The organism is Citrobacter sp. Cf125, from assembly GCF_030333935.1.
Lineage (GTDB): Bacteria > Pseudomonadota > Gammaproteobacteria > Enterobacterales > Enterobacteriaceae > Citrobacter > Citrobacter freundii.
In genome coordinates, this window is the sequence record NZ_JAOWEY010000022.1 from 1 (window position 1) to 230,686 (window position 230,686).

The 230,686-nt window shown below is 51.3% G+C and carries 209 protein-coding genes and 4 pseudogenes (1 of these 213 cut by a window edge); 109 read left to right on the top strand and 104 right to left on the bottom strand.

The window, feature by feature from the left end:
• The 4 genes from asr to msrP all read right to left on the bottom strand — a co-directional run.
• A partial coding sequence (asr, locus tag OGV89_RS04160) for an acid resistance repetitive basic protein Asr (protein WP_286558597.1) occupies window positions 1-305 on the bottom strand: 305 nt, incomplete at its 3' end.
• Window positions 306-442: 137 nt separating this feature from the next.
• Complete coding sequence (locus OGV89_RS04165; RefSeq protein WP_096878430.1) at window positions 443-1,930, bottom strand: carboxypeptidase M32; 1,488 nt, start codon at window positions 1,928-1,930, stop codon at window positions 443-445.
• Between the two features lie 47 nt (window positions 1,931-1,977).
• Window positions 1,978-2,604: a protein-methionine-sulfoxide reductase heme-binding subunit MsrQ gene (gene msrQ, locus OGV89_RS04170; protein ID WP_003843582.1), complete on the bottom strand. Its 627-nt coding sequence runs from the start codon at window positions 2,602-2,604 to the stop codon at window positions 1,978-1,980.
• Window positions 2,604-3,608, bottom strand: coding sequence for a protein-methionine-sulfoxide reductase catalytic subunit MsrP (msrP, locus tag OGV89_RS04175; RefSeq protein ID WP_003843584.1), 1,005 nt, complete (start codon window positions 3,606-3,608; stop codon window positions 2,604-2,606). The genes msrQ and msrP overlap by 1 nt, the downstream gene beginning before the upstream one ends.
• Before the next feature lie 189 nt (window positions 3,609-3,797).
• On the opposite strand from msrP, the gene OGV89_RS04180 reads away from it, so the two are divergent.
• The 3 genes from OGV89_RS04180 to OGV89_RS04190 all read left to right on the top strand — a co-directional run bounded on the left by OGV89_RS04180 (window position 3,798) and on the right by OGV89_RS04190 (window position 6,840).
• Window positions 3,798-4,520 carry a winged helix-turn-helix domain-containing protein gene (locus OGV89_RS04180; protein ID WP_003028928.1) on the top strand — a complete coding sequence of 241 codons (723 nt, stop codon included), beginning with the start codon at window positions 3,798-3,800 and terminating at the stop codon, window positions 4,518-4,520.
• Window positions 4,517-6,007, top strand: coding sequence for a sensor histidine kinase (locus OGV89_RS04185; RefSeq protein WP_003843586.1), 1,491 nt, complete (start codon window positions 4,517-4,519; stop codon window positions 6,005-6,007). The genes OGV89_RS04180 and OGV89_RS04185 overlap by 4 nt, the downstream gene beginning before the upstream one ends.
• A gap of 143 nt (window positions 6,008-6,150) precedes the next feature.
• The gene (locus tag OGV89_RS04190; protein WP_003028926.1) at window positions 6,151-6,840 is read left to right on the top strand and encodes a CPBP family intramembrane glutamic endopeptidase; all 690 of its coding nucleotides are present in this window, start codon (window positions 6,151-6,153) and stop codon (window positions 6,838-6,840) included.
• 30 nt (window positions 6,841-6,870) lie between these two features.
• Here the strand turns inward: OGV89_RS04190 and ynfM are convergent, their stop codons facing one another.
• Complete coding sequence (gene ynfM, locus OGV89_RS04195) at window positions 6,871-8,124, bottom strand: multidrug efflux MFS transporter YnfM/SxtP(Kp) (RefSeq protein ID WP_003028925.1); 1,254 nt, start codon at window positions 8,122-8,124, stop codon at window positions 6,871-6,873.
• A 107-nt stretch (window positions 8,125-8,231) separates the two neighbouring features.
• Here ynfM and ynfL point away from each other — a divergent pair, with 107 nt between their 5' ends.
• The 3 genes from ynfL to bioD all read left to right on the top strand — a co-directional run bounded on the left by ynfL (window position 8,232) and on the right by bioD (window position 11,300).
• Window positions 8,232-9,140, top strand: coding sequence for a multidrug efflux transcriptional activator YnfL/SxtR(Kp) (ynfL, locus tag OGV89_RS04200; RefSeq protein WP_003836337.1), 909 nt, complete (start codon window positions 8,232-8,234; stop codon window positions 9,138-9,140).
• A 118-nt stretch (window positions 9,141-9,258) separates the two neighbouring features.
• A complete protein-coding gene (gene mlc, locus OGV89_RS04205) occupies window positions 9,259-10,479 on the top strand; it encodes a sugar metabolism global transcriptional regulator Mlc (RefSeq protein ID WP_003028923.1) in 1,221 nt (406 codons plus the stop codon).
• Window positions 10,480-10,604: 125 nt separating this feature from the next.
• The gene (bioD, locus tag OGV89_RS04210) at window positions 10,605-11,300 is read left to right on the top strand and encodes a dethiobiotin synthase (RefSeq protein ID WP_003028922.1); all 696 of its coding nucleotides are present in this window, start codon (window positions 10,605-10,607) and stop codon (window positions 11,298-11,300) included.
• On the opposite strand, the gene clcB is transcribed toward bioD, so the two are convergent.
• From clcB to OGV89_RS04240, 6 genes are all read right to left on the bottom strand, one after another.
• Window positions 11,256-12,545, bottom strand: a complete 1,290-nt coding sequence (gene clcB, locus OGV89_RS04215) for a voltage-gated ClC-type chloride channel ClcB (RefSeq protein WP_032939109.1) — start codon at window positions 12,543-12,545, stop codon at window positions 11,256-11,258. The two genes, bioD and clcB, sit on opposite strands and share 45 nt — an antisense overlap.
• Window positions 12,546-12,664: 119 nt before the next feature.
• Window positions 12,665-13,279, bottom strand: coding sequence for a Tat proofreading chaperone DmsD (dmsD, locus tag OGV89_RS04220; RefSeq protein ID WP_003028918.1), 615 nt, complete (start codon window positions 13,277-13,279; stop codon window positions 12,665-12,667).
• 42 nt (window positions 13,280-13,321) lie between these two features.
• The gene (locus tag OGV89_RS04225) at window positions 13,322-14,176 is read right to left on the bottom strand and encodes a dimethyl sulfoxide reductase anchor subunit family protein (protein ID WP_003843594.1); all 855 of its coding nucleotides are present in this window, start codon (window positions 14,174-14,176) and stop codon (window positions 13,322-13,324) included.
• A gap of 1 nt (window position 14,177) precedes the next feature.
• A complete protein-coding gene (locus tag OGV89_RS04230; RefSeq protein WP_003843596.1) occupies window positions 14,178-14,795 on the bottom strand; it encodes a DMSO/selenate family reductase complex B subunit in 618 nt (205 codons plus the stop codon).
• Window positions 14,796-14,805: 10 nt separating this feature from the next.
• Window positions 14,806-17,244, bottom strand: a complete 2,439-nt coding sequence (gene ynfE, locus OGV89_RS04235) for a selenate/tellurate reductase subunit YnfE (protein ID WP_196614980.1) — start codon at window positions 17,242-17,244, stop codon at window positions 14,806-14,808.
• Between the two features lie 148 nt (window positions 17,245-17,392).
• A complete protein-coding gene (locus OGV89_RS04240; RefSeq protein WP_085954018.1) occupies window positions 17,393-17,701 on the bottom strand; it encodes a DUF1161 domain-containing protein in 309 nt (102 codons plus the stop codon).
• A gap of 102 nt (window positions 17,702-17,803) precedes the next feature.
• Here OGV89_RS04240 and OGV89_RS04245 point away from each other — a divergent pair, with 102 nt between their 5' ends.
• Window positions 17,804-18,514 carry a YnfC family lipoprotein gene (locus OGV89_RS04245; RefSeq protein ID WP_003843601.1) on the top strand — a complete coding sequence of 237 codons (711 nt, stop codon included), beginning with the start codon at window positions 17,804-17,806 and terminating at the stop codon, window positions 18,512-18,514.
• Window positions 18,515-18,521: 7 nt separating this feature from the next.
• Here OGV89_RS04245 and speG read toward each other — a convergent pair whose 3' ends face one another.
• Window positions 18,522-19,082, bottom strand: coding sequence for a spermidine N1-acetyltransferase (speG, locus tag OGV89_RS04250; RefSeq protein WP_003032379.1), 561 nt, complete (start codon window positions 19,080-19,082; stop codon window positions 18,522-18,524).
• A gap of 35 nt (window positions 19,083-19,117) precedes the next feature.
• Complete coding sequence (locus OGV89_RS04255) at window positions 19,118-19,459, bottom strand: DUF1283 family protein (RefSeq protein ID WP_003032382.1); 342 nt, start codon at window positions 19,457-19,459, stop codon at window positions 19,118-19,120.
• 153 nt (window positions 19,460-19,612) lie between these two features.
• On the opposite strand from OGV89_RS04255, the gene OGV89_RS04260 reads away from it, so the two are divergent.
• From OGV89_RS04260 to OGV89_RS04275, 4 genes are all read left to right on the top strand, one after another.
• Entirely contained in the window at window positions 19,613-19,939 is a 327-nt protein-coding gene (locus OGV89_RS04260) for a YnfA family protein (protein ID WP_003032384.1), read from the top strand.
• A 107-nt stretch (window positions 19,940-20,046) separates the two neighbouring features.
• Entirely contained in the window at window positions 20,047-21,261 is a 1,215-nt protein-coding gene (gene rspA / locus OGV89_RS04265) for a starvation-sensing protein RspA (protein WP_003843602.1), read from the top strand.
• Between the two features lie 60 nt (window positions 21,262-21,321).
• Complete coding sequence (locus tag OGV89_RS04270) at window positions 21,322-22,656, top strand: MFS transporter (RefSeq protein ID WP_003836325.1); 1,335 nt, start codon at window positions 21,322-21,324, stop codon at window positions 22,654-22,656.
• Window positions 22,657-22,819: 163 nt separating this feature from the next.
• Window positions 22,820-24,286: a mannitol dehydrogenase family protein gene (locus OGV89_RS04275; RefSeq protein ID WP_058842648.1), complete on the top strand. Its 1,467-nt coding sequence runs from the start codon at window positions 22,820-22,822 to the stop codon at window positions 24,284-24,286.
• A 75-nt stretch (window positions 24,287-24,361) separates the two neighbouring features.
• Here the strand turns inward: OGV89_RS04275 and ydfZ are convergent, their stop codons facing one another.
• The 3 genes from ydfZ to ydfG form a co-directional block, all read right to left on the bottom strand.
• A complete protein-coding gene (gene ydfZ, locus OGV89_RS04280; RefSeq protein WP_003032393.1) occupies window positions 24,362-24,565 on the bottom strand; it encodes a putative selenium delivery protein YdfZ in 204 nt (67 codons plus the stop codon).
• A gap of 191 nt (window positions 24,566-24,756) precedes the next feature.
• Window positions 24,757-25,443 (bottom strand): GntR family transcriptional regulator, encoded by a 687-nt coding sequence (locus tag OGV89_RS04285; protein ID WP_003032396.1) that lies wholly within the window; start codon window positions 25,441-25,443, stop codon window positions 24,757-24,759.
• Between the two features lie 86 nt (window positions 25,444-25,529).
• Window positions 25,530-26,276: a bifunctional NADP-dependent 3-hydroxy acid dehydrogenase/3-hydroxypropionate dehydrogenase YdfG gene (ydfG, locus tag OGV89_RS04290; protein WP_286558193.1), complete on the bottom strand. Its 747-nt coding sequence runs from the start codon at window positions 26,274-26,276 to the stop codon at window positions 25,530-25,532.
• A 137-nt stretch (window positions 26,277-26,413) separates the two neighbouring features.
• On the opposite strand from ydfG, the gene dcp reads away from it, so the two are divergent.
• Window positions 26,414-28,459 (top strand): peptidyl-dipeptidase Dcp, encoded by a 2,046-nt coding sequence (gene dcp, locus OGV89_RS04295; RefSeq protein WP_286558195.1) that lies wholly within the window; start codon window positions 26,414-26,416, stop codon window positions 28,457-28,459.
• 126 nt (window positions 28,460-28,585) lie between these two features.
• On the opposite strand, the gene OGV89_RS04300 is transcribed toward dcp, so the two are convergent.
• The gene (locus tag OGV89_RS04300; RefSeq protein WP_286558198.1) at window positions 28,586-29,242 is read right to left on the bottom strand and encodes a class I SAM-dependent methyltransferase; all 657 of its coding nucleotides are present in this window, start codon (window positions 29,240-29,242) and stop codon (window positions 28,586-28,588) included.
• Between the two features lie 161 nt (window positions 29,243-29,403).
• Here OGV89_RS04300 and OGV89_RS04305 point away from each other — a divergent pair, with 161 nt between their 5' ends.
• A complete protein-coding gene (locus OGV89_RS04305; RefSeq protein WP_106902052.1) occupies window positions 29,404-30,330 on the top strand; it encodes a diguanylate cyclase in 927 nt (308 codons plus the stop codon).
• A gap of 283 nt (window positions 30,331-30,613) precedes the next feature.
• Here OGV89_RS04305 and mgtS read toward each other — a convergent pair whose 3' ends face one another.
• The gene (mgtS, locus tag OGV89_RS04310) at window positions 30,614-30,709 is read right to left on the bottom strand and encodes a protein MgtS (protein ID WP_003032406.1); all 96 of its coding nucleotides are present in this window, start codon (window positions 30,707-30,709) and stop codon (window positions 30,614-30,616) included.
• 486 nt (window positions 30,710-31,195) lie between these two features.
• Here mgtS and urtA point away from each other — a divergent pair, with 486 nt between their 5' ends.
• The 5 genes from urtA to urtE are packed head-to-tail and all read left to right on the top strand — an operon-like array spanning window position 31,196 to window position 36,663.
• Entirely contained in the window at window positions 31,196-32,467 is a 1,272-nt protein-coding gene (gene urtA, locus OGV89_RS04315; RefSeq protein ID WP_003032408.1) for an urea ABC transporter substrate-binding protein, read from the top strand.
• Window positions 32,468-32,510: 43 nt separating this feature from the next.
• The gene (urtB, locus tag OGV89_RS04320; protein WP_286558200.1) at window positions 32,511-34,085 is read left to right on the top strand and encodes an urea ABC transporter permease subunit UrtB; all 1,575 of its coding nucleotides are present in this window, start codon (window positions 32,511-32,513) and stop codon (window positions 34,083-34,085) included.
• The gene (urtC, locus tag OGV89_RS04325) at window positions 34,085-35,158 is read left to right on the top strand and encodes an urea ABC transporter permease subunit UrtC (protein WP_044712398.1); all 1,074 of its coding nucleotides are present in this window, start codon (window positions 34,085-34,087) and stop codon (window positions 35,156-35,158) included. Before urtB ends, urtC begins: the two co-directional genes overlap by 1 nt.
• Entirely contained in the window at window positions 35,158-35,955 is a 798-nt protein-coding gene (gene urtD, locus OGV89_RS04330; RefSeq protein ID WP_032935768.1) for an urea ABC transporter ATP-binding protein UrtD, read from the top strand. Before urtC ends, urtD begins: the two co-directional genes overlap by 1 nt.
• Window positions 35,956-35,964: 9 nt before the next feature.
• The gene (gene urtE, locus OGV89_RS04335; RefSeq protein WP_054528371.1) at window positions 35,965-36,663 is read left to right on the top strand and encodes an urea ABC transporter ATP-binding subunit UrtE; all 699 of its coding nucleotides are present in this window, start codon (window positions 35,965-35,967) and stop codon (window positions 36,661-36,663) included.
• Between the two features lie 43 nt (window positions 36,664-36,706).
• Here urtE and ydeE read toward each other — a convergent pair whose 3' ends face one another.
• Window positions 36,707-37,894: an efflux MFS transporter YdeE gene (gene ydeE, locus OGV89_RS04340; RefSeq protein WP_003843627.1), complete on the bottom strand. Its 1,188-nt coding sequence runs from the start codon at window positions 37,892-37,894 to the stop codon at window positions 36,707-36,709.
• A 198-nt stretch (window positions 37,895-38,092) separates the two neighbouring features.
• On the opposite strand from ydeE, the gene eamA reads away from it, so the two are divergent.
• The gene (gene eamA, locus OGV89_RS04345) at window positions 38,093-38,992 is read left to right on the top strand and encodes an O-acetylserine/cysteine exporter (RefSeq protein WP_003032420.1); all 900 of its coding nucleotides are present in this window, start codon (window positions 38,093-38,095) and stop codon (window positions 38,990-38,992) included.
• A 30-nt stretch (window positions 38,993-39,022) separates the two neighbouring features.
• On the opposite strand, the gene marB is transcribed toward eamA, so the two are convergent.
• Genes marB through marR form a run of 3 tightly spaced genes read right to left on the bottom strand, consistent with a single transcriptional unit; the run spans window position 39,023 to window position 40,108 of the window.
• A complete protein-coding gene (gene marB, locus OGV89_RS04350; RefSeq protein WP_003032422.1) occupies window positions 39,023-39,241 on the bottom strand; it encodes a multiple antibiotic resistance protein MarB in 219 nt (72 codons plus the stop codon).
• Between the two features lie 30 nt (window positions 39,242-39,271).
• Entirely contained in the window at window positions 39,272-39,655 is a 384-nt protein-coding gene (gene marA / locus OGV89_RS04355; RefSeq protein ID WP_003032424.1) for an MDR efflux pump AcrAB transcriptional activator MarA, read from the bottom strand.
• Between the two features lie 18 nt (window positions 39,656-39,673).
• On the bottom strand, window positions 39,674-40,108 hold the full coding sequence (gene marR, locus OGV89_RS04360) for a multiple antibiotic resistance transcriptional regulator MarR (protein ID WP_003032426.1): 435 nt from the start codon (window positions 40,106-40,108) through the stop codon (window positions 39,674-39,676).
• A 257-nt stretch (window positions 40,109-40,365) separates the two neighbouring features.
• On the opposite strand from marR, the gene OGV89_RS04365 reads away from it, so the two are divergent.
• Window positions 40,366-41,031 carry a MarC family NAAT transporter gene (locus OGV89_RS04365; protein WP_003032428.1) on the top strand — a complete coding sequence of 222 codons (666 nt, stop codon included), beginning with the start codon at window positions 40,366-40,368 and terminating at the stop codon, window positions 41,029-41,031.
• Between the two features lie 36 nt (window positions 41,032-41,067).
• Here the strand turns inward: OGV89_RS04365 and OGV89_RS04370 are convergent, their stop codons facing one another.
• On the bottom strand, window positions 41,068-42,264 hold the full coding sequence (locus OGV89_RS04370) for a sugar transporter (protein ID WP_003032430.1): 1,197 nt from the start codon (window positions 42,262-42,264) through the stop codon (window positions 41,068-41,070).
• 222 nt (window positions 42,265-42,486) lie between these two features.
• Complete coding sequence (gene ptrR / locus OGV89_RS04375) at window positions 42,487-43,362, bottom strand: putrescine utilization regulator PtrR (RefSeq protein ID WP_003032431.1); 876 nt, start codon at window positions 43,360-43,362, stop codon at window positions 42,487-42,489.
• A 103-nt stretch (window positions 43,363-43,465) separates the two neighbouring features.
• Here ptrR and sad point away from each other — a divergent pair, with 103 nt between their 5' ends.
• The 12 genes from sad (at window position 43,466) to OGV89_RS04435 (ending at window position 57,055) form a co-directional block, all read left to right on the top strand.
• Window positions 43,466-44,854, top strand: a complete 1,389-nt coding sequence (gene sad, locus OGV89_RS04380; protein WP_003836302.1) for a succinate-semialdehyde dehydrogenase — start codon at window positions 43,466-43,468, stop codon at window positions 44,852-44,854.
• 103 nt (window positions 44,855-44,957) lie between these two features.
• The gene (locus OGV89_RS04385) at window positions 44,958-46,535 is read left to right on the top strand and encodes a methyl-accepting chemotaxis protein (RefSeq protein WP_106107360.1); all 1,578 of its coding nucleotides are present in this window, start codon (window positions 44,958-44,960) and stop codon (window positions 46,533-46,535) included.
• Window positions 46,536-46,597: 62 nt separating this feature from the next.
• Window positions 46,598-47,524: a glutaminase B gene (gene glsB, locus OGV89_RS04390; RefSeq protein ID WP_003032436.1), complete on the top strand. Its 927-nt coding sequence runs from the start codon at window positions 46,598-46,600 to the stop codon at window positions 47,522-47,524.
• Complete coding sequence (locus OGV89_RS04395; RefSeq protein WP_003032437.1) at window positions 47,524-47,883, top strand: DUF4186 domain-containing protein; 360 nt, start codon at window positions 47,524-47,526, stop codon at window positions 47,881-47,883. Before glsB ends, OGV89_RS04395 begins: the two co-directional genes overlap by 1 nt.
• 80 nt (window positions 47,884-47,963) lie before the next feature.
• Window positions 47,964-48,491 (top strand): GNAT family N-acetyltransferase, encoded by a 528-nt coding sequence (locus tag OGV89_RS04400; protein WP_003032438.1) that lies wholly within the window; start codon window positions 47,964-47,966, stop codon window positions 48,489-48,491.
• 106 nt (window positions 48,492-48,597) lie between these two features.
• Window positions 48,598-50,049 (top strand): tagaturonate reductase, encoded by a 1,452-nt coding sequence (locus OGV89_RS04405; protein ID WP_003843637.1) that lies wholly within the window; start codon window positions 48,598-48,600, stop codon window positions 50,047-50,049.
• Window positions 50,050-50,647: 598 nt separating this feature from the next.
• On the top strand, window positions 50,648-51,199 hold the full coding sequence (locus tag OGV89_RS04410) for a fimbrial protein (protein ID WP_286558204.1): 552 nt from the start codon (window positions 50,648-50,650) through the stop codon (window positions 51,197-51,199).
• Window positions 51,200-51,404: 205 nt separating this feature from the next.
• Complete coding sequence (locus OGV89_RS04415; protein ID WP_003843641.1) at window positions 51,405-52,109, top strand: fimbrial biogenesis chaperone; 705 nt, start codon at window positions 51,405-51,407, stop codon at window positions 52,107-52,109.
• 15 nt (window positions 52,110-52,124) lie between these two features.
• On the top strand, window positions 52,125-54,623 hold the full coding sequence (locus OGV89_RS04420; protein ID WP_061549103.1) for a fimbria/pilus outer membrane usher protein: 2,499 nt from the start codon (window positions 52,125-52,127) through the stop codon (window positions 54,621-54,623).
• Window positions 54,624-54,660: 37 nt separating this feature from the next.
• A complete protein-coding gene (locus tag OGV89_RS04425; protein ID WP_172724432.1) occupies window positions 54,661-55,743 on the top strand; it encodes a fimbrial protein in 1,083 nt (360 codons plus the stop codon).
• A gap of 7 nt (window positions 55,744-55,750) precedes the next feature.
• A complete protein-coding gene (locus tag OGV89_RS04430; protein ID WP_003843645.1) occupies window positions 55,751-56,473 on the top strand; it encodes an EAL domain-containing protein in 723 nt (240 codons plus the stop codon).
• A gap of 18 nt (window positions 56,474-56,491) precedes the next feature.
• Window positions 56,492-57,055 (top strand): helix-turn-helix transcriptional regulator, encoded by a 564-nt coding sequence (locus OGV89_RS04435; protein WP_003843647.1) that lies wholly within the window; start codon window positions 56,492-56,494, stop codon window positions 57,053-57,055.
• Window positions 57,056-57,069: 14 nt separating this feature from the next.
• Here OGV89_RS04435 and OGV89_RS04440 read toward each other — a convergent pair whose 3' ends face one another.
• Entirely contained in the window at window positions 57,070-57,957 is an 888-nt protein-coding gene (locus OGV89_RS04440; RefSeq protein ID WP_003843648.1) for an AraC family transcriptional regulator, read from the bottom strand.
• A gap of 322 nt (window positions 57,958-58,279) precedes the next feature.
• On the opposite strand from OGV89_RS04440, the gene OGV89_RS04445 reads away from it, so the two are divergent.
• Window positions 58,280-59,194 carry a bestrophin family protein gene (locus OGV89_RS04445; RefSeq protein WP_016150234.1) on the top strand — a complete coding sequence of 305 codons (915 nt, stop codon included), beginning with the start codon at window positions 58,280-58,282 and terminating at the stop codon, window positions 59,192-59,194.
• Here the strand turns inward: OGV89_RS04445 and OGV89_RS04450 are convergent.
• Together OGV89_RS04450 and tam are read right to left on the bottom strand one after the other, a co-directional pair.
• Window positions 59,191-59,568, bottom strand: coding sequence for a GFA family protein (locus OGV89_RS04450; RefSeq protein WP_003843652.1), 378 nt, complete (start codon window positions 59,566-59,568; stop codon window positions 59,191-59,193). The genes OGV89_RS04445 and OGV89_RS04450 overlap by 4 nt on opposite strands.
• Window positions 59,569-59,699: 131 nt before the next feature.
• The gene (gene tam / locus OGV89_RS04455; protein ID WP_003843653.1) at window positions 59,700-60,458 is read right to left on the bottom strand and encodes a trans-aconitate 2-methyltransferase; all 759 of its coding nucleotides are present in this window, start codon (window positions 60,456-60,458) and stop codon (window positions 59,700-59,702) included.
• 110 nt (window positions 60,459-60,568) lie between these two features.
• Between tam and OGV89_RS04460 the strand changes: the two genes are divergently transcribed.
• Window positions 60,569-61,102, top strand: a complete 534-nt coding sequence (locus OGV89_RS04460) for a GNAT family N-acetyltransferase (protein ID WP_088169100.1) — start codon at window positions 60,569-60,571, stop codon at window positions 61,100-61,102.
• A gap of 257 nt (window positions 61,103-61,359) precedes the next feature.
• Here the strand turns inward: OGV89_RS04460 and OGV89_RS04465 are convergent, their stop codons facing one another.
• Genes OGV89_RS04465 through OGV89_RS04495 form a run of 7 tightly spaced genes read right to left on the bottom strand, consistent with a single transcriptional unit; the run spans window position 61,360 to window position 68,387 of the window.
• The gene (locus OGV89_RS04465) at window positions 61,360-61,830 is read right to left on the bottom strand and encodes a YqeJ family protein (RefSeq protein ID WP_016150237.1); all 471 of its coding nucleotides are present in this window, start codon (window positions 61,828-61,830) and stop codon (window positions 61,360-61,362) included.
• Entirely contained in the window at window positions 61,817-62,581 is a 765-nt protein-coding gene (locus OGV89_RS04470; protein WP_016150238.1) for a winged helix-turn-helix domain-containing protein, read from the bottom strand. Before OGV89_RS04470 ends, OGV89_RS04465 begins: the two co-directional genes overlap by 14 nt.
• A gap of 55 nt (window positions 62,582-62,636) precedes the next feature.
• On the bottom strand, window positions 62,637-63,293 hold the full coding sequence (locus OGV89_RS04475) for a fimbrial biogenesis chaperone (RefSeq protein WP_003843659.1): 657 nt from the start codon (window positions 63,291-63,293) through the stop codon (window positions 62,637-62,639).
• A 7-nt stretch (window positions 63,294-63,300) separates the two neighbouring features.
• Window positions 63,301-64,644: a fimbrial protein gene (locus OGV89_RS04480; protein WP_003843660.1), complete on the bottom strand. Its 1,344-nt coding sequence runs from the start codon at window positions 64,642-64,644 to the stop codon at window positions 63,301-63,303.
• Window positions 64,641-67,118 carry a fimbria/pilus outer membrane usher protein gene (locus OGV89_RS04485; protein WP_048998174.1) on the bottom strand — a complete coding sequence of 826 codons (2,478 nt, stop codon included), beginning with the start codon at window positions 67,116-67,118 and terminating at the stop codon, window positions 64,641-64,643. Before OGV89_RS04485 ends, OGV89_RS04480 begins: the two co-directional genes overlap by 4 nt.
• Window positions 67,105-67,818, bottom strand: a complete 714-nt coding sequence (locus OGV89_RS04490; RefSeq protein WP_032939096.1) for a fimbrial biogenesis chaperone — start codon at window positions 67,816-67,818, stop codon at window positions 67,105-67,107. The genes OGV89_RS04485 and OGV89_RS04490 overlap by 14 nt, the downstream gene beginning before the upstream one ends.
• 14 nt (window positions 67,819-67,832) lie before the next feature.
• Window positions 67,833-68,387, bottom strand: coding sequence for a fimbrial protein (locus tag OGV89_RS04495; protein WP_003019947.1), 555 nt, complete (start codon window positions 68,385-68,387; stop codon window positions 67,833-67,835).
• 1,001 nt (window positions 68,388-69,388) lie between these two features.
• Here OGV89_RS04495 and OGV89_RS04500 point away from each other — a divergent pair.
• The 5 genes from OGV89_RS04500 to OGV89_RS04520 all read left to right on the top strand — a co-directional run bounded on the left by OGV89_RS04500 (window position 69,389) and on the right by OGV89_RS04520 (window position 79,599).
• On the top strand, window positions 69,389-74,719 hold the full coding sequence (locus OGV89_RS04500) for a peroxidase family protein (RefSeq protein ID WP_200002911.1): 5,331 nt from the start codon (window positions 69,389-69,391) through the stop codon (window positions 74,717-74,719).
• Between the two features lie 10 nt (window positions 74,720-74,729).
• Window positions 74,730-76,469 (top strand): type I secretion system permease/ATPase, encoded by a 1,740-nt coding sequence (locus OGV89_RS04505; protein ID WP_057101496.1) that lies wholly within the window; start codon window positions 74,730-74,732, stop codon window positions 76,467-76,469.
• Window positions 76,469-77,797, top strand: a complete 1,329-nt coding sequence (locus OGV89_RS04510) for an HlyD family type I secretion periplasmic adaptor subunit (protein ID WP_181818394.1) — start codon at window positions 76,469-76,471, stop codon at window positions 77,795-77,797. The genes OGV89_RS04505 and OGV89_RS04510 overlap by 1 nt, the downstream gene beginning before the upstream one ends.
• Window positions 77,798-77,931: 134 nt before the next feature.
• Window positions 77,932-78,219, top strand: coding sequence for a VF530 family protein (locus tag OGV89_RS04515; protein ID WP_003019974.1), 288 nt, complete (start codon window positions 77,932-77,934; stop codon window positions 78,217-78,219).
• A gap of 12 nt (window positions 78,220-78,231) precedes the next feature.
• Window positions 78,232-79,599, top strand: coding sequence for a glycoside hydrolase family 10-like protein (locus OGV89_RS04520; protein ID WP_057101494.1), 1,368 nt, complete (start codon window positions 78,232-78,234; stop codon window positions 79,597-79,599).
• Here OGV89_RS04520 and OGV89_RS04525 read toward each other — a convergent pair.
• The 5 genes from OGV89_RS04525 to hdeB all read right to left on the bottom strand — a co-directional run bounded on the left by OGV89_RS04525 (window position 79,596) and on the right by hdeB (window position 84,355).
• On the bottom strand, window positions 79,596-80,114 hold the full coding sequence (locus tag OGV89_RS04525; RefSeq protein WP_003836260.1) for a hypothetical protein: 519 nt from the start codon (window positions 80,112-80,114) through the stop codon (window positions 79,596-79,598). The genes OGV89_RS04520 and OGV89_RS04525 overlap by 4 nt on opposite strands.
• Before the next feature lie 54 nt (window positions 80,115-80,168).
• Window positions 80,169-81,440: a type II toxin-antitoxin system HipA family toxin gene (locus OGV89_RS04530; protein WP_286558211.1), complete on the bottom strand. Its 1,272-nt coding sequence runs from the start codon at window positions 81,438-81,440 to the stop codon at window positions 80,169-80,171.
• The gene (locus OGV89_RS04535; protein ID WP_003836258.1) at window positions 81,433-81,747 is read right to left on the bottom strand and encodes a helix-turn-helix domain-containing protein; all 315 of its coding nucleotides are present in this window, start codon (window positions 81,745-81,747) and stop codon (window positions 81,433-81,435) included. Before OGV89_RS04535 ends, OGV89_RS04530 begins: the two co-directional genes overlap by 8 nt.
• Window positions 81,748-81,926: 179 nt before the next feature.
• Window positions 81,927-83,870, bottom strand: a complete 1,944-nt coding sequence (locus tag OGV89_RS04540; protein WP_049002427.1) for a methyl-accepting chemotaxis protein — start codon at window positions 83,868-83,870, stop codon at window positions 81,927-81,929.
• 155 nt (window positions 83,871-84,025) lie between these two features.
• Window positions 84,026-84,355: an acid-activated periplasmic chaperone HdeB gene (gene hdeB / locus OGV89_RS04545; protein ID WP_003019999.1), complete on the bottom strand. Its 330-nt coding sequence runs from the start codon at window positions 84,353-84,355 to the stop codon at window positions 84,026-84,028.
• Between the two features lie 401 nt (window positions 84,356-84,756).
• On the opposite strand from hdeB, the gene OGV89_RS04550 reads away from it, so the two are divergent.
• Genes OGV89_RS04550 through OGV89_RS04580 form a run of 7 tightly spaced genes read left to right on the top strand, consistent with a single transcriptional unit; the run spans window position 84,757 to window position 91,674 of the window.
• Window positions 84,757-85,623: a MurR/RpiR family transcriptional regulator gene (locus OGV89_RS04550; RefSeq protein WP_003843679.1), complete on the top strand. Its 867-nt coding sequence runs from the start codon at window positions 84,757-84,759 to the stop codon at window positions 85,621-85,623.
• A 14-nt stretch (window positions 85,624-85,637) separates the two neighbouring features.
• The gene (gene ddpX, locus OGV89_RS04555) at window positions 85,638-86,225 is read left to right on the top strand and encodes a D-alanyl-D-alanine dipeptidase (protein ID WP_003020004.1); all 588 of its coding nucleotides are present in this window, start codon (window positions 85,638-85,640) and stop codon (window positions 86,223-86,225) included.
• Between the two features lie 15 nt (window positions 86,226-86,240).
• Entirely contained in the window at window positions 86,241-87,803 is a 1,563-nt protein-coding gene (locus OGV89_RS04560; RefSeq protein WP_003843680.1) for an ABC transporter substrate-binding protein, read from the top strand.
• A gap of 44 nt (window positions 87,804-87,847) precedes the next feature.
• Window positions 87,848-88,870, top strand: coding sequence for an ABC transporter permease (locus tag OGV89_RS04565; RefSeq protein ID WP_003020008.1), 1,023 nt, complete (start codon window positions 87,848-87,850; stop codon window positions 88,868-88,870).
• Window positions 88,867-89,763, top strand: a complete 897-nt coding sequence (ddpC, locus tag OGV89_RS04570; RefSeq protein WP_003836253.1) for a D,D-dipeptide ABC transporter permease — start codon at window positions 88,867-88,869, stop codon at window positions 89,761-89,763. Before OGV89_RS04565 ends, ddpC begins: the two co-directional genes overlap by 4 nt.
• Window positions 89,760-90,746: an ABC transporter ATP-binding protein gene (locus OGV89_RS04575; protein ID WP_003020012.1), complete on the top strand. Its 987-nt coding sequence runs from the start codon at window positions 89,760-89,762 to the stop codon at window positions 90,744-90,746. Before ddpC ends, OGV89_RS04575 begins: the two co-directional genes overlap by 4 nt.
• Window positions 90,739-91,674, top strand: coding sequence for an ABC transporter ATP-binding protein (locus tag OGV89_RS04580; protein ID WP_016150249.1), 936 nt, complete (start codon window positions 90,739-90,741; stop codon window positions 91,672-91,674). Before OGV89_RS04575 ends, OGV89_RS04580 begins: the two co-directional genes overlap by 8 nt.
• A 19-nt stretch (window positions 91,675-91,693) precedes the next feature.
• Here the strand turns inward: OGV89_RS04580 and OGV89_RS04585 are convergent, their stop codons facing one another.
• The gene (locus OGV89_RS04585; RefSeq protein ID WP_003020016.1) at window positions 91,694-92,584 is read right to left on the bottom strand and encodes a LysR family transcriptional regulator; all 891 of its coding nucleotides are present in this window, start codon (window positions 92,582-92,584) and stop codon (window positions 91,694-91,696) included.
• A 142-nt stretch (window positions 92,585-92,726) separates the two neighbouring features.
• Between OGV89_RS04585 and OGV89_RS04590 the strand changes: the two genes are divergently transcribed.
• From OGV89_RS04590 to OGV89_RS04615, 6 genes are read left to right on the top strand one after another with little or no spacing between them, the layout of a single operon-like run.
• The gene (locus OGV89_RS04590) at window positions 92,727-93,434 is read left to right on the top strand and encodes a CoA transferase subunit A (RefSeq protein WP_087878808.1); all 708 of its coding nucleotides are present in this window, start codon (window positions 92,727-92,729) and stop codon (window positions 93,432-93,434) included.
• Between the two features lie 2 nt (window positions 93,435-93,436).
• Window positions 93,437-94,093 (top strand): CoA transferase subunit B, encoded by a 657-nt coding sequence (locus OGV89_RS04595; protein WP_003020022.1) that lies wholly within the window; start codon window positions 93,437-93,439, stop codon window positions 94,091-94,093.
• Between the two features lie 10 nt (window positions 94,094-94,103).
• The gene (locus tag OGV89_RS04600; protein ID WP_057063593.1) at window positions 94,104-95,309 is read left to right on the top strand and encodes an acetyl-CoA C-acetyltransferase; all 1,206 of its coding nucleotides are present in this window, start codon (window positions 94,104-94,106) and stop codon (window positions 95,307-95,309) included.
• The gene (locus OGV89_RS04605; protein ID WP_286558215.1) at window positions 95,299-96,222 is read left to right on the top strand and encodes a 3-hydroxyacyl-CoA dehydrogenase family protein; all 924 of its coding nucleotides are present in this window, start codon (window positions 95,299-95,301) and stop codon (window positions 96,220-96,222) included. Before OGV89_RS04600 ends, OGV89_RS04605 begins: the two co-directional genes overlap by 11 nt.
• Window positions 96,223-96,259: 37 nt before the next feature.
• Window positions 96,260-97,654: a GntP family permease gene (locus OGV89_RS04610; RefSeq protein ID WP_196491835.1), complete on the top strand. Its 1,395-nt coding sequence runs from the start codon at window positions 96,260-96,262 to the stop codon at window positions 97,652-97,654.
• Between the two features lie 11 nt (window positions 97,655-97,665).
• Window positions 97,666-98,436, top strand: coding sequence for a 3-hydroxybutyrate dehydrogenase (locus OGV89_RS04615; protein WP_003843689.1), 771 nt, complete (start codon window positions 97,666-97,668; stop codon window positions 98,434-98,436).
• Window positions 98,437-98,483: 47 nt separating this feature from the next.
• On the opposite strand, the gene osmC is transcribed toward OGV89_RS04615, so the two are convergent.
• Window positions 98,484-98,915: a peroxiredoxin OsmC gene (gene osmC / locus OGV89_RS04620; RefSeq protein ID WP_003020036.1), complete on the bottom strand. Its 432-nt coding sequence runs from the start codon at window positions 98,913-98,915 to the stop codon at window positions 98,484-98,486.
• A 227-nt stretch (window positions 98,916-99,142) separates the two neighbouring features.
• Between osmC and sra the strand changes: the two genes are divergently transcribed.
• The 5 genes from sra to OGV89_RS04645 all read left to right on the top strand — a co-directional run bounded on the left by sra (window position 99,143) and on the right by OGV89_RS04645 (window position 103,967).
• Complete coding sequence (gene sra, locus OGV89_RS04625; protein ID WP_003020039.1) at window positions 99,143-99,283, top strand: stationary-phase-induced ribosome-associated protein; 141 nt, start codon at window positions 99,143-99,145, stop codon at window positions 99,281-99,283.
• Between the two features lie 179 nt (window positions 99,284-99,462).
• Window positions 99,463-101,160, top strand: a complete 1,698-nt coding sequence (maeA, locus tag OGV89_RS04630) for a malate dehydrogenase (RefSeq protein ID WP_003836239.1) — start codon at window positions 99,463-99,465, stop codon at window positions 101,158-101,160.
• Between the two features lie 308 nt (window positions 101,161-101,468).
• On the top strand, window positions 101,469-103,184 hold the full coding sequence (locus OGV89_RS04635) for an ABC-F family ATP-binding cassette domain-containing protein (RefSeq protein ID WP_286558217.1): 1,716 nt from the start codon (window positions 101,469-101,471) through the stop codon (window positions 103,182-103,184).
• 220 nt (window positions 103,185-103,404) lie between these two features.
• Window positions 103,405-103,683, top strand: a complete 279-nt coding sequence (locus tag OGV89_RS04640; protein ID WP_003836234.1) for a type II toxin-antitoxin system RelE/ParE family toxin — start codon at window positions 103,405-103,407, stop codon at window positions 103,681-103,683.
• A complete protein-coding gene (locus OGV89_RS04645) occupies window positions 103,683-103,967 on the top strand; it encodes a HigA family addiction module antitoxin (protein ID WP_003836231.1) in 285 nt (94 codons plus the stop codon). Before OGV89_RS04640 ends, OGV89_RS04645 begins: the two co-directional genes overlap by 1 nt.
• A gap of 43 nt (window positions 103,968-104,010) precedes the next feature.
• On the opposite strand, the gene OGV89_RS04650 is transcribed toward OGV89_RS04645, so the two are convergent.
• The 4 genes from OGV89_RS04650 to fdnG (OGV89_RS04665) form a co-directional block, all read right to left on the bottom strand.
• A complete protein-coding gene (locus OGV89_RS04650; RefSeq protein ID WP_115454849.1) occupies window positions 104,011-104,613 on the bottom strand; it encodes an inorganic diphosphatase in 603 nt (200 codons plus the stop codon).
• A gap of 129 nt (window positions 104,614-104,742) precedes the next feature.
• Window positions 104,743-105,399: a formate dehydrogenase-N subunit gamma gene (gene fdnI / locus OGV89_RS04655; RefSeq protein ID WP_003020054.1), complete on the bottom strand. Its 657-nt coding sequence runs from the start codon at window positions 105,397-105,399 to the stop codon at window positions 104,743-104,745.
• Complete coding sequence (fdnH, locus tag OGV89_RS04660) at window positions 105,392-106,276, bottom strand: formate dehydrogenase N subunit beta (RefSeq protein ID WP_003833024.1); 885 nt, start codon at window positions 106,274-106,276, stop codon at window positions 105,392-105,394. Before fdnH ends, fdnI (OGV89_RS04655) begins: the two co-directional genes overlap by 8 nt.
• A gap of 13 nt (window positions 106,277-106,289) precedes the next feature.
• Window positions 106,290-109,337, bottom strand: coding sequence for a formate dehydrogenase-N subunit alpha (gene fdnG, locus OGV89_RS04665; RefSeq protein WP_085952501.1), 3,048 nt, complete (start codon window positions 109,335-109,337; stop codon window positions 106,290-106,292).
• A gap of 287 nt (window positions 109,338-109,624) precedes the next feature.
• Here fdnG (OGV89_RS04665) and yddG point away from each other — a divergent pair, with 287 nt between their 5' ends.
• The 3 genes from yddG to OGV89_RS04680 all read left to right on the top strand — a co-directional run bounded on the left by yddG (window position 109,625) and on the right by OGV89_RS04680 (window position 112,573).
• Window positions 109,625-110,506, top strand: coding sequence for an aromatic amino acid efflux DMT transporter YddG (gene yddG / locus OGV89_RS04670; protein WP_003020082.1), 882 nt, complete (start codon window positions 109,625-109,627; stop codon window positions 110,504-110,506).
• A 460-nt stretch (window positions 110,507-110,966) separates the two neighbouring features.
• Window positions 110,967-112,049 carry a porin OmpD gene (gene ompD / locus OGV89_RS04675; protein ID WP_003836220.1) on the top strand — a complete coding sequence of 361 codons (1,083 nt, stop codon included), beginning with the start codon at window positions 110,967-110,969 and terminating at the stop codon, window positions 112,047-112,049.
• Between the two features lie 83 nt (window positions 112,050-112,132).
• Window positions 112,133-112,573: a GFA family protein gene (locus OGV89_RS04680; RefSeq protein ID WP_003836219.1), complete on the top strand. Its 441-nt coding sequence runs from the start codon at window positions 112,133-112,135 to the stop codon at window positions 112,571-112,573.
• A gap of 3 nt (window positions 112,574-112,576) precedes the next feature.
• Here the strand turns inward: OGV89_RS04680 and OGV89_RS04685 are convergent, their stop codons facing one another.
• Entirely contained in the window at window positions 112,577-114,061 is a 1,485-nt protein-coding gene (locus OGV89_RS04685; RefSeq protein ID WP_003836218.1) for an MFS transporter, read from the bottom strand.
• Between the two features lie 116 nt (window positions 114,062-114,177).
• Between OGV89_RS04685 and OGV89_RS04690 the strand changes: the two genes are divergently transcribed.
• From OGV89_RS04690 to OGV89_RS04720, 7 genes are all read left to right on the top strand, one after another.
• On the top strand, window positions 114,178-114,756 hold the full coding sequence (locus OGV89_RS04690) for a TetR family transcriptional regulator (RefSeq protein WP_003843697.1): 579 nt from the start codon (window positions 114,178-114,180) through the stop codon (window positions 114,754-114,756).
• A gap of 211 nt (window positions 114,757-114,967) precedes the next feature.
• Window positions 114,968-116,353 (top strand): NarK family nitrate/nitrite MFS transporter, encoded by a 1,386-nt coding sequence (locus tag OGV89_RS04695; RefSeq protein WP_003843699.1) that lies wholly within the window; start codon window positions 114,968-114,970, stop codon window positions 116,351-116,353.
• A gap of 49 nt (window positions 116,354-116,402) precedes the next feature.
• Window positions 116,403-120,143 (top strand): nitrate reductase subunit alpha, encoded by a 3,741-nt coding sequence (locus OGV89_RS04700; protein WP_200002912.1) that lies wholly within the window; start codon window positions 116,403-116,405, stop codon window positions 120,141-120,143.
• Window positions 120,140-121,684, top strand: coding sequence for a nitrate reductase subunit beta (narH, locus tag OGV89_RS04705; RefSeq protein ID WP_003020103.1), 1,545 nt, complete (start codon window positions 120,140-120,142; stop codon window positions 121,682-121,684). The genes OGV89_RS04700 and narH overlap by 4 nt, the downstream gene beginning before the upstream one ends.
• On the top strand, window positions 121,684-122,379 hold the full coding sequence (narW, locus tag OGV89_RS04710) for a nitrate reductase molybdenum cofactor assembly chaperone (RefSeq protein WP_003843701.1): 696 nt from the start codon (window positions 121,684-121,686) through the stop codon (window positions 122,377-122,379). Before narH ends, narW begins: the two co-directional genes overlap by 1 nt.
• Window positions 122,376-123,056, top strand: a complete 681-nt coding sequence (gene narI / locus OGV89_RS04715; RefSeq protein ID WP_003020109.1) for a respiratory nitrate reductase subunit gamma — start codon at window positions 122,376-122,378, stop codon at window positions 123,054-123,056. Before narW ends, narI begins: the two co-directional genes overlap by 4 nt.
• A gap of 98 nt (window positions 123,057-123,154) precedes the next feature.
• Window positions 123,155-124,048, top strand: a complete 894-nt coding sequence (locus OGV89_RS04720; RefSeq protein WP_003836206.1) for a PhzF family isomerase — start codon at window positions 123,155-123,157, stop codon at window positions 124,046-124,048.
• A gap of 58 nt (window positions 124,049-124,106) precedes the next feature.
• Here OGV89_RS04720 and nhoA read toward each other — a convergent pair whose 3' ends face one another.
• A complete protein-coding gene (gene nhoA, locus OGV89_RS04725) occupies window positions 124,107-124,952 on the bottom strand; it encodes an N-hydroxyarylamine O-acetyltransferase (RefSeq protein ID WP_003843702.1) in 846 nt (281 codons plus the stop codon).
• A gap of 157 nt (window positions 124,953-125,109) precedes the next feature.
• On the opposite strand from nhoA, the gene OGV89_RS04730 reads away from it, so the two are divergent.
• Window positions 125,110-125,682: a flavin reductase family protein gene (locus tag OGV89_RS04730; RefSeq protein WP_003020117.1), complete on the top strand. Its 573-nt coding sequence runs from the start codon at window positions 125,110-125,112 to the stop codon at window positions 125,680-125,682.
• A 28-nt stretch (window positions 125,683-125,710) separates the two neighbouring features.
• On the opposite strand, the gene pptA is transcribed toward OGV89_RS04730, so the two are convergent.
• Window positions 125,711-125,938 carry a tautomerase PptA gene (gene pptA / locus OGV89_RS04735; protein ID WP_003843703.1) on the bottom strand — a complete coding sequence of 76 codons (228 nt, stop codon included), beginning with the start codon at window positions 125,936-125,938 and terminating at the stop codon, window positions 125,711-125,713.
• A 198-nt stretch (window positions 125,939-126,136) separates the two neighbouring features.
• A pseudogene (locus OGV89_RS04740) lies at window positions 126,137-126,220 on the bottom strand (hypothetical protein); the annotation flags it as partial.
• Here OGV89_RS04740 and OGV89_RS04745 point away from each other — a divergent pair.
• Window positions 126,219-126,341 (top strand): annotated as a pseudogene (locus OGV89_RS04745) (glucarate transporter); the annotation flags it as partial. The pseudogenes OGV89_RS04740 and OGV89_RS04745 overlap by 2 nt on opposite strands.
• Window positions 126,342-126,410: 69 nt before the next feature.
• Here the strand turns inward: OGV89_RS04745 and OGV89_RS04750 are convergent.
• Window positions 126,411-127,028 (bottom strand): glutathione S-transferase family protein, encoded by a 618-nt coding sequence (locus OGV89_RS04750; RefSeq protein WP_003843705.1) that lies wholly within the window; start codon window positions 127,026-127,028, stop codon window positions 126,411-126,413.
• A 112-nt stretch (window positions 127,029-127,140) separates the two neighbouring features.
• On the opposite strand from OGV89_RS04750, the gene OGV89_RS04755 reads away from it, so the two are divergent.
• Together OGV89_RS04755 and OGV89_RS04760 are read left to right on the top strand one after the other, a co-directional pair.
• The gene (locus OGV89_RS04755; protein ID WP_003843706.1) at window positions 127,141-128,061 is read left to right on the top strand and encodes a LysR family transcriptional regulator; all 921 of its coding nucleotides are present in this window, start codon (window positions 127,141-127,143) and stop codon (window positions 128,059-128,061) included.
• A gap of 98 nt (window positions 128,062-128,159) precedes the next feature.
• A complete protein-coding gene (locus OGV89_RS04760; RefSeq protein WP_003843707.1) occupies window positions 128,160-129,149 on the top strand; it encodes a zinc-dependent alcohol dehydrogenase family protein in 990 nt (329 codons plus the stop codon).
• 36 nt (window positions 129,150-129,185) lie between these two features.
• Here OGV89_RS04760 and OGV89_RS04765 read toward each other — a convergent pair whose 3' ends face one another.
• From OGV89_RS04765 to OGV89_RS04790, 7 genes are read right to left on the bottom strand one after another with little or no spacing between them, the layout of a single operon-like run.
• Window positions 129,186-129,959 carry an amino acid ABC transporter ATP-binding protein gene (locus OGV89_RS04765; protein WP_003843708.1) on the bottom strand — a complete coding sequence of 258 codons (774 nt, stop codon included), beginning with the start codon at window positions 129,957-129,959 and terminating at the stop codon, window positions 129,186-129,188.
• Window positions 129,943-130,869 carry an amino acid ABC transporter permease gene (locus tag OGV89_RS04770; protein WP_003843709.1) on the bottom strand — a complete coding sequence of 309 codons (927 nt, stop codon included), beginning with the start codon at window positions 130,867-130,869 and terminating at the stop codon, window positions 129,943-129,945. The genes OGV89_RS04765 and OGV89_RS04770 overlap by 17 nt, the downstream gene beginning before the upstream one ends.
• Before the next feature lie 9 nt (window positions 130,870-130,878).
• Window positions 130,879-131,388, bottom strand: coding sequence for a GNAT family N-acetyltransferase (locus tag OGV89_RS04775; RefSeq protein ID WP_286558221.1), 510 nt, complete (start codon window positions 131,386-131,388; stop codon window positions 130,879-130,881).
• Between the two features lie 10 nt (window positions 131,389-131,398).
• Window positions 131,399-132,331 (bottom strand): ABC transporter substrate-binding protein, encoded by a 933-nt coding sequence (locus OGV89_RS22980; protein WP_006684496.1) that lies wholly within the window; start codon window positions 132,329-132,331, stop codon window positions 131,399-131,401.
• A gap of 12 nt (window positions 132,332-132,343) precedes the next feature.
• A complete protein-coding gene (locus tag OGV89_RS22985) occupies window positions 132,344-133,657 on the bottom strand; it encodes an LLM class flavin-dependent oxidoreductase (protein ID WP_502874030.1) in 1,314 nt (437 codons plus the stop codon).
• Between the two features lie 25 nt (window positions 133,658-133,682).
• On the bottom strand, window positions 133,683-134,804 hold the full coding sequence (locus OGV89_RS04785; RefSeq protein ID WP_003843712.1) for an amidohydrolase: 1,122 nt from the start codon (window positions 134,802-134,804) through the stop codon (window positions 133,683-133,685).
• Window positions 134,804-135,802: an MsnO8 family LLM class oxidoreductase gene (locus OGV89_RS04790; RefSeq protein WP_003843713.1), complete on the bottom strand. Its 999-nt coding sequence runs from the start codon at window positions 135,800-135,802 to the stop codon at window positions 134,804-134,806. Before OGV89_RS04790 ends, OGV89_RS04785 begins: the two co-directional genes overlap by 1 nt.
• Window positions 135,803-136,309: 507 nt before the next feature.
• Between OGV89_RS04790 and OGV89_RS04795 the strand changes: the two genes are divergently transcribed.
• Together OGV89_RS04795 and ansP are read left to right on the top strand one after the other, a co-directional pair.
• A complete protein-coding gene (locus tag OGV89_RS04795) occupies window positions 136,310-137,851 on the top strand; it encodes a methyl-accepting chemotaxis protein (RefSeq protein WP_003843714.1) in 1,542 nt (513 codons plus the stop codon).
• A 279-nt stretch (window positions 137,852-138,130) separates the two neighbouring features.
• Window positions 138,131-139,573: an L-asparagine permease gene (ansP, locus tag OGV89_RS04800; RefSeq protein ID WP_003843715.1), complete on the top strand. Its 1,443-nt coding sequence runs from the start codon at window positions 138,131-138,133 to the stop codon at window positions 139,571-139,573.
• Window positions 139,574-139,614: 41 nt separating this feature from the next.
• Here ansP and OGV89_RS04805 read toward each other — a convergent pair whose 3' ends face one another.
• From OGV89_RS04805 to OGV89_RS04820, 4 genes are all read right to left on the bottom strand, one after another.
• A complete protein-coding gene (locus tag OGV89_RS04805; protein ID WP_003843716.1) occupies window positions 139,615-139,836 on the bottom strand; it encodes a YgdI/YgdR family lipoprotein in 222 nt (73 codons plus the stop codon).
• Window positions 139,837-139,973: 137 nt separating this feature from the next.
• Window positions 139,974-141,035, bottom strand: coding sequence for a 7-bladed beta-propeller protein YncE (gene yncE, locus OGV89_RS04810; RefSeq protein ID WP_003843717.1), 1,062 nt, complete (start codon window positions 141,033-141,035; stop codon window positions 139,974-139,976).
• Between the two features lie 264 nt (window positions 141,036-141,299).
• Window positions 141,300-142,334 carry an NADPH-dependent curcumin/dihydrocurcumin reductase gene (gene curA, locus OGV89_RS04815; RefSeq protein WP_003843718.1) on the bottom strand — a complete coding sequence of 345 codons (1,035 nt, stop codon included), beginning with the start codon at window positions 142,332-142,334 and terminating at the stop codon, window positions 141,300-141,302.
• Window positions 142,335-142,392: 58 nt separating this feature from the next.
• Complete coding sequence (locus OGV89_RS04820; RefSeq protein ID WP_003020168.1) at window positions 142,393-142,968, bottom strand: helix-turn-helix domain-containing protein; 576 nt, start codon at window positions 142,966-142,968, stop codon at window positions 142,393-142,395.
• 37 nt (window positions 142,969-143,005) lie between these two features.
• Here OGV89_RS04820 and OGV89_RS04825 point away from each other — a divergent pair, with 37 nt between their 5' ends.
• Window positions 143,006-143,524, top strand: a complete 519-nt coding sequence (locus OGV89_RS04825) for a GNAT family N-acetyltransferase (protein WP_106902081.1) — start codon at window positions 143,006-143,008, stop codon at window positions 143,522-143,524.
• Window positions 143,521-143,970: a DMT family transporter gene (locus OGV89_RS04830; RefSeq protein WP_044710806.1), complete on the top strand. Its 450-nt coding sequence runs from the start codon at window positions 143,521-143,523 to the stop codon at window positions 143,968-143,970. The genes OGV89_RS04825 and OGV89_RS04830 overlap by 4 nt, the downstream gene beginning before the upstream one ends.
• A gap of 60 nt (window positions 143,971-144,030) precedes the next feature.
• On the opposite strand, the gene OGV89_RS04835 is transcribed toward OGV89_RS04830, so the two are convergent.
• Both OGV89_RS04835 and OGV89_RS04840 read right to left on the bottom strand, forming a co-directional pair.
• Complete coding sequence (locus OGV89_RS04835; RefSeq protein WP_106902082.1) at window positions 144,031-144,264, bottom strand: YdcY family protein; 234 nt, start codon at window positions 144,262-144,264, stop codon at window positions 144,031-144,033.
• A gap of 17 nt (window positions 144,265-144,281) precedes the next feature.
• On the bottom strand, window positions 144,282-145,880 hold the full coding sequence (locus OGV89_RS04840; RefSeq protein WP_003836160.1) for an ABC transporter substrate-binding protein: 1,599 nt from the start codon (window positions 145,878-145,880) through the stop codon (window positions 144,282-144,284).
• Window positions 145,881-146,162: 282 nt separating this feature from the next.
• On the opposite strand from OGV89_RS04840, the gene OGV89_RS04845 reads away from it, so the two are divergent.
• Genes OGV89_RS04845 through OGV89_RS04855 form a run of 3 tightly spaced genes read left to right on the top strand, consistent with a single transcriptional unit; the run spans window position 146,163 to window position 152,615 of the window.
• A complete protein-coding gene (locus tag OGV89_RS04845; protein WP_286558225.1) occupies window positions 146,163-147,470 on the top strand; it encodes an SrfA family protein in 1,308 nt (435 codons plus the stop codon).
• 4 nt (window positions 147,471-147,474) lie between these two features.
• Window positions 147,475-150,456 (top strand): virulence factor SrfB, encoded by a 2,982-nt coding sequence (locus OGV89_RS04850; protein ID WP_032935685.1) that lies wholly within the window; start codon window positions 147,475-147,477, stop codon window positions 150,454-150,456.
• Window positions 150,453-152,615 (top strand): virulence factor SrfC family protein, encoded by a 2,163-nt coding sequence (locus OGV89_RS04855; RefSeq protein ID WP_286558227.1) that lies wholly within the window; start codon window positions 150,453-150,455, stop codon window positions 152,613-152,615. The genes OGV89_RS04850 and OGV89_RS04855 overlap by 4 nt, the downstream gene beginning before the upstream one ends.
• 19 nt (window positions 152,616-152,634) lie before the next feature.
• On the opposite strand, the gene OGV89_RS04860 is transcribed toward OGV89_RS04855, so the two are convergent.
• Window positions 152,635-152,808: a GhoT/OrtT family toxin gene (locus tag OGV89_RS04860; protein WP_003020198.1), complete on the bottom strand. Its 174-nt coding sequence runs from the start codon at window positions 152,806-152,808 to the stop codon at window positions 152,635-152,637.
• A 192-nt stretch (window positions 152,809-153,000) separates the two neighbouring features.
• Here OGV89_RS04860 and yncL point away from each other — a divergent pair, with 192 nt between their 5' ends.
• Entirely contained in the window at window positions 153,001-153,096 is a 96-nt protein-coding gene (gene yncL, locus OGV89_RS04865) for a stress response membrane protein YncL (protein ID WP_071524268.1), read from the top strand.
• A 120-nt stretch (window positions 153,097-153,216) separates the two neighbouring features.
• Here the strand turns inward: yncL and OGV89_RS04870 are convergent, their stop codons facing one another.
• A complete protein-coding gene (locus OGV89_RS04870) occupies window positions 153,217-153,996 on the bottom strand; it encodes an AraC family transcriptional regulator (RefSeq protein ID WP_032939116.1) in 780 nt (259 codons plus the stop codon).
• Window positions 153,997-154,097: 101 nt separating this feature from the next.
• Here OGV89_RS04870 and OGV89_RS04875 point away from each other — a divergent pair, with 101 nt between their 5' ends.
• Complete coding sequence (locus OGV89_RS04875) at window positions 154,098-155,225, top strand: multidrug effflux MFS transporter (protein WP_032939100.1); 1,128 nt, start codon at window positions 154,098-154,100, stop codon at window positions 155,223-155,225.
• 193 nt (window positions 155,226-155,418) lie between these two features.
• Here OGV89_RS04875 and patD read toward each other — a convergent pair whose 3' ends face one another.
• The 7 genes and pseudogenes from patD to OGV89_RS04910 all read right to left on the bottom strand — a co-directional run.
• Window positions 155,419-156,846: an aminobutyraldehyde dehydrogenase gene (patD, locus tag OGV89_RS04880; RefSeq protein ID WP_286558230.1), complete on the bottom strand. Its 1,428-nt coding sequence runs from the start codon at window positions 156,844-156,846 to the stop codon at window positions 155,419-155,421.
• Between the two features lie 21 nt (window positions 156,847-156,867).
• Entirely contained in the window at window positions 156,868-157,674 is an 807-nt protein-coding gene (locus OGV89_RS04885; RefSeq protein WP_003020204.1) for an ABC transporter permease, read from the bottom strand.
• Window positions 157,664-158,608 (bottom strand): ABC transporter permease, encoded by a 945-nt coding sequence (locus tag OGV89_RS04890; RefSeq protein ID WP_003843727.1) that lies wholly within the window; start codon window positions 158,606-158,608, stop codon window positions 157,664-157,666. The genes OGV89_RS04885 and OGV89_RS04890 overlap by 11 nt, the downstream gene beginning before the upstream one ends.
• Entirely contained in the window at window positions 158,609-159,625 is a 1,017-nt protein-coding gene (locus OGV89_RS04895) for an ABC transporter ATP-binding protein (RefSeq protein WP_003020210.1), read from the bottom strand. It abuts the gene before it with no gap.
• A gap of 16 nt (window positions 159,626-159,641) precedes the next feature.
• Window positions 159,642-160,787: a putative ABC transporter substrate-binding protein YdcS gene (gene ydcS, locus OGV89_RS04900; protein ID WP_003020212.1), complete on the bottom strand. Its 1,146-nt coding sequence runs from the start codon at window positions 160,785-160,787 to the stop codon at window positions 159,642-159,644.
• Between the two features lie 328 nt (window positions 160,788-161,115).
• On the bottom strand, window positions 161,116-162,525 hold the full coding sequence (locus tag OGV89_RS04905; protein ID WP_003843728.1) for an aminotransferase-like domain-containing protein: 1,410 nt from the start codon (window positions 162,523-162,525) through the stop codon (window positions 161,116-161,118).
• Between the two features lie 92 nt (window positions 162,526-162,617).
• Window positions 162,618-162,764, bottom strand: a pseudogene (locus tag OGV89_RS04910) (type II toxin-antitoxin system HicB family antitoxin); the annotation flags it as partial.
• A gap of 234 nt (window positions 162,765-162,998) precedes the next feature.
• Between OGV89_RS04910 and OGV89_RS04915 the strand changes: the two are divergent.
• From OGV89_RS04915 to OGV89_RS04930, 4 genes are all read left to right on the top strand, one after another.
• On the top strand, window positions 162,999-164,402 hold the full coding sequence (locus OGV89_RS04915) for a cytochrome ubiquinol oxidase subunit I (protein WP_003843730.1): 1,404 nt from the start codon (window positions 162,999-163,001) through the stop codon (window positions 164,400-164,402).
• Window positions 164,402-165,412: a cytochrome d ubiquinol oxidase subunit II gene (gene cydB, locus OGV89_RS04920; protein ID WP_003020227.1), complete on the top strand. Its 1,011-nt coding sequence runs from the start codon at window positions 164,402-164,404 to the stop codon at window positions 165,410-165,412. The genes OGV89_RS04915 and cydB overlap by 1 nt, the downstream gene beginning before the upstream one ends.
• Entirely contained in the window at window positions 165,412-165,537 is a 126-nt protein-coding gene (locus tag OGV89_RS04925) for a DUF2474 domain-containing protein (RefSeq protein ID WP_003020230.1), read from the top strand. The genes cydB and OGV89_RS04925 overlap by 1 nt, the downstream gene beginning before the upstream one ends.
• A 189-nt stretch (window positions 165,538-165,726) precedes the next feature.
• Window positions 165,727-165,957 (top strand): DUF2554 family protein, encoded by a 231-nt coding sequence (locus tag OGV89_RS04930; RefSeq protein WP_003020233.1) that lies wholly within the window; start codon window positions 165,727-165,729, stop codon window positions 165,955-165,957.
• Window positions 165,958-165,960: 3 nt separating this feature from the next.
• Here the strand turns inward: OGV89_RS04930 and OGV89_RS04935 are convergent, their stop codons facing one another.
• Complete coding sequence (locus OGV89_RS04935; RefSeq protein ID WP_044710814.1) at window positions 165,961-167,922, bottom strand: peptidase U32 family protein; 1,962 nt, start codon at window positions 167,920-167,922, stop codon at window positions 165,961-165,963.
• Between the two features lie 79 nt (window positions 167,923-168,001).
• Window positions 168,002-168,538 (bottom strand): helix-turn-helix domain-containing protein, encoded by a 537-nt coding sequence (locus OGV89_RS04940; RefSeq protein WP_003836127.1) that lies wholly within the window; start codon window positions 168,536-168,538, stop codon window positions 168,002-168,004.
• A 104-nt stretch (window positions 168,539-168,642) separates the two neighbouring features.
• Between OGV89_RS04940 and OGV89_RS04945 the strand changes: the two genes are divergently transcribed.
• The gene (locus tag OGV89_RS04945; RefSeq protein WP_046670720.1) at window positions 168,643-169,809 is read left to right on the top strand and encodes a benzoate/H(+) symporter BenE family transporter; all 1,167 of its coding nucleotides are present in this window, start codon (window positions 168,643-168,645) and stop codon (window positions 169,807-169,809) included.
• Here OGV89_RS04945 and OGV89_RS04950 read toward each other — a convergent pair.
• Window positions 169,792-170,661: an AraC family transcriptional regulator gene (locus OGV89_RS04950; RefSeq protein WP_049015554.1), complete on the bottom strand. Its 870-nt coding sequence runs from the start codon at window positions 170,659-170,661 to the stop codon at window positions 169,792-169,794. The genes OGV89_RS04945 and OGV89_RS04950 overlap by 18 nt on opposite strands.
• Window positions 170,662-170,846: 185 nt before the next feature.
• Between OGV89_RS04950 and OGV89_RS04955 the strand changes: the two genes are divergently transcribed.
• Complete coding sequence (locus tag OGV89_RS04955; RefSeq protein ID WP_088902235.1) at window positions 170,847-171,755, top strand: DMT family transporter; 909 nt, start codon at window positions 170,847-170,849, stop codon at window positions 171,753-171,755.
• A gap of 37 nt (window positions 171,756-171,792) precedes the next feature.
• Here OGV89_RS04955 and OGV89_RS04960 read toward each other — a convergent pair whose 3' ends face one another.
• From OGV89_RS04960 to tehA, 3 genes are all read right to left on the bottom strand, one after another.
• Window positions 171,793-172,464, bottom strand: coding sequence for a DUF3313 domain-containing protein (locus tag OGV89_RS04960; RefSeq protein ID WP_003020253.1), 672 nt, complete (start codon window positions 172,462-172,464; stop codon window positions 171,793-171,795).
• Between the two features lie 167 nt (window positions 172,465-172,631).
• Window positions 172,632-173,228: a tellurite resistance methyltransferase TehB gene (gene tehB / locus OGV89_RS04965; RefSeq protein WP_003836119.1), complete on the bottom strand. Its 597-nt coding sequence runs from the start codon at window positions 173,226-173,228 to the stop codon at window positions 172,632-172,634.
• Window positions 173,228-174,229 carry a dicarboxylate transporter/tellurite-resistance protein TehA gene (tehA, locus tag OGV89_RS04970; RefSeq protein ID WP_003020259.1) on the bottom strand — a complete coding sequence of 334 codons (1,002 nt, stop codon included), beginning with the start codon at window positions 174,227-174,229 and terminating at the stop codon, window positions 173,228-173,230. The genes tehB and tehA overlap by 1 nt, the downstream gene beginning before the upstream one ends.
• A 113-nt stretch (window positions 174,230-174,342) precedes the next feature.
• Between tehA and ydcK the strand changes: the two genes are divergently transcribed.
• Complete coding sequence (gene ydcK, locus OGV89_RS04975) at window positions 174,343-175,323, top strand: YdcK family protein (RefSeq protein ID WP_032935675.1); 981 nt, start codon at window positions 174,343-174,345, stop codon at window positions 175,321-175,323.
• Here the strand turns inward: ydcK and rimL are convergent.
• Window positions 175,315-175,860 (bottom strand): 50S ribosomal protein L7/L12-serine acetyltransferase, encoded by a 546-nt coding sequence (gene rimL / locus OGV89_RS04980; RefSeq protein WP_032935674.1) that lies wholly within the window; start codon window positions 175,858-175,860, stop codon window positions 175,315-175,317. The genes ydcK and rimL overlap by 9 nt on opposite strands.
• A gap of 218 nt (window positions 175,861-176,078) precedes the next feature.
• Here rimL and alr point away from each other — a divergent pair, with 218 nt between their 5' ends.
• The gene (gene alr, locus OGV89_RS04985; protein ID WP_032935672.1) at window positions 176,079-177,305 is read left to right on the top strand and encodes an alanine racemase; all 1,227 of its coding nucleotides are present in this window, start codon (window positions 176,079-176,081) and stop codon (window positions 177,303-177,305) included.
• A gap of 66 nt (window positions 177,306-177,371) precedes the next feature.
• Here alr and OGV89_RS04990 read toward each other — a convergent pair whose 3' ends face one another.
• The 4 genes from OGV89_RS04990 to OGV89_RS05005 form a co-directional block, all read right to left on the bottom strand.
• Window positions 177,372-177,596 carry an HP1242/YdcH family protein gene (locus tag OGV89_RS04990; protein WP_003020276.1) on the bottom strand — a complete coding sequence of 75 codons (225 nt, stop codon included), beginning with the start codon at window positions 177,594-177,596 and terminating at the stop codon, window positions 177,372-177,374.
• A gap of 167 nt (window positions 177,597-177,763) precedes the next feature.
• Window positions 177,764-179,419 (bottom strand): glucan biosynthesis protein D, encoded by a 1,656-nt coding sequence (locus OGV89_RS04995; protein WP_003836107.1) that lies wholly within the window; start codon window positions 179,417-179,419, stop codon window positions 177,764-177,766.
• A gap of 193 nt (window positions 179,420-179,612) precedes the next feature.
• Complete coding sequence (gene hglS / locus OGV89_RS05000; RefSeq protein WP_286558232.1) at window positions 179,613-180,956, bottom strand: 2-oxoadipate dioxygenase/decarboxylase HglS; 1,344 nt, start codon at window positions 180,954-180,956, stop codon at window positions 179,613-179,615.
• Window positions 180,957-181,076: 120 nt separating this feature from the next.
• Window positions 181,077-181,979, bottom strand: a complete 903-nt coding sequence (locus OGV89_RS05005) for a manganese-dependent inorganic pyrophosphatase (protein WP_032935667.1) — start codon at window positions 181,977-181,979, stop codon at window positions 181,077-181,079.
• A 231-nt stretch (window positions 181,980-182,210) separates the two neighbouring features.
• Between OGV89_RS05005 and pcaQ the strand changes: the two genes are divergently transcribed.
• From pcaQ to OGV89_RS05040, 7 genes are all read left to right on the top strand, one after another.
• Complete coding sequence (gene pcaQ, locus OGV89_RS05010; protein WP_003843743.1) at window positions 182,211-183,134, top strand: pca operon transcription factor PcaQ; 924 nt, start codon at window positions 182,211-182,213, stop codon at window positions 183,132-183,134.
• A gap of 387 nt (window positions 183,135-183,521) precedes the next feature.
• Window positions 183,522-184,079 carry a fimbrial protein gene (locus OGV89_RS05015; protein WP_003836101.1) on the top strand — a complete coding sequence of 186 codons (558 nt, stop codon included), beginning with the start codon at window positions 183,522-183,524 and terminating at the stop codon, window positions 184,077-184,079.
• A gap of 85 nt (window positions 184,080-184,164) precedes the next feature.
• Window positions 184,165-184,887 (top strand): fimbria/pilus periplasmic chaperone, encoded by a 723-nt coding sequence (locus tag OGV89_RS05020; RefSeq protein ID WP_032935666.1) that lies wholly within the window; start codon window positions 184,165-184,167, stop codon window positions 184,885-184,887.
• Between the two features lie 24 nt (window positions 184,888-184,911).
• Window positions 184,912-187,497, top strand: a complete 2,586-nt coding sequence (locus OGV89_RS05025; RefSeq protein WP_286558235.1) for an outer membrane usher protein — start codon at window positions 184,912-184,914, stop codon at window positions 187,495-187,497.
• A gap of 3 nt (window positions 187,498-187,500) precedes the next feature.
• A complete protein-coding gene (locus tag OGV89_RS05030; RefSeq protein WP_003843747.1) occupies window positions 187,501-188,043 on the top strand; it encodes a fimbrial protein in 543 nt (180 codons plus the stop codon).
• 8 nt (window positions 188,044-188,051) lie between these two features.
• Window positions 188,052-188,633: a fimbrial protein gene (locus tag OGV89_RS05035; protein WP_286558236.1), complete on the top strand. Its 582-nt coding sequence runs from the start codon at window positions 188,052-188,054 to the stop codon at window positions 188,631-188,633.
• A complete protein-coding gene (locus OGV89_RS05040; RefSeq protein ID WP_106902092.1) occupies window positions 188,633-189,730 on the top strand; it encodes a fimbrial protein in 1,098 nt (365 codons plus the stop codon). The genes OGV89_RS05035 and OGV89_RS05040 overlap by 1 nt, the downstream gene beginning before the upstream one ends.
• Before the next feature lie 49 nt (window positions 189,731-189,779).
• On the opposite strand, the gene OGV89_RS05045 is transcribed toward OGV89_RS05040, so the two are convergent.
• The 6 genes and pseudogenes from OGV89_RS05045 to OGV89_RS05070 all read right to left on the bottom strand — a co-directional run.
• On the bottom strand, window positions 189,780-191,468 hold the full coding sequence (locus OGV89_RS05045; protein ID WP_046670731.1) for a methyl-accepting chemotaxis protein: 1,689 nt from the start codon (window positions 191,466-191,468) through the stop codon (window positions 189,780-189,782).
• A gap of 169 nt (window positions 191,469-191,637) precedes the next feature.
• Window positions 191,638-192,756: an S-(hydroxymethyl)glutathione dehydrogenase/class III alcohol dehydrogenase gene (locus OGV89_RS05050; protein ID WP_003020293.1), complete on the bottom strand. Its 1,119-nt coding sequence runs from the start codon at window positions 192,754-192,756 to the stop codon at window positions 191,638-191,640.
• Window positions 192,757-192,788: 32 nt separating this feature from the next.
• Window positions 192,789-193,064, bottom strand: a complete 276-nt coding sequence (locus OGV89_RS05055; protein WP_003833178.1) for a metal/formaldehyde-sensitive transcriptional repressor — start codon at window positions 193,062-193,064, stop codon at window positions 192,789-192,791.
• Between the two features lie 121 nt (window positions 193,065-193,185).
• Window positions 193,186-193,554: a DUF302 domain-containing protein gene (locus tag OGV89_RS05060; RefSeq protein WP_341483730.1), complete on the bottom strand. Its 369-nt coding sequence runs from the start codon at window positions 193,552-193,554 to the stop codon at window positions 193,186-193,188.
• Between the two features lie 124 nt (window positions 193,555-193,678).
• Window positions 193,679-194,278: a reactive chlorine resistance membrane protein RclC gene (gene rclC / locus OGV89_RS05065; RefSeq protein ID WP_286558599.1), complete on the bottom strand. Its 600-nt coding sequence runs from the start codon at window positions 194,276-194,278 to the stop codon at window positions 193,679-193,681.
• 176 nt (window positions 194,279-194,454) lie between these two features.
• Window positions 194,455-194,630, bottom strand: a pseudogene (locus OGV89_RS05070) (DUF4113 domain-containing protein); the annotation flags it as partial.
• Between the two features lie 175 nt (window positions 194,631-194,805).
• Here OGV89_RS05070 and fdnG (OGV89_RS05075) point away from each other — a divergent pair.
• The 3 genes from fdnG (OGV89_RS05075) to fdnI (OGV89_RS05085) are packed head-to-tail and all read left to right on the top strand — an operon-like array spanning window position 194,806 to window position 199,402.
• On the top strand, window positions 194,806-197,856 hold the full coding sequence (gene fdnG / locus OGV89_RS05075; protein ID WP_016150294.1) for a formate dehydrogenase-N subunit alpha: 3,051 nt from the start codon (window positions 194,806-194,808) through the stop codon (window positions 197,854-197,856).
• 12 nt (window positions 197,857-197,868) lie between these two features.
• Window positions 197,869-198,756: a formate dehydrogenase subunit beta gene (fdxH, locus tag OGV89_RS05080; protein WP_200002921.1), complete on the top strand. Its 888-nt coding sequence runs from the start codon at window positions 197,869-197,871 to the stop codon at window positions 198,754-198,756.
• Window positions 198,749-199,402, top strand: a complete 654-nt coding sequence (gene fdnI, locus OGV89_RS05085; RefSeq protein WP_003843753.1) for a formate dehydrogenase-N subunit gamma — start codon at window positions 198,749-198,751, stop codon at window positions 199,400-199,402. The genes fdxH and fdnI (OGV89_RS05085) overlap by 8 nt, the downstream gene beginning before the upstream one ends.
• A gap of 122 nt (window positions 199,403-199,524) precedes the next feature.
• Here the strand turns inward: fdnI (OGV89_RS05085) and OGV89_RS05090 are convergent, their stop codons facing one another.
• The 3 genes from OGV89_RS05090 to cybB all read right to left on the bottom strand — a co-directional run bounded on the left by OGV89_RS05090 (window position 199,525) and on the right by cybB (window position 201,918).
• On the bottom strand, window positions 199,525-200,793 hold the full coding sequence (locus OGV89_RS05090) for a Y-family DNA polymerase (protein WP_003843755.1): 1,269 nt from the start codon (window positions 200,791-200,793) through the stop codon (window positions 199,525-199,527).
• A 2-nt stretch (window positions 200,794-200,795) separates the two neighbouring features.
• On the bottom strand, window positions 200,796-201,215 hold the full coding sequence (locus OGV89_RS05095) for a translesion error-prone DNA polymerase V autoproteolytic subunit (protein ID WP_003020321.1): 420 nt from the start codon (window positions 201,213-201,215) through the stop codon (window positions 200,796-200,798).
• A 172-nt stretch (window positions 201,216-201,387) separates the two neighbouring features.
• The gene (gene cybB / locus OGV89_RS05100; protein WP_044700084.1) at window positions 201,388-201,918 is read right to left on the bottom strand and encodes a cytochrome b561; all 531 of its coding nucleotides are present in this window, start codon (window positions 201,916-201,918) and stop codon (window positions 201,388-201,390) included.
• Between the two features lie 189 nt (window positions 201,919-202,107).
• Here cybB and gap point away from each other — a divergent pair, with 189 nt between their 5' ends.
• Together gap and OGV89_RS05110 are read left to right on the top strand one after the other, a co-directional pair.
• Entirely contained in the window at window positions 202,108-203,109 is a 1,002-nt protein-coding gene (gap, locus tag OGV89_RS05105) for a type I glyceraldehyde-3-phosphate dehydrogenase (RefSeq protein ID WP_003020325.1), read from the top strand.
• Window positions 203,110-203,235: 126 nt separating this feature from the next.
• Window positions 203,236-204,162 carry an alpha/beta hydrolase gene (locus tag OGV89_RS05110; protein WP_003840844.1) on the top strand — a complete coding sequence of 309 codons (927 nt, stop codon included), beginning with the start codon at window positions 203,236-203,238 and terminating at the stop codon, window positions 204,160-204,162.
• 41 nt (window positions 204,163-204,203) lie between these two features.
• Here OGV89_RS05110 and aldA read toward each other — a convergent pair whose 3' ends face one another.
• From aldA to hrpA, 3 genes are all read right to left on the bottom strand, one after another.
• Window positions 204,204-205,643 (bottom strand): aldehyde dehydrogenase, encoded by a 1,440-nt coding sequence (gene aldA / locus OGV89_RS05115; protein WP_032949368.1) that lies wholly within the window; start codon window positions 205,641-205,643, stop codon window positions 204,204-204,206.
• A gap of 199 nt (window positions 205,644-205,842) precedes the next feature.
• Window positions 205,843-206,640, bottom strand: a complete 798-nt coding sequence (locus OGV89_RS05120) for a YdcF family protein (RefSeq protein ID WP_171820670.1) — start codon at window positions 206,638-206,640, stop codon at window positions 205,843-205,845.
• Between the two features lie 80 nt (window positions 206,641-206,720).
• Window positions 206,721-210,623, bottom strand: a complete 3,903-nt coding sequence (gene hrpA / locus OGV89_RS05125) for an ATP-dependent RNA helicase HrpA (protein WP_088902228.1) — start codon at window positions 210,621-210,623, stop codon at window positions 206,721-206,723.
• Between the two features lie 201 nt (window positions 210,624-210,824).
• On the opposite strand from hrpA, the gene azoR reads away from it, so the two are divergent.
• Entirely contained in the window at window positions 210,825-211,430 is a 606-nt protein-coding gene (gene azoR / locus OGV89_RS05130) for an FMN-dependent NADH-azoreductase (RefSeq protein WP_003843763.1), read from the top strand.
• A 43-nt stretch (window positions 211,431-211,473) separates the two neighbouring features.
• Here azoR and OGV89_RS05135 read toward each other — a convergent pair whose 3' ends face one another.
• From OGV89_RS05135 to OGV89_RS05150, 4 genes are all read right to left on the bottom strand, one after another.
• Window positions 211,474-211,665, bottom strand: coding sequence for a hypothetical protein (locus tag OGV89_RS05135; RefSeq protein ID WP_003020344.1), 192 nt, complete (start codon window positions 211,663-211,665; stop codon window positions 211,474-211,476).
• Window positions 211,666-211,787: 122 nt separating this feature from the next.
• Window positions 211,788-212,114 carry a YdbL family probable chaperone protein gene (locus OGV89_RS05140; protein WP_003843764.1) on the bottom strand — a complete coding sequence of 109 codons (327 nt, stop codon included), beginning with the start codon at window positions 212,112-212,114 and terminating at the stop codon, window positions 211,788-211,790.
• Between the two features lie 7 nt (window positions 212,115-212,121).
• Window positions 212,122-212,313: a YnbE family lipoprotein gene (locus tag OGV89_RS05145; protein ID WP_003020350.1), complete on the bottom strand. Its 192-nt coding sequence runs from the start codon at window positions 212,311-212,313 to the stop codon at window positions 212,122-212,124.
• Window positions 212,310-214,949 (bottom strand): YdbH family protein, encoded by a 2,640-nt coding sequence (locus OGV89_RS05150; RefSeq protein ID WP_003840832.1) that lies wholly within the window; start codon window positions 214,947-214,949, stop codon window positions 212,310-212,312. The genes OGV89_RS05145 and OGV89_RS05150 overlap by 4 nt, the downstream gene beginning before the upstream one ends.
• A 615-nt stretch (window positions 214,950-215,564) precedes the next feature.
• Here OGV89_RS05150 and OGV89_RS05155 point away from each other — a divergent pair.
• Window positions 215,565-216,554, top strand: coding sequence for a 2-hydroxyacid dehydrogenase (locus tag OGV89_RS05155; RefSeq protein ID WP_003020354.1), 990 nt, complete (start codon window positions 215,565-215,567; stop codon window positions 216,552-216,554).
• Between the two features lie 112 nt (window positions 216,555-216,666).
• The gene (gene hslJ / locus OGV89_RS05160) at window positions 216,667-217,086 is read left to right on the top strand and encodes a heat shock protein HslJ (RefSeq protein ID WP_003840829.1); all 420 of its coding nucleotides are present in this window, start codon (window positions 216,667-216,669) and stop codon (window positions 217,084-217,086) included.
• A 13-nt stretch (window positions 217,087-217,099) separates the two neighbouring features.
• On the opposite strand, the gene OGV89_RS05165 is transcribed toward hslJ, so the two are convergent.
• On the bottom strand, window positions 217,100-217,366 hold the full coding sequence (locus OGV89_RS05165) for a putative hemolysin (RefSeq protein WP_003020360.1): 267 nt from the start codon (window positions 217,364-217,366) through the stop codon (window positions 217,100-217,102).
• 274 nt (window positions 217,367-217,640) lie between these two features.
• Between OGV89_RS05165 and nifJ the strand changes: the two genes are divergently transcribed.
• From nifJ to ttcA, 5 genes are all read left to right on the top strand, one after another.
• A complete protein-coding gene (gene nifJ, locus OGV89_RS05170; protein ID WP_086529271.1) occupies window positions 217,641-221,165 on the top strand; it encodes a pyruvate:ferredoxin (flavodoxin) oxidoreductase in 3,525 nt (1,174 codons plus the stop codon).
• A 366-nt stretch (window positions 221,166-221,531) separates the two neighbouring features.
• Window positions 221,532-222,686: a porin OmpC gene (gene ompC, locus OGV89_RS05175; protein ID WP_016150305.1), complete on the top strand. Its 1,155-nt coding sequence runs from the start codon at window positions 221,532-221,534 to the stop codon at window positions 222,684-222,686.
• A gap of 145 nt (window positions 222,687-222,831) precedes the next feature.
• Entirely contained in the window at window positions 222,832-223,044 is a 213-nt protein-coding gene (locus tag OGV89_RS05180) for a KTSC domain-containing protein (RefSeq protein ID WP_003020366.1), read from the top strand.
• A gap of 81 nt (window positions 223,045-223,125) precedes the next feature.
• Complete coding sequence (gene uspF / locus OGV89_RS05185) at window positions 223,126-223,560, top strand: universal stress protein UspF (RefSeq protein ID WP_003020369.1); 435 nt, start codon at window positions 223,126-223,128, stop codon at window positions 223,558-223,560.
• Window positions 223,561-223,758: 198 nt separating this feature from the next.
• Window positions 223,759-224,694: a tRNA 2-thiocytidine(32) synthetase TtcA gene (gene ttcA / locus OGV89_RS05190; RefSeq protein WP_106107392.1), complete on the top strand. Its 936-nt coding sequence runs from the start codon at window positions 223,759-223,761 to the stop codon at window positions 224,692-224,694.
• 93 nt (window positions 224,695-224,787) lie between these two features.
• Here the strand turns inward: ttcA and dbpA are convergent, their stop codons facing one another.
• From dbpA to OGV89_RS05210, 4 genes are all read right to left on the bottom strand, one after another.
• Window positions 224,788-226,161 carry an ATP-dependent RNA helicase DbpA gene (gene dbpA / locus OGV89_RS05195; protein WP_286558243.1) on the bottom strand — a complete coding sequence of 458 codons (1,374 nt, stop codon included), beginning with the start codon at window positions 226,159-226,161 and terminating at the stop codon, window positions 224,788-224,790.
• 28 nt (window positions 226,162-226,189) lie between these two features.
• On the bottom strand, window positions 226,190-226,357 hold the full coding sequence (gene ynaL / locus OGV89_RS05200) for a proline-rich small protein YnaL (protein WP_085951593.1): 168 nt from the start codon (window positions 226,355-226,357) through the stop codon (window positions 226,190-226,192).
• A gap of 275 nt (window positions 226,358-226,632) precedes the next feature.
• Window positions 226,633-227,616, bottom strand: a complete 984-nt coding sequence (gene zntB, locus OGV89_RS05205) for a zinc transporter ZntB (protein ID WP_003020379.1) — start codon at window positions 227,614-227,616, stop codon at window positions 226,633-226,635.
• Window positions 227,617-227,770: 154 nt separating this feature from the next.
• The gene (locus OGV89_RS05210) at window positions 227,771-228,880 is read right to left on the bottom strand and encodes a methyl-accepting chemotaxis protein (RefSeq protein ID WP_016150306.1); all 1,110 of its coding nucleotides are present in this window, start codon (window positions 228,878-228,880) and stop codon (window positions 227,771-227,773) included.
• A 411-nt stretch (window positions 228,881-229,291) separates the two neighbouring features.
• Here OGV89_RS05210 and OGV89_RS05215 point away from each other — a divergent pair, with 411 nt between their 5' ends.
• A protein-coding gene (locus OGV89_RS05215; protein ID WP_003840816.1) for a putative bifunctional diguanylate cyclase/phosphodiesterase crosses the window boundary here: on the top strand, window positions 229,292-230,686 show its 5' portion. It continues 720 nt past the right edge of the window; 1,395 of the gene's 2,115 nt are visible here — the first part of the coding sequence; it begins with the start codon at window positions 229,292-229,294; its stop codon lies beyond the right edge, outside the window.

Here is a 230,686-nt window from a genome sequence, read left to right on the forward strand (position 1 = left end):
GCTTTTTGTTCTGCAGCTGGTTTGGTTGCAGCTTTTTTGGTGTGTTTTTTAGCAGCCTGAGCTTTCTGCTCTGGTGCTTTCTGTTCTACAGCCGGTTTTGTGGTGGATTTTTTAGCGTGTTTCTTGGCAGCCTGTGCTTTCTGCGGCGCTGCTTTGTGCTGTTTTTTATGATGCGTGGTTTTTGCCGGCGCAGCTTTAGTGGTTGCTGCAGCAGCCGGAGCGGTTGTAGCAGTTGTTTCAGCAGCAAATGCAGCAGAAGACAGACCCATAGCAGCGGCAACAACCAGAGCTAATACTTTTTTCATTCTCATACCCTCGATTTGGTTTTTCATTCAACCCCACTGCGGGGCCGTTGAAATAACTATATCGCTGTAATCACAGGGCTTCCGTGAGTCATTGGTATCGGCGTGTAACGATATGTACAATGACTCACGGTATGAGATTACAAATAGCGGGCTTCCAGGTGGGCGCGGAAATAACGGCTGCTAAGCGGCTCTCCGGTGGCCTGGGTAATAAGCTGTTCAGTGGTGAAACGGCTGCCATGCTGCCAGATGTTCTGACGTAACCAGTCAAACAGGGGACCAAACTCACCTTGCGCAATAGACTGATTCAAATCAGGTAATGCGCGGTTAGCGGCACTGAACAACTGCGCCGCATACATAGCGCCCAAGGTATAGGAAGGGAAGTAGCCAAAGCCGCCGTCGGTCCAGTGAATATCCTGCATACAACCGTTACGATAGTTTCCGATCGTTGACAGCCCCAGCCAGGCCTGCATTTTCTCATTCCACAATGCCGGGATATCATCCACTTCAATATCGCCATTAATGAGCGCACGTTCGATTTCATAACGCAGGATCACGTGAGCGGGATAGCTCACCTCGTCGGCATCAACACGGATAAACCCGGGTTTGACCTGCTGGTTCCAGGCGATGAAATTGCTTTCTTCAAATGCAGCCTGATCGCCAAAGTAGCGCGTTACAGCAGGAATTAACCGTGTCAGAAAGGCTTTACTGCGTCCCAGTTGCATCTCAAAGAACAGACTCTGGGACTCATGAATGGCGGTGGAACGTGCCAGAGCGATAGGTTGCCCTGACCAGTTACGCGGAAGATTTTGCTCATAGCGGGCGTGACCGGTTTCATGGATCACGCCAAACAGCGCGCTGAGCAATTCGTTTTCATCATAGCGGGTGGTAATGCGAACATCTTCTGGTACGCCGCCACAGAAGGGATGTGCACTGATATCCAGCCGACCAGCGGTAAAGTCGAAACCTAGCTGTGCCATTGTTTCAAGACCCAACTCTCGCTGTACAGCTGTTGGGAAGGGGCCTACCGGGGCGATGAGCGACTGTTGAGATTGCTTTGCCACTACCTTGTTTAGCAGGTCGGGTAGCCAGCTTTTAACGTCCGCGAAAAGGTTGTCCAACTGCGCGCTGGTCATTCCCGGTTCAAAAATGTCCAGTAACGCGTCATACGGCGAACACCCTTTAGCTTCTGCGCGCAGTCGGGCTTCTTCGCGGCTATACTTCACAACCTCTTTCAGGTTTTCGGAAAATCCTTCCCAGTCATTTGCCGGTCGCTGGCTACGCCAGGCATGCTCGCAGCGGCTTCCCGCAAGTGATTTTGCTTCTACCAACGATTCCGGCAACAAGGATGCCTGGTGATGCAGTCGCGACATTTCGCGCAGGTTCGCCTGTTCTACATCGTTGAGGTCTTCCTGTTGTGCTGCGGAGATCCACATTGCCACTTTCGGATCGGTTAACAGTTGGTGTTCAAGCACGCTCAGCTCGGCCAGCGCTTCGCCGCGGGCTTTGCTTCCTCCTGACGGCATCATGGTAAACATGTCCCAACTGGCGATTGCCGAGAGGTGGGAGAAGCGAGAGAGCCGCTGGAACGTGCGGGTGAGCTGATGGTAATTATCATTGTTACTCATTTTTTGTTCTCGTTCTGTTTAGGTGTGGTTAAGAAGTTTACCGTGATTCACTCACTTTTCATAAACACACCTTTATACCTGGTTTTTCGTAAAAGTTTTTTATAGCGAAAAGCCAACAGAACCACAAAACAGATGGCGTAGATAATAGGGAGCGGTGACAACACTTTTACCGACCATATGTAATGCAGCGGTAGCAAAATGGCGGCCAGGTAGACGTAGTTGTGCAATGTTTGCCAGCGTTTGCCCATTTTACGCTGCGCGGCTTGCGTGGAGGTCAACGTCAACAGGAATAAGATAATCCAACCGGTCATGCCCAGGGATAGCCATGGGCGTGAAACCAGTTCACGACCCAACAATCCCAGATTTTGTATACCCAGTTCCAGCAGAGCATAGCTGGCCATATGCAGTGTGGCCCATGCAAAACACCATAAACCTAACAACCGCCGGGTACGAAACAACAAAGGCTGCTTTGCGTAGCGTGCAAGCGGGGATACCAGCAAAGTAGCAAGCAAAAACTTTAGCGCGGTAATACCCGTAAAGTGCTGGATATCTTTTCCCGGGTCGGCACCCAACCCGCCATGCTGCGCGGCCCAAAAGAGCCATAGCAGGGGTAAAAAACCGGCGAGATGCAGCAGCACTTTCAGGCCGGTTATCTGTTTTGCGGTCAATCTCACTAAAAATACTCCCGAAGATCCATACCCCGATATAACGATGCCACCTCATCGGCATAACCATTAAAAGGTAACGTGGGCTGTCGCTGCACATCAAGAATGCCACCCGAACCGATAAACCGTTCAGTAGCCTGAGACCAACGAGGGTGATCGACCTGCGGATTTACGTTGGCGTAAAAACCGTATTCATTCGGTGCTGACATATTCCAGGTCGTCGGTGGCTGCTCACGCGTCAGCGTAATACTGACTATCGATTTAATGCCCTTGAAGCCGTACTTCCAGGGTACGGTCAGGCGTATCGGCGCCCCATTTTGCGGCGGCAATGCTTTGCCATATACGCCTACGGTCAGCAGTGTTAGCGGATGCATGGCTTCATCCAAACGCAGACCTTCAACATAGGGATATTTTAACCCACCGCCAATGAAGCGATCTTTCTGGCCGGGCATTTCATCAGGGGCGTAGCGAGTTTCAAAGGCGACGTATTTGGCGTGACTTGTTGGCTCAACCAGCGCCAATAATTTATGCAAAGGAAATCCGACCCACGGCACAACCATCGACCATGCTTCAACGCAACGCATCCGGTAAATACGCTCTTCTAACGGAAAGCGAGTGGTCAGAGCATCATGATCCAAGGTTAAAGGTTTGTTGACCTCACCGTTGATCGTCAATGTCCAGGGATCGGTTTTCAGACTACCGGCATTGGCGGCGGGATCTGCTTTATCCAGACCAAATTCATAGAAATTGTTGTAGCCCGTCACCTTCTCTTCTGGCGTCAGAGGCAGGCTGTTTTGCCAGCGCCCGGGCTTTGTAAATTCGAGCGCTTTGCCTGCGGGTGCTGGTAGACGATCGTTGCCTTTAAACCAATCCAACAAATTAGCCTGTGTAGGGGAAGACAGCGTGGCCGCCGCCGCGCCTATCCCAAGTGCTTTGAGGATTTGTCGTCGTTGCATAAAAAAAACTGATTCGGCTGTAACATCAGCTTCCCGAAGTGGACGTTTTTTCTGCATAACTTTTCCTTTTTATTTTCATGTTAAGGAAAACAAAGCGACGTTTCCCTGTTGATGCCTGGTGTGTCTATAACGACATACTGCGCGTATGCGTATCCCTGGATCCTCACGAAAAGTTAAAAATTTTGTGATAACTTCCGCCCCTTGCCTGAGGTAAGCTTTCAGCACGACGAGAGGGGGATGACACTGATGGCAGGCGCGAAAAAGATATTTTTGGTGGAAGATGACAGCGATATTGCCTCACTTTTGCAGCTTAGCCTGAAGGATGAGGGTTACGAGATAGTTCATGAAGCGGACGGCACGCGAGCGCTTGAACAACTGGAGAAACACGTTTGGGATGCCGTTATCCTCGATTTGATGCTGCCGGGGGTCGACGGGCTGGAGATTTGTCGTCGCATTCGCCAAATGAGTTTTTATTTGCCCGTTATTATTATCAGCGCCCGGACCAGCGAAACGCACCGTGTATTGGGGTTGGAAATGGGGGCCGATGATTATCTGGCCAAGCCTTTCTCGGTGCTGGAGTTGATGGCTCGGGTGAAGGCGTTGTTTCGCCGTCAGGAAGCGATGAGTCAGAACTTGCGTATGGAGGCGGGGATTATCACCGTTCATGGCGTAGAGATTGACCCTTTAGCCCGGGAAGTTCGGCTGCATGGTAAATCCCTCGATTTGACACCGCGAGAATTCGATCTGCTCTATTTTTTCGCCCGTCATCCAGGCGAGGTCTTTTCGCGCCAGGCGCTGTTAGATCAGGTGTGGGGCTACCAGCATGAAGGGTATGAGCATACGGTGAACAGTCATATTAATCGTCTGCGGACCAAAATTGAAAAGGATGCTGCGGAGCCGGAAATTATTCTCACGGTTTGGGGACGAGGCTATAAGCTTGCTGCGGTTAATGCGGAGCATCAGCCATGATTTATCGCCTGTCGCTGAGCCAGCGTCTGACTCTGGTCTTTACCGCCATTATGCTGATTTGTGCGGTTGCCGTCAGTGCTGTCCAGGTTCGCAGTAGCAAACAATATGGCGACGCGATGGTGCAAAGGCTCTCGCTGGAGCTGGCGAGCAAGATTGTCAAAAGTGAGTCGCTTATTGATGCCAGCGGGCAGGTTAATCGCCAGACCTTAAAAGGATTGTTTAATCACCTGATGACGCTCAACCCCAGCGTGGAGCTGTATCTGGTTTCACCATCAGGTGAAATACTCGCTGATGCCGCACCGCCGGGGCATGTCCAGCAGCAGAAAATTAGCGTGCAGCCGATTCAGGATTTCCTTAACTCAGATGCGTTGCCCGTATATGGCAACGATCCGCGCAGCAGCCAGCAAAAGGTATTCAGCGCCGCGCCGGTTTTATATAACGGTGAGCTGCATGGCTATTTGTACATTATTCTGCAGGGCGAAGATCTGAATATGTTGGCGAATACCGCCTGGCAAAAAACGCTCTGGAATACCGTGGCCTGGACGTTAATACTGGTTTTATTAGCCGGCGGAATTGCAGGTTTTCTGGTGTGGCGATGGGTGACGAATCCAGTGAAAATGTTGACTGGGCAGGTGGTCAAACTGGAACAGGACAGCATTAGCGTCATCAAACAGCTGGCGCAAAAAAATCCCGACCCGGCCCCGGCAAATGAAATTGCGTTGTTGAACAATGCGTTTATCGAGTTAGCGCAGAAAATTGCGCAGCAGTGGGATCTATTAGCGGACAGCGATCGTCAGCGCAGAGAGTTTATAGCCAATATTTCGCACGATTTACGCACGCCGCTGACTTCATTGCTGGGGTATCTGGAAATGCTGTCGCTGAAAGCCGATACGATGACGCCGGAGGAAAACCGGCATTATCTTAGTATCGCGCTGCGCCAGGGACATAAAGTTCGTCATCTGTCACAACAGCTGTTTGAGCTGGCAAGACTGGAGCATGGCGGTATAAAACCGCAGCGTGAACGTTTTGCTATTGGTGAATTGATCCAGGATGTGGCACAGAAATTTGATCTCCCTGTTGCCACGCGTCATTTGCAGTTGCACCTTGACGTAATGGGGCCGTTACCGCTGGTGAATGCCGATTTATCAATGATAGAAAGAGTTGTGACGAATCTGCTGGATAACGCTATCCGTCATACGCCTGACGGAGGTGAAGTGCGGCTAAAAGTCTGGCGTGATGCAGACCGTTTATTAGCCGAAGTGCAGGACAGCGGGCCTGGGGTAGAAGAAGCTGTGCGAGAAGTATTGTTTCAGCGCCCGACCGCGTTAGTTCCCCGTGAGCAGAGGGCTGAGCGCGGCGGCCTGGGCTTACTGATCGTGCGTAGAATGCTCGAGCTGCATGGAGGGGATATCAGCCTGGTTAGCTCAACGGCAGGGGCCTGCTTCCGTTTTTCGTTGCCGCTGGCGGATTCTCCCCTGAGTAGTTGACGGTGAAGTTCCGGAGTAAAGAGGGTTTTGGCATTGCCCCAATGGGCATTGCGTAAAAGTTGGTAGGTTGTCAGTGATAATGAGAATTTTTATCATGTATCGGTAATTCATCAACTTATCTTCGATGAGCGCAAGGAGATTGTATGTCACAGGATGCCGACAACCTGTATATCGCCAGGACCAAAGCAGTAGCTGGCTGCTTTTCAATGTTTTTACTGATGTTTGGCCTCACGTTTACCCCGTTGTTTTTCCCCGCGAGTCAGGACCTGCTTGCCAAAGGGCTACTTTTCCCGCTGTTGTTTGCATTGGAATTTGTTGTGCTGGTTCCGCTGTATTACTTCTTCTTCAGAAAAAGAGAGGGGCTGGGCAAAGGCATTTTCAACGCCAGGTGGTTTACCATTTTGTTTGCGGCGCTGCTGTTTATTCAGCTTATCCTGCCATTGATTTTGGGTCTCAGACAAACCGAAGCGTGGGTGACCAGCCAAATATCTTTAAGTAGTTACGCATTGTGGTTATCTACGTTGACTCTGATATTTATTGCGCCAGTTTATGAAGAAATTGTTTTCAGAGGCTGTTTATTCAACGCGTTCCAGTACTGGTTCAATAATAAAACCTGGCTGTCGTCAGTGGTGGTATCGGTCATTTTTGCCATCATGCATACGCAGTATGTGGATCTACGGACGTTGCTGATGTTGTTTCTTGTGTCGCAGGTTTTGATCATCGCCAGACTGAAAAGCAACGGCCTGTTGATGCCGATCATGCTGCATATAGTGATGAACGGGACGGTTATTGCTCTGCAAATGGGAGCCCAGACGTTACTACCTGATTCATAAAGGCGATGCCCGGAATCCGGGCATCGGGGATTATACGTGCAGACGATGGTGCAAACGTGCGCCGACCAGCAACGCCAGCACCAGCATCAGGGCGATAAATCCGCCCACGCCGTTCCAGCCGTAGCTGTGCCAGAATACGCCGCCGAGCGTACCGGCAATACTGGATCCCAGATAATAGCTGAACAGATACAGGGAAGAAGCCTGGCCTTTAGCGCGTTTTGCCCGTGGTCCAATCCAGCTGCTTGCTACGGAGTGCGCGGCAAAAAAACCGGCTGAAAAGAGCAGCATCCCGGCGAAGATCAGCCATAGCGATGTGAACAGGGTCATCAACAGTCCAACCAGCATCACGCCAGTTGAAAAGAGCATTACCGGGCCACGGCCATAACGAGTGGTCATAGAACCTGCTTTTGGCGAACTCCAGGTCCCGGTCAGATACGCCACAGATAACAGACCGACAACCGCCTGGCTGAGCTCCCACGGAGAGAGCATCAGGCGGTAGCCGATGTAATTAAACAGCGTGACAAACGATCCCATCAGTAAAAAACCTTCCGCAAACAGCAGCGGCAAGCCTCTGTCGCGCCAGTGCAAGCGGAAGTTGATAAACAACGTTTTCGGGCGCAGCGACGTTGGTCTGAAATGACGAGATTCCGGCAGGATTTTCCAGAACATCAGCGCAGAGGCAAGGGCAAAACAGCCGATCGCCGCCAGCGCGATACGCCAGTTAAAAAAGTCGGTAAACACGCCGCTGATCAAGCGACCACTCATACCGCCAATCGAGTTACCGCTGATATACAAGCCCATTGAGAAGGCGACGAAACTAGGATGAATCTCTTCACTCAGATAGGTCATCCCTACCGCCGCGACCCCGCTCAGTGAAAGTCCTATCAGCGCCCGCATGATTAAAATACCGTGCCAGCTGGTCATCATTGTTGAAAGGAGCGTACAACAAGAGGCGAGCAGCAGTGCGGTAACCATCACCGGCTTGCGGCCAATAGCATCTGAAAGTGGACCGGTAAACAGTAACCCTATCGCCAGCATCGCCGTTGAAATGGAGAGCGAAATACTACTGCTGGCAGGAGAGACTCCAAACTCGTGCGAAAGCACAGGCAGTATGGGTTGTACGCAATAGAGGAGGGCAAAAGTCGCCAGTCCGGCGGAAAACAGCGCCAGCGTGACACGCATAAATGGGGATGTTCCGCGTTTGATAAAACCATCCGGCGGGGTAACTATCTGTTCATCAACATCGCTTGTTGGCGCGGTATCGACAGTTGTTGTACGGCTCACTTGAAATCCTTGCTCATCCAATTACGTCTACAGGACCAGCCTTAAGAGTATGAAAATCACAATATTCTGTCTAATATATTAATAATCTCAAATAATACTTTAAAAATATGAATATCGAACTGCGTCATTTACGTTACTTTGTGGCCGTTGCCGAAGAGTTGCATTTTGGTCGGGCGGCAGCGCGATTAAACATTTCGCAACCGCCGCTAAGCCAGCAGATCCAGATCCTTGAACAGCAGGTTGGCGCCCGGTTACTTGCCCGAACTAACCGTAGCGTGGCGCTGACCTCTGCCGGAAAGCAGTTTCTTGCAGACAGTCGGCAGATCCTCGGGCTGGTTAATGAAGCCGCCGCCAGGGCTGAGCGTTTGCATTTGGGAGAAGCAGGGGAATTGCGTATCGGCTTTACGTCGTCGGCGCCGTTTATCAAAGCCGTTTCAGATACGTTATCTCTGTTTCGTCAAAGCTACCCGGCAGTGCATATGCAAACCCGCGAAATGAACACACGTGAGCAAATTGCCCCGCTCAATGAAGGGACGCTGGATTTGGGACTTCTGCGCAATACGCAGCTTCCGGAAACGCTGGAGCGTGAAATCATTCTGCATGAACCACTGATGGCGATGATCCCACGCGCGCATCCGTTGGCGCAAAAACCCGTGGTCACGTTGGCCGAGCTGGCGAATGAACCATTTGTCTTTTTTGATCCCCATGTGGGGACAGGGTTGTATGACGATATTCTTGGCCTGATGCGTCGCTATGGACTAAAACCGACGATTGCGCAGGAGGTTGGCGAAGCGATGACTATCATCGGGCTGGTGGCTGCAGGATTAGGGGTTTCTATACTTCCTGCTTCTTTTAAACGGGTGCAGCTATATGAAATGTGTTGGATCCCGATAGCGGAAGAAGATGCTGTCTCGGAAATGTGGTTAGTGTGGCCAAAGCATCATGAGCAAAGTCACGCCGCGCAACGTTTTCGTGAGCAGCTGCTGGCGGCCGTTCAGGCGATTAATTTAGTTTAAAAATGAGTGAAAATGTGCAGTAAATCACAAGGCTAAGTAAAAAGTTGACGGGAGCCATTGAAGTGCTTCACCATAGCCCGCAGATTATTTCGGAGCGCGAAAATAAAGGGAGTAAGTGGTGGTTGCTGATAGTCAGCCTGGGCATATCGATCAAATTAAGCAGACCAATGCTGGCGCGGTTTATCGCCTGATTGATCAGCTGGGTCCGGTATCGCGTATTGATCTCTCTCGCCTGGCGCAATTGGCGCCTGCCAGTATTACTAAAATTGTCCGCGAAATGCTCGAAGCGCACCTGGTGCAAGAGCTGGAAATCAAGGAAGCGGGCAGCCGTGGGCGTCCGGCAGTTGGGCTGGTTGTTGAAACGGAAGCTTGGCACTATTTATCCATCCGTATCAGTCGCGGCGAGATCTTTCTGGCACTGCGCGATCTGAGCAGCAAACTGGTGGTAGAAGATTGTCTTGAAATGGAGCTGGTCAGTGAAACACCGCTTCTGGAACGTGTTATTACCCAGGTCGACCAGTTTTTCATCCGCCATCAACAAAAGCTGGAACGCTTAACCTCCATCGCCATCACCTTACCCGGCATTATTGATACTGAAAACGGTATCGTGCATCGCATGCCATTTTACGAAGATGTCAAAGAGATGCCGCTGGGCCAGGCGCTTGAGAACCATACTGGCGTACCGGTCTATATTCAGCATGATATTAGCGCCTGGACCATGGCTGAGGCGCTTTTCGGCGCATCGCGTGGTGCGCGCGACGTCATTCAGGTGGTGATCGATCATAACGTGGGTGCCGGGGTGATCACTGACGGTCATTTACTGCATGCAGGCAGCAGTAGCCTGGTGGAAATTGGCCATACGCAGGTGGATCCGTACGGTAAACGCTGCTACTGCGGTAACCATGGTTGTCTGGAAACGATCGCCAGCGTTGACAGCGTGCTCGAACTGGCGCAGGTGCGCTTGAAGCAGTCAATGAGTTCTTCTTTACACGGGCAACCGCTGACGGTAGACGCACTGTGTCTGGCGGCAATGCAGGGTGATTTATTGGCGAAAGATATCATTAGCGGCGTCGGGACCCACGTCGGCAGAATTCTTGCCATCATGGTGAATTTGTTCAACCCGCAAAAGATATTGATTGGGTCTCCGCTCAGTAAAGCGGCAGATATCTTGTTCCCTACCATCGCTGACAGCATTCGTCAGCAGGCACTTCCGGCTTACAGTCAGCATATAGTCGTCGAAAGTACGCAGTTTACCAATCAGGGGACGATGGCGGGGGCGGCGCTCGTTAAGGACGCGATGTATAACGGTTCTTTGTTGATTCGTCTATTACAGGGTTAACATTTTTTAACTGTTGTACGAAAAATTGCGCTATCTCAAGCTGATCCTGGTCGTCATACCTTAGACTTTCTCCACTGTTTTATTTTCCTGACTTATATTTTCAAAGCATAACGGTGGAGTTAGTGATGCTGAAGCGTTTCTTTATTACAGGTACAGACACTTCTGTTGGGAAGACCGTGGTTTCCCGCGCATTACTACAAGCGTTAGCGTCAGGGGGTAAAAGCGTTGCGGGTTACAAACCTGTAGCCAAAGGCAGCAAAGAGACGCCCGAAGGTCTGCGCAACAAAGATGCGCTGGTGCTGCAAAGCGTGTCCACTATCGAACTGCCTTACGAAGCGGTCAACCCGATTGCGCTCAGCGAAGACGAAAGTAGCGTAGCGCATAGTGGTCCGGTCAATTACACCCTGTTATCCAACGGTCTCGCAAGCCTCAGCGAAAAAGTCGATCACGTTGTCGTGGAAGGCACCGGAGGCTGGCGGAGCTTGATGAACGATCTGCGTCCGTTATCGGAATGGGTGGTGCAGGAACAACTGCCGGTGCTGATGGTGGTGGGTATCCAGGAAGGCTGTATTAATCATGCCATCCTCACCGCACAGGCGATTGCCAGCGACGGACTGCCGCTGATTGGCTGGGTCGCGAACCGAATCAACCCGGGGCTGGCGCATTATGCGGAAATCATTGATGTGCTGGGTAAAAAATTACCTGCCCCGCTTATCGGTGAACTGCCTTATCTGCCTCGTGCAGAGCAGCGTGAGCTGTCGCAGTACATCCGTCTGTCAATGCTCGGCAGCGTGCTGTCGGTAGATAGAGTCGTGGCGTAACGTACGCGACAGCACCGACGCCAGGACACAGGCAATCAGTAATCCGGGGAGCAGGCGATACTCCCCGGTCATTTCACAAACCATCAAGGTCGACATTATTGGTGCATGCGTGGTAGCCGCCAGCAGCGTGGCCATCCCCGTTAAGCCCAGCAAAATAGCAATTTCATCCGAGCCCGGAAGCCATAATCCCCATACCTGACCCAGCAGCATGCCCACCGACAAGCCGACAAACAGCGTTGGCGTAAACACGCCACCTGGCGCACCGGATCCACTGCTGGCAAGCACCGCCAGTAATTTGCAGATAAAAATCCCGCTAACTACGGCCAGCAGCGGTGGCGAAAGTAAATATGACTGCACCACGCTGTAGCCATTACCCCAGACTGCAGGCGTGAGCAATGAAAGCAGGCCAACGATCAACCCACCAAGCGCCAGTTGCCACGGCGGCGAGAGTTTTAAGCGCAAAAAACCATTATGGCTGGCGGTCATCAGCCACATGAAGAGCGGTCCGCAGATGCCAGCAGTCAGACCGGTGCTGACAATCATAACGTATTCCAGAGTATGCAATTCCCGAGACAGGTGCACGGTATACAGCAGCGCATTGCTGTCGCTAAGCAGATTGGTGGTGAGTAATGCGACTACGGCGGACACCACTACCGGTCCCAGTGATGCGAGGATCAGCGTGCCAAACAACACTTCGGCAATAAATAAACTGCCCGCCAGCGGGGCATGATAGGCTCCGGCCATACCCGCTGCGGCGCCGCAGGCAATCCATAACTTCCATTCTGTACGTGGGGTAAAGCGTTGAGCAAAGCAGGAAGCCGCCAGCGCCGCCAGTAAAATCATGGCACCTTCGCGTCCGATAGCGCTCCCGCTGGCGACAACCAGTAACGAGGCCAGCGATTTCACCAGGCTTGCACTGACGTCAAATTGTCCGTCGGTTTGTAGGGCTTCCATATAATCAGTGGGAGCCTGTGGGCGTAAACGGTTAAATTTTTGCCAGCCCCACAGCAGTAATCCAGCCGCCAGACCGCCGAGTGCAGGTGTCAGCATACGCCTTAAAGGCGAAAGGTTTGTCGCAGCGTTGACCAGACTCCCCGTGTTATTGCTCAGAAACAACCATTCGAGAAGCAGCATGGCATGACGAAATCCTGCGACGGCCAGCGCAGCAAGGACGCCAATCAACGCGGCGATCAGCAGACGGCGGAACATGGCGCGCAGGTCAGGATAAGCATGTAAATGATGCATGTGTGGCCAGAGAGGAAGTTTCAGACGTTTTATTTTGCGGCTATTTGACAACAGAAGCAAAAGCTCAGCGTGCGCAACAGGATGCACCACAGGCAGTATGCATCCTGCCTGTGACGAAATTAACGAAACAAAGGCTTATCGGCTACCGGGATCAATAACTGTGATTGCCACTGTGCCAGCGTCAGACGCGCCAACTCACCCAGCGCCTGATAGAACGGGTGATCGGCTTTTTCGATAAACACATTAAGGAAGCGCGATGACCATGGGAACAGATGCCAGGCCAGCAGCTGTTCGCACTCGGTGTGGCGTTCGTTCTCAGCAAGCCAGGCCGTCAGCAACAGTAGTGAACCAAAGTGATCTTCTGGCTCATTTTGCTGCATAGCAAACTGGATACCGTTGTCACGCATCCACTGACGCAGAGCCAGCGTGGAGTCGCCAAACAACACGTTTTCTCGATCCAGCCAGACGGATCCCCAGGGCGGAGAAGGGAGCGCATAAGGGCCAACAAACAGACGTTGCCAGGCTTGCGGGAGAGACTCATCGGCCTCAGCCTGAAACTGTGCAACTAACGGCGAAAGCGTTGTCTTTTCAAGCGGCCACTGCGCCTGCCAACCATCGTTGCTTAAGGCACTGACCAGTGCCGAAGCTTCGGCACTGTCTGGGGCATAGTAAAACAGCGCGCCGAGCACACGCGCTGCGGTGGAAAAGTTGTCACGTTGTGAAAAATGGGTCATGCAAACAATCCTGAACAGTGCGGGTTGCCCCGCACCCGAAAATTAACCTGCGACAGCCATTCCGACTGTCATATGTAAACCGTAAAACAAGCCGCGGCCAATGATTTCACCGGCGAGGACGGACACTAAGCCCAGCGCCAGTCCGCCGACGGACGGTTCTTTGCGACGGACAAGCGGGCATATCCAGCAGCCCAGCCCCGCAACCAGCAGGAGGATGCGCCAGACCTGCAGGCTTGCGTAGTCGGGCACCAGCGCGCCAGCGTTTTGTACCGAACTGTGGATTTCGCCGAGCGACAGTCCCTGCAGCACAACAACAGCCACGGTCACCAGCAGGGCCAGCACGCTGATACCAGCGAATCTGGCAGGGCTGCAGGAAACACCCGCAGCCCGCAGCAGCAGGGCGGCAAACAGCGGTCCACTGAGCAGCATCGTCATGAAAAACGCCAGTGTAGTATAGCCATTATACCAGGTTGGGACGGTGTCTATCTGGTAGACGTTGGTCATCGCATAGACAAATACCAGGCCCAGCAACATGCTCAACAGCAGCCAGATTTTACCTAACGTTGCGGGCATTTTACCGAGAAACGCCACCAGCCACCACAGGCCACCGACGGCGAAAAACAGCGAACCGCTGGCAATTTCGTTACTCAGCGCCGATGCGCCAATTCGGTTCAGCGAGTTAAACGCGCGCAGCGGCGAACCTAAATGCATGACTGAGGCGAGAAAGGCGATGCCCATCACCAGCCACAGAAAAAACATGCTGCGCACAATACGCTGCTTTACCGCATCGTCTTTAGTGGTTAGCCAGCCGTAGCCACTTACGATCAGCGCCCCGGCTACGCACTGGCCCAGCACCGTGAACAGTACCAGCGGCCATTCATGCCATCCATTTCCCATTTTACACCTCCTTTGGATTAGCCAGAAAACCCGTGGTATCCCCGGTCGGGCGGCAATTGGCGTTTGGTTTGATCACAATACTCGGTCTGGTGAAGTGCGCACCCGGCAGCGGGGCGACGGCTGCCAGATCACCATGTTTTTTGCGCAGCTCATCAATGGGACCGAAGTCCAGCGCACGCAGCGGACAGGACTCGACGCAGACAGGCTTTTTGCCGTCTGCCACGCGGTCATGACAGCCATCGCACTTGGTCATATGCCCTTTGGCGGCATTGTACTGCGGTGCGCCGTACGGACAGGCCATGTGGCAGTAACGACAGCCAATACACACATCTTCATCAACGACCACAAAACCATCATCACGTTTATGCATAGCCCCGCTGGGGCAAACCTTGGTACAGGCCGGATCTTCACAGTGGTTACAGGCAATGGAGAGGTAGTAGGCGAAAACGTTCTGTCGCCAGACGCCGTTGTCTTCCTGCCAGTCACCTCCGGCGTATTCGTAAATCCGGCGGAAACTGACGTCGGGGGTGAGATCCTTGTAGTCTTTGCAGGCCAGTTCGCAGGTTTTGCATCCGGTGCAACGACTGGAATCAATAAAAAATCCATACTGAGTTGTCATGGGTTAGTCCTTAAACCTTCTCGATCTCGACCAGATTAGTGTGCTGTGGGTTGCCTTTTGCCAGCGGTGAAGGGCGCTGTGTTGTCAGCGTATTGACGCAGGCGCCATGATCAATTTTGTCGCCGGTCATATCGGCATCGTGCCATGCACCCTGGCCCATTGCGCTGACGCCGGGCAGGATCCGCGGCGTCACTTTGGCCGCAATACGTACTTCACCGCGGTCGTTAAAGACCCGCACCATATCGCCATTTGCAATACCACGCTTTTGGGCATCGACAGGGTTGATCCACACTTCCTGACGGCAGGACGCCTGCAGAACATCGATATTGCCGTAGCTGGAGTGCGTACGGGATTTGTAATGGAAGCCAAACAACTGCAGCGGAAATGCGCTGCGTTTCGGATCATCCCACCCTTCAAACGTAGAGGCGTAGACGGGAAGCGGGCTAATTACTTCGTCCTTTTGCAACTCCCAGGTGTTGGCTATTTTCGCCAGTCGACTGGAATAAATTTCAATCTTTCCGGACGGTGTTTTGAGCGGATTGGCCTGCGGATCGTCGCGGAATTTTTTATAAGCGACAAAATGCCCGTTAGGGTCTTTACGTTTATAGATCCCCATTTTTTTCAGCTCGTCATAGGAAGGCAGCGCGGGGTCTTTGGCCAGCATTTTTGCATACAAATACTGGAGCCACTGTTCCTGAGTACGGCCTTCCGTAAAGCGTTGATAGATATCATTGCCAAGGCGTTTGGCGACTTCGCTCATTATCCAGTAGATCGGTTTACGCTCGAACTTCGGTGACGTCGCGGGTTGAATAAAAATGAGGTATCCCATGTTGCCCGCATAGTCGTTAGGAATAATGTCTTCCTGTTCGACGGTCATTAAGTCCGGCAGCAGAATATCGGCATATTTGGCCGAAGATGTCATGAAGTTTTCGATGACTACTATCATTTCGCATTTCGTGTCATCCTGAAGGATCTCATGCGTTTTATTGATATCTGAGTGCTGATTAGTAATGGTGTTGCCCGCGTAGTTCCAGATAAATTTAATCGGTACATCGAGCTTATCTTTCCCGCGCACGCCATCGCGGGTTGCGGTCATTTCCGGGCCACGAGCGATGGCGTCGGTCCAGCTAAAGCAGGATATCTGGGTCTTGATGGGATTCTCCGGCAGCGGCATGCGTTCAATCGTGATGGTGTAGGTTGATTCTCGTGCACCGCTATTGCCGCCGTTGATGCCAACGTTGCCGGTCAGGATAGGCAACATCGCGATCGCCCGTGAGGTCAGTTCGCCGTTAGCCTGACGTTGCGGCCCCCAGCCCTGACAAATATATGCCGGTTTTGTGCTGCCGATTTCCCGAGCCAGTTTGATAATGCGATCGGCGGGGATCCCGGTGACATGCGAGGCCCATTGGGGCGTTTTAGCGATACCATCATCGCCGTTGCCAAGTATATAGGCCTTGTAATGTCCGTTAGCGGGGGCGTCGGCGGGTAGGGTTTTCTCGTCATAACCGATGCAATATGTGTCGAGGAACGCCTGGTCGACAAGATTTTCGTTAATCATAACCCAGGCAAGTCCCGCCACGAGTGCGGCATCAGTTCCCGGACGAATAGGGATCCACTCATCTTCACGACCCGCTGCGGTATCAGTATATCGCGGGTCAATGACGATCATCCGGGCATTAGAGCGCTCCCGGGCCTGTTCAAGGAAGTACGTTATTCCGCCGCCGCTCATACGCGTTTCGGCAGGGTTATTGCCAAACATTACTACCAGTTTCGTGTTTTCGATGTCGGATGTGCTGTTGCCGTCATTTGAGCCGTAGGTATAGGGCATTGCTGCCGCGATTTGTGCGGTGCTGTAAGTGCCGTAATGGCTCAGGAAACCGCCATAGCAGTTCATCAGGCGAGCGACCAGCGAGGCATAAGGAGAGGAGCGCGTAATGTTGCCGCCTACAATGCCTGAGGTGTAATTAATATAAACAGCTTCATTACCGTATTTCTCCACGGTATTTTTTAAACTGTCACTGATGGTATCCAGCGCTTCCTGCCAGGTTATACGTTCGAATTTTCCCTCACCACGTTTGCCTACGCGCTTCATCGGATAATTCAGGCGATCCGGATGATTGATCCGTCGGCGGATTGAACGCCCACGCAGACAGGCACGAACCTGGTGCTGACCATAAAGATCGTCTCCGGTCGTATCGGACTCCACCCATACGACTTCGTCATCTTTGACGTGGAGTTGCAGGGCACAACGGCTGCCGCAGTTCACGGAACACGCGCCCCAAACCACTTTCTCTTCAGCCGGTTGTATCGCCCGTTGTACCGCAGCGGCGGCGGTGCGCATTCCAAAAGGTAATGACAGCCCGCCTGCGGCAAGCGCCAGCGAACCGATAGCCGAGGATTTCACTAACGTCCTGCGGCTGATGCCTCCATATTGCTCAGTATCAGACATAACTCACTCCATTATAGTTATCGCTATATATTAATCTCTACAGCGAAATTAATAGCATGCTAATAATGGAGTGAGTTTACCCATTTATGAGTATGTCATCTTAATGCATATCAAACTGGAGTAACCCTCCGCGCACGGAGGGTGAGATTTATTGCGGTTCGACGACGTGTCCGTCTTGTGCAGATGTGCTATTGGCGGGGGCGTTGCCGCTGTTGGTCCGGGTATAGAGAATTTTGTGCGTATCATTTGCACAATGTCCGACTACCAGTGAGTCAGGTTGATCGGCCTGATCGTTGGGGACTATATTCAGCGTGAAGCTGGATTCAGCTACACCATTATTGATGATGCGTTGTTCGATATCGCTTTTTACGCGTTCGCATGACGCGGGTGCCGCCAGAACCTGCGGGGAAGCGACTACCAACATGATCGCGGCAATTCCTGGTATGTATTTCATCATCAGCTCCTTTATGATCGACTTAAACTAAGATTAGCATTTCTGGTGTAAATAACTGTATTTGCTAATATGATTGAGAATTATCTTCTTATCCCGGTGAAAAATGTGAAGAAACAGACCCTGTTAGGTTTCCTGTGCGTCGTGCTGGTTGGCTGTGATAACGCCAAAGGGCTGGTTTCCTTTACGCCGGAAATGGCCAGTTTTTCCAATGAATTTGATTTCGACCCGCTGCGTGGGCCGGTGAAAGATTTCAGCCAGACGCTGCTCAATGATAAAGGTGAGGTCACTAAGCGTGTCGTTGGTACGCTGTCACAGGAAGGGTGTTTCGATACGCTTGAACTGCACGATATTGAAAACAATACCGGTATGGCGCTGGTCCTGGATGCAAACTACTACCGGGATGCCGAAACGCTGGAAAAACGGATCCGTTTACAGGGCAAATGCCAACTGGCGGAACTGCCTGCAGCAGGAGTGGTGTGGGATACCGACGATAACGGTTTTGTCGTTTCTGCCACGGGGAAAGAGATGAAGGTGCAATATAGATACGATGCGGAAGGCTACCCGCTGGGTAAAACAACCGTTAATAAGGACAATACCTTACAGGTTGATGCCAAACCGTCGGTCGACCCGTTGAAGAAGCTGGATTACACCGCGGTGAGCCTGCTCAACAATCATCCGGTAGGCAACGTCAAACAAACGTGCAAATACGATGAATACGCAAATCCGGTCAACTGCCAGCTCGTTATCGTTGACGAGAGCGTGAAGCCGGCAGTTGAACACCATTACTCAATTGAAAACACCATCGCGTACTATTAGTCAGACTTTATTGAGCGGTAGGTTGCAGCAGGTTAGGACCTGACGTTTTATGTTCTGCCAGATACTGCTGCTGGAAGATACACATACGTATAGTGTTGCGGTATTGGCCGTTGATAAAGAATTCATGAATCAGCTCGCCTTCGACCATAAAGCCAAGTTTACGGTAGATGTGGATAGCTTTTTCGTTCTCTTTATCAACGATCAGATACAGCTTATATAAATTGAGTACGGTGAAGCCGTAATCCATCGCCAGCTTAGCAGCCCGGGAAGCCAGACCTTTGCCCTGATAATCAGGGGAAATAATGATCTGGAATTCCGCCCGTCGGTGCACATGGTTAATTTCAACCAGTTCCACGAGTCCGGCTTTTTCACCGTCGCATTCCACCACAAAGCGACGTTCGCTTTGGTCGTGAATGTGTTTGTCATACAGGTCTGACAGCTCAACAAACGCTTCGTAAGGTTCTTCAAACCAGTAACGCATTACGCTGGCGTTATTATCAAGCTGATGAACGAATCGTAAATCTTCACGCTCCAGCGGGCGCAACTTAACACTGAGGGCGCTAGTCATATCGTATCCTTTCAATATCCTTCAAAGTGCAATAATTATGGGGCAACGGTGCGGCCAGTACGGCGATCAAGGCAGCGCAGTGTGTTAGGTTCCCAGTACGCATTAATATTAGCGCTCTGTTCGCATTTATCACGGCTATCAAAGGCTGTATCGGCTTTGTCCCACTCTTTCTCTGCACGTTTGTTGACTTTCTGGCGAAGCTGACGCGTATCGTTCCATTGTTCCTTTTCCATTGCTGCTTGTTGACGACTTTGCGCACTGTCCCCGGATTCAATGACCAGTTTACTGGTTTCAGCAAATGCGGAAGAGGTGTACACAGCCGCAGCCAGCGTCAGCATAGCCGTCAGGCACAGGCGTTTGGTCAGTGTAATTTTCATGGCGAATTCCTTTTATGGGAAAGGGTAAAAACGATAAAACAGGGTTAAATTCTACACTATTCCGGTTTGCGGGCATACCCACCCGGTGGATATGGATACGCTAACGAGATTCTGTCGTATCATAGTTAAACCGAAGGTAACTGAATAACATCAATGCTTAAGACCACATTTCTTTTTTTCGTCACCGCGTTATGCGAAATCATTGGCTGCTTTTTACCCTGGCTTTGGCTTAAGCGCGGGGCTACAGCCTGGTTGCTGATACCCGCCGGGATGTCACTGGCTTTATTCGTCTGGTTGCTGACACTGCATCCGGCAGCCAGTGGGCGTGTATACGCAGCCTATGGCGGTGTTTACGTGGTGACCGCGCTGCTATGGCTACGCATTGTCGATGGTGTAAAACTCAGTTTGTATGACTGGTCTGGCGCGCTGGTGGCGTTGTGCGGCATGTTGATCATTGTGGCAGGATGGGGGCGCGCATAGCGCCTTTTTTGTGATCAAGCAGAGTTTTTTTGATCTTTATACTTGTATGGTAGTAGCTCAGTTGGGTAAATTTCATGCATCACAAGAACAGATGTAGGGAATAAGAAATGAAGATTGTTGGGGCTGATGTTTTTGTTACCTGTCCTGGGCGTAATTTTGTGACGTTGAAAATTACGACAGAAGATGGGCTCACCGGGCTGGGAGATGCCACATTAAATGGACGCGAGCTGTCCGTGGCGTCGTATCTGAAAGATCACGTGTGTCCGCAGCTTATTGGTCGCGATGCGCATCGTATTGAGGATATCTGGCAGTTTTTCTACAAAGGCGCGTACTGGCGTCGTGGGCCGGTCACCATGTCGGCGATTTCCGCAGTGGATATGGCATTGTGGGACATCAAAGCGAAAGCAGCCAATATGCCGTTGTACCAGTTACTCGGCGGTGCTTCTCGTGAAGGAGTTATGGTTTATTGCCACACCACTGGCCATACCGTGGATGACGTACTGGAAGATTATGCGCGTCATAAAGAAATGGGTTTTAAAGCGATTCGCGTACAGTGTGGCGTACCGGGCATGAAAACCACTTACGGTATGTCTAAAGGCAAAGGACTGGCCTATGAACCTGCCACTAAAGGGCAATGGCCGGAAGAACAGTTATGGTCAACGGAGAAATATCTCGATTTCACGCCAAAACTGTTTGAAGCCGTGCGCGATAAATTCGGTTTCAACGAACATCTTCTGCACGACATGCATCACCGTCTGACGCCAATTGAAGCGGCCCGTTTTGGCAAAAGCATTGAGCAATATCGTCTGTTCTGGATGGAAGACCCAACCCCAGCTGAAAACCAGGAGTGCTTCCGCCTGATCCGCCAGCATACCGTCACGCCGATTGCGGTAGGGGAAGTGTTCAATAGCATCTGGGACTGCAAACAGCTGATCGAAGAACAATTGATCGACTATATCCGCACCACCATCACCCATGCAGGTGGTATCACCGGTATGCGCCGGATTGCTGATTTCGCGTCGCTGTATCAGGTACGTACCGGTTCACATGGACCTTCCGATCTATCGCCTGTGTGCATGGCCGCCGCGCTGCATTTTGATCTGTGGGTGCCGAACTTCGGCGTACAGGAATATATGGGCTATTCCGAGCAGATGCTGGAAGTATTCCCACATAACTGGACCTTTGATAACGGCTATATGCACCCAGGAGACAAACCCGGCCTTGGGATCGAGTTTGACGAAAAACTGGCGGCGAAATATCCGTATGACCCTGCATATCTGCCTGTTGCTCGCCTGGAAGATGGCACGCTGTGGAACTGGTAAATATAAATTTTACGTACGAAAGATGTTGATTAACCCAATACCCTACAGAAGGTTAAACTTATGGTTAGTTCAGTCGATATTAAAAACAACGTAGATAATAAGCCCATTATTCGCCGAGTGGCTTCAGCATCCGCAATTGGTACTGCTGCTGAGTATTATGATTTTTTTGCATATGGCACAGCAGCTGTACTCTTTTTTGGCCATTTATTTTTCCCAAGTGATGATCCGTTAATTAGTACACTCGCGGCTTTTGCTACCTATGCTGTTGGTTTCCTCGCAAGACCATTAGGCGGAATTGTCTTTGGACATATTGGCGATAAAGTTGGACGCAAAAAAGCTCTGGTGATTACGATATTAATCGTTGGCTTAGGGACATTCTGTATTGGCTTGTTACCTACATACGAAAAAATAGGTGTATGGGCCCCAGCTTTACTTATTTTTATTCGTGTATTACAAGGCTTTGGTGTTGGAGGTGAACAAGCCGGTGCAGTACTGATGACTGCTGAATACTCTGAACCCAAGCATCGTGGTTTTTTCTCCAGTTGGGTTCAAATCGGCGCTCCGGTTGGCTTCCTTCTGCCTTTGGCACTCTTTGCGTTGTTGAATGCCACGCTTTCTCCAGAGGCAATGATGGATTATGGGTGGCGTATACCGTTCCTGTTAAGCCTGCTACTGGTTATTGTTGGGCTGTTTATCCGCTTAAAAATTGATGAGTCACCAGTCTTTGCTCAGATTAGGGAGACAAAAGCAGAAGAATCGCGACCATTAGTCGAAGTCATTCGTGATTTCCCTGGTATTGTTGTTAAGGGAGTGTGCGCTAAGCTTATTGAAGCTTGCACATTTGCTATGTTTACTGTGATTGTCCTTGCTTACGGTAAAGCAAATAATCTTGATGCAAATATCTTGATGGAGACAATGATTGTCGCAGTGATAATAGAAATTGTTGCCATACCTCTAATGGGATCGCTGTGTGACAGAATTGGGCGTAAACCCGTCTATATTATGGGTGCGCTTCTTCAGGTTGTTATGATTATTCCATTCTTCCTGGCAATTAATCAGGATAATTTCTGGCTAACACAGCTTGTGATGATTCTGGTTCTGAGTTTTGGACATAGTATGTGCTATGCGCCTCAGGCCTCTTATTTCCCGGAGCTTTTCCCTACGCACATTCGCTGTAGCGGTATTGCATTAATTTGGCAGTTAGGATCGCTGATAGGTAGTGGGATCCTGGGGCTGGTGGCTGTGAAGATTCTGCAGGTTACTGGTGGGCATTATTATGGACTGGCAACCTACGTGATTGTACTAGGCGTCATCTCAGTCATTGGTTTGCTAATGATGCCTGAAACCGCGCCGCAGAGACTAAAACGTGAATACCAGCAGTGGCAGAAACACTAATCTTCTTTGGCGGCAGTGTGCCGCCATATTCATCTTTCAGGTGGTATATAGCTTAGATATTGATGTCATACCAATCATAAAAAGCTTAATGCAAATCAAAACATACAACCATACAGGCGTTACTCTGGAACAGTCCTGATTTCATTTATAAGTAGGCCATACCATGCAAAACAAGCTCTTAGCGGCAAAGGCTGCACTTCCTGACTACGATCGTACAAAACTGGTTCCGCGTATTGTTCATCTGGGGTTTGGCGCGTTTCACCGCGCACATCAGGGGGTTTACGCTGACATTTTGGCTGCAGATCACGGCAGTGACTGGGGCTACTGCGAAGTGAATCTGATTGGCGGCGAGCAGCAGATTTTCGATCTGAAACAGCAAGATAATCTGTATACCGTTGCAGAGATGTCTGCTGATGCCTGGACTGCGAGAGTCGTGGGCGTGGTGAAAAATGCATTGCATGCGCAGGTTGATGGTCTGGAAAGCGTACTGGCAGCGATGTGTGAACCACAGGTCGCGATCGTTTCCCTGACCATAACGGAGAAAGGATACTGCCATTCTCCGGCGACCGGTCAACTGATGTTAGACAATCCAATGATTGCCGCCGATCTGCAAAACCCGAAACAGCCAAAAACTGCGCCAGGCGTAGTGGTTGAGGCTTTGGCACGCCGCAAAGCGGCAGGTTTAGCCGCCTTTACTGTGATGTCCTGCGACAACATGCCTGAAAACGGTCATGTAATGCGTAATGTTGTCACCGCGTATGCCAGAGCAGTGGATGAAGAACTGGCTGCGTGGATCGAACAACATGTGACGTTCCCGTCGACTATGGTTGACCGAATTGTCCCGGCAGTTACCCCAGAGACACTGGACAAAATTGAACACATCACTGGCGTACGCGACCCGGCAGGTGTGGCATGTGAGCCGTTCCGTCAGTGGGTTATCGAAGATAACTTTGTCGCCGGTCGCCCTGAATGGGAGAAGGCAGGTGCGGAGCTGGTGGCAGATGTCATTCCGTTTGAAGAGATGAAACTGCGTATGCTCAACGGCAGCCACTCTTTCCTGGCTTATCTTGGTTATCTGGCCGGTTATCAACACATTAATGATTGTATGGATGATGAAAACTATCGTCTTGCTGCTCGTGCGTTGATGTTGCAGGAACAAGCACCCACGCTGAAAGTAAAAGGTGTTGATCTACAACGTTATGCCGATCTGTTAATTGAGCGTTACAGCAACCCGGCACTGCGTCATCGTACCTGGCAGATCGCTATGGACGGAAGCCAAAAATTGCCGCAGCGTATGCTTGATTCCGTTCGTTGGCACATTGTAAACGGCAGTCACTTTGATTTACTGGCGCTGGGCGTGGCGGGCTGGATGCGCTACGTCGGCGGTGTGGATGAGCAGGGCCAGGCGATTGAAATTAGCGATCCGCTGTTGCCCGTGATCCAGAATGCGGTGCGTAGCAGTAACGAGGGCGAAGAGCGCGTTCGGGCGCTGCTGGCGATCGATGCTATCTTTGGTCGTGAACTGCCGCAGGTTGAATTGTTCAAAAACCAGGTTACACAAGCATATCTTGCTTTACTGGCTGAAGGGGCGAAGGCGACGGTTGCGAAGTATGCAGCAAAACTGAAGTAACGAAGATTATGTTTTATGTCGCCATCTGGCTTTCAACGGGCCAGATGGCGCTGTGTTTTCTGGCATTCACACCAATTAGTTCATGCCTAAACGAATCAGCTCGAGGGGGGCATATTTGCCTTCACACCCTTCGATTTCCACTGTTTTTCCGCGGCGAATCTGCTCAGCGGTCAGGCCATCGGTATCTATCGCTGTAATGCGGCCTGTGAGCCCGGTGTCGCTGATCATGACGCGGCTGCCAGTGGTGATTGCGTTACGGTTACGATCGTATGTTTTCATGGTGTTTTCTCCTTTCCAACTTACCGTCAAAGCCCGTGGGCTTTTAGTCCCACGTAACGGGCGCAATATAAATACGCTTCTCGTTAAGGATTTTTTTTGTTTTCGATCAAAATCACAGCTTTTTTTATGCAGTTATGCAGGAGAGGGGAAAACGCAGGAGAAACTCACCCCGGTGTGAGGCGAGCGTAGTATTAATCTTCGCTGAACCAGTCGCTATTTTCCTGACGAATAAGCTGAACGGACTCACCAATTTCCTGGAGATGGAGCATCATTGCGCGCTCGACCGCATCGCCATCATGCTTCTCAAGGGCGGCAAAGATATCGTGATGCTGGCGTAACAGCATTTCAGGCGGGGAAATATGATCCAGGCTCATATAACGAACGCGGTCAATTGTAGCCTTTATATTCTCAACGGTATCCCAGGCGAGCTGGCACTCGGCGATTAAAGCCAGTTTCTGATGAAACTCATCATCAAGCTGGAAGAAATCATTGATCTGTTTTCGGTCAATTGCTATGCGCTGCTGATGCAAATTTTGTTCAAGCTGATAGCACTGTTGGTCGTTGATCAGCGATGCGGCGCGGCGTACCACGGCACATTCAATCGCCTGGCGGACAAAACAACCATTTTGCACCTGCGACAGCGAAATTTTGTTCACATAGCTGCCACGCTGTGGGCGGATCTGAATCAGACCGTTTTCTGCCAGTTTGATGAATGCTTCTCGTACCGGCTGGCGTGACACATTAAAGCGTACGGAAACCTCTTTCTCAGACAGCGGTGTACCGGGTGCTATCAGACAATGCACGATATCACGGCGAAGAATACGGTAAATCTGTTGATTTACTGGCTGTGTAGGGTTGAGCTGCGTTTCTACGGTCATTCATTCTTACTTTTTAGAGAGTTAACCCGGATATTTTATCACTTCTTTCAGGCTATCTATACCCGGCGCAAGGCCGGGCAGAGAAATTAGCCCCGATGAATACTCAGCCCGGCAAAAGACTGTGTGACAGGCATCATTTCAAGGGTGTTGATATTGACATGAGCCGGTAAAGAAGCCACCCACCATACCGCTTCTGTGACATCTTGCGGGGTCAGCGCCGTGGTATTTTCGTAGGGTTTTTCAGCTTTGGCATCATCACCTTTGAAACGGACATTAGAGAATTCCGTACCGCCAACCAGACCCGGCTCGATGTCGGTAACGCGAATGGCAGTGCCGTGTAAATCAGTACGTAAATTCAGGCTAAACTGGCGAACAAATGCTTTGGTCGCACCGTAGACGTTACCGCCAGCGTATGGCCAACTGCCCGCTGTAGAACCGATATTGATAATATGACCGCGGTTGCGTTCAACCATGCCTGGCAGAACGGCACGGGTCATATAAACCAGCCCCTTGTTGTTGGTGTCGATCATATTTTCCCAGTCTTCAACGCTGGCCTTATGGGCAGGCTCAAGGCCCAGCGCCAGACCTGCGTTGTTGACCAGAACATCAATATTGCGCCATTCAGCAGGGAGGGCGTCCAGCATCTCTTCAATTGATGCACGATTACGTACGTCCAGTTGCGCGGTATAGAGGCGGTCACCCAATTCCTCTTTCAGTTCCTGCAGGCGCTCCTGGCGGCGTCCGGTGGCAATAACTTTATGCCCATTCTCAATAAAACGACGCGTAATGCACTCACCAAAACCTGCGGTTGCTCCGGTTACTAAAACGATCATCTCACTGTTCCTCAACGCTTTTTATGTAGTACTACCATAGCACGTCATTTCCGTTCAGAGCTATTCCTGCGTAACGCGATTGCGGTTGATTCCTGGGAAGTCTACTCTGGTAAACAAATCGTTTTCAGGAGTGAAAGATGTCGTTAACGAATCCTTTTTTACGTCACAGCACGTTGCCGTACCAGGCCCCGCAGTTTGATCAGATAGAGGTGCAGCACTATCGCCCGGCGTTCGATGAAGGCGTGCGGCAAAAACGTGCAGAGATCGAGGCGATTGTGCAAAACCCGCAAGCCCCTGATTTTGCCAATACGTTGCTGGCGCTTGAACAAAGCAGCGCTTTGCTGACACGCGTAACCAGCGTTTTCTTCGCGATGACGGCGGCGCACACCAACGATGAACTACAGCACCTTGACGAAGAGTTTTCCGCAGAACTGGCGAGCCTTGCCAATGATATCTATCTCAATGAAGCACTCTTCTCGCGCGTTGACGCTGTCTGGCAACGGAGAGGTTCTCTGAGGCTGGAAAGTGAATCATTACGCTTGCTGGAGGTCATCCACCAGCGTTTTGTACTGGCCGGCGCATGTCTGAATGAGACTGATAAAGCGAACCTTAAAGCGCTCAATACAGAGTCCGCCACGCTGACCAGCCAGTTTAACCAACGGCTGCTGGCAGCGAACAAGTCCGGTGCTCTGGTGGTGGATGATGCACGTTATCTGGAGGGACTCAGCGCTGAGGAAATTGCCGTTGCCGCTGAAGCTGCAAGAGAGAAAGGGCTCGACGCGCGTTGGGTTATCCCGCTATTGAACACGACTCAGCAACCAGCGCTTGCGGCGTTACGCGATCGCCATACCCGTGAAAGTCTGTTCACCCGCGGATGGACGAGAGCAGAAAACAATGACGCTAACGATACTCGGGCTATTATTCAGCGACTGGTCGAGATCCGGATGCAGCAGGCGAAACTACTCGGTTTTGCCAATTACGCTGCATGGAAAATTGCCGACCAGATGGCAAAAACACCGGAAGCTGCACTGACTTTCATGCGGGCGATTGTTCCTGCCGCGCGAGCTCGGGCGCTAGATGAACAGGCCGAAATCCAGAATGTTATCAATCACGAACAGAGGCAATTTAATGTCGAGGCCTGGGACTGGGCATTTTATGCTGAGCAGGTTCGTCGTGAGAAATATGCTCTGGATGAGGCGCAGCTCAAACCTTACTTTGCCCTTGATACGGTGCTGAACGAGGGCGTTTTCTGGACGGCCAATCAACTCTTTGGCATAAAATTTATTGAACGGTTCGACATTCCTGTTTATCACCCGGATGTTAGGGTATGGGAAATATTTGATCACGATGGTGTAGGTCTGGCGTTATTTTACGGCGATTTCTTTGCCCGGGAATCGAAAAGCGGTGGTGCCTGGATGGGCAATTTTGTTGAGCAATCGCAACTCAATGAAACCCGACCGGTTATTTACAACGTGTGTAATTATCAAAAACCGGCAAAAGGTCAGCCTGCATTGTTATTGTGGGATGATGTTATTACGTTATTTCATGAGTTTGGGCACACGTTGCACGGTCTGTTCGCCACTCAGCGTTACGCCACGCTTTCAGGGACCAACACTCCGCGTGATTTTGTTGAATTTCCTTCGCAGATTAACGAACACTGGGCGAGTCATCCGCAGGTCTTTGCTCGTTTTGCTCGTCATGTTGTTACCGGGGAGCAAATGCCGCAGGCGTTGCGAGATAAAATGCAGCAGGCCAGCCTGTTTAACAAAGGTTACGACATGACCGAACTGCTCAGTGCTGCATTGCTGGATATGCGCTGGCACGGTCTGGAAAATAGCGCGTTATCTCTTTCGGTCGATCAATTTGAACAGCAGGCGCTGGCAGCAGAAGGTTTGGATCTCAAGGCCGTGCCACCACGTTATCGCAGCAGTTATTTTGCCCATATCTTCGGCGGCGGTTATGCCGCGGGTTATTACGCCTATCTGTGGACGCAAATGCTGGCCGATGACGGTTATCAATGGTTTGTAGAGCAGGGCGGATTAACCCGTGAAAACGGGCAGAAATTCCGCGAAGCGATTTTGTCCCGCGGAAATAGCACTGATTTAGCTGAACTCTATCGCCAGTGGAGTGGACGAGAACCACGAATGGAGTCGATGCTGGAACATCGTGGTTTGAGCGCGTAAGGTTTGTTCAGATAGTGAGAAGAACCGGGTTTGATGCCCGGTTTTTGCGGGTTTAAATATCTGACTTTTTTTATTGCCTTTCCCTAATGGTATTGGTCCAGGCAGTCAGTTAATAATGTCAGGATACTATTTTTTACCTGATGCTGAAAATATCGCTACAGTACCGGTTACTTGCGTATTAACATGTTCGAAATGCGCTGACAGAATCTGTTTCAGTCCCTCTTCAGAATCATCTGAGTTTGAGAAAATACCTTTCTTATTGTAGATGCTCATGAGTTTTTTTCCGAAAGTGTTGTGTATAACACCATCGCCAAGAATAGTTGCGCCATACAGCGTACCCGTGTCTGTTAAAGCCCGTGCGGCATTCTCTATCACACAGGCTTTTGTTGATATATTGCCAGGCAAGCAGTGCAGGAGATAAAACATGGAAATGGAATCAAACTCATTGTGCAAATCCGTAGGGTAAGATTCGAACACATCATGCTTAATTTTGCGCTGAATTTTCGCTTCCCCGATTCTTGATGCTGCAGCGTCCAGGCTGGCTTCATTCAAATCCATTAGCGATATTACACAGTCGTCAGGTGCGTGATAGAGGTAAAATCCTGTTCCAACGCCAATATCCAGATGTGATTTACTCAAATGCTGGAGAAAATGGGGAAGAAGGTGTTCCCTGGTCGGACACTTCCAGGCATATTGATTCGATACTCCTAGCACCCACCAGTCATAAAGTTTTAGCGTCATTGGTGTGTAAATTTTAGCGCCAGCATCAGTTATTTTATTCATTAGTTTCTATCTGTTATTGTTTTGATTGGGGATTAAATCAATTATTACGATAAATGGCAAGTGCTATAACGCCATTGATTTCTATAACTAAATTTACATAAATTTTCTTTTTTATGGTTAAAATCCCGGTTCTAAGTGTTCATTCAGGGAAGGAAACCGTGATGATGAAAAACACAGCGGAAATAGATGCAATCATAAATGAGTTGAACAACTCAATTGATGCCCACTACAAATGGCTGGTAAAAATGTTCCGCTGCGCAGTGTCCTCAGATGTTACTCATCCCGATATTACGGGTGACAACGCTCATTCTGTTTGTCGATTTGGGAAATGGATAAATGATCAATCGCTGAACAATGAGGATGGTAGTAGTTATGTGAGCAAGATTTATTCTGCTCATGAAAAAATGCATGTAATAGGAAAGGAGTTGCTATTGGCAATAGTGGAGAATCGTAGCCATCCATGGCATTTCGACAGCTTCCAGGACGCGCTATTGGCATTTACGTCTGCTGTAATGGACTACAAGATATATTTATTGAATATCCGCAGTAATATCGATGTATTAACGGGTTTACCCGGGAGAAGAATGCTTGATGAGTCATTTGACCAACAACTACTCGATGCCGAACCGCTTAATCTCTATATATTGTTGTTAGATATCGATCGTTTTAAATACGTTAACGATACCTATGGCCATTTGGTTGGTGACTTGGTATTACGGGTTCTGGCATCAAATTTATTGTCATGGACGCGATATGATGAGGTGGCGTACCGCTACGGTGGAGAAGAGTTCATTATCATCATCAGAACAAAAACGGACGAGCAGGCATGCCAGGCGGGTTTGAGACTTTGTCGTTTGATTGGTCAGAAAAAAATTCCCTACTCTGATGGAGAGATCGCTATCACGGTAACGGCTGGCATAACCCGGGTTCAACCGGGTGAAACGCTGGATACCGCGCTTGGTCGGGCTGACAGGGCGATGTATCAGGGGAAACAGACCGGCAGAAATCGCTGTATGTTTATGGATGAAAATGAGCAGATCGCGTTGGTGGACACCAATGACGGGACCTCGTATCCCCTCAGTGCGTGAGTTTTCGAAAACGCTTTGAGGTAGTTGCGTTTCGTTTAACTTTCATTGGGGTTGTTGATGATAGGTTAGCTGACTATCCGTTATCTTCGCAGGGAATTGCCAGATAGCGTATAAAAGCAAAACACAAATCTATCCATGCAAGCATTTACCGCTGGTTTATCCGGCGGTTTTTTTTATCTGTAAATCAGGAAAAAGGTACCACGAGCGCGATTTGGGCAAAAAAATGGCCCCTTGTGCAGCTACGCAACAAGGGGCCGGGTCGGTGCAGGACTATCTCCGTTCATCAATCATCCCATCTGTGGCTAAAATACGCGGCCAGGAAACCGGAAAATAAAATAATTCCCAGAACAGCCATAAAAATATTCATATTACCCAGCATAGTAAATGCTCCTTTATCTGTGAGTTTCCTCTCTTACCTTAAGTTCACCTCGCTTATGACTATAGTAGCAATTCAATCTTAAACAAAGGCTGAACTGTGTGATTATTTCGGCTGAAAAGTAAATTTTTGACATGATCACGTCGAATAAAATAAATAATAGTGACGAGACACATTTATCTGCGCACAAATAATCCTGTTTTTAAACCCTGAGGCGCTGCTATGACAGTGTGCTGCTGACACAGATTGTTGCACGTTTATAATGCAGAGTTGTCTCATGGTGGTTCAATTTTTCCTTTGATTAACCCGTTTGGTGGGAAAATGTAATACTGATTTTTGTGCTCGAGATGCTAATTTATTGATTTTATATGATGTTTTAATATCTGGCATCGTTTTTGCCTTATCACTTCTGAACACCTTTAATTTGCACCGTTTTGTCTGCCCGGCTGCACCGGAGCTTTCAGCAAGTTTAATTTCAGGAGTGAAACTATGCAGCGTCGTACATTTTTAAAAGCTTTTGCACTTTCTGCCTCTGTTGTAGCAATGGGCGTGAGTTTTAGCGTTCAGGCAGCCGACACCATCAAAGTTGGCATCATGCATTCTTTATCCGGCACGATGGCCATATCCGAAACGCCGCTAAAAGATGTGGCGTTGATGACCATCGATGAAATTAATGCTCAGGGCGGTGTGTTGGGTAAAAAGCTGGAACCGGTGGTGGTTGACCCGGCCTCGAACTGGCCCTTATTTGCTGAAAAAGCAAGGCAGTTGCTGAGTCAGGATAAGGTAGCGGCAGTTTTTGGCTGCTGGACATCGGTTTCGCGTAAATCGGTTCTACCAGTATTTGAAGAATTGAACGGTCTGCTGTTTTACCCAGTGCAATATGAAGGTGAGGAGATGTCGCCTAACGTCTTCTATACCGGCGCAGCGCCAAATCAACAGGCGATCCCGGCGGTTGAGTATCTGATGAGTGAGGACGGCGGCAGTGCGAAACGTTTCTTCCTGCTGGGCACGGATTATGTTTATCCGCGTACGACCAACAAAATTTTACGCGCCTTTTTGCACTCAAAAGGAGTTGCCGATAAAGACATCGAAGAGGTGTACACCCCATTCGGACACAGCGATTACCAGACCATTGTCGCCAGTATTAAAAAATTCGCTGCAGGGGGAAAAACGGCGGTGGTATCAACCATCAACGGCGATTCTAACGTTCCATTCTATAAAGAGTTGGCCAACCAGGGCCTGAAAGCTACCGATGTTCCTGTGGTGGCATTCTCCGTGGGTGAGGAGGAGTTACGCGGTATTGATACCAAACCGCTGGTGGGCAACCTTGCAGCCTGGAACTACTTTGAGTCCGTCGATAACGCTGCCAACAAGAAGTTTGTCGCGGATTACCGGGCGTATGCCAAAGCGCACAAATTACCAAATGCTGAATCGGTGGTGACAAACGACCCCATGGAAGCTACGTATGTTGGCCTCCATATGTGGGCGCAGGCGGTAGAAAAAGCCGGAACGACCGATGTGGATAAAGTTCGCGCTGCAATGGCGGGGCAATCCTTCGCTGCGCCATCAGGCTTTACCCTGACCATGGATGCGACCAACCATCACCTGCATAAACCCGTCATGATTGGCGAGATTGAGGGCAATGGCCAGTTTAACGTGGTATGGCAAACCGATGAGCCAGTCCGCGCCCAGCCATGGAGTCCGTACATCGCTGGTAATGATAAAAAATCTGAACAGCCTGTGAAAACCGCCAGCAACTGATCGTGTGCCCTCCTGCGGGAGGGTACCGCTTTGGAGAACGCTCATGAAAGCTATGCGCTTAATTCGTGGTGTGTTGTTGCTGACGTGGTTTTTGCCGTGGATAGCACAGGCATCAGATGCCGATACCTTTACAGCCGCAAATCGAACTCAGCAGGCCGCCTTGCTTGAACAATGGGCGGTGAGTCCCGATGTTCAGCGCATCCCGCTGCTCAGCGCGTTGCGAGATGAGAATCTGCTGACTGATAACGCGAAAAATACCTTCATCATGAACGGCTCGCACGCACAACCGTTAGGAACAGCGACAACCCCAAACGGCGAGCTAAAAAAAATTCGCCTGACTAACCGCCTGCGTAATCTGGTGGCAGGAGCGTTGGCTGTCCATCAGCTTTTAAGTGACAGTGTCACGACAAGGTTAGAGGCAGCTCGTACATTACAGCGTGAGGCACAGCCGGATATGCTGCCGTTTTTACAGCAACGACTGGCTCAGGAGTCAAATGGTGATGTGAAATCCGCGCTGGCTATTGCACTGGCAAATCTGCAGCTGAACAGTTCCTCGCCGGAGGTCAGACGTCAGGCAATCGAACTATTAGGGTCGTCAAATGATCCTGAAACTCAGGCGCGCCTGCAACCATTCACCCTGGCTGAACATGAACCCGATACCCGCGTGCGTGCTGCCGCTGGCGAAAGCCTGAATTCCATCGCGCATCGCATGAAGATTGGCGATCTTCTTGGACAGGCCTTTATGGGGCTGTCACTGGGCTCAATTTTGCTGCTGGCGGCATTGGGTCTGGCTATAACCTATGGATTACTCGGCGTCATTAATATGGCGCATGGCGAGATGTTAATGCTCGGGGCTTACTGTACCTGGATGGTTCAACAGCTGATGGGCCAGTTTTTCCCGCAATGGCTAGCCTGGTATCCGGTTATTGCGCTGCCGGTTGCCTTTTTACTTACCGCAGCGGTAGGAATGCTGCTTGAGCGCGGGGTGATCCGCCATTTATACGGGCGTCCTCTCGAAACGCTGCTGGCGACCTGGGGGATCAGCCTGATGCTCATCCAGTTGGTGCGTATGTCCTTCGGCGCGCAAAACCTGGAAGTCGCCAATCCGGCATGGCTTTCAGGGGGGATTCAGGTTTATGCCAATCTGATTTTACCGTGGAACCGAATTGTGGTGCTTGGCTTTGCCATTCTGGTGCTGTTTTTTACCTGGTTGTTGTTGAATAAAACGCGTCTGGGGCTGCGCGTACGTGCCGTGACGCAAAATCGCAGTATGGCGGCCTGCTGCGGCGTACCTACCGGACGCGTCGATATGCTGGCCTTTGGCCTTGGTTCAGGCATTGCCGGGCTGGGGGGCGTAGCGCTCTCGCAGTTGGGCAACGTAGGACCGGAATTGGGGCAAAGCTACATTATCGATTCGTTTCTGGTTGTGGTGCTGGGCGGCGTGGGACAACTCGCCGGGAGCGTGGCCGCGGCGTTTGGACTGGGGATCTTCAATAAAATTCTGGAGCCTCAGGTGGGGGCGGTTCTAGGCAAAATCATGATTCTGGTGCTGATTATTCTGTTTATTCAGAAACGTCCGCAGGGGTTGTTCGCGCTAAAAGGGAGGGTTATTGACTGATGACGATGCCAATGACATTAACGCTGGCGCGTAAAGCGCCACGCGCGACGCGCATCCTGGGGCTGGGGTTATTGCTGGCGTTGATTATTCTGCCGTTTCTTGCGCTGTTACCTGCGGACCATCCGCTGGCGATATCGGTGTGGACGCTAACGCTGGCCGGGAAAATTCTCTGTTATGCCATTGTCGCGGTCGCGCTGGATCTGGTGTGGGGCTATGCCGGCATGCTCTCGCTGGGACACGGTATTTTCTTTGCGCTGGGAGGGTATGCGATGGGAATGTACCTGATGCGCCAGGCCTCTGGCGAAGGATTACCGGCCTTCATGTCATTCCTGTCGTGGAGCGAGCTGCCGTGGTTTTGGTGGGGGACGCAACATTTTATCTGGGCGCTACTGCTGGTTGTTCTGGTTCCTGGCCTGCTGGCGCTGGTATTTGGTTGGTTTGCCTTTCGGTCAAAAATCAAAGGGGTCTATTTCTCTATCATGACCCAGGCCCTGACGTTCGCAGGAATGCTGCTGTTTTTTCGCAACGAAACGGGTTTTGGGGGAAATAACGGTTTTACCGGCTTTACCACCATTCTGGGATTCCCGGTAACCGCCACCTCAACCCGTATCGCGCTGTTTCTGGCGACGGTCATGCTGCTGGTGCTGGCATTATGGCTGGGACTGGCGCTGGCCCGCAGTAAGTTCGGTCGTATTTTGACTGCCGTGCGGGATGCAGAGAACCGTCTGATGTTCTGTGGTTACGATCCGAAAGGTTTCAAGTTACTGGTGTGGACGCTTTCCGCTGTACTGTGCGGCCTGGCAGGGGCGCTGTATGTTCCGCAGGTTGGGATCATTAATCCCAGCGAAATGTCGCCGACCAACTCGATTGAAGCGGCGATTTGGGTTGCCCTCGGCGGACGTGGAACCCTGATCGGCCCGGTATTCGGCGCCGTGTTGGTGAATGGCGCGAAAAGCCTGTTTACCGTCATCATGCCGGAATACTGGCAGCTGTTTCTTGGCCTGATCTTTATTGGCGTTACGCTGTTTTTACCCCGAGGTGTAATTGGTCTGTTTCGCAAGGGAGACAAATAATGCAGCCAGATGAAGGGCTATTTACTCGCCAGATGCCGGGGGATCGGTTTCGCAACCAGACTGATCCGGTGCTACAGCTGGAAAAAATTAACGTTAACTTCGATGGCTTTCAGGCGCTAACCGATCTCACGCTCAATATTGGGGTTGGGGAACTGCGTTGCATCATCGGGCCCAACGGCGCCGGAAAAACGACGTTAATGGATGTCATTACCGGCAAAACCAGGCCGCAAAGTGGTCGTGCGATATACGATCAGTCGACCGACTTAACGACGCTGGATCCTATTGCCATTGCACGTCAGGGGATTGGACGAAAATTTCAAAAGCCCACGGTATTTGAAGCATTAACGGTGGAAGAGAACCTGGAGCTGGCGCTGAAAAATGATAAATCTGTCTGGGGTTCTCTACGGGCACGACTCTCAGGCGAACAGCGGGATCGTATTGATGAAGTACTGGCGCTGTTGCGGCTGGGTAATGAGCGGGCCCGCCGCGCCGGTCTGCTTTCGCATGGGCAAAAACAGTTTCTCGAAATTGGCATGCTGCTGGTACAGGAGCCGCATTTACTGCTACTGGATGAACCCGCGGCGGGGATGACGGATGCGGAAACGGAATACACGGCGGAGCTGTTTCGCCAGCTTGCCGGTAAGCACTCTCTGATGGTTGTTGAGCACGATATGGGATTTGTCGAAACCATCGCAGATCGCGTCACAGTATTACATCAAGGACGTGTCCTGGCTCAGGGGAGTCTGCGTGAAGTGCAGGCCAACGAGCAGGTTATTGAAGTTTATCTCGGGCGTTAAGGAGTGCAGATGCTGCAGGTGAAAGAACTCAATCAATATTATGGTGGCAGCCATATTCTACGCGGGGTGAACTTTGAAGCGCGTATCGGTGAGGTGACATGTCTGCTGGGGCGTAACGGTGTGGGGAAAACAACGCTACTTAAGTGTCTGATGGGGCTTATTCCGGCCCGCAGCGGAAGTGTGCTCTGGCAGGAGAAAAATGTCACTCAATGGAAGCCGCATCAGCGGGTCAGGGCCGGTGTGGCGTATGTCCCGCAGGGGCGTGATATTTTTCCGCGTTTGACGGTAGAAGAGAATCTGCTGCTCGGCCTTTCCCGTTTTTCAGCACCGGAGGCCCGACATGTGCCGGATGATATTTACGCGCTCTTTCCGGTTTTACAGGAAATGAAGCATCGGCGGGGCGGAGATTTGTCCGGCGGGCAGCAGCAGCAACTGGCGATTGGGCGAGCACTGGCAAGTCGCCCGCAATTGTTGATCCTTGATGAGCCTACCGAGGGGATCCAGCCTTCGGTGATTAAAGAGATTGGTCAGGTGATTTCCCAACTGGCGCATCGCGGCGATATGGCCATTTTGCTGGTGGAGCAGTTCTATGATTTTGCCGAGCAGCTCGCCGACAAATACCTGTTGATGTCGCGGGGCAGCATTATTCAAAGCGGCGACGGTAAAAATATGGAGTCCGAGGGCGTTCGGGGACTGGTTGCTATCTGAGGTATGCGACAGAGCGACTGTGGCTCTGTCGCGAACATAATAACTAGCAGACCGCCGTCTGGCCCCAGGGTTTGGCGCGCATGCCTTTTATCATTAGCGCCCAGGCAAGAACGATCGCCACTATCAGCGCCACAAACAGCGACCAGGGTGGCAATGTGGTTAAAATGACGCCGCTGACTAATGGGTTAACCGCTGCGCCAAGCCAGCCTAACGACTGGGCGGAAAAATAGCTGGCTTTCATACCTGCTGGCGCGATGTTGTCGATAAGCATGTATTCACCCGGCGCGTAGATGACTTCGCCGATAGTGAAAAAGGCAGCAGAAATTCCCCATAACAACAGACTGTTGCCGGAGAAAGCGAAACCGACCAGGCCAACGACAAAGAAGACTGTACCCATTGTCATTAACGGGCGGATATTCGTGGCGGTGAGCCTGCGACCAAGTGCGTATTGCAGTGATACTACGATGGCGGCGTTAACGGGCAGGACCACCGCGACGACTTTCTCGGCAAAATCGCCATCGGCGACCACCATAACGTATTGCGAAATACAGGATGCAAAGGCGCCGCCAACGAATGATGCCAAAAATGCTGACAGCGTAAACCAGAATAATGCTCTGTCGCGCAGCAGTACTGAAGGGGACCAAACAGCGGCATTTACACCTTCTGCGGTTGCCGGTGAACGTTTTACCCACGTCTGGATAAACACCAGAGGTAGCGCAGAACAGGCGGCAGCCAGCCAGAACGGCAGGTTAATGCTTTGCATAACCAGCAGCGTGCCCAGCGGCGGACCAACGGTCCAGCCGATGTTCAGCACGGTATAGTTAAGTGAGAAAATTTTCGTTTTGTTGGTCGCAGACAAGTTATCGGCAAACCAGGCTTTCAGCACCGTGGCGAAGACGGAGTAGGCGCAGTTGATCAGGGCAAAGAGCAAAACCACTATCACGACGTTATGCACCAGCGGAATAGCAATAAAGCCGGAGGCAAAGCCGCAGATAGCCAGCAACATATAGCGTTTTTTATCGAACTTGTCGGCCAGAATACCAAAGCCAAGGCTGAAGACGACGCCTATGGTCAGTGCAACCGTCATCGCATAACCGATCAGGTCGACGCTCAGTTGATACTGTCGACTGAGGTAAATCGTCATAAATGGCAGCGTGGCGCCACGACCAATGGTTAATAACAAAGATGACGCGAGTAACGCGAGAGTGGACCTTCTCAGAGAGATATTCATTTTCCTGCCCGACAATGCATGTTGTTATGTTTTTTTTAGATATCAGAAACAAATAGCATGCTAAAAGTGTGATGTACACCCAATAAGTTGTCCGAAAATGCCCTGTGTAGCCTACCTGAATTAATGATCTGTTACGGTACAACGATTTCCGTTACTTTAACTTGTTTACAAAAATTTAATATTTGCAGGGGCGGTGGTATGTCGCGTAAAGACGGGTTATTGGCGTTACTGGTCGTTGTGGTTTGGGGACTGAACTTTGTTGTCATTAAAGTGGGTTTGCACAATATGCCGCCGTTGATGTTGGCAGGGTTACGCTTTTTGTTGGTGGCGTTCCCGGCGATTTTTTTTGTTGCCCGCCCGAAAATTCCGCTTTCGCTTTTACTCGGCTACGGCCTGACAATTAGTTTTGGACAGTTCGCGTTTCTCTTCAGCGCCATCAAATTCGGTATGCCTGCCGGGTTAGCTTCTCTGGTATTACAGGCTCAGGCGTTTTTCACCATCATTCTGGGGGCATTCGCCTTTGGCGAACGTCTGCAGGGTAAACAGCTGGTAGGAATTGCGCTGGCGGTATTTGGTGTGCTGGTACTGATTGAAGCCAGTCTGAACGGTCAGCATGTTGGCATGCTCGGTTTTATGCTGACGCTGGCGGCGGCGCTAAGCTGGGCCTGCGGCAATATTTTTAACAAAAAAATCATGCAGCATACATCGCGTCCGGCCGTTATGTCGTTGGTGGTATGGAGCGCGTTAATCCCCATTGTTCCGTTCTTCCTGGCCTCATTACTTCTCGATGGTCCAGCGCAAATTACCCAAAGTCTGGTGGCGATAGATTTGACGACCATTCTGTCACTGGTGTATCTGGCGTTTGTGGCGACCATTGTGGGTTATGGCATCTGGGGTTCGTTACTCGGACGCTATGAGACCTGGCGGGTAGCGCCGCTATCGCTGTTGGTGCCGGTTGTCGGTCTGGCGAGTGCGGCCGTACTGCTGGACGAAACGCTTAGCGGATTACAGCTACTTGGCGCGCTACTGATCATGGCTGGGCTGTATATCAATGTGTTTGGTTTTCGGTTGCGTAAAATTGCGTCGGTGAGGGGCTAAAAAAAGCCCCGCGGTTGCGGGGCAATATAATTACAGGTTGCGCAGATTGTAATAAGGCACACCTAATTCGTCGGACTTGTCGCTGCCTGCACCCATATGATTAAAATCGAACGGGGACTGATCGTGCGCAGGGGGCATAATCATCGCGTCGCGACTGTTCTGTGTGGCAGGTTGCGCGGTCTGTTCCGCCATGCTCTGACCCGAAACAACAAACAGCAGGGCCAGCATCGCATAAGACAGAAGTTTCATGATTTCCTCGGTTACGTCGTTAACTGGCGATTAGCAATTACATTGATTGAGTGGAAGCAAATAGCGCGATTCGCCATGCATATTCGTCATACGGTATTTGTGCGGCGGAACATCAAAATAATTTTTGAATGTCCGGGTCAGCGTCTGCTGAGACTCAAAACCGTAACGCTCTGCCAGATAAAGAATGGGCTCGTTACTCTCTTTTAATTTTTGCGCTATTTCAGTCATTTTACGGCTGCGAATGTATTGACCCAGTGAATGACCGGTTTCTTTTTTAAACATCCGTTGCAGGTGCCATTTGGAGTAACCTGAACGCTCAGACACTTTTTCCAGCGAGAGCGGCGATTCAAGGTTATTTTCGATCCAGTCCAAAATGCTATGAATAGTGATTGTGTCAGTATTGCGTCTGGACATCGTCATACCTCTTTCTGTTTACGGCAGGATTCTCTTAAGCAAGTGCTCAAGTGTGGCTACTTCATCCGCCGTTAAGTTTTTTGTTAGTTCCTGGTGCAGGTCTTGCCCTACTAATTGATGACACTGCTCGCAAATTGCTGCGCCATGATCGGTGAGTTTCACCAGCACGCCACGCTTATCATGTGGATTCGGAAGCCTTTCTATCCAGCCTTTACAGGCCAGTCTGTCCAGCATCCGCGTCAGGGCGCCAAGGTCGACAGACAGCACTTTTTTCAATTCGACAGGGGTGATGCACACCGCGCAACGGATGGAGCAGAGCACCTTGAACTGCGATGCCGTGATATCCAGCGGTGACAGATAGTCGTTTAGCAAACGATCTTTTTTCTGATTAACCATATAGATCAAACGACCCAGTGGGATGATTTCGTTAAACAGATCACTGGTGTTTTTCACAATGGTTGCCCTGGCAAGTAGTTAGTCACGGCTGATATTATTGCTTAGGCAAATATAAGTCAAACGAATGGATCCGCAAATGCCACGTTTTGCTAAATCATCAGACTAAATACCTGACGAGTGGAATTTTAACGGTTTGATAATTATGGTTTATACGTGCGGATGAAAAATGAATCCTTACATCACGAAAATGGCTTATCTCGCGGATTTCACCGTATACTTGCCGCTGACGATTAACGCACAGGAAAGATGACATTATGATGGACTTGTTTAAAGCAATAGGACTGGGGCTGGTAGTCCTGTTACCGTTGGCAAACCCGTTAACCACCGTGGCGTTGTTCCTTGGCCTAGCCGGCAATATGAACAGCGCAGAGCGTAACCGTCAGTCACTCATGGCATCTGTCTATGTATTTGCCATTATGATGGTGGCGTACTACGCCGGGCAGGTGGTAATGAATACGTTCGGGATTTCGATTCCCGGGTTACGTATTGCGGGTGGGTTAATCGTTGCGTTTATCGGCTTCCGGATGCTGTTTCCGCAGCAGAAGGCGCATGATTCTCCGGAAGCGAGAAGCAAGTCTGAAGAGCTGGAAGACGAACCGACGGCCAATATCGCCTTTGTACCGCTGGCTATGCCAAGCACTGCCGGTCCGGGGACAATTGCGATGATCATCAGCTCCGCGTCAACCGTGCGTCATGGCTCCGAATTTCCGGACTGGGTGATCATGATCGCGCCGCCGATTATTTTTGCGGTTGTCGGGATTATCCTGTGGGGCTGTTTGCGCAGTTCCGGGGGGATCATGCGGCTGGTCGGTAAAGGTGGTATCGAAGCGATTTCTCGTTTGATGGGCTTCCTGCTGGTGTGTATGGGCGTGCAGTTTATTATTAACGGCGTGCTGGAAATTATCAAAACCTACGCTTAAAACACTATGCCCGGTAATATTTACCGGGCATATTTTTTATGAATGCTGAGGCTGTTCTTCCAGTGATACCGGCCATTTACGAAAGATAATCACCGACCATATCAACGCGGCAACGGCAGGCACTGCGCCGACGTAACCAATCGTAGACATCGACCAGTGCAAACTCACCTGATTGCCTACCAGCGCGCCAGCACCAATACCGATATTAAAGATTCCTGAGAACAGCGCCATTGCGACGTCAGTCGCATCCGGAGCAAGCGCCAAAACTTTCACCTGCATACCCAGGCCTATCAGCATGATGGCGACGCCCCAGAAAATACTCAGGATGGCAAGGTGCATTTCGCTGTCAGCGGCGGGAAGTAACAGTACCAGGCATATCGTCAACAGGGCAATGGCACTGCTAATCAGTACGGACGCATGCAGATTACCCAGCTTACCGAAAATGACGCTACCGACAATTCCCGCACCACCCAGAACCAGCAACAGGACTGTAGCAAAGTTTGCGCTCAGGCCCGCGACGGTCTGCACAAACGGTTCGATATAGCTGTAGGCCGTATAGTGCGCGGTGACCACAATCACCGTCAGTAGATACAGACTCATCAATGCCGGGCGATGGAATAACACGGGCAGGCTTTTTAAAGAGCCGGAGTGCTCACTGGGTAGTTTGGGCAGGAGCTTAATCAGGCAAAGCAGGGTAACTAACGCCCCCATACCGATGGCGAAGAAGGTCGTGCGCCAGCCAAAATACTGACCGACGATACGCCCGATGGGCAGCCCCAATACCATCGCCAGCGCAGTGCCAGTGGCAATCAGGCTGAGAGCCTGTGCACGTTTCCCGGCAGGAGCCAGGCGAATTGCCAGCGATGCGGTGATCGACCAGAAAATAGCGTGCGCAAAGGCAATACCAATACGGCTAATTACCAACACGGTAAAATTCCATGCCAGGAAAGAGAGCACATGGCTGGCGATAAACACAACAAACAGACAGATCAGAAGTTTTCGGCGCTCTACCTGACTGGTAAGTAACATGAAGGGGAGCGACATCAGGGCAACAACCCAGGCGTAGATCGTCAGCATGATCCCGACCTGAGCGGTCTGCATATTAAAGCTTTGTGCGATGTCGGAAAGCAAACCGACAGGGACAAACTCTGTGGTATTGAAAATAAAACCGGCAATGGCAAGCGTAACTACCCGTAGCCACGCGACCTTGCGGGAAACAGTGTCTGTTGTCATATCAAATAAGAGGATTAGCTGCGAAAAGGTAAGGCCACGATCTTAAAACGTTTGCTGGCGAAAATACAATCATTTTGTGATGCGGATCTCATTTCATTGGCAGGGCGCTATAATTTGCTGCCGAACATTCCTCATATTTTTAAGTATTTCAATAATAATGAAATTCTGGGGGTATGACTTCACCCGGATATACAGTTATTCATGTTCTTTGAGGATAGCCAGCTACTCCGGGCTTTGTGATAACTGAGGGTTCAACACCTCAATAAACGCTTCCAGTTGCCGCGTCATTGCACCTCTGCGCCAGACCAGCCATGTATTCAGCCAGCGCCAGTTCTCGCTTAGCGGCCAGGCGTTTACCTGATGATGCCCAGGCATGCTCTCCAGCATCGAACGCGGGATCAGTGCGATACCCGCTCCGGCAATGACGCAGGCCAACATACCGTGATATGACTCCATTTCGTGAATGGTGCCGGGCATGGCGCGATCGGCATGAAACCAGCTTTCAAAATGGCGGCGATAGGAACAGTTGGCGCGAAAGGCGTAAATACTGCAACCGTTGACGTCGCTGGCCCGCTGAATGGGGGGATGACCGTTAGGAGTGACAATCATCATCTCTTCACGGTAGACCGGCATTCCTTCAAGGCCTGGATGGGTAATTGGGCCATCGACAAAGGCAGCGTTCAATGTACCGTCGAGCACGCCGTCCAGCATTGTGCCAGAAGGACCTGTCGCTAACGCGAACTGAATTTTGGGGTAACGCTGGTTATATTCAGCCAGCGTGGCGGGGATGCGTACTGCTGCCGTACTTTCAAGCGAGCCGAGAGAGAAGAGTCCTTGCGGCTCATCCCCGGCGACGACCATCCTGGCTTCCTCAACCAGCGCGAGGATCCGCTGGCTGTAGCGCAAAAAGTTGTGCCCGGATGGGGAAAGCCGCAGACGCTGGTTTTCACGAATAAACAGATCAACACCCAGGTCGGCTTCAAGCTGACGTATACGGGTGGTGAGATTAGATGGCACGCGATGAACCTTCGCAGCGGCCTGCGTAATACTGCCAGTTTCCGCGACGGCATTAAACATTTCCAGCTGCGTCAGATCCATAATTTTCTCTATTCGTGAATGGTATGGTTAATATTATTCATTTTTCAGAAAGAGTAAATATGCTCATGATATAACCATACCCTGCGATAAAGAGAGGCACTTAATGACTATCACAGCAGCAACACATGCGATTTCCATTGACCCTACCAGCGGTGAAAGACTGACGGCGACGCCGTGGGCCAGCGTGGAAGAGATTGATCATGCGCTGAACCTTGCAGCGAATGGCTATAGCGAATGGAAACACACTTCCGTTGAGCACCGTGCGCAAACGCTGCGCCATATTGGGCAAGCTCTGCGCCATCGTGCGGAAGAGATGGCGCAGTGTATCTCACGTGAAATGGGTAAACCCATTAAGCAGGCGCGGGCTGAAGTCGCTAAGTCAGCTGCGTTGTGTGACTGGTACGCCGAGCATGGACCGGCGATGCTCAGTCCGGAACCCACGCTGGTGGAGAATAACCAGGCGGTGATTGAGTATCGTCCGGTAGGAACTATTTTGGCGATCATGCCGTGGAACTTCCCACTCTGGCAGGTAATGCGAGGTGCCGTCCCGATTCTGTTGGCCGGAAATGGTTACCTGTTAAAGCATGCGCCTAACGTAACCGGCTGTGCTGCAATTATTGCGCAGGTTTTCGCTGATGCGGGTGTACCGGCAGGGGTTTACGGTTGGGTGAATGCCGATAACGCAGGGGTCAGTCAGATGATCAATGACCCGCGTATCACGGCGGTAACGGTGACGGGTAGTGTTCGTGCTGGTGCGGCGATTGGTGCCCAGGCGGGTGCGGCGCTGAAAAAATGCGTACTTGAACTGGGTGGTTCCGATCCGTTTATTGTTCTTAATGATGCAGACCTCGATCTGGCCGTTAAGGCGGCGGTCGCCGGGCGTTATCAGAATACCGGGCAGGTTTGTGCGGCAGCCAAACGCTTTATTATCGAAGAAGGGATAGCGGCAGAATTTACTTCACGCTTTGTGGCTGCTGCGAGCGCGCTCAAAATGGGCGATCCGCTGAACGAAGAAAACGATCTGGGGCCGATGGCGCGATTTGATCTGCGTGATGAGCTGCACCAGCAGGTTGAAGCCACCCTTGCCGAAGGGGCGCGGTTACTTCTCGGCGGGGAAAAAATTGCGGGTCATGGTAATTACTATGCCGTGACGGTACTGGGCGATGTTACTCCAGAGATGACGGCGTTCCGCCAGGAGCTGTTTGGTCCGGTTGCGGCAATTACTGTGGCGAAGAATGCGGAACATGCCTTAGCGCTGGCGAATGACAGTGATTTCGGCTTATCTGCCACGGTGTTTACTGCGGATGAAGTGCTGGCGCAGAAGATGGCGTCGCGCCTGGAGTGTGGTGGCGTATTCATCAATGGTTACAGTGCCAGCGATGCCCGCGTTGCCTTTGGCGGTGTGAAGAAAAGTGGTTTTGGCCGAGAGCTTTCGCACTTTGGTCTGCATGAGTTTTGTAACGTGCAGACCGTCTGGAAAAACCGCCTTTGATGGTGTAGGTGTCTCCGCTGGAGGCACCTGTCTTATTTCTGCAATTTTTCTGTCATTTACTCTCCGTACACTCGCGTCTAACGCTTTGATACAGAAGAGTAATATGAACATAACGCAAATTTTCCGTCGTCTTATTCCCCGTCAGTTTGGTCTGTTAACCGGCATTTTTTGCATTATTGCGCTGTTCTCTGTTTTGCAGGTCGCGTCCTCCTTAATGCTTTCGGCCTCAGTCAGCGGCGCACAGCATAATGAAGGACGTAATCAACTCGCGCTTATACAGCAGGCGAAGGTTGATGAAGCGCGGGTGGCGTTATTATCTGCCAGCGATTTACTTAACCGTGCGGGAGTTTATTTTATGCAGGATGCCGCCACCGGTTCGGACGGGAGTTGGCATCCGTTAATGGAAGAGGCGTACCGGGCGCTGGCGCAGTCAAAAAGTGCATGGGATGCCTGGCGGGATATGAAACCGCAGCCGGATCCGGATCTAACGGAGAGCTATCAGCGTTTTTATAGCGGTATTCAGGAGCAGGCGGATGGGCTGATGCAGTCAGGTTCCATTGATGCTTTTTTTGCCGTACCCGTGCAGGCCTTTCAGACGGACTTTAACGCTAATTACGCGCGCTTTCAGCAGAACAGTGGGCGACATGCGGAAGCTGGGCGTCAGCAGCTGTTGACCAGTCTTGAGCGTTTACAGAATCTATTTTTGTTTATTCCTCTCGTGCTGGTGGTTATCGCCTTTCTGGTCTGGCGTAGTATGTTCCGTTGGGTGATTATGCCACTGCGACGGCTGATCGATCATATCGATATTTTAGCAGCGGGTGACCTGTCTCGCCCGGCCCCGCAGGTGAGTCAGTTTAATCGGGAAGTGACGCAATTAAGTTCGCGTATTGCTGCAATGCAGCAAGGTCTCTGCGCGCTGGTGCAGCAGGTAAACGACGCCACCACTGCAATGGTAGGAAATATCAACGAACTTGCGCAGAACAATAAACAGCTATATCAGCAGTCGGCGAAACAAAGTGAAGAGTTAAGCAGCGTGACATCGCATATTTCGTTGCTGGAAATGCATGTTGAGGATAACAGTGGCTTTGCTGAACTGGCGAATCAACGCGCTGTGCAGGCGCGAGATGTTGCGGCAGGCGGGGACCGAATGATGGCGACGGTAAATACGTCAATGCAGGCGATTGTGACACGTTCGTCTGAAATGCGAGGTATTACCACGCTTATCGATAATATTGCATTTCAGACAAATATCCTGGCTCTTAACGCGGCAATCGAGGCAGCACATGCCGGGGAGCAAGGGCGCGGGTTTGCCGTGGTTGCGAAAGAAGTTGGGCTGCTGGCGCGAAAAAGCGGTCAGTCTACGCAAAACATTCAGACACTGATTAAACACTCGTTACAGGGCATTGAAGAGGGCTTTCACGCGGTTAACGGGCTGGATAAGAATTTGCAGCAGGTTATCGCACTGGTTGAGAATCTTGGTGCGTTGCTGAACGACATTTCGACTGCAACGTTAAATCAAGGGAACAATATTCACCAGTTGACTCGAAAGCTGCATGTCCTGAACGGCGAAGCCCGGCAAACCAGCGAACTGGTGAATGCTGCATCTGACTCTTCCTTGCAGCTACACCATGAATCCCGCCAGCTTATGCAGGCCGTGGCCAGATTCCGCCTTCCGGCCTGACGCTGCGTATTCAGCTCTGTTATACTCGCAGGCCTTTCATACCTGCGAGCAAGGAGCATGTTGTGGCCAGGGCCATGGACAATTCAATTTTAGAGACCATTGTGCAGCAGGTTCGTCCGCTGATTGGTCAGGGTAAAGTCGCTGATTATATTCCGGCATTAGCCTCTGTCGACGGTTCAAAACTGGGTATTGCTATCTGTACCGTTGATGGACAGCACTATCAGGCGGGAGATGCGCAAGAACGTTTTTCTATTCAGTCGATTTCAAAGGTGCTCAGCCTGGTCGTAGCAATGCGTCACTATCAGGAAGAGGAGATTTGGCAGCGTGTCGGCAAAGATCCTTCTGGCCATCCTTTTAACTCCCTGGTGCAGTTGGAAATGGAGCAGGGTATCCCTCGCAATCCCTTTATTAACGCCGGGGCGCTGGTGGTTTGCGATATGTTGCAAGGGCGTCTAAGCGCACCGCGTCAACGGATGCTGGAAGTGGTACGGGCGTTAAGCGGTGTTTCGGATATCGCTTATGATGCGACGGTCGCGCGATCAGAGTTTGAACACTCGGCGCGTAATGCCGCAATTGCCTGGCTGATGAAATCCTTCGGCAATTTTCACCATGACGTGACCACCGTTTTGCAGAATTACTTTCACTACTGCGCGCTAAAAATGAGCTGTGTGGAGTTGGCGCGAACCTTTGTCTTTTTGGCAAATCAAGGGCATGCCTTTCATCTTGCGGAACCCGTGGTGACGCCGATGCAGGCCAGGCAGATCAATGCGCTAATGGCGACCAGCGGCATGTATCAGAACGCAGGGGAGTTTGCCTGGCGGGTCGGGCTTCCGGCGAAATCTGGTGTGGGTGGCGGCATCGTGGCGATCGTGCCTCACGAGATGGCGATTGCTGTCTGGAGTCCGGAACTGGACCCGGCGGGAAATTCACTGGCCGGTATCGCCGTGCTGGAGCAATTAACACAACAGCTGGGGCGTTCGGTTTACTGATGAATACGCTCGATCCTCTTTTTGCCCGGCTGGCGAAATCAACGTTTCGCTCGCGTTTTCGTCTTGGTCAGAAAGAAAGGCAGTATTGTCTGGATAAAGGGGCGCCGGTTATCGAACAACATGCTGCGGATTTTATTGCTAAACGACTGGCACCTGCGTTTCCCGCCAATGATGGTAAACAGACTCCCATGCGTGGTCACCCGGTATTTATCGCTCAACATGCTACGGCAACGTGCTGTCGAGGGTGTCTGGCGAAATGGCATGATATACCTAAGGGCGTAGCGCTAAACGATGAACAAAAACGTTACGTTGTCACGGTTATTTATCACTGGTTAGTACTTCAGATGAACAAGCCATAGATAACATTATCCTATGATATGACCCCTTGTGTTGTGTAATTGTTAAAAGCAGTATGAAGGGGTCAATCTAAGGAGAAACCATGGCTTCCGGTAAACCCTGCTTTGTGCTGAGCGCGGCACAGATTCTGTCGCGAATCGACGAGCTCAGCGATGTTCTTGAACGGTGCGTCAATGACGGTGCCTCCATCAGTTTTATGCTGCCCTTTAATCGCGAAAAATCAGAGCCTTTCTGGATGAACGTCGCGCAAAGTGTTTCTCGCGGAGAACGGATCGTTCTTGGTACGCAAAACGCGCAGGGGGCGCTTGTCGGTACCGTCCAACTCATTATCGATCAACCTGAAAATCAACCTCATCGTGCTGATGTTGCCAAACTGCTGGTTCACCCCTCAGCGCGACGCGGTGGCCTGGCTCGTGAATTGATGAACGAACTGGAAAGTTGCGCGCGTCAACAAGGTAAAACGCTGCTGGTGCTTGATACGGCGACGGGCAGTGGCGCGGAGTTGTTCTACCACAATTGCGGGTGGAAAAAGGTAGGGGTGATACCTGACTATGCCCAAATGCCCGATGGGACGCTGACCGGGACCACACTTTTCTATAAAACGCTCTAATTTGTCGCCGGGGATTGATCAAAACAGGGTTTCAATGTATTAAAGTTTGCTAACCTATTGGACCAATTCAATTAGGTTGTATGACTAATCATAAAGGGAACCCATTGTGCAAACACTAAATCGTCGCGATTTCCCCGGTGCTCAGTATCCTGAACGCATTATTCAGTTTGGTGAAGGAAACTTCCTGCGCGCCTTTGTAGACTGGCAGGTTGATCTGCTGAACGAACATACCGATCTGAATGCTGGTGTGGTCATTGTTCGTCCTATCGAAAGTACCTTCCCACCATCGCTGAGTACGCAGGATGGCCTCTATACTACTATCATTCGTGGTTTGAATGAGAAGGGCGAGGCTGTCAGCGATGCTCGTCTAATTCGTTCAGTTAACCGTGAAATCAGCGTCTATAGCGAATACGATGAGTTCCTGAAGCTGGCACATAATCCTGATATGCGTTTTGTGTTCTCTAACACCACGGAAGCAGGTATCAGTTACCACGCGGGCGATAAGTTTGACGACGCGCCAGCGGTAAGTTATCCGGCTAAACTGACGCGTCTGCTGTTCGAACGCTTCAGCTATTTTAACGGCGCATTGGATAAAGGCTGGATTATCATCCCTTGCGAACTGATTGATTATAACGGTGATGCGCTGCGTGAACTGGTTCTGCGCTACGCTCAGGAATGGACGCTACCGGAAGCGTTTATTCAGTGGCTGGATCAGGCCAATGCATTTTGCTCTACGCTGGTGGACCGTATTGTTACCGGCTATCCGCGTGATGAGGTAGCTAAGCTCGAAGCTGAACTGGGCTATCATGATGCTTTCCTCGACACGGCAGAACATTTCTATCTGTTTGTCATTCAGGGGCCGAAGTCATTAGCCGCAGAACTACGTCTGGATAAGTATCCGCTGAATGTCCTGATTGTGGATGACATCAAACCGTACAAAGAGCGCAAAGTGGCGATTCTCAACGGTGCTCACACTGCGCTGGTTCCTGTTGCCTGGCAGGCAGGGTTGGACACCGTGGGCGAGGCGATGAATGACGCAGAAATTTGCGCCTTCGTTGAAAAAGCTATTTATGAAGAAATCATTCCGGTACTGGATTTACCGCGCGATGAGCTGGCGTCCTTTGCCAGTGCGGTGACGGGGCGTTTCTGCAACCCGTACATCAAGCATCAGTTGTTGTCGATTGCCCTGAACGGCATGACTAAATTCCGTACCCGCATATTGCCGCAACTGCTGGCCGGGCAACAGGCCAGCGGTCAATTGCCCGCACGTCTGACGTTTGCGCTGGCGGCGTTGATTGCGTTCTACCGCGGGGAGCGTAACGGTGAGTCTTATCCGGTCCAGGATGATGCGCACTGGATTGAACGTTTCCAACAACTGTGGAGCCAACATCGCGATCGCCAGATAAGTACTGAGGCGTTGGTGCGTACTGTACTGGCGGTCAAAGAACATTGGGAGCAAGACCTGACCCAGGTTTCTGGGCTGGTGGAGCAAGTTTCTGCCGATCTGGATGCCATCCTGGCAAAAGGCATGCGTGAAGCCGTGAAACCACTGTGCTAAAAAATGCTTAATATTCATTTATAAGCTTTTTATTTTAGCAGACCGCAAAGGTGTTTAATTCAGGGAGAGGTTACTCTCCCTGAGCCATTTTGTTTTGTAATACAAATTATGTTTTTTCCGTAGTTCACCCGTGCAAACTATACTTTTTTAATTATAAAACTATAGAATTACACCACACACCGTAATAGCATCATGATGAAAGTAGTCCCCATGGGTATTATCACCACCATTATCTCTAACGACATATAAAACTAAGTGCATTTTATCTGTTTCCGCATATAACATTTTTGATTCAACCTGTAAAAAAAGTTATAAATAAAGCTATATAAAAACCATGAAAAAATGAAGGCTTTTAGTGGGTGGGGATTACAAAAATTTCATTAAAAGATACCAATTGAAATTTTTGATGAGATATTTGTCGCGTAAGTTATTATCAGTGAGGAAATCTTAGGAAATAATTATGTTTTAAGTTTTTTTCGTTGATTAAATAGTTGTTGATTTAATTTTGAGCCTGTTGATAATCGATTCAGCTTCTCAGAGAGACTCTGCTCTTTTGAAATGCACAACAACTCGTTATATTTTTATCAGGAACAACATAATGAAAAAAATCGCCGCTATCGTTGCATTCAGCAGCGTATTTGCTGTCTCTGCTGTTCAGGCAGCCGGAAATGGTACTATTAATTTTACCGGTGCGGTAAATAACCAGACCTGTAGTGCTACGATTAATGGCGCAACAGGTAGTACTGCGGCGGCTGTGACGCTGCCAACTGTTCAGGCAAATATTTTAGGTACCGCAGGTAATGTCGCGGGTCAGACATCTTTTAAAATGGATGTCACTGGGTGTGCGTCGACTAACCCAGTAGGCGCTGGCACTGTTAAGGCTTTTTTTGAAAGAGGAGCAAATGTAGACAGTAATGGTCGTCTTGTTAATACCAATACAACAGGTGCGTCCAATGTTGTGCTGGAGCTTGTCGACGGTTCCGGGAATACGCCAATTAAGGCAGGCGACATTGCGCAGAACACGGGTAACTACGTGCCTATTAGTGGTGGTAACGCAACTCTGCCATATGCCGTACGCTATTATGCAACGGGGGCAGCTACTGCTGGTGCGGTTGCGTCTAGCGTAACGTATTCGCTGATCTATAACTGATATCAGAATATTACTTAAGAAAATTTGGTAAAAGTATTTCTCCGAATAGTATAGATAAACATTTTCAAAGTGTTCTATAAACTCCAGTAATTTTCTTACTTCATAACAAGCCGGAGTGGAAGGTTTTATGTCGAACCTTCCTCTCCGGATTTTATAAAAATAAAGAGCATATCGTTAAATATTCTGTTCTAAAGGCAATAATACTATGAAACTGCACCGATTCTTTTCTGCTACAGCGCTTTTACTGGCTACGGGAATACCAGCGACGTATGCCAGTATTCAAATCAATACCACCCGAGTCATTTATCATGCTGCGGAAAAAGATATCAGCGTGCAAATTACGAATCCAGGAAAATATCCGGTATTGCTGCAAAGCTGGACCGATGACGGTAATCCAGAAATTAAACCGGACGCAATGCGCACTCCTTTTGTGCTGACTCCTCCATTGACGCGGGTGAATGCCGACGCAGGACAAACGTTACGCCTGTCATATACCGGGACTGCTTTGCCCGCCGACAGAGAGAGCGTTTATTGGTTAAACGTGCTGGAAATCCCGCCTGTAGGTGTGAAAGGGACAAATCAGGTGCAGGTGGCCTTTCGATCAAGGATCAAGCTGTTTTATCGCCCTGTCACACTTGACGACAAAGGCGCTCGTACGGCAATCGCGCAGCTGCGCTGGCAGGCGCAGGGTAATCATATCATCCTGAGTAATCCGACGGCGTACTACGTTTCTGCCGTGGCTGTAACCGCGACGCACGCAGGCAAAAAAACAACGATCCCCGCCGATATGCTGGCACCGCACGGCAGTCTCGATCTGACGCTTCCCTCTGGTGTAGTGGCGGATGGCCTTACCGTGGAAGCGATTAACGATTACGGCTCATCGGTTACAGAACCTGTAAACCGGTTGTAATAGCAGGGGATACTCATGCGTAAAACTTATCTTGCTGAAATGCTGTCGGCAGGGCAGCCCGTTGCCTGGATATATGCGTCATTACTGATCATACCTGTTATGGCAACGGCAGCGCCAGACGATGACGTTGAGTTCAACACCACATTTCTTGACAGCGCGTATACAGCGGGTATCGACTTGCAGCAGTTCAGGCAAGGAAACAGCTTGCCGGCGGGAGAGTATTTAGCGGATATCTGGCTAAATGATGAGTTGGTGGCAACGCAGAAAATGACATTCAATAAAACGTCTCAAGGAACGGTTGCTGCCTGTATGACTCCTGAGTTGCTGGCTCACCTGAATATTATGCCGTCCGCATTGCACGACATGGATAAGCTGACCCGCGGCAACTGCGTGCCCGTAGAGCAGGTGATTCCATCAGCAAAACTCACATGGAATAACAGCGAGCAAAAGCTGGTTATTGCCGTACCCCAGCAGGATCTCGCGAAAACGGCGCGCGGTACCGTGCCGCCATCGCTCTGGCAGGATGGCAGTCTGGCGGCATTTATAGGTTACAACGCCAGTGCCTATCAATCATCATCTGGCGGTGAAACGTTTAACTCTCAGTATTTGAGTCTGAACAGCGGACTTAACGTTGGAGGCTGGTATCTGCGACATAACGGGAGTCTGACCAATCAGACCGGAAGCGGCAATCGTTATCAAAGCATTAATACTTACCTCCAGCATGATGTCAGCTCTGTTCGCGGTCGTTTCCTGGTGGGTGAAGCTAATACCTCAGGACGTCTTTTTGATTCGTTGTCATATACCGGCGTCTCGCTATTCAGCGATGATCAAATGTTGCCTGAATCACAGCGCGGTTATGCACCTGAAATCCGCGGGATCGCCCGCAGCCATGCGCGCGTCACCGTACGGCAGAGCGGGAATGTGATTTATGAAACTACCGTTCCGGCAGGGGCTTTTGTTATTAACGATCTTTATCCTACCGGTTATGGTGGCGACCTCAGCGTGACCGTACGCGAAGCGGATGGTAGTGAAAGCACATTCCTTGTGCCTTACGCCTCGGTAGCAGATTTGTTGCGTCCTGGCGCATCGCGTTATGAAGCGGTGGCAGGGAAATACCGTCAGTCGAATGGGCGTGACGGTCAACCTTTTTATCAGGCGACCTGGCAGCAGGGTATTACTAACTTCTTGACGTTGTATGGTGGAACCCAATTTAGCGATGGCTATCAGGCGTATCAGGCCGGCAGCGCGGTATCGACCCCGCTGGGTGCCGTGGCGCTGGATGTGACCCAGGCTATGACCTCCACGAGCAGAGACAAACTGAGCGGGCAAAGTTATCGCATTACCTACAACAAACTCATTTCTGACACGCAGAGCAATATTGCGCTGGCCGCATATCGTTTCTCCACGCGTGATTATCTGGATTTTGCTCAGGCCATGGAGTACCAGAACTTGCAGAAAGGGGATGCGATTTATGCCGGGTTACTGTACCGGACCAAAAACCGATACAGCCTGACGTTAAGTCAGGGGTTGGCGGAAGGTTGGGGGACATTCTCTGCCACCGGGCTTTCGCAGAATTACTGGAATCGCAATGGGAACGACATGCAATACCAGTTTGGTTACTCAAACCGCTGGAAACGATTGAGTTATACCCTGACCGCTACGCGTAACCGTGCCCCAGAGGGAAACATGGAAACCAGTTGGCTGGTTTCCTTCAGTTTGCCGTTGGGTGAGGAGCGCCCTGTCACGTTTAGTAGTTCGGTTTCCCATGATAACGGTGGCTTGGCTGAGCAAGTTGCGCTGGCCGGAACTGGCGGAGATAAGCAGCAGATGAGCTGGGGCGTTTCGGGAACCCACAGTGAACAAAGTGGCAGTACCGGTAGCGTGAGCGGTCAGTACCTTTCACCATGGACATCCGTCAATGCGTCTGTAGGTGTAGGTCGGGATAACCATACCTTGTCTGGTGGGCTGTCAGGTTCGATGGTGGCGCATCCACACGGAGTAACCTTTACGCCTTATACCAGTGACACCTGGGTGGTAGTGAATGCCCCAGGTGCTGCAGGTGCGGAAGTACTGAGTTATCCGGGATTAAAATTGGACCGCTGGGGCAATGCCGTCATGCCTGCCTCAATGCCATATCAGCGAAATTCGGTCAGCCTCGATCCGAAAAATCTGTCTCACCAGGTTGAACTCGAAAATACCACTCAAAATGTGGTGCCGCGCTCAGGTGCGGTAGTGGTGGCGGAATTTGCCACGCATCAAGGCTATGCCCTACTGCTGACGCCAGCGCAACCAGAAGTAAGTTTATCCTTCGGCGCGACGGTAACGGATAGTCAGGGAAATACCGTCGGCATGGTAGGGCAAGGTGGAATGGTCTACGCCCGGGTAAATACAAAAACAGGCCAGCTGTTTGCCACCCATGATCTAACAGGCAAAGCCAGTACCTGCATTATGCCGTTCAGCGTGACGGATGAAGCGAAAGCGATGCAGCAGATAACCTATTCGTGCGGACGCTAAGGCAACAGCCGCTTTGATTTACGATCTTGGAGAATACATGATCAGTTTGATTCGTTCCAAAATACATCTGCGGATAGTTCAGTTGCTCGTTGCGACGAGCGGGCTGTTATTTGCTGGCCATAGTCTTGCCGTCTGTTCGACTGGAAATCAGCAGTATACCGTTCAGGTTCCACTCCAGGCTGCAACGTTTAGTGCCGGAGAGGATTTTCCAGTAGGGAGTAATATCCGCGTACAGCAGGTTCGTGGCTATACGGCTGTTCCTGTGACTTGTACTAATTCTGGCGCCTATTCGCGCATGAGTCTTTCAGGAGGCACGCTATACCCCGGTCAAAGCAACATCTATCAGACGGGGATTAATGGATTAGGGGTGCGTTTTCGTAACCCTTACGAGAATAAATATTATCCGTTTAATACTACCTGGATGGGTACTTACAGTCCTGATGGCTGGTTAGTGTTCACTATTGAGCTGGTCAAAATGGGGCCAATTACTGCCGGAACAGTGAATAGCGCACTTTTTCCGCAAGTGAGAATTGATGCGATAGATGCCGATAATAATCCGACTCGAGTGGCATGGCATACAATTACCGGCGGTTTTACGCTGCAAACGCCAACGTGTACGACGCCCAACTTTAATTGGGATCTGGGAACGACTAACACCACGCTCTTACGAAATCAGGGCGACGCCAGTGTGTGGGTGGATACGCCAGTGACTTTGACCGGGTGTTCTACATTCCTGGGTAATAACAGTAATGGAAGCTATACCCAGTACAATATTCAAGCCGGCTTTAATTCAGGGAGTGTGTCTCAGTCTGGCAGTATTGCGCCCAACAAACTTACCATGACGCTGACGCCGAATACCTCCGCTATTGATTCCGTAAATGGAATTGTCGCTCTGGATAATACGGCCACCGCATCAGGATTTGGCGTACAGCTCGCCTCGAAACAATCAGGAACGTACGTTGCGCAGAATCTCGCGGGCAGTATGGTTGTCACGCCGACGGTTGGAGACAGCAGTGGTTCAGTCCGTTTTCCGTTGGGGGCGCGTATCATCCGAACCAGCGATTCGGTGCAGGGCGGGTCGATCAAAACTAGCCTGACTTACACTATTAATTACCAGTAATCGCAGCATGATAAACAGCTATAAGCAACGTTATGTTTGTGAGCCGGTTTATACCATGGCGGGGCGTCTGGTTGCCATGGAAGTGCTGACATCGTTTACGACACCTGAAGGGAATGCGGTCTCATACAACGATGTGACCGATATTCTTACGCCGGAGTATAAATGGCTAAATTTTGTGCGCCAACTGTACGGTGTTAGCTGCTGGCAAAATTGGTTGGTTCGCCACCACATCGTTATCTCACTGAATGTGGATGCTGATACGGCTGTTTGGCTTCTTCGTGACAAGGCCGTACTTTCTATGATCGCTAAAATGCCGTTTATTCGTCTTGAGGTACATGAGCATTTCCCCACCTCAGACAAAGAAAAACGGGGATTACTGCATCATTTACGACCCCATGCCTCAATGTGGCTGGATGATGTTGGCTCCGGAAGCCATAACAATTTTGGTTTGCTGATCAGGGGATATTTTAGTGGGGCGAAGATTGATAAGTCTTTTTTCTGGCAACACCATGTCAGCGATAAGGCGTGGCTGGGAAAGGTTATCCGCGATCTGACTCGTTTTGCAGGAAATGTCATCGTGGAGGGAGTAGAACACACCGGCCACACAATGGCTCTGATGACGACCCCGCATTGCTGGCTTCAGGGGCATCTGTTTCAGCGTACCGATATTGATCGCATTCCAGAAGTTCCATTATGGATTAACTCCGTCTTAACCGCGCCATCAGGCTGATTTTCACAGGATAAAAAGGTGTATCTCGTCATTACTCAGGATCGTTTTTTATTTTATTCAATTTCCTGTATTTTGGGGCCGGATATGACAGAGCATATCCGTTGTGTAGAAGATATTTGTCTGCAACGTCATCGGCATGCTCATGTGATATTAGATACTTTTAAAAATAATGTCATTTATACGCCACTGGCCGAGCGGATTGCGCTGATTGAACCTGAACGCATGTATATTATGTCACCTTTTGGGATTAAAAAATGCTTTCCTGGAATGAAGGTGAGGTTTATCCCACGAGCAATTCAGGTACAAGATTTAAGAGAATTGGTTATTCATGGTAGGTTCTATGAATGGCAACCTAAAATATATTTAACCAGAAGACAACATCATATCATAACAATGACATTATTGCATAAGAGTCAGCGTGTGATTACGGATGACTTGAATATTTCCATAAAAACGCTCTTTAGCCACAAGTATAATATTATGTTATTGCTCAACCTTAAAAAGTTTAGTGGGTTATTGAGCCATCCGTTTTCTCTATACCTGCGTTATGAACAGCATGATATGCACGGTATGGCAGAGTAGTTTTGCATTGATAACTAACGTGCTTTCCAAAAATCAGCGGGTGTGCTCGACGTGATTTTTCGAAAGGCTTTATTAAATCCGGATAATGACTCATAGCCCACGCGTGATGTTACTTCTTCAACTTTGTAGCCTCTGCGCAATAAGTTGATGGCGATGTTAATACGCAGTCGGGTTACCAGCTCATTAGGAGTATAACCGCATATATCATCTATCTTTCTGATAAAGGTTGAGCGACTCATATTTACTTTACCGGCCATCATATCAATTGACCAGTCGAGTGTAGGGTTATGCATAATCTGCAATAAAAGATCAGAGAAGGGGGCGTGTTGTGAAATATCCAACAGTTTTATATCGACAAGATGTTCATCAACAATTTGCTCAACAATGTAAACCAATAAAAGATCGGTGAGTCGTGCGAGAGCCAGTTCGCACCCTGACTGTGAGACTGAACACTCCAGCTGTAAAATAGCAACTAGTTGGCTTATTTTCTGGCTGGATGTATCATCTTTTTTGATTATCATGAATTCCGGCAGTAGAGCAAAAAGAATTTCACCCTGTATGGTTTTTGGGTGCAAAAAACCGCACAGAAGGGCGGTATCGCCATCTTTAGGTTCACTGATGGAATACATCGATTTTTTTGGAATATTCTCGGCATTCGCCTCGGGAGAAGAGACCAAATAAAATGGCATATTAAAGAAAAAGAATACAATATCACCTTCGGACAGGTTTACGACAGTGTTACGATCGGTGAAGCGAAGCCAGCATTGCCCTTCCAGCACCAAATGAAAACTGGGCATACCGGTTGGGTATGTTGAGGCTTTCCAGTCGTCGCAGTACCTACCGAGATGAAAAACGGAGGTAGCAACATGCGTCTGATTCGCGAGCCATTCTTTAATGTACATAATTTATTCTCTGATTTTTATGTAATTTATATCCCAATGAATGACTGTAATGACCACTAATAAACTGAAGATACAATACCCGTCCGGTCATTCAATATAAAGTTAGCATACGTTATCTGTTTCTAATGTGAGGTATTTTCCGAATGGTAATGATAAATCTTATTTAGTTACAACATACAATAAGCACTTTCAAAAAACACCGTTCCGTAACTACGGAGTTGACTAAGTTTTTAGCAGGGAAGAAGCTGGTGTGGTCAGAAGCTTGCAACATTGATCGCAATCAAGTTTAATGCGTTGGCTCCCAACCATTTCTAAGATAACCATGATCGTTAGACCTCAACAACACTGGATACGCCTGATATTTGTCTGGCATGGCTCCGTATTATCAAAAATCTTTACCCGGCTGCTTCTTAATTTCCTTCTTTCTATTGTGGTTATTATCATCCTGCCATGGTATACGATGCTGGGTATCAAATTTACCCTGGCACCGTTCAGCATTCTCGGCGTGGCGATAGCTATTTTTCTGGGGTTTCGCAATAACGCCTGCTATTCACGTTACGTTGAGGCCCGACACCTGTGGGGGCAGTTGATGATAACTTCCCGCTCATTACTGCGAGAGGTTAAAACCACCTTACCGGACGACGCTGATCTGAGGTATTTTGTTCATCTGCAGATCGCATTTGCCCACTGTTTACGCATGACTTTACGCCGACAGCCTCAGGCAGAGCCGTTAGCGAAATACCTGAGCGAGAAAGATATGCAGACGGTATTTGCCTCACAATCACCGGCAAACCGCATCTTGTTGCTGATGGGCGAGTGGTTGGCCGTACGCAGACGTAATGGTCAACTGTCTGACATATTATTTCACAGTTTAAACAATAGGTTAAATGATATGTCTGCAGTACTGGCCGGTTGTGAGCGGATTGCTAATACCCCGGTGCCGTTTGCTTATACCTTGATCCTTCATCGTACTGTGTACCTGTTTTGTATCATGTTGCCATTTGCATTGGTGGTCGATCTGCACTACATGACACCGTTTATTTCAGTGCTTATTTCCTATACTTTTATTTCGCTCGACACGCTTGCAGAAGAGCTTGAAGATCCGTTTGGCACTGAGAACAACGATCTGCCGCTGGATGCGATTTGCAATGCAATCGAAATCGATTTGCTGCAAATGAATGATGAAACAAATGTGCCAGCAAAGCATATGCCGGATAAGCACTATCAACTCACTTAGCGACGTTCGTTTTGCCACCACGCGGGCTGCATATCGGAAAACGAATGAAACTCCGGTGCAAGGTCTTCATCGTTAGGATTGTCAAAAGCACCGGCTAAAAGCGCAATGACCGGGGCGTCATCGATGGCGCCCACGGAACTGCCGCACTGAGGGCAAAAGGCCCGACTGGTCGTTTCTGATGAGCGCCAGGTTTTCGGTTTTCCGGCTTTTCCCGTCCATTCTACATTTTCTGCATCAAACTCAATCCAGACGACGGTAGGGGCGCCCGTATGTTTCCGGCATATATCGCAGGAGCAGGTATGGGAATTATTAGGACTGCTGGCAGTGAAACGGATCGAGCCACACAGACACCCACCAATGTAGACTTTAGACATAACAACCCCCGTCAGAAACATATTGCAAGACACTAGCAGAAGCCAGACATAGCCACTAGATCCTTATGATAAAAAGGCGAGGGTACGCATGGCTGATAGTTTATTCCTGTGATCTGCCAGATGATAAACGCTTAACTATTGCGTCTGGCAACAATAAACAATCGTGGAAATGCCAGTAAAATTTTGCCGTTCTCCTGCAACGGATATTGTTCCTGGAGCAGTTCATGGTAGCGCGCCAGGTAATGACGTTGCTCGCTTTCGCTCAAATCCTGCAACCAGGGGCGCAGGCCCGTTGAGCTTACCCAGTCGATAATTGCCTGATGCGAATCCATAATGTGATAATACGTTGTACGCCAGATATCTACATCACAACCCGCTTCGGTCAAAATATCATAGTAGGCGTGAACGCCAGGAAGCGGAGCACGGCCACGGTCTGGGTAATCTTGTTCATAAGCCACTTCGCGCATCAATACATGCGTTGGCTCCAGCCAGTTATCTGGCATTTGCACGGCCAGAACGCCATTGTGACTCAGTTGTGAGACCAGGTGCGGGAATAATTCATAGTGATCGGGTACCCACTGTAACGACGCATTTGCATAAAGCAGATCCACGGGATGCTCGGGGTGAAACAGGCTAATATCCGCTTCGATAAAATGACAGTCAGGTAACGTGTTGCGCGCTTCATTCAGCATAGCAGGAGAGGAATCGACTCCTGTTGTCTTTGCCGTGGGCCAGCGCTGATGCAGCAATGCCGTACTGTTTCCAGGGCCACAACCAAGATCAACAACTGAGCGGACATTTTCTAACGCCACACGGCTGAGTAATTCCGCTGCGGGTCTTGAACGTTCAGTTTCATATTGCAGATAAAGCGAAGGGTTCCAGTCGGCCATGTATGAATCTCCAGTATAAGAAGAAAAGGCGGAAAGGGGGTTCATTAGTCCTTGCCGATGAGCAGCTTCTTTTAGAAGATTATATGAAAATGAATGATAAGGGCAGATTTATGCTGGAAACATCGAGACTGATTCTCCGTCAGTGGGAAGCGAAAGACAGAGCGCCATTCGCCGCGTTAAATACCGATTCCGATGTGATGCGTTTTTTTCCGGCTCCATTGCTACGGACGGAAAGCGACAATCTTGCCGCAAGACTCCAGGAAGGCATTACAGAGCGCGGCTGGGGATTTTGGGCCGTTGAACTACAAGAAACACACCAGTTTGTGGGCTGCGTAGGTTTACATCCACAACCTGATAAGTTTCATTTTTCACCCTGTACTGAAATAGGCTGGCGTCTTGCGAAATCATTCTGGCATCAGGGGTTAGCATTGGAAGCTGCCGAAGCCTGCCTGACTTTTGCTTTCGAGGAACTGGCGTTAACTGAGGTGGTTTCTTTTACTTCGGTGCTGAACAAACCGTCTGAGAACCTGATGATACGCCTTGGCATGAGTAAAGCAGAAGAGTTTGTGCATCCCGCGTTGCCGCCAGATCATCGATTAGCACAACATGTCCTGTATCGTCTGATACGCAGCAGCGCCGTTTAACACTATGTTTCAGCTGCACAAGGACGACCAAAAAAACTCAGGTTCTTTCTTACTCCATCTTAGTGCGCATAATGTATATTATGTTAAATTGAATTTGAACTGTATTAGGCTTCTAACCCCATGGACCCGTTCAGTCTCACCCCTTCTGCTTTCTCTGTCGATGAAGGTCTGAGCAACAAAGTTCGCTCCTGCAGTTGAAATGCTTTGAGCACAAGCACTCTGGATGCAAACGCTATACAGAGTGCAATCTCAACGGTTTAACGCTGACAAAACACCGACGGCGAACGGCTGGTATAGAACTGCCATGTACTGCTATTAAGTCGCAATATGCTGAAATAAAATGGTTCTTTGGGTTTAAGGAAAAAATCTGGCAACGTTCTCGCTAACAATGGATGAATGTTAGTGCCACCGGAACTTGAAGCGACATTTCCGGATTCCATAAAGTAATCATCATCCTTGCGGGTAAAGGTAAACCAGACATTTTGATTTACCGCCAGCTTTTCACCGTTATTATCAGTGATTTTTCCGCGTAAAATAGCCACCCCATTGCTGCCATTAAAAACGTATCTGACTGAAATATCACCACGAATATCTGGATACTCCATTACTAATTCTCCGGAGCAATCAAAATGTGACCGCTGCCAGTTTTGTAACGTCATCGTGACTGCAATTGTTAACGCTACTGCTAAGATGATGCCAACACACCATTTTATATTACGTCCCCACATGTCTGGACTCCGCGAAATAATAATGGGTCACACAATCATTATCCTGCCAGCGGCTAAATTGCTTTCGACAAGTTAATGCGGAGATCCGCGGGAAATTAGGATACAGCGTGAGATAAACCCAGGGATAACTTTGACAATCCAGCGTATTTGTTTTGATAAACTGCTGGTGCTGATCAAATTTAAGCACATCCTGATTGACGTACCAGTGGCATCCCTCCCCTACGCCTAAAGACACATAGCGACTGAGTTTGGGATCAAACTGTGCCTCCCAGGTCACTATTGCGGCTATAACGCAACACACAACACCCGCCAGAATCCAGCACAGTGAGCGCATACGCAGTGATTTTGTCACTGTATTTACCGGCGTTACCGATGGCGTGACAGAGAGATCGCTAAGCGGTTCTTCAATCTTCTGTTCCAGCACTTCCAGTTGTGGCTCCAGGCGGATCCCGACTTTCGGTACGGTTACGATAAGTTCTTCATTCAGGCCAAGTTCTTTAAACGCGCGACGCAGCAAGGAAATATTCTGATAGAACGTATTATTGGTGACCTGCGCACCGTTAATATACCAGACATGCTCAAAGAAATAATCACGTTCAATAACCTGCCCCTGTTGTTGAATTAATAATAGTAAACAACGGGTTGCCGGATTGCTTAATGTTATACGTTTGGTCTCATCTGATTTCGCGTAGAGTACGTTCCGCTCTGGCCAGAATACAACGGTACTGTTAAGCAAAAACACGTGTGCCATTATGTTCCCTGAATATGGATTTTTGTCAATTTAGCTAGAGCGAACACTGCCAGCGTTAATTTACGACAGTTGAAAATCCCCAACGATTTCCTTCATCGTTAATCACAGTAAAGTTTATCTTATTATTCAGCATTTCAGGAGGTGCTGACTTAAAAATTACCTGCCGGGAACGCGGTGAAACCACTATTCCAGTTATGGAATAGTCTCCTGAATCTACATTAGCCAGAGATATGTTCCAGGAACTCTGATTAACAGCGTAAATCCCCCCGTTTTCATGGTGAAAACTCAGAAGATTGATGCTTTTTTCAGTCAACACGCCTATGTTTTTCGGTCTCCATAGGACTTTTAGCTGATTTCTTAACGTTAAGCGCACTTTTTCACCAGTTGGGCTATTTTTCAACTCCGCTGGAACCTGGTACACGTTGAGCCAGAATAACGACTCATAATCGTTGGCAAGCCCCGCCCCAGTCGTCATCACCTTTATCTCGCGTTGTTCACCGGGGAGAATTTTTAGCACCGGGGGAAGCACGATAAAAGGCGAACTGGCCTGAGATGGCCCTTTCTCTGGCGTGCCGTCATCTACCCAACTTTGAACCACCACGGGATAATTACCGTCGTTGACTAACATCACCGAGCGTTGAGTCTCTCCGTGGTTGAAGATGACCCGAGTAGTACTGATGTTAACCGCTGCTTGCACGCCAAATGCCAACATCCAGAGGCTACTGAATACGCAATAAAACTTGTACATGTGACTGGTAGCCCCCCGCCGTTAACGTATCTGCACCAAAACTTGCCAGACGAGCTTCGAAGCTTTCGCTGTAGTAATTGATGCCATCCTGGCTGCCATTTTGCTGCGTATTGCTGCCAATGACTGGCATCCAGCCGCCTTCGCTACCGCTGCCGACAGTTGACACCGCCATAAAATTCACCGGACTACCCGCACGGTAAACACGCACGCCAACGCCGCGAGCCCGCCCGGGAGCGCCATATTGCGTATCTAATAGCCAGGTTACGGTTTTACCAGTAATCAAATTAAAACCCCAGGCGCTGTTGACGCTGCTTTCCGGTGCAAGCAGCCCCATTGCGACATTGCTCTTCCCGGTCGCCACACCGGAAACCACCGTTGATTCGCAGGCAAATCCTATCTGGAAGGGCGCTGATGAATACTCCCCCTGTTTGAGCTGGGCCACGGAAATTGGCGGCAGATGCACAACGGGCGTAAAATCGGTAACCTGACACATTGCTGCACGTTTGACGAAGATCCCGTTATTGTACAGGCTAATCACTGACGGCCAGTCATTCGCCCAGCCAGCCCAATTTCCTCCACGGTGTGGCTGACCTATCTTGATACCCCACGAAGTTGTACCGGGCCCACGAAAAACCACGTAAGCATTGGGATTCACATAACTATTGTAAGTAGCAGACTGCGCCTGGTTGGCGTAGTAGCGTGTATCCAGCGTTTTAATCAACTCGGCGCTTATCGTCGAGAAGTTCTTGGCTTTAATCAGGAAATTGCCATTGGTATCAAGATCCAGGTTTTCCAGTGGGCGTTGCTGCCAGCTGTCGGTAAAGACGCTGCCTGTCGCATCGTGCGTCAAGCGTAATGCGACATTTTTCATGATGGTCAGATACGCACCTGGTACATCCGTTGCTTCATACCAGCCAGCCACGGTGTCATCGCCGTTAGTTGACCAGGCTTCATAGAGTTGTCCGGCGGTGTCCGGTGTACAACGGAAAAATACCTGCTCAGGATCGTAACCGCCGCCTTTATGGGCATAAGTGGTAAAAGGGATCCCGCCGCTGGAGGTCAGGATCGTCCCTGCCGGCTGAAAACTGCTATTACTGGTGATATCGACAGATTTACTCAATCCCGGCAATAGCCCGTTCCAGGCATCGTTGCCGCCGCCGGAGCGCCAGTCATTGGCAATGCCGTCCGTGCTTGCACTAAGCCTGTGCGTGCCTTGTGCGCCACTACTTCCTGATTTATATGGATAAATAATGTATTCACATGCGGCCTGTATCTGACAAGAAAACAGCGCCAGCACCAGAAAAAATAGTCTCATGAGCGCCCTTTTGTTACGCAAGCGACCGTTAATGCAATTAACGGTTCTGTACGTTGTTGTTGGTTAAGTTTCCACGGCAACGAACAATCACTGCTTTCCAGCATCAATAGTCCCTCTTCGTCTTCAACGCGGGCATATACCTGGTTCGCCTGGGCAACCATCCCGACTACACGACCTCGACCGTCGGTCACTGCCGCTCCCATCGGTAACGTCACGTCACTCTTCACAGTGATGAGTAACGGATAGCCAGAGAGCGTTGCAAAACGCAGTTTTACTGCGGCCCCCGCCATTGGCGCAATGCGCCGTTGACTCTCCTGAAGCTCTGCGTTGGTGTTCATTCCGCTACCGTCGAGAGTCACGTTGTTAAAGCGATAAGGTGTCAATGAGGGGACCAGCGCATAACCCCCGCTGTTGACGGTTGCACCCTGTCCGCCCCCGACTCTGGCTCCCGCAGCGCCTGGCGCTTCCACCAGGGCAAATGTGTCGCCAACCCACGGGCCGGCAACAATGCCATGGCGATGTACAACAAGCGCCCCGCGTACCCCTGCAGACCATTGCTGATAGTTTTGTGACTGTGAAACGCTGCCGTTTAGCGTGCCGAAAGCCGTATTTTTTTGCAGTGAACCACCCCAGTCGGTCACGCTGTTTGACTCACCTTGCCCCTGTTGCCAGCCAGTGGACAGCGCGTAATTAAGGGTTTCATCCTGATCAAGCGCACCAGACAATGCCAACTGCGCATTGCGCCCAGCCTGTTGAGCCTGACTCGCCGACAGCGCCAGCGTATGCTCACGTTCACCTATACCCAAAGGCATTGAGAGGGTAAGCGTTGCCATGTTTTCTTTTTGCACTTGTGAACGGTCGCCGTTACGCCACCAGGTGTCCTGTCGGCTGAATGACATACCTAACGTCATTCGTCCAAAGGTGGTGTTATACCCAGCCTGCAACTGAGTGCTGCTGCCACGGTCACTGTAGTAATCCATCATTGATCCCGACAGCCATAGGTTTCCGTAGCTGCTCAACGTTTGGTTCACCGTAACGGTAAACTGGTTTTTTTGACGCAGCGTATCCGAGCGCCATTGCGCATTGCTTCCGCTGACGCTTCGCTCACCCAGAACGTCACCGTAGTCACGATACCCTTCTGTGGAATAGCGATAACCCGCCAGCGCGACGTGAGTTCCTGTCGGGGTGAACGTTTTGCTCCAGTTGGTTTGCAGCCGCCAGCCACTCATGGTTTGAGAAGCAATCCGGGCCCGCGAACCGGTAACATCGACACCAAAAGCGCCCATCGACGTTGCCAGAACGCCTCCCATCAGCAGTGCCTGATAGTCGTCGCCGATCCGCAAAGCGCCATTAGCGGTCAGGAGATTCGTCATCCCGCGCTCCAGCGTGAAATCGGTAAACAGACCATCGGCCGCGCTGTAATCCCGGGTCTTACCTGCCACCAGACCGTAGCGCCAGACGCCGGGACGCAGTGATAAAGGTACGCTGGCATATGGCACGGTATAGCTACTCTTTTTGTTATCGGCACCGGTGATTTCAACTTGTAAATCACCGTCCCAGGCTGTATTCGGCAAATCATCGAGTACAAAAGGGCCTTGTGGTACGCTGGTTTCGTAAAGCGTTCGACCATTCTGCTTAACCACAACGCGTGAAGGTGTAGATGCCGTACCACGAATTTCTGGGGCGTAGCCGCGTCGCGACTGTGGCCACATTCGTTGATCGGTTTCCAGTTTGACACCTGTAAACGCCATGCTGCCAAGCAGATTTCCCGAGGTGTAGCTTTCGCCTACCGTCAGTAAACTTTCCAGAGATGCGACAGGGTGTTGAAGCCAGGTTTGCAGCGCATCCCAACGTTGGCTTTCTCGATCGCCATCGCGCCGCCAGTTGGCAGACGACTGTTGGCGAAATTGCCAACTCCCCACGTTGAAGCCGCTGCTCAGTCCCAGCCAACCATAATCACTTTGCTGACCGTTATTTTTATTGTGATAGGCGTGCAGATTGTAGTTACTGAACAACACGCTCTCGCCGCTTTGCCACTGCGACGGCGGTACATAATCCATGGGGGTACGTTTTAATGCCGCCTGAGGAACGCTGAGATTCAGACGCAATAAGCTCTGGTCAAAATCCCAGCGTCCACCGCTGATCCGAGCTTCAGGGGCGAAGCAATCCTGCGCTTGTTCCGACGCTGCTGTTACGCCCTGATCATCCCAGAATTTCGCCGGAAGACAGGGTTCGGTACGCCCTGCTGTATTCTGGCGAAACAACACATCATCCCTCCCTACATACCGTCCATTGAGCCAGATATCCACGCTATAACGTCCCGCGACCACCGCATCCGGATCGTTGAGCATTGCCAGACTTTTTTCGTAACCACTCCCAAGCAACAATGTTTCGTCAAAGGTGTAATTGCTGGCAAAAACAGGCATAGCTGCTGGCAAAAAAAACCACCACCAGCGTGGATTAGTTTCGGACATTGTCCTGTTTCTCCAATGCCACGCGCCCGCTTAATGAGGCTCCCTGATCGTTAATCCAGCGCATTTGCGCGTCGTTCAATTGCGAAATTTTTGCAGGCCACGACATTGTCGCCCATGGTGCGATCGTTTCGCTCTGAATGCGCTGTTTTTTTCCCGCACCGCTGACGTCAAGTGACGAGAGCGCAAGATAGAAACCACTGTTATTGCGTAAATGCAGCTTGCCATTCTGCAGCCAGATCCGGCTGGTGTTCGCCATCTCCAGCGGCGAACCCACCAGCCCTTTGGGTCTTACCAATACTTTTACGCGACTACGTACCAGCACCAGAAGCTGGTTATCGTTTTGCGCATCCTTATTTATGGGCGGGATCTGAATGAAGTTAAACCACCATAGCGATTCCCTGTCCTGTGCAATGGGTTTGCCGATGTAACGCAGCCGCACAGTTTGCCCCGCGTGGGCCGCCATCCGAAAGACCGGTGGCGTAGTGACAAAAGGAGCGGCCGCAGTTTGTGGTACTGATTGTGCATCGCCATCATCAAGCCAAACCTGAACGACACCAGGGACGTCGCCGCGATTAGTTAATTGCACACTGACTTCCCGGCTGTCTGCCGGATAGATTATCCGGTTGCCGGTCATCACTATGCTTGCCTGCACGCAGAAGCACATCATCATTCCAACTAAACCAATAGCCAATCCTTTCATCACGCAGATCTCGCTTACAAATAGGAAATTGCGTATTGCACAGTGCCGACAACTGTCCCGGCGGTTGCTCCACCGTTCGGGCTAAAATACTGCACGGCAAAGTCGTGCTCACCGGACGTATTTCCGGCCGCAACGGTGATTCCTGCAACTGGAGTTCCAGTACGCAAATCAATCGGCGTAGTGCCCGCGCTATCGGTCAGCAGTTGTAATTCAACATTTTGCGCTGTACCCGTATTAGCCAGGTTTCCACGCTCGGTCATATTATTTGCAACGAAGACGGTTTTAATATCCAACGCATTAGAATCAACAGTACAACCAGTAACGCCGAGGGTGAATGTTGTCAGGCCTGCTGAAGATGCTGCTGCCGCGAGATCGCTTTTCGCAACCGACGGCAGTAATACTACCGGCCGTGCATTTACACCGTTAACCGTGACCTCGCAAGTTTGTTCGGTCACTTCGCCTTTAAAGGTGATGGTATTTGCTGAATCAGCATACGCTATCTGCGCAAACAATAACGCAAGGCCACCAGCTGCAAATATGTAACTGGTATGAGGATTATTGATTTTCATATTGTCTGTCCTTAATTAATAAATACATCGGTATCGTAATAAATAATTCAATAGTCCCTCTCCGCTGAGAGCGGAGTATTTATTGAGGGATACAGCGACGCCAGTAATGTCTTATGACCCCGTAGGATTAACCCTACGATGATTGCTAGTTTAAGAATAATCCCAGAGATTAAAACCTTTGTTTTCTCAAATCATATTAGGTCGGTCTTAAATAAGATCTAAATCTCGATGCTTTCGATATAACTCATTGTTTATATTAAATTTTATCTACAGGCATAATTTCCCTAAGAAAAATTTTCTTAACCCGAATTAAACACGATAAAGACCATATTCATCACAAGTTAATGCAGCCATAGCCAACCTTGTGACCGTTTAGTCTTAAAGTTAACCTTCGTTATTACCCGTGTTCGTACTGGTGTTAACATAACTTGCCCGGGTTAATTCAACCTGGCAAAGTAGCACATAATTTTAAGATGAGAGGAATGTTTAACCGAGATAACGTTATATTTTCCTGATAAATTGAAGCTTCAATGCAGTCTACTCAGCGTTGTCTTCGGTGTAAAAATAAATTGCCACCCCCTAATGTAAAGAAATGAAAATACAATCTTATTCATAGAAAAGTATGAGTGAAGTCGGCAAAGGAAAAACCATAGTTATGATCATCACAGAAATGTAATGTGAGAAAAAAACAACACATCTAACCCTTACTACGCTCAAACTTGCGACGCAGCAGACCTTGAATATGCCTGATAATTCAAGAGAGCAAGTGTGTCTTTTGCACACAAATAGCAAACTTTTAAACCTGCGAACACATTATTTCGCGATATGAATATCCACGAAGATGACGCTAAATACGTCATTGATAATCTGAGCATTTTATTAAATGAAGTTGTACAAGCAATAACAACCAAGCACTAAATACGACTCATTCTCACATGTTTTTTATAAACATGAGAACGAATGATGATAGCTAATACAAGTAAAGATAGGGGTAATGACTTATGGCCTCACAATATGACTTTACTGTCACCCTGCACGATCTTGCTTTTATTCTTAAGCAGATCAAAATATCCGAAGCGGCAACTAACCCAGACGGGAGCGTTAATGCTGAAATGCTTCGGGAATTAGTCTCCAGCCCACTCTTGCCCTATGGACTTCGCACGGTAGATGGCTCATGGAATAACCTTTTACCAGGTCAGGAATTATACGGCTCTGCCGATCAGACAATGCCGAGATTAACCGCATTAAACTGGCAGGATGCGGATCAAATGACCAGTTATATCCAGATTGGCGGTACGGTCATTGATGCCGACCCACGAATAATTAGCAATTTAATTTCAGACCAGACGGCCTCAAACCCGGCCGCGCTGGAGGCTTTTAACGCATTAAAAGATGCGCCCGGCGGCGGGACTGTTACTGGGGATGGCAGCTTATCCATTCCCAATCAGTCTCCCGATATCGGTCTCTCCCCTGCTTTTAACGGCTGGATGACCTTCTTTGGCCAGTTTTTCGACCATGGTCTGGATCTGATTCCGAAAGGAGGCAACGGTATCGTTTTCATTCCGCTCCAGCCCGATGACCCTTTATATGTTGAAGGGTCGTCGACAAACTTTATGCTATTAACCCGGGCAACGGTGGATGAAAATCGAGAGACAGTAAACCTGACTACCCCCTTCATCGACCAAAACCAAACCTACACCTCCCATCCTTCACATCAAATTTTCATCCGCGAATACGTCATTATTGATGGGAAACCTGAGCCTACCGGGAATTTATTGGGTGGTGCGAACGGTGGACTGGCGACCTGGGCCGACGTTAAAAACCAGGCTGAAACCCTGCTTGGCATTAAACTTACCGATCAGGACGTGTTTAATGTTCCCCTGCTGGCAACGGATCGCTACGGTAATTTGATTTTAAGTGAAAACGGAAAGGTACAGATTGTTACCACCGGGGGGCTGGTTGAAACCAACGGAGGCCTGTTACCCGCGGAGACGTTCCGCACCGGTCATGCGTTTCTGGATGACATCGCTCATACTGCCGTGCCAAAAGCTGGTCTGCTGGCAGATGATGACAGCGCCATCGGCGGAGAAGGACCGCAACCGGCAGGAACCTATGATAACGAACTGCTCGATCGCCACTTTATCACCGGTGACGGGCGCGGGAACGAAAATATAGGTTTAACCGCGGTGCACGCCGTTTTTCACAGCGAGCATAACCGCCTGGTTGAGCAGTATAAAACCACTCTGCTGGAAACCGGCGATATCGACCTCATTAATCAGTGGTTGATGCCCAACCACCAAATCACGGAATTACCTGCCGATACCAATACTCTGGTATGGAACGGTGAGTACTTATTCCAGGCAGGCCGCTTCTCCACGGAAATGCAATATCAGCACCTCGTATTCGAGGAGTTTGCCCGTACCGTACAACCTGCCGTCGATCCGTTTGTCTTCTCCAACACGGCGGATATTAACCCGCTGATCTTTGCAGAGTTTGCGCATGTTGTTTACCGTTTTGGGCATTCAATGCTGACAGAAACTGTGGCGCGTACCGACATTGATATGCAAAGCGGTGATATTGACCTGATTTCAGCATTCCTGAATCCGGTAGCATTTAATCAAATCAACGGGGCCATCGTCACGGACGATCAAGCTATCGGCGCAATAGTGCGTGGTATGACGCGTCAGGTGGGTAACGAAATTGATGAATTTATTACCGATGCTCTGCGTAATAATCTCATCGGCCTGCCCCTCGATTTAGGCGCGCTTAATATAGCCCGTGGCCGTGACACCGCAATGCCGACGCTGAACCAGGCCCGCGAGCAGTTTTTTGCTTTAAGCGGCGATAGCCAACTAAAGCCTTATACCAGCTGGGCTGACTTCACTACCTACCTGAAAAATCCCGCTTCAATCATTAACTTTATGGCCGCCTATGGCCAGCACGAACTGATCCTCAACGCTACCAGCCTTGAAGGTAAGCGCGCAGCGGTTAACTTCCTGTTATTTGGTGATGCAAACAATTCCCCGCCTGCGGATGCGATGGATTTCTTTAACAGTACCGGAGCGTGGGCAACCAAAGAGACCGGTCTGAATATGGTCGATTTCTGGATTGGCGGGCTGGCTGAGCGCAAAAATGAATTTGGCGGCATGCTCGGCTCAACCTTCAACTTCGTCTTTGAAACACAAATGGAAATGCTTCAGGACGGTGATCGCTTCTACTATCTGAGCCGCGTTCAGGGGCTGAACTTACTCAATGAACTGGAGGCCAACTCGTTTTCCGCGCTGGTAATGCGTAACAGCGATCTTGGTGATGAGGGTTCCTCCCACCTGCCCGCTAATCTGTTCCAGACACCGGACCATATTTTTGAAGTGAACCGCGTGCTGCAAACGGAAATCGACCCGAAATGGGGTAATCCGCTGAAAGATCTGCTCTCGCCGTTGTTGGTGCGTCGCGACCCAGGGGTGGATGTTGACGGCGATAGTTTTGCCGATGGTGGGTATCTGAAATATACCGGCGATGGGCATGTGGTGCTTGGTGGGACGGCAGGCAACGATACGTTAATCGGCGGTAAAGGGATCGACAGCCTGTGGGGCGATGGCGGAGATGACCGACTGGACGGCGGTGACGAAGCAGATGTGGTCCATGGCGGTGACGGTGATGACATTATTACCGATACCGGAACGCCTGTTGGTGATGCGGACTTCCTGCATGGCGATGCCGGACATGACGTTATCTTTTCCGGTAACGGAAACGATCTGGTCTTTGGTGGCAGCGGCAGCGACTTCGTGGTGGTCGGCGAAGATGCGCAGGAGGTCTTCTCGGGTCAGGATAACGACTTTGCGCTTGGCGGCTCGGGTGGTGATTTCCTGATGGGCAACGAAGGCGATGACTGGCTGGAAGGCGGCGACGGGTTTGACACGCTGGCGGGTGACAACTCTGAGTTGTTCTTCAACAGTACCATTATCGGTCACGATGTCCTCAACGGTCAGGGTAACGACACCGACTACGATGGCGAAGCCGGTGACGACATCATGGTTCAGGGCGCGGGGATCCAGCGCAATAATGGCATGGCCGGTTTCGACTGGGCTATCCATAAAGGCGACCCAAATGGCGCTAACTCTGACCTCGGGATCCCTATTTTCGTCAACCAGCAGGAGTTTATTCTACGCGACCGTTTTGATCTTGTTGAAGGGCTGTCGGGCTGGAAACACGACGATATCCTGATCGGAACAGAACAGCCGATAGGTACTGCGCCTGTTCAGGGCGTTCCCCTCTCTAACAACCTGACCCAGGAAGGTGCGGACCGGATCAACGGTCTACAGGCTATTCTCGGTGTAGAGCGTTCTACAAATCCGGACGCGGTGCTACTGAATCCTGATGATGGTAGCGATATTTTACTCGGCGGTGGTGGTAGCGACCGCATCATGGGTAAAGCTGGTAACGATATCATTGATGGTGATGCGTGGCTCAACGTCCGTATTGCCGTTACGGGTATGGCGGGACTCACCAGCGCCGAAGGTATGGCCGAACTGAAATCGTACATGCTGGCCGGCACGCTGAAACCGAATCAATTGTCGATTGTGCGCGAAATTCTGCATGAAGGTAACGGCACGGAAACTGACGTCGCGGTGTACCGTGATGTCAGCAGCAACTATGTCTTTACCCGTATGGCGGACGGTAGCCTGCGCGTCGATCACGCTACGCCGGATGCCGCGCTGAACCTGAATGATGGCATCGATCGTCTGTTGAACATCGAAAAACTGGAGTTTGGCGATGGGAAGCAGCTGTGGGTGACGGGGCAACAAGCGACGGGCGATCTGACCATCAGCAATCCTAATCCTTCGGTGGGTGACCTGCTGCGCGTCAACGTGGCGAACTTGCTGGATGGTAACGGGCTGGCGGCGGATGTGGCCATCACTATGACCTGGCAGGCATTCGTCAACGGCCAATGGCGAGATCAGGCAACAGGCGTTGAGTTCAGAGTGCCTGGCGCTATTCAGGGCGCACCGTTGCGTGTGGTCGCCAGTTTTAACGACCGCATGGGTGACGCTGAAACCCTGGTGTCGGCACAAACTCAGGCAATCCTCCCGCGCAATCAGGCCACGACCGGTGTGCCAGTAATTAACGACCTCACCCCAACTGAAAGCCTGACGCTGACCGCGGTGGTTTCAGGCATTTCTGACGCTGATGGTCTGAGCGGCGGTAATTTCACTTATCAATGGAGAATGAGTTCGCCAACCGGATTCGTCAACATTAACGGTGCGACATCCGCTACCTATACGCCGGGCCAGGCTATGGTCGGCAGAACGTTGCAGGTGGTCGTTACAGTCGTCGACGATGAAGGCAACCCCCCTGTTGTCCTGACGTCGACCACCACCCAGCCTGTGGGCGATCTGATTGTTGGTACCAACGGGGCTAACACCCTCGTCGGTACTGCCTGGAGCGATATCCTGCGCGGTGAAGGCGGTAATGACACCTTACTTGGCGGTACAGGTGACGATCTGCTCATCGGCGGTGCTGGAAACGACAGCCTCTCTGGTCAGGCGGGACAAGATATTCTGCAAGGTGATGCCGGTAACGACACGCTTGATGGCGGGCTTGGTGCCGACAGTATGACCGGCGGCGCGGGCGATGATACCTACATCGTTGATGATTTCGGTGATGTGGTTATCGAAGGTGTGAATGGCGGCACGGACGTTGTCCGAACCAGCCTCAGCAGCTACGACCTCACCGATAACGTGGAAGAACTGGTATTTACCGGCAACGGCAGTTTTATCGGTACCGGTAATGCCATTGCAAATACCATCACGGGCGGTTCTGGTAACGACTATCTGTTTGGTATGGGCGGTAACGACCAGTTGTTTGGTGGTATCGGGAATGACTTCCTCGATGGCGGAGATGGCGCTGATAACCTGCAAGGTGGTGTTGGCAACGACGTCATGATTGGCGGTGCGGGCGCGGATACCCTCTCCGGCGGTAGCGGGGACGATATTCTCAATGGTCAGGAAGGTAACGACATTCTGGACGGTGGTACCGGGAGCGACATCTTCGCCTTTGGGGCCAACTTTGGGCAGGACCGAATTACCGGTTTTGACAGTAACCCCAACGGCGGACAGGACTTCCTTGATCTCGTCTTGTTAGGTATCAACGCGGGTAATTTTGCCAGCAGCGTGTCTATCACCGGAAACAATGGCAACACCATTGTGACTATCGGTACAGACACCATCACATTGGTGGGCGTCAATTCGACCACCGTGAATATTGGTGACTTTTATCTGGAAATGCCCACTACCCTTGCCAGCAACAATGGCAATAGTTCATTGATCGTATAAGGAGAAGACTATGTCGCGCCAGCATACGCCAACAGAACTGAATGATGCATTAAAGGGAACGAAACCCACTTTTCTGATGCTGCTGTTTTTTAGTTGTGTGATTAATATGCTTATGCTGGCGCCGGCAATTTATATGCTACAGGTTTACGATCGTGTGCTGGTCAGTAAAAATACCACCACGCTGTTAATGTTAACCTTATTGATTGTCGGCTTGTACATCGTTATTGCCATGATTGAATCTGCCCGCGCGCAGGTTATGGTCAGGCTTGGCAACAGGCTGGATATAAAGCTAAGTCAGCTGGTCTTTAACGCAGCCTTTAAAAGAAAGATGGTTACCGGTGATAACAACCCGGCGCAATCTTTAGCCGAACTGGATCAGATCCGTCAGTTTCTTTCCGGGAATAGTCTGTTCGCCTTACTGGATATTCCCTGGACGCCGATATATCTGTTCATCGCCTTTTTGGTCCATCCCCTGCTGGGATATCTTTCTCTCGGCGGAATAACGTTATTATTTATTCTGACGCTGGTATCTGAAATCTCTACCAAGCGCCCGATTCAGCAAGCGCACGCCTTAACCATTAACAATGCCAGTAAACTGAATAAACAGCTGCAAAACGCCGATGCCATTGAAGCGATGGGGATGCTTTCGACCCTGAAGTCCAACTGGCAGGAGCAACATAACAAAGTGCTGGCGCTACAAACACAGATTGCCGACAAAACGGCCGGGTTAAGCAGTCTCAGCCGCTTTGTGCGGGTATTGCTGCAGTCGATTGCGCTGGGCGCCGGGGCTTTACTGGTGATCGGCGGCCATATTACCCCGGGCTTGATGATTGCCGCCTCGATCATTCTTGGCCGCGTCCTCAACCCGGTAGAACAAGTCATTGGCAGCTGGAAGCAGTTCGTGCAGTTTCGTAGCGCGTGGCATCAGCTCTCAACCTTGCTGAAGGAGTATCCGGCGCCGAAAGAGGTACTGACCCTGCCGCGTCCGAATGGCAACATCAGCGTCGAAAGCGTCTTCGCTGCAGCCCCCGGCCAGCCTTCTCCGCTACTGCGTAATATCTCATTCCATCTGGAGCAAGGTGAAGTGCTGGGAATTATCGGCCCTTCAGCCTCAGGAAAAACCTCGCTGGCAAAGGTTCTGGTTGGTGTCTGGAAACCGTTATCAGGGAAAGTCAGATTAGATGGCGCAGATATATGCCAGTGGGATAAAGCGCTGCTGGGCCCGTCTATTGGCTATCTGCCGCAGGATGTGGAACTGTTTGACGGTACCATCGCACAAAACATTGCCCGCTTCGCGCAGAATGACAGTGAGCTTATCGTCGCCGCCGCATTACTGGCAGGCGTTCATGAGATGATCCTGCGCTTGCCGCAAGGTTACGACACACTGCTGGGCGCAGGTGGATACCAGCTCTCTGGTGGGCAGCGGCAGCGCATCGGGCTGGCGCGCGCCGTGTATAACAATCCTGCGTTTATCGTGCTTGATGAACCGAATGCCAATCTTGACGACGCGGGCGAATTTGCACTCGTTAAAGCCATCAATGCCCTGCGTACCCAGGGACAAACCACAGTCATTATCTCACACCGCCCGACGCTGCTCGGCGTGGTCAATAAGGTTTTGTTGCTTAACGATGGCGTTATACAGGAGTTTGGTACCCGCGATCAGGTTTTTGCCCATTTGCGTCAGGCCAACGTACTGAAACCGGTGGCTACGCCTTCTCCATCCACGACTGAACAGCAACGTGAGGCTTGATGATGAAAAAGAACCCCCACAACACGGCCTCTGCTGGCGTAGATACCAATATCTGGTCGCCGATTATCCGGGGCGTGATCGTCATTGTGCTTGGTGTCGGTAGTTTTATCCTCTGGGCAGTGCAAGCTCCGTTAGATGCGGGCGTGGTCGCCGATGGTACGGTAACCGTATCGAGTAACCGCAAAACCATTCAGCATCTGAGCGGCGGTCGGGTAACCGATATCTTTATCAAAGAAGGCGACTTCGTGAAGAAAAATCAGGTCCTCGTCCGGTTGGATAAAATGCAGCTTGAAATGCGTTTCAGCGCGTTGAATGCCCAGTATATTTCTGCAAAAAGTATCGAAGATCGCCTGTTAGCAGAACGCGATGACCTGAATGTGATCCGCTTTAATACTACGCTGACGCAGCAATTCTCTGGCAATAAACGGCTATCAGAAGTCAGAAATCTGCAGGCTAAACTTTTCGATACCCGTCGCAAAACGATTCAGGATGAACTGTCGATGATTCAGGAGACGCTCGATGGTCTGGTTGGACAGACGGATAATCTCAATAAAATAAAAGGTTATCGCGACCACCAGTTTTCTCTGATTAACCGGGAGTTAGGGGCTATTCGGGCGCTGAGCGAAAAAAACTATTATCCCAAAGCACAATTACTGGTGCTGGAGCGCGAGGCAGCAGAAATATCTGGCAGCGTTTCAGAAGATATTCTTAACATTGCCAAACTGAAATCGCAGCAGAACGAATTAAAAATTAAAGCCTACCAGGTGCGTCATCAGTATTTACGTGAAGTTGAGTCTGAACTGACGGAAAACCAAAAAGAAGTGGCAATGCTGGAGGATGAATTGGTATCAACGCGTCATGAACTGGATAACACCGAGATCCGCTCACCGATTAACGGTATTGTGCTGGATGTTAAAGTCAGTACCGTGGGTGGCGTCATTCAGCCTGGAGAACATTTGATGGATATCGTCGCCGCCGGACAACCGATGCAAATTGATGCCAAAATACCCGTACATGCCATTGATAAACTGGTCCCCGGTTTAACCGTTGATGTGCTGTTCCCTGCCCTTAACCATGCGCTGTTACCTTCGGTTCCGGCCCAGGTTCTGACTATCTCTGCGGACCGCTTAATTGATGAAGCCACTCAGCAGCCTTACTACCTTGCGGAAGTACAGGTTTCAGCAGAGGGCGCGCGTTTGCTGGGCGATTACAAAATTAAAGCGGGAATGCCCGCCAGCGTGACGATCAAGACCGGTGAACGAACCCTGATGAGCTACCTGTTTAAACCGTTGATTGCCCGTCTGGAACTGGCTTTTAAAGAGTATTGATCCATCCATTGCCGGTATGACGTACGGCTTGTCGCGCCATACCGCTTTCTGCCGTTGCTGGCAGCTTTGCTTTCTTGTAACCTTCTTCCCGTCTCACTACTGACAAAATCTGGAACCACTGAACTGGACTTCATATGAATGCTCATAATTCTAAAGACCCTTTACATGGCGTGACGCTAGAAATGCAGGTCAATGCCCTGGTTGAACGTTATGGTTGGGCTGAGCTGGCGCAACGCATTAATATCAACTGCTTTAAAAATGAACCGAGCGTTAAATCCAGTTTGAAGTTTCTGCGCCGTACGCCGTGGGCACGGGCAGAAGTAGAAGCACTGTACCTGGACTCTCTACATGACCAGGCCTCAAATAACACTCCCGAACCGGCCTTCGATCCCTGGGCTAACAGCCGCAATAAGAAGAAATAAGAGCAAAATCAGATGGCAGCATCCGGTTTCTTTTCAGGAAATTATCAGAAAAAACTGGCGAAGATTCTCGCCCGTTCTCGAGCCAGACTACCGCTGACCAACATGAAATGGTTTGCTGTACTTGTGGGCAGTATGTTGTTACTTGGCAGCTGTTCTTCACAACCGCCCGGCTCCAGAATTACGCCACAGCCTCCGGTGAGTAAACCGCAGCAAAGCAAGGAGCCGGTGCGTGGTATCTGGCTGGCAACGGTTTCACGTCTTGACTGGCCGCCGATCTCATCTGTGAACATCAGTTCACCTGCTGTACGCATCAGCCTGCAGCAAAAAGCGCTGACGGATAAGCTGGACAACCTGAAACGACTTGGTATTAACACCGTTTTTTTCCAGGTTAAGCCCGATGGGACCGCATTGTGGAAGTCAAAGATTCTGCCGTGGTCAGATACCCTGACCGGCACGATTGGCCAGGATCCGGGTTACGATCCGCTGCAGTTTATGCTCGATGAAGCGCATAAGCGCGGAATGAAAGTTCATGCCTGGCTTAACCCCTATCGCGTGTCTGTAAACACCAAACCTTCGACGGTCACTGAATTAAACAGCACGCTGTCACAAACACCGTCCAGCGTATACGTCCTGCATCGGGACTGGATCCGCACCGCGGGCGAGCGTTTTGTGTTAGACCCCGGTATTCCCGAAGTGCGTGACTGGATAACCAGCATCGTGGCGGAAGTGGTTGAGAATTACCCTGTTGACGGTGTGCAGTTTGATGATTACTTCTATACCGAGTCTCCCGGCTCTGCGCTCAATGACAGCCAGACGTTCAGAAGATACGGCCAGGGATTCGCTTCCAAAGCTGACTGGCGCCGAGATAACACGCAACGGCTGATTGCCCAGGTATCACGGACTATCAAGAAACTCAAGCCTGAGGTTGAATTCGGTGTCAGCCCTGCGGGCGTATGGCGCAACCGTTCGCACGATCCAGCGGGCTCCGACACGCGCGGTGCGGCAGCGTATGATGAATCTTATGCCGACACCCGCCGTTGGGTGCAACAAGGCTTGCTGGATTACATCGCACCGCAACTCTACTGGCCTTTTGCCCGCGACGCAGCGCGCTACGATGTACTGGCAAAATGGTGGGCAGATGTCGTGAAATCAACCAACACTCGCCTCTACATTGGTGTAGCGCTGTATAAGGTTGGTGAACCATCGAGAAAAGAGCCAGACTGGACGGTCAAAGGCGGTGTGCCGGAACTGAAAAAGCAGCTCGATTTAAACGAGACCGAACCGTACATTAACGGCACGATCCTGTTTCGCGAAGATTACCTTAATCAACCGCAAACGCAGGAAGCTGTGACCTATATTCGCAATCGTTGGGGACGTTAATGGTTGTTCTGAGCGGGAAGCCTGAGCCAGACGCTCACGTAGCGGGTAAATTTCCCCACAAAAATTCCGGCGAACATGCCGCCAGTAATGATAGCCAGGGCGCTCATTGCGGGTTGACGTAAAACGTCGGGGGAAATGGCGTTAAGTACGCCAAGTACGTACTTAACGCCGAATGCCATCAGCATAAATGGCAATGCGGAATAATCTGCCGGACGGTGAATACTCCGTGGTGCGCTACTGCGGCTCAAACGACCGGGGTTAATTAATATGTAGCCAATGATTGCGCCGCTGAGGATACCTATCGCCCACTGAATATACGTAATGAGGGTCGGGTCGCGATAAGTGATTAAATCGTAGATATCCCAGACTAAAAAAATAGCGGGGATCAGCGCCAGCTTTTCCAGCGTGACAGTGGCAGGTGTTCTGGCTTTAATCCCTCGATACAGTAGAAAGGCAAACAGCAGATACACCCAAACTGGCGTGTTTTTCAGCATATTCACGACAAATTCAGCCATAACGTTGCCTCGCTCAGATTTAATTCTTCGCTAAGTGTAGCGGCTGTCTCTGGATCACAGGGACATTAACCTGCGGACATTTTCATTAATCTGTTTCTGTATCGTATTCAGCGTAGTTTGTGTTATCTGATCGGCGTATTTGTCTTTGGCTGTAACGCTTAGCGCTGTTGCATGGTGGCAGATCTTGTCGATTATAGCGTTCACATGCTCAGCTGATAGCTCAGCTTCCTGTATGCCAAGCTGCTGCAGGTGCTTTCTTTCGATATCCAGCGCTTCTCCCAGCACGTCCATTTGGTGATACCCGCCGGGTCCTTCGCACCAGGTCACGTCGTAAGCCGGAGCCAAAGTCCAGTTTCCTGCGGCTGACATTAAATAGGCAAAGTTTTTGGGATGGTCATCACGGTTGTTAAATGCCACGTTGAAAACCACGCGTTCGAACGTTTTCGCTTTTTCTCTGACATCATTGGTACAAATCTGTGTGGCGCGCAGAAAATCCCGGTAATCTAAAGCACCGGGTATCTGGTAATTTGCACCGGTAAATGCCGCCAGGCTCTGCATAGGAATACGGACCGACTGGTCACGGTCGAAACGGCGGGTAGCAAATGCCGCCTGCCCGTCAGGCAGATTAAAATACGCGGTATCAGGCGTAGTGATCCCACATTGCCGCAAACATTCAGCATATACCGCTTCGATGGCACATACCTCAGCATGCTCATGCCTGGCAGGAAATTTAATCAACCAGCTTTCGCTCTCCGGGAGGGGCGCAGTGGTGAACTTTGACGTGACACTGTCACGATAGAGTAACGCTTTTGGCCTGGCCCCTTGCGGTGAACCGCCCATCTGGAGCAGTTTTTGCAAGAATTCCCCGCCTTCGCCGCTCAGGACTTCCTGAACCTCAGATGCCAGTTGTTCGAGAGGAACATCCTCTTTTGAAAGCGTCTCGACATCTGACTGAACGGGCCGGAACGTCATGGCGCCCATTGCGTTATTGCCGACCCAGGTTAACCTCTCCAGAGGTCCTATGCGCGCTGCGTTGAGTCCACGGCGTTTAAATAAACGATCCATCAACAGCATACCCCAACCATCAGGTAGCGAATCGTACACGGGTCCTGGTAATCCCAACTGATGAGCCGGGAAATCCCTGCGTAAACGAGGACCGTTCAGCGGTAACCTTAACCGGGACAGCTCCAGCCCCTTACGTATAGCGTCTTCACTGTATTCAAAGGCGATCAACGGGCGTCCGGTCAGGGCTGAGGAAGACACCAGTTTTCCCCACAACCATTTTTCACCCCAGCCTTCATAAAAGACATCGACTTGCTCAGGCATCAGTATTTTTCCTTTTCACCCGCTGGCGTGCCGCGCTCTTCTCGTAACGCAAAATATCATCCAGACTGTCGATCCTGGGTTTGAATAAGCCCTCCAGCGCGTCACCATAGCCTAACACCATCGCGACTTTGACCAGATTCTCAAATCCTACATTTTTACCGGCCTCCAGATTCGAAACGGTATTCACACCGACACCTGAACGCGCGGCAACATCTGCCTGCGTCATTTGCTGCGCGAGCCGTTCCTTACGCAATCTGTCGCAAAGTAGTTTGACGATATCGGCTGCTGTATTGAGCGTTAAATCCATAATATTGGCTCTTATTGAAATAAAAACGACTTTACACCCAATATTATAGAGTTAAGCGGAGAATGATTCAAAGTTTTGTAAGACACAATAAAAAGGAGTTAAATCAATAAATCGTGATTAAGCACCATTATTCTGGAATTATCCGGGCACAAGATCTGTACCCGGATAGGATGTGGTTATCAGGCAACGGAAGGCTCAGGTAATCTGAAAGAAGAGACCAGCAATGCCAGCTGTTCCGCCTCCTCTTTCAGCGCCTGCGTCCGTGCTGCGGCATCATCAATTAACGAGGCATTCTGCTGAACGGTGCTGTCCATTTCGGTAACGGCGAGCGTAACTTCGGAAACACCTTTACGCTGTTCTTCACCCGCAACGCGTATTTCCCCCATCAACTGGCGTACCTGACGCACATTGCTGACCAGTTCTCCCAGACGTTCGCCGGCAGTGTGAATTTGCTGACTTCCGCTACCAACATGAGAAACGGATTCATCAATCAACGCTTTAATTTCCTGGGCGGCGGTGGCACTGCGCTGAGCCAGCGTGCGCACTTCGGAGGCCACGACGGCAAACCCTCTGCCAGCATCACCCGCTCTGGCGGCTTCAACCGCGGCATTCAGGGCGAGAATATTGGTCTGGAACGCAATGCTGTCGATGACCGCGACAATTTCCACCATTCTGCCGGATGAGGCGCTGACGTTATCCATCGTAGAGATAACGCCCTGCATCACATCACCGCAACGGTTGGCCGTTTGCGCTGTGTTATCGGATAGCTCATCCGCCAGCTGTGTATTACTGGCGTTTTGATGAACGGTCGCATTTAACTGCTCCATAGCCGCTGAACTCTCTTCCAGCGCAGCGGCCTGCTGCGTTACGCGAGATGAAAGCTCCATATTACTGTCAGCCAGGCTAACGGCGTTATTCGCCACCACTGTGCTACTGCTTCTGACGGTAATCAGGATGGCCGAGATTTTATCGACGAACAGGTTAAACGCCTCGGCGATAGCCGAAATCTCATCTTTGCCGCGAACATCCAGACGACGGGTAAGATCACCTTCTCCCTGCGCGATGTCATCAAGAGCCTGACGAGTATCATCGAGACGTGAAATTAGTCGACGAACCACCAGCCATGATCCCACCAGCAACAGCGTCATGATAGGGATCAATACCTCCAGAACGTCCTGCATCATCACTTTGGCAAGACCGACAATACGTGATTCTGGTGTCACAAGCCCTACGACCCAGCCGGTATCTGGCATCGGGAACAGCATGACCTGTGACGCTGTATTCAGGATGAGATCATTTTCCAGCGTTATTGTCTTCACCCCATCTGTCGGGCGCAAAGATTTCAGACCGTTTTGCACCGGGATAAGCCACTGCGCGCTTTGCGCCAGATCGTTAATGGTTTTATGTTTGGCCAGGTCGGCCTGCGGGAAATAGAGAATTTGTCCCTGCTTGTCTACCACAAACGCGTAACCGCCAGTACTGTTGCCCTGCTGCTGCATGAAAGTTGCGACGTTATCCAGACGGATATCGGTGGTAGCGACACCGGCAAACTTGCCCGCCTGCTGATAAGGCACGCTGCATGTCACCATGTTGACGCCTGAACTGGCATCCTGGTAAACATCAGACCATAGGCAGTTGTTTTGTGATTGCCCTTTGGCGTGCTGATACCAGCTTTCATTGTGGTATCCGCTTGATCCTTCGACGTTATAATCGTTGGAATAGACAAGCTTTCCTTCGGCATTACGCGCCCAGAAAAAGCTTCTTTTCTCCACACCTGCGGTGAAGGCGTCTGGTTCTGGCCAGATGCCGCCGCCGGTAATAATCGAGTCTTTACCTTCACCAATCAGATGCGGAACGACGCTTTGATACAGAGATTCATCGTTAGGCAACACTTCAGCCAGTCGCGACATGCTGACTGTCTCACCTTCAATTCGGGACAATACGGTACTCAACTGACGGGTTAAACCTTGCCCTGTTTCTTCGATCAGGGCGGTGTTGATTTCAACGACGCGCGGCTGACCACGCCAGAGCATAATCACCACGATAACAATAGTCGTTACTGCAAGCAGCAGAATGCCGCCGATGGTTAAACGCGTTGAAATACGAGTAGGATACCAGGCCATACAAACTCCTTCTGCAAAAGGCTAACTTTTATCCAGTATCGGCACAGGCGTTTATATCTTTATAAAGATTTCTTAAGTATTGCAAAAGAAAAAAGTGACAATGTCACAAATAACAAAACCCAGCACTTTGGCTGGGTTTTAATAACGGCTTAATTTTATTTAGATAATTCTTTTTTGATTTCGTCTTTTATTTTACTTAATTCGCTCTGCGGATGTTTCTTACAAAGTTCAACGGTCAGAGGAACTGCAGTCGTAACGGTTTCGTTATAGTCTACGTAATCGCCACCTTTGAAGTCTTCGTCTTCATTGAGCACCCAGAAGGCCACCGGAGCCATAGTTTGTGGGTTCAAATCAATAAACTCCTGACAGTTCATGCCTTTCGGAGTCACTTCAGTTTTAGCGTTATCAGTTGCTGCATTGACGCTGACACTGGTTAACAGCGCTGCGACCAGAATACCTGCTGTAGAAAGGGAGAATTTATTCATTGTAGTACTCCATGTATAATATAAATAATATCTACACTTGCGCTTAACACCGTTAATGTAGCTCGTGAAAAATAATACCCTTATAGTCATAAGAATAAAGATTGGTGTTATTGATATGGCTGAAATTTATATTTTCAATTACTGATTCTTATGTCTTAGGGATAAATGTTGCCCACAATGTGATCGTTCCGACGAAATCAGCAGATTCATACCCCGCTTCCTCTGCCGTTGCACCAAAACTGAACTACGCTGCACAAATGTTGATCATTAGTTAACGAATTTGAGCTGAATTTTAACAAAAACAGCCAGCATGCTGCTGTTACTGACATGGCACGCGTCGTGCATTGTTAATTCGCTAACAGAGATACGGAATCTGACAGACAACTAACAGCGAGAAGGTAATGACAGCCAAACCAGAGTTATTTACCCGCATAGAGCAAACCTTTAGCCAGCTGACGCCCAGCGAAAAGCGCGTGGCTGGGTGGCTGTTAGCCCATGCTGTGCAGATCCCATTTGAAACAGCGGATGGCATCGCTAAAGCGACCGGAACCAGCGGCATTACCGTCGGACGTTATCTGCGTAAACTGGGCTTTCGTAACCTGGAGGATGCAAAAGCCAGTCTGCGTGAGCTGCCTGTAGTTCCTTATCAGCCCTGGGGAATGAATGAACGACTGGATTCCTGGCACCAGCAACAAAGCCTGCCAGATCGGGCGCACCAGTCGCTGTTACTGGAAATCGACGCCATTACCCACGTCTACCAACTTGCTCAGGGTGAGACGTTTCTACGCATTGCACAGCAGTTGGCGCATGCGGAAGCCGTGTACATCCTCGGGATCCAGTCCACCCGCGGGATCGCTAACGCCTTTTTTAGTCACCTGGAATATCTGCGACCGAAAGTCAGCTACTCCGAAGGCCTTTCCGGCAGTTGGGTAGAGTCGTTGAACTCGGGATTCAGCAAGCCTTACGTGGTTATTACCGATATGCGCGCCTACTCCGCTATTTCGCGACAATATTGCCGTGTCGCCACTGAACGCTGCATTCCGCTGGCGCTAATTACCGATGTGTGGTGCCCATGGGCCAGGGATTATTCCATTGATTTGCTTCAGGTAAAAACCGACACCGGACATTTCTGGGACTCACTGGCACCGGTGAGCTGTCTGTTCAACTTATTACTTTCTGCGGTGGTGGCGCAACTGGGTGACGCCCTCGCAGGACGCCTGCAAACTAATCGCCAGTTACAACAACAATTTGGTCAATTCGAACAATAAACAGGAAACGTGCTATGTCAGAACTCCCAGAACTGGTCGATCTGTCGGTGATATTTCCGTCGCTGCATATCGATCTTAAATACGCTACTGCCGACAACATTACCGGCGCACCTATCTACAGGGAAGCGCGTTGCCTGTTGCACACCGAGGCGGTAACCGCGCTGGCAAAAAGCATCAGCATTGCGCAACTGGCGGGCTTGTCGCTGGTGGTGTACGACGCGTATCGCCCCCAGCAGGCGCAGGCGATACTGTGGAATGCCTGTCCCGACCCGCAATATGTTGTCGATGTTGCCATTGGTTCCAATCACAGTCGGGGTACGGCAATTGACGTCACGTTGATGGACGATCGCGGCCATCTCCTTGATATGGGGGCCGGTTTTGATGAAATGCACGACCGTTCCCATGCCTGGCATCCGTCTGTTCCTCCGGCAGCGCAGCGTAACCGCCTGCTGCTCAATGCCATTATGTTTGGTGGTGGTTTTGTCGGTATTAACAGCGAATGGTGGCATTTTGAATTACCTGATGCCGCCCGTTACCCGCTGCTTGACGATCAAATAGATTGTTACACTGTCACGTCTATAACAACACAACATCCCCTTTAATTCTGGAGCCTGGTTATGAAGACTACACCTGCGTTAAACGCTTTTTTCCGCCCCGCTCTGATAGCCGTTGCGTTAGCGGTAGCCCTGCCCGCCGCGCAGGCTGCTGTTCCCAAAGATATGTTAGTGATTGGTAAAGCCGCCGATCCGCAGACGCTCGATCCCGCTGTGACCATAGATAACAATGACTGGACGGTCACCTATCCCTCTTACCAGCGGTTGGTTCAGTACAAAACAGATGGTGGTAAAGGTTCCACGGAAGTTGAAGGCGATTTAGCCAGCGGCTGGAAAGCCTCGGACGACCAGAAAGAGTGGACGTTTACCCTGAAAAACGATGCCAAATTCGCCGACGGAACACCGGTGACGGCTGATGCGGTAAAGCAATCCTTCGAACGATTGCTCAAGATTGGTCAGGGACCTGCGGAGGCTTTCCCGAAAGATCTGAAGGTTGAGGCCATTGATAACACCACGGTGAAGTTTACCCTCAGCCAGCCGTTTGCTCCGTTTCTGTATACGCTGGCAAATGACGGTGCCTCAATCATTAACCCGGCCATCTTAAAAGAGCATGCCGCAGACGACGCCCGCGGATTCCTGGCGCAGAACACGGCAGGATCTGGTCCCTTCATGCTGAAGAGTTGGCAAAAGGGACAACAACTGGTGCTGGTGCCTAACCCGCATTATGCCGGTACAAAACCGACGTTTAAGCGCGTCTCAGTCAAAATCATTGGTGAAAGCGCCTCCCGTCGCCTGCAACTGTCCCGTGGCGATATCGACATTGCCGATGCGCTTCCTGTTGACCAGCTTGCTGCTTTAAAACAGGAAGGCAAAGTGAATGTGGCGGACTATCCCTCATTGCGCGTGACTTATCTGTATCTCAACAACAGTAAGGCCCCGCTCAATCAGGTGGATTTACGCCGCGCTATCTCGTGGGCCACCGATTATAAAGGAATGGTCAACGGGATCCTGAGCGGCAATGGAAAGCAAATGCGTGGCCCAATCCCCGAAGGCATGTGGGGTTTTGACGATAAGGCCATGCAGTACAGCTTCGATGAAGCCAAAGCCAAAGCAGCGTGGGACAAAGTTGCCACCAAACCTGAAAGCCTGAGCTTCCTGTACTCAGATAATGATCCAAACTGGGAACCTATCGCGCTTGCTACCCAGGCAAGCCTTGGCAAACTGGGCATTAAGGTGAAGCTGGAAAAACTGGCGAACGCCACCATGCGTGACCGCGTGGGCAAAGGCGATTACGACATTGCCATTGGCAACTGGAGTCCGGATTTTGCCGACCCGTACATGTTTATGAACTACTGGTTTGAGTCAGATAAGAAAGGCTTGCCGGGTAACCGTTCGTTCTATGAAAACAGTGAGGTCGATAAGCTGCTGCGTAGCGCGCTGGCCACGACCGATCAGGTGGCCAGAACCAATGACTACCAGCAGGCGCAAACCATCGTGATTGATGAAGCGGCCTACGTCTATTTATTCCAGAAAAACTATCAGTTGGCGATGAACAAAGACGTCAAAGGATTTGTATTCAACCCCATGCTGGAACAGGTCTTCAATATCTCCACCATGAGTAAATAAGCCACGTTTACGCGGAGCCGCTCTGGCTCCGCAAGGGGAAGCTAATGACGTTCTGGAGTATTTTGCGCCAGCGATGCTGGGGACTTATTCTGGTGGTTATCGGTGTTTGCGTAATCACCTTTATTATTTCACATCTGATACCTGGCGACCCCGCACGGCTGTTGGCGGGCGACCGCGCCAGCGATGAAATTGTCGAAAATATTCGCCAACAGCTGGGGCTGAATCAACCGCTGTATGTCCAGTTTTTTCGCTATGTCAGCGACATTTTTCACGGCGATTTAGGCACCTCCATTCGCACCGGGCGTCCGGTACTGGATGAACTGCGCATTTTCTTCCCCGCTACCCTTGAGCTGGCTTTCTGCTCTTTGTTGCTGGCGCTGGTGATAGGTATCCCGCTGGGTATTTTATCTGCGGTCTGGCGTAACCGCTGGCTTGATCACCTTGTTCGGCTAATGGCAATTACCGGTATCTCCACGCCAGCATTCTGGCTGGGGCTGGGGGTTATCGTGCTGTTTTACGGTCATCTGCAAATTTTACCCGGCGGTGGACGTTTAGACGACTGGCTGGATCCACCTGCTCACGTCACCGGGTTCTACCTGATTGATGCACTGCTGGAAGGCAACGGCGAAGTCTTTTTCAATGCGCTTCAGCACCTGATTTTGCCGTCGCTGACACTGGCTTTTGTACATCTTGGGATCGTTGCCCGCCAGATTCGTTCCGCCATGCTGGAGCAACTGAGTGAAGATTACATTCGTACCGCCCGCGCCAGCGGGTTACCGGGCTGGTACATCGTGCTGTGCTATGCATTGCCTAACGCTCTCATCCCATCAATCACCGTCCTCGGCCTGGCGCTGGGCGATCTGCTCTACGGTGCGGTATTGACCGAAACGGTCTTTGCCTGGCCAGGCATGGGCGCTTGGGTGGTGACCTCAATTCAGGCACTCGACTTCCCGGCGGTAATGGGATTTGCCGTGGTGGTCTCGTTCGCCTATGTGCTGGTTAACCTGGTGGTGGATTTGCTCTATTTGTGGGTAGATCCTCGAATTGGACGTGGAGGTGCTGAATGATGCTCACACAAGAAATGCCGACCGCCCCTCAGACAGCACGCCGCCGCACGGACTGGGCCAAACTGTTCTGGATGATGAAAAGTAGCCCGCTGACGCTGGTTGGCGGGGTCATCATCGTATTGATACTGCTGCTGATGGTGCTGTCGCCGTGGATAACGCCACACGATCCTAATGCCATCAATTTGAGTGCGCGCCTGCTGCCCCCGTCAGCCGCTCACTGGTTTGGTACCGATGAAGTTGGCCGCGATCTGTTCAGCCGCGTTCTGGTAGGAAGTCAGCAGTCGGTCGTTGCGGGTCTGGTGGTGGTGGGTATCGCCGGGGGATTGGGATCACTGCTGGGCTGCTTGTCGGGTGTCATGGGCGGGCGCGCCGACGCGATAATTATGCGGATGATGGATATTATGCTGTCCATTCCTTCGCTGGTGCTGACGATGGCGTTGGCCGCCGCGCTGGGCCCCAGCCTGTTTAACGCCATGCTGGCGATTGCCATCGTCCGTATCCCTTTCTATGTGCGCCTCGCCCGCGGTCAGACGTTAGTGGTGCGCCAGTTTAGCTATGTACAGGCTGCCCGGACCTACGGCGCTTCACGCTGGCATCTGATTAGCTGGCACATTTTACGCAATTCTCTGCCGCCACTCATTGTGCAGGCATCGCTGGATATAGGCAGTGCGATCCTGATGGCTGCCACGCTCGGGTTTATCGGTCTGGGCGCGCAGCAACCCAGCGCTGAGTGGGGCGCGATGGTCGCAATTGGCCGCAATTACGTGCTTGATCAGTGGTGGTATTGTGCTTTTCCCGGCGCCGCCATTCTGATTACCGCCGTGGGCTTTAATCTCTTTGGCGATGGTATTCGCGATCTGCTTGATCCGAAAGCCGGAGGAAAACAGTCATGACACAACCCGTACTGGAAATCGAAGATTTACATCTGAGTTTCCCCGGCTATAAAGCTGATGTGCATGCGCTGAACCATGTATCACTGCACATCAACCGCGGAGAAATCGTTGGTGTGGTGGGTGAATCCGGTTCCGGTAAGTCCGTGACCGCCATGCTCACCATGCGTCTGCTTCCGGAGGGAAGCTATCGTATTCACCAGGGACGCGTTTCACTGCTGGGTGAAGATGTGCTCAACGCCAGTGAGAAACAAATGCGTCAATGGCGCGGCGCACGCGTCGCGATGATCTTTCAGGAGCCCATGACGGCACTGAATCCGACCCGGCGTATCGGCCAGCAAATGGTGGAGGTAATCCGCCATCACCAGGCGTTAAGCCGCACGGATGCCCGTCATAAAGCCGTCGCTCTACTCGAAGAGATGCAAATCCCGGACGCGCCGGAGGTCATGAAACGATTTCCGTTTGAGCTTTCCGGCGGGATGCGCCAACGCGTGATGATTGCGCTGGCCTTTTCGTGCGAGCCAGAGCTTATTATTGCCGATGAACCGACCACCGCGCTGGACGTCACGGTGCAACTGCAGGTGCTGCGTTTGCTGAAGTTAAAAGCACGGGCCAGCGGAACAGCCGTGTTATTTATCAGTCATGATATGGCGGTGGTTTCACAGTTATGCGACCGGTTGTACGTCATGTATGCCGGGAGCGTGATTGAGAGTGGCCCGACGCAAACCGTTATTCAACGTCCGACGCATCCCTATTCCATCGGCTTGCTGAAATGCGCGCCGGAACACGGCGAACCACGCGCATTGTTACCTGCGATCCCCGGCACCGTACCGAACCTAACCTGCTTACCTGCCGGATGCGCATTTCGTGAGCGCTGTTTTGCCGCTGGTCCTCGTTGTGAAGAAACGCCTGCGTTAAGTAGTCAGGGAGGCGTAGATCAACAATCTGCCTGCTGGTATCCACAACTGGAGACAACACATGTCTGATTTTTTTCTGGCGCTGCAGGATGTTCATGTCAACTTTCCTGCGCGTAAAAACTGGCTTGGCAAGGTTACGGAACGGGTGCATGCGCTCAACGGTCTGGATTTACAGATTCGCCAGGGTGAAACGCTGGGGATTGTTGGCGAATCCGGTTGTGGAAAAAGTACGCTGGCGCAACTGCTGATGGGCATGCTGAAACCCAGCCAGGGAAGCTATTCTCGCCGTGGTGATAAACAGCATAACGGTATGCAAATGGTCTTTCAGGACCCTCTTTCATCGCTGGATCCTCGCTTACCGGTGTGGCGCACGATCACTGAGCCGGTATGGATCCAAAAACGAAGTCCGGAACGTGAGCGCCGCATGCTTGCTGAAGATTTAGCCCAACAGGTAGGCATCCGCCCGGAATATCTCGACCGTCTGCCGCATGCGTTTTCAGGTGGACAACGCCAGCGTATTGCCATCGCCCGGGCGCTATCGTCAGAGCCGGATGTTATCGTCCTCGATGAGCCCACTTCAGCACTGGATATCTCTGTGCAGGCGCAAATTCTCAATCTTCTGGTGTCACTTCAGGCGCGCAGAAATCTGACCTACGTATTGATATCGCATAACGTGTCGGTGGTCCGCCATATGAGCGACCGTGTGGCGGTGATGTACCTCGGGCAAATTGTTGAGCTGGGCGATGCGCAGCGGGTTCTCACTCAACCTGCCCATCCTTACACGCGATTATTGCTGGACTCTGTCCCTAAAACGGGCGCGCCGCTGGCGGAAGATTTGGTGTTGCGGAAAACAGAACTCCCGGGGAATCGAACCCTGCCACAGGGCTGTTTTTTTCGTGACAGATGTCCGTTAGCGACCCGCGGTTGTGAGAAGAAACAGGCATTACTGAAAAGTGATACCGGATGTGACGTTCGCTGCTGGCGGGCGGTTACATGACCTGAGCCGTAGTGAAAAGTCAGGTGCGATACGCCTTTTTCAGTGAATCCACCAGCACCTCGGAAGCAGTAGATAATTTATGATGTGCCGAACGCAAAACCCCGATCCGACGCTGGATTACCGGCGTATCCAGATCGATACAGGTTGCGCCTAACTCTGTCATTTGCGTGCGGCATAGTGCAGGTACGGCGCTACCGCCCAGACCGTTAGCCACCAGACGGCCAACGGTTACTAATTGATGGCTCTCCAGCGCTACTTCCAGCGTATGTCCGCTTTGCACCAGTTGTTCTTCCAGCATCAGCCGCACGGCTGACGGACGTTGCAAGGTGATGAAATCCAGCGTCAGCAGTTCGCGCCATGCAATACGATCCCTGTCTGCCAGCCGACAGGTTGGCGGCACAATCGCGATAAAACGATCCACGCCGAGCGGCGTGAAATGCAGATGTCCCGAATAGTCCGGCTCGAAGGCTATGCCCATCTCGACCCGCCCTTCACTGACCATTTCAATCACGTGTTCATTGATCACATCATGAACCGTTACGTTGATACCAGAATAAGAATCACGAAACGTTTTCAGTACCGATGGCAGGACGTTAGCGGCAAATGAGGGCATGGCGGCGATCGAGATTTTACCGCGCTGTAGCGTAAAGCGTTGGCGCATGGCTTCTTCCGTATTCTCCCAGTCCGCCAGCAGCTGTCTCCCCATATTCAGCAGCGTTTCTCCCTCCTGCGTCAGAGTCACTTTGCGGGTGGTTCTCAACAGTAACGCCCCGCCCAGCGAATCTTCCAGTCCTTTAATCGCCAGGCTTAATGCGGGTTGCGACATGTTCAGTCTTTCACTGGCATGAGCAAAATTCAGAGTGTGAGCTACCGCTAAAAACGCGCGTAACTGTTTGATGCTCATTCCCATTTCGCATTCCTTTAACTTGTTGAATACCTTTAAGTAACATTAAATTGATAAAAAAACCCAATGAGTGAGTCACAAATTTAAAATTAACAAATCATTTTTCACCCCCAATGATGTCGGCAAGGACAACTGGGGAGGCAAGTGTATGGCTGGACTGGATAAACGTGTTGCCACTTATCAAGAGGCGCTGGAAGGACTGACCGACAACATGACGCTGCTGGCGGGCGGTTTTGGTTTATGTGGGATCCCTGAAAACCTGATTACCGAAGTACGCCGTCGAGAAGTACAGGGACTTACCGTTGTATCAAACAACTGTGGCGTGGATGGCTTTGGCCTTGGCGTACTGCTGGAAACGCGCCAGGTGCGCAAAGTGGTCGCGTCCTATGTAGGGGAAAACGCCCTGTTTGAGAAGCAGGTGCTTAGCGGCGAACTGGAAGCCATCCTGACGCCACAGGGTACGCTGGCAGAGCAGTTGCGCGCGGGCGGCGCAGGGATCCCGGCATTTTTTACCGCGACCGGATATGGAACCCCCGTGGCGGAAGGGAAAGAGGTTCGCGAGTTTGCCGGACGCCCTTACATCCTTGAACAGGCGATAACCGGTGATTTTGCATTGGTTAAAGGCTGGAAAGCCGACTGGTACGGCAACGTCATCTATCGCCACACCGCACAGAACTTTAATCCGCTGATGGCCGCCGCCGGGCGCATTACCGTCGTGGAAGTCGAAGAGATTGTCCCTCCCGGAGAACTGGACCCTACAGCGATTCACACTCCCGGAATTTTCGTTAACCGCATTATTCAGGGGCAGTTTGAAAAACGTATTGAACAACGCACCCTGCGCCAGAAAGGAGCCTGACCATGTTAACGCGTGAACAAATGGCGATGCGCGTCGCCCGCGAGCTGCGCGACGGTTATTACGTCAACCTTGGGATCGGCATTCCCACTCTGGTGGCAAATTATATCCCTGATGGCATGGACGTGATGCTGCAATCAGAGAACGGTTTGCTGGGTATGGGGCCGTTTCCCACAGAAGACGAAATTGATGCCGACATGATTAACGCCGGGAAACAGACCGTGACGGCGCGCAAAGGCGCGGCGATTTTCGACTCTGCGCAATCCTTCGCCATGATCCGCGGCGGCCACGTTGATCTGACGGTGCTCGGTGCGTTTGAAGTCGATGTTAACGGCAATATCGCCTCATGGATGATCCCCGGAAAAATGGTGAAAGGCATGGGCGGCGCGATGGACCTGGTTGCCGGAGCCGACAACATCATCGTGGTAATGACCCATGCTTCCAAAAGCGGTGAGTCCAAACTGCTTCCCGCCTGCACCCTGCCGTTGACCGGCGTGGCCTGCATCAAACGCGTGCTTACCGACCTGGCTCTGCTGGAAATTGCCGACGGGGCGTTCATTCTGCGTGAACGCGCCCCGGGTATCAGTGTGGATGAAATCGTCGCCAGAACCGCCGGCAAGCTGATCGTGCCCGAAACTGTCCCCGAAATGCAATTTAACTGAGGAGCTGACCATGCAGGATGTTGTAATTGTCGCGGCAACGCGCACCCCGATTGGCAGTTTTCATGGTGCGCTGGCACCACTTTCCGCCGTGGAGTTAGGTACAGCGGTTGTCCGTTCGCTGCTGGAAAAAACGGCTGTGGCGCCTGAACAAATTGATGAAGTGATTTTAGGTCAGGTTCTGACGGCAGGCTGCGGCCAGAATCCGGCCAGACAAACGGCGTTACGCGCAGGACTGCCGTCAACCACACCGGCGTTAACCATTAATCTGGTGTGCGGTTCTGGCCTGAAGGCGGTGCATCAGGCGGTACAGGCAATTCGCTGTGGCGATGCGCAAATCGTGATTGCCGGAGGCCAGGAGAGCATGAGCAATGCGCCCTATTTTCTCGACGGCGCGCGGGCCGGCCTGCGGTTGGGTCATGCCAGTATGAAAGACAGCGTGGTGCATGACGGCTTGTGGGATGCGTTCAACGACTATCACATGGGTATTACTGCCGAAAATCTGGCGGATAAGTTCGTAATCAGTCGTGAGCAGCAGGACGCTTTTGCCCTGCGCTCCCAGCAAAAAGCCGCCGCTGCCATTGAAGCGGGTCGTTTTAGCGCGGAAATCACGCCGGTTAGCGTCCCACAAGGCAAAAAGCCGCCACGTGTGGTGGACCGTGACGAACAGCCTCGCCCGGATACTCAGGCCGACAAGCTGGCGCAACTTAAACCAGCATTTCTGCCAGGAAACGGCACGGTGACCGCCGGAAATGCATCATCCATCAATGATGGTGCCGCCGCGGTGATGTTGATGAGCGCCGGCAAAGCCGCAGAACTCAATTTGCCAGTGCTTGCCCGGGTAGCAGGCTACGCGGTTTCTGGTGTCGATCCCGCCATTATGGGCCTTGGGCCGGTAGAAGCGTCACTCCAGTGCCTGAAGCGAGCGGGCTGGACGTTGAATGATGTCGATCTCATTGAGGCCAACGAAGCCTTTGCCGCACAAGCGCTGGCGGTTGGCGAATCCCTGAACTGGGACAGCGACCGGGTGAACGTAAATGGCGGCGCGATTGCGCTGGGCCATCCCATCGGTGCATCTGGTTGCCGAATCCTGGTGACACTGTTGCACGAAATGGCCCGCAGTAACGCGACCAAAGGGCTGGCTACGCTGTGCGTAGGCGGCGGTCAGGGCGTAGCGCTGGCGGTAGAGCGTTTGCAGGAGGTCTCTCATGCAAAGTAAGCCTGTCTGCGTTCTGGGGGCGGGGTTAATGGGGGTCGGTATTGCCACCCACTTCGCCCGTTATGGTCACGATATCTGGCTGTATGACACCGATAGCAGCCGAATTGCAGAAATTAGCGCCGTTGCCAGCGGTATTCTGGATGAGCTGATTACCGCCGAACAGTTTGCCGTAGACGAAAAAGACCAGGTTGTGAGTCGTCTGCACGGTACGACTTCGCTACCGGAGATTGCTGCGTGCGGGTTACTGATTGAAGCGATCCCGGAGCGGCTCGAGCTCAAGCACGCGTTGTATGCGCAACTGGAAGATCTGATCGCGCCTGAGGCCGTCATTGCCAGTAATACCAGCGGCCTGCCGCCGGATGCGCTGGCAGAAAAGCTCGTCCATCCTGAGCGGCTGCTCATCGCCCATTTCTGGCACCCGCCACATTTTATTCCGCTGGTCGAAATTGTCCCCGGCACCGCCACCAAAGCGGAATACCTGCGTGAGCTGCAACAGTGGCTGCTCTCGATGCAACTGGAAGCCGTCGTGCTCGATCGCGCCGCACCAGGGTTTGTCGGCAATCGACTGCAGTTTGCTTTGCTGCGTGAAGCGCTTCATATCGTTAAAAGCGGCATCGCCAGCGCAGAGGTGGTGGATCAGGTCATGCGCGCCTCGCTCGGACGTCGCTATGCGATGGTTGGCCCGCTGGAAGCGGCAGATATGACCGGACTCTCTACGGTGCAGGATATTTGTCGGCATCTGCTCCCGGAACTGGCAACCGGCAGCGAGATGATGTCGTTGGTCGCTGACAAGGTAGCCAACGGTGATACCGGTTTACGCAGCGGTCAGGGATTTTATCGCTGGGATGATTCGCGCAAGGAGTACATCCAGCAACGCAGAGAGCATCAACTGCGTTTTGCCCTGAAACCATAACGTCTCTTTCTGTACCCCAATATAATAATAAGGAGTCATGATGAGTGTATTAATCGCCCTGGCAGCGCTGGGCCTGCTGATGCTTGCAGCCTATCGCGGATACAGCGTCATTCTGTTTGCCCCCATCGCGGCATTAGGTGCTGTATTACTCACTGAACCCAGCGCCGTCGGCCCCGCTTTCACCGGCCTGTTTATGGAAAAAATGGTCGGTTTTGTGAAGCTTTACTTCCCGGTGTTCTTGCTGGGTGCAGTGTTTGGCAAGTTAATCGAGTTATCTGGATTTTCACGTTCCATTGTTGCCGCCGCTATCAACATCCTCGGTCGTCGTCACGCCATCCCGGTGATCGTGCTGGTGTGTGCGCTGTTAACCTACGGCGGGGTTTCGCTGTTCGTCGTGGCGTTTGCGGTGTATCCATTTGCGGCGGAGCTGTTCCGCCAGAGTAATATTCCTAAGCGCCTGATCCCGGCCACCGTTGCGCTGGGCGCATTCTCTTTCACGATGGACGCTCTGCCTGGCACGCCGCAGATCCAGAACATTATTCCGACCAGCTTCTTTGGGACTAACGCCTGGGCTGCGCCGTGGCTGGGGCTGATAGGCTCGCTGTTTATTATTTTCGTCGGTCTGGTTTATCTCGAACGTCAGCGTCGTAAAGCGCAGGCAAAGAATGAAGGCTATGGCACTGAACTGTTAAACGAGCCGGAAACGCCGGATAACATTAATCTGCCGAACCCGATCATCGCGATCTCTCCGCTGATCCTGGTTGGGGTATTTAACCTGCTGTTTACCCGCTGGATCCCACAGTGGTACGGCGCCACGCATCAACTTGAACTTCCGGGGCTTGCCAAACCGATTACCACCGAAGTCGGTAAAATCACCGCTATCTGGGCAGTGGAAGCGGCGCTGATTTCTGGGATCCTGCTGGTGGTGCTCTTCGGCTACCGCAACATTAAAGGTCGCCTGGCGGAAGGCAGCAGAACGGCAGTTGGCGGCGCGATCCTCGCGGCGATGAACACCGCGTCAGAGTACGGTTTTGGCGCAGTGATCGCCGCCCTGCCGGGCTTCCTCGTGCTGTCAAAAGCGCTGGCGGCTATTCCTGACCCGCTGCTCAATGAGGCTATCAGCATTACCACGCTTGCCGGGATCACCGGTTCGGCGTCTGGCGGGATGAGTATTGCCCTTGCCGCCATGTCTGACACTTTCATCGCTGCCGCACATGCCGCCAATATCCCACTTGAAGTCTTCCACCGCGTGGCATCTATGGCCAGCGGCGGTATGGACACCCTACCGCATAACGGCGCGGTCATTACCTTATTGGCTATCACCGGCCTTAGTCATCGTCAGGCGTATGGCGGAATTTTCGCTATTACCATCATTAAAAGTCTGGCCGTACTGTTTGTCATCGGCGTCTTCTACACCACCGGAATTGTTTAAGGAGAATCATCATGAACTTAACGGGAAAAACCGCCCTGGTTACCGGCTCGACCAGTGGTATCGGATTAGGTATCGCACAGGTGCTGGCGCAAGCTGGCGCCACCCTGATCCTCAACGGGTTTGGTGATGTTGATGCTGCCAAAGACGCTGTTGCGCAGTATGGCAAAACGCCAGGCTATCATGGCGCGGATCTGAGCGATGAAGCGCAAATTGCCGACATGATGCGCTATGCAGAGAGCGAATTCGGCGGTGTGGATATTCTTATCAATAACGCCGGGATCCAGCATGTTTCACCGATAGAAACCTTCCCGGTTGATAAATGGAACGCGATTATCGCGATTAACCTCTCCTCCGTTTTTCACACCACGCGTCTGGCGCTTCCCGGTATGCGCGCGCGAAACTGGGGGCGCATCATTAATATCGCTTCTGTTCACGGCCTGGTGGCTTCAAAAGAGAAATCTGCCTACGTAGCAGCGAAGCACGGTGTGGTGGGATTAACCAAGACCATCGCGCTGGAAACCGCGCAGACGGAAATCACCTGCAATGCGCTGTGTCCCGGCTGGGTGCTAACGCCGCTGGTCCAGCAGCAGATCGATAAGCGTATTGCCGAAGGCGCAGAGCCTGAGGCAGCCCGTGACGCCTTGCTGGCTGAAAAGCAGCCGTCGCGCGAATTCGTTACCCCAGAGCAGTTAGGGAATCTCGCGTTATTCTTATGTTCAGACGGTGCGGCGCAAGTGCGTGGCGTAGCGTGGAATATGGATGGCGGTTGGGTAGCGCAATAACATCATCAGGTGCCGGATAAGAACTGGTCACATCCGGCACGACTTTATTAAGACTTCAGTTTGTAATCCAGCGTTATTTCCGCTTTCAGAACCTGAGATACCGGGCATCCGGCTTTTGCTTTCTGGATGATGCCGTCAAACGTGGCGGCGTCTATCCCCGGCACGCTCACTTGACTATGCAACGCGACTTTAGTGATCGCAAACCCGGCATCTACCTTATCCAGAGAAACATCGGCAGTGGTATCAATGGCATCTGGGGTAAACCCTGCTTCACCCAGCATCAGTGAAAGCGCCATCGAGAAGCAGGCTGCATGGGCCGCGCCAATCAACTCTTCAGGATTGGTGCCTTTCTCACCTTCAAATCGTGTATTAAACCCATACGGTTGCTGATTTAACACGCCACTTTCGGTCGACACAGTGCCTTTGCCGCGCTTAATGTCGCCTTCCCAGTGTGCCTGACCTTTCTTATGGATAGTCATTACCGCTCTCCTGTGTTGTCGTCGGAGTTACTAGTATAGGACGCCCGGGAAAAAGCATGTTACATACGGGATAGTTCTCATTTGCCGCTTAAGCATTGACCTTTCAGATAAAATGACCGACCATCCAGAAAGCCGTTATGTTGAACATCGGCTTTATATCAGGTTGTATTTCGTCCGTTCTCATACGGGCTCGCCCTTGAAACCAGTAACAGGATTAAGGAGTTAGAATGAAATCGAACCGTCAGGCCCGTCATATTCTCGGACTGGACCACAAAATCTCAAATCAACGTAAAATCGTGACCGAAGGTGACAAAACCAACGTGGTCAACAATCCTACTGGAAGAAAGCGCCGCGCTGACGGCAAGTAGCCTTTCGCACGTCTGACTGAGTAACGAGATAAACACCATTGCAACCGCAGTGGTGTTTTTGCTTATAAAACCCCTTAACCCATTCACAATGCTTTATACTTCGCCCGTTTCCCTGGCGCACAGGCCACATACGATCATAAAGAGCGCCAGGGACGGTTATTCAAAAAAGAGTGAGTGACATGGAAAACGAAACTAAAAAACTGCGTTCCCTTTACATCCCTTACGCTGGCCCGGTACTGCTGGAATTCCCTTTACTGAATAAAGGGAGCGCCTTCAGTGTGGAAGAACGCCGTAACTTCAACCTGCTGGGGTTACTGCCAGAAGTCGTCGAAACGATTGAGGAACAGGCTGAACGCGCCTGGATCCAATATCAGGGCTTCAAAACCGAAATCGACAAACATATTTACCTGCGCAACATCCAGGACACCAACGAAACCCTGTTTTACCGACTGGTGCATAATCACCTGGATGAGATGATGCCAGTTATCTATACCCCAACGGTCGGCGCAGCCTGTGAGCGTTTCTCTGAGATTTATCGTCGTGCGCGCGGCGTGTTTATCTCTTATCAGAACCGCCACAATATGGACGATATCCTGCAAAACGTCCCTAACCACAATATCAAGGTCATCGTTGTCACCGATGGCGAACGTATTTTAGGTCTTGGCGATCAGGGGATCGGCGGGATGGGCATTCCAATCGGTAAACTGTCGCTGTATACCGCATGTGGCGGAATTAGCCCGGCCTATACACTTCCGGTGGTACTGGACGTGGGGACCAACAACCAGCAACTGCTGAACGATCCGCTGTATATGGGCTGGCGCAATCCGCGTATCACTGATGATGAATACTACGAATTCGTTGATGAATTCATCCAGGCCGTGAAGCATCGCTGGCCGGACGTGCTGTTGCAGTTTGAAGATTTCGCCCAGAAAAACGCTATGCCACTGCTGACCCGTTATCGCGATGAAATTTGCTCATTTAACGACGATATTCAGGGCACCGCGGCGGTTACCGTCGGTACGCTGATTGCGGCTAGCCGCGCGGCCGGAAGCCAGCTGAGCGAACAAAACATCGTCTTCCTCGGCGCGGGTTCCGCCGGATGCGGGATCGCCGAGCAGATCATTGCGCAAATCCAGCGAGAAGGTTTAAGCGAAGAAGCGGCGCGTCAACGCGTATTCATGGTCGATCGCTTCGGCCTCTTAACCGACAAAATGCCGAACCTGCTCTCCTTCCAGACCAAACTGGTGCAAAAACGCGAAAATCTGCAGCACTGGGATACACAAGAAGATGTCCTGTCGTTGCTCGATGTGGTCCGCAACGTTAAACCTGACATCCTGATCGGGGTTTCCGGACAGGTTGGTCTGTTTACCGAAGAGATCATCCGCGAAATGCACAAGCATTGTCCGCGTCCGATCGTCATGCCGCTGTCTAACCCGACTTCTCGTGTAGAAGCCACGCCGCAGGATATTATCGCCTGGACCGAAGGCAACGCGCTGGTTGCGACCGGTAGCCCGTTTGCACCGGTAGTGTGGAAAGAGAAAACTTACCCGATCGCCCAGTGTAATAACGCGTACATCTTCCCGGGTATTGGCCTTGGCGTGATTGCTTCTGGCGCGTCGCGCATCACTGATGAAATGCTGATGTCGGCCAGTGAAACGCTGGCACAGTATTCACCGCTGGTGCTCAACGGTGAAGGACTGGTGCTACCGGAACTGAAAGATATTCAGACGGTTTCTCGTGCCATTGCCTTTGCTGTCGGTAAAATGGCCCAGCAGCAAGGTGTGGCGGTGAAAACCTCCGCCGAAGCGCTGCAACAGGCTATTGACGATAATTTCTGGCAGGCGGAATATCGCGACTACCGTCGTACTTCTATCTGACGGTTTGCCCGGCGGCACATTGCTGCCGGGCGTGCAAAGTTTGCGCGAAAGCGTAATTTGCGATTACACTTTCGCTACCGATCAACACTCTGAAAAACAAAAGGAGGATACTTATGCTGTACTGTGAACGTTTTATCGTTTCACATGCTTTTGGCGATCGCCAGTGCTCAAGCGTTATCGGTATCGTGCTGCGATAACTTTGCTTGAGCGAAGCTAACTTCTAAATCCCCTTCTCTCGGGCTTACCGGGTTATCGTCAGCGATGTTTGACGAGGCGTTTTCACGCCTGTAACTCTTGAGTAAGCAACAATGAGCACATTACTAACCGCACAATCCTTACACGTTGATACGGCATTCGGCACGCTATTCGACGATCTTTCCTTTACCCTGAAAAAAGGCGACCGCATCGGGCTTATCGGTTACAACGGCTGCGGAAAAAGCACGCTGTTAAAACTGCTCGATGGCACGATTTCGCCCACCAGTGGAGCAATCGCGCAAGCGAATCACTGCCATCTCGCGCGTGTAGAACAACATCTACCTGACGATATACTGCCTCTTACGCTGCAGGAAGCCGTTCTCGCTCAACTTCCTGAGCATGAGCGTGCGGCTCAACAATGGCGGGTTGAAGCGCTGCTTGCCGAAATGGGGTTCACGCCAGAGAATTTATCTCTGACAGCGCAAACGTTGAGCGGTGGCCAGCACACACGCTTGCTATTAGCGCGGGCGCTGATGCGTAATCCTGACCTGCTGCTGCTGGATGAACCTGGTAACCATCTGGATTTGCCAACATTACTGTGGCTGGAGCAGTTCTTACAGAACTGGTCTGGCAGTTTTGTGGTGGTTTCCCACGACCCGCAGTTGCTGGACGTGGTGACTCACGGAACGTGGATCCTACGCGATCGCACTCTCCATGCCTTTGATCTACCCTGTAGCGCGGCACGTCAGGCGCTGGCAGAAAGAGACGTCAGCGATGCTCTGCGCCACAAGGCTGAGCAAAAAGAGATAGACCGGGTTACCGCCAGCGGCAAACGGCTGGCAACCTGGGGGCGGGTCTACGACAACGAAGATCTCTCCCGCAAGGCCAAGCAGATGGAAAGACAGGTGCAGCGCCTGAAAGAGGTGCAGACAGAAGTGACGGCAGGAAGTCAGTGGACACTAACATTGCAGGGTGATTCCCTGCGTGCAGATCGTTTGCTGGAGATGACTAATCTGTCTGTAGCCCCTGCTCCCAACGCAGATACACTGTTTTCCATTGCCAGTATCCGGTTAAAAAGCGGCGATCGCGTGGCGATTGTCGGGCGTAACGGTTGTGGGAAATCATCGCTGTTAAGGCTTATCTGGCAACAGTTTCAATCACAGCTGGCATCGCCTTCACTGGTGTTGCACCCGCGCGTTACGCTGGGCTATTACGATCAGACGCTGCATCAGCTTGCTGATAACGATTCATTGTTTGACGCGCTGGAAGCGTTTGCCCCGCAGCCAGAGATTCGCAAGATGGCGCTGATTAGCGCGGGTTTTCCGTGGATTCGTCATACGCAGAGGGTCAGTACATTAAGCGGCGGTGAGCGCTCCCGGCTGCTGTTTGTGGGGCTGACGCTTGCGCGCTACAGTCTGCTGATGCTCGATGAACCGACCAACCATCTGGATATGGAAGGTAAAGAGGCGCTGGCAGAAACGCTACAAAGCTATAACGGCGGCGTGTTGCTGGTCAGTCACGACCGCCAGCTTATCAGCCAAAGCTGTAACCGGTTCTGGTTAATCGACAATGGCGAACTCAGTGAATGGCACGATCTGGAGGCGGTCAATGCGCGTATTAGAGAAACGTCCGCGGAGATAACCGTTCCCAAAACAGTGGTCGATGCGAAAGTTGAAATAAGCTGTGACAGCGATGGATTGCTGGAACAACTCCTCGATCTGGAACAGCGTCTGGCCGACGATCTCGCCCGCAAGCCGAAACATCAAAAACCGCTGTTACAGGCGCAATGGCGTAAAGAGATTGAGCGTCTGAACTCACAACTGAAGTAATCTTTATTGCCGGATGGCGCAAGCTTATCCGGCCTACACCAGCAAAATGCGCGTGTAGGCCTGCCATCCGGCAATTCTTGCGTGACGCTTTCCAGATATTCCCCTTCTCCCTTTTTCTTTTAGCGCATTCGCCGCACAATTTTAAAAATCGCAATCTTGGCGTTGCGCTTCACGGAACATTAATGGTAGTGTTCCTCTTGAAGGAACAAGGATGATACGGATGATCATGAACTTCAGACACAAGGGATTGCGAGATTTGTTTCTTCATGGAAGAACATCAGGCGTTATGGCGAAACATGTCCGACGATTACGACACAGGCTTGCCGTTATTGATGCGGCAAGCAAGGTTACAGATATCAATATGCCCGGTTATAAGCTACATCCTCTGGTAGGTGATCGTGATGGCATATGGGCAATAGCTGTTTCAGGTAACTGGCGTATTACGTTTGAATTCGTCAATGGCGACGCGTACATACTGGACTACGAGGACTATCATTGATGAAGATGGCAAATCATCCCCGTCCTGGGGATATCATTCAGGAAGCGCTGGAAGAACTCAATGTCAGCCTGCGCGAGTTTGCCAGAGCTATGGAGATTGCACCTTCAACGGCAAGTCGACTATTAACCGGGAAAGCAGCCCTAACGCCTGAGATGGCGATTAAACTCTCTGTGGTGATTGGCAGCTCACCCGAAATGTGGTTAAACCTGCAAACTACCTGGAGTCTGGCAGAGGCCCAAAAAAGCGTGGATATTTCACGCCTGCGTAAGCTGGCAGTACAGTGATAAAAGTAAATGCCGGATAAACTTTTGCCATCCGGCATACCATTTATTGCTGCGGTTTTTTCTCTTTCCAGGCATCCCAGGCCTGTTTGATCTCTTGCTTTGCCGTAGCGGCGTCGTTGAAACCGTTTAATTCGACCTTCTTGCGCCCTTCCGGCAGATCTTTGTACACGCGGAAGAAAGATTCCAGACGTTGAACTTCAATCTTGGGCAGATCGCTCAATTCTTTGATGTTGTCATAAGTGGGGTCAATTTTACTGGCCGGCACGGCGACAATTTTGTCGTCCTTTTCACCGCCGTCGATCATCTTCAGGACGCCTATTGCGCGCAGCTTAATCAACGTCCCCGGAGCCAGCGGCGCACGAGTATAAAAGATAACATCCAGCGGGTCGCCGTCACCGGCTAAAGACTGGGTTAGTGAACCGTAGTTGGCGGGATAGACAACTGGCATAGACTGGAAGCGATCGGCAACGATAAACCCGGTTTTGGCGTCGGTTTCATATTTAATCATTCCACCTGCCGGGATTTCGGTTACGGCATAAAACTCTTCCGGGTTATTCTCCGGCTGAGGAAATTCGAGGATGTTCTGCGCCTGAGCTGAAGCACAAAGAAACACGCTGACTGCGAGTAGTTTTTTCACCAGATGCATTGTCTTTTAACTCTTCTATTATTGGAAAGACAACACCTTACGTTCAGCAGATGACAGAAACATGACGTTTTTTTGGCAAAAAAATGGCGCTACCGATGTAGCGCCATTGCGTAGAGGGAACATCAGGGATTAGTTAACCCCTTCCTCGCTCTCTTTTTTCGCTTCTTGTCTTTCAACTTCGCGATACCAACGTGGGTGATGTTTCTTCGCCCAGCGACGGCTCACCTTCCCTTCAACCATGCCTTTAATCGAACCTTTCACCCAGAATGCCATATACATATGGATGAGGATGGCGTGCATCAGGATAATCCCCGCCGCCGCATGGATCAGCAGGCTATAGCGCACAACCTGCATCGGGAAGAACTGCGCAAAGTATGGACGCCAGATAATAATACCGGTAATCAGCAGCACGAAAATCATGCTCATGATCGACCAGAACATCATTTTCTGCCCGGCGTTGTACTTGCCCACATCCGCTACTTTGTGTTCATTGCCTTTCAGCACTTCCACAATGTTTTTCAGCCACGGAATATCTTTTTTATCCGGGATGTTGTGGTGCACAAAGCGCACAAACATGAACATTAGCGCGACGAAGATCAGTATGCCGAAGAACGGGTGCAAAATGCGTCCCATCTGCGGCGTACCGAAGGTTTGCGTCAGCCATTGCAGAGTCGGGAAGAAGAACGAAATCCCCGACAGCGCCACCAGGAAGAAGCAGATCACCACCGTCCAGTGACAGGCGCGGTCGATAAACTTCGTGCGCACAATCATTTTCGACTTACTCATGATGATCCTCCTCGTCGTCGTCCACTTCCTTATTCGGACCGATACCAATGTAGTGGTAAATCAGCCCGGCGAAGGTGGCGATAAATCCGGCAGCGGCCAGCGGTTTCAGCGCCCCTTTCCACAGATTGATAGAGGTATCGATCTGCGGATCTTTCGGCAGGCCGTGATACAGCTCCGGCTGGTTGGCATGATGCAGAACGTACATAACGTGCGTACCACCCACACCTTCCGGGTTGTAGAGACCGGCGTGTTCGAAACCGCGTGCTTTCAGTTTTGCCACACGCTGTTCGCCCATTTCCAGCATTTCCTGCTTGGTGCCGAAATGTATTGCCCCGGTCGGACAGGTCTTCACGCAGGCAGGTTCCTGCCCGACGCTGACCCGGTCGACACACAGCGTACATTTATACACGCGGTTATCCTCTTTATTGAGGCGCGGAATATTAAATGGACACCCGGCAATACAGTAGCCGCAGCCAATACAGTGTTCTGACTGGAAATCGACAATCCCGTTGGCGTACTGGATGATTGCCCCGGCAGACGGGCATGCCTTCAGGCAGCCCGGATCTTCACAGTGCATACAGCCATCTTTACGAATCAACCACTCCAGCTTGCCGTTCTGTTCGGTTTCGGTAAACCGCATCACCGTCCAGGACTTGGCGCTGAGATCGGCGGGGTTGTCATACACCCCGACGCAGTGGCCAACTTCATCGCGGATATCGTTCCACTCTGAGCATGCCACCTGACAGGCCTTACAGCCTATACAGGTGGAAACGTCGATCAGCTTCGCGACCTCGGCTTTGTAATCACGGGCCTGAGGCGGCGGCGTGATGGAGTTTGTTGCGGACCGTTTGATGATGTCCTGCGTTTCCATAGACATATGTTCGCCTCCCTTACGCCTTCTCGATGTTAACTAAAAACGCTTTGTATTCCGGCGTTTGCGAGTTTGCATCACCGACATTCGGCGTCAGGGTGTTGGCGATAAAGCCTTTACGCGCGACTCCTTCAAAGCCCCAGTGGATTGGGATCCCAACCGTTTCAACCTGTTGACCGTTGACGTTCAGGGTACGCAGACGACGGGTCACCACGGCAACTGCACGAATAAATCCACGTTTGCTGCTAACTTTCACGTGATCGCCGTTGTTGATCCCTTTCGCTGCCGCCAGCGTTTCGCTGATTTCCACAAACTGCTCTGGCTGGGCAATCGCATTCAGCAATGCGTGCTTGGTCCAGGTATGGAAATGTTCGGTCAGACGATAGGTCGTCCCGACGTACGGGAAGTCCTGTTTCGTGCCCATACGGAGTTTATCCGCCTCGTACAGACGCGCTGCCGGGTTGGAGATCACATTCGGGTGCAGCGGGTTAGTACCCAGCGGCGTTTCCATCGGCTCGTAGTGTTCCGGGAACGGACCTTCCGCCATCTTATCGATAGCAAACAGACGCCCCAGCCCTTCCGGCTGCATGATAAATGGATTGGTGCCACTGCCCGGTGCCGCGGTATTGAAGTCCGGGATATCGTTACCCGTCCACTTCGTACCGTTCCACTGGATAAGCATGCGTTTTGGATCCCACGGTTTACCCTGTGGATCCGCCGAAGCGCGGTTATACAGCACGCGACGGTTCAGCGGCCATGCCCAGGCCCAGCCCAGCGTATTACCCAGACCTGACGGATCGGCGTTATCGCGATTGGCCATCTGGTTGCCCTGCTCGGTCCAGCTACCGGTATAAATCCAGCAGGATGATGACGTAGAACCATCATCGCGCAGCAACGCAAAGCTGTTGAGCAACTGACCTTTCTTCGCAACCAGTACACCGTTGGCATCATAGAGATCTTCCAGCGCATAGCCGTTGTTCTCTTTCGCCACTTCCTCTGAGTGCGGTTCGTCCGGCTGCTTATAGTTCCAGCTCATTTTCAGAACGGGTTCTACAGCTTTACCGCCTTCAGTGCGATACATGTCTCGCAGACGGTGGTAAATACCGGCCAGAATTTCGCCGTCGTTGCGGGCTTCGCCCGGTGCGTCCTGACCTTTCCAGTGCCACTGCAGCCAACGGCCGGAGTTGGCGATGGAGCCGTCCTCTTCCGCAAAGCAGGTAGAAGGCAAACGGAAGACTTCGGTCTGAATCGACGCAGGATCAACGTCGTTTGACTCACCGTGGTTCTGCCAGAACGTTGAGGTCTCGGTCACCAGCGGATCGATAACCACCAGATACTTCAGTTTGCTGAGGCTCTGCACCACTTTGTTTTTGTCCGGGAAGGACGCAACCGGGTTAAAGCCCTGACAGATGTAGCCGGTGACTTTTCCGCTATCCATCATGTTGAAGTATTTGATTACGTCATAGGACTGATCCCACTTCGGCAGCCACTCAAAACCCCAGTCGTTTTCTTTCTGTGCAGCATTGCCGTAGAAAGATTTCATCAAGCTGACGAAGAACTTCGGATAGTTGCCCCAGTAGTTAACCTGATCGGCCAATGTCGCTTTTGGCGTGTTCGCGGCCAGATAGGTTTGCAGGTCTGTCTGTTTCTCTGACGGCAGCATCAGGTAGCCCGGCAGGCTGGTAGAGAGCAGACCTAAGTCGGTTAACCCTTGAATGTTGGAGTGACCGCGCAAGGCGTTGACACCGCCACCTGCCATCCCCATGTTGCCGAGCAGCAACTGGATCATCGCCATGGTGCGGATGTTCTGCGCCCCGACGGTATGCTGAGTCCAACCCAGCGCGTACAGGAACGTGGTGGTGCGATCCGCTGCGCTGGTGGAAGCCAGCACTTCGCAGACTTTCAGGAAGTCTTCTTTCGGCGTACCACAAATGTTTTCCACCACATCCGGCGTGTAGCGGGAAACGTGCTGTTTTAGCAGGTTCCAGACACAGCGAGGATGGCTTAACGTTTCATCGCGTTTCGCGTAGCCGTTTTCATCGAACTGGTAGTTCCAGGACGATTTATCATATTGGCGTTTGTTTGCGTCATAACCGCTGAACAGACCGTCTTCGAAAGCAAAGTCATCCCGCACCAGCAGGCTGGCGTTGGTGTAATGCTTAACGTATTCAGCGTTGATTTTGTTGTTTTCAATCAGGTACAGCAAGACGCCGGACAGGAACGTAATGTCCGTGCCGGAACGAATTGGCGCATAGATATCCGCCACCGAAGCTGTACGTGTAAAACGAGGGTCAACAACAATCAGCGTGGCATCATTGTTGTTTTTTGCTTCCATCGCCCAGCGGAATCCCACCGGATGTGCTTCAGCGGCGTTACCGCCCATCACCATCACGACGTTAGCATTTTTAATATCAACCCAGTGGTTGGTCATCGCACCGCGACCAAATGTTGGAGCAAGACTTGCTACCGTTGGTCCGTGTCAGACGCGCGCCTGGTTGTCTACTGCCAGCATGCCGAGTGAGCGCACAAATTTTTGCGTCAGCATACCGGTTTCATTACTTGCCGCCGATGCACACAACATCCCAGTTGAAAGCCAGCGGTTTACCGTTACGCCCTGCTCATTCTTCTCGATAAAGTTGGCGTCACGGTCAGTTTTCATCAGCTTCGCGATACGGGTGAATGCTTCATCCCAGCTGATACGCTGCCATTTGTCGGAACCAGGGGCGCGATATTCCGGGTAACGCAGACGGTTTTCACTGTGCACGTAATCCAGTAATCCAGCGCCCTTAGGACATAATGCCCCGCGGCTCACCGGATGATCCGGATCCCCTTCAATATGGTAAATCGACTCTTTGGCGTTTTTTGCTCCATCTCCCAGGCTATACATTAATAGCCCGCAACCTACGGAACAGTATGTGCAGGTGTTTCGGATCTCTTTGGCGCGTAACAGCTTATAGTTTCGCGCCTGAGCCAGTGCCATTTTGGGTGCAAAACCCAAAGCGGCCACTGTTGTTCCCGCCATACCGCCCGCGCAGATTTTAAAAAATTGTCTGCGGCTGACGTCCATTGCTTTCCTCTTTTTTGCAGGGGTTCGTACATGAAATCTCTCAAATTGCGCCAGCGCAGCAGTCTGAAAGATGCCATGTACAACTTCGCGACGAAACTATCAGCTATATCCATATTTTTTTTGCGTCAAATCAATAACGAAACGGTTCCGCTACTAAATAGTGCACTTTGTTTAACCCTTGTACCCATAAGGGAGTATGGGAAAGGCAATTAATTAGCGCGCTACGGTATAAAAGTGCTATAAATTTCAGCTTAAATTTTTGCCAGTACCATGGACAGACAATCAGAATGACAAAACAAAAGGCAACGTTAATTGGGCTCATTGCCATCGTGCTCTGGAGCACGATGGTCGGACTCATGCGTGGGGTAAGTGAAGGACTGGGTCCTGCAGGCGGCGCAGCAATGATTTTTTCGTTAAGTGGTCTGTTGCTGATTTTTACCGTCGGCTTTCCGAATATCAGAAAAATTCCTGTGCGCTATTTAATCGCTGGTAGCGTGCTTTTTGTTACTTATGAAATATGTTTAGCGCTGGCTCTCGGTTATGCGGCTACTCGTCACCAGGCTATTGAAGTCGGTATGGTCAATTATCTCTGGCCGAGTTTGACGATATTGTTTGCTATTTTATTTAATGGTCAAAAAACAACCTGGCTGGTGATCCCTGGATTAATTATCGCATTGACCGGGGTTTGTTGGGTATTGGGTGGTGAAAACGGTCTTAACCTTGATGAAATTATCAGCAATGTTGCCAGCAGTCCGCTGAGCTATTTTCTCGCCTTTCTCGGCGCTTTTATCTGGGCAACGTATTGCACGGTGACCAATAAATATGCAAAAGGCTTTAACGGCATCACCGTGTTCGTTTTACTAACAGCCGCAAGTTTGTGGATTTACTATTTTATGACTCCGCAACCAGAAATGATTTTCAGCACTTCGGTGACTATTAAAATGTTCTCAGCGGCATTAACGTTAGGATTTGCCTATGCGGCGTGGAATATTGGCATTTTGCATGGCAACGTGACCATCATGGCCGTAGGATCCTATTTTACCCCTGTGCTCTCTTCTGCACTGGCTGCTGTGTTACTCAGTGCACCGCTTTCGCTATCTTTCTGGCAGGGCGCACTGATGGTCTGCGCGGGTTCGCTACTTTGTTGGCTGGCAACGCGCCGCGCCTGAAAAAAAACCGGGTTTTATCACAAACAAATAAAACCCGGCTATACTTTAGACAAATTGATGAATAATAATTGTTCATTCCACTTGCGATTTATGTTTTCATTTGTTTAATTAAATGTTAAATACATGGTAATTAGTTAACACACGAAAATATTATGCGGTTATCTATATCCATTCATATGCATATATTACACATGCGGAACTAACGCCATTTAAATCATAGCCCTGACAATAGTCCCCTACGTAAATATACCCATTCAGATTTGTCACATATAAAGATTAATACAATCAACCATATTATGTAGATCTGGATCACACAACTTCAAATATTTCGCAATATTATGAAACTTATTATTGAACTTATACCACTGCGTCATTTAAAAATAGTTTGCCATTGACGAACCCCTTCGTTTAGCAATGGTTTAGGAAACACACCAAGAAAAAATTATAAGGATTATTTAGAATGAAACTTAAATTAGTTGCAGTGGCAGTGACTAGCCTGTTGGCGGCAGGTGCGGTAAACGCAGCTGAGGTATATAACAAAGACGCAAACAAACTGGATATCTACGGAAAAGTTCACGCTCAGCACTACTTCTCTGACGACAACGGCAGCGATGGCGACAAAACCTACGCGCGTCTGGGCTTCAAAGGTGAAACTCAGATCAATGACCAGCTGGTTGGTTTTGGTCAGTGGGAATATGAATTCAAAGGCAACCGTTCTGAATCCCAGGGCTCTGAAGCAGACAAAACTCGTCTGGCATTCGCTGGTCTGAAATTCGCTGAATACGGTTCTTTCGACTACGGTCGTAACTACGGCGTGGCCTACGACATCGGCGCATGGACCGACGTCCTGCCTGAGTTCGGTGGTGATACCTGGACCCAGACTGACGTATTCATGACTGGCCGTACTACCGGCGTTGCAACCTACCGTAACACCGACTTCTTCGGTCTGGTTGAAGGTCTGAACTTTGCTGCTCAGTACCAGGGCAAAAATGACCGTGACAACCTGAAAGAAGCTAACGGTGACGGCTTCGGTCTGTCTACCACTTATGAGTATGAAGGCTTTGGCGTAGGTGCTACCTATGCGAAATCTGACCGTACCGACAAACAGTCTGTCGGTAACGGCGGTTTCATGGCTTCCGGTAAAAACGCTGAAGTATGGGCCGCTGGTCTGAAATATGATGCGAACAACATCTACCTGGCAACCACCTACTCTGAAACCCGCAACATGACCACCTATGGTGGCTCCGGTGTTACTGGTATTGCAGATAAAGCACAGAACTTTGAAGTAGTTGCTCAGTACCAGTTCGACTTCGGTCTGCGTCCGTCCGTTGCTTACCTGAAATCCAAAGGTAAAGACATCAACGGTTACGGCGACCAGGATCTGGTTGAATACGTAGACCTGGGTGCTACTTACTACTTCAACAAAAACATGTCCACCTTCGTTGATTACAAAATCAACCTGCTGGATGACAACAACTTCACCAATGCAGCGAAAGTGTCAACTGACAACATCGTGGCTGTTGGTCTGAACTACCAGTTCTAATTTTGTTGTAGTCAGAATACAAAGCCAGTCCTTCAAGGGCTGGCTTTTTCTCTTGATGTAGACTCGGTCATAAGGAGTATGCCGTGCAGACATTCACTGGTCGTTGTCTTTGCGGACAGAGTCATTTTACCGTCGACGTCGAAATGCTGGATGTCTATGCCTGCCATTGTACGCTGTGTCAGAAATGGTCTGGCGGCATCGCCATGTATCTGGAAGCCAGCGCTCACCCGCTGATGTCACCAGAATCGGTAGAACCTTCGCACTTTCCTTCCTCAAATCGTGGTGAACGGTTCTTCTGTTCCGGCTGCGGATGCCCACTGTGGTTTACGTTGACGGACAGCGATCGCTACTTTATTCCGTGGACACTTCTGGAGCTTAATGAGGTAGATCGCCGCCGCCTGATATTAGCAGCAGAAATCTATACGGAAACACAGCCTGCGTTCTGGAGATTGACGGGGCAATACGCTCGACTGAGTGGGAAAGAAGTCGAAGAGATGGATTACCCCTGTCATTTAGCTCACTAGTTATTAACGTTGTACCTTTGCCAGACTGAACCACATTCCTATCGCTAATACGATAAGCATGCTGCCGGCGCTGCTTAAGGCCACGCTATGTGACCAGGTGAACGCTTCTCTGGCAGCCGTCAGCAATGCCTCACTCAGTGACGACGGGAGCGAGTGCGCCAGTTGTACCGCCTCCCCCATTGACGATGAGGCACGTTCCATTTCCTGCGGATTAAGTCCGGCTGGCGGCAGAATCGATGCAGAAAAGCTACGGCTCAACAGCAAACCAAAAATAGCTATCCCAAGTCCGGCTCCCAGTTCATAAGCCATTGTCTCGATGGCACCCGCGGCCGCGGCTTTTTCCGCAGGTGCTGCTGCCATGATAGCCGCTGTTGAAGCCAGAAGCGCACTGGCGGCGCTGAAGCCGAGCAAAGCCATCAAAATCCAGGCTTGTACCTGTTGGCTACTGAAATCCGTCATCGCCAGGCCGTAAAAGCTAACAGCGCTCAGCGCCATACCCGCCGTCGCCACACATCGTAATCCCAGACGTGAAACCAACATACCGGCAATCGGTCCGCTGAAACCACTTGCCAGCATCACCGGCAGCATGAACAACCCTGCCTGATACGGTGTTAAGCCGTGGACAAACTGTAGCTCCTGAGCCATCAGTAACTCGAAACCCACCAGCGTTATCATCGCGGTCATCGCCATCACTACGCCACTTAAGATTATGCGATGTGTGAACAACCGCATATCAATCATCGGGCGGGCTGCCGCAAGCTGGATGCGGACAAACTGCCACAACAGCAAAGCGCCGGTTAACAGCGTCAGGGCGATGGCAACGGTCGCCGTATGCCCTTTCAGCGCGGTTTTGGCGCTGTAAACCAGCAGCAGAATGGCAACAATCAGCATTATCGCATGACCAAAATTTAACGATTGATCGCGACGTCCAGCCTGACGCGGCACTAAGCGTGCGGTTAAGGCCATTACCACCAGGACAATCGGTACATTAATTAAGAATACTGATCCCCAGTAGAAGTGCTCCAGTAGCATCCCGCCAACCAGTGGGCCAAACGCCGCACCGCCGGAACCAACCGCGGCCCAGACGCCGAGCGCCATATTACGATGCCGTTGCTCAGCGAACGTGGCGCGAATCCCCGCAAGCGTTGCCGGCACAATCATCGCCGCGCCAATCGCCAACACGGCCCGGGTGACAATCAGCCAGCTGGCGCTATGAGCAAAAGCGGCCGCCAGTGATGCCAGACCAAACAAGCCTCCACCTAACAGCAGCAGGCGTTTAAAGCCGATGCGATCGCCCAGCGCGCCCATTGGCAATACCATACCTGCCATTACCAGGGAATAAATATCAATGATCCACAGCAGCTCGTTGCCACTGGCACCCAGCGTCATACTCAGCGTGGGCGCGGCAACGTGCAGCACCGTTGCATCAATCGCAACAGGGATGTAGACCAGCACAATAATCACTAACGTTAACCACTGACGAAACATAAAACTCCCTTCAAAACTGAAACTGGACACACGTCCAGGTTCGGCGATCCTACGGAAATTTGAACGTATGTCCAACTTTTTGTTAGACTGCGTGCTAAACGGATATGGGAGGAACGATGAGCTATCTAAATCGGGATGAACGTCGGGAAGTGATTCTGCAGGCGGCAATGCGCGTCGCGCTTGAGGAAGGATTTACCGCCATGACGGTGCGGCGTATTGCCACGGAAGCTCAGGTGTCAACCGGCCAGGTGCATCATCACTTTACGTCTGCCGGCGAGTTAAAATCCCTCGCTTTTGTGCAACTGATCCGTACTCTTCTGGATGCCGAACTGGTCAGCGCAAACGCCAGCTTCCGTGAACGGCTGCATGCCATGCTGGGCAGCGAAGATGGCGGGTTCGAACCCTATATAAAACTATGGCGTGAAGCGCAGGTTCTGGCGGATAAAGATCCGGAAATCAAAAGCGCTTACCTGCTGACCATGCGGATGTGGCACGAAGAAACCGCAGCTATCATCTCTCAGGGACAGAAAGCCGGTGAGTTTTCTCCAGGCCCGGATGCTGCCGATGTGGCGTGGCGTTTAATTGCGTTGGTATGCGGTCTGGATGGCATCTATGTATTAGGCATTGAAGAAATGGCCGATCCTGCATTCGAACGCCACCTGGATCGTATGATTACGTTAGAGTTAGTTAATTGATGTTATAGATGAATTAATAATACATCTTTTATATTTACAATTGGTAACACTTAAGCAACGTGTAATTCCCTCATCACGCCGCGTTATTGCGCTTTTTTATCTATTCTTTCAGTCAATATTCCCAAAACTTTTCAATAGTTTCTAAAAGAACCCGCGCGGCGCTGTATGCGTTTATTTCTTTTTCATGAACGGCATGTGCATGGAGAATAATATGTCAGCATCAAATGAGAAAAATAATCGTTATCTTTTAACTGACTGGAAACCCGAAAATCCTGCCTTTTGGGAAAACAAAGGTAAGCACATTGCCCGAAGAAACCTCTGGATATCAGTGAGTTGCTTGCTGCTTGCGTTTTGCGTCTGGATGTTGTTCAGCGCTGTTGCTGTCAATCTGAATAAAATTGGTTTTAATTTTACCACCGATCAACTGTTTTTATTAACGGCATTACCTTCTCTTTCTGGTGCAATATTGCGCGTTCCCTACTCCTTTATGGTACCTATATTTGGGGGGCGCTGTTGGACCATTTTTAGCACCGTCATTCTGGTTATTCCCTGCGTCTGGCTCGGTTTTGCCGTGCAAAATACCGCTACTCCGTTTGGCGTATTTATTATCATTGCGCTGATGTGTGGGTTTGCTGGCGCTAACTTTGCCTCCAGCATGGGTAATATCAGTTTTTTCTTCCCCAAAGCGAAGCAAGGCAGCGCACTAGGCATTAACGGTGGCCTCGGCAACCTCGGTGTCAGCGTGATGCAGTTGATCGCGCCGCTGGTGATCTTTCTCCCCATTTTTACCTTCCTGGGCGTGCAGGGCGTACCACAAGCTGACGGATCGTTACTGTCACTGGCCAATGCCGCATGGATTTGGGTGCCGCTACTGCTGATAGCGACCGTGGCAGCGGGCATAGGAATGAACGACATTGCCAGTTCGAAGGCCTCAATTGCCTCCCAACTACCGGTCCTCAAGCGTTTTCATTTGTGGTTATTAAGTCTGCTGTATCTCGCCACCTTCGGTTCGTTTATCGGTTTTTCAGCAGGCTTTGCCATGCTGGCGAAAACACAGTTCCCTGACGTGAATATTCTGCAACTGGCGTTCTTTGGGCCCTTCATCGGTGCGCTTGCGCGATCGGCGGGCGGAGTAATCTCTGACAAGTTTGGTGGTGTGCGTGTCACCTTAATTAACTTCATCTTTATGGCACTGTTCAGCGCCCTGCTGTTTCTCACTTTGCCCGGCTCGGGCGAAGGAAGCTTTATCGCGTTTTACCTAGTGTTTATGGGCTTGTTCCTGACCGCGGGTCTGGGAAGCGGTTCGACCTTCCAGATGATTGCGGTGATCTTTCGCAAAATCACCATTTACCGGGTGAAGCTGCACGGTGGTACTGATGAACAGGCCCAGCGTGAGGCGGTAACCGATACCGCCGCCGCCCTGGGATTTATCTCCGCAATTGGTGCTGTCGGGGGCTTCTTTATCCCGAAAGCGTTTGGTTCATCGCTGGCGCTGACCGGATCTCCGGTAGGCGCCATGAAAATATTCCTTGTGTTCTACATCGTCTGCGTGCTGGTGACCTGGCTGGTTTACGGCCGTAAATCACAAAAAAAATAGTCATCTTTTGGCCTGTGTAGGCAACGTTATTCGAAGCAGGAGTTATGTCATGAGTAAACTGTTAGACCGCTTTCGCTACTTTAAACAAAAGGGCGATACGTTTGCCGAGGGGCATGGGCAAGTAATGCACACCAACCGGGACTGGGAAGACAGCTATCGTCAGCGCTGGCAGTTCGATAAAATTGTGCGATCTACCCACGGCGTTAACTGTACCGGCTCATGCAGCTGGAAAATCTACGTCAAAAACGGGCTGGTAACCTGGGAAACTCAGCAAACCGACTACCCGCGTACCCGCCCTGACCTGCCAAATCATGAGCCCCGTGGCTGCCCACGCGGCGCAAGTTACTCGTGGTATCTCTACAGCGCTAACCGCCTGAAATATCCACTGGTGCGTAAACGCTTAATCGAATTGTGGCGCGACGCCCTGTCCCGCCAGCCCGATCCGGTGCTGGCCTGGGAATCCATTATGAACGACCCGCAAAAATGCCAGAGCTACAAGCAGGTACGCGGGCGCGGTGGGTTTATCCGTTCCAACTGGAAAGAACTTAATCAACTGATTGCTGCTGCCAACGTCTGGACGGTGAAAACCTACGGCCCGGATCGTGTGGCCGGATTCTCTCCCATCCCCGCAATGTCGATGGTCTCCTATGCCGCAGGTACGCGCTATCTCTCGCTACTGGGCGGAACCTGTCTGAGCTTCTATGACTGGTACTGCGACTTACCGCCCGCGTCACCGATGACCTGGGGCGAGCAGACCGACGTTCCTGAATCCGCCGACTGGTATAACTCCAGCTATATCATCGCCTGGGGCTCTAACGTGCCGCAGACCCGTACCCCGGACGCACACTTTTTTACTGAAGTACGCTACAAAGGCACCAAGACGATTGCCATTACGCCAGACTACTCGGAAGTCGCCAAACTGTGCGACCAGTGGCTGGCACCGAAACAAGGGACAGACAGCGCGCTGGCAATGGCGATGGGCCACGTCATCCTGAAAGAGTTCCATCTCGACAATCCCAGCGATTATTTCCTCAATTACTGTCGTCGCTATACCGATATGCCGATGCTGGTGCTGCTGGATGCCCGCGAAGATGGTAGCTACGTGCCTGGACGCATGATGCGCGCCTCAGACCTTGTTGATGGTCTCGGCGAAAGCAACAATCCAGAGTGGAAAACGGTGGCTTTCAACCGCGAAGGTGAACTGGTTGTCCCGAATGGATCCATCGGTTTTCGCTGGGGCGAGAAAGGCAAATGGAACCTGGAACCCCTGGCGGCTGGCGCTGAAACTGAACTTTCCCTCTCGCTGCTTGGTCAGCATGATGACGTGACCGGCGTGGCATTCCCCTATTTTGGCGGCAACGAAAACCCACATTTTCGCAGTGTAAAACAAGAACCAGTGCTGGTCCGTCAACTACCGGTAAAATATCTTACCCTCGCTGACGGTAGCCGTTGCCCGGTGGTGAGCGTCTATGATCTGGTGCTGGCGAATTACGGCCTCGACCGTGGTCTGGATGATGTTCATAGCGCACAAGATTACAGCGAAGTAAAAGCCTACACCCCGGCCTGGGGTGAGCAAATTACCGGCGTGCCACGCCGTCATATCGAACAAATCGCCCGTGAGTTTGCCGATACCGCGCACAAAACGCATGGCCGTTCGATGATCATCCTCGGGGCTGGCGTTAACCACTGGTATCACATGGACATGAACTACCGCGGGATGATTAACATCCTGGTGTTCTGTGGTTGCGTGGGACAAAGCGGCGGCGGCTGGGCGCACTATGTGGGTCAGGAGAAACTGCGTCCGCAAACCGGTTGGTTGCCGCTGGCCTTTGCGCTGGACTGGAACCGCCCACCGCGTCAGATGAACAGCACCTCGTTTTTCTACAACCACTCCAGTCAGTGGCGTTATGAAAAACTCACCGCGCAAGAGCTCCTCTCTCCGCTGGCCGATGCGTCGAAGTTTAGCGGACATTTGATTGACTTTAACGTACGAGCTGAACGAATGGGCTGGCTGCCCTCTGCGCCGCAGCTTAACCTTAACCCATTGACCGTCAAAGCGAAGGCAGAACAGGCTGGGTTATCTCCTGCGCAATACACTGCCCAAGCGCTGAAGTCGGGTGATATTCGTTTTGCCTGCGAGCAGCCAGATAGCGGCAAAAACCACCCACGCAACCTCTTCGTCTGGCGCTCTAACCTGCTCGGTTCCTCCGGTAAAGGGCATGAATACATGCTCAAGTATTTACTGGGTACCGAAAGCGGGATCCAGGGGGAAGCGCTCGGTTCAAGTGAGGGTATTAAACCTGAAGAGGTTGAATGGCAGTCCGCGGCGATAGAGGGCAAGCTCGATCTGCTGGTCACGCTCGATTTCCGTATGTCCAGCACCTGTTTGTTCTCCGATATCGTTTTGCCAACCGCTACCTGGTATGAAAAAGACGATATGAACACCTCGGATATGCATCCGTTTATTCACCCGTTGTCCGCGGCGGTCGACCCGGCATGGGAATCGAAGAGTGACTGGGAAATTTATAAAGGCATCGCCAAAGTGTTCTCCGAGGTATGTGTGGGACACCTTGGACAAGAAACGGATGTGGTGTTGCAACCACTGCAACACGACTCTCCGGCAGAGCTGGCGCAGCCGTTTGACATTCTGGACTGGCGCAAAGGCGAATGCGATCTCCTTCCGGGGAAAACGGCACCAAATATCGCCGTTGTGGAACGTGACTACCCCGCTACCTACGAACGCTTTACTTCACTCGGTCCGCTCATGGACAAGCTAGGTAACGGTGGGAAAGGCATTGCGTGGAATACCCAGGCGGAAGTCGATTTCCTCGGCAAGCTGAACTACACCAAACGCGAAGGCCCGGCAAAAGGCCGACCGCTGATTGACACCGCGCTGGATGCCTCTGAGGTGATCCTCGCCCTGGCGCCGGAAACCAACGGTCAGGTGGCGGTAAAAGCCTGGGAAGCGCTGGGGGCGATGACCGGACGCGACCATACGCATCTGGCGTTGAACAAAGAAGACGAAAAGATTCGTTTTCGCGATATCCAGGCGCAGCCGCGCAAAATCATCTCCAGTCCTACCTGGTCCGGCCTTGAAAGCGAACATGTCTCCTATAACGCAGGCTATACCAACGTTCACGAGTTGATCCCATGGCGTACCCTGTCCGGTCGCCAGCAGCTGTACCAGGATCACGCGTGGATGCGAGCGTTCGGTGAAAGTCTGGTGGCGTATCGTCCGCCTATCGATACCCGTAGCGTCAGTGAAATGCGCGAAGTTCCGCCTAACGGCTTCCCGGAAAAAGCCCTCAACTTCCTGACGCCGCACCAGAAATGGGGGATCCACTCTACCTACAGTGAAAACCTGCTGATGCTGACGCTTTCGCGCGGCGGCCCAATTGTCTGGATCAGCGAGACCGATGCCAAAGAGCTGGGCATTGAGGATAACGACTGGATTGAAGCCTTCAACGCCAACGGTGCGCTCACCGCGCGTGCAGTGGTGAGTCAACGCGTGCCATCGGGAATGACCATGATGTATCACGCTCAGGAGCGAATCATGAATATCCCTGGCTCGGAAGTCACCGGGATGCGTGGCGGGATCCATAACTCGGTCACCCGCGTCTGCCCGAAACCCACGCACATGATTGGCGGCTATGCGCAACTGGCATACAGCTTCAACTATTACGGGACGGTCGGCTCTAACCGCGATGAGTTCATCATGATTAGAAAAATGAAAAACATTAACTGGCTGGATGATGAAGGTCGCGATCAGGTACAGGAGGCGAAAAAATGAAAATACGCTCACAGGTAGGCATGGTTCTTAATCTGGATAAGTGCATCGGCTGCCACACCTGCTCCGTCACCTGTAAAAACGTCTGGACCGGGCGTGAAGGGATGGAATATGCGTGGTTTAACAACGTCGAGACTAAACCGGGGATTGGTTATCCGAAAAACTGGGAAGATCAGGAAGAGTGGCAAGGCGGCTGGGTTCGCGATGTCAACGGCAAGATAAGACCGCGTCTGGGCGGTAAGATGGGCGTGATCACCAAAATTTTCGCCAACCCGGTGATCCCGCAAATCGATGATTACTATGAACCGTTTACCTACGATTATCAGCATCTGCATAGCGCGCCGGAGAGCAAGAATCAGCCCACCGCGCGTCCGCGTTCGCTGATAGATGGTAAACGGATGGACAAGATTATCTGGGGTCCAAACTGGGAAGAACTGCTTGGCGGCGAATTTTCAAAACGTGCCCGCGACCGTAACTTCGAGAAGATGCAAAAGGAGATGTACGGTCAGTTCGAAAACACCTTTATGATGTATTTACCGCGCCTGTGCGAGCACTGTCTGAATCCAAGCTGTGTCGCCACCTGCCCGAGCGGTGCTATCTATAAGCGTGAAGAAGACGGCATTGTGCTGATCGACCAGGACAAATGTCGCGGTTGGCGCTTGTGCATCAGCGGCTGTCCGTACAAAAAAATCTACTTTAACTGGAAGAGCGGTAAGTCAGAGAAGTGCATTTTCTGCTACCCGCGTATTGAGTCCGGCCAGCCGACGGTGTGTTCAGAAACCTGCGTTGGGCGTATCCGTTATCTCGGGGTATTGCTGTACGACGCCGACCGTATCGAGGAAGCAGCGAGCACTGAGCATGAAACCGATCTCTACGAGCGTCAGTGCGATGTGTTCCTCAACCCGAACGATCCGGCGGTGATTGAAGAGGCGCTAAAACAAGGTATTCCACACAACGTCATTGAAGCAGCCCAGCGCTCGCCGGTTTACAAAATGGCGATGGACTGGAAGCTGGCGCTACCGCTGCACCCGGAGTATCGCACCCTGCCGATGGTCTGGTATGTGCCGCCATTGTCACCGATTCAGTCGGTCGCCGACGCGGGCGGACTGCCGCACAATGGCAACATTTTACCTGCGGTTGAGTCGCTGCGAATTCCGGTTCAGTACCTCGCCAATATGCTCAGTGCGGGTGATACCGGTCCGGTGCTGAGGGCGCTCAAACGGATGATGGCCATGCGCCACTATATGCGTGCGCAAACCGTAGAAGGCGTCACGGACACCCGCGCGATTGAGGAAGTGGGTCTGAGCGTTGAGCAGGTCGAGGAGATGTATCGTTATCTGGCCATCGCCAACTATGAAGACCGCTTTGTGATCCCGACCAGTCACCGCGAAATGGCGCGTGATGCCTTCCCGGAGAAAAACGGCTGCGGATTTACCTTCGGCGACGGTTGTCATGGTTCCGACACCAAATTCAACCTGTTCAACAGCAGCCGTATTGATGCCATCGACATCACCGAAGTGCGCGATAAAGCGGAGGGTGAATAATGCAAATCCTGAAGGTTATCGGCCTGCTGATGGAGTACCCCGACGAGCTGCTATGGGAGTGTAAAGACGACGCGCTGGCGCTTGTGGCCAGCGATGCCCCCATGCTTAGTGATTTTAGCCAGGAGCTGCTCAATGCGCCGTTACTGGATAAACAAGCCGAATGGTGCGAAATCTTTGACCGGGGTCGGGCCACCTCTCTGCTGCTGTTTGAGCATGTGCACGCCGAGTCCCGTGACCGGGGCCAGGCGATGGTTGATTTGTTGGCGCAGTATGAAAAGGTCGGGCTGCAGCTAAACTGTCGCGAACTGCCGGATCACCTGCCTTTATATCTTGAGTACTTAAGCGTGTTACCGGAAGCGGAAGCCAAAGAAGGACTGCAGAACGTCGCACCGATTCTGGCGTTGCTTGGCGGGCGCTTAAAACAGCGCGATACGCCGTGGTATCAACTGTTTGATGCCCTGTTGCAGCTTGCCGGAAGCCCTCTTTCGAGTGACAGTGTCACTAAGCAGGTTGGCACGGAAACGCGCGACGATACCCGACAGGCGCTGGATGCAGTCTGGGAAGAGGAACAGGTGAAGTTTATCGAAGATAATGCCACCGCCTGTGACAGTTCACCGTTACAAAACTATCAACGACGCTTTAGCCAGGACGTGGCACCTCAGTATGTCGACGTCAGCGCGGGAGGCCCGAAATGATACAGTACCTGAACGTCTTTTTTTACGATATCTATCCGTACCTGTGCGGTACGGTGTTTATCCTCGGCAGTTGGCTCCGCTACGACTACGGGCAATACACCTGGCGCGCGTCTTCCAGCCAGATGCTGGACAAACGCGGCATGGTGTTGTGGTCAAACCTGTTCCACATCGGTATTCTGGGGATCTTTTTCGGGCACCTGTTTGGCATGTTAACGCCGCACTGGATGTATGCCTGGTTCCTGCCGATTGCGGTAAAGCAGCAGATGGCGATGATTGCCGGCGGACTTTGTGGCGTGCTCACACTGGTGGGTGGCGCTGGCCTGCTGGTGCGCCGGTTGACTAACCCGCGCATTCGCGCAACCTCCTCGACCGCCGATATTCTGATCCTCTGCGTTCTGCTGATTCAATGTATTCTCGGTTTAACCACTATCCCGTTCTCTGCACAGCACCCTGACGGCAGTGAAATGCTAAAACTGGTCGGTTGGGCGCAGTCGGTGGTGACCTTCCAGGGCGGTGCGTCTGCGCATCTGGATGGCGTGGCGTGGATTTTCCGTGTGCATCTGGTTCTGGGGATGACCATTTTTCTGCTGTTCCCGTTCACCCGACTGGTCCACGTGTGGAGTGCGCCGTTTGAGTACTTTACCCGCCGTTATCAGATAGTGCGTTCGCGTCGCTAATTTCCTCTGCTGCCCGGTAGCGCTAGCGCTTACCGGGCCTGGATCGCTATCCCGCTTTTTGTACGTTATGATGCTTCTCCATCCCAGGGAGAACGCTAATGAAACCACAGGTTTATCACGTCGATGCCTTTACTTCAGTACCCTTTCGCGGCAATTCAGCGGGAGTGGTGTTGCATGCTGACGGATTGAGCGAAGCACAGATGCAACTTATTGCTCGCGAGCTGCGTCATTCGGAAACCGCATTCCTGCTGACCAGTGACGACAGCGATGTTCGCATTCGTTATTTCACGCCGACGGTCGAAGTTCCTATCTGTGGACACGCTACCGTCGCCGCACATTATGTGCGCGCCAAGGTGCTGGGTCTGGGCAACAGCACCGTCTGGCAAACCTCGCTCGCCGGTCGTCATCGGGTCGATATTGAAGCGAGTGACAATGACTATCGCATTAGCCTTGAACAAGGCGTACCTGGATTCGAAGCTCCGCTGGAAGGTGCTGTACGTGCCGCGATAATCGATGCACTGCACCTGAGCGAAGACGATATGCTGCCCGGATTACCCATTCAGGTAGCCACCACCGGACACTCTAAAGTAATGATTGCGCTGAAGCCTGAGGTGGACCTCGACGCCCTTTCCCCGGATTTGCCTGCCCTGACCGCTATCAGCCAGCAAATTGGCTGTAACGGTTTCTTCCCTTTTCAAATTCGCAAGGGCGAAAACGCCACCGATGGCCGCATGTTCTCGCCTGCTATTGGTATTGTGGAAGATCCGGTTACCGGCAATGCCAACGGTCCAATGGGCGCGTGGCTGGTTCAACATGGGTTGATGCCGCATGACGGGAAAACGCTACGTGTTCAGGGGCATCAGGGCCGCGCGCTCGGGCGTGACGGTATTGTTGATGTGACGGTGGCTATCCGTGAAAACCTGCCGGAAAAAGTAACCATTACCGGTTCGGCAGTGATCCTGTTTCACGCCGAATGGGCGATAGATTTTTAATTGTTCCCGTAGGCCGGATAAGGCGATAACGCCGCATCCGGCATGACTTCCGATACCCCTATTTCCCTGCCTCCGGATGCGTATCAAACGCCGCCATGACCGTCGCCAGCTCATCTTCGGTAAACCCATGCTTCACGTCATCCACGCCCAGTCCAAACTGTTCCTGCAGCAAGGCATACAGGCTGGCGACATCGGGCAGATTAATCTGCTCTACCGCACGACCATCCTGATAACGGGTGAAATGAAAATTGGTCAACGTCAGCTTACCGCCGTCCGGAAGATGACGACACATCAGCAAATGATGACGAAAATGCGATTGTGGCCAGTGCGCGGACCAGAAATTGCCCATCAGGTAATCGCTCTGGTGCTGCACGACCAGGTCAAAACGGTACATTGATTGCCAGTGATCGTGATGGCGGAACTGCAGGATCCAATCGTCCCCCTCCTGAACCAGACGATATTCGCCGTGTGGCGTTTGCTGCTCAATATCGGCCTGCAGACGAATCGGCGCCGTCAGCGTTTGTCCGCCGAAGCCAACGTCGGCGATCCACTGCTCTCCCTGTAATTCAACCAGCAACAGACGATGCGTGCGCGGCGGCAGACTTGACGGATTTGCCAGTACCACACGACCGAGAAGGCTGCGTACGTTAAAACCGATTTCGCGTAGCGCGCGCTCAAACACTCCATTCTGTTCAAAGCAATAACCGCCACGACGCGCCGTCACCAGCTTCTCTTCCAGCGACAAATCGTCAAGCTGCATCTCTCTTGGCAGTAATACATCCAGGTTTTCAAACGGAATCGCGCCGTTGTGCAGTAAATGCAGCGCTTTTAAAGTTTCAATGTCGACGCTGGCCGAATCTGACCAGCCAATACGGGCAAAATAAGCGGTTAAAAAAGGCGTCATAGGGAGTTCCTGTTCGATTAATGCAGTACTTATAACGCATTTTTAATTTTACGCCGTCGATTTTGTGCGTTGTTCCTCCAGACGAGGCGACAAAATCGCTAATACCGTTAATATCTATATCTATTGTGGTGTGTTATCTCTCAGCCCAGGAGCATCCATGAGCCATTTCCGTTCAATCGAATTAAAACATGCCAGTCGGCTGCTTAACCACGGCCCTACGATACTGATCACCAGCCGGGATGAGCATACCGAGCGGCGCAATGTGATGGCGGCGGCATGGTCAATGCCGGTGGAATTTGAACCGCCGCGGATTGCAATTGTTGTTGATAAGACCGCCTGGTCGCGTGAACTGATTGAGCGTAGCGGCAAGTTCGGTATTGTTATTCCGGGCGTGGCTGCTACCAACTGGACTTACGCGGTGGGCAGCGTTTCCGGTCGCGTGGAAGATAAATTTAACTGCTACGGTATTCCGGTGGTAAAAGGTCCGGTGCTGGGATTACCGTTAATAGAAGCGAAATGTCTGGCCTGGATGGAGTGTCGTCTGCTGCCTGCAACGGCAGCACAGGAAAAATATGACACCCTGTTTGGGGAAGTGGTCTCGGCTGCCGCTGATGAGCGAGCTTTCGTGGAAGGACGCTGGCAGTTTGATGATGATAAACTCAATACCCTGCATCATCTTGGTGCCGGAACGTTTGTCACCAGCGGGAAACGCATAACAGCGGCTGAATAATACGGGCGCAATAATCGCCCGTTTTCTTTCACATGCTGTAGCCGGGTTTTTTAATCAGCCTCGTCATCTGTGGCGCAATTTCCGCATCCCACACGCTCTGCCACTCCCCTGGCTCAATTTCATTCAGCGCCACGCTCACTGAACTCTCTTTGCTTTGTAAATGACGAATAATGACTTCGGTAATATCCGCCGCCAACGCGGCCTTCTCTTCTTCGTTCAAATCGCGAGGAAAACATTTGATATCAACGTGCGGCATGACAGGTTCCTTATTGTTTTGGGATGCAGGTAACTTATGCGGACTCTCGTTCAACCAGGTGAAATCCGACATCAATAATATCGCCTTCACGTGGAATTTGTTCGATACGATCGAGGCGACGCGTTGTCCAATAGCCCGGCGATCGGCGGTCCATAGCAAACCATGACGACGATAACCTTTTTTCAGCAAATAGTCTGCCACCGCCTGCATCACTTTTTCCGCGGTCTTCGGGCGCACCAGCTGCGGGCTATTTAGCGCCCTGCTCACCCTCATGGGTGACAATCCCCAGTCTTTTGATTACGCCATTCTGTACGTCGGTTCGATGGGGCTGATTGGCCTGATTTATTATCTGTTTATCGTGAGTCCATTGGATCGTATTACGCTGACCCCTTCTGTCGCGTAATTTAACCTTATGGCGATAGTTTGCCCGCTGTTCCGGGATTTGCACACCTGCGGAACAGCGTTTTTTTATTCAAATAATCTTATTGTTTTTCAGTACAGTACGTAGCCTCGGATGCTGACAAACTGCATCAGCGATAGCGCTAATATTCGGCGTGTTGTCCTGAAACCAGTCATGCCCTGGTCCCCAGGTGCGCATAACGGCAATATATACGTCCAGTAGTGTTAGCTGATCCCCGAATGCATACGGCTCGGCGTTTAGCTGATCGTTCAGCCACATATAGAGGGATTTACGGTACTCAATGCAGTTCTTTTTCAACTGCGCCGGGGCGTCCGGTACCCAGCGTTCTGGATAGTCGGCATAGGTAAACGTGGGATAGACATTTGCTACCAGCCATATCAACAGACGCTGAAACTGCTGGCGTTCGGCGTGTCCAACGGGTGGTGAAAGTTCAGGGCGACGATCGAGGATCATCAGCGCGATCGCCGCCGTTTCCGTCATCACACTGCCATTTTCCAGTACCAGTGTGGGCACCTGGCACAGCGGATTCAATTTTTTAAGTAGCTCCCGCTGAGGGCCGTCACTGTCAAAACCGTCGACATTAATAAAATGATAAGGGATCTCCGCCAGTGTGAGCATCACTTCACTGATGGCCGATCCCCAGCCCGGTACCCCATAGACTTTAATCATGCTGCAATCCCCAAAGTTAAAACCCTAAGTGTAGAGCAGCATTCGGCAACCTATGCAGACGTGATTATTACTTTCATAATAACAATGGTCGAATACCGGGGGAGAATAAGCAATGCGTTCCAGTATGTTTGAATATATGAACATTTTTGTACAGGTTGTTGAGCAAGGTGGATTTGCCAGAGCAGCAGACGTGTTACACCTGCACCGCCCTGCAGTGACCAAAGCTATCCAACATCTTGAAGACGATCTGGGAGCAAAGTTGCTTAACCGCACGACCCGTAAAGTGAGTCTGACAGAAGAAGGTGACGGTTTTTACCAACGCACAAAAATCCTGCTCAGTGACGTTGATGACATCATGGCTTCTTTCTCATCCACTCGCCCTCCGCGCGGAAAACTTAGAGTGAATGCCCCCCTGTCGCTGGCTCACTCGATATTAGTCCCGGCCCTGAACGATTTCCAGTCGCGCTACCCGGATATTGAGATTGTCCTCACCTCCACCGACCGCAGAATCGATCTGCTTGCCGAAGGTATCGACTGCATGATTCGCATTGGCGAGTTACAAGACTCTTCTCTGATTTCACGGCGGCTTGGTGAGGTAAAAATGGTGACATGCGCGTCCCCGAATTATTTGCAAAAACACGGCGTACCGCAGACGCCAGAGGATTTATCCCGACATCAGGCAATTAACTTTTTCAGTGAACGTCATCGTGAAGCACTGGAATGGTCTTTCGTCCGTGAGGGTGAAACCGTGTCGTTTATCCCTACAGGTCACATCAGCGTTGATAACTCCGACATCCTTTTGACAGGCTGTTTATCCGGACTCGGTATCATCCACGGTGTGCACGCGGTACTGGCCCCCTGGATCCAGTCGGGCCAGCTCGTAGAGGTGCTGGCCGATTATGCCGGGGAATCAAAACCCGTTTCCGTGCTCTACCCGGACAGGCGTCATCTTGCCCCCCGTGTCCGGGTGTTTATTGACTGGCTGTGTGCGCTTTTTACCGAGAAAAAATCGCGCCTACAGGGATTATTATAATCTGAGTAATAGTGAAGTTCCGCAACGGCGGTTTTTCACCCTCATCTGAGCCGTTAAATTGTGCAGACCCAATACAGAACAATTTACAGAGGTTTGCTATGTCTAAGGTCGTGGTTTTTAATCAACCAGGCGACGCTGACGTCCTGACAATCCAGGATATGCCAGTTTCTGCTCCGCGTGCGGATGAAGTTCAGATACGCGTACGCGCAATCGGCATTAACCGGGCGGAAATTATGTATCGTACCGGCCAGTATATTTACCAACCCAAATTCCCGGCACGTCTGGGATATGAGGCTTCTGGCGTTGTTGAATCCGTGGGAGACAACGTGCGTGAGTTTGCGCCCGGCGATAGCGTCAGCGTCATCCCGGCTTTCAGCTTCCATGAGTATGGTATGTACGGTGAAGTCGTCAATGCTCCAGCCCATGCTGTCGTCAAACATCCTGAGAATCTTAGCTTCGAGGAAGCCGCGGCGAGCTGGATGATGTATGTGACCGCTTTCGGTGCGCTGGTTGAATATGCGGATATTAAGCCTGGTGATAACGTGCTGATCAATGCTGCTTCCAGCAGCGTCGGACTGGCGGCAATTCAGATTGCTAACATGCGGGGAGCAAAACCGATTGCGATGACGCGCACCAGTGAGAAACGTGCCCAGCTTCTGCAACTTGGCGCGGCAGAGGTTATCGCCAGCCAGGAGCAGGATCTGGTGGCGGAGATTAACCGGATCACTGACGGCAAAGGTACCCGCGTGGTGTTCGATCCGGTCGGTGGCCCTGGCGTGGCAAAAATTGCCCAGGTGATGCCTGCCGGCGGACTCTTTTTCCAGTATGGCTCTCTTGATGCGCGTGATTTGTCGATTCCGGTAATTGAGATACTCGGTCGTCATCTGACCTTCCGCGGCTATGAGATTTTCGAAATCACCGCGGACGCAGAAAAACTTTCGCGGGCAAAACGGTTTATCTTTGAAGGATTACAGTCAGGCCAACTCAAGCCGCTGATTGATAAAACCTTTGCCTTTGATGATATCGTTGAAGCACATCAATACATGGAAGCCAACGGTCAGGTAGGCAAAATCGTCGTCACCCTGTAATCCCAGCGCGGCACAGCCTTGTGCCGCAAATTACCCTCAAAGCACTTTCGACAAAAACTGCTGGGTGCGCGTGTGGCGTGGATGATTCAGTACCTGCTCGCTGCTGCCCTGCTCGACGATTTTGCCATCAACCATAAACACCACCTGATCCGCCACTTCCCTAGCGAAGCCAATCTCGTGCGTCACCACCACCAGCGTGGTTCCCGACTTCGCCAGCGCTTTGATGACATCCAGGACTTCGCCCACCAGCTCAGGATCCAGTGCAGATGTAGGCTCATCAAACAGCATGACGCGCGGATTTAGCGCCAGTGCACGGGCAATAGCGATACGCTGCTGCTGACCGCCAGATAAGTGACGCGACCAGGCATCGGCTTTATTGCGCAACCCTACCGCATCTAGCAGCGTTAATGCCCGCTCGGTGGCGGCTTTACGCGATGCCAGTCCGTGCGCAATGGGCGCTTCAATCAGGTTCTCCAGCACCGTTAAGTGCGGGAACAGATTAAAGTTCTGGAACACATAGCCGACGTTAACCCGCTGGCGCAAAATTTCCGCCTCTTTCAGCTCATACAGCTTGTCTCCCTGCAGACGATAGCCAATGTAATCGCCATCGATTTGAATAAAACCCTCATCGACGCGTTCCAGATGGTTGATGGTACGCAGGAGTGTGGATTTCCCTGAACCGGACGGCCCGAGAATGACCGTAACCGTTCCGGGAGGGATCTCCAGCGACACATTATCCAATGCTTTGTGGCGACCAAAGTATTTGCTGACGCCGGTAATAGAAATATGACCTTCAGGCGAGTGGGACATGGACGGCCTCCTGCTGTGGACGTTGACGACTGCGTTTTTCTGCACGGCTCACCCGGACGGTGTTGATCGCTGAACGTCGTTCGCTGCGTGCCAGCGCACGTTCGACCAGATGCTGAATAAGCGACAGGATGCTGGTGATCACCAGATACCACACCGCACCCACCATCAGCAGTGGGATCACTTCCTGCGTGCGGTTGTAGATCATCTGGATGGTGTAGAACAGCTCCGGCATTGCCAGCACGTATACCATCGCCGTCCCTTTCGCCAGGCTGATGATTTCATTGAAGCCAGCAGGCAAAATGGTGCGCAGCGCCTGCGGCAGAATAATCCGCAGCGTACGTCGCCCTGCCGGTAAGCCCAGTGCTGCCGCTGCCTCGTACTGACCGTGATCAACCCCCAAAAATCCACCACGTATAATCTCAGCGGTATAGGCGCTTTGCACCAGCGTCAGGCCAACCACCGCAGTGGAAAACTGACCGAGTACATTGATGGTCTCAAAACTTCCCCACTGAATGGGAGTAAACGGAATACCAATCGTCAGCGTGTCGTATAGATAGGAGAAGTTGTACAGAACGATTAGCACCACAATCAGTGGTAACGAACGAAACAGCCAGATGTACCCCCAGGCCAGACAGTTCAACAGCCAGGAAGATGAAAGCCGCGCCAGCGCCAGCAGACCGCCGATGAGAATACTCAACAGCGTCCCGATAAGTGTCAGTAACAGCGTTTGTCCAAGACCAGACAAAATCACCGGATCGAAGAACCAGCGGGCAAACACACTCCATTCCCAGCGCGGATTAAACGCCACAGACTGGAGAATCACCGCCAGGGCAAACAAAGCAATGACCGCGCCAACGGTGCGCATGGGGTAACGCGCCGGTACGACTTTAATGCTATCTGTCGTTTTCATCTTCTCTCCTCAGGCGATTCTGGCCTGACCGGCAATAGTCAGCAGTTTGGTAAAGCGCAGTCGTCCATCAAACGGTGGCTGGCTGTACTCTTCTGGATTGCGCGTCGTATCAAATTGCGGATCGTAGCCCTGGCTTAAATAAAGTCTGACGGCCTCCGGCTGGCGAAATCCTGTGGTCAGATATATCCGGCTGTAGCCCACGAGTAGCGCCCGACGTTCCAGTTCCTGCACTATACGCGCCGCAAGTCCCTGCTGACGCAGGCTGCTTTTTGTCCAGATACGCTTAATCTCGGCAGTGTCCTTGTCGTAAGGTTTGTAAGCCCCGGTGGCGATAATTTCACCGCCACGCTCCAGGACCACAAAAAGTCCCTGCGGTGCCAGATACCATTCGGTCAGTTCCTCTTCAGCGTCACGAGAAAAATAATCGCCATAGCGGGCAGCATACTCACCGAACAGACCGTTCAAAATGGGCTGTAGCTCGCTGGCTTCAGGTGAGACCACGCGAAATTGATCGCTCACGATGACCTCCTTAGTCGCCTAAACCAGCCGGGTTGATTTCAGATTGCGGAATGCGTTCCACCCCTTCTCCCCAGCGATTCAGCACCTTGTCATAATCGCCGTTGCCAATCACGCCGTTGAGGGCGGTTTGTACCGGCAGAACCAGACCGCTGTCCTTTTTCAGCGTCACAGCGATGTGCGCCGCTTTTGGCCAACCGCCATCAACACTACCCACCAATTGCGTTTTACCGTTGAGTGCAGCTTTCCATGCGCCGATTACATTAGGACCGAAGTAGGCATCGGCGCGGCCTGACTGTAGGGCCAGGGTTTGCGCGGCATCATCTTTGGTATACACCGGCGTAAACGGCTGTAACCCTTTCTTCACGTTCTCATCGTTCCAGGCCAGCAGGATGGCTTCCTGGTTCGTCCCTGAACCAACGATAATGCGCAGTCCAGCGATATCTTCCGCCTGCTCGATTTTCTTCAGCTTGCTACCGGTTTTGACATAAAAGCCAAGAGAGTCCTTCCGATACGTCGCGAAATCGAATTTTTCTTTGCGTGCTTTGGTGACAGTAATATTGCTGATCGCGGCATCGTATTTGCCGGAAGTGACGCCCAGCGGCCAGTCTTCCCATGACGTAGGTACGACGTTGAGTTCCAGCCCCAAACTGTCAGCCACCAGACGCGCGATGTCCGCCTCGCTGCCGATCAGCGTCTTATTGTCATCGGCAAAGACGGTCAGCGGCGGTTGACTGAGCCCGGCAATCGCCACGGTGAATTTGCCCGGTACGGCCAGGTGCAGATTTGCAGGCAATTGCGCAATCGCCTGCGGATTCTTTGCCGTATTGATCGGCGTTTTATTGGCTTCCAGACTTACGCCCGTGCCGTTAATCGTCACATCATTTGCCCAGACAGTCGCGCTGAAAGCCAGCGACAGCGCGAGGAATACTGATTTTTTCTGCATAGCGTTTTTCTCTTATTGTGCGAATTGATTTGCAGGTGTCGTTAATCCCAGGCTTGCGCGCAGGGTCGTACCGGGATATTCATGGCGGAACAGGCCCCGCGCCTGAAGCACAGGGACAACCTGTTCGACAAAACGCGGGAAGGTATCCGGCGTTCCGCCCTGGATAATAAAACCATCTGCGGCTTTCTCGTCGAACCACTGCTGCAGGCCGTCGGCGACCTGTTCCGGCGTGCCGCTGAAACGCGGACGTGGGCTGGCCGCTTCCAGAGCAACCTGACGGAGTGTTAAGCCACGCTCGCGCGCGTTGCGTTTGATCTCATCAGTCGTACTGCGAAAGCTGTTTTGTCCGAGAGAGCCAAGATCCGGGAACGGTGCGTCCAGCGGATATTGGGCAAAATCATGATGTTCAAAGTAGCGGCCAAGATAGTTCAGCGCGTCGGTAACGGAGATCAGCGCAGCGGTAGTCTGATACTGCTGCTCAACGTCCTCTTCGCTGTCGCCAACAATAACGCTGACGCCCTGGAATATATGCAGTTGATCGGGATGTCGTCCGGCGATTTCCAGCTGACTTTTTACATCCTGATAGAACGCCTTAGCCTCTGCCAGCGACTCCTGATGGGTAAAAATGGCATCAGCATGCTGCGCCGCTAATTTCTTGCCATCTGCTGAAGCTCCCGCCTGAAATATAATTGGACGACCTTGTGGCGTACGCCCAATATTTAACGGCCCGGCGACCTGAAAATAATCTCCATGATGGTTTAGCGTGTGCAGTTTATGCGGATTAAAAAATTCCCCGCTTGTTTTATTACGGGTAAAAGCATCGTCTTCCCAGGAATCCCACAGTCCTTTCACTACCTGTAAATATTCATCGGCAATACGATAACGCTGGGCATGCTCCGGATGCTGAGCGCGAGAATAGTTTTTTGCCGATCCTTCCAGAGGCGACGTAACCACGTTCCAGCCCGCACGCCCGTTGCTGAGATGGTCCAGGCTGGCGAACTGTCGTGCGGTCGTAAACGGCTCGCTGTATGATGTGGACACAGTGCCAACCAGTCCCAGATTCTGGGTGATGCTGGCCAAAGCGGATAATACTGTTAGCGGCTCAAAACGATTTAAAAAGTGCGGGATTGATTTTTCATTAATATACAGACCATCGGCGACAAAAATAAAATCCAGCTTCCCTTTTTCCGCAATAAGCGCCGTCTCTTTGACAAACTCAAAATTAATACTGGCATCGGCCTGAGCCGCCGGGTGGCGCCATGCGGACATATTTCCCGATGCGCCATGCAGAATAGTTCCGAGCCGTAGTTGCCGATTTTCAGCCATAATAACCCCTACCCAACAGGTAAACTTAAAGGTGTGCGAATGCCGTTTTTGCTAACTGCGCAAAGTAATGTGCGGCAGGTTCAATTAAACGTTCGTCTGGATTAAATCCCGGGTGATGTAATCCGTATTCACTGGCGCTGCCAATACTGACAAATGCGCCTGGCGTATTTTGCAGGTAGACGGCAAAATCCTCCCCGCCCATATGCAGGTCAGCATGGTGAGTGGTGTAGCCTGACTGTTTCGCCACCGTGGTGGCGATATCGGCCCAACGCGCATCGTTCACCAACGCGGTCGGCCCCGCATGCCAGATAACGTCTATTTGTGCGCCAAAGGCATGGGCAAATCCGGCAGCGATGTCATTAACCCGTGCTTTAACCTGCTGCTGTACCTGAGTCCGGTGCGTTCTGAGCGTCCCTTCTAGCTCAACGGACTCTGGCAGTACGTTCCATGTATTTCCTCCCTGAATACGGGTCACGCTGAGTACCACCGAATCCAGCGTGTTAACGTCGCGACTGGCAACGCTTTGCAACACGGTTACCAACTGGCTGGCAAGCAGGATGGCATCTTTGCCTTCATGCGGACGCGCCGCATGTGCGCCCTTGCCATTTATACGCAGCACGAAGCGATCGACATTGGCATAGAACGCACCGCCGCGTGTGGCAAATTCGCCCACCGGCAAACCGGGCTCATTGTGCATACCAAAAATAGCCGCTACGTTTTGCAGCGCACCGGCGCGGATCAACGTTTTTGCGCCGCCGAAACTCTCTTCAGCTGGTTGAAACAAAATACGTACTCGCCCCGGTAAGGTTGTTTCCTGTTGTTTAAGCAGCAGTGCTGCACCAAGCATCACGCTGGTATGGACGTCATGCCCGCAGGCATGCATCACGCCCGGTGTGAGGGAACGAAACGGAACGTCGGCACTTTCTTCTATCGGTAGCGCATCGATATCCGCTCGTAGCGCGATGACATCTTCTCCCTTGCCGATTTCCGCGACCAGACCGGTTTTCAGCTCGAACGGCAGAATGTCGACATCCGCAGAGTGCAACCAGGCCTGAATGCGCCTGGTGGTTGCTTCCTCCTGCAGGGAAAGCTCCGGGTGCTGATGTAATTCACGACGCCAGTTGATAAGCGTTGAGCTGAGGGTCATCAGAGCACCTCCACGGCATTATGGACTTGTGCCAACAAACGCAGCGATGTCAGACGTGCGTGGCCCTCCGCCACTGGCGTGTCGATAATAAACTCATCAATACCAAATTGCGTATGCAGAGCATTCAGCTTTACCATCACCTCTTGAGCGGTGCCGTGTAACAACGCCAGTTCACGACGCGCGATTTTGCGTGGCGAACTCCCCGCCTGTACGGCGAATGCCAGGGCTTGCTCTTCGCTGGCGACTGTAACGCGTTGACCATTTTCCAGCTCAACGCCCCAGATTTGCACGTTTTCCGCCAGTTGCGCAGCGGCATCGTGACTGTCAGCCACAATCACCTGAACGGCGACTATCGTCGGGCGGTCGCTGTGGGTCTGCCAGAAGGACAAAACCTCACGTAATAACGCTTTGTCACCGTTGAGGTGCGCAGCGAAGATAAAATTCCAGTCGGATTGCGCTGCTAACTGTGCGTTTTGCACACTGGCTCCGAGTACAAATCCTTCTGGCGGTATTGGTGGGATTGGCGTCGGGAATACCGTTTCCCCGCTTTCCGTTCCGTTCAGCGCCAGCCAGCCGTTAAGCTGAGAAAGCTGATCGGCAAAACTGCCTTTTTCTTCCTGATGCAGTCCATGCTGTAACGCCTGAGTCGACAACGGTAACCCGCCAGGGGCCTTCCCTACGCCGAGATCGACACGTCCAGGAGCCAGTGATGCCAGAAGATTGAAGTTTTCCGCCACTTTGTACGGGCTGTAATGTTGCAGCATCACGCCGCCGGAACCAACGCGGATACGCTGGGTTTGCCCGAGGATCCAGGCGATCACCAGCTCCGGCGATGGACTGGCCAGCTGTGGCGTATTATGGTGTTCCGCGATCCAGAAACGATGGTACCCCCACTCTTCCGCCAGTTGCGCCAGGCGCAACGTCCGGGAAAGCGCAGTCGCGGCAGTTTCACCTTCCCCGATGGGGCTTTTATCCAGAATACTCAGGCGATATGACATGTTACGAGCCTATGTTTGTTAACATGTCTTTATTATTAATTTATCAAATAGCCATACTGAAACATTTAATTCACATTTACTCAGCTAAAAAGTAGATAACAAACCCTGCAGCAGCCAGGGTTAAAATTTGGATCGCCCTGTACTGCTAAACTGAAAAACACCCGCAATTAATAGCCTACAAAATATAATAGGGTCGTTGATATCACGGTAATAACATCAAAATCTTTTCATGCCAGTTTTCTTTTTTCGAAATGGTTTTTTAGCGCAATTTACGTTAAGTCAGTTTAAACGACTTGTAACGTTATGCGCTTGTATTAATTGTTTCACTTTTATGACGCGGGATGAATGATTTACATGGAAATTTTTATTTTAACTACTTCCACAGAAATGATGATTAGTAGAGAATGCAACGTTTCTTATTAAAACGGTTGAAAACAGATTTCTAATATCCCCCGATTTCATTGCGGGGATTTTTGTATGGATTATACATAGCATCATGGGACCTCTATGAAAAGTAACATGCCCGTTACACAAATTGAGCACGCACTTAACGATAAAACGACGCTGCTTTCTACGACGGATAAAGAAAGTCATATTACCTACGCCAACTCCGCATTTATTGATGCCAGCGGATTTAACGAACAGCAATTAATGGGCGAACCGCATAATATTATTCGCCATCCTGATATGCCTCCCGCGGCGTTCGCCGATATGTGGTACACGCTACAGCAGGGAGACAGCTGGACGGGGATGGTTAAAAACCGTCGGCAGAATGGCGACCATTACTGGGTTCGCGCCAACGTTACACCGGTCTGGCACAATGAAAAGCTCACTGGCTACATTTCAGTGCGTACCGTTCCTTCGCGCGATGAAATAACTCAAAGCGAAAGTTTATATCAAAAAATTAATAGCCAGCAGTTTAAAGGGTTTCGACTTTTTAAAGGCATTATCATTCGCCGCGGCATATTGTCATGGGCATCAATGTTTAAATGGATGAGCATTAGCCAGCGCGTCAATTATTCTTTAGGGGTAATCGCCCTGCTCGCCGTGCTATTTCTTTTTGCTCCTGTTAATCCATTTATTCAGGCGGGAGGGTTGCTGTTCTTATTTCTGATGCTTGCTATTTACCTTAAGTATCAAATTTGTCAGCCAGTTAATACGCTACTGACGCAAATGAAGAAAGTGGTATCCGGGAGAAAACCTGATAACTGTCATTTAAATCGGGTGGATGAGATCGGAATGTTGATGCGCCTGGTTAATCAGTCCGGGCTTAATCTGAATTCACTGGTCGATGATGTCAGTACGCAAATATCCGGTATTCGCGCTATCAGTCAGCGAGTATCAAAAGAAGGTACGGCGCTGCATAAGCGATCCGAAGAAACCTCCGCCGACCTGCAACAAACCGCTGCCGCCATTGAAGAAATTGGTAGCGCGGTACAGCAAACTGCTGAGACTGCGGCACATACTATGACCATGGCCGATAAAACCAGCGCCAATGCGGCAGAAGGCGGCGATATCATGAAACAAACTATCGCCATGATGCAGGCGATATCGCGTGACAACGGGCAGATCGTCGACATCATCGGCGTCATTGATAGTATCGCCTTTCAGACCAATATTCTGGCGCTCAATGCCGCGGTCGAGGCCGCGCGAGCCGGAGAGTCAGGACGCGGTTTCGCCGTTGTGGCGGCAGAGGTCCGTAATCTGGCACAGCACTCAGCGTCTGCAGCAAAAGAGATCAAACAGTTGATTGAGAAGAACGTCGCCAACGTGAATAGCGGCGTCAAAATGGTAGAACAAACGGAGACGCATCTTACCGGGATGATTGGCGATGTCCTGCAGATGTCGATGATGATCAAAGATATTAGTCTGGCGACACGTGAGCAAACCCTGGCGCTGGATCTGATTAACGATTCGATTTCACGCGTAGGCACCATGACACACAATAATGCCGAGATGGTAGAGCGTGTCACCGATGCTACCGCCGATCTGACTCAACGTTCATCGCGCTTACAGCAGGCCGTTCAGGTCTTTGGCGTATCAGCATAACCTTACGGCGCTTATCGGGTGATTGTCTCGATAAGCGCACTCCTCTCCAGGTATTTACGCCCTTCTCTTTTATTGGCTGAATCGAGGCCACACCGCGCCAGTGCAGGCTGTACAAAAATGCTGAATTCTTGTTATCGAGGCTTTGCGGAACAGAACAATTGAATGTAGGATGCTCGGCCGGCAGTTTTCCCCCGTAACACAATGAAGGGTAAGGCTGTTTTCGCCGCAGCAGGTGCGGCAAAAAGGATTTGTATTTTTGTCAGGTCAACAGGAAAAGTAATGAACACAAACAACACGCAAGCCGCGGAACAACATGCGGCGAAACGACGCTGGTTGAATGCCCACGAAGAGGGGTATCACAAAGCGATGGGAAATCGACAGGTACAGATGATCGCCATTGGCGGCGCAATTGGTACCGGGTTGTTTTTAGGGGCTGGCGCGCGCTTGCAGATGGCTGGTCCTGCTTTGGCGCTGGTTTATCTGGTGTGCGGTATTTTTTCGTTCTTTATACTGCGCGCGCTTGGCGAACTGGTTTTACATCGCCCTTCCAGCGGCAGCTTTGTCTCCTATGCCCGTGAATTTTTAGGTGAGAAAGCCGCCTATGTGGCTGGCTGGATGTACTTTATCAACTGGGCGATGACCGGCATTGTCGATATCACCGCGGTGGCGTTGTATATGCATTACTGGGGCGCATTTGGTGATGTACCGCAGTGGGTATTCGCCCTCGGTGCGCTGGCCATTGTCGGCACCATGAACATGATCGGCGTGAAGTGGTTCGCGGAGATGGAGTTTTGGTTTGCACTGGTCAAAGTGTTGGCGATTGTGATTTTCCTGGTGGTGGGTACCGTCTTTTTAGGCACTGGAAAACCATTGGATGGTAACGCCACGGGTTTTCACCTGATCACCGACAACGGTGGATTCTTCCCACATGGCCTGCTGCCAGCGCTGGTACTGGTTCAGGGGGTGGTTTTCGCGTTTGCCTCCATTGAACTGGTGGGCACCGCTGCTGGAGAATGCAAAGATCCACAAACCATGGTGCCGAAAGCGATCAATAGCGTTATCTGGCGTATTGGTCTGTTCTATGTGGGTTCTGTCGTGCTGCTGGTTCTGTTACTGCCGTGGAATGCCTATCAGGCAGGGCAAAGCCCGTTTGTTACCTTCTTCTCCAAACTGGGCGTGCCGTACATCGGCAGTATCATGAATATTGTGGTGCTCACCGCGGCACTTTCCAGCCTTAACTCTGGGCTGTACTGCACCGGACGTATTTTACGTTCAATGTCGATGGGCGGATCGGCGCCGAAATTCATGGCTAAAATGAGCCGCCAACAGGTACCCTGGGCTGGGATCCTCGCCACGCTGGTCGTCTATGTCGTCGGGGTATTTCTGAACTATCTGGTGCCGTCGCAGGTGTTTGAGATCGTGTTGAACTTCGCGTCGTTGGGCATTATTGCGTCGTGGGGCTTTATCATGGTCTGTCAGATGCGTCTGCGCCGGGCCATAAAAGAAGGTAAAACGGCAGACGTTAGCTTTAAACTGCCGGGCGCTCCGTTTACCTCGTGGCTAACCCTGGTGTTCCTGTTGAGCGTGCTGGTGTTGATGGCGTTTGACTATCCAAACGGCACCTACACTATCGCGTCATTACCGTTGATTGCCATCCTGCTGGTTGCAGGCTGGTTCGGCGTGCGTAAGCGCGTCGCGGAAATCCACCGCACCGCGCCGTAATGGCTGAAGGCCTGACAGGTTAACCCTTCAGGCCTTCTTTTTTAGTTCGCTTCAATCAACTGCGCTACATCGTTGCTGTTAATTTCCCGCGCGTTCCCATCCTGATCGGTATAGCTGGTCATTCCCGTATCTTTATCCAGTTTTGGCTTACCCTGGGTGGTAATGGTTTGCCCGCTTTTGGTTGTCATGACGTAATCAGTGGTGCATCCTGCCAGGGCAAACAGCATTACGCCTGCACAAAGACAGATAAATGGCTTTTTCATGGTATTCCCGTGTTATTCAGTTAGCCGTTGAAGGCGTAGTGTAAGTCCCTGAAGTGGGTCGGGCTACTGGCGGGGTGTAACGAGGCGTATCGTGGGGTTTAGAGAAATGACAGGAGGGGTTTCCCCCTCCTGATTTTTTACAACGCAATACGAATAACATCGTCCGGCTGGGTAGCTTCCTGCTCGCGGGTAGATTTCTGTTTCACACTGACGTACAGGGTTTTACCATCGGCAGAGAGCGCCAGGCTATTCGGGAATGTTGGGGTCTCGAATGTTTTGACGACTTTATAGCTTTTCGCGTCGATCACACTCACTTTACCGGCCTGGCGATGAGTCACGTAGGCTTCATTACGCGTCGGGTTGAACAGCACGGCAAGGGATTCCGGCGCGGCGACTTTTGCCAGTACGTTGCCGTTACGGGTGTCGATTACCAACACTTCCGCCGCTTTAGAGTCGGTGACAAATGCACGGTTGCCCGCTGTGTCCAGGCTCAGGTTGATAAAGAAATGCTCTTTCCCATCATCCAGCAGTTTTTTGCGGCTGATAATTTTGTTGGTGGTGGTATCGATGGTAATGAATTCACCGTCCGCATTGGCGGTGTACAGGCGCTTAGCCTTGCTGTCGACCGCCAGAGCGGTGCTCATTTTGCCGGTATTTTGAATGGTGTCCTTCAGTTTAATGGCATCACCGTCCACCACCCAAATCACGCTCTCTTTACCAATACCGCTAATGTATACCGTGTTAGTGGCGTCATCTGCGGCCAGCTCACGCGGCTGCAGCGGGCGAACATCTTCAGAACGCTTACGCGCATCCAGCACCAGACGTCCTTTCACCGCGCCCGTTTTAGCATCCATCGCCGTTACCGCGCTATTTACCGTGTTGCCGAACCACAGCGTTTGCGTGGCGTTATTGATGGTGGCACCAAACGGTTTGAGATCGTTATGAATCACCTGAGTCACTTCGAGGGTGACCGGGTCAAGGCGGTAAACCACCCCGCCGGTATCCAGTTTGCGGCTCTGTGAGGTCGCCAGCCACAGCGCGTTCTCTTGTTGGCTGTACGCCATTTCATAAGCGCCTTTACCGACGGCTTTGCGCAGCAGTTCTTCTGCAGCCTGCGTAGTAAAAGATGATGCAACGAGCAGTGAACCTAACAGTAAAGAACCACGCAGACGCGGTGAAAACAGATGACGTAAAGACATGACGACTCCCTTTGATAAATTCGTTTGTTACTGCTTCACATAGCTTCAATGAGCAAAATCATGGTTTTGCCTTTTTAAGAATGAGAATAGTAATCATTATTTATCTCAATGTGGAGTATTTATTCGCTTTCGGGTTGTAACCTTCTCATTTTCTCCATGAATAATCGCTTTTCATCCAGATAACGTCATTGGCATTTTACCAGGCCTACATTTCGTACGAAGCAGGCCTGGTTACAGACATTCACCGTCTTCCACTCTTACGCATCAATCCTCAGCAAGACGAATAACTACCTTGCCGAAGTTTTTGCCAGTCAGCAGACCGATAAAGATTTGTGGCGCATTTTCCAGGCCGTCGGTCACCTGCTCGCGGTAGTGGATTTTGTCCTCTTTAAGCCAGCGCCCCATCTCCCGCTGAAACTCCTGAATGCGGTGACCATAATCCTGACCAATGATAAAACCCTGCATCCGGATACGCTTTTTCAGCAGCGTTGCCATTAACAGCGGTAATCTGTCAGGTCCGGCCGGAAGAGACGTTGCGTTATAACCACTGACCAGGCCACAAAGCGGAATCCGCGCTGAAGTATTGAGCAATGGCAGAACGGCATCAAATACTTTTCCGCCGACGTTTTCATAATAAATATCAATTCCTTGCGGGCAGGCTTTTGCCAGTTGTTGCGCAAAATCTAGTGCGTGGTGATCGAGGCAAACATCAAAGCCCAGCACCTCTGTGGCATGTCGGCATTTCTCTGCCCCACCAGCCACACCGATTACCCGACAGCCTTTAAGCTTACCGATCTGCCCAACCGTTGCGCCAACCGGCCCGGTTGCGGCGGCTACCACCAGCGTTTCTCCCGCTTTCGGCTGACCGATATCCAGCAGGCCCATATAAGCGGTAAACCCCGGCATACCCATAACACCCAGCGCCCAGGAGGGATGTTCGGGATGAGCGCCAAGCTTCACCAGTCCGTTACCGTCGGAGATGTCATAGTCCTGCCAACCGCTGTAGCTCAATACCCATTCGCCTGGCTGGTAGTCCGGATGGCGGGATGACACCACGCGACTTACGGTACCACCCACCATAACACCACCAATCTCTACTGGTGGTGAGTAAGATGGCTCATCGCTCATGCGGCCACGCATGTAGGGATCGAGGGAAAGATAAACAGTGCGCAGCAAAACCTGGCCTTCGCCCAGGGATGCCACCTCATCTTCTTCAAGACGGAAGTTCTCTGGGGCTGGCGCGCCATGTGGACGGGAAGCCAGTACCCAGCGACGGTTACGATTAGTCTGTTGACCCATGATGTGCTCCTCTGCTTTTGGCATGAATCCATCAATAGTAGCAGTCTGCGCCTGCTATTTAGCTGACGACGTGGTTTAACCGCACAACCAGGTAAACGCAGGGTTTCGCGGTTTCATTGATAAACCGACAGTCATTCGGCGGGCCAAGTTCCAGGCAATCACCTGCCTGCATTTCATGGCGAATGTCCCCTTCCACAAAAACTAATTCCCCCTGCTGTAACCAGATAAGTTGTCTGGCCTGCACATAGGAAGAAGCTGGCATCGGGATATCACTTCCAGCGGGTAATTCAATCTGCACCAGATCGATAGGTAGATCGCTGCGCGGTGAAACATGGCGGCGCAGATAGTGGCTTTGCGGGTCGTGCCAGACGGGCTGGTCAGCGAAGCGCAGCAGCTTGCCCTCCTGCATTTCAGCCCGCGCAATCAGGGTAGACATGCTGATGCCAAACGCACCGGAAAGTCTACCCAGCAGCGTCGCCGTTGGACTACTCTCGCCGCGTTCTATTTTATGGATCATGGCCCGCGACACGCCCGCGCGCTCGGCAAGTTCCGTGAGTGACCAACCGCGAGATTCCCGCTCAATGCGAATTCTTGCACTGATCCGTTGATTTATGCTGTCTTCAATAGTATTCATATTGTAATACTATAGTGAACAAGCCCTGAGGTTCAACATGTCAATTCGATTTGCCAGCAAAGAAGACTGCGCCGCCATTGCAGAAATCTACAACTATGCGGTACTGCATACGGCGGCTATCTGGAATGATCAAACGGTCGATGCCGAAAACCGTATTTCCTGGTATGAATCCCGACAATTGATGGGGTATCCGGTACTGGTGAGTGAAGAGAATGGCGTGGTTACGGGATACGCCTCCTTTGGCGACTGGCGTAACTTTGATGGCTTCCGTCATACCGTTGAACATTCGGTGTATGTCCATCCAGAACATCAGGGAAAAGGACTCGGACGAGCACTACTCAGCAGACTGATAGACGAAGCCCGCGCATGCGGCAAGCATGTAATGGTGGCAGGTATTGAGTCTCAGAATCAGGCATCACTGCATCTGCACAGCTTGCTGGGCTTTAAAACCACCGCGCAAATGCCACAGGTTGGAACCAAATTTGGGCGGTGGCTGGATCTGACCTTCATGCAGTTGCAGTTAGACGATCGCCGCGAACCGGATGCCCTTAGATGAACCAGACGCTGACCCTCTCCTTTCTGATTGCCGCTGGTATTGGTCTGGTGGTGCAAAATACCTTGATGGTACGCATCACGCAGACGTCCTCGACGATCCTTATCGCCATGTTACTTAACTCGCTGGTCGGGATCGTGCTGTTTGTCAGCATATTGTGGTTTAAGCAAGGTTTAGCAGGGTTTGGTGAATTGGTTTCCAGCATACGCTGGTGGACACTCATCCCCGGCTTGTTGGGATCGTTCTTTGTTTTCGCTAGCATTAGTGGATATCAAAATGTAGGCGCTGCCACGACGATTGCGGTACTGGTTGCCAGCCAGCTTATCGGGGGACTGATACTGGATATTCTACGTAGTCACGGCGTGCCTCTACGGGCGCTGATGGGCCCAATCTGTGGCGCGGTAATGTTGGTGATCGGGGCATGGCTGGTGGCGAGACGTTCGTTTTAATTGCGCTTATCCGACCTACAGAACGCGCCTGTAGGCCGGATAAGATCCGGCGAGGAAATATCAAAGAATAGTGCCGCCTTTGGTCAACTGTTCGCGACGGGCGTCCATATCTTCTTTATGCTGACGGCCATGATGGGCGATAGCCGTACGCAAACGCTGTTGCTGGGTATAGCGGTCTTCCCGGCTCAACGCGACATCATCGCTGAGCTCAATCAGCAATTCATTCATATGCGTAATGACGCTCTCCTCAATGGCGGCATCAACACGTGCGCTGACCTCATCCAGATGCGACATAACCTCTCCTTAACTCATTAATTTAATTTTGCTTTTGAAAAATCACTGCCCATCAGGCTAACGCTGTATCCGCTGACGTTGCTACGCGTAGCGTAGAACGTTTTACCGTTTGCCAGGGCTATCCAAGGAGCCTGCTGGTAGAAAATCTCTTGTGACTGCTGGTAAAGCGCGGCGCGCTCTTCCGGTTTGCTCACCAGTTTCGCCTTTTCAACCAGCGAATTATACTCTTTATCGCACCAGCGCGCGGCGTTAGATCCGGTTTTTATGCTGTCGCAGCCCAGCAGCACATCCGCGAAGTTATCCGGATCGCCGTTGTCTGACATCCAACCAAACAACGCGGTGTCATGCTCACCTTTACGCATTCCGGAGAGATATTCACCCCACTCATACGATACAATTTTCGCCTTCACGCCCACCTTTGCCCAGTCGCTCTGGATCATCTCGGCAATCCGTCGGGAGTTCGGGTTGTATGGGCGCTGGACCGGCATTGACCACAACGTCGCTTCAAAGCCATTTTCCAGCCCTGCCTGCTTCAGAAGGTCTTTCGCTTTTTGCGGGTCGTAAGCGTAATCCTGCAGATCTTTATTGAACCCCAGCATATTCGGCGGAATCGGTGATTTTGCCACCGTACCAGAACCTAAAAAGACAGCGTTAATAATGGCCTTTTTGTCCGTTGCGTAGTTCAAAGCCTGACGCACCAGTACGTTATCAAACGGTTTTTTCTCGGTATTAAACGCCAGATATCCAACGTTCAGCGCGTCAACCGAATGCAGCGTCAAATCTTTATTCTTTTTAATCTCGTCAAACTGTACGGGCGCAGGTGCTGGGATTATTTGGCATTCATTGGTTTGCAGTTTTGCCAGCCGCGTCTGGACGTTTGGCGTGATTGAGAAGATCAGGTGTTTCGTTGGAACGGCGCCATCCCAGTAGTTAGGGTTGGCAAGATAGCGGATTTGCGAGTCCTGCTTGTACTGCTGCAGCACGTAAGGCCCGGTGCCAATAGGCCAGTTGTCGACGTTTTCCGGTGTACCTTTTTTCAGCATCGCGTCGGCATATTCCGCAGAGAGAATTGAGGCAAAATCCATTCCCCAGTCGGCAAGAAACGCAGCGTTAGGTTCATTCAGAACAAACTGAACGTGATAATCATCGAGCTTCTTAACTTCTTTAATCAGTTTATCCAGACCGACATCGTTAAAGTATTCATAGCTTCCCTGAGAAACCTTGTGATACGGATGATCGGCATCCTTCTGCCGTAATACCGAGAAAATCACGTCGTCAGCGTTGAAGTCGCGGGTCGGTTTAAAGAATTTATTACTGTTGAATTTCACGCCTTGACGCAGGGTAAAGGTGTAAGTCTTACCGTCGGGAGAAATCGTCCAGTCCGTTGCCAGAGATGGTACCGGGGTATTCTTTACCGGATCAAAGTTGATGAGTCGGTTGTAGAGCACTTGTGAACTGGCCACAAATGAGGGACCGGAACTGGCAATTTGCGGGTTAAATGACTCCGGCGATGCTTCAGAACAATAGATGATGGTGTCAGTATTGGCCGCGAACGCAACGCCTGACGGTATGACGGTGCTGAGAGCCAGCGCGAGTAACGTTTTCCTTGCAATCATGGTTATAAGCCTTCTTATTTTATTATTAACTGAGATATCAGAGCATAGCTGACAAAAACTGACCAATAACAAATCACTATCAGGTTATTCTAATCCGGTGTATTTCGCTGAATAATTCATCACCCTAAGCGAATTAATTTCCCTTAAGTCTTTTTCAAAACGTCAAGATTTTTCCCGGCACTCTATGCCATGAAAATTAGCCCCTTTTTGCCTCTCTTTCTCCGTTTGCTCGTTTTTATAAAACGTAAAGTAGATACGTGAAGAAGTCTAAGGGGTAACAACGTGGCAAAAACTCTCTTGCGCAGCGGCAATTTGGATGACTATCAGGCCGTGGGCGGCGGTGGTCAGGCCGTGTTTGATTCAGCATTGCAAATTCGTGAAACGCTTCGTCTGCGAAAACAGCAGGCGATGGTGGATTGTTTGGCGATCCCACAAATTAACGACAACGGCGATCGGGTTGACTGGTATTCCCCGATAGAAGGGAAAGCCGTGGCGTGGAAAGCCGCTGATGAAGAAGCACGTTTTCGTGCGCTGCGCTATCTGGGAAGCACGCTGGAAAATGCGGCGGCTCTGAGCCGTAAAAGCCTGCAGTCGGGAAAAACCTCCCTACAGCTGTTTGGCTCTCTGCTCGAAAAAGCCATCCAGTTTCCCGGTGAAAACCACGTGTTTCTGGTTGATGGCAAACCCGTTATTACGTTCTGGGGCTTCGTCAATCTGAATGAAAATCCCCGCGACGATGTGCTCGGTTGCCTGCGACTTGCCGATATTCCTCCTGTCGTTACCGTAGCAGAGCCGGAACAGGAAGAAGAAATCCCCCCGGAAATCACCTTCGCCGAGGCTGATGCGCCTTTATTGACGCCAGTCGTCGAGCTGGCTAAACCGGCTGAACCTGAGCCACAGCCACCGGTTATAGTTAACGAACCGGAGGTTACACCGCCGCTGGCACAAGAGAAACCTGCGCGCCGCCTGCCGCTGTGGAGCCTGCCCGTTGCCGCAGTCATCATTGCCGCCATCGTTGGGCCGCTGCTGTGGAAGCAACAGACCACCCAGCCCGTACCCGCAGCCGCCGCTGTTGAAGTCGCAAAGATTGATATGGCACCGCTGCCAGCACTGGCATCTGCTCTGCCTTTGCATCGTGCTGAAGTGACTCCAGTTGCGAAGAAAGAGAAACCTGTAGAAGGACCGGTGGTGATCGCCGCGATTCCAAAAGATGCGCTGGTGATGGATGCCAATCAGATGAAGGCAGGAACGACGCGTTTCCTCAATGGTAACTGGCGCGTCCTGGTCGATGTTAAAGATCCGGTGAGCGGCAAAGCGCCGTCGCTGCGCTATCAGATCCAGGCCAATAAAGGCACTGCTCGTGTGGTTCATGGTGACAATATTGTTTGTCGTGCCGAGATTTTCTCCGGTTTGCACCAGTCGGGTGAATTAATGATTAAGAGTCGCGGCAATGCCCGTTGTACAGACGGGTCACGTTATCCGATGCCTGAAATTACCTGCAAAGCGGGAACCAACGACGTCGCCGCCTGTACCGCGCGTTATGACGATCAAGCGGAAATCCCTCTGACAATCAAAAAGATAGGTGCCTGATTCTATGTTGGTGAATCTGTGTGATTACAAGCAGAGCGTGACGCTCATCGCCAATAGCGGTGTTCAATTTCTGGATTTTGGCCTGACGCCGCAGGAATCTGCGCACCATGGCCGCTTTGTGCGCAAAACGGCAAACGGTCCCCTGCTACGGCTGGATTTCGATCTGGCAACGGGTCGCTATACCTTGCCTGGCAGCACTGGCGGTCAGCCCGAAGTGGTGAAGCCGGAAAGTACCCAGACGCTGCATTATTCGCTGGATGTCCTCGACGGTGTCTGGCTGCCGCTGCCGTTTCTGCGCTTTAACCCACCGCGCACGTTTGTTGAAGGCCCGGATAACTGGGCGCGCGTGCAGGTACGAAAACTGGCGCAACCCGACAGCGCGGGCAACACCCACCGCGTTACCGTAGCGCTGGATAGCCAGCTCACTGAAAATGCCCCTGCAGCGTTAACGCCTAATGAAAACGACCTGCTCAACGGGACACGATTCGCGCTGGCCTGGCATGACAATGAAATTGCTGATTTCCTTGACCAGACCTGGATTGACGGCTGGTTGCGCGAATCTTTTATGCACCATGTCACCCAACATGAGAATCGCTCAGAACAAGAGATCCAGCTGGCGCTGCGTAACTTTGAATACCAGGCGCACTGGCTGAATGTGCTGACTCTGTTAGGCGAGCAGCTTTCTGTCCCGGAAGTGAAACTGGTTACGCATACCCTTAGCACACCCGCTATTCCCGTCGATCTTATTTTAGATATCGGTAATACCCATACCTGTGGCGTCCTGATTGAAGATCACGGGGATGCCAATGACGGGCTGCGTCAGACCGCTGAATTGCAGGTCCGTTCGTTAAGCGAGCCGCAGTTCCTCAACGATCCGCTGTTCACCAGCCGGCTGGAGTTTTCCGAAGCGCGCTTTGGTAAGCAGCATTTTTCCGTTGAGAGCGGACGTGATGACGCCTTTATCTGGCCGTCGATTGTGCGTGTGGGTGATGAAGCCCGTAAGCTGGCAATGCAGCGTATGGGCACCGAGGGCAATAGTGGGATCTCCAGCCCGCGCCGTTATCTGTGGGATGAAACGCCGGTGTTACATGACTGGCGCTTTAGCCAGATGAATGGCAAAACCCAGCGCGAACCGCTGGCTACCGCCTTCCCGCTGATGAACCTGATGAACGATGACGGGCAACCGCTGTTCAGCCTGCCGCAGGACGATCGTCTGCCGGTATTCTCACCGCAATACAGCCGCAGCACGCTGATGACGCATATGTTATGCGAAATACTGGCCCAAGCGCTGGGGCAAATTAACAGCGTAGCGACGCGGTTGCGCCTCGGATTCCCGGCATCTCCTCGTCAGTTACGGACGCTGATCCTGACCCTACCGTCGGCGATGCCCAAACAGGAGCGCGAGATTTTCCGCCTGCGCATGTTTGAAGCTATTGCCCTGGTCTGGAAAGCAATGGGCTGGCACCCGCAGGATGAAGACTTCACTACCCGTAAACAGCAGGAAAAGAGTGTGGTTCCCGTACCTGAAATTCAGATGGAATGGGATGAAGCCAGCTGCGGGCAACTGGTGTGGCTGTATAACGAGGCTATCTCTCACTACGATGGCCACACCGAATCATTCTTTAACGCCCTTGCCCGCCCGGACCGTTTGCCGGAACCCGGTGAGACTAAAGGCCGGGCGCTGCGCGTGGCATCGATCGACATTGGCGGCGGGACAACGGATATGGCCGTCGTCCATTATCAGCTTGATGACGGCGTCGGCGCGAACGTTAAAATTACTCCACATTTGCTGTTCCGTGAGGGTTTTAAGGTGGCAGGCGATGACATGCTTCTGGACGTGATTCAGCGTTGCGTGTTGCCTGCGCTGCAAACCCGCTTACAACAAGCTGGCGTGACCGATGCCGCTGCATTACTGGCCACGCTGTTTGGCGATTCCGGTCGCATCGATACCCAGGCGATTTTGCGTCAACAAACGGCATTGCAGCTCTTTATGCCGCTCGGTCATGCGGTACTCAGTGCCTGGGAACAAAGCGATATTAACGATCCGGTCGCTGGTCTGCATGCCACATTCGGAGAACTCCTGAGCCAACGACCAACGCGCAACGTAATGAACTACATCCAGCAGGCTATCGACCATGCGTTGCCAGCAGGATCGCCAGCGTTTGATGTTCTGAGCGTGCCGTTGCAGGTACAGTTCAGGCAGTTACAAGAAGCACTGTTAGCGGGGCAATTTACCCTGACTTCCCCGCTGCACGCGGTTTGTGAGGCTATTTCACATTATCGCTGCGATATTTTATTAGTGACCGGCAGGCCCGCCTGTTTACCGGGCGTACAGGCGTTGATCCGCCATCTGCAACCTGTTCCGGTTAACCGTATGATCTGGATGGATAACTACCGCGTGCATGAGTGGTATCCGTTCAGCCAACAAGGGCGGATTGGTAATCCCAAATCCACCGCGGCAGTCGGCGCCATGCTGTGCAGCCTGGCGCTGGATTTGCGTTTGCCGCGTTTTAACTTTAAAGCTGCCGATATCGGCGCTTACTCGACCGTACGTTATCTTGGCGTGCTGGATAACACGGTCAATACCCTGCGCGATGAGAACATCTGGTATCACGATATTGATCTGGATAAACCCGGTGCGAAGCTGGATGCCCGGTTGCACTTCCCGTTACGTGGCAACGTGACGTTAGGATTCCGGCAACTGGCAAACAGCCGCTGGCCTGCCACGCCGCTGTATACGCTCAGCATAAATTCTGCCGAACTGGCAAAAACCATCGCCGGAGATGGCGTGTTGAATGTTCGGCTGCAGCTACGCGGCGGCAGCAAAGAAAGTGGCCCAGAATTCTTCGTCCTGAGCGATGCCTGGTTACAGGATGGCACCCCCGTTGCCGCCAATGCCTTAACGTTAAAACTGAATACGCTGGCAGACCGTCGCCATAGCGGAAGCCATTACTGGATCGATAGCGGGAGCGTGTACCTGAAATGAGTAAGATGTTTAATACCGCGCAGGCCGCCATCGAGTGGGTGGTAGATACCCGTCAACGTGCGGCGCGTCTTGATGATGAAGCGGATGCCCTGCTGGCACAGCTTACGCTAGCCGCAGTGAGTGAATCTGCGCTGGAGACAACCTTTTCATCGCAAGGATGTATAGGGTTATACGGACATTCACAATCGGCAAAAGCACATCTGCTTGCGGCATTGTGCAGCAATGCCACTGGCAAAGTGAATATTGTTACCCCGGATCGCAGCTTTGATTATTTCTCGCATATTAATCCTGGCCATGCGCCAACCAATATGGCGATCCGCTTTACGCGCGATGAAAATCCGCATGATAGCGAATGGCCGTTGCGTCTGCGGTTACTCAGTGAAGCGGAACTGGTACAGCTATTTATCGCCCAGTTCAGCGCGCTCCCGGATAACCGGCAGGTCGAGAAATCGATTATTGAGGCGCGCCTGGAAAAATGGCAAACGCTGCGTCAGCGTCACCCTGTGCCGGGCATTACCGCACATGATGTTGCGGCAATCGGTCGTTTCTGGCGCTCCTGCGTACCGGCAAACCAGCAGCAAATTGACGATGCGCTATGGCACCAGTTTGCCACGTTGCTGCCCGCACTGGATCTGACTACCCGGGCAAACGCTTGGGCACTATTGTGGGGAGAACAACCAGAGCTGACGCAGCAGTGGCTGACTCTGGCGCACACGTTGCAACAAACCGGACACGCGCAAGAATTAGCGGCCCCGCTGAGTCTGCTGGTTGATCATTTTGGTTTACCTGCCGAAAGTTTCCTGACCCAGGTGGCATTAACAGGCAAAAATGAGGCGCAAAGCGATGTGGTGGTTCATCCGATTGAAAATCATCAGTTGCTCAATGCAGTTAGCCTTTCTTTGTCGTCACTGGCGCTGCTCACCCGCGAACTGATCCTGACGGTTGAAGACGCGGTGCTGGAGAATGTCGATCTGCTCGATATTCCCCTCGCCCCGGATACTCATCCGCATCCACTGTGGCAGGCAAAATTAGGCTGGATGCTGGAACATTATCGCCAGCACCTGCAACCGGATGTGCTCTTAATCTGCAACGCTGTCTCTACCCGCGCCCAGACGCCCGCCATCACCCGCAAGCTATTGGGCTGGGTTAACGATACTCAACCCGTCCACGACGCCGCATTGCCAGGCGTGGTCTGGGCCATTACCCCGCAGGATGCGCGTTTTAGTACCCAGCAAAATCTTGACGAATCCGTGCAGCAATTAATGGGCAAACCCGGACTGCACTGGGGCACGCTGCAGGCGCTGGATAAACACAGCTTACAACGCCTCGTCGAATGGTTGACTCAGGCAACCTCACCACAGCAGCGCCAGGCCAGGCTGACCTCCCTGCGTGAACAGCACCAGCAGCGCGTACGCGAAACCCTAATCGGCTGGATTAATCCCGTTGAGACCGAATCAGCAAGCAATGAGTCAGTGATCCGCCAGCTACAGGCTCAGGCGGCAAAGCATGGCGAACTGCTGGATGGTTTGCTCCCGCCGATGCGCATTTTTGAGTCGCTGCTGCGTATTCAGCAACCGCGCGAGGAGCAGGTAAGTGGTTTATTTAATGAAGAGATTGACCTGTTTGCCGAGGTGCGTGACACAATGCACTCACCGGAAAGCCAGGAGACCGGATATCAGGCTCACAAAATGTGGATTAACCACGTGCGCCAGTGGTGTCGCGATGAAAATAATGCCCGCCGTTTACGACTCGATCCCCGTACGTTAAGACAGGTTGCCGACATCCTCGTCACCACCAGCTATCGCCTGGAGATGCCGCAGCGCTTACAGCGCATTATGCAGCGCGAAAACGTCTGTGCCGCGCAGCTATACGCCGATATCGGTGATTTTATTACCTGGCTTGGATTTGCCGACGTTGCAGAGGAGCAGCGCCCTGCCAGCAGGATCCAGAAAGGATCGGCTATTTTTAGCGCGCCAAAGCAACAGCCGATGTTACGCCTGACGAAGCTGGATGAACAACCTTCGCACGGCGCAAGCCGCTACGTATACGACTGGCTGGTCGCTTTGTATACCCGTGCGAATGAGAACGTGGGGTATCAGCATCCACAGGATGTCAGCGAAGTCGACAAAAAGCGATTGGATGCCCTGCTTTCCGCCTGAAGCGGCGTTTACGCCGTCATCAGAAGAGAGAGAACATTAACGCGACGGGAAAACTCATCGGCCAGGTCGCACCGACTAATACCGCGCTGAGAAAGCGAATTCGCTTTTTATCGCGGGAAAGAAACCAGGTGATGATTGCCGTGATAACGGCCATCACCGCATAAAAAACCAACATTTTTTGGTACAGAGACATGTAAGGCATCCGGGCCGAAAGGTGAAATCGCGCGCAATATGCTCTTTTTCATGACCTACATCAAGTTTTATTAATTAATTTAAGAAAAGTGGCTGTAAAACAACCCATTTTCATTATGTTCGGAATTCGTACTATTGCGGATAGTTATAACCCGTACTATACCCATATGGGTTAAAACGAAAGGTGGCACAAATGAATGTTTCCAGTAAAACGGTGGTGCTGATAAATATATTTGCTGCTGTAGGACTTTTCAGTCTGATTTCCGCAAGGTTCGGCTGGTTTGCTTGATGTGGTTCTTGTTTGATTAATTGCAGCGTCCGTTGGCAGAGAGGGACTTCTCTCTGCCATTAGTAAACTATTTTCCCATTCTCGCACTGCCGGGTAAATTATCCTTAGTATGTAATACCCCTAATCCTTCTGCGGCATTATATTGCCTGAATAACGGCCTGGTGTTGTGCCGGTATGCTGATGGAAGAAAGCAATAAAAGCACTGTCGCTGACAAACTCCAGATATTGCGCGACCTGGCTGATATGGCATCCGTCAGCCAACATCTCCATGGCTTTTAACAGCCTAAATTGCTGCCGCCAGTCCTGATAATTCATCCCGGTATCCCTGATAAATATTCGACCTATTGTCCTTTCGCATGCCCCAACCTGTCGGGACAATTGATTCAGTCGTGGTGGCAGTTCGCCCATGCGTAATCCTTCAAGCCACACGTTAAGCCGCGGATCTGAGGGATACTGCAATGTCCAGTTTTCACTGTGGGCGGCACGCATTTCCTCACAAAATACGGTGATGAGACTGGTCTGCTGCGCGGCAGGCATCTCCCATGACCAGAAAGACATACGTTCTATCACCTCAAAAAAGAGAGGGTTAACGTCGACTATCTGCAGCGGTAAATCAGATAACGGCAACGTGGTTGAGAAGTACAAAGAACGATAAGCCATCACGCCGCGCATTATGGCGCGATGTACCGTACCGGCTGGGATCCAGACCGCACGACGTGGCGGTAGCAGACACAACGCCTGTTCCAGCTCAATCGTAATGCTTCCCGCTGCCGAATAAAGTAGCTGATGACGAAGATGGCTGTGCCGTCCTGAATCGTGTACGCCCATCTCGGAAGCAATCCCGATTACCGGTTTATCAAAGCTGTCCGCATCAAAAGCATCATCCGGGGCAATTTTCATCCTCTGTCCGATATCTGACATTTATAGTCCTGATAATGGTAATGCGACATTTTCCTTTCAGCAATAATGCCCACCTGTTTTCTGTTTCTCTGGATATTGCTATGAACACATTTCATCGACCGCCGCTGTGGCTTCTCACACTCCTGATTATGTTTCCACAACTGGTGGAAACCATTTACAGCCCGGCATTGCCAGGTATTGCGACGTCTTATCACGTCAGCAGTGAGCGCGCGGCTCAAACACTCTCCGTTTATTTTGTTGCCTTCGCCGTCGGCGTGGCGATGTGGGGATGGCTGAGCGACTGCATCGGGCGACGCCGGGCGATGATGGCTGGACTCCTGTGCTACGCCACGGGTTCCCTCATGGCCGTTGTTGCCACTGATTTCAGCGTTCTGCTGCTGGCACGGATGGTCTCGGCCATTGGAGCTGCTGCCGGATCTGTAGTGGTACAGACCATGCTAAGGGACAGCTATGAATCAACTGCGCTATCCCGCGTCTTTTCTGTGATGGGTGCCGCGTTGGCATTGAGTCCGGTTTTCGGTCTGCTAAGCGGAGGATGGTTGGTCAGTTTGTATGGTCATACCGGGGTATTTATTGCCCTTGTGCTGCTGGCGCTGCTACTGCTGATGCTGACCGTGACCATGCTGCCAGAAACCCGGCCCGAACATACGCTCAGACCAAGGCTTGCTGCGCTACTCTCCCGCATGGCGCGTGACTATGAGCTGTGGAAAAACGCCATACTGGTTGCTCTACTGAACACCATGCTGTTTAGCTATTACAGCCTGGCGCCGTTTCTTTTTGGGCAATTGGGATGGAGCTCCAGAGCCTTTGGCTTGACGGGGTTGCTACTTGCGTTTGCTTCTCTGTCGGGTAGCCTGCTGAACCAAAGACTGTTAACGACAGGTCTGACGCCGGAACAACTGGTACGTTATGCCTGTGCGCTGGCAGCGTTGTCAGGTCTCGTAGCGTGGTGCTTACAGCACTCTGCGTGGATCCTGATTCCGGTGTTCGGCGTGGTGATTGCCTATGGTATCGCCATTCCCAATGTGCTGAGTCAGGCGCTGCGTCATTATCGTGAACAGGCCGGAGCCGCGGGGGCATTGTTTGGATTAAGCTATTACCTGTTGCTGGGAATGATGCTGGGATTTGCAGGCATGGTGCAACAACTGGGGCTAGTTCTGAGCGTCTGTGCCCTACTCGCCTGGCTTTGCAGCCTGGGCCGCAGATAAACCCGATGGCGCTCCTGAAAGCACAAAGCCCCGGCAATATGCTGGGGCTTTATTTTATCAATTAGCCTGACCTCGCGGATATTTCCAACTTACCGCCGTCCGATGGCGACGAGGCCAGTGGCGCGAATAGTATAGACACACGTTTGCCGATATTTAGCTATCCGTGCCCCATTTACCGCTCGCGCTTAAAAGATTACTCATGCTTGATCATGACATGGCGAACAATCGTGTAATCTTCCAGCCCATAAACCGACATATCCTTGCCATACCCAGACTGTTTTTGCCCACCGTGCGGCATCTCGCTAACCAGCGTGAAATGGGTGTTGACCCAGGTGCAACCATATTGCAGGCGAGCGCTAAAGCGATGCGCACGCCCAACATCCCGGGTCCAGACGGAAGATGCCAGTCCGTATTTCGAATCATTTGCCCACGCCAGCACCTGGTCTTCATCATCAAATACGGTCACGCTGACCACCGGGCCGAAAACTTCCCGCTGCACGATGGCATCTTCTTGCTTCGCCCCGGCCAGCAGCGTTGGGGCAAAGTAGTAGCCTGCGCCATCCACTTTCTTGCCGCCGGTGATAACTTTGATATGCCCCAGGGCTTTGGCCTCATCGACAGCTTTAGTCACGCGATCAAGATGTGACTGCGAACTTACCGGTCCCAGTTCCGTCGATTCGTCGTTCGGCGCACCAATTTTCAGGCTGGCAACCGCGGCGCCGAGTTTCTCAACCAACGCGTCATAAATGCCTTTTTGGGCATAGATTCGACAAGCGGCGGTACAGTCTTGCCCGGCATTGTAATAACCAAAGGTCCGCACGCCGCTCACTACCGCATCCAGATCGGCATCATCAAAAATGATCACCGGAGCTTTGCCGCCCAGTTCCATATGTGTGCGCTTAATTGACGGCGCGGTGTGCTGAATAATGTGTTCACCGGTTGCAATGGAGCCAGTCAGAGAAACCATGCGGACTTTTTCATGGCCGGTCAGCGGATCGCCCACCGTTTTACCGCGACCAAACAGGACGTTGATAACGCCAGCCGGGTAAATATCTTTGGCAAATTCGGCCAATTTAAGCGCCGTCAGCGGGGTAATTTCTGATGGTTTAATTACCACACAGTTTCCCGCTGCCAACGCCGGAGCCAGCTTCCACGCCGCCATCATCAGCGGATAGTTCCACGGTGCAATAGAGGCCACCACGCCGAGCGGATCACGGCGAATCATCGACGTATGTCCTTCCAGATACTCTCCAGCCGCCTGTCCTTGCAGAGTTCGTGCAGCCCCGGCAAAGAAGCGAAAAACGTCGACAATAGCTGGAATTTCATCGTTGAGGACACAGTGCAGTGGCTTACCGCAGTTAAGTGACTCCAGCTCAGCGAAGGTTTGCGCGTTATCGGCAATAGCGTCCGCCAGTTTCAGCAGCAGTTCAGAGCGGACTTTCGGCGTGGTTTGCCCCCAGGTGGCAAACGCGGTGTCTGCCGCATGCACCGCGGCATCAACCTGCATGGCTGACGCCTCAGCAATCTCCAGAATGAGTTCACCAGTGGCAGGGTTATAGACTGGCTGCTTTTCACCTTCACCGTTGACCAGCTCGCCATTAATCAGTAATTGATGTTGCATAGCAATTTCCCATATCGTCGTTTATTTACCGTTTCCGGCGAGAGTGTCGCCTTCACGCGTTAGCCACCAGGCCCCTAAAATTGGCAGTGTTGTCACCAGCATTACCAGCAATGCCACAACGTTGGTGACCGGCACATCCCGTGGACGGCCCAATTGATTGAGCAGCCACAGAGGAAGTGTTCTTTCATGTCCGGCGGTGAACGTTGTCACGATGATTTCATCAAACGACAAGGCAAACGCCAGCATCCCGCCCGCCAGTAGTGCCGATGCCAGATTGGGCAGCACGACGTAACGAAAGGTTTGCCAGCCGTTGGCGCCAAGATCCATAGACGCTTCAACCAGACTCCATGAGGTACGGCGAAAACGCGCCACAACGTTGTTAAACACCACCACCACGCAAAACGTCGCATGGCCCACTACGATCGTGAGAAAACCCGGTTCCAGGTTGATGGTTTTAAACGCCGTCAACAGCGCAAGGCCGGTAATAATGCCCGGCAGCGCGATCGGCAACAGTAGCAACAGCGATATTGCACTTTTGCCAAAAAAGTCCCTACGCCACAGCGCGGCCGCGGCCAGCGTCCCCAGAACAAGGGCAATAGCGGTCGACAACGCAGCGATCTTAAGTGACAACGTCACAGACTCCAGGATATCGCTACGCTGCGCCGCAACGCTAAACCACTTCAGCGTTAATCCCTGCGGTGGAAAACTAAAAGCAGCCTCCTCAGTATTAAAAGCATAGGTGGCGATGATGAGGATGGGAAAGTGCAGGAAAATAACCCCGCCCCATGCCGCCAGTTTGAGTAACCAGGGCGCGCGTTCAGAGTGCATCGAAAGCTCCCAGACGCTTCACGAACGCCAGATACAGTGCGATTAACACAATCGGCACCAGAGTAAATGCCGCCGCCATCGGCATATTGCCGATCGCCCCTTGTTGCGAATACACCATGTTGCCGATGAAATAGCCTGGTGGTCCCACCAACTGTGGCACGATAAAGTCGCCCAACGTCAGAGAGAAGGTAAAGATAGATCCCGCAGCGATACCGGGTATTGCCAGCGGAAGGACCACATAGCGGAAGGTTTGACGCGGACGCGCGCCCAAATCAGCGGAGGCCTGTAACAGTGACGGCGGAAGTCTCTCCAGCGCGGCCTGTACCGGCAGGATCATAAACGGCAGCCAGATGTAGACGAACACAAGAAAGCGCCCTAAGCCTGAAGTTGACAACGTATTGCCACCTACCGCAGGCAGCGTCAGGAACGAAAGCAGTAGCGGCTCCAGCCCAAGATGGGTTAAAAACCACTGCGCCACACCGTCTTTAGCTAACAGCAGCGTCCACGCATAGGCTTTAACGATGTAGCTGGCCCACATTGGCAACATTACGGCAATGTAAAAAAAGGCTTTCATTTTGCCGCTGGTATAGCGCGCCATATACCACGCCATCGGAAACGCCAGAATCGCGCTGGCAATGGTGACCGCCACCGCCATCGTCAGGGTACGCAAAATGATGTCGTAGTTAGCAGGATTAAACAGCGCCTGCAAATTCGCCAGCGTCAGGTCCGGCGTGACCGACATAGTGAAATCGTCGAAGGTATAAAAACCTTGCCACAACAGCGTCAGTAATGAGCCGAAGTAGACAATGCCAAACCACATCAGTGGTCCAAGGAGCAGCAAAAACAGCCCCATCCCCGGATTACGCCAGAAGTAACCTGAGATCCGGTTCAGGCTTGTCGACTGAGGAGGCGAATGTAAGACGTTCATAGCCATTCACCTCTCCTCAACCAGCGGTACCATCACGTCGCGGGACCATGATGCCATCACCTGCTGACCCGGCGACAACGTTGACGGTAGCATTTCTCCCGTCAGGTTCGCCTGGCTAACCAGCAGTTTTTCCCCTCCGGCAAGTTTCAGCTCAAACCGCGTCGCCGCCCCCTGATACTGCACCGCCTGAATAACACCCCGGGCCTGGACTTCTCCTCCGGCATCATTCAAGCGAATGTGTTCGGGACGTAGGGAGAACATACCCTGTAGCCCACAAACGTTCGCCGACATCGTCGCATCAAAGACATTTGACGTTCCGACGAAACTTGCCACAAACGGCGTCCGCGGACGCATGTAAAGTTCACGCGGAGAATCCACCTGTTCGATGCGACCGTTATTAAACACCGCCACCCGATCGGACATCGACAGGGCTTCACCCTGATCGTGGGTGACAAAGATGAAGGTGATGCCAAGGGATTGCTGTAATTTTTTCAGCTCCAGTTGCATCTGCTCACGCAGTTTGAGATCCAATGCCCCGAGCGGTTCATCCAACAGCAGGACGCGCGGTTCATTGACCAGCGCCCGGGCAATAGCCACACGCTGACGTTGCCCACCGGAAAGCTGCGACGGTTTACGTTCATAAACAAAACCGAGTGCGACCTTATCCAGTGCTTCACGTGCTTTCGCGTGGCGTTGTTTTTTATCAATGCCTTTAACCATCAGCCCATAGGCGACGTTGTCGAGGATCGACATGTGCGGGAATAACGCGTAATCCTGAAATACCGTATTGACGTCCCGTTCCCAGGGCGGTAATTCGCTGGCCTGTTTACCAAAAATAGTGATCGCGCCGCCTGACAGTTGCTCAAACCCGGCAATCAGGCGCAGACAGGTGGTCTTGCCGGAGCCGGATGGCCCCAGCATAGAGAAAAACTCACCGTCGTTAATCGCAATACTCACCCCATCTACTGCACGAACATCCCCATACAAACGCGAGACGTTATGAAACTCCACTGCGTACGTCATAAAACCCCCAGCGGAATTAACGACCACCCATAATGGCGATGTAATCCTGCGTCCAGCGACTGTAAGGAACGAATTTTCCACCTTCGGCAATCGGCGTTTTCCAGAAGGCAATTTTGTCGAAATAGCTATAGCCGTTGGTTTCACAGCCTTTTTCCCCCAGTAACGGGCTGGCTTTACAACCTTCAGGCACCACTGGCAGAGAACCAAACCAGGCCGCTACGTCGCCCTGTACTTTCGGGGTTAATGACCAGTTCATCCATTTGTAAGCGCAAACCGGGTGTTTCGCTTCACTGTGCAGCATGGTGGTATCAGCCCATCCGGTAACCCCCTCTTTTGGGAAGACCGTGGCAATTGGCTGACCTTCGCCTTTCAAGGCGTTAGCCTGATAAGGCCAGGCGCTTGACGCCACTACGCCTTCGTTTTTGAAATCGCTCATTTGCACGGTGGTATCGTGCCAATAGCGATGGATCAACGCGTGCTGATCGCTCAGGACTTTGATCACCGCCTGATACTGTTTTTCAGTGAGCTGATAGGGGTCGGTAATACCCAACTGCGGCTGGGTGGCTTTAACGAATAATGCGGCGTCGGCAATATAGATCGGGCCATCGTAAGCCTGAACGCGACCTTTATTGCTTTTCCCGTCAGGCAGATTTTGTTCAACGAATACCACGTTCCAGCTGTCCGGCGGCGTTGGGAAGGTTTTGGTGTTATACATCAGCAGGTTTGGTCCCCACTGGTATGGCGTACCGTAAACTTTACCGCCAACGTTAAACCACTCCCCTTTTACCACTCGCGGATCAAGGGTTTTCCAGTTAGGGATAAGCGCAGTATTAATCGGCTGAACGCGTTTTCCCATTATCAGGCGCAGTGAGGCATCACCAGAAGCGGTTACCAAGTCGTAACCGCCTTTAGCCATCAGGCTGACCATCTCATCAGAGGTGGCCGCCGTTTTTACATTGACCGCACAGCCGGTATCTTTCTCAAACTGCGAGACCCAGTCATATTGTTTATCGGTTTGCCCACGTTCGATATAACCCGGCCAGGCAATAATATCCAAGCGGCCTTCCGGTTTATCTAATGATGTGGGGGGTTCGGCTGCCTGCGCAGTCATCAGCGTCATGCTGAAGGCACACAGGCTACTGAGGGCAAGTTGCTTGCTCATAACGTCTTACTCCTGTCGAAAAAATATTGAGCGGCAGCCTTGCCGTAAATATATGTCCTTTTCTAAAAATAGTCGGGGTGTTGTAAGCGTTCCTGCTGGTGCAAGGAAATTTAATCAGGTTGTGAGCTAACGCTCATTACGCTACAGACTCTGACCTAGGGGGTAATCTTCTGGAGTATAGACAAGGAGTTAGATGCAGAGGTGGCAATAGTATTAACTATTGATATTTTGTATGGCCGCACCCGATATAAATAATACCGTGGTTCAGCATTCACTATTTCGAAAATAAGAATGCGCTATTCATTTATATTGAATAGCGCGTTATGGTTTATTTCATCATTTCACGAATTAATTTGCCAAGCTGTTTTACGGCCTGCTCTTCGCGCTCTCCCCAGTGCCATGCAGTATTAAAACGAAAAAAACGTGTCCAGCTTCCCGAGGTCGAGAACATTTTCCCCGGCGCAATGCTGATGTGATGTGCCAGCGCATGGGTACTGAGCACACCAGCATCAAGCGGTTCCGGCAGCTCCAGCCACAGAAAATAACCGCTGTCGTTGTGGTGAATTCTGACTTCCGCCGGAAGATGACGCAGCAGCGTTTGCCAGGCCTGTTGTTTACGTTCCGCCAACTGCCGACGCAAGCGTCGCAAATGCGCGTCATAGCGCCGGGTTGAAAGATAATCAACAAGTGCAAGCTGCATGGGCGAACTGGTAGATAAAGTACTCATTAGCTGGAGTCGCTGAATACGCCGGGCATGTTTCCCTGCTGCCACCCAGCCAATACGAAATCCTGGCACCAGACACTTCGAGAAAGACGAACAATGCAGAACGCTGTCGGCGCGATCCCAGGCTTTGGCAGGTAGCGGTTTTTCGCGGCCAAAGTACAGCTCGCTGTAAACATCATCTTCAATCAGCATTACGTGGTATTTTTCCAACAAGGCAACCAGACGCGCCTTTTTCTCTGCGCTGAGCGTAAAACCCAGCGGATTTTGGCTGTTGGTCATTAGCCAGCAGGCTTTTACCGGGTACTCCTGTAACGCCTGCTCCAACGCGGCAAGATCGATCCCCTCGTTAACGTCGGTGGCTACCGACAGCGCCTTCAGACGTAATCGCTCCAGGGCCTGCAACGCCCCGTAAAAACAGGGGTTTTCGACAATCACCCAGTCACCCGGTTCAGTGACTGCTTGCAGGCTCAGGTTGAGGGCTTCCAGCGCCCCGGTGGTGATGACGATTTCGTCCGGTGAAATGGTCATCCCCTGTTGAGCATAGCGACGGGCAATGGCATGACGCAGCTCAGCATTCCCCGGGGGCAGGTTTTCAATCACACTCATGGCGGTGGCGGTTTTACTCACCTGCGCCAACGAGCGGTTCAACTGTTGAAGTGGAAACAGACGCGGGTCGGGGAATGCGGAGGCAAAGGGCATCACTGACGCATCCCGGCTGGCCTGCAACATATCAAAAATATAGGTATTGATATCCACCGCTTCGTCGCGCGTGACCTGCACCTGCGGCGCTGCCAGTTCACGTTCGGGGCGCGCGGCGACATAATAACCAGACTGCGGCCGGGCGATAATCCGCCCCTGGCTTTCCAGCAACTGGTATGCGTGTCCGACGGTCATAAAACTCATTCCGCTGCTGACCACTTGCTCACGCAAGGAAGGCAAGCGATCGCCTGGCTGCCATACACCAGACGCAATTTGATCGCGAATTTGCTCTGCCAGTCGCTGGTACTTTTTCATTTTTGATCCTGATTACCGGTGTCGGTGACAATCACTGTGTATATCAGTTTACATAATCAGGGTGTTTTTTATAACTGTTATAGTTAACAGTTTTACAACATCGTTAACGCCAGCTCTTTGCCTAAGGCGCGCGCAGCAAGGGTGATCTCCTGCTTAGGTCTGCCGATCCTGTTCGCCAGCTCCTGCTGGGTGATTTTTGATTCAAGGAAGGCATTCAGCAGAAGAACCTTTATACACACAAAGTAAACATTTATGATTACCTTTTAATTACCTTGCTATTAATATTGCAGAATTACTAACGTGGGGAGGACGCTATTTAATAACAGGAATCCAGCTTCCAGATTTCATATCAGCGTGTACAACCTATAACAACACTGCAACTGTTATGGTTAAAAAGAACTGTTCTGTTTCTGCCCCGCATTGCTTCTCAGGCTTAGAATTGCGCCAAATCAATTTTGCCTGCGGAGTTAAGCATGTTCGGTCTTGACGCGTTTCACCTGGCGAGGATCCAGTTCGCGTTTACGGTATCCTTTCACATCATCTTTCCGGCCATTACCATCGGCCTCGCCAGTTATCTGGCAGTACTTGAGGGGTTATGGCTAAAGACGAAAAATCCCACCTGGCGTTCGCTATACCATTTCTGGTCGAAAATATTCGCCGTAAACTTTGGTATGGGTGTAGTTTCCGGGCTGGTGATGGCTTATCAGTTCGGTACCAACTGGAGTGGTTTTTCCGAGTTCGCCGGTAGCATCACCGGGCCGCTTCTGACCTATGAAGTGCTCACCGCCTTCTTCCTTGAAGCCGGTTTTCTCGGGGTAATGCTGTTTGGCTGGAACCGGGTTGGCCCAGGGCTTCACTTCTTTGCCACTTGCATGGTCGCACTGGGTACCATTATTTCAACCTTCTGGATCCTCGCCTCTAACAGCTGGATGCAGACACCGCAAGGCTATGAAATAGTTAACGGCCAGGTCGTTCCCGTTGACTGGTTCGCCGTTATTTTCAATCCTTCATTCCCTTATCGTTTACTGCATATGTCCGTTGCCGCTTTCCTCAGCAGCGCGTTGTTTGTCGCAGCGTCAGGTGCATGGCATTTATTGCGCGGGAATAACACCCCGGCTATTCGCGCGATGTTCTCAATGGCGCTATGGATGACGTTAATCGTCGCCCCGCTGCAGGCTTTGATTGGCGATATGCACGGTTTGAATACGCTGAAGCATCAGCCGGCAAAAATTGCTGCGATTGAAGGGCACTGGGAAAATCCGCCCGGCGAACCAACCCCGCTACTACTCTTCGGCTGGCCGGATATGGAGCAGGAACGCACCCGCTATGGGCTGGAAATTCCTGCCCTGGGCAGTCTGATCCTGACCCATAGCCTGGACAAACAGGTCCCGGCACTAAAAGAGTTTCCTAAAGAAGACAGGCCTAACTCAACTATGGTGTTCTGGTCGTTTCGCATAATGGCCGGGCTAGGCATGCTGATGATCCTGCTGGGCGCTTTTGCCCTGTGGCTGCGCTATAAGCAGCGTTTATACACCTCGCGCCCTTTCCTGCGCTTTGCCTTGTGGATGGGCCCCTCAGGTCTGATTGCCATCCTTGCCGGTTGGGTGACCACTGAAGTTGGCCGTCAACCGTGGGTGGTTTACGGTCTGCAACGTACGGCGGATGCGGTTTCCGCACATGGTGATTTACATATGAGCATCAGCCTGCTGTCCTTCTTTGTGGTGTACAGCTCAGTGTTTGGTGTGGGTTACAGCTACATGATACGCCTGATCCGCAAGGGGCCACATGAAGATGACTCAACAATTCCGCCAACCGGCACGCCTGCCCGGCCGCTTTCGGCTGCCGTCCTTGATTCTCAACCGGAGGCTCATCGCTAATGGGTATCGATTTATCAGTTATCTGGTTTGTGATTATCGTATTCGCCACGCTGATGTATATCGTGATGGACGGTTTTGATCTCGGGATTGGCATTTTATTCCCCGCGATTCAGGACGCTGATGACCGCGATGTGATGGTTAACAGCGTCGCTCCCGTATGGGATGGGAATGAAACCTGGCTGGTGTTGGGCGGGGCCGGGTTATTTGGCGCGTTCCCGCTGGCCTATGCGGTGATTGTCGATGCGCTGACGATCCCGTTGACCCTGATGCTAATCGGCCTGATTTTTCGCGGCGTCGCGTTTGAGTTTCGCTTCAAGGCCACGCCGGCGCATCGACCATTCTGGGATAAAGCCTTTCTCAGCGGTTCAATCCTGGCGACATTCACCCAGGGCGTGGTGGTGGGTGCCGTACTCAACGGATTTTCCGTTACCGGTCGCAGCTACAGCGGCGGTCCTTTCGACTGGTTGACCCCGTTCACGTTGTTCTGCGGCGTTGGCCTGGTTGTAGCCTATGCCCTGCTGGGAGCGACATGGCTGGTGATGAAAAGTGAAAATCCGTTGCAGGATAAAATGCGTCGCGTGGCCAAAAAACTGCTGCTGGCAATGTTGATTGTGATTGCCATTATCAGCCTGTGGACACCACTGGCGCATAGCGCGATTGCCGAGCGTTGGTTTAGTCTGCCCAACCTGTGGTTCCTGATGCCGGTTCCGCTGCTGGTTGCGCTTATCAGCATCTGGCTGTGGCGTTCGCTGGGGCAACATAACTGCCATACGCTGCCTTTTGTATTGACACTGGGGCTGATTTTCCTCGGGTTTAGCGGGCTGGGGATCAGTATCTGGCCACACATCATTCCGCCGTCCATTACGCTCTGGCAAGCGGCGGCTCCGGCGCAAAGTCAGGGCTTTATGTTGGTTGGCGCACTGCTGATTATCCCGATAATCCTGGTGTACACCTTCTGGAGCTACTACGTTTTCCGCGGCAAAGTTCAACATGGTGAGGGGTATCATTGATGCAACAAACAATCTGGAAACGCCTGATGTGGCTGGTGATCCTCTGGGGCGGCAGCGTGCTGGCCCTCGCCGCTGTTGGCATGTTCTTTCGTCTCCTGATGACGGCCGCCGGATTTAAGTCCTGAATCTCTCCCTGATAACACCCGGGCAGCGCTGCACTGCCCGGGTGTTACAAATCCCAACATCGACTAAACAAAAATGTAAAAAACATCAAAATGACAAAACAGAGATTGTCATTATCCCGATTAAAATATTGAATAGTCACCAGGCGAAATTATCGCCAATTCCGCAGCTAACGTACCAGAGGGTGCATGATGTTTAAGAAAGGGTTAACAGTGTTATTGCTGGCCAGCGCGCTTTTTTCCGGTCAACTTTTCGCTACTAATCAGGGACATGAATATCTTCAGGTGCAGGATGCCGATCATTTACTACGACACACGGCCGACAGCGATGAGCTGCGAGTGACGGCGGAAGAATCCGCCGCCGATCTTCGTGAACACCATCACTGGCAAAAATCACGCAAACCCGATACGCATCTGAGCTAACGATTAACCTTTACGCTTCGGCAGTGTCTTCATCAGTTCTTCCGGACTGACCGAAGCCACGACGCTACCCGGCAACGGCATCTTCAGAATGTGATGTTTCATCTTGCCGATCACGTGCATTTCGCACGGTCGGCAATCAAATTTCAGCGTCAGGACTTCATCGCCGTTAACCAGTTGCATCGGTGTCGCTTTCCAGCTCTTGATGTTCCCTTTCGCCTGTTTCGGACACAGGTTAAAGGCGAAACGCAGGCAATGTTTGGTGATCATCACCGGTACTTCGCCCTTTTCTTCATGCGCTTCATAGGCTGCATCAATCAACTGAACGCCATAACGGTGATAAAACTCACGCGCTTTTTGGTTGTAGACGTTAGCCAGGAAACTCAAGTGCGTTTGCGGATAAACCGGCGCAGGCTGGGATACTGGTTTGCGGCTACCGCGCTTATAGCTTTGCAGGCGCGCTGCATCCAGCATATCAACGGCTTCACGTCGTAACTGATTTAGTTGACCGTTTGGCACGAACAGCGCGCCCGGCAGATTCACCTGAATATTGCGGGCGTAGTACATCGTCTGCCCAAGTTTTGCCAGTCCGTCCTGTAGGTTACTCAATGCTTTTTCCGCATTGTTCGCTTCCTCAAACTGGCCATCCAGCGTATGGGTAATGCTCACGCCCTCTTCACTGGTGAGCGTCAGAATCAACTGCTCCTGCCAGCCGCCGAGCTCAATATCGATCGCAACACGGCGTTCGCTGGAGGTTTTGGTTAACGCTTGCTGCCAGTTATGATCGAGGTTGCGATTCAGCGGATGATGCGGACGCACTTTGTGCAGATCGGCAGGCATTTCATTCGGCCATACCCGATAACGATTGTTCCCCGTTTTTTCCACGGTGTTGGCGCGGAATCCAACAACCTCACGTTTGATTAACACGTTCAGGCCATCCCCGTTAGCCAGCGGTTCTGTCACCTCAACATCGAGATGATCTTTCGCCACCTTCAGGACTTCGCCGACCGGCAAACCGATAAACTTTGGTGAGTCGAATGCGCCGATATCCCCTTTACGGGCATTCACAAAATAATCGGTGCTGCCACGATGGAAGGTTTTCTCCGTGGATGGGGTAAAGAAATGTTCGGTACGTCCCGCTGATGAACGGGCCAGGTCGCCGCGCTCTTCAATGATGGCATCGAGCATCTGGCGATAATGCGCGGTAATATTCTTTACATAACTCATGTCCTTATAGCGCCCTTCAATTTTGAAGGAACGCACACCTGCGTCAATCAATGCGCCGAGGTTGGCGGTCTGATCGTTGTCTTTCATCGACAGCAGGTGTTTTTCATAGGACACCACGCGTCCCTGATCGTCTTTCAGGGTATACGGCAGACGGCAAGCCTGGGAACAGTCGCCACGGTTAGCACTGCGTCCGGTTTGCGCATGTGAAATATAACACTGACCTGAATAGGCAACGCACAGCGCGCCGTGAATGAAAAACTCAATGGTCGCATCGGTAGCCTGATGGATGGCGTTAATTTGCTCAAGGCTCAGTTCGCGCGCAAGGACAATCTGGGTGAATCCGACATCAGCAAGAAATTTCGCCTTCTCAACGCTGCGAATATCACATTGGGTGCTGGCATGCAGTTCAATCGGGGGAATATCCAGTTCCAGAATCCCCATATCCTGTACGATCAGAGCATCAACACCGGTCTGATACAAATCGGTAATTAACCGCTGCGCGGGTTCCAGTTCATCATCGTGCAAGATAGTATTTAGCGTCACAAAGATTTTCGCCCCATAGCGATGGGCGAAAGGCACCAGTTCGGCGATATCTTTCAGGCTATTACTGGCGTTATGGCGCGCGCCAAAACCCGGTCCACCAATGTAAACGGCGTCTGCGCCGTGCAAAATGGCTTCGCGCGCAATGGCGGTATCCCGAGCCGGGCTTAACAATTCAAGGTGATGAGGCTGCTGGCGCATACAGTTGTTACCATCCACAAGCGGTAAAAATGGCGGCTATTGTAGTCACAAGCGCAGCTTTTCGGAATAGTTTTCCCGATTAACTGCGCGGGTAATGGATCAGCGAATGAAAGTGCACCGTTTGTTCGCTGCTGTTACGGTAACTGTGTGCCATATCTCCGGCGAAACGGACACCCTCACCAGATTTAAGGGTGCGCCACTGCCCCTCAATACACATATCCAGCAGACCATTAATCACCACCACGTGCTCTATTACGCCGGTCTCATGCGGAGTAGATTCACTGAGCGCGCCGGGCGCCAATAGTATCGAAAAATGATCGAAGCACAGTTGAGGATCCCACGGGAACAACGGCGTGACGACCATTGCCTGCTGCTGGGGATCGAATGTTAGCGTGCCGTCTGACTCTGGTGGTGAAATAAACGTTGAAAACGGGACGTTCAGCCCAGTGGCAATTTTCCACAATGTCGCCACCGTTGGACTGGATTCATTACGTTCAATCTGCCCCAGCATCGCTTTTGAGACGCCAGTTTCCTCCGCCAGACGCGAAAGACTCCATTCCCGCTGGTGACGTAATGTCCTGAGCGTTGTGGCCAGATAGTGGGTTAAGTTGTCCATTTTCTCCTTCGTCGCTCTCCTTACTCGGGGCTACAGTTTAGCACTTGTACGCTATAACGCACAGTGCTACAGTGATTGACCGTTATAACGCACACGGAGTGAATATGCGTGCATTCTCCATCCCCCTGCCCACTGTATTATCGGGTTTTGTGGCGGTCCTGGTTGGCTATGCCAGTTCGGCGGCCATTATCTGGCAAGCGGCACTCGCCGCAGGTGCGACTACCGGGCAAATTGCAGGCTGGATGACCGCACTGGGGTTAGCAATGGGGGTCAGTACGCTGGTGCTGACATTGTGGTATCGCGCTCCTGTACTTACCGCATGGTCAACGCCCGGTGCCGCGCTGCTGGTGACGGGCCTGCACGGGGTATCTATTCAGGATGCCATCGGCGTTTTTATCGTGGCTAACGCGCTGATTGTGCTGTGCGGCGTAACCGGACTGTTTGCCCGCCTGATGAAAATCATTCCCCACTCGCTGGCATCAGCCATGTTGGCTGGGATCTTACTGCGTTTTGGTTTGCAGGCATTTGATAGCCTGAACAGTGAGCTTATTTTGTGCGGTAGTATGCTGGTGGCATGGCTGGTGCTAAAAGTTATTGCCCCAAGATATGCCGTTATCGCTGCGATGTTAGTGGGTATTGCCATCGCCTTGATGAAAGGTGACATTGTCACTAATGATGTTAATCTGTCACCGGTTATCCCAGCGTTTATTACCCCGCACTTTTCATTACCCCACAGTATCAGCATTGCACTACCATTATTTCTGGTCACTATGGCTTCGCAAAATGCCCCCGGTATTGCGACCATGAAAGCATCAGGATATTCGTTACCCGTTTCCCCTCTGATTGTTTTTACGGGTCTACTGGCGCTGCTATTTTCACCTTTTGGCGTCTATTCCATCTGCATCGCCGCCATAACCGCCGCAATTTGCCAAAGTCCTGAAGCGCATCCGGATGCAAATCGGCGCTGGCTCGCCGCAGCGGCAGCAGGCGTCTTCTATCTTCTGGCTGGGGTGTTTGGCGGTTCGGTTACAGGACTGATGGCAGCCCTGCCCGTAAGCTGGATCCAGATGCTTGCTGGTCTTGCATTACTCGGCACGATTAGCGGTAGTTTATATCAAGCCTTACATAATGAAGCTGAACGCGATGCGGCCATCGTAACTTTTCTGGTTACGGCCAGTGGTCTGACGGTATTTGGCATTGGGTCTGCATTCTGGGGGCTGGTTGTCGGCGGTATTTGCTACGCAGTGTTGACGTTATTTCGCCGCGCGTAGCTGCGTTGGTGTTTTACCTGTCACTTGTTTAAACCGGTTACTGAAATGACTCGCCGAGCTAAATCCGCAGGCCATTGCAATATCCGACAGACTGCGTGATGAATAACAGACCAGTTGCTGCGCCAGTGCCATACGGCGTTGCATGACGAACTGATGCGGCGCCATATTCATCGACTGGCGAAACATTCTGGCAAAATGGAATTCGCTTAGCGCTGCCTCACCAGCCAGATCGCTCAACGTTATGGGATACGCCAGATGTGCTTCAATATAGGCCAGCACGTTGCGCAAGGTGGCAGGTGCAAGCCCTCCGGTGACAACGGGAAGTCGCCATTGAACGTTGCTGTAATGCTGGATCAGATGCGTTAACAGTAGTGAAGATGCCGCGCTAAGCGTGAGGTGATTAGCGGGTTGCAGCCAGTCGTTACCAAGCAAAAACTGACGGTAAACCGCCGTGATCCCCGGGTCACTGCCAAAAGTATGCTCGTCCAGCGTGAAGCTATAGGGGCTTTTGTCCCAGACTTTTTCACCCACTTCGCGCAGGTGAGCATCGGTACAATAGAGATGAACAAAGGAAAGATCGTCACGAATATCCCAACTGGACTCACTCTCTTTTGGCATCAGGCAAAAACGATCCGGTCCGCCGCCATTCTTCCAGCCTCCCGCCGTTTTGTGATAACTCTCGTAGCCATCCGCGATGTATAAACTGAGCGTGTGGTGATCGCAATACTGGGTAATGGTGTCGCGCTTGTTTGACCAGGCAGCCAGTTGGATCCCCGAATGTAACGCAACCGACTCGTGCAGCACGGCATTGTGTTTGCGTAAGTTTTCAAAGGCACCGTAGGGCTGAGACATACCATCACATTCAAAATAAGTTAGCAGGCTTTCAGTCTATATCAGCTACATATCGTTAACAGCTTCCTTTTCACCTTTACACTAAAAAAAGCGCAAGATTTTGCAAGTCCACCGCAAGCCGATGAAAGCCCCCTGCTACCCGACGTGGCACAGTGTGCGCCTGAAGACCAAAAAGAGAGAGTTGTATGAACGGACTGTTGTACTGCCTGGTGGTGGTGATTTGGGGAACGACATGGATTGCGATTTACCTGCAACAAGGCCCGGTTGCGGCGCCAGTTTCCATCTTCTGGCGCTTTGCCATCGCCAGCACCGTGATGATAGCCATCCTGCTGATCAGCGGGAAATTGCGTAAGCTTTCCGGACGCGACCATCTGTTTTGTCTGTTACAAGGTGGATGCGTTTTTTGCTTTAACTTCTGGTGTTTTTACACTGCCGCTGCGTGGATCAATACCGGTCTCGAATCCGTCATTTTCTCGATGGCGGTCCTGTTCAATGCGGTTAATAGCTACCTGTTTTTTGGTCAAAAACCACCAGGACGCTTTTATGTTGCCGCCGGGCTGGGGCTGACAGGTATCGTCACCTTGTTCTGGCAGGATTTGGTCAACAGCGGGTTGAATCACTCGCTGCTGCTGGGGATTGGTTTAAGCGCCCTCGGCACTTTTGGTTTCTCACTGGGCAATATGATAAGTCTGCGTCATCAGAAAAAAGGTCTCGAGGTGATGACCACCAACAGTTGGGCGATGCTGTACGGCACCGTGTTGATTGCTACCATTGCGCTGGTGCGCGGCGACAGCTTCACGCCACATTGGACCTTCAGTTATCTCAGTGCGCTGTTGTATCTGGCTATTTTTGGTTCGGTAATCGCCTTCGGCGCCTATTTCACGCTGGTCGGACGCATTGGTCCCAGTAAAGCGGCATACAGTACACTGCTTTTTCCACTGGTGGCGCTAACGCTGTCTACGTTGTATGAAGGGTATGTCTGGCAGGTTAATGCGATTGTGGGATTAGTATTGATTTTGCTGGGGAATCTGGTGATGTTTGCCCGACCAGAAACGCTGATGGGTAAACTCGTATATCGTCGCCGGGCGGCATAAAAAAACGCACCATCCAGGGATGGTGCGTTCTTCGTTATTATTGTTTTTTATTTACGTCAAACATGGAAGCATCAGTCGCCATGTCATCAACAACTTTCTTCAACGTTTCGAACGCCATCGGCGTACTTTCGTTGTTCAGGTCTTTACCTTCACCCTGACGTACAACTTTAATGACAGGTTTATTGGTTGCCGCATCAATCAACTCACCTTCGAAAAAGAGGTGCGTGTCCATGGTACGGTGCCCCGTCGCCATTTGCGTACCCGCAACGAGCAGTGCAACCGGGACCACTTCATAGAACTGCAGCCCTTCTTTGCTGGTAGCAACACCGGTGATTGCCCCGCGGAAAATCAGACTGCGCGAGCCTGGCGTCGTAACCAGCGGTTTACGTTTTGCCAGGGCAGTTTTCATTTGGGTATTGGTATAGCTCAACAGCTTATCAAGAACCTGCTGACCGACCTGGGTGGTTGGTTTAGGAACCGGATAATACGTGATCGGGTTATAAACGATGTTATCGTATTTAGACTCATTAAAGTTGGGATCAACCCAACGCAGCACCGGCTGTCCGGTTGCAGATTTTGTTTCCTTCAGGCCGGAGTAATCTTTTAAAAAACCTGAATATTTATCAGGCTGCGTTATTTTTGAAGCACAGCCTGATAACGCCAGTAAACCCGTAAGCACTGCAACTTTAAATAAAGTTTGAGCACGCATGGAACGATCCCTTAGTATTTGCAGATATGCATCTGAAATAATAGCAAAAGGAAATCATTTTGGATGAACTAAAAATGGTAAGGCCGCACAATTTTATCTTAACGTTTTCTTAATATTCAGCACGAAAAAAATGCTGAACGTAGAAAGAGTTATCACAAATGGGCAGGTCAGACCGTTTTACGCGCCAGCATTGTTGCAAAGCGTAGTTTAATTCGGTTGCCGTGCTCATCCGTACGATGAAGCTCACCTACGTCTTCGTTATATTTCAGCAGATCCCAACCTGTGTAGTAACGGCGTAACTCCCCTGTTTTAAACGCAAACGGGAACCCAACGGTGCACGGAAAATCATCGGTATCCATTGCCGCGACGATCAGGTTATACCCACCAGGATTGGTGCAGCGCTGCATATTTTCAATCAGGCCCGGGATGGTTTTCGCGTCCAGGAACATCATCACCACGGTAGAAAGAATAAAATCATATTCACCGTCAAAGTTTAGCGCATTGAGATCCGCCACCTCAGCGTGCAGATTAGTCAGCCCTTCCGCGTTTTTAATGCGTTCCAGATTGGCGATGCTCATCGGATTCTTGTCCCATGCGGTAACGTCATAACCGTTGGCCGCCAGGTACAGACTGTTACGGCCATTCCCGCAGCCCAGATCTAACGTTTTGCCCGGGGCAACAATTTTCGCCGCGTCGACGACATCGGAATGCGTGCGGGTCAAATCATATTTCTCAGTAAAGTAGTTTTCGTCACAACGGATCATTATTTATCCTCAGATTTCAGTAATGCAGCACGTTCGGTGCGAATAAGCAGTTTTCCCTGCATCAGCAATGCAAACGTACGTATCAGTAATAGCGCAATGATAAAATTGGTAAAAATAAACAGCGGGATCGCCAGCGTATGAAAAAAACCTGACTCGCTGCCGTGCCCTAAATGCAGCCCCGTAGTCGCCAGTGCCGACACGCCGAACGAGAAGCTCCAGAAAGACGCATTAAACGGCTGTGACAAATACCACGGCATCAGGCGTAGCATAAACAGAAGTTGCAGCAGACCATAGCCGAACAGCATTTTGGCTAACGTATCTCCCTCGCCACCGTTCACACTAAGCCACGCGCTACAGGCGACCAGCGCAGGCGCCAGTTGTATACCAAGTGAAGTCCGTAAAACCGTCGGCAGCTCGCCGCAGCTTCGTAAACGCTGCAGAATAACCGGCTCGAGGCTGAGCCAGGAAAATACCCCTGCGCCCAAAAACACCAACCCGGCATCGTTGAAGCCAAGCGCACCACAGGCCATGGCGCTGATAAAGTTATTGGCAACGGTTGGCAGATACAGACCCGGTGTGGTGGCCTCTTCCGGGTGCTCGCCACGCCATAATCCAGCCGTTTGCCAGGCTGCATACGCCAGTTGTATCACCACGCCGATGCTGAACAACACAATCGCCAGCGGTCGATACCACGGGACAAAACCAATCGCGACCAGCATCGTTGTAGCCGGAAACAGACTGACAAAACTGCTCATCACCGGATGACGAATTTCCGCCAGTACGCTATGAGGAAAACGCAGTAAACGACTAATAAAGGCCAGCGTCAACAATCCCCAGATGACCATCGCAAGGATCACTAAACCGTCGCCAATCCAGTGGCTTACAGGCCATACCTGGCTGGCATATCGCCACGCGAACCCCATCCCGATGATGCCCAGTACCATGCCAAAATAACCGGCCGGAAGATTGAGGACTCGCTCACTTTGCTTGCTCTTACTCATTTTGTTTATTTTTTAAAGTATATTTGAAATGCATTTTATGGAATTTCCACGAATTTAGCCAGTACGGAAAACTTTGCTACGTTTAACTAAGGTGCGCAACATGGAAATGAGCTATGACCAAATATCGTCTGGGCGATGAACCTCGCGCCTTTAGTTACCAGGATAATGGCAATAAAAAGAGCGTATTACTACGCCAGATAATTGCGCTCATTGATTTTAATGATGTTAAAGCCGGTACGCTCGGTGGCTGGATTGATGATGAAAGCGTGCTTTCGCAAAGTGGCGATTGCTGGATTTACGATGAGAATGCGCTCGCGTTTTCCGGCGCGACGATATCCGGAAATGCCCGTATTACACAGGCAAGCGTGGTCAGAGATGGCGCGCAGATTGGTGATGCCGCCTGGATTGACCGAGCAGAAATCAGCCATAACGCGCAAATACGTGACAACGTCACCATTCGGGATTCTGTTGTTCGCGGTGAGTGCCTTCTCTGCGGTGATGCGCGCGTTGTGTGTGACTCTGAAATTATCGCCGCCAAAGGACTTACTCGTGAAAACGACCAGCTCCTGCAAATTTACGATCGGGCGACAGTCAGCAATTCACGCGTGGTGCATCAGGTGCAGATCTATGGTGATGCAATTATCAACTATGCCTTTATAGAACATCGGGCTGAAGTTTTTGATTTTGCACGGGTAGAAGGTAACGAAGAGAATAATGTCTGGATCTGCGATTGCGCTAAAGTCTATGGACATGCGCGTGTCATCGCCGGAACTGATGAAGACGCCATTCCTACCCTGCGCTATAGCTCGCAGGTGGCGGAACACGCGGAGGTTGAAGGTAACTGTGTGCTGAAGCACCATGTGCTGGTCGGGGGGCATGCAAAATTACGCGGCGGCCCAATTCTGCTGGATGGGCACATCCTGATTGAAGGCCACGCCTGTATTCTGGGTGAAGTGCTGATCGAGCATCATATTGAGATAACCGGTCAGGCCCAAGTTGAAGCCTTTGATGGCGATGCGATCCATCTGCGCGGGCCAAAAGTGATCAACGGCGAACAACGTATTACGCGCACCCCTATCGCCGGTTTATTCTGAAGAGTCATCAATGATGCGGGCATAGAGATTCACATCATAGTAATCGCCATTGAGGAACTCCGCTTGTCGTAAGCATCCTTCCAGTTGGAAGCCATTACGCAACGCCACCTGGTTGCTCTTGACGTTATCTACACGACATTTAATCACGAAGCGGCGAATCTCCTGGCGCTGCGCATAATGCTGAATCAATGCCTGTAGCGCCTGAGACAGAATACCTTTGCCCTGGTGATCTTCGTCCAACCAATAACCAATATAAGCGGCTCTGTTCAGCGGTTCTATCTGGTTAAACGAGATAACGCCAGCCACCTCCCCTTGTTCGAAAATAAGGAACATTTTGGCGTAGCCGCGCTGGTGCAACATCATATTGCCCTGCACATTCTTGCGGGTGTCCTCCACAGAAGTCACAAACTGCGGCCAGTTCAGCGACTGCTGGAGCCAGACTTTATTTTTAAGCACCAACTGATGCAGAGGGGGGACGTGTTGTTCTTCGACGGCACGCAGTTCCAGCGCGTCACTAACGATTATTATTTCTGACATGTTTATCTCCTTTGCAATCGTAAACGGGGCATTTCTGACTGGCAGTAGCCGATATTACTCTGTTTAGAGTCGGGGAAGTCTTATTTTTATGCTGTAACAGCAATCACTTAGAAAGAATCTCTGGCGTGGAACCCGTTACTCTGGTGATCCGGGTATCCCCTCATGGATAGACCGTAATGATGACAATAACACTTTCACTTTATTGCTAAGGAGCAAGCATGGCAGCACCTTTGGGTCGTTTAGCACTTATTCCGCTTTTACTGATTACCGCCTGTCACCAACCCGTTTCCTCCACTCAAGCAGGCCCCGTTCCCTTTGCAGTCAATCAGCAACAGGTCGTGGATAATACCACGCTGGAAATTTCCCGTAGCGCACTGGAATATAACATTCATAAAGTTCAGCAACTGCTGGCAGATAAAACCCGGATGTGCGCCATTCTTAAAGGAGACGCGTATGGCCACGATCTCTCACTGGTAACACCGGTGATGATGCAAAACGGCGTGCAATGTATTGGCATCGCCAGCAATGAGGAGATTAGAACCGTTCGCCAGTCAGGCTATACATCACAGCTCATGCGCGTTCGCAACGCGACGGAAAAAGAGATGCGCCAGGCAGCGGACTTCGATACCGAAGAGTTGATCGGTAATCTGGATATGGCTAAGCGTCTGAGTGCCATTGCTCAGGAGAAAGGTAAAATCATTCGTATTCATCTGGCACTGAACTCTGGCGGTATGTCGCGTAACGGTCTGGAAGTCAGTACCGCTGCAGGTCTGGAAGAAGCCCGCGCCATTTCCGCATTACCCGGCCTGAAAATTGTTGGCATCATGTCGCATTTCCCGGAAGAAGATGCTGCGGTGGTTAGACGCGATCTGGCCCGTTTCAATACGCAATCGGCCCAGGTACTGAAAATTACCGGGCTTAAACGCGAAGATGTCACCCTGCATGTTGCGAATACGTTCGCCACCCTGACCGTTCCTGAGTCCTGGCTCGACATGGTCCGTGTTGGCGGTATTTTTTATGGCGATACCATCGCCAGCACCGAATACAAACGCGTCATGACATTTAAATCCGCCATCGCGTCGGTAAACCATTACCCCAAAGGAAACACCGTCGGATATGACAGAACCTATACCCTTAAACGTGATTCCGTTCTGGCCAATATCCCGACAGGTTATGCCGATGGTTATCGCCGTGTATTCAGTAACGCGGGACACGTGCTGATCCGCGGCCAGCGGGTTCCGGTCCTGGGTAAAACATCCATGAATACCGTGATCGTCGATGTGACCGATTTACCGCAGGTTGCATCTGGCGATGAAGTGATACTGTTCGGTAAACAGGGAAATGCGCAGGTTAGCGCAGAAGAAGTCGAAGAAATTAGCGGCGCGCTGTTCACTGAAATGTCGATCCTCTGGGGGGCGACGAACAAACGCGTGATGGTCGATTAACACCTAAAACAGGAAGGGCTTCCTTTTCTCGCTGGAAGCCCTTTTACACAGCAAGCGCCATTCTACTTAGCTCTCACTGACACTCTCTCTTTGCAAAATTTTGAGCAAATCTTCCTTCAGGTGGAGTTTCTGTTTCTTAAGACGAACAATGTCCAAGCTATACCCCCGACCATCCGAACCTTCCAGTCTGGAGATCTCATGATCAAGGCTGTTGTGTTTTTCGAATAAGGACAGAAAGCGAGGGTTCTCGGATTTCAGTCGGGAAATAAGGTCTCTGTATTCTGGAAACATACTTTCTCCCTGTTAGTGGACAAGAACGTGTATAAGAAATACACACTCACAGAGTACCCATTTGCCATACAGAAAAATGCGAACAGGATCGAGTAAATAGTGTACAGAGTCGTTATGAGGATGAATGCAGATACGGCTCCCCATCAGGAGAGCCGTAAAGAGAGTGATTAACGCATCTCGCGGTCGTCAACGTACTGACGTTTATCCGGCGCTGGTGGGAAGTACTGATACAGCCAGGTTTCGCTGATGGCGTCACCCTGACAACGCAGGAACATACGCATATCTACCGGATCGGTTGAGTCAGAGGTCGGATACCAGTCAAACTGAATGCGATAACCGTCGATTGGTTCCACGTAGAGGATCTCAATCTGTTTCGCTTCACCGCTTGAGAGCGTAATCACCGGTTCAATGCCTTTCGGCGCAGCAGCTTTTAGATCGCCACCAACAAAATCAACGGCAAAACGGCGCGCCCATTTTTCCGGGTAGTGCTCGCCCGGCGCCCATCCTTCCGGAAAACCGCCCATGCCTGTCCGGGTCGCCATCACACGAGCCAGCGGTGAACGCACCGGTGGCTGAGCGCTCCAGTACAGGCGATATTTGAATTCCAGCTCATCGCCGGCTTTGATCTTCTTCTCAGGCTGCCAGAAGCAGACAACGTTATCCAGCGTTTCGCCGGTCGTCGGGATCTCCATCAGGCCGATGGTCCCCTTGCCCCACTGGTTGCGCGGTTCGACCCACAGGCTTGGACGCTTGTTATACCAGCCCATGATGTCCTGGTAATGGGAGAAGTCGCGATCGAGTTGCAGCAAGCCAAACCCTTTCGGGTTGTTATCGGTATAGGCGTTGAACTGCAGCTTTTGCGGATTATTCAGCGGGCGGCAGATCCACTCGCCATTGCCCCGCCACATCGCCAGACGATCGGAGTCATGAATTTGCGGGTGAATAGTGTCGCACATTCGACGCTCATTGTTACCGCAGCTGAACATGCTGGTCATCGGCGCAATGCCGAGCTGCTTGATGTCTTTGCGCGCATAGATGTGGTTTTGCACATCCATAATCACCTGCGTTTTCTCGCAGTGGATCACGAACTTGAATGCACCGGTTACGCTTGGGCTGTCGAGAAGTGCATACACGGTAAAGGAGGTTGCGCCCGGTTTAACCGTCTCGAACCAGAAAGAGGTGAAATCAGGAAATTCTTCTTTGCTGTCGGTGTAGGTATCTACCGCCAGACCGCGGGCCGATAAACCGTACTGATAGGTGTCATCCACGGCGCGGAAATAGCTGGCACCCAGGAAAGAAACGACATCGCGGCGGGCCAGTTCTGGCGCTTTAAAAACACGGAACCCGGCGAATCCGAGGTCAGTCTGCCCTTCCAACTGTTTGGTATCCACGCCCGCATCGTTATATTTAAACAGTTCCGGACGGAAGTGAATTTCACGCGCCATATGCGTACTGCCATCAACCGAGAACATGCGTACACGGCGACGAAAACCCATTCCCACGTGGAAGAACTGCGCATCAAGCTGACGATTTTCAACGTTATTCCACAGAGACTGCTCTGCGTCATATTGAATGCTGTTATAGGCCTGCGGCGTCAGTTTCGCCAGCGTGTCCGGTAACGCGCGCGGTGCGCCGCCCCAGGGTTTCTGTGCTAAGTCATGGGCCATCGATTGCAGAACGGAAAAATCAAAACGTACGGTTTTTCCGTCTGCAATGTCAGACTCTGCCGCAAAGGCGGCGCGGGAAAAGAGTGATGCAATACCACTGGTTCCGCACACGGCGGCCATTGCCATTGAACCTTTAATAAATCGTCTGCGATTCATGCCTGAAAGTGAGTCCTTCTGGTCGTGTAAATGGTCCCGCGCCGGTCAAAATCAGCGGCAAGAGAGTGCACATTTCTGACCGCTCACTCTAGACAAAATTCATTAATAATCCAATTGTTGGTCGCCGATTATCTGTACAAAATCGAAAATATTTTATGTCGATGGGAACAGACCGAATCCCATGTAAATTCCATTAAAGTAAACCACACCGACGTTTACTTCGCTCTTGCGCCTCCTGATACAGCGCAAGCTCGTCATAAACCGCGCAACCCAGCGCCTGTTCAAACGCGTCGCGGCTGGAATTCCCGTGGCTGCGAGCCTGCGTTTCATTCCCCAGATTGGACTGGAAAATCCCTGCGGCGCTCACCGGTAAAAAATCTTCGTAGGTGATGGGTTGCGCAACCAGCCACCCTCGCTCAATGAGCGGTTGCGGGTCGTCATCCGGACGGATTGCCTGGCGATGCGCTTCGCCTGATGGCGTCAGTCGATAACGAAACCAGGCGAGTCCCTGCTGGCGCAGCAGAAACTCACTGTCCGGGAACGCCTTGAACACCTCCTGAAGATGTAACTGGTGCGTCAGATTGTCTTTCCCCGTTCCCGCTTTATTCAGCAATTCGTCGTATAACGCTCTACCTTTCGGCGTCAGGGCCACACCGCGCTGTTCGATTTCACCGAAACGTGCCGTGTGAGTGCCGCGCATTTCACCGGCAAACAACACCGGTTCTTCCAGCGCTTTGAAACTCGTCTGACGTAATAAAATGGGCACATCGCGGCGTGGCGGCCCTTCAATCAGTATTTTCGGTTCAATGCCGCATTCCGGCATCATCGACTGCACCCGGTCGATATCCAGCGTACGCGGCGTCAGGTGGTTGATATGGCAACCGGGGAAACACACTACATCGGCAATCAGCCGGTGTTCGTTATGCAATGCGTGATAGGTCTCTTCATCGACCGTGGCGTGCTGATGCCAGCGGAATGTTTCCAGCGCTTCATGCACAAACTCTTGCGCCTGTTCAGATGTAAAACTGCCCTGCGCATCAAATTCATCCAGCAGCTCGTGACAACGGCGAGTGAAAATATCGCGTTTCGCGAGGATCTCAGCGGCTTTTTGCCGCAGCGCGGCGTTTTCGATTAGTTCGAGCCGTAATAACGAGGTGAATACCCGAAACGGGTTGCGCGATAGCGAGGCATCGTCGATGGGACGAAAGGCTGTGGAATGTACGGGGACGCCTGCCTGGGAGAGATCGTAATAACTCACCGGATACATGCCCATAACGGCAAACATTCGGCGCAGCGTAGAAAGCTCCTGCGCGGTACCCACTCGAATAGCGCCATGGCGCTCAACGTTTAGCCGGGCCAGTTCATCCGCATTCGCCAGTTTTTCATGCAGCGTCGGATTATTTTCCAGTACCGCCAGATTCACATCAGCGACAAGTTCCAGCAACGTGCCGTATTGCGGGACTTCCTGCTGGTACATTGCTGACATTGCCTGCGAAAATTGTTCCCGAATCTCATCTGCCGTGATGGTGTTCGCCATAATGTCATGCCTCCAGTGAATATTACCTGGAGTGTAGAAAACACCGCTGACTCCGGTGGGAAGAATTTACAAAGTGTGACCCCGCGTAAACTTCCCACCCATATAAACGATGAACAGTACCTACTGACGGGGTTTCAAATGGCTTTCCAGCCAGGGGAGCATCTGTTTTTTACGGCTAAGCATACCTTCTACCTTGCAGGGTTGCGGGATGTCTGAAAGTTCTGCTCCAGCAAACCACAGGCTGGTGTCACCCAGATTGATGTCGGTAAGCATCAGCACGACCAACGCAGCATTCTTTTCCTCTGCATAGCGCGCCATTTCCTGACGGAGATCGTCCAGCACCGCATCCACCTGTTGCAGCGCATACAGTTCAAGCTGCGCTACACAGACTGAATGTCCATGGATGGTGAAGGTTTTAATGTCTTTCTGCAAAAGTTCGCGGGCGCTCATCCCTTCCACGCTTGTTTTGGCTGACAGCAGGTCGCGACTGAAAGCGTCAAGATCCACTCCGGTTTTTTGGGCCAGCGCATCAACCGCCAGGCGATCGTCAGTGGTGGTTGTTGGTGAACGAAGCGTGACAGTGTCACTCAATACGGCGCCGAGCAGTAAAATAGCCTCAGCGGAAGATAACTGGTTGCGTTCATCTTCCGTCATCAGTTGCCACAGCAGGGTTGCGCTACTGCCGACGGGCTTCACCCACACTTCCGGTGGCAGACGGGTGACTAACCCACCAAGTCGGTGATGATCGATAATTCCCACCACGTTACTTTCTGTCAACGATTCCGGCCCCTGGGCAGGCTCGGTGAAATCGACCAGCCAGACGTCACGATCGGTCAGTTCAAACGTCAACCGTTCAGGCATCGTCACCCCCGCATGCTCAAAGATAAACTGCGTTTCGCGGTTAGGCTCGCCCAAACGCCATGCCGTCGCCTGCTGGCCACGTAAGCTAAGCCAACGAGCCGTCATTGCGGCGGTGCAGATGGCATCGCTATCGGGATTAAGGTGCCCTATTACATGTATCATTCATCAGTGCCTTGTGAAGAGAAATCGTTCAAAAGTAAACAATAACCAAAGTATAACGACTGAACATACTCCCTTCCATGATCCCACCACCCAGCAACGCTGTACAAAACATAAGCAAAATAAATCAGTTGTAAGTAAAACATGATAAATGTTAATAATATTTTGCTATCAGGTTATCAAAAACAAACAACTTTACTTGTCACCGATACGGCTCTGTTTTTAACATCGCTTATGGAAAAAAATGTTCTGTTCAATCAGCGCATTCGCTTGCGCCATCTTCATACTTTTGTCGCCGTTGCACAGCAGGGAACGTTGGGGCGCGCGGCTGAGACCCTTAACCTGAGTCAACCGGCACTCTCCAAAACGCTAAATGAACTGGAGCAACTGACCGGGACCCGGCTCTTTGAGCGTGGCCGCCTTGGCGCGCAGTTAACGCTGCCAGGAGAGCAGTTTCTTACCCACGCGGTAAGAGTGCTGGATGCGCTCAACACTGCCGGGCAAGCGTTAAATCAGCGCGAAGAATCGCAGACTGATGTCGTACGGATTGGGGCCTTACCCACCGCGGCACTGGGCATTCTGCCTGCGGTAATTGGTCCTTTCCACAAGCAGCAAATGGAGACCACGCTACAAGTCGCCACCATGAGCAATCCGATGATTCTGGCAGGTTTAAAATCCGGGGAAATCGACCTTGGCATTGGTCGTATGGCCGATCCGGAATTGATGGTCGGTCTGAATTATGAATTGTTGTTTCTGGAATCACTTAAACTGGTCGTGCGCCCTAACCACCCGTTGTTGCAGGAAACCATTACGTTAAGTCGGGTAATGGAGTGGCCGGTGGTGGTTTCGCCAAAAGGAACCGCGCCTCGCCAGCACGCAGAAGCATTGTTGCAAAGTCAGGGCTGTAAAATGCCGCCTGGCTGCATTGAAACACTGTCAGCATCGCTCTCCCGCCAACTGACGGTTGATTACGACTATGTATGGTTTGTCCCTTCAGGTGCGGTTAGAGAGGATTTACGCCAGGCGACGCTGGTATCGTTGCCGATACCTACCCACGGGGCGGGTGAACCCATCGGGATTCTTACTCGTGTCGATGTGCAACTCTCTCAGGCCGCGCAGATCCTTATCGCCGCAATACGCAAAACCGTACCTGTTTAATCGTATTGATGATTGGGCCTGTTAGTACCTACAGGCCCAATTCATGTAAATGTTCAATATATGGACGGTGAAACCGTCATAAAACACAGCTAAAAGCGTATTTTTTCTTAAAAGCAATTTAAGCAACACTTATTATTGATGATATCTCTGTCGAATAATGGCGGACGAAATCCCCGACACAAACTTACATCTAAAAATTTCTTCTTGGAATTCAATGAAGAATAAAAAATCAATCCAATTAAGTTAATTTCATATTACATTAAATAATTAGCTATTACCTCTAAACAAATTCTTAAAAAACACTAACCTCAGCTTCACCCGCTATTCAGTCAGAATCTCACGACATATAATGTTTTCGCCATTTAATTTGTTATTAAGGAAAATAACGTGAAATTTGTTAATTGTTTAAGCGCAGTAGCGCTTCTGGTCGCAGGTGCTACTTTTCAGGCCCAAGCGGCTGGTTCTGATTCTGCAAACATTGATTTTTCAGGAAATATTACATCATCAACCTGTGATGTCAGTATTGATGGTATTTCTGCTTCCAAAGAGGTCAAACTGCCAGATATCACTGTTCCTGCGATGCAAGCGGCTGTCAGTAGTCCTGCGATGAAAACCAAATTTCAGATCACCGTTAAAAACTGCGCCACTGAACCAGCGGGTGGTAAAGTAAAAGGGCAATTTTCAACAACCGGTAATTACAATAGCACCAGCAAAGCATTGTTAAACGCTGCCGCAGGAGATAAAGATGCGGGTTTCCAGGTAGAAGATACCGCAACCAGTACCATTATCGATTTTACATCAGCCACACCGCAATCTGAAGCCACTTACGATACCACCAACGGTGCAGTATTTAATTATACCGTCGGTTATATCTACTCAGGTTCTGGTACGCCGACTGTTGGTGTAGTGAAAGCGAATACCACCTTTGTAACAACCTACCCCTAACAAGCTGTATAAGATCAACATTAGTTAATAACTCTGCTGCAACTTTAATTCAAGGTTGCAGCTATTTAACCAAGACACAAATGATATGATTCCACAAAATACATTCAGATTAATTATATTTTCTGCCGCTATCTCTTTTAGCTATTCGTCAGTCGCCAGCATAGTGATTAACGCTACCCGTGTTATTTACCCTTCCGACGCGAAGGAGGCACTAATTAAAATGGTTAATCAGGGGCAACAACCTTTATTAGTCCAGTCCTGGTTAGACGATGGTCATGAAGATGTTGATCCGCAAACCTTAAACGTTCCTTTTATCGCCTCCCCCCCAGTCAGTCGGGTCGATCCTAAACAGGGACTGACCGTACGCTTAAACTGGGACGGGCAACCGTTACCCACCGATCGTGAAAGCGTGTATTGGTTTAATGCACTTGAAATCCCCGGAAAAAATAAAGATGCCGCTAAATCAAATCAGCTGCAGATCGCGCTGAAAACCCGCATCAAGGTTTTTTATCGCCCCGCATCCCTTCCTGGTTCGGCGGATGACGCAATCCAACATCTGAAATGGAGCCTTGCAAACCAAGGTAAACAAATTTGGGCGACGGCGAAAAATGACTCTCCTTATTTTGTTTCGCTTGTTGGCGCTAACATCACTTCCGGGGGGAAAAAATACAAAATTGAGCCCGACATGGTCGCCCCTTTTTCCAGCGCCAGCTATGAAGTGAAAACGCTCACCACTCCCCGGCTAGAATCCGTTTCATGGACAGCAGTCAATGATTACGGGGCTAACGTTGACGTAACGGATAAATAAAAAAACGCGTGCAAGGATTGCTCTATGTCAATGTCAAAACACCGGTTAGCGACCTCAGTATGGGTATTATTGGCTATTTGTCAGACAGGTTTTGCTGACGATAATTACATTGAATTCAACGATGACTTTATCTTCAGCAATGCAGGTAAAAAATCGGCAATCGACGTGTCACAATATGCACGCGGCAACCCGGTGAAACCCGGTATATATACCGTCTCAGTTTGGATTAACGGTGAGCAACAGCAAACTGCAAAGATCCAGTTTATTGACAACCACACCTCGAACGCGTCTCCCTGCCTGACTCGTGAGGTGCTCGATGAAGCAAACGTTGATGTAAGCAAACTCCCCACGGCAGATGCGGACGAAGGTGAATCGCAATGCTATATCCTGGCGGATTATTACCCCTCATCCAGCGTGAGTTACGATCCTAATTCACAGATCCTGATGCTCACAATTCCGCAACTGTTTCTCGTCAGCCACCCTGCGGGTTATGTCAACCCCGCACGCTGGGATGCCGGTATTCCTGCTGCAATACTGAACTGGAGCTTCAGCGGTTATCACAGTGAAAATGACGGTAGCGCCTCTGACAGTGGTTATCTGGGGCTCGGCTATGGTCTCAACCTTGGAGCATGGCGGTTACGCTCCAGCGGCGCGCTGAACTGGACAAAAGACGATAGTGCAACCTGGGACAACTACGATCTCTATTTAGCACGGGATTTACCCCCTATGCGGGCACAAATGGAACTGGGCCAGGTCACCTCTCGCAGCGAAGTACTGGATAGTATCGGCATTAAAGGCATACATCTGTATAACGACAAACGCATGGATCCGCATGATGGTCGCTACGTTCCCGTCATCAACGGCGTGGCCAACAGTAATGCCAAAATTACCGTACGACAGCAGTCGCGCATCATCTATGAAACCACCGTTCCCCCAGGTCCTTTTGCTCTGAAGGATTATTATGTGGCAATCAACGGCGCTGACCTCGACGTTACCGTGGAAGAAGCTGATGGGTCAAAACGGTTATTCACCGTACCGTATGCCTCTGTTGCTCAGTTAATGACCAAGGGTGAAGTTGACTGGGATTTTGCCGTTGGGACATTAGACAACAATGACAACAGCGACTCCCCCTGGGTGCTCACCACGAACGGTAATTATGGACTGAGCGATATTTTCACGCTGTATGGCGGCATACAGTCAATGGAAGAAGACTATCTGGCGGGGATGCTGGGTCTGGCGATGAATACGCGTCTTGGTGCTATCGCAGTCGATGTTATCCACTCTCGTGCTTCACTTGAAGATATTGGCGCTCTGCAGGGGCAGAGTTACCGTGTAAGCTACAGTAATGTGCTGGACGCAACACAGACCAATTTCAGCTTTAGCGCCTATCGATACAGCACCAAAGATTACCTCTCGCTTAATGACGTCATCTCTTTGCAAAATAGCATCGATAGTTATAGCGACGATCACGATACTAACCGTAACGATGCGTATCGCAACAGCTACAGTCATTCCAAAAATGAGCTTCAGGCTAACGTCAATCAACCTATTGTCCTCAACGGAGAGGATTACGGCTCATTCTATCTCAGCGGCACCTGGACGAGTTATTGGGGTAGCTCAGACAAAACGTCTCAGTATTCGCTGGGCTACAGCAATACTTTCCGCACCATCTCGTGGAATATCTCGCTGCAGCGTAGTTATAACGAATGGGGTGATGAAGATGACAGCCTGTACGTTGGGTTGAGTATTCCTTTTGGTAGCAACGCTCAAAACGATCAACCAGCATTCTCCAGTCTGAACCTCAGCGCCAATAGCGACTTTAGCGGCAACAATGGTTTCACCAGTACGGCCAGTGGTAACAGTAGCAACAATAAATGGAACTACAGCCTCAGTACTACCGCTAACCAGGCCAGCCAGGGAGATGACACCTATTCCGTCAGCGGATATTCCACCTATAACGGCGCGCATGGAGCGACCAGCGTTTCCGCTACAGTCGATAAAAATCATAACCAGCAGTATTCCCTAAACAATAACGGCGGTGTGCTGTTACACAGCGGTGGATTGACGCTGTTACCGGGTAATGTCAACGCACAAAGCGCCATAGCCCTTATTGAAGCGCAAGGTGCAGATGGCGCGACCACCACCAATGGGTATGGTGAGATTGACAGTGCCGGATATGCAGTTGCCACCAGTCTTTCGCCTTATGCCGAGAATACCGTCGGGCTGGATCTCAGCACCATCAAGGCAGACGTCGAAGTGAAAAACACCTCCGCCGCCGTGGTTCCGCGCGATGGCGCCGTGGTGAAAGTCACTTTCGCCACCCAGCAAGGTCAATCGGTGTTTGTCACGCTCAGACGTAGTGATAACAGTTTCATTCCATTGGGCGCGAACATTCTCAATGAACAGGGAGAATCCGTTGGCGCAATGGGTCAGGCGGGCCGCGCCTTTTTACGCGGGATCGAACAACGTGGCAGCCTGAAGGTTATTTGGGGGAGCGACGCCGCAAGCTACTGCGATGTGACCTACCAGATCCCTGACGCGCCCGCGATGATCGGAAAATCAATTCGTCTGGAGACGTTAATTTGCCAGATGCCAGGAGCCGGGAAATAGCTTATGCGCCAGGTAATGCTTGTTTCTTTTCTATTATGCAGCCCACATCTCTTTGCGGCAGATGTCGTGGTTAACTTTAAGGCCAATTTGCTTGCGATGACCTGCACCGTCAATATTGTTGTTGGTTCAAGCAAAGCGGTGAACCAGACCATTGATTTTGGTGTATTAACCCGCGCAGAACTGGAAGCTCAGGGCGCTAATACGCTGAAAGATTTTTCGTTGCAGTACAGCAACTGCACGATCGGATCCAGTACAAACCAGACGGTTACCTGGATGAAAACGGGTATTAAAGCCTCTTCGTGGTACAACGGCTATCCAACCGAACTCTATGGTGGGAATAACGGGGCCGCAGCGGTTTTGTATCGTTCTGGCTCCCCAAATTCTCTGTTAGTTCTCAATAGCAGTACGCCGTTTGACTGGACCTCGACTGAGCGCACCAATAAGGCCCTGAACCTGGTTTTATCTCTGCGTCCAACGTCTTACTCAACCACCGCGACAAGTGGCACCTTCAACGGTTCGTTGACGTTCACCACCACCTATCAGTAGGAGCCACCATGAAATTTATACCAATAGCCTTATTGCTGATATCCACGCCGCTATGGGCCGCGAACAGTACCAATACAAATGTATTAACGGTTAAGGCGGAGTTGGTTACTGGTAGCTGTGACATCACCGCCTCCGACGTTGATTTAGGCGATGTGGAGGCGAGTGAATTCGCCGCTGGCGGCGCATGGGCGAATTTATCAGCAACAACGAAGGGTAACGTCCCCACACAGCCCCTGAAGATTAGCTTCCGCTGTGATTCAGGCTCTCTCGCCAAAACGCTGGTGTTGAGCTTTAAGCCGCAAAAAGCGCAACTCACCGGCAATCAGATATTCCCGAATGAATATACCGGTCCGATGACTGCAGCTGGAAACGTGGGCGTTGTGGTCTTTGAGGGGAGAACAAGTCCAGTTGCTATTAATGTGCTTAATAAAGACAATACCTCTGCCGTCAATATTGTTAACTATAAAGGTTCAACCACCACCTATTCTGATATCACCCTTTCGGCTCGTTATCAAAAAGTGGATTCAGCAAAAACGGTCACTCCAGGTGGCGTATTAAGTCAGGTGCAAATCAGCGTGAGCTACAAATAATGGATAAACGGCAGGTTAATATGAGTTCGATGATTTCACGATCAATTTCTTTTATGACATTGCTGCTGAGCGGAATTTATTCATATCAGGTGCAGGCTAAGGAGTGTATTTTTGAAGACATTAATACCAGCACGATAAGCGCAGGAACGTTAGTCGTGAATAGTTATAACCCATCCAGTACAACACCCGTGCTATTGGGGACGCTCAGCGCGGGCAAGTATGGTTACTTAAACTGTGGTACCGGTAATGATGGTTCTGATTTTTATGGAAGATCCACAGCAACAAGCGGTACGCAGTCCGATAGTTATACCAGTACCAGCGGCAGTACAAAATATAGCTACAACAGAGTTTTTTTTCCAACGAGCATACCTGGAATATATTATAACATTTACATAGCTAATTCTATTAATGCTATTTATACAGCTTATATTCCGTCTAATACGAGTTGGACACGTGAGATCGATAATGCTGCAGATGGAGATTTTCCTGTTGGATTATACATCGAAGTTTGGCAGCGTGGGGTGGTTTCCTCAATAGGTAATGGTGAAGCGCATCCTGTTATAAATGGTGAAGTAGGCAGGTTTAAAGCAGGGGATGAAGATGTAAGTAGTCAACAGATTATCGCTACAGTAAACGCATCTTCATTCACCGTAAAATTCGCCACGCCAACCTGTAATTTATCCGTATCCCCCACCACCATCGACTTTGGCGATGTGGGTAATGACAAACCACGAAAAACCTTCACCTTGAAAAATAGCAACTGCGTTAATGCTTCAGGGGTTACCCTTAAACTGACGTCGACCAAAGCGGCTTATGATAATAGCGGGTTGTCTATTCTCGCCAATACCACAACTGGCACCTCAGCAGCGGGCGGACGGGGAGTAGCGGTGTCTTACGAGGGATCGTCCCGGCAATATCTGTCGGCGAATGACACAAATTCTTCAGTGTCCATCGACTTTGGTTCCATCGTAACGGCGAAAGATATCACCATGGCCGGGTTACTCACCTGCACCTCCGCCAGCAATAACAGTACCTGCGATGACTACACCCCTGGCGCGTTCACCGCAGCGGGAACTATTAGTGCCACGTACAAATAGATAGTAAATCCGGTAATACAAAGGATCGTATTACCGGATGGCTGGCCTGTCAGAATGTTTCCCAGTTATCCGTATTTACCGTGTTTGATTTTGGCAGTGAAACCGATGGATGAACGGCAGGTGTAACGCGTTTAATTGCGCTTGTCCCGGTTAAACGGAATGTGCCGACGGCTTCCGTTAAGCGTGCGGCCTGCTCTTCAAGAGAGGCCGCAGCAGCCGATGCTTCTTCAACCAATGAGGCGTTTTGCTGCGTGACCTTATCCATCTCTGAAATCGCCTGGCTTACCTGGACGATGCCCCGGCTTTGTTCATCAGAGGCCGCCGCAATTTCCAGCATAATGTCGGTCACGCGTTTTACCGCATCGACAATATCCGTCATCGTATTGCCCGCAGCGACCACTTCTCCAGAGCCCTGGTCAATCAGTCGGACTGATTCGCTGATCAATCCTTCAATCTCTTTTGCCGCCTGAGCGCTGCGGCTTGCCAGCGTACGGACCTCACTAGCCACCACTGCAAACCCACGCCCCTGCTCTCCTGCCCGCGCCGCCTCAACCGCCGCGTTCAGCGCCAGGATATTGGTCTGGAAGGCAATGCTGTTAATAACGGCGGTAATTTCAGAGATTTTCTTCGAGCTGGTTGAGATATTGCCCATGGTTTTCACCACACCAGAGACCATCTGACCGCCCCGGCTGGCCTTGCCGGACGCATCTTCCGCCAGCGTACTCGCATGATGCGCGTTGTCGGCGTTTTGCTTCACCGTAGCCGTCAGCTCTTCCATGCTGGCCGCCGTTTGTTCAATCGCCGCGGCCTGTTGTTCGGTACGTGAAGACAGATCGGTATTACCCGCCGAAATCTCACTGGTACCGCGGTAGATTTCTTCCGCGCCCTGACGTACCGTGCCCACTGTTTTCGCCAGCGACCGTTGCATTGTCTGCAGATGACGGCTCAGGCGCCCAATTTCGCTGCGCCCGGTTGGTTCCTCTGGCATTGTCAGGTCCCCTTCTGAAATTTGCTCAATGCGCTGGGCCGCACGTAACAGAGGATGAATAACGGTACGGCGCAGAACAATAAACGTCATCACGGTCAGTGCCAGCGCAAGAACGAACGCCCCCAGCATAAAGGCCATGCCAAGCTGTGTACGTTGGTGCGCCTGTTCGCTTAACTGATTCGCCCTGGCGGTACGAATATCGATCGCCTTTAACAATACCTTGTTGTAAGCAGAGTCCAGCGGTCTGGCCTGTTCATTTTCATGGTTGATGATTGCTTCGAACATGCCGTTTTTAGCGTACTTGAGCATAGGCTGTAAGCCATCGATATAGGCTTTGAAATTGGCGCTCAGTTCAGCGTCTAACGCCTCTCCGGCAGTAGTTTTCACCGCACGAGCCATATAAGTATTGAAACCGTCCTGCGATTGCTTAATACGTTTTTCTGCCTCGGCAATATTGGCCTTCATGTCATCCATTTCAGCAATACGGCTCGCCGCACCAGCATGGATCATGTTGATGCGCGCGGTGCGTAAGTGGTTAGAGCTGTTAGATAACCCCATCCGGACCTGAATCTCATCGGTTACATCGCGCTGATCGCGATCGGCCTGCATAAGAAAATAACCTGCCAGCCCGGAACTTAAGGCGAATAGCAGAAGGATGCCACCGAGAATGGAGGAAAACAGCGGAACCAGTCGGATTTGATGCAGAAAGCCCAGTTTATGCAGGGCTTGCATCGATGTAGTGTTGTCCATGACCGTCGACTCTCTTGTAGGGTTTATGCGTGAAAACACGCCCGTTAGATAGTCATCGGCAATCAGGGAAGTTTACTTACCGTGAAAAGCGCCGGATTCGTCACACTTTCACAACATAATTCTAAAAAATTCAGGAAAGTGCCAGCGGTGAAATCCGCTGGCCAATGAATCAGTTATCACCAAAATGGATAACAGTACGGATGGATTTACCCTGATGCATTAAATCGAACGCTTCGTTAATCTGCTCCAGAGGCAGGCGATGCGTAATAAACGGATCTAACTGAATTTTTCCGCTCATTGCTTCTTCGACCATACCCGGCAACTGAGTGCGCCCTTTTACGCCGCCAAACGCGGAACCGCGCCACACGCGACCGGTTACTAACTGGAACGGACGTGTTTTGATCTCCTGACCGGCACCCGCCACCCCAATGATGATGCTTTCGCCCCACCCTTTATGGCAACACTCCAGCGCCGCACGCATCACGTTAACGTTGCCGATACACTCAAAGCTAAAGTCCACGCCACCGTCGGTGAGCTCAACAATCACGTCCTGCACCGGCTTATCGTAATCGTTCGGGTTGATGAAATCGGTCGCGCCCATTTCACCAGCCAATTTGAATTTCTCCGGATTGGTATCAACAGCCAGAATACGCCCGGCTTTTGCCTGCACCGCGCCCTGAATCACCGCCAGGCCAATACCGCCCAGACCAAATACGGCTACGGTATCGCCTTCCTTCACTTTCGCGGTGTTATGGACCGCTCCGATACCGGTGGTCACGCCACATCCCAGCAGACACACTTTATCCAGCGGAGCCTGCGGGTTAACCTTCGCCAGCGAGATCTCTGCGCAAACGGTATATTCGCTGAAGGTACTGGTGCCCATATAGTGATAAATCGGCTCGCCGTTATACGAGAAGCGCGTTGTGCCATCAGGCATCAGACCTTTGCCCTGTGTCGCCCGCACGGCCTGACACAAGTTAGTTTTACCCGATTTACAGAACTTGCACTCGCCGCACTCTGCGGTGTACAGCGGGATCACATGATCGCCCGGTTTCAGGCTGGTGACGCCTTCCCCCACTTCAACTACAATGCCGCCGCCTTCATGGCCCAGTACCGCCGGGAACACGCCTTCCGGATCGTCGCCTGAGAGCGTAAAAGCATCAGTATGGCACACGCCGGTGTGGGTAATTTTAACCAGCACTTCACCTTTCTTTGGTGGTGCGACGTCGATTTCAACAATTTTTAACGGTTGGCCGGGGCCAAATGCAACTGCTGCACGTGATTTCATTTGTCTCTTCCCATTATTGCAAGGTGATGGTGTTATTTTAGATAAGCACGCAGAAGATGGCCGATCTCAGCCATGCGCACAGCTCGCTGGTCTGGTGTTGTCTCCCCACTGACCAGTTCATCTTTCAGGTGGATCTCAACCATTTCGCCCATCAGACCATTGGATGCGCCGCGTACGGCGGCAATTTGTTGCAGGATCGCCAGGCATGGTTCGCCAGATTCCAGTGCGCGCTCAAGCGCATCAACCTGACCGCGAATACGGCGTACACGAGTGAGAATGCGTTTTTTATCTTCGGGTGAATGCGGCATACGCCCTCCATATACTATAGGGGGGTATACTATCATAATTTTTATGTAATTGTAAAAAACTAACATCTATTTAATGAGGGGGTGACGACCAGGCCTCGTCAGATGAGCCCTGGTCGCCAGGTCACTGAATGGCTTTCTGAACTAATTTTTCCAGATTTTTTAAGGGTTGAATTGCCACAGTATCTGGTCCATAAGTCTGTAATATCTCAACCGGGTGATATCCAACTACTACACGTCCATCCGACTCTTCCCGAATCAATACTCTAAAGGGAAGGTCGAGCGCCATATCAGGATATGCCTGCATTAATGGTGTGCCACCTTTAGGATTGCCAAAAATAATGACGGTTGTGGGTAACATGGTTAGTCCAGCATTTTTAGCCTCTTTCGCATGATCAAATTCTCCAAAAAAAACAAGATTATGACTCTCAATGGCAGCAATGAGATGCTCTCTGGTCTGCTGGTAATTATAAGTACTATACGTTTTGATCATAGTATTCCCGGTGTTGGCAGCATGACTGGTTACCGTCATAAGCAGATACAGTGCAGCTGTAATAAATATATTTTTTATAGACCGAAGCATCACAACATCCTTAATTTAACGATAGTCTGGAAAACTATCTAAGACCAGCGGATACTTTGCCGATATAATCTCTCTCGTGCTGATTCTGTGCAAGGATACACTTGGCAGAATGCACCATCGCAATAAGACCCGCAGCCATCATTATCGTGTCTTTTAAGACCAGTCGCCCGGCGCCAGAAAGATAGGGAAACCCGGTGTGAGAATCCTGGCCACTTACCCATGTTTCTGGTGTAAATATCAGGAATGTCAGAGTGACAAAAGGAGTTAAGAAGGCAAGTGTTGCCCCCCAAAAGCCGATTTTTGGTGACACATAATGAGCAAGAATTAATAATGAAAAAATGACTTCAACAATACCAAGTCCGGTAGAGTACCCATAAGTATTATTCGCATGATGCCATGCGCGGTTAGCCTCTATTAATTCGCCCTCGTTGTTCATAAACTGAGTATAATTACTCGGATCGTTATAAAAGAAAGACATAAATGGGCTATTAGCTACAAAAGGAACGATGCTATCTGCTTCATAGGGAATGAACTTCAACAATCCTATCCACATAAATACAATGGCAATAGAAATGCGACAAAGATTTATTCCCACGTTTTCTTTCGTTGAAACATATTTGTATAGTTTATCCATCATATCCAGAGGTCCTGTGTTGTAGAAATCACGACCTTTATAACCTTGTTATTTATATGCCTATATGTTCAGGAATCTATAATTTTTGTTTGATCGTCTGGATAGGTCAAAATATAGACTATGGGTAAGTTCGGTTGAGTGGAATGAACTCCTTGTTTTTCAGTTTGGCTATCAAACTACTTGCAGCAACTGATTGTATAACGTGGTGAAAGCATGTCTCTCTTCATCGCCCACGGTTGCTGTATTCCTTGTCCGGCAAAGTAGGGCGTTCCTTTACCCTTTTCCCAGATACCTCCATCAGTTTATCACTGTTACGCCGCGGCGTTAGGTTGTCCTCAAAAAGATTCAGTTCACCGTACGTATCGGCAACCAACCTGACATGATCAATTTTTACCAATCCATACCCCAGGCTTACAGCATTAATATGCTCCCACGTCAATAACCACTAAAAGTTAATGGTTTATAAAACAATTTAACCTTACAATAACCATACTTTTTCATGTCTTAAGTTTAAGCTGGAGAAAAAAATGGAGCTCAGCCGGAGGCAGTTCTTTCGAATCTGCGCGGGCGGTATGGCAGGAACAACTGTTGCATCTCTCGGATTCTTATCATCTTTTTCCGTTCACGCGGAAACCCGTCAATACAAACTCTTAAAAGCAAAAGAGACACGTAATAACTGTACGTACTGCTCAGTAGGCTGCGGCATGCTGATGTACAGCCTTGGCGATACAGCCAAAAACGTCAAAGAAAGTATCTACCATATTGAGGGCGATCCGGATCATCCGGTGAGCCGTGGATCGTTGTGCCCTAAAGGCGCTGGCGTGCTGGATTATATTCATAGTGAAACCCGTCTGCAGTATCCCGAATATCGCGCACCGGGTTCGGATAAATGGCAGCGTATTAGCTGGGATGATGCGATTAATCGTATTGCCCGACTTATGAAAGATGACCGCGATGCCAACTTTATTGAGAAAAATGCCCAGGGCGTTACCGTCAACCGATGGTCCACCACGGGCATGCTATGCTCCTCAGCGGCAAGTAATGAAACCGGGATCCTCGACGGTAAATTTGCTCGCGGACTAGGTATGGTCGCTATCGACTGTCAAGCACGGTTATGTCATGGCCCCACCGTTGCTGCTCTTGCACCAACGTTTGGACGTGGTGCGATGACCAACAACTGGGTCGATATTAAAAATGCCAACGTAGTGCTTATTATGGGCGGTAATGCCGCTGAGGCACATCCGGTAGGCTTTAAATGGGTAGTCGAAGCGCAAACTAAAAACGACGCCACCGTGGTGGTAGTCGACCCGCGTTTTAACCGTAGTGCCGCCGTCGCCGATCTGTATGCGCCAATACGCGCGGGTTCCGACACCGCATTCCTGCTCGGTGTAATCCGTTATCTGCTCGAAAACAACCAGGTGCAGCACGACTATGTGCGCCATTACACCAACGCCAGCCTGATTATCCGTGATGACTATCAGTTCGACGACGGCTTGTTCAGTGGCTATGACGATAAAAAGCGCCAGTACGATAAATCGAGCTGGTTCTATCAGCTTGACGAACAGGGTAATGCCCTGCGTGATGAAACATTGTCTCATCCACGCTGCGTGTGGAATTTGCTGAAAGCCCACGTCGACCGCTATACGCCAGAAATGGTTAACCGGTTGTGTGGGACCTCAGTGGCAGATTTCAATCGTATCTGCGAAATTCTCGCCAGCACCAGCGTGCCTGACCGCACCGCTACTATTCTGTATGCGTTGGGTTGGACACACCACTCCGCCGGGGCACAGATTATCCGCGCCGCCGCTATGCTCCAGTTGCTACTGGGCAATATAGGCATGGCGGGCGGTGGCGTTAACGCCTTACGTGGCCACTCCAATATTCAGGGCTATACCGATCTTGGTTTGTTGTCGACGAACCTGCCGGGCTATATGCCGCTGCCGTCGGAAAAACAGCCAGACTACCAGACCTATATTTCGCAAATCACGCCGCCTGCGCTAGGCGTGAATGAGGTCAATTACTGGCAAAATACGCCGAAGTTCTTTGTTAGCATGATGAAAAGTTTCTGGGGCGACAATGCAACAGTGGAAAATAACTGGGGCTACGACTGGCTACCTAAATGGGATCGCCTGTATGACGTAATGACCCAGGCTGAATTGATGCTCGAAGGGAAGATTAATGGTTACATCGTTCAGGGCTTCAATCCGCTGGCGGCGTTTCCAGATAAAAACAAATCAACTCGCGCGCTTTCAAAACTGAAATATATGGTGGTTATCGATCCGCTGGTCACTGAGTCGTCCAATTTTTGGCAAAATCATGGCGAGATGAACGATGTAAACCCGGCAGATATTCAGACCGAAGTTTTCCGTCTGCCCTCTTCCTGTTTTGCTGAAGAAAATGGTTCAATCGCTAACTCTGGGCGTTGGTTGCAGTGGCACTGGGCTGCGGCAGAACCACCAGGTGAAGCCTTACATGACGGGAAGATCCTCGGTCGCCTGTTTATGCGGCTGCGCGAGTTGTATCAACAGGAAGGTGGAGCGAATCCGCAACCCTTGTTGAATATTGCCTGGAATTATAAAGATCCATACGACCCACACCCAGAAGAGATTGCGCGTGAAGCAAATGGCCAGGCGCTTGAAGACCTTTATGATGACAAAGGCCAGCTTATAGCCAAAAAAGGCCAGCAGCTCAGCAGCTTTGCACAGTTGCGCGATGACGGCTCGACCAGCAGTTTCTGCTGGGTCTACTGCGGAAGCTGGACAGAACAAGGCAACCAGATGGCCAATCGCGACAACAGCGATCCGTATGGTCTGGGCTGCACACCGGGCTGGGCGTGGTCATGGCCTGCCAACCGCCGTATTCTCTACAATCGCGCTTCGGCCGATCCATCAGGAAAACCGTGGGATCCCAAACGAACCCTGCTGCATTGGAATGGCAAAAAATGGGCCGGTATGGACGTAGCCGACTACGGCCAGGCCGCACCGGGCAGCAACGTTGGTCCGTTTATCATGAATCCGGAAGGCGTAGCGCGTCTGTTCTCCATCGACAAAATGAACGACGGGCCATTCCCGGAACATTACGAACCCATTGAGTCGCCTATTGGTACCAACCCGCTGCACCCGGATGTTGTATCCAGCCCGGTTGCGCGTATCTACCATGACGATATCGCCAATATGGGTAAAGCGGATGCCTTCCCGTACGTCGCCACAACTTACTCCATTACCGAACTGTTCCGCCACTGGACCAAACATGCGCTGCTCAACGCCATTGCTCAACCCGATCAATTCATCGAAATCGGTGAGGCGCTGGCGAGCAAAAAAGGCATTGCGGCAGGTGATACGGTGAAAGTGATGTCGAAACGCGGCTTTATCAAAGCGAAGGCGGTGGTCACCAAACGTCTGCAAACGCTGACGATCGATGGTAAGCAAGTCGATACTATCGGTATCCCTTGTCACTGGGGCTTTGAAGGCGCCACACGCAAAGGGTTCCTCGCCAATACGTTAACGCCATCGGTGGGTGACGCGAACTCGCAAACACCGGAGTATAAAGCGTTTCTGGTCAACATCGAGCGAGCGTAAGGAAGGGAACTCATGGCTATGCAATCACAAGATATTATTAAACGCTCGGCGACGAACAGCATCACGCCGCCGCCCCAGGCGCGGGATTACCGTGCAGAAGTGGCAAAATTAATTGATGTCACTACCTGTATTGGCTGTAAAGGCTGTCAGGTCGCCTGCTCAGAGTGGAACGATATTCGCGATGAAGTGGGCTACTGCAACGGCGTCTACGACAACCCGACCGATCTCAGCGCTAAGTCCTGGACGGTGATGCGCTTTAGCGAAACCACCCAGAACGACAAGCTGGAATGGCTGATCCGCAAAGACGGCTGCATGCACTGCGCCGATCCCGGCTGTTTGAAAGCCTGTCCATCCGCTGGAGCAATCATTCAGTATGCCAACGGGATTGTCGACTTTCAGTCCGAGCACTGTATTGGCTGTGGCTACTGCATTGCTGGCTGCCCGTTCAATATTCCGCGACTTAATCCCGAAGATAACCGGGTCTACAAATGTACGCTGTGTGTTGACCGGGTCAGCGTGGGCCAGGAACCGGCCTGCGTGAAAACTTGTCCGACCGGCGCTATCCAGTTTGGCACCAAAAAAGAGATGCTCAATGTAGCGGAAACTCGCGTGGCGCAGTTGAAAAAACGCGGCTATGCCAATGCGGGCATCTACAACCCACAAGGGGTCGGCGGCACCCACGTGATGTATGTACTTCATCACGCGGATCAACCATCGCTGTACCACAATCTGCCGGATGAGCCAAAAATCGCCGCACCAGTGAACCTCTGGAAGGGGATTTTAAAACCACTCTCCGCCGCCGGATTTATCGTCACCTTTGCCGGGCTGATTTACCACTACGTGGGAGTCGGCCCAAACAAAGAGACGGATGATGATGAAGAGGAGAACGGTCATGAGTAAAAGCAAAATGATTCTGCGCACCAAATTCATCGACCGTGCTTGTCACTGGACGGTGGTAATAAGCTTCTTCCTGGTGTCGCTTTCCGGTATTGCGCTGTTCTTCCCGACGTTGCAATGGCTCACCGAAACTTTCGGTACACCGCAAATGGGGCGAATTCTACATCCGTTTTTCGGGGTGATGATTTTCATCGTGCTGATGTTTATGTTCGTCCGTTTTGTACACCACAACATTCCCGATAAACAGGACCTTCCCTGGATTAAAGGGATCGTTGAGGTACTTAAAGGCAATGAGCATAAAGTCGCTGATGTGGGGAAATACAACGCAGGGCAGAAAATGATGTTCTGGAGCATCATGAGTCTAATTCTGGTATTACTGATTACCGGCGTTATTATCTGGAGGCCCTACTTTGCCCATTATTTCTCAATTAACATTGTTCGTTGGAGTTTGTTAATCCACGCGACAGCAGCCATTGTGCTGATCCACGCCATTCTGATCCATATGTACATGGCGTTTTGGGTAAAAGGTTCAATTAAAGGGATGATCGAAGGGAAAGTGAGTCGACGCTGGGCGAAGAAACACCATCCTCGCTGGTATCGTGAGGTTGAACTTAATGAAGAAAAAGCACCGGAATTAGAGTCTAAATAAAAGCAATAAGGCCGCTGTTATTCAGCGGTCTTATTCTCTCAATGGCCCAGTGATATACTGCGGCGCTGCAAGACCTGATTATCAGGCGAATAAAAGGCCCTCCATTCAATAATGAACAAACCCTATCCAACCCGCAGCAAATCACTGTATCTCGTGGTATAACGCGGTGAGAGCATATCTCGCTTCATCGCCCACGGTTGTTGTATACCTTGTCCGGCAAAATAGAGCGTTCCTTTACCCTTTTCAGCATTGAGCGTATCCAGAACGGCCATCAGCTTATCGCTGTTATGCCGTGGAGCGTTGTCATCAAAAAGATTCAACTGTGCAACACCTGAGCTAAAAAAATCGCCCAGCATGACCCCTGCTTTTTGATAACGTAGCCCCTCTCGCCATATTGCGTCCAGGCTACATGTGGCCGCCCTTATAATTTCCCGACTATCCTGGGTTGGTGTCAGCAGTTTTATCGATGCGCTGTTACCGTAATACGGTTCATTCAGGGAAAATGGGCTGGTTTTGATAAACGTAGAGATAAACCGGCAGAACTGGTGCTCTCTGCGCAGCTTTTCCGCAGCACGTGAAGCATAGGTACAAATTGCCTCTCGCATCGCGTTGTAATCCGTGAGTTTTTCACCAAACGATCTTGAGCAGATAATTTCCTGCTTAACTGGTGCAAACTCCTCCAGCTCCAGGCAAGGTTCACCGCGCAATTCCCGCACAGTGCGCTCAAGCACAACGTTGAAATGTTTGCGGATAAAGCGAATATCGGTATCTGCCAGGTCGCAGACCGTTTTAATGCCCATAGCGTCAAGTTTTTTACTGATACGGCGTCCAACACCCCAGACTTCATCAACCGGGAGCGCAGTCATCAGCTTACGCTGGCGCTCAATATTCGAGAGATCCACCACCCCGCCAGTCTGTTCCTGCCACTTTTTGGCAGCATGGTTAGCCAGCTTGGCCAGGGTTTTGGTCTGGGCGATACCGACCCCAACCTTGAGGCGTGTTTTTTGTAAAATGGTTGCTCTGATTTCCCGACCAAAATCCGTCAGATCCCGGCAGTTTCGCACGCCCGTTAAATCGCAAAAGGCTTCATCAATACTGTACATCTCCACGCGCGGCGACAGCTCCTCCAGAATCGACATCACCCTGCTGCTCATATCCGCATACAATTCGTAGTTCGAACTAAAACAGAACACGCCATAGCGCCTGAACAGATCTTTCTGTTTGAAATATGGTGCGCCCATATTAACGCCAAGCGCTTTTGCCTCCGCACTACTGGCAATGACACAGCCATCGTTATTTGAAAGAACGACAACGGGTTTGCCCTTAAGATCGGGCCGGAATGCCGACTCACAGCTGGCATAAAATGAATTAACATCCACCAGCGCAAACATAATCAGCCCGCAGATTTAATGATGAATGTCACCACGCCAAATATATCCAGCGTGTCCTCGCTGCCGATCATGATCGGCGCGTAGGCGCTGTTCTCTGGCTTCAACATCACCACCGGATGCAATTGCAGGCGCTTAACGGTGAATTCGCCTTCAATAGCAGCAACCACAATGTCTCCGTGGGCCGCTTTTCTGGCACTGTCGACTACCAGCAAGTCGCCAGCACCGATCCCTGCCCCCATCATGGAGTCGCCAGACGATTTAACAAAATAGGTTGCGCTGGGATGCTGCACCAACAGATCGTTGAGATCGATACGTTTCTCAACGTAATCCTGCGCAGGAGAGGGAAAACCGCAGGGCACGAGATCGCTAAATAGCGGGAAGTGTTTGATTTCGCGGTGTTCAACTGGCTGGAAAAACAACATAATAATCTGCCTCTCATATAACTGCATTTATATACAGTAGTTTTAATGAAGACAGTGATCAAGTGACAAGTGTGGCGAATTGAGCGTTGTTTAACCATCTTGTCGATAAGCTTTTATGATGTCTGGAAAAATAATCGGCTAAAAAAATGCCCCACATTTGCGGGGCATTACCTCAGGAGCGTTTTCGCGGCATCATGCGCAACAACGTATTGTCCTTCCAGAAATAGTGATGCATCAGGGCAGCACCAGCATGCAGAGCAATAACAAAATAACCCAGGTTGGCCAGCGTCACGTGCCAGGACTTCAGCATATCCACTAAATCAAAGTTCGCCTCTGGCGCATGCGGCATAACGATGCCGAATGCAATCCACGGGTTACCCCGGTTGTACATCATCACCAGCCCAATAATCGGCAGGACAATAAACAACAGATAGATAACCAGATGCCCCAGATGCGCCATTCCGGTCATCATCGGCTTCGGTTTTGGCACAATCGGCGGAGCCGGGTATTTCAGCCTGACCAGCAGACGCGCCACCATCAGTGTTAAAATAGTGATACCGCAGGAGACGTGCACCATGTTGAACAAGGGGCGATAGCTGCGCGGGAAAAATCCGCGAAACTCCATGGCGCTGTACGCCACAATAACCAACAAAAAGACCAGCCAGTGAATACCGATTTGCAGGCCAGAATACTTATTCCCCATAACACTTCCTGAATAAAAACAATAATGCGTCAACATAACGGGCTTTTGTTAAAAATTCATTAACTTTTGTTCACCCATTTTCAGTCGCTTACGCTTAACCGCAAGAACCGCTATTGCCGAGGATGCCTGTCTGGACTAAGCCTGGTAGGGAAAATATGTCGTACCGCCTCATCCTGACAGGAGAAAACCATGAGTAAAATTGGCATTAACGGTTTTGGTCGTATCGGTCGTCTGGTATTGCGTCGACTACTGGAAGTCAAAAGCAACGTGGAGGTTGTGGCCATTAATGACCTCACCTCGCCCAAAATTCTCGCCTATCTGTTAAAGCACGATTCAAACTACGGCCCGTTTCCCTGGAGCATCGACTTTACCGAAGACGCGCTGATTGTCGACGGTAAAAAAATCGCGGTTTACGCAGAAAAAGAGGCCAAAAATATCCCATGGAAAACCACTGGCGCTGAGATAATCATCGAGTGCACCGGTTTTTATACCTCGACAGAAAAAGCCAACGCGCACCTGGATGCAGGGGCCAAAAAAGTGCTGATATCCGCCCCGGCTGGCGATATGAAAACCATCGTCTTTAACGTCAACGACGATACAATGGATGCGAACGATCGGATTATCTCGGTCGCATCGTGCACCACTAACTGCCTCGCACCGATGGCGAAAGCCCTGCACGACAGCTTCGGTATTCAGCTTGGCACCATGACCACCATCCACGCCTACACGGGAACGCAGTCGCTGGTTGATGGACCTCGCGGGAAAGATCTGCGCGCCTCACGGGCAGCAGCGGAGAATATCATTCCCCATACCACCGGAGCCGCCAAAGCCATTGGTCTGGTCATTCCGGCATTGAGCGGAAAATTAAAAGGCCACGCCCAGCGTGTTCCGGTGAAAACAGGATCCGTCACGGAACTGGTATCGGTATTGGGGAAAAAAGTCACTGCTGAAGAGGTCAACAACGCGCTGAAAAAAGCCACGCAAGACAATGAGTCATTTGGTTATACCGATGAGGAAATCGTCTCGTCAGATGTCATTGGCTCGCATTTCGGTTCGGTATTTGATGCGACACAAACCGAAATTACCGAAGTGGGCGATCTGCAACTGGTAAAAACAGTCGCCTGGTACGATAACGAATACGGTTTTGTCACCCAACTTATTCGTACGCTGGATAAATTTATCAAGCTCTAATGTTCTGGCGGAGGCTCGCCTCCGCCCTCTTTCATTTCCCGCGAATTCAATACGTTGTGAGTCTCTCCCCGTTTTCGATTCACTGACTGTGCTATAGCTAACCTTTGCCACTGAGGGAGCATAGTAATGGAAGCACTGAGTCGTGAAACGTTAGAAAACATGATGGAGCAAGCCGTTGCTAAGGCCACCACCGTCTCATTCTGGCCGCAGGGTGAAGCCCCCGGAGCAAAAAACAGCGATGCGGTGTTTACGCCTGAACCCCGACATACAGGAACATCTCAGTATGATCGTGCGGTCACCGGTATTCGCGCCCCGGAAATTACCGTTTATGCCCCCGCAAAACCTAACGGCATAGGGATCCTTGTCACGCCAGGCGGCTCTTATCGTCGCGTGGTGATGGATAAAGAAGGCAGCGTACTGGCACCGTTCTTTAACGCTCGCGGTTATACCCTGTTTGTGATGACCTACCGTATGCCGGGTGATGGCCATGAGGAAGGCGCAAACGCGCCGCTGGCCGATGCCCAGCGCGCCATGCGCTACATTCGCGCCAACGCCCATGAATGGAAAATTAACCCTGATCGTATCGGTGTGTTGGGCTTCTCTTCCGGTGGTCACGTGGCCGCCAGTCTGGGAACCCGGTTTGCCGAAACGGTTTATACGCCGATAGATAACGTAGACGAGCAACCTGCGCGCCCTGCGTTTATGGCACTGGTGTACCCGGTTGTCACTCTGCGCGAAGACATCGGTCACCCGGGATCTCGTCTTGAGCTGGTTGGCGCTAAGCCCGAAAAGGAAGATCTGCGCCACTATTCTCTGGAAGAACGCGTGGATAGCACAACGCCGCCGACATTCCTGCTACACGCCATTGACGATCCGGCGGTGAAGGTAGAAAACAGCCTGGTCTTCTTTAATGCGCTACGTGAGCAGGGCGTTCCGGTCGAAATGCATCTGTTTGAACGCGGTAAGCACGGATTTGGTATTCGCGATGCGCAAGGGTTACCGCTGGCCATCTGGCCGGAAATGATGATGAACTGGGTAGCCACTAAAGTGTGAAGATGGCGCCGGGTGGCGTAAAGACTCACCCGGCGAAAAACTTAGGACTGCAGATACACCACTTGCGTTTGCAGGTATTCGTTCAGGCCATGTTTACCATCAGCCCCGCCAATCCCGGACTTACGCCAGCCAGCGTGGAAGCCCTGCATCGCCTCGAAGTTTTCACGATTAATATAGGTTTCGCCAAACTTCAGCCCCTTAATCGCCTTCATTGCCGTATTCAGATTCTGCGTATAGATCGATGAGGTCAGACCGTAGTCGCTGTCATTGGCCATTGTCAACGCCTGTTCCAGCGTATCAAACGCCACCACCGGCAGCACCGGACCAAACGTCTCCTCGTGCATAATCGCCATCTCCTGGCGCACGTCTAACAGTAACGTCGGCGGGTAGTAATAACCTTTGCCGATAACAGCCTTACCGCCCAGCACCACTCTGGCCCCTTCCTGCACCGCTCGTGCGACTTTCTGCTCCACACGATCCAGCGCAGCGGCGTTAATCAGCGGCCCCATCGCAATGTCATTGCGTTCGGCCGGATTGCCAAACTGCACGGCTTTCATCGCCTCACCCAAACGATTAACGAACTGGTCATAGATACCTTTCTGAACGTATACGCGCTCAGCACAGTTGCATACCTGTCCGGTATTGATCACCCGCGAGTCAACAATGGCCTTCACCGCCAGCTCAAGATCAGCATCGTTCATCACGATAGCCGGAGCTTTACCACCCAACTCCAGACAAACTTTAGTGATGTTTTTGGCCGCTGCGGCCATAATTTTCTCGCCCGCGCCGACGCTGCCGGTCATACTCACCATCGCCACCTTGGGGTTTCCGGCCAGCTCCTGACCGACCGTTTCACCGCGTCCCAGCACCAGATTAAAGACCCCGCGCGGTAAACCAATGTCATCAACAATTTTGGCAAAGGCGATGGCGTTATTCGGTGTGAATTCACTCGGCTTAATGACTATGGTATTCCCCGTCAGCAAGGCGGGAGCCAGTTTGCGGGCAATCAGGAAAAACGGGAAGTTCCACGGCAGAATGCCCGTCGTCACGCCCAGTGCACGCTTAAACAGCAGGATATTCTCACCCGGGCGATCGCTTTGCAGGATCTCACCTTCATAGCGACGCGCCCACTCCGCCATGTAATCGATATAGTCGGCGGTAAACGCGACCTCAACGTCAGCCAGTTGTCGAATTTTTCCACCTTCCGCCACAATCAACGCGCTGATTTCATCGGCTCGCTGGCGGATACCCGCAGAAATTTTGCGTAACCAGTTTGCCCGTTCAATGGCAGGCAACGCTTCCCATTGCGGCTGAGCGCGATCCGCGGCATCGATCGCTTTACGTGCGTCTTCGGCACGCCCATCGGGAATACGCGAGATAATCTCTTCCGTGGCCGGATTGACGACATCAATCCAGGCGTCATCGTGCCAGGTCACAAACTGCCCATCGATATACATAGGATGTTGTACGGGTACTGACATGCGGCTCTCCTGTGATTGATTTGTTTTCAACAAGTAAAACTATTGTTAATTAATATCAATCATGCATGGCGCATTATCGCTGGAGTGGCGGTTCTGTGAACTGCTTCATAAAAGCGCCTGGCAAAGTGATTATGAAGAGAAAAAACGGGTGGGCTTTCTGCCCGTTTGCCGTAAAACGACGACAAACGGGCAGAAAGGATTACAGAGAACGGCTCTCAAGTAAGTCGGTCAGCGCGGTATCATTTTTTAGCTGCTGCCAGGCTTGCTCAACGTCCTGAGGAATATCAACATGGGCGATAAAATCGCGGCCGCAAGGCCCGTAGCCGGTTGCATCATCACGCAGGCGCGGAAGCTCACCGGTAATGAGAGACAGGTAACGATCCACCGACCACAGACCTTCGGCGGTCGGGGCAAAATCCACGCCGTCGCCCTGCTCAATCAACTCGGGGACAAAACCGGGGAAACTGATCCAGCGTGGGGCCTGAGGGTCGTCACGCGTGACGCGTTCAAATGTCGCCATGGTGCGGCGCTGCATGGTAGGGTCTTGCACCACAATGACGGTCCCCATGGTTTGGGTCGCCTGACGCAGTAACGCACAGCTAAACCGGGCGTTCTCCCCACAGTTGGTGGACTGATCCTCTACCCAAATCTTCTCACCAGGAATGTGCCAGAACTGGTGCGCGATATCGGCAAGGATCGCCGCTTCCGCGCGACCAGTGGTACGAATCGTGTGGTAGCGTGGATGCTCTGCGATGGCGGCATACAGAAAGGTCGTTGAGTGACCGATACCGCCGCTAATCAGCAAGGGAACCTGTTGCTCTTTCGCTATCCGACAGGCTGCATCGATGGTCGGGATCACTGCGTTCCCGGCCAGAATCACGCAATCTGTCTGCACCGTAATATTTTCAGCGAAATCATTTTGCGCCAGCCATTGCCCCACGGTGTTAATCGCCGCAAGGGTGCTAGCGGAAAGTGGCGGAAACTGTCTCATGTTCATGACTCCTGGAATTTATGCTTTACCGGATACAGATGCCGGATGACGACTACGCCTTATCCGGCCTACGGTCCAGCACTGCGTTAACCCGTAATCTGATCCATTGCCTGCAGGATACGCTTATCCGAAATCGGATACGGCGTGCCAAGCTGCTGGGCAAAGTAGCTGACGCGTAGCTCTTCTATCATCCAGCGGATCTCTTTGACATCGTCATCTTCGCGGCGCGCGGGCGGCAGTTTATTGAACCACTGCTGCCAGGCCTGCTGCACGCTGTCCACTTTCAGCATCTGCGCGCGATCGCGGTGTGGATCGATGGCCAGTTTCTCCAGCCGTTTTTCAATCGCCTGCAAATAACGCAGCGTATCGCCCAGACGTTTGAAACCGTTGCCGGTAACAAATCCGCGATACACCAGTCCGCCCATTTGCGCTTTGATATCCGCAAGCCCCAGCGCCATGGTCATATCCACGCGCCCTTTCAGACGTTTGTTGATATTAAACACTGCGGTCAGGATCTGTTCGACCTGCTTCGCAATCTCCACCACCGTATCGTTCAGTTCAGCCCGCACTTTTTCATGCAACGCCGCAAAGCCTTCTTCGGTCCACACCGGACCACCGTTGGCGTCAATTAACTGATCCACACCGCAGGAGATACAGTCGTCTATCAAATCCAGAACTTTACCGTACGGGTTAAAGTACAGTCCCAGCTTGGCTTTATTGGGCAGCTTCTCGTGCAAATATTTGATTGGCGAAGGAATATTCAGCAGCAACAGGCGGCGTAAACCGCACCACATCGCCTGCTGTTGTTCCAGCGGATTATCAAACAGTTTGATGGCAACGCTGTCACGCTCATCGACCAGCGCCGGCCACGCTTTCACCTTATAGTTACCGCGTTTTTGTTCGTAACTTTCCGGAAGCCGGCCGAAGCTCCAGATGTGCAATCCACTCTGTTCGATACCGTCATCGGCCACCGCAGACAATGTTTCCTGAACTTTGCCCTTCAGCGCATCTTTCAAATCCTGTAGCGAACGCCCTTCCTGCAGCTTCTTGTTCTTATCATCCACCACCCGGAAGGTGATTTTTAGGTGATCGGGCACCTGATCCCAGTGCCAGTCTTCACGGTCAACGGTGACGCCGGTCATGCGGCGCAGTTCACGCTCCAGCGAGTCCAGCAGCGGCAGTTCCAGCGGCGTCACTCGGCCTAAAAACGCTTCCGCATAGTTCGGTGCGGGTACAAAGTTGCGTCGTACCGGTTTTGGTAACGACTTAATCAGGGCGATCACCAGTTCGCGGCGCAGCCCTGGAATTTGCCATTCAAAACCGCTCTCGTCGATCTGGTTGAGCAGCGGGAGTGGAATATGTACGGTCACACCGTCCGCATCGGCTCCGGGTTCGAACTGGTAGCTCAGGCGCAGCTTAAGGTTACCCTGATGCCAGAAGTTCGGATAATCCAGCTTACTGATTTTCTCCGCGCCCTCTTTGATGAGCATGCTCTTTTCAAAGTTGAGCAGATCCGGCGTCTCGCGGCTGACCTTTTTCCACCAGTTATCAAAATGGCGGGCAGAAACCACCTCATGGCTGATACGTTGGTCGTAGAACTCAAACATCGTTTCGTCATCGACGAGAATGTCACGGCGGCGTGATTTGTGCTCTAACTCTTCCACCTCCGCTCGTAGTTTCAGGTTATCGCGGAAAAACGCATGGCGCGTTTGCCAGTCACCTTCCACCAGCGCATGACGAATGAACAGTTCACGCGATAACGCAGGATCGATCTGACTGTAATTCACCTTACGGGCCGCAACAATCGGTAAGCCGTAGACAGTGACTTTTTCTGTCGCCATCACAGCACCCTGCGCGCGTTCCCAGTGCGGCTCACTGTATGAACGTTTGATCAGATGCTGGGCTACCGGCTCCACCCATTCAGGATCGATACGCGCGGCAATGCGTCCCCACAAGCGGCTGGTTTCCACCAACTCCGCTACCATCGTCCACTTCGGCGGTTTTTTGAATAAACCTGACCCCGGGAAGATCGAGAAGCGAGCGTTACGCGCCCCGGTAAACTCCTGTTTATCGGTATCTTTCATCCCGATATGAGACAGTAAACCGGTCAGCAACGCGACGTGGATCTCCCGATATTCAGCAGGTTCGCTGTTAACCGGAATACCCAACTCTTTCACCACCTGGCGCAGTTGTGTGTAGATATCCTGCCACTCTCGCACGCGCAGATAGTTCAGAAAGTCGACTTTGCACTGGCGACGAAACTGGTTTGACGACAACGCTTTTTGCTGCTCGCCGAGATAGTTCCACAGGTTCACAAACGCGAGGAAATCAGACTCTTTGTCGTGGAAACGGCGGTGCTTCTCGTCGGAAGCCTGCTGCTTGTCCATTGGACGCTCGCGCGGATCCTGAATGGACAGTGCCGAGGTAATGATCATCGCCTCACGTACGCAGCCATGTTTTTGCGCTTCCAGCACCATGCGCGCCAGACGCGGATCCACCGGCAGTTGCGACAGCTGACGGCCCAACGGCGTTAACTTGTAAGCGGTTGCCTGTTCGTCGGTGGTTATCGCCCCCAGCTCTTCGAGCAGGCGTACACCGTCCTGAATATTGCGCTTATCCGGCGCTTCAACAAACGGGAACGCCGCGATATCGCCCAGCCCCAACGCGGTCATCTGCAAAATAACGGATGCCAGGTTGGTACGCAGGATCTCCGGGTCGGTAAACTCCGGACGCGACAGGAAATCGTCTTCGGAATACAGACGAATACAGATCCCTTCCGAAACACGACCGCAGCGGCCTTTACGCTGGTTGGCAGAAGCCTGCGACACCGGTTCAATCGGCAAGCGCTGAACTTTGGTGCGGTAACTGTAGCGACTGATACGCGCGGTGCCTGGATCAATGACGTATTTGATTCCCGGAACGGTCAGCGACGTTTCTGCCACGTTGGTCGCCAGCACGATACGGCGACCACTGTGCGACTGGAATACACGGTTCTGCTCACTGTTTGAAAGACGCGCATACAGCGGCAACACTTCGGTGTGGCGTAAATCCAGTTTATTCAGGGCATCGGCGGTATCACGGATTTCACGTTCGCCGCTCATGAAGATCAGAATGTCGCCCTGACTTTCACGGCCTAGCTCATCTACGGCATCAAAAATCGCCTGCAGTTGGTCACGCTCGGTGTCATCTGCATCTTCAACAATCGGGCGATAGCGCACTTCCACCGGATACGTTCGGCCGGAGACTTCGATAATCGGCGCGTTATTGAAATGCTTTGAAAAGCGTTCAGGATCGATGGTCGCCGAAGTGATGATAATTTTTAGATCCGGGCGACGCGGCAGAAGTTCTTTCAGATAGCCGAGCAGAAAGTCGATATTCAGACTGCGTTCATGCGCTTCATCGATGATGATGGTGTCGTACTGCATCAGCAGTCGATCCTGCTGGATTTCCGCCAGCAGGATACCGTCCGTCATCAGCTTGACCATGGTGTTATCACTGACATGATCGCTGAAACGAACTTTATAACCAATACAGCCGCCCGGCTCGGTCTGCAGCTCTTCCGCAATACGGTTCGCCACGGTGCGCGCCGCCAGACGACGCGGTTGGGTATGGCCGATCAGCCCTTTTACCCCGCGCCCCAGTTCCATACAGATTTTGGGTAACTGGGTGGTTTTCCCCGAGCCGGTCTCGCCAGCAACAATCACCACCTGATGATCGCGAATTGCGTCCAGAATATCCTGTTTTTTCTGGCTGACGGGCAGGTTTTCCGGATAGCTGATTTCCGGACGCGCCGCTTCACGCAGCACAACTTTACCGGCTGCCTGCTCAATCTCTTTCGCCATCTCCTGGTAAATGGCCTGTTGTGCATCAGGATTTTTAACCTTCTTCACGCCGTGCAGGCGGCGGGCAAAACGCTGTCTGTCACGCAGCATCAATGAATCCAGCTGTTGCTGCAACATGTTGAAGGTTAATTTTTGTTGTTCTGTCATAGCGTTAAAAGGCAGTGCTCTGCCGGGTTAAATCTCTTTTAGATGATGGGTATAGAGTACCACATCGGCGCTTTTCATGTGTTGTTCAATAATTTCGAACATAGGATTCGATATATTGCGCTATCACTGCGACAGGATTGTGAATAAAGTGTCAACAAGCAACGGGGCTCACCCCCTTCAAACACATAAAAGGAAACACCCATGAGCAAGGTATTAGTTCTTAAATCCAGTATTCTGGCAGGGTACTCTCAGTCTGGTCAGTTGTCTGATTATTTTGTTGAACAGTGGCGTGAAAAGCACTCTGCTGATGAAATCACTGTCCGTGACCTGGCAGCAAATCCTGTACCGGTACTGGATGGCGAACTGGTGGGTGCGATGCGCCCGAGCGATGCACCGCTGACGCCGCGTCAGCAGGAAGCGCTGGCGCTGTCCGATGAGCTGATTGCTGAGCTGAAAGCGCATGATGTGATTGTTATCGCCGCGCCGATGTACAACTTCAACATCCCAACTCAGTTGAAAAACTACTTTGACTTGATTGCCCGCGCTGGTGTGACTTTCCGTTATACCGAGAAAGGCCCGGAAGGTCTGGTGACGGGTAAACGCGCTGTGGTGCTGACCAGCCGTGGTGGTATCCATAAAGATACACCAACCGACCTGATCACGCCGTACCTGAACGTATTCCTGGGCTTTATCGGCATCACCGACGTGAATGTCGTCTTTGCTGAAGGTATTGCTTACGGCCCGGAAGTGGCGTCTAAAGCACAATCCGACGCGAAAGCCGCTATCGACAGCGTAGTCGCTGCCTGATAATTTCCCCTCTCACCGTCCGGTGAGAGGGTTTCTCCGGCACTTACTTCTTTACCTGTACCCGTATCTGTTTGCCGTGAATGCGATTAATATCACGCCAGATGGTTGCATAATCCCTGCATTTCGCCAGATTCTCTTCCCAGCAATGAAGCAAAAATTGTTCAGGCTCCGCGACATCCCGGCTTAACAGTTTGAATACCCAACGATTCCAGACATACCACTTGAGAAGCCACATGATTTCACCCCACAACGCGACCGGTGTTGGACTATATCAGCATCCATTTTATGCCGTGTGGCAACTATTGCGATGTCGATGAGTAAGTCAGCGTCGTGACCAGGGGTTGTGTACAAAGAGATTTATTCTTTCCGCAACCACTTACCATTTATACCCTGAACGTATTCACCCGGTTTAGCGCGAGCAACCAGCTTTTGCCCGGCCATTTTTGCTACTTCATCTGGCGGAATATTATTGCTCTCTGCCACTTGCTGATAGCTGGCGTTGCGCGCTTTATTAATCTCACTCACCAGTGCCTGCGTTTCAGCATCGGTTTGCAATGCAACCAGATAGCCATTGAGCGTTTCTCCTACTCGACCCTGAGTTCTGGCTTCATTCAGGGTCAATGCCCACGCATTGCTACTGAGTAAACTCAGAACGACCAGCGCCACTGCAAACTGTTTTCTCATCATGACCTCAGAACAAATCGCTGCGCGATTTCAATAAGCTTTCGACGTCTTTATCAACTTTGATATGGATCTCATGCTCGATTTTGACGTTCATATTAATAGTGATGGGCTCTTTTGGCGCAGCCACTTCGATTCTGGGAGTGCACCCTACCAGCAGAGATGAAGCCAGCAGACCCAGCATGGCAGCTATCGTTTTCATTGTTGTTCCTCACATTCCTTGCCTTCCGGGCAATGGGTTTCCGGCAGCGCTGCATTTTGTTCAAGCCATGCCTGTAAATTGTCGCCAAAACGCAAGCTGCGCCATAGCGTAAAGACGTTTTCCTCGTGGGTATAATTCAAATTAACTGTACCTACTTTGCCATCCACCCGACTATTGCCAGTCACGGTTGACTGCATGGTTAAGACACCGAGGTTATCCAGATTTATTTTCGTCCACGAATGGCTTATTTCCATATAACGCAGCCAGTTAATGGCCGCCCCCGCCGCCATGTTATCTTTGACGACCGCATCAGCGGTATCCTTATCAATACGCAACGTCATCGGCCCTGGATTAGTCAACCAGCCGTCTTTAATGATCCATTTTTCATTATCCAGCCATAATGGCAACGCGCCACTGACCGGGCCAGACATGGCGAACTGTTTGGGGTTAACCGCACTGATAAGCTCGCTGGAAGAGATATTCTGCACTCGCAATAAGGCCGGATCGTGCTGCGGCATCCGCAGTTGCTGCATGATGATTTTGCCCCCCAGCAGGTCAGCGCTGACATCGCTCAACAGTAACGGGTTGTTTTCACTCCAGGGGTATGCCCCCTGCAGATCGGCGGCGATATTTTTCACCGTCACCTGATTCACCACTTCCGCAATACGCAATGAAATAGGTCCACGCGTACCCAGTTGCCATGCACCTTCACTAAACCGGAAAGGCAATACAAAATCGACACCGTTGATTTGGTTATCGGGCATCCAGGCGCTACCGCCTTTTAACACTCCATGACCGCCCGCTTCAAAGCCCTGCTCCGGGGCTGCCGAAAACGCGACCTGCGCATACAGCTCACCTTCTCGTAGCTTCATTTTCCAGTCAGGTGGGATCAGCGGTTGGAATACGGTGAGCGATTGTTTTGGCCACCAGGCCTGTCCGCGCAGACGGATACCGTCCCAACGACCATTCAACTGTACGGGCCCAATCGCCCCAGCGTGAAGCTGGCCTTTGAACTGGAAGATTGTCGGATCGCTACCATCGACGCTGAACTTCAGCGTCGATGGTGGTAACACGCTTCCCCCGGTGAAGGTGGTGTTCCCTGCGTCCAGCGACAGCGCGCCGCTAAATGTCGGTTTGGTTGCATCCCGCACCCAGACTATCGGTTCGTCCATCACCAGGCGTGGGTTTTCCACCTTCATCGTACCGTATTGCAAATGATCAAATCCGGTGGAAAGATCAAATAGCTTCAGGGTGTTGTCATGCCATTCCCCCTTACCCGCTACGTCCCAACGGGCATGCATCGGCGTAAAGCTGCCTTCACCCCAATATCGCCACTGCCAACGACCAGCATCAGGAAGAAAATCATTTGCCAAGCCATCCAGATGCAGTTCAAAGCCCCCCATCTGGTTTTCATGCGCACGTAAAATAGCCTGCAGACGCCCATCCACACCGCGTTGCGTGACTTTTACCCCTGCCAGCGGCCAGCGAATCTCGTCAATATCCAGCGAATCAATCACCCGCCCACGTGAGCGCAGCAGCGCCCCTGGCTCGAAAGCCAATTGCGGATCGTTCAGACTTCCGGTGAGTCTCGCGGGTAATTTCGCGTAGAAGATCAGATCGCCCTGTTTCGCTTCACCGGTCAACTGTAGCGGCATCTCGCTACTATCCATGCCAAGCTTACCCGGCCCCAGCGTTAATACGGCATTTCCTTTACCGGCGTCGCCATGCGTCAGAACATTCAGACGCCCACTCACCACCGCGTTTTCCAGTCCTGCCTGCCAGTTTTCAACTTTCATGCCCAGCCGGCCACTTAACGGGAATCCCTGATAAGGCCAGTTCCAGCGTCCGTCGCTGATGGTCAGTTGCTGGCGTGTTATTTCCCACGGAAGGTCAAGCAGCGGATCGGCATTATCCCGCGCCATGACGATCAGTTGTCCGCTGTTTTGTTGCCACTCCAGTTCGGCGTCCACAAGCGTAGGTTCTTGCGGCAAACTTAACGTCGCAACCGCATGACCGCTTACCGGCAGTCCATCGGGCACCAGTGGCATAGTAAATTCACCGACCAGTCTTACCGGCGGCTGGCCTTCAAATGCCGCAACATCCAGCTCAGTTACTGTGAGGTTTTGCCCGTGCAAACGCCCCTGGAATTTAACTTTTTCCCCCTGGTAACGCAGCTGTTGAGTGGAGGGAGTGAGCGAGAGTGACAGTTTTCCCTGCCATTCCTGCCATGGAGAGAGAATAAGTTTGTCGATGTTAATCCAGGTATTAGGCAGCATTGACTGCCATTCAGCCAGCGTTTTGGGCGCTACTGGCGACGGCTCTGTCTGTGGCAATTTGGCCAGGCAAGCTGAGTCCAGCTCGATGGTCCCGACATTCAGCAACCAGCGGCTGGGGTGAGACAGATCCGCCTGAGTAATGCGCGCTAGCGGACAATCTTCAACCAGATAGCGGAGTTCAGGTATATGTAACCCATGCCGTGTCAGCCGCGGGCTCTCGTCCAGCGCGATGCGTGTTCCAACGGGTAACCAGATACCCACCAACGTAGGCACCCACAGGCCAAGCGTCATCACTAGCGTCAGCGGCACGAGAATCAATAATAAGAGGAGTGCCAGAACGGCTTTATATTTACCCTTCATGGGTAGTTAATATCCTGATTTAGCAAAAATTTAAGCCGGTTTAGGCCCGTATTGTGGCATGTTTAACTGGATATGCCCACATTAAGGATAGATAACCGTTTTATAGGCACGCTGTTACACGTGCCGTCGGGGATATTAAGATTCAGACTCAATGGGGCCTCAGTTGTCCATCGCTATGTTTAGGTCCTATACGACCAGCTTCTATCAGAATTTCTTCAATGAGTTCTTCGAGGCACTCCCTACCATGATGATCGCAGACCAGATGTACCTGCCGGGAAATCTCATCAGGTTTCATACCATCACATAATGCCGCCTTCAGCATTAAGGTGGCCCATCGTTTTGCTTCAGAGTGAGTTAGCATGACTCCTCCCGATATTTGCTACCTGTATAAGCGTAGCTGTCAGGATGTGATTCGGCTGGCTTTTTAACCACGTTGTCTTTACCGGCATGAGCTGGATGAAAATTCTCCAGTTGTTGAAAACGCGTAATCTGCCCACACTAACCAGATATACGTTGGAATTATTCATTACGTCTATGACTATCAATAACTTTTTATATTTTGTAAAATAATTTGAATTGGATTAATGTGACGTCAAAATCACTGGAGAAAGTCTTATGAAACTCGCCATCTATAGTACAAAACAGTACGACAAGAAGTATCTGCAGCAGGTTAACGAGGCTTTTGGTTTTGAACTTGAATTCTTTGACTTTCTGTTGACGGAAAAAACAGCCAAAACCGCCCATGGCTGCGAAGCCGTGTGCATTTTCGTCAACGACGATGGTAGCCGCCCTGTTCTGGAAGAGCTGAAAAAGCATGGCGTGAAATATATCGCGCTACGTTGCGCCGGGTTCAACAACGTCGATCTCGACGCTGCAAAAGAGCTGGGTATGCAGGTCGTACGTGTGCCAGCCTATTCACCGGAAGCCGTCGCTGAGCATGCGATTGGCATGATGATGACGCTGAATCGCCGCATTCACCGCGCTTATCAGCGTACCCGTGATGCCAACTTCTCTCTTGAAGGGCTGACCGGCTTTACCATGTATGGCAAAACGGCTGGGGTGATCGGTACCGGTAAAATCGGTATTGCGGCCCTGCGGATCCTGAAAGGTTTTGGTATGCGCCTGCTGGCGTTTGATCCCTACCCAAGCGCTGCTGCGCTGGAGTTAGGCGTTGAATATGTCGATCTTAAAACGCTATTTGCCGAGTCCGATGTCATCTCTCTGCACTGCCCGTTAACACCGGAGAATTATCATCTGCTCAATCATGAAGCCTTTGAGCAAATGAAAAACGGCGTGATGGTTATTAACACCAGTCGTGGTGCATTGATCGACTCGCAAGCCGCTATTGATGCGCTGAAAAACCAGAAAATTGGTTCTCTGGGTATGGACGTGTATGAAAACGAACGCGATCTGTTCTTTGAAGATAAATCCAATGACGTGATTCAGGATGATGTGTTCCGTCGTCTGTCGGCCTGTCATAACGTGCTGTTTACCGGGCACCAGGCGTTCCTGACCGCCGAAGCGTTAACCAGCATTTCTGAGACTACGCTACAGAATCTGGCACAAATCTCCAAAGGCGAAACCTGTCCAAACGCCCTCTTCTGATTTCCGTGCTCCCCTGGATTCAGGGGAGCATTTTCAGACAATCACCGATGATAAAACACTCAGTATCATTATTATATTGAATGTATTCCCGTCACAAACCCAGAGAAATAGAATGAAGAAAGTTGTCACGTTGATTGCGCTCAGCATGCTGATGGCTGGCTGTGTGAGCAATGGAAAAGTGTCCGTCAATCGCGAACAGTTGCAGCATCACCGCTTCGTTTTGCAGAGCGTCAATGGCAAGCCGGTAACCGTCGCCAATAACCCACCTGAATTAAGTTTCGGTGAAAATATGACGGTGTCGGGAAAAATGTGTAATCAGTTCCATGGTCAGGGCAAGCTGTCCGACGGTGAATTAAAAGTGAAAGACATGGCAATGACGCGCATGATGTGCGCCGATCCACAGCTTAACGCGCTCGACGGCATCGTCAGCGAGATGTTTAAGCAAGGCGCACAAGTTGATCTGACTGCTGACCAGTTAACACTGGCTACGGCAGAACAAACGTTGACGTTTAAACTGGCAGATTTAATGTAGTAAAAGCAGTGGCTCAATAATTCCCACAGCTTCCGGCGGCAAGCGACTGCTCACTACAGCGTTTGCCGTTAGGTAATGCACACATGCCGATGGCAGAACCATCCAGTTGGCGTGCCACGGAGAGCGAACCTCCAATCATGGCGCAATTTGCCTCTCCAGAACTGGACATTGCGGCCTTCATCCCCGGTGCGACATGAGCGGCGGTTGCCTGCTGAACAGGTTCACTGCTGCACGCCGATAATAATAACGCGGCACACCCTACCCAAAACGCTGCGCGCATCTTACTCCCCTCTGAAAATTAACCAAACGACACAGCCATAAATAATAGGCAGCGGAAACATTGCCGTCGAGAGGCAAAATGCGCATTTATGCGTGCTGTTTACATTTTCTGGCAATTTTTTAGCTACTCCTTTGATCAAACCATTCATTCTGATTATTCCCAGGACACAAAAGCGAAAATCTGTCTTTAGCGCTTTTGCTAAAATAGAAAGATAACTACAGGATCCGCCGCGGTTACGCGGGTCCCTCTTTTTGCGCAATGTAAGGGTGTCAGTATGATCACAATTGACGGTAATGGTGCGGTTGCTTCAGTCGCATTTCGTACCAGCGAAGTTATCGCCATCTACCCGATTACGCCCAGTTCGACAATGGCTGAACAGGCAGATGCCTGGGCCGGAAACGGGCTTAAAAACGTCTGGGGAGATACCCCTCGCGTCGTAGAAATGCAGTCAGAAGGCGGCGCAATCGCGACCGTTCACGGTGCATTGCAGACCGGTGCGCTCTCTACGTCGTTTACCTCATCGCAGGGCCTGTTGCTGATGATCCCAACGCTGTACAAACTGGCCGGTCAGTTGACGCCATTTGTGCTGCACGTTGCCGCGCGTACCATTGCTACTCATGCGCTGTCTATCTTCGGTGACCATTCCGACGTAATGGCAGTGCGCCAGACAGGGTGCGCGATGCTGTGTGCCAGCAGCGTGCAGGAAGCACAGGACTTTGCGCTCATTTCACAAATGGCCACTCTGAAAAGTCGGGTTCCGTTTATTCATTTCTTTGATGGTTTCCGCACATCGCATGAAATCAATAAAATTGTGCCGCTGGCCGATGACACGATCCTCAGCCTGATGCCGCAAGCTGAAATTGATGCGCATCGTGCCCGCGCGCTGAACCCTGAACATCCCGTTATTCGCGGGACATCTGCGAACCCGGATACCTACTTCCAGTCGCGTGAAGCGACAAACCCCTGGTACAACGCGGTTTACGAAAACGTCGAACAGGCGATGAACGACTTCGCCGCGGCGACGGGCCGCCAGTATCAACCCTTTGAGTATTACGGTCATCCACAGGCGGAACGTGTCATTATCTTGATGGGTTCTGCAATTGGTACCTGCGAAGAAGTCGTCGAAGAGTTACTTGCTCGTGGAGAGAAAGTTGGCGTCCTGAAAGTTCGGCTGTTCCGCCCATTCTCTGCCAAACATTTACTGCGCGCCCTGCCGGAAACCGTACGCAGCATCGCCGTTCTGGATCGCACTAAAGAGCCGGGTGCCCAGGCAGAACCGCTGTATCTGGATGTAATGACCGCGCTGGCGGAAGCCTTTAACTGTGGCGAGCGGGAAACCCTACCGCGCGTAATTGGCGGGCGTTATGGCCTTTCTTCCAAAGAGTTTGGCCCGGACTGCGTCATGGCGGTCTTTACTGAGCTGAGTAGCGCAAAGCCGAAACCTCGCTTTACGGTTGGTATCTATGATGATGTCACCAACCTGTCACTACCGCTACCGGAAAACACCCTGCCCGGTACCGCGAAGCTCGAAGCGCTGTTCTACGGTCTGGGCAGTGACGGCAGCGTGTCGGCCACCAAAAATAATATCAAGATTATCGGTAACTCGACGCCGTGGTATGCGCAGGGTTATTTCGTGTATGACTCGAAAAAAGCAGGCGGTCTGACGGTTTCTCACCTGCGCGTCAGCGAGCAGCCTATTCGATCAGCGTATCTGGTTTCACAAGCCGATTTTGTTGGCTGTCACCAACTGCAATTTATCGATAAGTATCAGATGGCCGAGCGCCTGAAACCAGGCGGGATCTTCCTGCTTAATACTCCTTACAACGTGGATGAAGTCTGGGCGCGTTTGCCGCAGGAAGTTCAGGCAGTACTGAATCAGAAGAAGGCCCGTTTCTACGTGATTAATGCGGCCAAAATCGCTCGCGAATGCGGTCTGGCAGCGCGTATTAACACCGTTATGCAAATGGCATTCTTCCATTTGACGCAAATCTTACCCGGCGACAGCGCGTTGGTTGAATTGCAGGGTGCGATTGCGAAAAGCTATAGCAGTAAAGGTCAGGATCTGGTTGAACGTAACTGGCAGGCGCTGGCTCTGGCGCGTGAATCCGTCGCCGAAGTGGCACTCCAGCCAGTTGACCCGCACAGCGCTAACCGCCCACCGGTGGTTTCTGATGCCGCGCCGGATTTCGTGAAAACCGTTACCGCGGCAATGCTCGCCGGTCTGGGTGATGCTCTTCCCGTATCCGCGCTGCCGCCAGACGGCACCTGGCCAATGGGCACCACGCGTTGGGAAAAACGCAATATCGCCGAAGAGATCCCCATCTGGAAGGAAGAGCTGTGTACCCAGTGTAACCACTGCGTTGCCGCTTGCCCGCACTCGGCAATCCGCGCCAAAGTGGTTTCACCAGAAGCGATGGAAAACGCCCCTGCCAGCCTGCATTCTCTGGATGTGAAATCACGCGATATGCGCGGTCAGAAATATGTCCTGCAGGTTGCGCCTGAGGATTGCACCGGTTGTAATCTGTGCGTCGAAGTGTGCCCGGCGAAAGACAGGCAGAATCCGGAGATCAAGGCCATCAATATGATGTCGCGCCTTGAGCATGTTGAAGAAGAAAAAGTTAACTACGACTTCTTCCTCAATCTGCCGGAAATAGACCGCACTAAACTGGAACGCATTGATATTCGTACCTCACAGTTGATAACGCCGCTGTTTGAATATTCCGGCGCCTGCTCGGGCTGTGGTGAAACGCCGTATATCAAGCTGCTTACGCAACTGTACGGCGACCGCATGCTGATCGCCAATGCGACCGGCTGTTCATCGATTTATGGCGGTAACCTGCCCTCAACGCCGTATACCACCGACGCTAACGGTCGTGGGCCCGCGTGGGCAAACTCACTGTTTGAGGATAACGCCGAGTTCGGTCTGGGCTTCCGTCTGACGGTAGATCAGCACCGTGTGCGCGTTATGCGTTTATTGGAACAGTTTGCCGATAACATTCCGGCTGAACTGAATGACGCCCTGCGCGCTGAAGCGACGCCAGAAGTACGCCGTGAACAAGTTGCCGCGCTGCGCCAGCACCTGAAAGATGTCGAAGGCGCACAGCAGCTGTTAACCGATGCCGACGCGCTGGTCGAGAAATCCATCTGGCTGATTGGCGGCGACGGCTGGGCTTACGATATTGGTTTTGGCGGTCTGGATCACGTCCTGAGCCTGACCGAGAACGTCAATATTCTGGTGCTGGATACTCAATGTTACTCCAACACGGGTGGACAAGCGTCGAAAGCCACGCCTCTCGGGGCTGTCACCAAATTTGGCGAACACGGCAAGCGCAAGGCGCGTAAAGATCTTGGCGTCAGTATGATGATGTACGGGCACGTGTATGTTGCACAGATCTCTCTGGGCGCACAGTTGAACCAGACGGTGAAAGCGATTCAGGAAGCAGAAGCCTATCCGGGTCCGTCGCTGATTATCGCCTATAGCCCATGTGAGGAGCACGGTTACGATCTCGCGCTAAGCCACGATCAGATGCGCCAGCTGACGGCGACCGGATTCTGGCCGCTGTACCGCTTTGATCCGCGTCGTGCAGATGAAGGTAAATTGCCGCTGGCGCTGGACTCTCGCCCACCGTCAGACGCGCTGGCCGAAACATTGCTTAACGAGCAGCGCTTCCGCCGCCTGAATGCCCAACAGCCAGAAGTTGCTGAGCAGCTGTGGAAAGACGCCGCCGCCGATCTGCAAAAACGCTACGACTTCCTGGCCCAACTGGCAGGTAAAGCAGAAAAGAGCGGTGCCGAGTAATACATTTATCTCAGTATTTGCCTGGAACCAAAAAAAAAGCCCGAACAGTTGTTCGGGCTTGTCAATTTATTCGCTGGCTAATTAATAATTACCATCAATATACCAACGAAAAATAAAACGTGACAATAAAGGCATATAACACGCGCAGAATAGCCCAACAAAATTCAATTGTATAATTTTTATTTTATATATTTTCACGCAACACATTCATCGAAATTATCATCATTTCCGTAGAATTATTTATTTAAGGTTTTACTTAAGGCGTAACAATTCATATTTATCTCTTTACGGAACTTCTCCTTTAGCATGCTTTTACTCCCTACATGGGTAGTCACAGGTTAATAAAAAAACTAAAGGATTATTTCAATGAACAGAAAAGTACTGGCTCTCGTAATTCCTGCCCTGCTGGCTGCAGGCGCTGCTCACGCGGCTGAAGTTTATAATAAAGACGGCAACAAATTAGATCTCTACGGTAAAGTAGACGGCCTGCATTATTTCTCTGACGACGCTAACAGCGATGGCGATCAGACTTATATGCGTATGGGCTTCAAAGGCGAAACTCAGGTTAACGATATGATCACCGGTTATGGCCAATGGGAATATCAGGTTCAGGCCAACGGCACCGAAGGCGATAAAGGCGACTCCTGGACTCGTCTGGCATTCGCAGGTATTAAAGTCGGCGACTACGGTTCATTCGACTACGGCCGTAACTACGGCGTCATGTACGACGTTGAAGGCTGGACCGATATGCTGCCAGAATTCGGTGGCGACTCTTACACCAAAGCAGACAACTTCATGACCGGTCGTGCAAACGGTGTTGCAACCTACCGTAACACCGACTTCTTTGGTCTGGTTGACGGTCTGAACGTTGCGCTGCAGTACCAAGGCGCGAACGAAAATCAGTCACCAGAACAAGAAGGCACCAATAACGGTGGCGACGATCGTAACATGAAGAACTCTAACGGTGACGGCTTCGGTATCTCCTCTACCTACGATCTGGGTATGGGCGTAAGCTTCGGTGCCGCATACACTTCTTCTGACCGTACTAACGAGCAGGTAAACCATTCAACTGCAGGTGGTGATAAAGCTGACGCATGGACTGCTGGTCTGAAATACGACGCGAACAATATCTACCTGGCAACCATGTACTCTGAAACCCGCAATATGACTCCGTATGGTGGTTCTGACGGTAGTGATAATACTATCGCCAACAAAACTCAGAACTTTGAAGTGACTGCGCAATACCAGTTCGACTTCGGTCTGCGTCCGGAAGTTTCTTTCCTGATGTCTAAAGGTAAGGATCTGACTATGCCAGGTACTGCTGCAAGCCCAGCAGGAACAAGCGGTGACAAAGATCTGGTCAAATATGCTTCTGTAGGCGCTACTTACTACTTCAACAAAAACTTCTCCACCTATGTTGATTACAAAATCAACCTGCTGGACGAAGACGACAGCTTCTACACTCGCAATGACATCTCTACTGATGACACTGTAGCACTGGGTATGGTTTACCAGTTCTAATCCGTCAGCCCGCTGGCAACAGCGGGCTCTCTTTATGTTCTAACAATTCTGTTTTATCCAGATCAAAACATTATATCTGTTGCGTTAAAACATCTCTCTGATAGATGATATCTTGCATTAAGACCTGTAGTAGAGGATACCTGCAATGAATCATCATCCTGTAAAATCATCCCGTATTGCATCCGTCGGCTATGACGAATCCTCTCACACGCTGGAAATTCGCTTTCACCAATTGGCTACCCTGCAATATCAGCCTGTCCCTGCCCGTATTTTTCGTGATTTCCTGAGCGTGGTCTCGAAAGGTCGATTTTACGACGGCGTAATAAAAGGCAAGTTTCCTGAAATCAAAATAAAGTGATGCCAAAATGTGATCTTTGTCATTGTACATAAAGTGCCATTACGCGGTAAGCTTTAGGTGGATACTTAAACAGGAGGTTTTATGAACAGAACGATTCTTGTACCCATCGATATTTCAGACTCAGAATTAACTCAACGCGTTATTGCCCATGTTGAAGCAGAGGCCAAAATTGACGATGCGCAGGTCCATTTTCTGACCGTAATTCCGTCACTGCCCTATTACGCTTCTCTGGGACTGGCCTACTCGGCAGAGTTACCGGCCATGGACGATCTGAAAGCCGAAGCAAAATCTCAACTGGAAGAGATTATCAAGAAGTTCAATATCCCAACGGACAGAGTGCACATTCATGTCGCAGAAGGTGCGCCGAAAGATAAGATTCTGGAGATCGCCAAAAAATTACCGGCTGATATGGTCATTATTGCCTCACACCGACCTGACATCACCACCTACCTGCTGGGCTCTAACGCCGCAGCAGTAGTGCGTCATGCGGAGTGTTCGGTACTGGTAGTCCGCTAAGCTTTCAGGCCCGCACATCGCTGCGGGCTTTTTGTTTCTACCACTTATACCCCACGATTCCTGTCCTAAATGTGCTGACATTTTTCCCGCTTATCCGTACCATACACGCCACAGTTTTTATATCAGACTTCTTTTGCCGGACTATCCGGCGTGATGCATACTCTTCTGATGCCACACTATGAATTGAGCCTCTATTAAATGTCGCAAAATCAAGATATTAGCAAGAAAGAACAATACAACCTGAACAAATTGCAAAAACGTCTGCGTCGTAACGTGGGCGAAGCCATTGCCGACTTCAATATGATCGAAGACGGCGATCGCATTATGGTGTGTCTTTCCGGCGGGAAAGACAGCTATACCATGCTGGAGATCCTGCGTAATTTGCAGCAAAGCGCCCCGATCAGTTTTTCCTTGGTTGTGGTTAACCTCGATCAAAAACAACCCGGCTTCCCAGAGCACATTCTGCCGGAGTATCTGGAACAGCTGGGCGTTGAGTACAAGATTGTTGAAGAAAACACTTACGGGATCGTCAAAGACAAAATCCCTGAAGGCAAAACGACCTGCTCGCTCTGCTCTCGCCTGCGTCGCGGCATTCTGTACCGTACGGCAACCGAGTTAGGTGCCACCAAGATTGCGCTCGGCCACCATCGCGACGACATCCTGCAAACGCTGTTTTTAAACATGTTCTACGGCGGAAAAATGAAAGGTATGCCGCCGAAGCTGATGAGTGATGACGGTAAGCACATCGTGATCCGCCCGCTGGCTTACTGCCGTGAGAAAGATATCGAGCGCTTCTCCGAAGCGAAAGGTTTCCCGATTATTCCGTGCAATCTGTGCGGCTCACAGCCTAACCTGCAGCGTCAGGTCATTGCTGACATGCTGCGTGACTGGGACAAACGCTATCCAGGTCGGATTGAAACCATGTTCAGTGCGATGCAGAACGTTGTGCCTTCACATCTGAGCGATATCAATCTGTTCGATTTTAAAGGCATTAAGCACGGTTCAGAGGTTGTGGACGGTGGTGATTTAGCGTTCGATCGTGAAGAGATCCCGCTGCAGCCTGCGGGCTGGCAGCCAGAAGAAGAAGATGCTCAACTGGATGAGTTACGCCTGAACGTGGTGGAAGTGAAGTAAGGCGATTATGTAAACGTCTTATCAGGCCTACAACGAGCATATACCCGTTGTAGGCCTGGTAAGCGGAGCACCATCAGGCACTCCAATGGGTATTTATTTCAATAAACGAACTCGGCAAGTCTTGCCTTTAATCTTACCGTTTTGCAATTGTTTCCACGCCTTGTGCGCTATGTTCTGGCGAACGGCGACATAGACGTGTGCCGGATGAACGGCAATTTTGCCGATATCGGCGCCATCCAGGCCAATATCACCGGTCAGAGCCCCCAGAACATCACCAGCACGCATTTTAGCCTTTTTGCCACCATCAATGCATAACGTCGCCATCTCTGCTTCCAGCGGCAGGATTGACACGTTAGCTGGCGCTGGCAGCCAGTTCAGCTTCAATTGCAGCATTTCAGAAAGAATATTGGCACGCTGTGCTTCTTCCGGCGCACAGAAACTAATCGCCAGACCGCTGTTACCGGCTCGCGCGGTACGTCCGATACGATGGACATGAACCTCCGGATCCCACGCCAGTTCGAAGTTAACCACCAGTTCGAGTGATTTAATATCCAGGCCACGTGCGGCCACATCGGTGGCAACCAGAACGCGTGCGCTGCCGTTGGCAAAACGCACCAGCGTCTGGTCGCGATCGCGCTGTTCCAGATCGCCATGCAGTGAAAGTGCGCTTTGCCCCGCCGCATTCAATGCGTCACACACGGCCTGACAGTCTTTTTTGGTGTTGCAAAAAACGACGCATGAAGCAGGCTGGTGCTGGCTGAGCAATTTTTGCAGCAGCGGAATTTTTCCGTGGCTGGAGGTTTCGAAAAACTGCTGTTCAATCGCCGGTAACGCATCGACCGTATCAATTTCAATGGTTAATGGATTTTGTTGCACCCGGCCACTGATGGCGGCAATGGCTTCCGGCCAGGTCGCAGAAAACAGCAAGGTCTGGCGAGAAGCTGGTGCAAAGCGAATGACATCATCAATCGCATCGCTAAAGCCCATATCCAGCATCCGGTCGGCTTCATCCATAACCAGCGTATTCAGGGCTTCCAGAGAAACGGTGCCTTTTTGCAGGTGGTCGAGTAAACGCCCCGGCGTGGCGACAATAATATGAGGTGCATGCTGCAGAGAGTCACGTTGTGCACCAAAGGGCTGCCCACCGCACAGCGTTAAGATCTTGGTGTTTGGCAGAAAGCGCGCTAAACGACGCAGTTCACCCGCCACCTGGTCGGCAAGCTCTCGGGTTGGGCACAGCACCAGAGACTGCGTCTGAAACAGCGCGGCATCAATATGCTGTAATAGCCCAAGACCAAAAGCAGCCGTTTTGCCACTGCCGGTTTTAGCCTGCACGCGAACATCTTTACCCGCCAGGATTGCCGGTAATGCAGCAGCCTGAACAGGCGTCATTTCAAGATAACCCAGCTCGTTAAGGTTCTCGAGTTGAGCAGCAGGTAAAACATTCAGGGTTGAAAAAGCGGTCACAATTTAATCTCGCGGTAAAAACTCACATTCAGCAGGCGCGTATCCTCGCAGATCTACGCCCACGATGCGACAATTTAATAGGTTCTTCATCCGGCGGCGGATCCGGCATTGGCTGCGGACGAGGAATGGGATCGGGAATGGGAACCGGGTCAGTCGGGAGCGAATCCGTGTGCGCAGTTGCAATCAGACAGGTCATATACTCCTCCAGTCATTCAGGTTGACTCTTTTAGGGTAGACGCTGATTTCCTGCAGGCAAAAAAAAGCCGACTAATCTAAGTCGGCGTCGTACGAATCAATTGTGCTATGCAGTAATTCAAAAAAGGAAGTAAGACAATATGGAGCGCAACGCCCATCGCTTGACGTTGCATTCACCTGCGAGAGAGATATTGCCCCGAATAGGTAGATGGTTTATTGACCTCGCTCAAAATTCAGGACGTTTTCATGCGCAAAAGTCACTAAAAAACGTTGTTGTTACAACCATTTACTACGATGCAACCATAAAGTAACACCACCAATCAGGACCACTAACAGAATACAAAAAAGTGAGAAACCGAACTGCCAACCACCGCCGGGGATACCGCCGAGGTTAACGCCGAAAAGCCCGGTTAAGAATGTGCTGGGAAGAAAAACCATTGCCATCAATGACATTGTATACGTTCGGCGAGCCAGAGACTCCTGCATCACCTGCGCAATTTCATCCGCCATGATACCGGTTCTGGCAATACAGGCATCGATTTCATCCAGCCCTCTCCCCAGCCTGTCAGCGATATCCTGCATCCGTCGCCGATGGTCGTCAGTCATCCAGGACAACCGTTCGCTCGCCAGCCGGGCATAGACATCACGCTGTGGCGCCATATAACGGCGCATCACAATTAACTGCTTACGCAGTAATGCCAGGAAGCCACGCGGCGGGATCTGCTGATCGAGCAGGTTATCTTCCAGATCGATAATTTTGTCGTGCAACTGTTCGATAAATTCGCTGGCATGATCGGTCAGCGCATCACAAACATCCACCAGCCAACCGCCACAATCAGCCGGCCCTGTACCTTCCTGGAGGTCGCTGACCACATCATCCAGTGCCAGCACTTTGCGCTGACGCGTTGAGACAATCAGACGTTCATCCATATATAAACGCATCGCTACCAGTTGGTCAGGCCGCTCGTCGGTGCTGCCGTTGATACAGCGCAGCGTGATTAACGTACCTTCTCCTACCCTGCTGACACGCGGGCGCGTGCTTTCACCCGCCAGCGCATCACGCACGTTATTGGGAAGTAAGGGCGTTGTCGCCAGCCATTGCGCACTTTCAGGATGAGTATAATTAAGATGCAGCCAGCAGGGATGCTGAGTGTCGATAACATCGTTATCTTCCAGTGGTTTCACCCCACCACGCCCATCCAACAGCCAGGCAAACACGGCATCCGGCACATTAACATCCGTTCCCTTAATGGCTTCCACAGCGCCTCCACAAACATTCAGCTTTTTTCGTTAGTCTAGCCGTCAGAATATGTTAAGCAATATCTCATTGTCCCATTGTGCTGAAATGACTCATAAAAGTATCTGATAACAAAAAAAGCGCCGACAAATGTGGCGCTTGTTGCGAGGCACCCTGTTAAGCCCGCTGGCGTCTCTCAGATTCAAAAGCGTGACTTAAACGAAACTTGTGCGTTCGCGACTGGAGGTCAGTCACTTGATTTTTCAGAATATCCGAAGAGTCAGACAGTTCATCCACCATAATGGCGTTACTCTGGGTAACGTTTTCCAGTTCCGCGAGCGCATGAGTAATACTGATGATCCCTTTCTCCTGCTCCTGCGTAGTGGTTAATATCTCGCCCATCAGTTGGTTTAATTGCCCGGCACCACCAACAATATCCTGCATATTTTTTTCAGCTTCACGCACAATAGCCGCACCTTGCTGAACGTTTTCATGAGTTTGGGCAATCAGATGTTTAATATTCTTAGCGGCATCTGCGCTACGGTGCGCGAGCATTCGTACCTCTCCGGCCACCACGGAAAAACCTTTGCCATGTTCTCCCGCTCTCGCCGCTTCTACGGCGGCATTCAATGCCAGAATATTTGTCTGGAATGCAATACCATCTATCAGGGTAATAATTTCTGTCATCTGCTGGGCGCACTCGGTGATCGACTGCATATTGGTTGCGACCTGCACCATTAAATCACCGCCCTGCCGGGCAGATAGTGTTGCAATATTGGCCTTAGCACTCGCCATTTGCGTATTCTCTGCATTGTTGCGCGTGCTGACCGCTATTTCATCCATGTTGGCAGCCGTTTGCATTAATGCTCCGGATTGCTGCTCTGTTTTTACTGATAACTCAGCGCTGCGTTCCGCGAGCTGTTCAGAGAGCGCCATCGCCGTTTGTGAAGATGTTCTGATCTCATTAACGAGTGTTGAGATATTACTTGATAAACTATTAATGCCCGGTATTAATCTTCCCGCACAGTTATTGCCAAACTCTGGAATACTAATCGCCAGATTCCCGGAGGTTACCTCCTCAATGCTTCTTTTAACCGTATTAATTGGCACGACTAAATATTTCGTCATGTACCACCACAAACATAATATAGAAGTAAAACTGACCAAATTAGTTCCAATGATAATTACCGGGGGAGCGGAAAATATTATTTCAAAAACATTGAGAGCGACCGCCGTAATGAGCAGAAATAAAATAATAAAGGTTCTGACGCTAATATCATTTAACATTTTAGTCCTGTGCGCTAAGAAATAACGTGGATATTATTTTTTATAGCATCTGCAATGCAAATTTCCATAACGCGGAGACGAAAGACGAACTTTCAATGAGAGTCTGCAATCCTTTCACTTAAGGCAGGTAATCACACTATTAATTTACATTAACCAGGTGTTTTATCCTGCAAAGGATGAGACTGGCGCTTGTCGTTAGATTATTGTGATGACAAGCACGTCGTGTGCATAAAATGCACAGAATTATAAATCTTATGAATATTTGTATAAGTAAAGGTCTATCATTTTCGATGTTTGCCCCTTCCCTCTAATAGTCATTGTAAAAACACAAGAACATCCCAGGTTTTATCAGGTTAACTGGACAAAACCTGCTAAATTTATCATCACGTCTTTTTTTTGATAGGTAGTAAGATGTTGCACGTGTCGTGGGACCCTGTATTGATTGGGATTTCCTTTATTGTCGCGTTTATTGCCTCCTTTATTGCCCTCGACAGCGCGGGCAAAGTGGCAATTTCCAGCAGACGTGAATCTACCTTCTGGCGACTCTCTGGCGGCGCTACGCTGGGTATGGGGATCTGGTCGATGCATTTTATCGGTATGCTGGCCATGAAAATGAGTATGCCAATAAATTACCATTTATCCCTCACCGCGTTTTCGTTCTTTATTGCGCTCATTTCTGCGACAGTCGCCATCAATATCGCCATTTCTGGTAATACGCTATCAACAAAACGCCTGCTCATTGCTACCAGCATATTAAGTGCCGGTGTTGTTACAATGCACTACGTTGGTATGTATGCCGTTATCGAACATGTGGCTATAACCTGGGATCGCTCGCTGATCCTACTCTCCGTGATTATTGCCGTCGCTGCGTCTGGCGTGGGTTTGTGGCTGGCCTTTCACTTACGCCAAAATAGCCGTCGAGCGCTAATAAATCGGCTTATTGCTGCCTTTATTATGGCGCTGGCAATAGCCTCTATGCATTACACCGGTATGGGAGCAGCTACGTTCACCCATTTTGGACACACTGCGCACGATGGTCTCAGCACGCTGGAACTTTCTATCTGGGTCTGCGCCGTCACGCTTGTTATTTTGGGGATCATGCTGGTGGTTTCGATGGTGGATTCGCAACTCCGTACCTCCCGACTGGCTGACAATCTGCATCAGTTGAACTGCCAGCTTGAGCATCAGGTTCACTTCGACGCGCTGACCGGTCTCGCTAATCGTACACAAATAGACACCTGCTTACTGGCCTGCCTGCGGCATTCTAAACTGCATCAGCAGCATTTCGCGTTGGTATTTATCGACCTCGATCGTTTTAAAGTCGTTAACGATACCTGGGGACATCACATTGGCGATCAGCTACTGATAGCCAGTACACAGCGAATCTTCACTTGCCTTGATGACTCAATGACGCTGGCAAGACTGGGGGGCGATGAATTTATCCTGCTGGTTCCAGACTGCAACCAGCAGGATATCTCCGCCCTGCTGACGCGGATTGCCGATGTGATCGGTGAACCCTTTACCTTGTTCGAACATACCATTCGGGTTTCGTTAAGTGCGGGGAGCAGTATTTACCCTGAGCATGGCTCAACGCTGCATGAGCTAAAAGTGAAGGCCGATATGGCGATGTATCATGTCAAACAGGCGGGCAGAAACGGCTGGGCTATTTATCATCCGGAAATGGAAGCTATCGCGGATACACCGCCGACATTTTTACAAGAATTGTCGCAAGCGCTTGAACGCAACCAGTTTGAGCTATGGTATCAGCCTAAATATACCGCTGGAGATCATTCCCTGACCGGTTTT

What these genes read in the sequence shown, in the direction of transcription:
- OGV89_RS04165 (WP_096878430.1), bottom strand. Translation starts at nt 1,930, where the DNA reads ATGAGTAACAATGATAATTACCATCAGCTCACCCGCACGTTCCAGCGG.
- msrP (WP_003843584.1), bottom strand. Translation starts at nt 3,608, where the DNA reads ATGCAGAAAAAACGTCCACTTCGGGAAGCTGATGTTACAGCCGAATCA.
- OGV89_RS04180 (WP_003028928.1), top strand. Translation starts at nt 3,798, where the DNA reads ATGGCAGGCGCGAAAAAGATATTTTTGGTGGAAGATGACAGCGATATT.
- OGV89_RS04185 (WP_003843586.1), top strand. Translation starts at nt 4,517, where the DNA reads ATGATTTATCGCCTGTCGCTGAGCCAGCGTCTGACTCTGGTCTTTACC.
- OGV89_RS04190 (WP_003028926.1), top strand. Translation starts at nt 6,151, where the DNA reads ATGTCACAGGATGCCGACAACCTGTATATCGCCAGGACCAAAGCAGTA.
- ynfL (WP_003836337.1), top strand. Translation starts at nt 8,232, where the DNA reads ATGAATATCGAACTGCGTCATTTACGTTACTTTGTGGCCGTTGCCGAA.
- bioD (WP_003028922.1), top strand. Translation starts at nt 10,605, where the DNA reads ATGCTGAAGCGTTTCTTTATTACAGGTACAGACACTTCTGTTGGGAAG.
- clcB (WP_032939109.1), bottom strand. Translation starts at nt 12,545, where the DNA reads ATGCATCATTTACATGCTTATCCTGACCTGCGCGCCATGTTCCGCCGT.
- dmsD (WP_003028918.1), bottom strand. Translation starts at nt 13,279, where the DNA reads ATGACCCATTTTTCACAACGTGACAACTTTTCCACCGCAGCGCGTGTG.
- OGV89_RS04225 (WP_003843594.1), bottom strand. Translation starts at nt 14,176, where the DNA reads ATGGGAAATGGATGGCATGAATGGCCGCTGGTACTGTTCACGGTGCTG.
- OGV89_RS04230 (WP_003843596.1), bottom strand. Translation starts at nt 14,795, where the DNA reads ATGACAACTCAGTATGGATTTTTTATTGATTCCAGTCGTTGCACCGGA.
- ynfE (WP_196614980.1), bottom strand. Translation starts at nt 17,244, where the DNA reads ATGTCTGATACTGAGCAATATGGAGGCATCAGCCGCAGGACGTTAGTG.
- OGV89_RS04240 (WP_085954018.1), bottom strand. Translation starts at nt 17,701, where the DNA reads ATGATGAAATACATACCAGGAATTGCCGCGATCATGTTGGTAGTCGCT.
- speG (WP_003032379.1), bottom strand. Translation starts at nt 19,082, where the DNA reads ATGACTAGCGCCCTCAGTGTTAAGTTGCGCCCGCTGGAGCGTGAAGAT.
- OGV89_RS04255 (WP_003032382.1), bottom strand. Translation starts at nt 19,459, where the DNA reads ATGAAAATTACACTGACCAAACGCCTGTGCCTGACGGCTATGCTGACG.
- OGV89_RS04260 (WP_003032384.1), top strand. Translation starts at nt 19,613, where the DNA reads ATGCTTAAGACCACATTTCTTTTTTTCGTCACCGCGTTATGCGAAATC.
- rspA (WP_003843602.1), top strand. Translation starts at nt 20,047, where the DNA reads ATGAAGATTGTTGGGGCTGATGTTTTTGTTACCTGTCCTGGGCGTAAT.
- OGV89_RS04270 (WP_003836325.1), top strand. Translation starts at nt 21,322, where the DNA reads ATGGTTAGTTCAGTCGATATTAAAAACAACGTAGATAATAAGCCCATT.
- OGV89_RS04275 (WP_058842648.1), top strand. Translation starts at nt 22,820, where the DNA reads ATGCAAAACAAGCTCTTAGCGGCAAAGGCTGCACTTCCTGACTACGAT.
- ydfZ (WP_003032393.1), bottom strand. Translation starts at nt 24,565, where the DNA reads ATGAAAACATACGATCGTAACCGTAACGCAATCACCACTGGCAGCCGC.
- OGV89_RS04285 (WP_003032396.1), bottom strand. Translation starts at nt 25,443, where the DNA reads ATGACCGTAGAAACGCAGCTCAACCCTACACAGCCAGTAAATCAACAG.
- ydfG (WP_286558193.1), bottom strand. Translation starts at nt 26,276, where the DNA reads ATGATCGTTTTAGTAACCGGAGCAACCGCAGGTTTTGGTGAGTGCATT.
- dcp (WP_286558195.1), top strand. Translation starts at nt 26,414, where the DNA reads ATGTCGTTAACGAATCCTTTTTTACGTCACAGCACGTTGCCGTACCAG.
- OGV89_RS04300 (WP_286558198.1), bottom strand. Translation starts at nt 29,242, where the DNA reads ATGAATAAAATAACTGATGCTGGCGCTAAAATTTACACACCAATGACG.
- OGV89_RS04305 (WP_106902052.1), top strand. Translation starts at nt 29,404, where the DNA reads ATGATGAAAAACACAGCGGAAATAGATGCAATCATAAATGAGTTGAAC.
- mgtS (WP_003032406.1), bottom strand. Translation starts at nt 30,709, where the DNA reads ATGCTGGGTAATATGAATATTTTTATGGCTGTTCTGGGAATTATTTTA.
- urtA (WP_003032408.1), top strand. Translation starts at nt 31,196, where the DNA reads ATGCAGCGTCGTACATTTTTAAAAGCTTTTGCACTTTCTGCCTCTGTT.
- urtB (WP_286558200.1), top strand. Translation starts at nt 32,511, where the DNA reads ATGAAAGCTATGCGCTTAATTCGTGGTGTGTTGTTGCTGACGTGGTTT.
- urtC (WP_044712398.1), top strand. Translation starts at nt 34,085, where the DNA reads ATGACGATGCCAATGACATTAACGCTGGCGCGTAAAGCGCCACGCGCG.
- urtD (WP_032935768.1), top strand. Translation starts at nt 35,158, where the DNA reads ATGCAGCCAGATGAAGGGCTATTTACTCGCCAGATGCCGGGGGATCGG.
- urtE (WP_054528371.1), top strand. Translation starts at nt 35,965, where the DNA reads ATGCTGCAGGTGAAAGAACTCAATCAATATTATGGTGGCAGCCATATT.
- ydeE (WP_003843627.1), bottom strand. Translation starts at nt 37,894, where the DNA reads ATGAATATCTCTCTGAGAAGGTCCACTCTCGCGTTACTCGCGTCATCT.
- eamA (WP_003032420.1), top strand. Translation starts at nt 38,093, where the DNA reads ATGTCGCGTAAAGACGGGTTATTGGCGTTACTGGTCGTTGTGGTTTGG.
- marB (WP_003032422.1), bottom strand. Translation starts at nt 39,241, where the DNA reads ATGAAACTTCTGTCTTATGCGATGCTGGCCCTGCTGTTTGTTGTTTCG.
- marA (WP_003032424.1), bottom strand. Translation starts at nt 39,655, where the DNA reads ATGTCCAGACGCAATACTGACACAATCACTATTCATAGCATTTTGGAC.
- OGV89_RS04365 (WP_003032428.1), top strand. Translation starts at nt 40,366, where the DNA reads ATGATGGACTTGTTTAAAGCAATAGGACTGGGGCTGGTAGTCCTGTTA.
- OGV89_RS04370 (WP_003032430.1), bottom strand. Translation starts at nt 42,264, where the DNA reads ATGACAACAGACACTGTTTCCCGCAAGGTCGCGTGGCTACGGGTAGTT.
- ptrR (WP_003032431.1), bottom strand. Translation starts at nt 43,362, where the DNA reads ATGGATCTGACGCAGCTGGAAATGTTTAATGCCGTCGCGGAAACTGGC.
- sad (WP_003836302.1), top strand. Translation starts at nt 43,466, where the DNA reads ATGACTATCACAGCAGCAACACATGCGATTTCCATTGACCCTACCAGC.
- OGV89_RS04385 (WP_106107360.1), top strand. Translation starts at nt 44,958, where the DNA reads ATGAACATAACGCAAATTTTCCGTCGTCTTATTCCCCGTCAGTTTGGT.
- OGV89_RS04395 (WP_003032437.1), top strand. Translation starts at nt 47,524, where the DNA reads ATGAATACGCTCGATCCTCTTTTTGCCCGGCTGGCGAAATCAACGTTT.
- OGV89_RS04400 (WP_003032438.1), top strand. Translation starts at nt 47,964, where the DNA reads ATGGCTTCCGGTAAACCCTGCTTTGTGCTGAGCGCGGCACAGATTCTG.
- OGV89_RS04410 (WP_286558204.1), top strand. Translation starts at nt 50,648, where the DNA reads ATGAAAAAAATCGCCGCTATCGTTGCATTCAGCAGCGTATTTGCTGTC.
- OGV89_RS04415 (WP_003843641.1), top strand. Translation starts at nt 51,405, where the DNA reads ATGAAACTGCACCGATTCTTTTCTGCTACAGCGCTTTTACTGGCTACG.
- OGV89_RS04420 (WP_061549103.1), top strand. Translation starts at nt 52,125, where the DNA reads ATGCGTAAAACTTATCTTGCTGAAATGCTGTCGGCAGGGCAGCCCGTT.
- OGV89_RS04425 (WP_172724432.1), top strand. Translation starts at nt 54,661, where the DNA reads ATGATCAGTTTGATTCGTTCCAAAATACATCTGCGGATAGTTCAGTTG.
- OGV89_RS04430 (WP_003843645.1), top strand. Translation starts at nt 55,751, where the DNA reads ATGATAAACAGCTATAAGCAACGTTATGTTTGTGAGCCGGTTTATACC.
- OGV89_RS04440 (WP_003843648.1), bottom strand. Translation starts at nt 57,957, where the DNA reads ATGTACATTAAAGAATGGCTCGCGAATCAGACGCATGTTGCTACCTCC.
- OGV89_RS04445 (WP_016150234.1), top strand. Translation starts at nt 58,280, where the DNA reads ATGATCGTTAGACCTCAACAACACTGGATACGCCTGATATTTGTCTGG.
- OGV89_RS04450 (WP_003843652.1), bottom strand. Translation starts at nt 59,568, where the DNA reads ATGTCTAAAGTCTACATTGGTGGGTGTCTGTGTGGCTCGATCCGTTTC.
- tam (WP_003843653.1), bottom strand. Translation starts at nt 60,458, where the DNA reads ATGGCCGACTGGAACCCTTCGCTTTATCTGCAATATGAAACTGAACGT.
- OGV89_RS04460 (WP_088169100.1), top strand. Translation starts at nt 60,569, where the DNA reads ATGCTGGAAACATCGAGACTGATTCTCCGTCAGTGGGAAGCGAAAGAC.
- OGV89_RS04465 (WP_016150237.1), bottom strand. Translation starts at nt 61,830, where the DNA reads ATGTGGGGACGTAATATAAAATGGTGTGTTGGCATCATCTTAGCAGTA.
- OGV89_RS04470 (WP_016150238.1), bottom strand. Translation starts at nt 62,581, where the DNA reads ATGGCACACGTGTTTTTGCTTAACAGTACCGTTGTATTCTGGCCAGAG.
- OGV89_RS04475 (WP_003843659.1), bottom strand. Translation starts at nt 63,293, where the DNA reads ATGTTGGCATTTGGCGTGCAAGCAGCGGTTAACATCAGTACTACTCGG.
- OGV89_RS04480 (WP_003843660.1), bottom strand. Translation starts at nt 64,644, where the DNA reads ATGAGACTATTTTTTCTGGTGCTGGCGCTGTTTTCTTGTCAGATACAG.
- OGV89_RS04485 (WP_048998174.1), bottom strand. Translation starts at nt 67,118, where the DNA reads ATGTCCGAAACTAATCCACGCTGGTGGTGGTTTTTTTTGCCAGCAGCT.
- OGV89_RS04490 (WP_032939096.1), bottom strand. Translation starts at nt 67,818, where the DNA reads ATGAAAGGATTGGCTATTGGTTTAGTTGGAATGATGATGTGCTTCTGC.
- OGV89_RS04495 (WP_003019947.1), bottom strand. Translation starts at nt 68,387, where the DNA reads ATGAAAATCAATAATCCTCATACCAGTTACATATTTGCAGCTGGTGGC.
- OGV89_RS04500 (WP_200002911.1), top strand. Translation starts at nt 69,389, where the DNA reads ATGGCCTCACAATATGACTTTACTGTCACCCTGCACGATCTTGCTTTT.
- OGV89_RS04505 (WP_057101496.1), top strand. Translation starts at nt 74,730, where the DNA reads ATGTCGCGCCAGCATACGCCAACAGAACTGAATGATGCATTAAAGGGA.
- OGV89_RS04510 (WP_181818394.1), top strand. Translation starts at nt 76,469, where the DNA reads ATGATGAAAAAGAACCCCCACAACACGGCCTCTGCTGGCGTAGATACC.
- OGV89_RS04515 (WP_003019974.1), top strand. Translation starts at nt 77,932, where the DNA reads ATGAATGCTCATAATTCTAAAGACCCTTTACATGGCGTGACGCTAGAA.
- OGV89_RS04520 (WP_057101494.1), top strand. Translation starts at nt 78,232, where the DNA reads ATGGCAGCATCCGGTTTCTTTTCAGGAAATTATCAGAAAAAACTGGCG.
- OGV89_RS04525 (WP_003836260.1), bottom strand. Translation starts at nt 80,114, where the DNA reads ATGGCTGAATTTGTCGTGAATATGCTGAAAAACACGCCAGTTTGGGTG.
- OGV89_RS04530 (WP_286558211.1), bottom strand. Translation starts at nt 81,440, where the DNA reads ATGCCTGAGCAAGTCGATGTCTTTTATGAAGGCTGGGGTGAAAAATGG.
- OGV89_RS04535 (WP_003836258.1), bottom strand. Translation starts at nt 81,747, where the DNA reads ATGGATTTAACGCTCAATACAGCAGCCGATATCGTCAAACTACTTTGC.
- OGV89_RS04540 (WP_049002427.1), bottom strand. Translation starts at nt 83,870, where the DNA reads ATGGCCTGGTATCCTACTCGTATTTCAACGCGTTTAACCATCGGCGGC.
- hdeB (WP_003019999.1), bottom strand. Translation starts at nt 84,355, where the DNA reads ATGAATAAATTCTCCCTTTCTACAGCAGGTATTCTGGTCGCAGCGCTG.
- OGV89_RS04550 (WP_003843679.1), top strand. Translation starts at nt 84,757, where the DNA reads ATGACAGCCAAACCAGAGTTATTTACCCGCATAGAGCAAACCTTTAGC.
- ddpX (WP_003020004.1), top strand. Translation starts at nt 85,638, where the DNA reads ATGTCAGAACTCCCAGAACTGGTCGATCTGTCGGTGATATTTCCGTCG.
- OGV89_RS04560 (WP_003843680.1), top strand. Translation starts at nt 86,241, where the DNA reads ATGAAGACTACACCTGCGTTAAACGCTTTTTTCCGCCCCGCTCTGATA.
- OGV89_RS04565 (WP_003020008.1), top strand. Translation starts at nt 87,848, where the DNA reads ATGACGTTCTGGAGTATTTTGCGCCAGCGATGCTGGGGACTTATTCTG.
- ddpC (WP_003836253.1), top strand. Translation starts at nt 88,867, where the DNA reads ATGATGCTCACACAAGAAATGCCGACCGCCCCTCAGACAGCACGCCGC.
- OGV89_RS04575 (WP_003020012.1), top strand. Translation starts at nt 89,760, where the DNA reads ATGACACAACCCGTACTGGAAATCGAAGATTTACATCTGAGTTTCCCC.
- OGV89_RS04580 (WP_016150249.1), top strand. Translation starts at nt 90,739, where the DNA reads ATGTCTGATTTTTTTCTGGCGCTGCAGGATGTTCATGTCAACTTTCCT.
- OGV89_RS04585 (WP_003020016.1), bottom strand. Translation starts at nt 92,584, where the DNA reads ATGGGAATGAGCATCAAACAGTTACGCGCGTTTTTAGCGGTAGCTCAC.
- OGV89_RS04590 (WP_087878808.1), top strand. Translation starts at nt 92,727, where the DNA reads ATGGCTGGACTGGATAAACGTGTTGCCACTTATCAAGAGGCGCTGGAA.
- OGV89_RS04595 (WP_003020022.1), top strand. Translation starts at nt 93,437, where the DNA reads ATGTTAACGCGTGAACAAATGGCGATGCGCGTCGCCCGCGAGCTGCGC.
- OGV89_RS04600 (WP_057063593.1), top strand. Translation starts at nt 94,104, where the DNA reads ATGCAGGATGTTGTAATTGTCGCGGCAACGCGCACCCCGATTGGCAGT.
- OGV89_RS04605 (WP_286558215.1), top strand. Translation starts at nt 95,299, where the DNA reads ATGCAAAGTAAGCCTGTCTGCGTTCTGGGGGCGGGGTTAATGGGGGTC.
- OGV89_RS04610 (WP_196491835.1), top strand. Translation starts at nt 96,260, where the DNA reads ATGATGAGTGTATTAATCGCCCTGGCAGCGCTGGGCCTGCTGATGCTT.
- OGV89_RS04615 (WP_003843689.1), top strand. Translation starts at nt 97,666, where the DNA reads ATGAACTTAACGGGAAAAACCGCCCTGGTTACCGGCTCGACCAGTGGT.
- osmC (WP_003020036.1), bottom strand. Translation starts at nt 98,915, where the DNA reads ATGACTATCCATAAGAAAGGTCAGGCACACTGGGAAGGCGACATTAAG.
- sra (WP_003020039.1), top strand. Translation starts at nt 99,143, where the DNA reads ATGAAATCGAACCGTCAGGCCCGTCATATTCTCGGACTGGACCACAAA.
- maeA (WP_003836239.1), top strand. Translation starts at nt 99,463, where the DNA reads ATGGAAAACGAAACTAAAAAACTGCGTTCCCTTTACATCCCTTACGCT.
- OGV89_RS04635 (WP_286558217.1), top strand. Translation starts at nt 101,469, where the DNA reads ATGAGCACATTACTAACCGCACAATCCTTACACGTTGATACGGCATTC.
- OGV89_RS04640 (WP_003836234.1), top strand. Translation starts at nt 103,405, where the DNA reads ATGATCATGAACTTCAGACACAAGGGATTGCGAGATTTGTTTCTTCAT.
- OGV89_RS04645 (WP_003836231.1), top strand. Translation starts at nt 103,683, where the DNA reads ATGAAGATGGCAAATCATCCCCGTCCTGGGGATATCATTCAGGAAGCG.
- OGV89_RS04650 (WP_115454849.1), bottom strand. Translation starts at nt 104,613, where the DNA reads ATGCATCTGGTGAAAAAACTACTCGCAGTCAGCGTGTTTCTTTGTGCT.
- fdnI (WP_003020054.1), bottom strand. Translation starts at nt 105,399, where the DNA reads ATGAGTAAGTCGAAAATGATTGTGCGCACGAAGTTTATCGACCGCGCC.
- fdnH (WP_003833024.1), bottom strand. Translation starts at nt 106,276, where the DNA reads ATGTCTATGGAAACGCAGGACATCATCAAACGGTCCGCAACAAACTCC.
- yddG (WP_003020082.1), top strand. Translation starts at nt 109,625, where the DNA reads ATGACAAAACAAAAGGCAACGTTAATTGGGCTCATTGCCATCGTGCTC.
- ompD (WP_003836220.1), top strand. Translation starts at nt 110,967, where the DNA reads ATGAAACTTAAATTAGTTGCAGTGGCAGTGACTAGCCTGTTGGCGGCA.
- OGV89_RS04685 (WP_003836218.1), bottom strand. Translation starts at nt 114,061, where the DNA reads ATGTTTCGTCAGTGGTTAACGTTAGTGATTATTGTGCTGGTCTACATC.
- OGV89_RS04690 (WP_003843697.1), top strand. Translation starts at nt 114,178, where the DNA reads ATGAGCTATCTAAATCGGGATGAACGTCGGGAAGTGATTCTGCAGGCG.
- OGV89_RS04695 (WP_003843699.1), top strand. Translation starts at nt 114,968, where the DNA reads ATGTCAGCATCAAATGAGAAAAATAATCGTTATCTTTTAACTGACTGG.
- OGV89_RS04700 (WP_200002912.1), top strand. Translation starts at nt 116,403, where the DNA reads ATGAGTAAACTGTTAGACCGCTTTCGCTACTTTAAACAAAAGGGCGAT.
- narH (WP_003020103.1), top strand. Translation starts at nt 120,140, where the DNA reads ATGAAAATACGCTCACAGGTAGGCATGGTTCTTAATCTGGATAAGTGC.
- narW (WP_003843701.1), top strand. Translation starts at nt 121,684, where the DNA reads ATGCAAATCCTGAAGGTTATCGGCCTGCTGATGGAGTACCCCGACGAG.
- narI (WP_003020109.1), top strand. Translation starts at nt 122,376, where the DNA reads ATGATACAGTACCTGAACGTCTTTTTTTACGATATCTATCCGTACCTG.
- OGV89_RS04720 (WP_003836206.1), top strand. Translation starts at nt 123,155, where the DNA reads ATGAAACCACAGGTTTATCACGTCGATGCCTTTACTTCAGTACCCTTT.
- nhoA (WP_003843702.1), bottom strand. Translation starts at nt 124,952, where the DNA reads ATGACGCCTTTTTTAACCGCTTATTTTGCCCGTATTGGCTGGTCAGAT.
- OGV89_RS04730 (WP_003020117.1), top strand. Translation starts at nt 125,110, where the DNA reads ATGAGCCATTTCCGTTCAATCGAATTAAAACATGCCAGTCGGCTGCTT.
- pptA (WP_003843703.1), bottom strand. Translation starts at nt 125,938, where the DNA reads ATGCCGCACGTTGATATCAAATGTTTTCCTCGCGATTTGAACGAAGAA.
- OGV89_RS04750 (WP_003843705.1), bottom strand. Translation starts at nt 127,028, where the DNA reads ATGATTAAAGTCTATGGGGTACCGGGCTGGGGATCGGCCATCAGTGAA.
- OGV89_RS04755 (WP_003843706.1), top strand. Translation starts at nt 127,141, where the DNA reads ATGCGTTCCAGTATGTTTGAATATATGAACATTTTTGTACAGGTTGTT.
- OGV89_RS04760 (WP_003843707.1), top strand. Translation starts at nt 128,160, where the DNA reads ATGTCTAAGGTCGTGGTTTTTAATCAACCAGGCGACGCTGACGTCCTG.
- OGV89_RS04765 (WP_003843708.1), bottom strand. Translation starts at nt 129,959, where the DNA reads ATGTCCCACTCGCCTGAAGGTCATATTTCTATTACCGGCGTCAGCAAA.
- OGV89_RS04770 (WP_003843709.1), bottom strand. Translation starts at nt 130,869, where the DNA reads ATGAAAACGACAGATAGCATTAAAGTCGTACCGGCGCGTTACCCCATG.
- OGV89_RS22980 (WP_006684496.1), bottom strand. Translation starts at nt 132,331, where the DNA reads ATGCAGAAAAAATCAGTATTCCTCGCGCTGTCGCTGGCTTTCAGCGCG.
- OGV89_RS22985 (WP_502874030.1), bottom strand. Translation starts at nt 133,657, where the DNA reads ATGGCTGAAAATCGGCAACTACGGCTCGGAACTATTCTGCATGGCGCA.
- OGV89_RS04785 (WP_003843712.1), bottom strand. Translation starts at nt 134,804, where the DNA reads ATGACCCTCAGCTCAACGCTTATCAACTGGCGTCGTGAATTACATCAG.
- OGV89_RS04790 (WP_003843713.1), bottom strand. Translation starts at nt 135,802, where the DNA reads ATGTCATATCGCCTGAGTATTCTGGATAAAAGCCCCATCGGGGAAGGT.
- OGV89_RS04795 (WP_003843714.1), top strand. Translation starts at nt 136,310, where the DNA reads ATGAAAAGTAACATGCCCGTTACACAAATTGAGCACGCACTTAACGAT.
- ansP (WP_003843715.1), top strand. Translation starts at nt 138,131, where the DNA reads ATGAACACAAACAACACGCAAGCCGCGGAACAACATGCGGCGAAACGA.
- OGV89_RS04805 (WP_003843716.1), bottom strand. Translation starts at nt 139,836, where the DNA reads ATGAAAAAGCCATTTATCTGTCTTTGTGCAGGCGTAATGCTGTTTGCC.
- yncE (WP_003843717.1), bottom strand. Translation starts at nt 141,035, where the DNA reads ATGTCTTTACGTCATCTGTTTTCACCGCGTCTGCGTGGTTCTTTACTG.
- curA (WP_003843718.1), bottom strand. Translation starts at nt 142,334, where the DNA reads ATGGGTCAACAGACTAATCGTAACCGTCGCTGGGTACTGGCTTCCCGT.
- OGV89_RS04820 (WP_003020168.1), bottom strand. Translation starts at nt 142,968, where the DNA reads ATGAATACTATTGAAGACAGCATAAATCAACGGATCAGTGCAAGAATT.
- OGV89_RS04825 (WP_106902081.1), top strand. Translation starts at nt 143,006, where the DNA reads ATGTCAATTCGATTTGCCAGCAAAGAAGACTGCGCCGCCATTGCAGAA.
- OGV89_RS04830 (WP_044710806.1), top strand. Translation starts at nt 143,521, where the DNA reads ATGAACCAGACGCTGACCCTCTCCTTTCTGATTGCCGCTGGTATTGGT.
- OGV89_RS04835 (WP_106902082.1), bottom strand. Translation starts at nt 144,264, where the DNA reads ATGTCGCATCTGGATGAGGTCAGCGCACGTGTTGATGCCGCCATTGAG.
- OGV89_RS04840 (WP_003836160.1), bottom strand. Translation starts at nt 145,880, where the DNA reads ATGATTGCAAGGAAAACGTTACTCGCGCTGGCTCTCAGCACCGTCATA.
- OGV89_RS04850 (WP_032935685.1), top strand. Translation starts at nt 147,475, where the DNA reads ATGTTGGTGAATCTGTGTGATTACAAGCAGAGCGTGACGCTCATCGCC.
- OGV89_RS04855 (WP_286558227.1), top strand. Translation starts at nt 150,453, where the DNA reads ATGAGTAAGATGTTTAATACCGCGCAGGCCGCCATCGAGTGGGTGGTA.
- OGV89_RS04860 (WP_003020198.1), bottom strand. Translation starts at nt 152,808, where the DNA reads ATGTCTCTGTACCAAAAAATGTTGGTTTTTTATGCGGTGATGGCCGTT.
- yncL (WP_071524268.1), top strand. Translation starts at nt 153,001, where the DNA reads ATGAATGTTTCCAGTAAAACGGTGGTGCTGATAAATATATTTGCTGCT.
- OGV89_RS04870 (WP_032939116.1), bottom strand. Translation starts at nt 153,996, where the DNA reads ATGAAAATTGCCCCGGATGATGCTTTTGATGCGGACAGCTTTGATAAA.
- OGV89_RS04875 (WP_032939100.1), top strand. Translation starts at nt 154,098, where the DNA reads ATGAACACATTTCATCGACCGCCGCTGTGGCTTCTCACACTCCTGATT.
- patD (WP_286558230.1), bottom strand. Translation starts at nt 156,846, where the DNA reads ATGCAACATCAATTACTGATTAATGGCGAGCTGGTCAACGGTGAAGGT.
- OGV89_RS04885 (WP_003020204.1), bottom strand. Translation starts at nt 157,674, where the DNA reads ATGCACTCTGAACGCGCGCCCTGGTTACTCAAACTGGCGGCATGGGGC.
- OGV89_RS04890 (WP_003843727.1), bottom strand. Translation starts at nt 158,608, where the DNA reads ATGGCTATGAACGTCTTACATTCGCCTCCTCAGTCGACAAGCCTGAAC.
- OGV89_RS04895 (WP_003020210.1), bottom strand. Translation starts at nt 159,625, where the DNA reads ATGACGTACGCAGTGGAGTTTCATAACGTCTCGCGTTTGTATGGGGAT.
- ydcS (WP_003020212.1), bottom strand. Translation starts at nt 160,787, where the DNA reads ATGAGCAAGCAACTTGCCCTCAGTAGCCTGTGTGCCTTCAGCATGACG.
- OGV89_RS04905 (WP_003843728.1), bottom strand. Translation starts at nt 162,525, where the DNA reads ATGAAAAAGTACCAGCGACTGGCAGAGCAAATTCGCGATCAAATTGCG.
- OGV89_RS04915 (WP_003843730.1), top strand. Translation starts at nt 162,999, where the DNA reads ATGTTCGGTCTTGACGCGTTTCACCTGGCGAGGATCCAGTTCGCGTTT.
- cydB (WP_003020227.1), top strand. Translation starts at nt 164,402, where the DNA reads ATGGGTATCGATTTATCAGTTATCTGGTTTGTGATTATCGTATTCGCC.
- OGV89_RS04925 (WP_003020230.1), top strand. Translation starts at nt 165,412, where the DNA reads ATGCAACAAACAATCTGGAAACGCCTGATGTGGCTGGTGATCCTCTGG.
- OGV89_RS04930 (WP_003020233.1), top strand. Translation starts at nt 165,727, where the DNA reads ATGTTTAAGAAAGGGTTAACAGTGTTATTGCTGGCCAGCGCGCTTTTT.
- OGV89_RS04935 (WP_044710814.1), bottom strand. Translation starts at nt 167,922, where the DNA reads ATGCGCCAGCAGCCTCATCACCTTGAATTGTTAAGCCCGGCTCGGGAT.
- OGV89_RS04940 (WP_003836127.1), bottom strand. Translation starts at nt 168,538, where the DNA reads ATGGACAACTTAACCCACTATCTGGCCACAACGCTCAGGACATTACGT.
- OGV89_RS04945 (WP_046670720.1), top strand. Translation starts at nt 168,643, where the DNA reads ATGCGTGCATTCTCCATCCCCCTGCCCACTGTATTATCGGGTTTTGTG.
- OGV89_RS04950 (WP_049015554.1), bottom strand. Translation starts at nt 170,661, where the DNA reads ATGTCTCAGCCCTACGGTGCCTTTGAAAACTTACGCAAACACAATGCC.
- OGV89_RS04955 (WP_088902235.1), top strand. Translation starts at nt 170,847, where the DNA reads ATGAACGGACTGTTGTACTGCCTGGTGGTGGTGATTTGGGGAACGACA.
- OGV89_RS04960 (WP_003020253.1), bottom strand. Translation starts at nt 172,464, where the DNA reads ATGCGTGCTCAAACTTTATTTAAAGTTGCAGTGCTTACGGGTTTACTG.
- tehB (WP_003836119.1), bottom strand. Translation starts at nt 173,228, where the DNA reads ATGATCCGTTGTGACGAAAACTACTTTACTGAGAAATATGATTTGACC.
- tehA (WP_003020259.1), bottom strand. Translation starts at nt 174,229, where the DNA reads ATGAGTAAGAGCAAGCAAAGTGAGCGAGTCCTCAATCTTCCGGCCGGT.
- ydcK (WP_032935675.1), top strand. Translation starts at nt 174,343, where the DNA reads ATGACCAAATATCGTCTGGGCGATGAACCTCGCGCCTTTAGTTACCAG.
- rimL (WP_032935674.1), bottom strand. Translation starts at nt 175,860, where the DNA reads ATGTCAGAAATAATAATCGTTAGTGACGCGCTGGAACTGCGTGCCGTC.
- alr (WP_032935672.1), top strand. Translation starts at nt 176,079, where the DNA reads ATGGCAGCACCTTTGGGTCGTTTAGCACTTATTCCGCTTTTACTGATT.
- OGV89_RS04990 (WP_003020276.1), bottom strand. Translation starts at nt 177,596, where the DNA reads ATGTTTCCAGAATACAGAGACCTTATTTCCCGACTGAAATCCGAGAAC.
- OGV89_RS04995 (WP_003836107.1), bottom strand. Translation starts at nt 179,419, where the DNA reads ATGAATCGCAGACGATTTATTAAAGGTTCAATGGCAATGGCCGCCGTG.
- hglS (WP_286558232.1), bottom strand. Translation starts at nt 180,956, where the DNA reads ATGGCGAACACCATCACGGCAGATGAGATTCGGGAACAATTTTCGCAG.
- OGV89_RS05005 (WP_032935667.1), bottom strand. Translation starts at nt 181,979, where the DNA reads ATGATACATGTAATAGGGCACCTTAATCCCGATAGCGATGCCATCTGC.
- pcaQ (WP_003843743.1), top strand. Translation starts at nt 182,211, where the DNA reads ATGGAAAAAAATGTTCTGTTCAATCAGCGCATTCGCTTGCGCCATCTT.
- OGV89_RS05020 (WP_032935666.1), top strand. Translation starts at nt 184,165, where the DNA reads ATGATTCCACAAAATACATTCAGATTAATTATATTTTCTGCCGCTATC.
- OGV89_RS05025 (WP_286558235.1), top strand. Translation starts at nt 184,912, where the DNA reads ATGTCAATGTCAAAACACCGGTTAGCGACCTCAGTATGGGTATTATTG.
- OGV89_RS05030 (WP_003843747.1), top strand. Translation starts at nt 187,501, where the DNA reads ATGCGCCAGGTAATGCTTGTTTCTTTTCTATTATGCAGCCCACATCTC.
- OGV89_RS05035 (WP_286558236.1), top strand. Translation starts at nt 188,052, where the DNA reads ATGAAATTTATACCAATAGCCTTATTGCTGATATCCACGCCGCTATGG.
- OGV89_RS05040 (WP_106902092.1), top strand. Translation starts at nt 188,633, where the DNA reads ATGGATAAACGGCAGGTTAATATGAGTTCGATGATTTCACGATCAATT.
- OGV89_RS05045 (WP_046670731.1), bottom strand. Translation starts at nt 191,468, where the DNA reads ATGGACAACACTACATCGATGCAAGCCCTGCATAAACTGGGCTTTCTG.
- OGV89_RS05050 (WP_003020293.1), bottom strand. Translation starts at nt 192,756, where the DNA reads ATGAAATCACGTGCAGCAGTTGCATTTGGCCCCGGCCAACCGTTAAAA.
- OGV89_RS05055 (WP_003833178.1), bottom strand. Translation starts at nt 193,064, where the DNA reads ATGCCGCATTCACCCGAAGATAAAAAACGCATTCTCACTCGTGTACGC.
- OGV89_RS05060 (WP_341483730.1), bottom strand. Translation starts at nt 193,554, where the DNA reads ATGATCAAAACGTATAGTACTTATAATTACCAGCAGACCAGAGAGCAT.
- rclC (WP_286558599.1), bottom strand. Translation starts at nt 194,278, where the DNA reads ATGGATAAACTATACAAATATGTTTCAACGAAAGAAAACGTGGGAATA.
- fdnG (WP_016150294.1), top strand. Translation starts at nt 194,806, where the DNA reads ATGGAGCTCAGCCGGAGGCAGTTCTTTCGAATCTGCGCGGGCGGTATG.
- fdxH (WP_200002921.1), top strand. Translation starts at nt 197,869, where the DNA reads ATGGCTATGCAATCACAAGATATTATTAAACGCTCGGCGACGAACAGC.
- fdnI (WP_003843753.1), top strand. Translation starts at nt 198,749, where the DNA reads ATGAGTAAAAGCAAAATGATTCTGCGCACCAAATTCATCGACCGTGCT.
- OGV89_RS05090 (WP_003843755.1), bottom strand. Translation starts at nt 200,793, where the DNA reads ATGTTTGCGCTGGTGGATGTTAATTCATTTTATGCCAGCTGTGAGTCG.
- OGV89_RS05095 (WP_003020321.1), bottom strand. Translation starts at nt 201,215, where the DNA reads ATGTTGTTTTTCCAGCCAGTTGAACACCGCGAAATCAAACACTTCCCG.
- cybB (WP_044700084.1), bottom strand. Translation starts at nt 201,918, where the DNA reads ATGGGGAATAAGTATTCTGGCCTGCAAATCGGTATTCACTGGCTGGTC.
- gap (WP_003020325.1), top strand. Translation starts at nt 202,108, where the DNA reads ATGAGTAAAATTGGCATTAACGGTTTTGGTCGTATCGGTCGTCTGGTA.
- OGV89_RS05110 (WP_003840844.1), top strand. Translation starts at nt 203,236, where the DNA reads ATGGAAGCACTGAGTCGTGAAACGTTAGAAAACATGATGGAGCAAGCC.
- aldA (WP_032949368.1), bottom strand. Translation starts at nt 205,643, where the DNA reads ATGTCAGTACCCGTACAACATCCTATGTATATCGATGGGCAGTTTGTG.
- OGV89_RS05120 (WP_171820670.1), bottom strand. Translation starts at nt 206,640, where the DNA reads ATGAACATGAGACAGTTTCCGCCACTTTCCGCTAGCACCCTTGCGGCG.
- hrpA (WP_088902228.1), bottom strand. Translation starts at nt 210,623, where the DNA reads ATGACAGAACAACAAAAATTAACCTTCAACATGTTGCAGCAACAGCTG.
- azoR (WP_003843763.1), top strand. Translation starts at nt 210,825, where the DNA reads ATGAGCAAGGTATTAGTTCTTAAATCCAGTATTCTGGCAGGGTACTCT.
- OGV89_RS05135 (WP_003020344.1), bottom strand. Translation starts at nt 211,665, where the DNA reads ATGTGGCTTCTCAAGTGGTATGTCTGGAATCGTTGGGTATTCAAACTG.
- OGV89_RS05140 (WP_003843764.1), bottom strand. Translation starts at nt 212,114, where the DNA reads ATGAGAAAACAGTTTGCAGTGGCGCTGGTCGTTCTGAGTTTACTCAGT.
- OGV89_RS05145 (WP_003020350.1), bottom strand. Translation starts at nt 212,313, where the DNA reads ATGAAAACGATAGCTGCCATGCTGGGTCTGCTGGCTTCATCTCTGCTG.
- OGV89_RS05150 (WP_003840832.1), bottom strand. Translation starts at nt 214,949, where the DNA reads ATGAAGGGTAAATATAAAGCCGTTCTGGCACTCCTCTTATTATTGATT.
- OGV89_RS05155 (WP_003020354.1), top strand. Translation starts at nt 215,565, where the DNA reads ATGAAACTCGCCATCTATAGTACAAAACAGTACGACAAGAAGTATCTG.
- hslJ (WP_003840829.1), top strand. Translation starts at nt 216,667, where the DNA reads ATGAAGAAAGTTGTCACGTTGATTGCGCTCAGCATGCTGATGGCTGGC.
- OGV89_RS05165 (WP_003020360.1), bottom strand. Translation starts at nt 217,366, where the DNA reads ATGCGCGCAGCGTTTTGGGTAGGGTGTGCCGCGTTATTATTATCGGCG.
- nifJ (WP_086529271.1), top strand. Translation starts at nt 217,641, where the DNA reads ATGATCACAATTGACGGTAATGGTGCGGTTGCTTCAGTCGCATTTCGT.
- ompC (WP_016150305.1), top strand. Translation starts at nt 221,532, where the DNA reads ATGAACAGAAAAGTACTGGCTCTCGTAATTCCTGCCCTGCTGGCTGCA.
- OGV89_RS05180 (WP_003020366.1), top strand. Translation starts at nt 222,832, where the DNA reads ATGAATCATCATCCTGTAAAATCATCCCGTATTGCATCCGTCGGCTAT.
- uspF (WP_003020369.1), top strand. Translation starts at nt 223,126, where the DNA reads ATGAACAGAACGATTCTTGTACCCATCGATATTTCAGACTCAGAATTA.
- ttcA (WP_106107392.1), top strand. Translation starts at nt 223,759, where the DNA reads ATGTCGCAAAATCAAGATATTAGCAAGAAAGAACAATACAACCTGAAC.
- ynaL (WP_085951593.1), bottom strand. Translation starts at nt 226,357, where the DNA reads ATGACCTGTCTGATTGCAACTGCGCACACGGATTCGCTCCCGACTGAC.
- OGV89_RS05210 (WP_016150306.1), bottom strand. Translation starts at nt 228,880, where the DNA reads ATGTTAAATGATATTAGCGTCAGAACCTTTATTATTTTATTTCTGCTC.